Origin of the sequence: Mesorhizobium sp. L-8-3 (assembly GCF_016756615.1) — a bacterium.
Taxonomy (GTDB): Bacteria; Pseudomonadota; Alphaproteobacteria; order Rhizobiales; family Rhizobiaceae.
On the sequence record NZ_AP023262.1, the window covers coordinates 4502185 to 4732111 of the forward strand.

Below are 229927 nucleotides of genomic sequence, written 5' to 3' on the forward strand. Positions count from 1 at the left end.
AGACGCCCTATTCGGGCCTCGCCTGGGGAGCGCTCGCCGAAGAGGCCGGCTTCCCCAAGGGTGTCGTCAATGTCGTGACCGGTTCGGCGGGCGAGATCGGCGACGAACTGTGCACCAATCCGCTGGTCAAGAAGATCACTTTCACCGGCTCGACCGAGGTCGGCAAGCTGTTGATCCAGAAGGCTTCCTCGACGGTCAAGAAGGTGTCGATGGAACTCGGCGGCAATGCGCCGTTCCTGGTCTTCGACGACGCCGACATCAAGCGCGCCGTCGAAGGCGCGATGGTGGCGAAATACCGCAATTCGGGCCAGACCTGCGTCTGCACCAACCGCTTCTTCGTGCAGGCGGGCGTCTATGACGAATTCGTCGAGAAGTTCGCCGAAGCCTCGCAGAAGCTGAAGATCGGCTCCGGTCTCGACGACGGTGTCCAGCAGGGGCCGCTCATCGACGACAAGGCGGTGGAGAAGGTCGAGGAGTTTGTCGCCGACGCCAAGGCCAAGGGCGGCCGCGTGGTCGCCGGAGGCAAGCGCCACGCGCTCGGCGGCTCCTTCTACGAACCGACCGTGATCGCCGACGCCACGCCGAAGATGCGCTTCATGAAGGAAGAGATTTTTGGTCCGGTCGCCCCGGTCTTCAGGTTCGAGACCGAGGAGGAGGCGGTGCGGCTCGCCAACGACACCGAATATGGTCTGGCCTGCTATTTCTATACGGGCGATCTCGGCCGCGCCTTCCGGGTCATGGAAGGCCTCAAATACGGCATGGTCGGCGTCAATGAGGGCCTGATCACTACAGTCGAGGCGCCGTTCGGCGGCGTGAAGGAATCCGGTCTGGGCCGCGAAGGCGGACATCAGGGCATCGAGGACTATCTCGATACCAAATATGTCTGCATCGGCGGGCTCGGCCTCTAGGCGGCCCGACAGAGATGGACGGCGAACGCTTCGGCACGACCGGCGAGGGCGAGGCCGTCCATCGTTTCACGATGTCGGGCGGCGGCCTCACCGCCGCCGTCATGAACTGGGGCGCCGTGCTGCAGGACCTGCGGCTTGCGGGCCATGAGCCGCCGCTGGTCCTTGGCTTCGAGAAGTTCGACGACTATCCCGCCCATTCGCCCTATATGGGGGCGATCGCCGGACGCTACGCCAACCGCATCAAGGACGGCCGTTTCATCATATCAGGCAGGCGCTGCCAGACGGACCGGAACTTCCTCGGCAAGCACACGCTGCATGGCGGGAAGGAAAGCTTCGGGAAGCGTGTCTGGCAGGTCGCGCTGCATGGCCCCGACTTCGTCACCCTGACACTCCATTCGCCCGACGGCGACATGGGCTTCCCCGGTGCGCTCGACGTGAGCTGCACCTATCGGCTGAGGATCCCCGGCACGCTGTCGATCGAGCTCAGCGCGACATGCGAGGAGCCGACGCTGTGCAATCTCGCGCACCATTCCTACTTCAATCTCGATGACGGCGGGGCTTCCGGCATCCTCGACCACAGGCTGATGCTGCCGGCCGGAGCCTATCTGCCGGTCGACGACGAGTTGATCCCGACCGGCGTGGTGCAGCCCGTCGAGGGTACGCCGTTCGATTTCCGCCATGCCCGGCCGATCCGCCTGGAGAGCGGTGGCCAGCAGATGGCATACGACCACAATTTCTGCCTCGCGGCGAGCCGCGGTCCGCTCCACCAGGCGGCCTGGGTGCAGGGCGCGGAATCGGGCCTCGAAATGGAAGTGTGGACGACCGAGCCGGGCGTCCAGTTCTATTCCGGCCACAAGCTGGCGCCCGGGGCGAAGGGGCATGGCGGGCGCAGTTATGGGGCCTATGCGGGCCTCGCGCTCGAACCGCAGATCTGGCCCGATTCGCCCAATCGTTCCTATTTTCCGCAAGCGGTGCTGTGGCCGGGCGAAATTTATAGGCAGACGACGGAATATCGCTTCAGGCTGGGGTGACCCGGCGGTTTTCCCCTGTGTGGGTTACGATTTCAACCGTTCGCTCGAGACTACCCCTCATCCGACCGCGCTTCGCGCGGCCACCTTCTCCCACAAGGGGCCCACAAGGGGAGAAGGGGACACTGCCGTGACACTTCCGCCAATCGTCTGCGTTGGTGATTTGCTGTGCCGGCAAAGCCAGGCTCCGGCCTTCTCCCCTTGTGGGAGAAGGTGGCCTCGCCCGTGAGGGCGAGGTCGGATGAGGGGTGAGACGCCAGCGAGGGCAAAGGTCCGGAACTGGTGATTTCTAAACCTCGAAGGCTTCCTTCAGCACCTCGAAGGGAGCGAGCGCGCCGCGAACCTGGACGACGGCGCAGGCCACCGCATGGCCATGGCGCGCAGATTCGGAGGGCTCGAAGCCGGCCAGTCGTGCGGCGAGATAGCCGCCGTTGAAGCTGTCGCCGGCGCCCGTCGTGTCGATGGCGACGGCGGTAATGGCCGGAACGGATTCCATCATGCGGCCGGACGCGACCAAGGCGGGCTCCTCGCCATTCTTGACGACGACCTCCTTCACGCCCGCGCCCTGCAGCCGCAATGCGGTCGCCTCCGGCGAGGCGTCGCCATAGAGCGCCTGCTCGTCAGGGAAAGTGGGCAGTGCGATATCGGTGACCGCGAGCGCTTCGGCGATCGCCGCGCGCGCGGTGGCCGCGTCCTGCCACAGGCGAGGCCGATAGTTGGGGTCGAAGGCGACGAGGCTGCCGGCCTTGCGTGCTGTGGCGATCGTTTCGACGAGCACCTTGCGCGCCGGCGCTTCGAGAATTGCCAAAGTGATTCCGGAAAAGTAGACAAGTGCCCGGTTTTCCAGGCTTTTTGCCAATGAATCCGGGTCGTCGGCGAGGCGGCGCGCTGCCGAATCGGAGCGCCAGTAGGTGAAGGACCGTTCCGCGCCCTTGAGCTTGATGGCGTAGAGGCCGGGCCGCGCGCCCGGGATGACAGGACTGGCCGCGGTCCCGATGCCGTTTTCGCGGAAGAAGGCGATCTGGTCGCGCGAGAAGGGATCGTCGCCGAAGGCGGTCACATAGTCGGCCGGCATGTCGGATGTGGTCAGCGCGCGCAGGGTCCATAGCGTGTTGAAGGTATCGCCGGCAAAACCCATCCGCCATTCGTCGCCGCGCGTGCCGGAAAGCTCCAGCATGCATTCGCCGATCGACGCCACGCCGCGTCCCGCCATGGATTTTTTCTCCCCGATTGAGCGTTCCGCTCTACACTGCCGCACATCGGCTGGCCATGGCCGAACCGGATTCGCCCTGTTCCGGTACGTCAACTTTTTCCCGATACCGTTCGGGACCGTGAACACGGAGCATTAGCATGAAATTGCGCCGAGCGGTGCTGATCGCGATCGCCCTCGTCGCCGTCGTCCTGGCCGGCTGGGCGGCGATGCATTTCCTGGTCAGGCCGCCGGCCGAACTCGATCTCTCGCGTTCGAAGCCAAGCGCCATGGGCCTCTATTCGGTGGCGATGGCCCCGGAGATCGAACCGGTGCAACGGGGCCCCCTCCAGGCGCTGGTGCTGACGCTGGCCACGCCTGACGGCAAGCCAGTCGAGGGTGCGCATATCACGGTCGGCGGCGGCATGCCGCAGCACGGTCACGGGCTGCCGACGTCTCCCGAGGTCACGGCCTATCTCGGGGATGGACGCTACAGGGTCGAAGGCGTGCGCTTCAACATGAGCGGCTGGTGGGAGCTAAAATTCGCGATCTCGGCGTCACCGGGCGACGACAGCGTGACGTTCAACCTTGTATTGTAGGCAATCTCATATCGTAGGGGCAATGAAGCGGCATTTCACAATAGTCTCACTCGTGCTAGCGACGGCGGTCGCCGGATGCCAGCCCGAAGGACTGACCGAGGCAGAGAAGGCGACGGTCGCGTCGCTGTCGCTTTCCGCCCTGCCGCCGCTGCCCCCTGACCCCAGCAATCGCTATGCCGATCAGCCGCGCGCCGCCGCATTCGGCGCGACGCTGTTCTTCGAGCAGCGGCTCAGCCGCGACGGCAGCGTGGCCTGTGCGACCTGTCATCTGATCGACCGTCAGTTCCAGGACGACAAGCCGCGGTCGGTGGGGCTCGCCATGACCAACCGCCGCTCGATGCCGCTCGCCGGCGTGGCGCGCACGCCCTTCCTGTTCTGGGACGGCCGCCGCGACAGCCTTTGGGCCCAGGCGCTGACGCCGATGGAGGATCCGCGCGAGCATGGCGGCACACGCGCCTTCTACGCGCATGTCGTGAAGGACACGCTCCGCGATCGTTACGAGCATGTCTTCGGGCCGCTGCCCGACCTTTCCGGCGTGCCGGTCAGCGCCGGGCCGCTCGGCTCGGAGGCGGAAAAGGCCGCCTGGGCGGCGATGAGCGACGGGCAGCGCGCGGATGTCGACCAGGTTTTCGTCAATCTCGGCAAGGCGATCGCCGCCTTCGAGCGCAACATCGTCCACGAGCCCACGCGTTTCGACCGCTTCGCCGACGCGAACAGGGCGGGTCGGCAGCCGGAAGGCGATGCGGCGCTCACGGATGAGGAGATCTACGGGCTCAGACTGTTCATCGGCAGGGCGAACTGCGTCACCTGCCACAACGGGCCGCGATTCACGGACGACCATTTCCACAATACCGGCGTGCCGCCGGTGGCGGGCCTGCCGGACGACACCGGGCGGGAGGCCGGTGCGCGGCAGGTTCTCGCCGATCCCTTCAACTGCCTCGGCCGCTATAGCGACGCCAGGCCGGAAGAGTGCCGCGAACTGCGCTTCATGGTGAAGGACAGCCCCGAACAGGTCCGCGCCTTCAAGACCCCGTCGCTACGCGGCGCGTCCGCCCGTCCGCCCTATATGCATTCGGGCCAGTTTGGCTCGCTGAAAGAGGTTGTCGAACATTATGTCCAGGCGCCGAAAAGCGTTTCCGGCCACTCTGAACTTGCGCCGCTGAAGCTTTCCGACCGCGAGGTCTCGGCGCTGATCGGGTTCCTGGGAACGCTGTCGCAATAGACCGCCTACCTGTCCTTGACGGTTTCCATCGCCACGAAGGTCGAGGTCTGAGCCACATGGGGCAGGGCCGATATCCGCTCACCGAGCACTTTGCGATAGGCGGCGATGTCGCGGGTGCGGATCTTCAGGAGATAGTCGAAGCTCGCCGCCATCATGTGGCACTGCTCGATCTCGGTCACGCCCCGGACGGCCCGGTTGAAGGCGTCGAGAGCCGCCGATCGCGTGTCCGAGAGCTTGACCTGCACGAAGGCGACATGACCTTCGCCCATGCGCTCGCGGTCGATGACGGCCGAATATCCGCGGATATAACCCTCCGCCTCCAGCCGCCTGACTCTTGCATGCACCGGGGTCTTGGAAAGGCCGACTTTCGCCGCGAGCTCGGCCATGGAAAGCCGGCCATCGGCTGCCAGAGCCGCCAGTATGTTCCGGTCAATGCGGTCCAATTGATCTAAGTTTGTCAAATCTGCAGTCCTAATCTATCGGCTGATGCCAAAATGATAGACCAAAAGGTCCTTCAGTTCCATTTATTCAGACCATCCGGAAAAAGCGACCATGCTATAGAGGCCGCCAGTCTCCGGCTTGCCACCGGGGACATTCCAGATCACTCTCGCAACCGACGGGGTATGCCATGCCAGCGCTCGACGCCATTCGTGCCGAAATCAGGGGCAACTACCTGCCTGACGAGGCGGAGGCGATTGCGCGGCTGGTGAAGGCGGCGGCGCTGTCGGAAGCCGACCGCGCGGCGATCTCGGCGCGTGCGGCCGATCTCGTACGTGCGGTGCGGGCTTCGTCCGATCCCCGCCTCATGGAGGTCTTCCTCAAGGCCTATGGTCTCTCCACCAAGGAAGGTGTGGCGCTGATGTGCCTGGCAGAGGCGCTGCTCAGGGTGCCCGACACCGAGACTATGGACGACCTGATCCGCGACAAGATCGCCCCGCATGACTGGTCGGCGCATTCGGGTGGGTCGAGCTCGATCTTCGTCAACGCCTCGACCTGGGCTCTGATGCTTACCGGCAAGGTGCTGGACGAAGGCGAGGGCGGCATCGAAGGCACGCTGCGCGCCATGGTGCGGCGGCTCGGCGAGCCCGTCATCCGCACGGCGGTCGCCGCCGCCATGCGCGAGATGGGCGAGCAGTTCGTGCTCGGCCGCACCATCGCCGAGGCGGTCAAGCGCGGCCGTCCCATGACATCCAGGGGTTATCTTTATTCCTACGACATGCTGGGCGAGGCGGCCCGCACCGAGGCCGACGCGCTGCGCTATCTGAAGGCCTATACGGACGCCATCGCCGCGCTCGAGAGCCTCGGCAGCGGCAGCGATATCCGCCGCAACCCCGGCATCTCGGTCAAGCTGTCGGCGATACATCCCCGCTACGAAGTTTCCCAGCGGGAGACCATGCTGCCGGTGATGTCGGAGCGGCTCCTGTCCCTCGCGATCGCTGCCCGCGATGCTCGCATGGGGCTCAATATCGACGCCGAGGAGGCCGACCGGCTCGACCTGTCGCTCGACGTCATCGAGCGGGTGCTGTCGTCGCCGGAACTTGCCGGCTGGGATGGCTTCGGCGTCGTCGTCCAGGCCTACGGGCCACGCGCGGCGTTCGTCATCGACTGGCTCCATGCGCTGGCCGAGCGGCTCGACCGCAGGATCATGGTGCGCCTCGTGAAGGGCGCATACTGGGACACCGAGATCAAGCGCGCTCAGACGATGGGGCTGCCGGGCTATCCGGTCTTCACCCGCAAGTCCAATACCGACGTATCCTACATCGCCAATGCTCGAAAGCTCCTGTCGCTGACCGACCGGATCTATCCGCAGTTCGCGACGCACAACGCGCATACCGTGGCGGCGGTGCTGGCCATGGCGCCCGACCGCGACTGTTTCGAGTTCCAGCGGCTGCACGGCATGGGCGAGGCGCTGCACGAGACCGTGCGCCAGGCGGAAGGTACGCGCTGTCGTATCTATGCCCCGGTCGGCGCGCATTCGGACCTTCTCGCCTACCTTGTGCGCCGGCTGCTGGAGAACGGCGCCAACTCGTCCTTCGTGCACCAGATCGTCGACGAGGAGGTCAACGCCGAGGAGATTGCCCGCGATCCCTTCGAGACGGTCGCCACGCAGGGACCGGCCGCCAATCCGTCGATCCCGGCGCCGCTGGCGATCTTCGGCGCCGGCAGGCGCAATTCCAAGGGCTGGGACATCACCGATCCCCTCACGCTGGAAAAGATCGACGCCGGACGCGCCGCCTTTGCCGGCGGGGACCGCTGGACGGCCAAGCCGATGACGCGCGCGGCCGGCTATGGCCGCAGCCGCAAGATCGTCAATCCCGCAAAGCCGAGCGAAGTGGTGGGCACGGTCCACGAAGCCAGCGCCGAGCAAGTGGCCGTTGCTGTGCGCTTCGCAGCCGAAGCGCAGCCGGCCTGGGCGGCGCGTCCGGTCACCGAGCGTGCCGCGATCCTGCGTCGTGCCGCCGACCTCTACGAGGCCAATGCCGTCGAGTTCTTCGCGCTGGCGACGCGCGAGGCGGGCAAGACGCTCGCCGACGGCGTCGCCGAGGTGCGCGAGGCTGTCGACTTCCTGCGCTACTACGCCGCCGAGGCCGGCAAGGCCGAGGCCGGCACGCAGGCGCGCGGGGTCATCGCCTGCATCTCGCCCTGGAACTTCCCGCTCGCGATCTTCACCGGCCAGATCGCCGCCGCACTCGTGACCGGCAATGCCGTCATCGCCAAGCCGGCGGAGCAGACGCCGCTGATCGCGGCCCGCGCGGTGGCGTTGCTGCGCGAGGCAGGCATCCCGGAAGACGTGCTGCAGTTGCTGCCCGGCGACGGCCCGTCCGTCGGCGCGCCGCTGACGGCCGACCCGCGGATCGCGGGCGTCTGTTTCACGGGTTCCACGGAAGTGGCGAAGCTGATCGAGAGCCAGCTAGCGGCGACGGCCGCCCCAGACGCCATGCTGATCGCCGAGACCGGCGGGCTCAATGCTATGATTGTCGATTCCACCGCGCTGCCCGAGCAGGCGGTGCGCGACATCCTGGCATCGTCCTTCCAGAGCGCGGGCCAGCGCTGCTCGGCGCTGCGCGTGCTGTACGTCCAGAAGGATGTCGAGAAGAAGATGCTGGAAATGCTGCGCGGGGCCATGGAGGCCCTGACGATCGGCGACCCGCGGTCCATTGCCACCGATGTCGGACCCGTCATCGACGACGAGGCCAAGCAGTCGATCGGCGATTACTGCCGGTCGATGGAGGAACAAGGCAAGCTCATCGCCAAGGGCGAGGTTCCAGGCGAGGGGCGTTTCATCGCTCCGCATGTGCTTAAGGTGAAGGGCATCGGCGAGATGGAGCGCGAGATCTTCGGGCCCGTCCTGCATGTCGCGAGTTTCGACGCCGACGAGATCGACCAGGTGGTCGCCGCCGTCAACCGCAAGGGTTACGGCCTGACTTTCGGATTGCACACCCGCATCGAGGGAAGGGTGCAGCACGTGGTGGATCGCATCCATGCGGGCAACATCTATGTGAATCGCAATCAGATCGGCGCGGTGGTCGGGTCCCAGCCATTCGGCGGCGAGGGGCTCTCCGGCACCGGACCGAAGGCGGGCGGGCCGCATTATCTGCGCCGCTTCCGCCAGGCGGGTGGCGTGGCCGGTGAGCCTGCGGCCGGCAAGTCGGTCGCCGCCACGACGCTTGCCGAGCACATGCCCGACGCAGCGCTCGGCGGCTGGGCCACGCGCGCCGACCGCATCGCGATCCTGCGCAAGCATCTGCGCGGGAAGGGGGCCGAGGCGATCGCAGCCGCGGCCGCGGTGGAGTACGGCCAGGCCGATCTTCCCGGGCCGACCGGAGAAGCCAACACGCTGTCGCTGCTGCCGCGCGGCAAGGTGCTGTGCCTGGGGCCCGACGCCGACACGCTGCTCGCGCAGGCGATCCAGGCGCTCGCCGCTGGCAATGCGGTGTTGGGCGTGGCGCCGGGTGCGCCCGCGGCGCTGCAGGCGCTCACCGGAAAAGGCCTGCCTCTCGCCGTGATCGACGGTGTTGTGCCACCCGACAGCCTCGGCGGAGTTGCGATCGACGCCGTGGCCTGTTCCGCCGATGCCGCGACGCTGAAGCCGCTGCGCCAGGCGCTCGCGACACGCAAGGGGCCGATCGTGCCGCTGGTGAGCGAGGTTATCTATCCGGCGGCCTATGCGCATGAGCGCGCCGTCTGCGTCGACACCACCGCTGCGGGCGGCAATGCCAGCCTGCTGGCGGCGGCATGAGCGAACCTGCCATGGTTCATCGCAAACTGCAGTCTGGAGACCAAGGGTTCCGGCTTGCCGCTTACGCCACTCTTTTTCGTTTGATCGTCTGATCTCCTCGTCCGGCGAGGAGACCGGCGATTGATATGTCTTCGTCTAGTGCCTCCCAATGGAGGCCTAGCGGACTGATTTCGACTTCACGCAGCGTTTTGGGGGCGGCGTTAACGAGGCGTGGAAACCACGCGAGTGGTACACCGATGGTACGGCCGTCGCTCAACTCGACCCACATCGTATGCTCATCGAAACGTACGTCAGTTGCCGAAATAGACATTCCATGCATCCACGATCTGCTGCCGGGCAGCGCTAACGATCCCGATAATAGACTTCAGTTCCTTTGCATGAAAGCCGTTGTTATCGGCCAGGGCCACATCGGGCTCGAGCCAAAACTTTGCCTCCTTCGAGCCTGCCCTCACATGGATATGGGCAGGTTCTCGCGGGCTGCCCTCGTTGGAATAGAAGAAAAGCTTGTAGGGACCTTGCCTCAATATGATCGGCAATCCATCAACCTTTCTTCCTCGCGCGGTGCCATCAAATTGCAGTCAGAGGCAAACATCATATCGTGCGGAACGCAAGCCTCTGAAGCGCCGTCGGCCTACCCACGCCTCTGCCCGTGGTTGTCGCTCCGCCTCACGCTCCCTCGACCACCGAAAAGCCCTCGAATTGCGGGTGGCCGAGATAGAGGACCTTGTTCTGGCCGGCATTCTTGTGCGCGGCGCGGAAGTTCTCCGACTTGGTCCAGGTGGTGAAGTCCTCGTAGCTGTCCCAGACGGCATGCGAGGCAAACAGCGTATAGCCTTCCTGCTCGTTGACCGGGCCGCGCAGCAGGTGGAACTCTCGGAATCCCTTCATCTCGGAGAGCGTGGAATCCCGGTTCTTCCAGACATCCTCGAATGCCTGTTCGGAGCCGTTCTGGACCTTGAAGCGGTTCATCGCGATATACATCGGGTTCCTTTCCCTTGATCTAACGTTTCGTTCGAGCCGGAAAGCGCACCACGCCCTTCGGCAGTGGTGCATCGCGCAGGCCACGCGGGTGCGGGCCCGATTGCGTGAATGCATCACCGCGGCGGCTGGCCAGTTCGACGACCACGCCGCCCCCGGAGCGGTCGCCTTGGCGCGCGGCGAGCAGGGCCAGCAGTTCCGGCCGCAGCCCGTCGCCGCGGTCCGCGGCGAGCGCATGGAGCCCGGTGAGGATCATATCTATCTTTCCCTTGGAATCAGAGGCCGAAGCCGACGGACGTCCTGGTCGACGTCTTCAGGTCGCGCATGCAGGCGGCCGGCTCGATGCCCGAACCGGCGCATTCGGTGGCCTCGTTGATGAGCACCCGGCCGACCTTGCCGCAATCGACGCCCGCTATGTCGAACCGGCTGACCTTGGTCTTGCCGGCAGGCATCTCCTTGAAGGCGAGCACGGTGAGGCGGTCGACCGAACCTGCATCGTCAAACAGCGCGAGTTCGTAGGCGACACGCGTGAGATCGACGCCGAGGCCGTTGTTGACGACAAAGGTGAACCGGCAGCCCTTGTCGGAGGGCTGCACGGCATTGAGCTCCAGCTGGAGCGCGGGCTTTGCCGCTTCCTGCGCCTGCGCCGCCGCGGCGAAAGGCGTCGCAAGGATGGCCAGGAAACGAAGCCATGTTGTACCGATCATCGAATCATCCTCCGAAACGCATGGTTGCGCCGAGCTTCAGCGTCAGGCCCTGCTCATAGATGACGGATGTGGTCGTCGCATTGAGCGGGTTGGCGTATTTGACGTCGAGCAGATTGTCGGCGCGGAAGTCGAGGCGAAGATTCTCGGTCGCCTGATAGCTGGCGAAGAGGTTGACCAACGTGTAGTCGTCGGCGAACGTCGCGCCCTTGGGCGGAGCGTTGTACTGGACCTCGCCGCCGAAGCTCAGCGCGTTTTCGAGCACGCGCATGCCGAGCTGGGCGGTCACCTGCGAAGCCGGGATCGTCAGGAGATCCTCGCGCTCGCCCTGCTCGATGGTGTAGCCGTCGATGATCGAGGCCGACAGGCCACCGAAATAGCGCCCGGCGTCGTAGAAGGCCTCGAACTCGAAGCCGTTGATCTTGGCTTCCGCGAAGTTCTGGTACTGGAAGCAGATCGGGATGTAGCCGGGCGTGCCGAGAAGGTCCGGACGCAGCGGGCAGCCGCTGGTCGGATCGAAGGCGGAGAGCGTCGTGCCGCCGATATAGTTGTCGACGTCGTTGTTGTAGTAGGCGGCCTTGAGGCGCAGCGTGTCGTCGCTCCAGATCAACCCGTCCTGGCTGTAGTTGACACCAAACTCCCACGTCTTGCCCGTTTCGGGCTTCAGATTCGGGTTGGGCAGGAAGGGGAATGTGACGCCGCTCGGATGCATGCCGCCGATCAGCGTTTCGCTGATGCTGGGCGAGCGGTAGCCCTCCGCATAGGTGCCGTAGAATTGCAGTCCGCTCAACGCCTCGAACGGCGATACGCCCACGGTCAGGCGCGGCGAAAGCCGGTTGCCCGAGGTCTCCTGGGAGTCGTCGTCGAGGCTGTAGCCGTCGTAGCGCAGGGCGCCGATGATCTGGAGCCAGTCATAGGTGAGCTTTTCCTGGATGTAGGCGCCCCAGACGGTGCGCTTGCCCGACGGGGTGTAGAAGTCGCTGCCGCCGATCGGGCTGGTGGTGACCACGTCGTCGGACACCCAGTCTCCGCCATAGGTCAGTTCATGCGAGACTTCGCCGGTCTCGAAGCGCGATGTGTTCCAGATATCGAGGCCCCAGGTGCCGAGGTCGTAGTTCGTGAGCGAGCCGGCGGGGATGACGATCGGCCGGCCGGTGTCCGGATCGAACTGCGTGATGCTCCTCCGATAGGTCTGGTCGAGATCTGCGCCGTTGTAGGAGACGTTGACGTGCAGGTCGAGCCAGCTCCTGGCGTCGTCGGTGATGTTGTAGCGGGCCGTGAAGGTGTTCTGGTTGAGGTCGAGGTCGGAGGTGCCGATGCCTTCCGACCAGCTCTCGCCGACGCCGACCCAGCCGAGCTTCAACTCGCTGTTCTCCGTCGGGCGGATCGTGCTCTTGATCATGCCGCTGAGCAGGTCGAAGCCGGTGCGCACGACCCTGTCGCCGCCGCCGTCCTCGTAGTCGCCATAGTCGCGCCAGACGATGTTGGCGATGACGTCGGCCGCCTCGTTGAACTTGTAGGCGCCGGTCGCGCTGGTGGTCCAGCCGGAAGCGTTGGTATCATAGAGGCCCGTGACCGACGCCGCGTAGGTCTCGCCGTCGCGGAGGAAGTCTTCCGCGTCCTTTGTCTCGAAGAACACCACACCGCCGATCGCGCCGGAGCCGTAAGTGTTGGCGATGGGGCCTCTGATGACGTCGACCTGTTGGATCAATTCCGGATCGATGAAGACAAGGCTCTGGGTGCCGTGACCCGAGCGCTGGAAATTCTGCCGCGCGCCGTCGACGATGACAGCCACACGCCCGAAATCCTGCAAGCCGCGGATGTTGACGCTGGAGGCCGCGCGCTTGGCATCCGTCTGGACGGAGATACCGGGAACGCCGAAAAACACGTCCTGCGGCGTCGTCGCCATGCGCCGCTCGAGCTGCTCGCCGCTGACCTGGCTGACTGACGCCATGGTTTCGATGGCCGTCTCGCCGGTACGGCTGACGACAGTGATGGTATCGAGCACCGTTGCCCCCGTGTCGTCCGGAAGGGGCTGGGCGGTCTGCTGCGCTTGGTCGGCTTGCGGCTGGCTGGTCTCCTGAGCGTGAGCCTGCGCCGATCCCAGGGCGATCGTCGCCACGCCTGCGAGTAGAAGCGCCGTCCGTGCGCCGGCCCTTCGCTTCATCTCATGCCCCAAAACCACCAGCCCCATGAGTCCAACTCCTTGTCGTTGTTCTCCATGCTGGCTCGCTGACGCTGGCTCGCACGACATTCGTTCTTTCCGACCGCCAATATGTTGACTGAAGCAGTCCGGTATTGCGCTCCGTATTAAACCTGATAATTAGTGTCAAGAATTGAATGCCGGATCAGCCACCGGCGGGGACGTTTGACCGGACTTGGAGAAGGAAGCACGACCGTGAACAGCCACAATCCTGCGAATTTCCGTTTCGGGCAGTATCGTACGCCGCAAGCCGAGCGGCCGGCCCCCATCCGCCCCATGGCCGTCAGGACGGTCACCAGCGAATCGCTGTTCCATGGCGATCATGAGATCAGCATCGATCATCGCGGCGCGATGTACCGGCTGAAGATCACCCGTCAGGGCAAGCTCATCCTCAACAAGTAGGTAGGACCGAATGAATGCCGCAGTGAGACCCGACGCGCCGGAGATCCGCCAGGCGCGCGCCGACAACCCGAAGATGCGCGAGCGCGACCTTGCCAGGCAGCTTGGCATCTCGGAAGCCGAATTCGTTGCGGCATGGTGCGGGGAGGGCGCGCTGCGCGTCTCTCCCGACGCCAACGAACTGCTCATCGGCCTGGAAGCGGTCGGCGAGGTCATGGCTCTGACCCGCAACGAAAGCGCCGTTCACGAGAAGATCGGCATCTACGACAAGGTGGTGACCGGCGCTCACAGCGCCATGGTACTGGGCGAACAGATCGACCTGCGCATCTTCCCCAAGGTGTGGGCGCATGGCTTCGCGGTCGAGAAGCGGGACGGCGACGAGATCCGCCGCAGCCTGCAGTTCTTCGACGCGCAGGGCGAGGCGGTGCACAAGGTGCATCTCAGGCCGGGTTCGAACCTTTATGCCTACCAGAACCTGGTGTCCAGGCTGGCGATCGCGGACCAGTCGCAGAAGGTGGCCGTGAAGGCGATGGAAGTCGCCATCGACGCCGCGCCGGCCGGCGCGGTCGCCAGCATGGAGGAACTGCGCGACCTCTGGAGCCGTCTCACGGACACCCACCAGTTCTTCGGCATGCTGAAGGCACTCAACCTGACGCGCCTCCAGGCGCTCGACATGGTGGGGCAGGACTATGCCTGGCTGCTCGACGCCGACGCGGTTTCGGCCATGTTCAGCCACTCCGTGCAGGAACAGATCCCGATCATGTGCTTCGTCGGCAATCGCGGATGCATCCAGATCCACAAGGGGCCGTTGCAGAACGTGCAGCCGATGGGTCCCTGGCTCAATGTGATGGACAAGACCTTCCACCTGCATCTGCGCATGGATCACATCCGCCAGGCCTGGGTCGTCCGCAAGCCGACCAAGGACGGTCACGTCACCTCGATCGAGGCGTATGACGCAGCCGGCGAGATGGTCATCCAGTTCTTCGGCGCCCGTCACGAGGGCGAGGCGGAGCGCGGTGACTGGCGCTTCATCGCCGAGAACCTGCCGCGCGTGCCGCAGTCCTCGGCAGCGTGAGGAGGGCCGGATGCGTAGCGTGACAAGTTCCGGCGCGTTTCTGGGCGCCGCGTTGGTCGCGGCCATAGGATTCTGCGCCGTTCCGGTTGATGCCAACGAGATCGAGGGTGGGTTCTCCGACCCCTCGCGGGTGGTTGCGATTGGCGGCTCGATCACCGAGATCGTCTATGCGCTGGGCGAGGAGAAACGCCTCGTCGCCCGCGACTCGACGAGTCTCTATCCGGAGGCAGCGCTCGCGCTGCCCGACGTCGGCTACATGCGCCAGCTTTCGCCTGAAGGTGTGCTGTCGGTCAATCCGAGCGCGATCCTGATGCTTGAAGGCAGCGGCCCGCGCGAGGCGGTCGACGTGCTTGGGAAGGCGAGCGCGGAGATGGTGAAGGTGCCCGACCGCTTCGACCATGACGGGATTCTGGAAAAGATACGCATTGTCGGCATGGCGATCGGGGCCGAAGGCAAGGCCAAAGAGCTGGCTTCCTTGGTGGACAAGGACATCAAATCGGCCCAGGAGCTGACGGCCGACGTGGCCGAACGCAAGCGCGTGTTGTTCGTGCTCAGCCTGCAGGGCGGCAAGATCCTCGCGGCCGGCCGCGGCACCGCCGCCGACGGCATCATCAAGATGGCCGGGGCGGTCAACGTGATGGGCGACTTCGAAGGCTACAAGCAGGCTTCGGACGAGGCGGTCGTTACGGCAAAACCCGACGTGATCCTGATGATGACGCGGGGCGGCGAGCACGACAGGGGTGTCGACGAGGTCGTCTCCCATCCCGCGATCGCGCCGACGCCTGCCGGCCAGGCCAAGGCGCTGATCCGCATGGATGCCTCCTATCTGCTGGGATTCGGCCCCCGTACGGCCGGCGCCGTGCGTGATCTCGCCAAGGCATTCTACGGCGACAAGGCGACCGACTAGGGCTTCTTCAGCCTTGTCGATCACGCGGCCGGGCGACTTGTGGCGGGATCAGCCAAGCACGGGATGGCAACGCGATTCGCGCGACCAATGGGCTATGGTCCTTCACGGGATCGCATCGGCCGGGCGGGGCAACCCGATGGGAATGGGTTCAGGTAAGTATGCTCGACATGTCCGCAGCCAGGGCGCTCCGCGCCGAAGCCACCGGCATCATGCAAGGTGACCGCAGTCTTCACGGCAGGATCGCTGTCCTGCTGCTTTCCGTGGCGCTCGTCGTCACCGTCCTCTTCAGCCTCGCGGCAGGCGCTTCGGACGCCTCCGCCTGGGGCGTGATCCGCGGCTGGCTGTCTTCCGCCGATGCCGGCGCGCTCTCGGAGCGCGACCGCATCATCATACAGGATATCCGCATGCCGCGTGTGGCACTTGGCGCGCTGGTGGGCGCGGCACTGGCCGTATCCGGCACGGTGATGCAGGGCCTGTTCCGCAACCCGCTCGCCGATCCTGGGCTGGTCGGCATCTCCACGGGCTCGGCGCTGGCGGCGGTCGCGGTGATCGTCTTCGGTCCCACCCTGCTTGCTCCGGCCACCGCGCTGCTCGGCATCTATGCCCTGCCGCTCGCGGCTTTCCTCGGCGGGCTCGCCGTAACGCTCCTGCTCTACAGGATCTCGACGCGGCGCGGCCAGACTTCGGTCGCGACCATGCTGCTCGCCGGCATCGCGCTCGCCGCTTTCGCCAGCGCCCTGATGGGGCTCTTGATCTTCATCGCCGACGATCGCCAGCTGCGCGACGTGACCTTCTGGCAACTGGGCTCGCTCGCCGGCGCGACCTGGGTGAAGGTGGCCGCAGTCGGACCGGTGATCGTCCTGGCGCTCGCCGCGACGCCCTTCCTGGCGCGCGGCCTCAACGCCCTGGCGCTCGGCGAGGCGACCGCCAACCATCTCGGCATTCCAGTGCAGCGGATGAAATATGTGGCGATCGTCGCCGTCGCCGCAGCGGTCGGCGCTTCGGTCGCCGTCAGCGGCGGCATCAGCTTCGTCGGCATCGTGGTGCCGCATCTGCTGCGCCTCTCCATCGGGCCGGACAACCGCTATCTCCTGCCGGCCTCGGCGCTGCTCGGCGCCTGCCTGCTGCTTATGGCCGATGCCGTGAGCCGCACCGTCGTTGCGCCCGCCGAACTGCCGATCAGCATCGTGACGGCGGCCGTGGGCGCGCCGTTCTTCCTGTGGATCCTGCTGCGCAAGCGCGGTGTCCTCGATTTGTAAGGGGTCTGGCATGATCGAAGCCCGGGATGTCGGGGTCACCATCGGCGGGAAGCGCATCGTTTCCGACGTGGATTTCGAGATGCGGCCGGGCGAAATGGCGGCGATCGTCGGTCCGAACGGTTCGGGCAAGACGACCTTCCTGCGTGCGCTATCAGGCGATCTGCCCTATCGCGGCTCGATCAGCCTCAACAGGCGCGAGCTTTCGACGCTGAAGCCGTGGGAGGCGGCCGCCATGCGCGCCGTGCTTCCGCAGGCCACGGCCCTGTCATTCCCCTTCACCGTGCGCGAGGTGGTGAAGCTCGGTCTTCTCGGCGGGCGCTCCGGCGCGCTGGCGGGCGAGCAGGAGAGGCTGCCCGAGCGCGCTTTGGCGCGCGTCGACCTCGACGGCTTCGGCGGACGTTTCTACCAGGAGCTCTCGGGCGGCGAGCAGCAGCGCGTGCAGCTTGCCCGGGTGCTGTGCCAGGTGTGGGCGCCGGTGCTGGAGGGACGGCCGCGCTATCTGTTCCTCGACGAGCCGGTCTCGAGCCTCGACATCAAGCACCAGCTCATCATCATGAACATCGCACGCGAATTCGCGCGGCGGGGAGGCGGCGTCGTGGCGATCCTTCACGACCTCAATCTCACGGCCATGTATGCCGACCGGGTCTTCGTCATGCATCGGGGCCGCCTCGCAGCGGCCGGCGCGCCGAGCGAGGTGCTCAGCGACGAACTGATCTCGCGCGTCTTCGACTGCCGGCTGAAGGTGGGCGCGCTGCCGCAGGGCAACATGCCCTTCGTCCTGCCGCAATCGGCGGCGCTCTAGGGCAAGTTGAGCCGCAAACGCGTAGCATCTACAGCGTGACGCGTCCGGATTCACGCCTCACGCCGTAGGTTCTTGATTGGCGCATGTCTTTTTTCCCAAACCGCTGCATGCTTTCGGGAGGCATGCTTAGCGTGGGGTCCGCGTTACTGAGAGCGCGATGCCGGTAAAGACATAGTCGACATTGCCGATCGTCCGGGGTACCGGCGGGCCGTTCATCCAGTTCACGAGATTCTGCTCGACCGTGTCGGTGCCGCCGTCGGGATTCATCACCTGGATCGCACCGTTGTAGCGGCGGGCGAGCACCCAATGGGTCAGGCCGTTGGCCAGCGAGACAACCAGCATCACCCTGGCAAAGCTGTCGAAATCGCTGTCCAGGAAAGCATTGGGACCGGGACGCTTGTCCCAGGTGACAACATTCTTCACGTCGGCCTTGAAGGCCTGATAGGCCGGCTCGAAGACGGAACTGAGCTGCCCCTGACGCAGGCTGCTGGTCTTGGACTTGTCCTGAATGATCACGGCCGTCAGGCGCAGCCGGGCGAGCTCGCTGGCGACGCGCGATATCAGCGATTCGTCCTGAGGACCTTTCCAGATGCGCTGCCACATGGCCGCCGCGTCCGGATCCGTGATCGGACCGTTGCGGACGCCCAGTTCATTGGCCGCGCAAAGGATGCAGGACGCGCCGCATGCCTTTTGTCCGACCGGACTCTGATCATGTGTGTAAAGCGGCATCAGGCCCCCCTCCGCTTTTGAAGATCCCGCCCGTCAGGGCAAGGAAGATGCAACCGAAGCGGATGATGCCATCTGTCGGATGACGGTGCTAGGGGGCAGATGCTTCGAAGCGAGGAATAGCGATGGGGCCGCCAATCGTATGAGTTCCGGTCGACGATGTCTGCGCGCGGCCGCTCGGCGTGAGCACGCGTTCCGGTCCGGGTCGGGTAGGAGGGCGCGCCAGGCCCGGTCGGCCAGAAGCGCAGGCCGGTGGAGGCGAAGCCGGCTGCCGCCGCGCGGCGCGCAAAGTCGTCGGGCCGGAGGTCCGCGCGGTGAGATGGGCAACACCGGCGCCGGTCACGTGGGGCTCCAAACGGCGGTCGCAGAAGAACGAGGCGTCCCGGTCCCTCGCGGCATGAGACTTGGAAAGCCGGGGGAAGGCGCGTCACCCCGCCAGGGCGCGGGGTTCCAGGAGGTCGATGCCAAGCAGAGAGCGGACATTCGACTTGGCTTTCACCAGGTCGGCGATGGTGTGGCGTTCCAGCACAGCGAAGAAGGCGCCAAGCGCCTCGCGCAGCGCCGCATTGAGGGCGCAACTGTCGACCAGCGGGCATTCGGCCGCGTCGCTCTCGAAGCATTCCGCCATGGCGAAACTTTCCTCGGTTACGCGCACCACGTCGAACAGGTTGATCTTGTCGGCCGGGCGGCCGAGCCGGACACCGCCGTTGCGACCGCGTACGGTCTCGACGAGGCCGTTCTCGACGAGCGGCTGCAGGATCTTGAACAGGAACAGTTCCGACACCGAATAGGCGCTGGCGATCTCCGGAATGCGGCTCAGCCGCTCGCTGTTGGCCGCGCAATACATCAGGATGCGAATGGCGTAGTTGGTCTGCCGGGTCAGCCGCATGACGGTTCCTTTGCGAGGACTCTCGATCCCCTCGAATATGGCCTACACCTTAGAACAATTCCAGACAACAATGCAATTAACCTGAAGTTTTTTGTCATGTTTAAGGCGAGGTCGGCATGCCTCGCAACGCAGGGATGAGCACGCTTCCATGCGCGGGCCGTGCCGGCCGGGAATCGGCGAGGATAGGTGAGTCGGCGTGCGCGACCGGCAGGGCTCGAGGCGATTCAGGGCAGTCGGGTGGCGATCTGCCTGGCGGTCTTCAATGCCTCGGGCAGGCACAACGACGTCAGCTTGTCGAGCGAGGTGTGCATCGTGTGACCGCAGATGTTCAGTGCCGCGATCGTGGCGCCGCGAAGGTTCTTCACGGGCACCGCGACCGCGACGAGGCCAGGCTCCAGTTCCTGATTGATGACGGCGTAGCCCTGCTCGCGAACCTTGCGGACCTCCGCCATGAGGTCGTCGATCGTGACGAGGGTGTTTCCCGTCTTCTGCTGGATGCTGCTCTTTTCGAGCACGTCGCGCGCGCAGTCCTCCGGCATGCCGGCGAGCAGGACGCGGCCCATGGCGGTGCAATAGGCGGGCTTGCGTCCGCCGATGCGCACGTTGATGGACATCACGGTATCGGCCGCGAAGGAAGCGACATAGACGACATCGGTACGGTCGAGCACCACCGCCGAGACATTTTCCTCGACGCGGTTGCGCAAGATTTCGAGATAGGGCGTGGCGATGGCGATCCAGCCGTCGTTGGAGTTGAGATACCCGGTGGCGAATTCGAGCACCTTCGGCGTGAGCCGGTAGATGCCGTCGGTCGCATCGACATAACCGAGGGAGGCGAGGGTGATCAGGCTGCGCCTTGCCGTGGCGCGTGTCAGCCCGGTCGCCGCGCTCAGTTCGGACTGGGTCAGCCTCGGCTTCTTCTGAAGCGCCTGCAGAACGGCGATGCCATGCACCAGGCCGGCCACGATCTCGCGGTCGTCGGCTTCGTTGCGCTGCGGCGCCTTGGCCTGGGCGTCCATAATGCGGCTCCGTAGACAGTCTGTTCGAAAAGCGAACGGTATCGTCGCGTAGTTCATCCTGTCATCATCGCTCGGGTCAGTCAATCCGAGCCTATCGGCTTGACACAGGAGTTTTCCGGCTCATACTTTTCGAATGATATCGTTCGCTATGCGAACAAGGAGCGACCAGGGATGGAGAATTTCGTCTATACGGGAATGCCCGCCCGCGTCGTGTTCGGCGACGGGGCTCTGGCGCGTGTGGGCGACGAGCTGACCCGGCTCGGAGCGAGGCGCGTGCTCGTCATCACCACCCCGCATCAGGCCGCGGACGGACGGGCATTGGCGGCAAATCTTTCCGCGCACGACCCGTCCCTCTATGCTGGGGCCGTGATGCACACGCCCGTCGACGTCACCGAGCAGGCCCTCGAGGTGGTGCGCGAGCGCGGCGTCGATTGTCTCGTGGCGCTTGGTGGAGGCTCGACCATCGGGCTGGCCAAGGCGATCGCCTTGCGAACCGATCTGCCGCAGGTCGCCGTCCCGACCACCTATGCCGGCTCCGAGATGACGCCGATCCTGGGCGAGACCCGCGATGGCGTGAAGACAACGCAGAAGTCGATGAAGGTCCTGCCGGAGGTGGTGATCTATGACGTCGGGCTGACGATGACGCTGCCGGCGGGACTTTCCGGCACCTCCGGGATCAACGCCATCGCTCACTGTGTCGAGGCACTCTATGCGCAGGAGGCGAATCCGATCATCGCCATGCTGGCCGAGCAGGGCATCGCCGCGCTCGGCCGCGCCTTGCCGGGCATCGCGCTCGATCCGGGAGATCGCGCGGCTCGATCCGACGCGCAATATGGCGCGTTCTTGGCCGGCGCGTGCCTGGGCGCGGTGGGCATGGCACTGCATCACAAGCTCTGCCACACGATCGGCGGCACATTCGACCTGCCGCATGCCGAGACGCATACGATCGTGCTGCCGCACGCGCTCGCCTACAATGCGCCGGCCGTGCCAAAGGCCGCCGCCACGGTCGCTGTCGCGCTCGGCGTGGCCGATGCCCCCGGCGGCCTGTTCGACCTCGCCGGCAAGGTCGGGGCACGGCGGGCGCTCCGCGATATCGGCATGCCGGAAAGCGGCATCGACAGGGCCACCGATCTCGCGCTCGCCAATCCATACTGGAACCCGCGACCGTTGGAGCGCGACGGGATCCGGGCCTTGATCGCGCGGGCGTGGGCCGGGGAGGAGCCGTCGGTGCCGGCCGCGTGAGGAAATGACGGGGGCCGGCCGGTTCCGGCTTTTTCTTGGGAGGAGAACATGTCGCTCAGCAGACCAGGCCGGCTCAGCCGGCGTCAATTCATCAAGACGACGGCCGCGGCCGGCGCAGGCGTGGCGATGGCGCCGCTGTTCGCGCCGCATATCAGGGCGGCCGAGACGATCAAGCTCGGTTATGTCAGCCCGCAGACGGGGCCGCTTGCCGCCTTCGCCGAGGCCGATCAGTTCATCCTCGGCCAGTTCCGCGAGATCGTGAAGAACGGGCTCGACATCAACGGCACCAGCTACGCCGTCGAAGTGATCGTCAAGGATTCGCAATCCAATCCCAACCGCGCGGCCGAAGTGGCCAAGGAACTGATCGTCGATGACGAGATCGACCTGATGCTTGTCGCCTCGACGCCCGAGACCACCAATCCGGTCTCGACCCAGTGCGAGATCGAGGAAGTGCCGTGCATTTCGACCATGGCGCCGTGGCAGCCCTGGTTCATCGGGCGCCAGGGCAATCCGGGCGATCCGGCGAGCTGGCAGCCGTTCAAATATACGTTCCACTATTTCTGGGGCCTGGAGGACGTGATCGCCGTCTTCACCAACATGTGGAACCAGCTCGAGACCAACAAGGTGGTCGGCGGGCTCTTCCCCAATGACGGAGACGGAAACGCCTGGGGCGACCCCAATGTCGGTTTTCCGCCGGTGTTGGCCGAGCAGGGCTTCACGTTGATCGATCCCGGCCGATACCAGAACCTGACCGACGATTTCTCGGCGCAGATCACGGCCTTCCAGGGCGGCAATGTCGAGATCGTGACCGGCGTGGTGCTGCCGCCCGACTTCACCACATTCTGGACCCAGGCCAACCAGAAGGGCTTCAGGCCGAAGGCGGTGAGTGTCGGCAAGTGCATCCTCTTCCCGGTCGCCGTGGAGGCCCTCGGCAAGACCGGCAACAACCTGTCGTCGGAAGTGTGGTGGTCGCCGAGCCACCCGTTCAAGTCCTCGCTGAACGGCCAGTCCGCGGCCGATCTTGCGGCCGGTTTCACCGAGGCCACCGGCCGGCAGTGGACGCAGCCCATCGGCTTCATCCATTCGCTGCTCGAATTCGCCGCGGACGTGCTGAAGCGCTCCGCCGATCCCACGGATACGGATGCATTGGTCGAATCGATCTCCACGGTCGACCTGCAGACCATCACAGGTCCGATCAAGTTCGGTCAGGAGAATGTCCCGCCTTTCGCGCGGTCCAACCTTTCCAAGACCCCGCTGGTCGGCGGCCAGTGGCGTCTCAAGGATGATGGCAAATACGACATCGTCATCGTCGACAACCAGACCGCTCCCGAGATCCCCGTCGCGGGCAAGATGGAGCCCATTGCCTGACCGACCGAACCCGCTGTCCGGCCCTCAGGGCCGGGCGGCCCCCACAACCCCGAGTCGCCGATGCTGCTCACGATCGACAGCCTGCAGAAATCCTACGGTTCGCTTGTCGTGACCGACGGCGTCTCGCTGTCGGTGGCGGAGGGCGAGGCGCTCGGCATCATCGGGCCCAACGGCGCCGGCAAGACGACGCTGTTCGCCCTGATCACCGGCGCGATCGCACCGAACGGCGGAACGATCGCGCTGGACGGCCAGGACATTACCAGGATGCCGCCGCAGAAACGCTGCCTCTCCGGCATCTGCCGCTCGCATCAGGTGCCGCATCCCTTCGAGAAGCTGACGGTGGCGGAGAACCTGCTGGTGGCGGCGTGTTTCGGCCAGGACAAGCGCGAGGCCGAGGTGGTCGACACGATCGGCGAGATTCTCGAACTGACCGGCCTGGCGCCGAAGGCGAACCGCGTGAGCGGCGGGCTGCCGCTGCTCGATCGTAAGCGGCTCGAAATGGCCCGCGCACTCGCCACCAATCCGCGCCTGCTGCTCCTGGACGAGATCGCCGGCGGGCTTACCGAAGGCGAGTGCCAGGAACTGGTCGAGACGATCCGGGCCATCCACAAGGGCGGCCGCACGATCGTGTGGATCGAGCATATCGTGCACGCGCTGGTGGCCGTGGTCGGACGGCTGGTCGTGCTGAATTTCGGCCGGGTCATCGCCGAAGGCGATCCCAAGGCCGTGCTTGCCTCCCCAGAGGTGCGCGAGATCTATCTGGGCTCGCCGGTGTGAGGGTGCGATGACGCTGCTTTCCGTCGGGAAACTCGACGCCTTCTATGGCGATTTCCAGGCTCTGTTCGGCATATCGGCCGCAGCCGGGGCAGGGGAGACGGTTGCCATCATCGGCGCCAACGGTGCGGGCAAGTCGACCTTCCTCAAGGCCGTCACGGGACTGCTTCACGCTCCGCGGGAGGCGATCCGTTTCGACGGAGAGGCGATCGGTGGACTGCCGGCATCGGACATCATGAAGCGAGGCATCGCCATGGTGCCGGAGGGCCGCAAGCTGTTTCCCTCGCTGAGCGTCGAGGAGAATTTGCTGATCGGCGCCTATGGACGTTCCGGCTCGGGCAGGTGGAACCTCAGGACGCTCTACGAACTGTTTCCGATCCTGGGGGAGCGGCGCAACAGCCCCTCGACCGCTCTGTCGGGCGGCCAGCAGCAGATGGTGGCGATCGGCCGGGCGCTGATGTCCAACCCGCGGCTCTTGCTCTGCGACGAGATCTCGCTGGGCCTCGCGCCGGTGGTGATCCGCGACATCTATGCCGCACTTCCCGCCGTCAAGGCGGAAGGCACGGCAATCGTCGTGGTCGAGCAGGACATCGTCCAGGCCATGAAGATGTGCGACCGCGTCTATTGCTTCTCGGAAGGACGCATGACGCTCTCCGGCGCGCCGGACGCGCTGTCGCGGGAGGAGATCCATGCAGCCTATTTCGGGCACTGAGGGAGAGGGCACATGAACAGGGAACTCGTCGCCTCTACCCCCCTCTGGCCTGCCGGCCATCTCCCCCTCAAGGGGGGAGATTGTCTATCGCCTGCGCTTTCGCCAATCGGCGATGCTGCAGGAATGCCACCTGCATCGACGCTGCCAATCTCCCCCCTTGAGGGGGAGATGGCCGGCAGGCCAGAGGGGGGTACCTCCGACGCGCGGTTCGTCCGCATTCCGGCGAGGCGCCCATGACGGCCGCTCTCGACGTCGTGATCCAGGGTATCCTGCTCGGCGGGCTCTATGCGCTGTTCGCGGCCGGCCTGTCGCTGATCTTCGGCGTCATGCGCCTGGTCAACCTGGCCCATGGCGACCTGATCGTGCTCGCTGCCTTCCTGATCATGGCGCTGGTGGCCTTTCTCGGACTCCCCCTGCCGCTCGCCGCTCTCCTGGCGCTGCCGCTGATGTTCGCCCTCGGCTACGTGCTCCAGACCGTCATCCTGAACAAGGCGATCGGCGCCGACATATTGCCGCCGCTGCTCATGACCTTCGGCCTGTCGATCATCATCCAGAACGGCCTGCTCGAAGCGTTCTCCGCCGACTCCCGCCGGCTCTCTGCGGGCGACCTGGAAACCGCGTCGCTGCCGCTTGGCGGCGGCATCGCCATCGGCCTCATGCCGCTTGCCACGCTGGCCGCGGCAGTTCTCGTCATCGTGGCGCTCAACCAGCTCTTCTACCGCACCGCGCTCGGCCGGGCGTTCCGCGCCGTCTCAGACGACCCCACGGTCGCCCAGCTCATGGGCATCGACAACAGGAAGCTCTTTGCCGTTGCCATGGGCATCGCACTCGCGGTGGCGACCCTTGCCGGTCTGTTCCTCGGCATCCGCGCCAATTTCGATCCGACCATCGGGCCGGCGCGGCTGATCTTCGCCTTCGAGGCCGTCATCATCGGCGGGCTCGGCAGCCTGTGGGGAACGCTTGCCGGCGGCATCGTCATCGGCCTCGCGCAGACGGCAGGCGCCGCGATCAACCCCGAATGGCAGATACTGGCCGGGCATCTCGCCTTCCTCTCCGTGCTGATCATCCGGCCGCGCGGCCTGTTTCCGCGCGCCAGCGATTGAGGCGGACCATGGCTGAAACCCTCGCAGGACAGGCTCGACAGGTCACCGCCCCGGCGTCCCGCCGCTATCGCATCGCGACCCAGACCAGGGCCTCGCGCATTGCCGCAATTCTCGGCGCTGCCTTCCTGGCGTTCCTGTTCGCCGTACCCTTCCTGGCCGGGCGCGCGCTCATCCAGGACCTGTTCTTCGTGCTGACCATGCTGTGCCTTGCCCAGTACTGGAACCTGCTCGCCGGTTTCGCCGGTCTCGTTTCGGTCGGCCAGCAGGCATTTGTCGGCCTTGGCGCCTACCTGATGTTTGCCTTCGTCATCCTGCCCGGCCTCGACCCGGTCCTGTCCATCCTGCTCGCGGGCCTCGTTTCGGCTGTTGTCGCCTTGCCGACCGCCTTCGTGGTATTCCGCCTGCGCGGACCCTATTTCGCGATCGGCACCTGGGTCGTGGCGGAAGTTTTCCGGCTGCTCGCCGCCCAGTACAAGGCGCTCGGAGGAGGGACCGGAACCTCGCTGCCGCGCAGCGCCACCAATGATTCCTTCCTGGTGGTGCATGTCGCCGACTGGCTGGACCTGCGCTCTGCCGCCGCGCGCGACGTCGTCACCTATTGGCTGGCCCTGGTGCTGGCGGTCTTCACCGTCCTCCTGATCTACCGCGTGTTGCGGTCGCGCGCGGGACTGGCGCTCGCTGCTATCCGCGACAGCGAGCCGGCCGCTTCCAGCGTCGGCGTCGACGCCATGCGCACCAAGCTCTGGGTCTATATGCTCTGTGCCTTCGGCACCGGCATGACCGGCGCGCTGATCTACCTGCAGACGGCGCGCATCTCGCCCGACGCTGCCTTCTCCGTGCTCGACTGGACCGCGATGGTGATCTTCATCGTCGTCATCGGCGGCATCGGCTCGATCGAGGGACCGATCGTCGGCGTGGTCGTCTTCTTCGTTCTGCAGGATCAGCTTGCCGGCTTCGGGCCCTGGTACCTGATGCTGCTCGGCGCGCTCGCCATCGTCGTCATGATGTTCTTCCCCAAGGGCCTCTGGGGAACGCTGGCCGACAGATACGACCTTCACCTCTTTCCGGTTCGCCGCCGGTTCGAAATGCTCACCCGATCCGAAATCGCAGGAGGAAAATGATGATCGAAACCGATGTCCTCGTGGTCGGCTCCGGCCCGGCCGGCTCGACCATGGCCGCGCTTCTGTCCACCTATGGCGTGTCCAACGTGCTGGTGACGAAATATCGCTGGCTGTCCGACACTCCGCGCGCGCACATAACCAACCAGCGCGCCCTGGAAGTGCTGCGGGACCTCGATCTCGAGCAGGATGCCAAGCTCTATGGCGCGCCGCAGGAACTGATGGGCGACAATGTGTTCTGCACCAGCCTTGCCGGCGAAGAACTCGGCCGCCTGCGCACCTGGGGCACCCATCCGATGAGTGCGGCACGGCACCAGCTGGCGAGCCCGACGCGGATGATGGACCTGCCGCAGAATTTCCTGGAGCCGATCGTGTTCGGCGCCGCCTGCGCGCGCGGGACGCGGGCCAGGCTGTCCACCGAATATCTGTCGCACAGGCAGGACAGGACCGGGGTGACCTCGCTCGTCCGCGACCGCGTGACCGGCGAGGAATATGAGATCCGCTCGAAATATCTGATCGGCGCCGACGGCGGCAATTCGCAGGTGGCCAAGGATGCCGGCCTAAGGATGAACGGCAAGATGGGCGTCGCCGGCTCGATGAACATCATCTTCAAGGGCGACCTGTCCCGTTACGTCGCTCACCGGCCGAGCGTGCTCTACTGGGTGATGCAGCCGGGCTCGAATGTCGGCGGTATCGGCATGGGCCTCGTGCGCATGGTGCGTCCGTGGGACGAATGGCTGATCGTCTGGGGCTACGACATCAACCAGCCCGCGCCAGAGGTCGATGACGCCTTCGCCAAGAGCGTCGCCTATTCGCTGATCGGCGACGACACGATCCCGATCGAGATCAAGTCGGTCTCGACCTGGACGGTCAACCACATGCATGCGCTCGACTACTCCAAGGGCCGGGTGTTCTGCATGGGCGACGCCACCCACCGGCATCCGCCGTCCAACGGCCTTGGCTCCAACACCTCGATCCAGGATGCGTTCAACCTCGCCTGGAAGATGGCGATGGTGGTGAAGGGCGAGGCAGCACCCTCGCTGCTCGACAGCTACCAGCAGGAGCGCGCGCCGATCGGCAAGCAGATCGTCGACCGCGCCAACAAGTCGATCGAGGAATTCGGGCCGATCTTCCAGGCCCTCGGCCTGCTCGACACCAAGGATCCCGAACGGATGAAGGCCAATATGGAGGCGCGCAAGAAAAACAGCGCAGCCGGCGAGGAACAGCGCAGGAAGCTGCGCGAAGCGATCGCCCGCAAGGTCTATGAATTCGACTGTCACGGCGTCGAGATGAACCAGCGCTACGCTTCCGTCGCCGTCGTGCCGGACGGTTCGAAGGATCCCGGCTTCAAGGGCGACGCCGAGCTCTGTTACGAGCCCACGACCTTTCCCGGTGCGCGTCTGCCCCATGTCTGGCTGGAGAAGGGGACGCAGAAACTCTCCTCGCTCGATCTGTGCGGTCATGGCCGGTTCACGCTCATGACCGGAATCGGCGGTGAGGGCTGGGTCGAGGCGGCCAATCAGGTCGGGGCGGAGCTGAAACTCGATATCCGCGTCGTCGTCGTCGGACCGGGTCGGGAGATCGAGGATCCCTATGGAGACTGGGCGCGCGCCCGCGAGGTGAGCGACGCCGGCTGCCTGCTCGTGCGACCCGACCACCACGTCGCCTGGCGTTCGAAGAAACGCGCCGCCGATCCGAAGGGCGAGCTCGCCCGGGTACTCGAAGCGCTGCTCGGAAGGGCGGCGAAAAACACTGGGAAAGCCGTCAAGGAAGCAGCCTGACTATCGGAAAGGAAAATCCATGTCGGAAAAGACCGTCTATTTCTCCGAGGAGAGATCCGAAGAAGCCGTCATCGCCCGGATGGACCCGGACAAGGTCGATCCGCGCCTCTATAGGGTGATGACCTCGCTCATCAAGCATCTGCACGGCTTCATCAAGGAAGTGGAGCCGACCAATGAGGAGTGGATGGCCGGGATCAGGTTCCTGACCGATACCGGCCATATGTGCACGGACTGGCGGCAGGAGTTCATCCTGCTCTCCGACACGCTCGGCGTCTCGATGCTGGTCGAGACGATCAACAACCGCAAGCCTTCCGGCGCCACCGAGACCACGGTCCTGGGGCCGTTCCATGTCGAGGGGGCGCCCTATCTCGAGAACGGCGCGAATATCTGCCTCGACGGCAAGGGCGAGCCGATGGTTGTGACGGGGCGCGTTGCAGATACGGAGGGCAGGCCGATCGCCGGCGCCCTGCTCGACCTCTGGCAGGCCAATGACGAGGGCTTCTACGACGTCCAGCAGAAAGGCATACAGCCGGACATGAACCTGCGGGGGATCTTCACGACGGATGCGGACGGGCGCTACTGGTTCCGTTCGGCGAAGCCGAAGTTCTATCCGATCCCGGACGACGGCCCGGTGGGCAAGATGCTCGCGGCCCTCGGGCGCCACCCCTATCGGCCGGCGCATATCCACTTCATCGTCGGCGCCAAGGGGTTCTCGCCGATCACGACCCACTATTTCGTGCCGGGGGATCCCTATCTGACCAGCGATGCGGTGTTCGGCGTGAAGGAGAGCCTGATCGTGGACTTCGTCCGCAACGACGACAGGGAAGCGATGACGAAGTACGGGTTCTCGCAGCCGTTCTGGCAGGCGCAATGCGACTTCGTTCTGTCGAGGGCCGCATAGGGCGCCATTGGCTTGTCCAGCCTGGCCTGGATAAGCAGGGCGTCGCTCAGGCGTTCGCCGCCCTGGGCTTGTTGGCGTTCGCCGCCCCGCCGCCGGCAAACATGGTGTCGACCGACGCCATGATGACCGCCACCACGTCGCGCAGCGCATTGATGTCCGAATTGGCCTTGGCCAGCGCGGACAAGCCGTGGGTCGAGGCGACGAGGAAGCGGCCGATGGCGCGGACGTCGGCACGGGAATCGATCGCTCCCTCGACCTGCGCCTGGCGCAGCATGCGATAGAACGTGTCCTCGGCGCGTGTGATGGAAGCCGCGATGCGACGGCCCATGCGCGTGGTGCCCCGGTCGCCCTCGACCGCCACATTGGTGACCAGGCAGCCGAGCGGCAAATCGGGGTCGCCGAAGGCGATCATCAGTTCCTCGAAATAGCGTTCGATCGCCTGGCGGACGGGCAGGCCGGCATTCAAGGCGTTGCGCAGCTTGATGGAATAGGTCGCGTCGTAATGGTCGATTGCGGCCATGAACAGGTCTTCCTTTGCGCCGAAGGCGGCATAGATCGACGTGCGGCCGATGCCCATCGCGGCCTCGAGGTCGCTGATCGACGTGCCGCCGAAGCCGCGCTCCCAGAACAGCCGCGTCGCGCGATCGAGCACCTTTTCCCGGTCGAATTCCTTCGGGCGCGCCATTGTGCCGGCTCCAGATCCGTTCGACTGCTGTCATAGCCCCTTGGCGGAGTCCGTTCAAGCAGATGTTTTGTATCGATCGGTGCTTAATTGGAGGCCGCGCCGACGGATATCTGACGGACTTTCCAGACAGGAAGGACGGGCTGGAGGCGGCCAGTTCTGACGCGATGATTCCAAATTCGGTAATAAGCTATTGTTTTGGAGGGAGAATGCAAAGAGCTTCGTTTGCCTCCGGTCGATGCTCTGCCTTTCTTCGGCGCTCGGTATCCGACTTTCGTCCTGCTGCGTTGCACAATCGAATCTCGCCTCGAAGGGCTTGCGGGACGCGGTCATGGTTCGATAATGTACCGATCGTATCAGAATTTTCGGGCGGCGACGGGAGCGCTGATCACTCTGGTCGTCGCGGCCGCGTTTTTCACGGGAGGATTGTCATGGCAGCACGGGTAAACGGTTTGCATCACGTCACCAGCGGCGTCTGGGGCGCGCAGGAGGACATCGACTTCTTCACCCAGGTCGTCGGTCAGCGGATGATCAAGCAGACGATCCTGTTCGACGGCACCGTCTCCTTCTACCATCTCTATTACGCCAATGCCGATGCCGAGATCGGATCGGTCTCGACCACCTTTCCATTCTCGCGCATGGGGATAAGCGGACGCCGGGGCTCGGGCCAGATCAACACGACGGGCTATTCCGTCCCGCACGGCTCGATCCCGTTCTGGAAGGATCATCTCAAGCGCCACAACACCGAGATCGTCGGGGAAGGCGAGCGGTTCGGGCAGAAGACCCTGCATTTCCGGCATCCCGCCGGCCTCGATTTCGAGATGATCGAGGATAAGGACGACAAGACGAAGGGCTGGACGACCAAGGACATCAAGGCCGACGCGGCCGTGCGCGGCTTCCATTCGGTGGCCATGTCGGTGCGCGACATCGAGGAACAGGACCGGTTCCTGACCGAAGGCCTGGGGCTCGAGAAAGTCGGCATCGACGGCAATTATCACCGCTATCGGATCAATGAGGGCGGTGCCCAGAAGACGGTCGATCTGGTCCATGTGCCCGACCAGAAGCAGGGCTCCTGGCAGTTTGCGCCCGGCATCGTCCACCATGTCGCCTTCGCCGTGCCGACGGAAAAGGAGCAGATGGAGGTGAAGCTCCATCTCGAAGGGCTCGGCTACACCGACGTGTCGGAGATCAAGGACCGCAACTACTTCCACTCGATCTACTGCCGCTCGCCGGGCGGCATATTGTGCGAAGTGGCCACCTGCGACATCGGCTTCGCCATCGACGAGCCGAAGGAACATCTCGGCGAGAAGCTGCTGCTGCCGCCCTGGTTCGAGCCGCGGCGCGCCGAGATCGAAGCGCAACTCGAAACGATCAAGGTGCCGCAAGGCGCGATGGCCCAGTAGCCAGGGTGGCCTTCGACGGCCGTGCGTCCGTCCGGACGCGCGGCGCGGGTCGCCGGGAGACCAGCCGATGGTTCCTGTTCTCGAAACGGGCGCGACCGTGTCCGAGGCGCGCCTCGCGGCAGTGATGATCCATGGGCGCGGCCGAACGCCTGAGGAAATGGCCAATCTTGGAGAAGCTCTGGCCATCGATGGTGTTCGCTACTACTGCCCCGAGGCGCCGGCAGGCAGCTGGTATCCCCGCCGTTTCCTGGAGCCGCTGGAGGACAACCAGCCTGACCTCGGCAGGGCGCTCTCTGCAATCGATGCGCTGATCGAGAGGCTGGGCACGACGGGCTTCCCGGTCGAACGCGTCGTGCTGTGCGGTTTCTCGCAAGGCGCCTGCCTTGCCGCCCAGACGCTGATGCTGCGCCCGGCGCCCTATGCGGCCGGGCTGTTCTTCACCGGCGGCCTGATCGGGCCGCCCGGTACGACGTGGCGTTCGCCGGAGCGGATTCCCGGTGTGCCGGTGCTGCTCACCGGAAGCGAGAATGATGACTGGGTGCCCGCCTGGCGCGTGCGGGAGACGGCGGCAGTCCTTTCGGGTTTCGGGGCGACGGTCGACACGGTGATCTATGAGGACCGTGCCCATGTCGTCAGCGACGATGAGATCCGCCGCGCCCGCCATCTGCTTCGTTCCTGCCTCGAGCGGCCGGGACCTATCGACAGATAGCGTGTCGTGGCCGACGCCTTCCGCTTCGATGCCGGACTATCTATTCTCGATGCGCGACGCAGGGGACGGCACGATCGGAAGGACATGGCGAACGGCTTCAGGATGATCCGCAGCGGGATGCGCGGGGTCGAGGCCATCGTCGCGGAGACGCGCCACAGCTTTCCCAGGCATTCGCATCAGCACTATGGCATCGGCGTCATCCATCGCGGCGCCCAGCGATCCTTCAGCGGCAGGGGCATGGTCGAGGCCGGGCCCGGTGACACGATCACGGTCAACCCGGGCGAGGTGCATGACGGCATGCCGATCGGAGACGATGGCCGGGCCTGGAGCATGCTCTATTTCGAGCCGGCCATGATCCAGGGCGCGGCGGACGATATCGCCGACGGCGCTCATGGCACCCGGGAGTTTCATCATCCCGCGATTACGAGCCGGATGACGGCCAACATTTTCCTGCGTCTCTTCGCAGCGGCGACGGGTCCTGACGATGGAGCATCGCAGATCCGCTGCGACGAGTTGCTGCTTTCTTTACTGGCGGGGCTCATCGGGGAGGAAATGAGTGAGCCAGCGCGGGCGGTGCCGATGGCGATCCGCCGGGCGCGTGCGCTCATCGACGATGCACCGACGATGCCGGTCACTCTTGCCGATCTCGCGAGGGAAAGCGGTCTCAGCCGGTTCCAGGTCCTGCGCGGTTTCGCGCGGGCTACGGGCCGCACGCCGCATGCATATATTATGCAGCGGCGCATCGATCTCGCCCGACGCCTGATCGCGGGCGGCATGCCGCTCGCCGAGGCCGCCGCAGCCGGCGGCTTTGCCGACCAGAGCCACATGACACGGCTGTTCGTGCGCAGCTTCGGCATTTCTCCGGGGGTCTACGCCGACGCGGTGACCTGACACGGCTCGCCTGCAATTCCGTTCAAGACGCCGCCCGGTCCGCCGGGCTCTTGTTTCGCCTCCGACAACAGCAGGCGGCGATTCATGCGGAAGCAGGTCGAGGGTTATCTCTATCTTTCGCTGGCGATGGTGCTGGTCGGCAGCACCGTCGTCGCGAGCAAGGTGATCGCGTCAGGTTTGCCGCCTTTCACGGCCACCGCATTGCGTTTCGCCATCGCCCTGCCGTTCTTCCTGGTCCTGATGCGACTCACCGCGTCACGGTGGCCGAAGCTCGCACGGCGCGATTGGGGGCTTCTTTTCCTGCAGGCTGCGGCCGGAAGCGTCGGTTATACCACCTTGCTGATTTCGGGGCTCCGCTGCACCTCCGCGGCGCATGCCGGCGTCATCATCGGCACGCTGCCCATCGTGTCCGCCGCCATCGCCATCCTCGTGCTTGGCGAGCGTCCCCGACGCTCCCTGCTGCTGGGGATCGGACTGGCGGCCGCCGGTGTGCTCGCCATCACGGTCCGAAGCGGAGAGGGCGGCGATTGGTTCGGCAACGTCCTGATCCTGGCGGCGGTAGTATGCGAGGGCCTCTTCATCCTGCTCAACAAGCGGCTGCGCACCGATATCTCGCCGCTTGTCCTGTCATCCATCATGACGATGATTGGACTGGCGACGGCGGCTGTCGCCGCCTGTCTGGAGGTGCCCTGGGCGATCACCATGACCACCGGGGCTGTGTGGGCGGTCATCTATTACGCGCTGGTTCCGACCGTCGGCGGCTTTCTTTTCTGGTATGCCGGAGCTGCTCGGGTGAGCGGCGCCGAGGCCTCGCTGTTCACCGCGCTGGCGCCGGTTTCGGCGCTGTTTCTCGCGGCGCTCCTGTTGAGCGAGCCCGTGGGGCCGGTGGAAATGTTCGGTGTCGGTTGCGTGCTCGCCGCAGTTCTTGCGACCGGACTTTCCGGTTTCTTCCAGGCCCGGCGACGGATGAGGGCTACGCGGCCCGATATGTCGTCACAGACGAGGTAGGATCATGCTTTTCCATCATGCCGACGACATCTGGGAGGATTTTCCCGACTCGTTCCGGGCGCTCTTCGAGCCGAAGGTATTACCAGGGAAGGGGCCGTCGAGGCCGCGATCGAACGGTTCAACGACATCGCGGAGAACCGGATCGCATCCCGTTCCGAGGGTGAGTTCCCCGAGATGCAGGCCTGGCGGCGCGCCTTTTCCCGCACGGGGCTGAAGCCGACCCAATATCGATGCGCGTTTGAGGTGTTGTTGCGGCGCTTCCGCTAGGAGCGATCGCTGCCGCGCATCCATCCGCTGATCGACCTCCGCAACGCTGCTTCGCTTGCTTTCGCTATCCCCATTGCCGTCTTCGATATCGCCCGGGTCGCCGGCAGCCTACAGGTTCGCCGTGCCACGGGCGGCGAAACCTACCGACCTTTTCGGAGGGCATCGCGTTGGTTCCATCCTGAATGGAACTACACAATCAAGCCTCGACGCTCGAAGCAGTCAGTACGCGGACTGTCCTTAGTTCAAGGATGTTCGGGGCGGCGGTCATTGCCAGTCCCCATCAAGATTTGCGCAGCGTCAGCCTTGCCGGGAAATGCAAGGAACTTTACAAATCAAGGCGATGTACGCCTCGGGAAGGATCAGACGGGAGTCGCGATCGCAAGCGCTGGACTGCCCGGGACAACCGCTGCGCCACCCTTTCCACGAAGCGAGCGTAAGCCGCGCCATCCCTGATGGGACCGAGGAACAACCCAGACATGGACCGGCTCGTCGCGACCGCGCACGGTCACCGCACCGCGGCCGACAATGCCGTCAAGCGCACTTTCGTCTCCCTCGTTTCCCATGCTGCGCACCGCATCGATGAGGTCGCTGCCGAAACAGATCTCCGCGTCGAGTTCGCGACAGAGCGCCTGCAGCCTGCTCGCGACGTTGCAGGTGTCGCCGACGACCGCGATCGACAGCTTGCGCTCGCTGCCGACGGCGCCGAGCACGACCGGCCCGTATTGGCAGCCGATCCGCACGTCGACGGAATCGAGACCGACTGCGGCGCGGCGCGCGTTCCATTGCCGCACCGAAGCGCTCATCGCCCGCGCGCAGCGCAGCGCCCTCACGACGTCGTCATCAGCCGGCTGCGGCACGCCGAACGTCGCCATGATGCAGTCGCCGATGTAATTGTCGACCGTGCCGCCGTGATCGAACACTACCTGCTCCATGCGCCGATGGAACTCCCTCAACAATGCAAAGACTTCCTCGGCCGGATGGTCCTCCGAATAGGCAGTGAAGCCGACAATGTCGGCAAACAGGACTGCAACCTCCTGGCGTCGGACCGGCCCGAACGGTTCGTCGGTCGACGCCAGCTCGTCGACGACGTTGGGTGAGAAATGTCGCGCCAGGTTGATCCGCGCCCGCTCGGCCGCGATGTAGTCCTCCGCCAACCGCCGCGAGCGCGACACGACCGCGGCGATGATCAGAATGAGCACGACGGTCGTGCTCTGCTCGATGACGTCGACGAAACTCGGATCGAAATAGAGCTGGAGCCGCTCGGCGACCGGCATGTCTATCATGCGCGCATCGCCGACGAGCGTCTCCGGTTGCGCGACCACCCAAACGACCGCCGCACTCCACGAGGCCGCTGCGGAAACGCCAACCCAGAGCGCGAGGCGCGGCGACAGCGTGAGCGCGGCGAGGCAAACGAAGATCAGGAGATAAGCGAACGAGCCCTCGCGCAGTTGCATCGCCAGCGGCATCTCGGTTTCTTCAAACGGATTTGTGCCGACGATCAGGAAAATGAGCAGCACGATGTCGAGTGTGCCAACCACGAAGCTCAGCCACGGTGGATTGAGCCGCCGCTTCACCAGCCCGTAATGGCAGAAGCCGAGCAGGTAAAAGACAACCAGGCCTGAGAGCGTGAAAGCGAGGGCCGCGTTCCACTCGGCGAAGAGAATGAAGAAGAGACCGACGGCCGCGAGCGCCGCCGAGCGCGCCCAGTATTGCAGCCTGGCGCCCTCGCGTTCGGCACGGGCGAGCATGAGGCCGAGCCGCTGGCGCTGTCGTATCCGTTCGTCCGCCACAGGTCCGGCTGGATTGAAGACAGGAGCGGTCCGAGGCAAGGCATCAGTCACGGGGTTCTCCGGTGCCGGCATCGGCCAGCCCGTCCGTCCAGCATCGGAACAACGCGCTGGCATTGACCCCTCCGAAACCGAAGCCATTGGCGATCGCGTACTCCATCTCCATCGGCCGAGCCTGGTTCGGGACGAAGTCGATCCCGTCGCCTGCCGGATCGGGAGCGCTCAGATTGAGAGTGGGTGGCGCCACCTGATCCCTGAGCGCCAGTATTGCGAAGATGGCTCCAAGCCCGCCGGCGGCTCCGAGCAGGTGTCCGGTCGCCGACTTCGTTGCGCTGACTGCGACTGTGGAATCGATGCCGAAGACCCCTTTGATCGCCGCGATTTCCCCGAGATCGCCCACTGGCGTGGAAGTTGCGTGCGCATTGAGGTGGCGGATCTCACGCGGCGAAATGCCGGCTTGGGCGATCGCGATCTCCATGGCCCGGCGGGCACCGTCGCCGTCCTCGGGACCGGAAGTGACGTGGTGGGCGTCCGCTGTCGTGCCGTAGCCGACGAGTTCAGCGAGTGGTTTTACGCCGCGCGCCAGCGCGTGGCCCAATTCCTCGATGACCAGGATGCCGGCGCCTTCGCCCATGACGAAGCCGTCCCGCGACATGTCGAAGGGTCGCGAGGCCTGATCAGGTGCCTCATTGAACCCCGTGGAAAGAGATCGTGCCGCGGCAAAACCGCCTAGACTGACGATATTCATGCATGCTTCCGTTCCGCCGCACACCGCGATGTCGGCTTCATCGGCGCGGATAAGACGAGCCGCGTCGCCGATCGCCTGGATGCCGGCCGCACATGCTGTCACAGGTGCGCCGAGCGGACCTTTCAACCCGTAGCGGATCGAGACGTGGCCCGCCGCAAGGTTCACCAGGAAGGACGGTATCGTGAACGGCGATAGACGGCGGACGCCGCGCGTGTCCACTGTGCGTACGGCCTCGGTTATGGCGGGAAAGCCGCCGATGCCCGAGGCGATGATCGTGGCTGTGCGCAAGCGATCCGCCTCCGAGACGGGCACCCATTTTGCCTGCGCAAGCGCCTCTTCTGCCGCCGCGAGCCCCAAGAGGATGAAGCGGTCCGCCTTGCGCTGGTCCTTCGGCGCAAAGACGGTATTCGGATCGAAGCCGGCGTCGCGGTCTTCTTCCAAGGAGGGAACCACCCCGCCAACCTTCGCCGGCAGGTCTCCCACCACGTCATCCGAAAGCCTCCGGATGCCCGAGCGGCCAGCCAGGAGACGCGACCAGGACGCTTCGACATTTGCAGCGAGGGGCGTGACTGCGCCCATGCCTGTAACAACAATCCGTCGCATCTATTCTCCAATCAGTTCGGGTGCGCCGCCGGCGTCGCCATCTCCGCCTTAGGCTGGCGCAGCGCGACAGGGAGAAAGACCAGAAGGGCAAGCACCGAGGCCGTGGTCAGGATGACAGCAAGAGAAGCAGACGGCTGAAGAGGCAGGACGCTTGCGAACGACGCGCCGATGGCCGCGCAGCCCATCTGGAGGAAGCCGAGCAGCGCGGATGCCAGCCCGGCCTGCCGTCCAAAGGGGTGAAGCGCGATTGCGGTACCCAGCGGGTTGATCAATCCCATACCGAGAAGATACAGCGCGATGGCCAGGGTGAAGGGCATGAAGGCCGGCGCCGCGGCAAACGCGAACATAATGAGGCCGCCAGCAAGCGCAATGAAGAGGCCGACCGTGCCGGCGGTACGCTGACCCCAGCGATGAGCCAGGCGTGGCGCGAGAAACCCAGCCGCAAAGACGATCAGAACTGTCGTCGCGAAGGATAGTCCGAGTTGGAAGGAGGTAAGGCCCAGTTCGCTCATCAGGACGGCGGGCGCCGCAGCAAAGAAGGTGTAAAGCCCGCCAATGACGAGGCTCACTGAAAGAGCGGGAAGAAGAAAGCGCTGGTCGACGACCAGGCGACCATATGCGGATGCGACGTCCGAAGCCGCGAGGGACGCCCTTCTGTCGACCGGGTGAGTTTCGCCGACGCTCGTCGAATAGTGCAGCGCGAGCGCCACGCCGAACACTGCGACGACGAGGAAGGTGATCCGCCAACCGAACAGGCTGTCGAGCGCGCTTCCGAGTAGAGGCGAAAAGCCCGGCGCGGCGGCCATCGCGATCATGGTCAGCGCAAGAGCCCGCGCGAGCGCTTCGCCATCGAATAGATCGCGAGCGATGGCGCGCGACAGGACCGAGGCGGCACAAGCCCCGAGCGCCTGAATGACCCGGCCAAGGATCAGGAAGGTCAGGTTGTCGGCGGCGGCACAAAGGACGCTTCCGGCGACAAAGATCGCTAGCCCGCCCAGCACCAGCCATTTGCGGCCGAAGCGATCCGAAAGCGGGCCGACCAGAAGCTGCCCGAACGCGAAGGCAACGAAGAAGCTACTCAACGTCAGGCCGAGTCCTTGGGAAGAAACGCCAAGGCTGGTGCCGATCCGTGGAAACGAAGGAAGGATAATGTTGGTGGCAAGTGCGCCGAGCGCAGCCAGCCCGGCGAGCAGGAATAGGATGCCCCCAGTCAGACGGCGCTGGGCAGACGAGGAGTTCGTGATCGAAAGTATGGACATCACGGCTTCCTGACCTGCGCGCGCAACTCAGAGACTTGCGCTTCGAGACTCCTGACCCGCCTTTCAAGGAATTCGAGTTCGGTCATGTCCATGGCCTCCTCAAATTGCCGAAGTTTCTCTAGCCAACGGCGCCAAGTCGTCTGTGAAGACAACCGCTGCAATTTCGAAACAATCATCTGAAAGGGTGTCCTCTGTTGCCGCGCGTGCGCGCTTCGGCCGGCGACATCGTCATTGGCGCGGTCCTCGCTGCGCCTTGTTCGCAGACGACTCCGTCAGCACACTCTCGGCGGCCGCTCGTAGGAACTGCTTCGACAGCCGCTCGTCGTTGACGGCCCGAGAGAGGACGACCGCACCGACCATAGTCGAGAGAATGGCCATGGCTTTGCCGCCGGGCTTCTTGCCGTCGGCCTCGCCGACCCAGCTGTCGAGCATCTCGAGGTATTCCCTGATCCCAGCTTCGAACGACGCCTTCACGTCAACGCTCTGTCTGGCAGCATCCGAGCCGAGCGCCACGACCGGGCAGCCATCCATCCTTTCTGCGCGATGCCCCATGCTGAGGTAGAACGCGATCACCGCACCGAGCGGGTTCTGCGGGTTGGCAGCGGCGGCGACCGACCATCGGTGGGTGGCGCTCTCCATCGCCCGCCTGGACGCTTGTGCCGCCAAGTCCTCCTTTGACGCGAACTGCTTGTAAAAGGCGCCTTGGGTCAGCCCGGCACCCTTCATCAGATCCTTGAGGCCGATGCCGTCAAAGCCGTGCTCCCGAAAAAGGCGGCTTGCCACATTGATTACGGTTTCACGGTTCTCCGCGGCCTGAATGCGACTCACGCGCATCGTCGATCTCCTTTTTTTTAGATTGCGCTCACCTTCTATATCGGGTATAGAGTTCGAGTGCAATCTATTTTTGATGCGAGGCGACGGGCATGAAAAAGAGGAATCTAGTGGTTTTAGCCAGCATCCTGGCCGCGGTGTCCGGGACGGCAGCGTTCGTCACACTTGCCATTCCCACCCAGGGAGCCTCCGCTGCGAGCGACCCGAGGCAGCAGCCGCCGATCGTCAGACTGGTAACGCCAGCGCGGGTGACCAGGGCCGAACGCGGCTTCACGGGCATCATAGGCGCCAGGGTGCAGAGCGATCTCGGTTTTCGCGTCCCCGGCAAGATCGTGGAACGGCTTGTGAATGCCGGTCAGCAGGTCAAAGCCGGTCAGCCGCTGATGCGGATCGACGACGCCGACCTTCGCCTTGCGCTAACAGCGAAGCGCAATGCAGTTGCCGCAGCGCGTGCAATAGTCGCTCAGGCAGAACCGGATGAACGGCGATACGCCAGTTTGCTCAAAGATGGATGGGTCCCCCGACAGCGCTACGAGCAGGCGAAGGCTGCGTTGGATACGGCCAAGGCGCAACTCGCCGCTTTCGACGCCGAGGCACGGGTCGCCGAGAATGAGGCGACCTACGCGGTCCTGGTGGCGGACGCAGACGGAACGGTGATCGAAACGCTTGGCGAGCCGGGGCAGGTCGTCTCTGCCGGCCAGACAGTGGTCCGGCTTGCCCAGACCGGCTCCCGCGAAGCGGTGGTCGCGCTTCCCGAAACGATCCGCCCGGCGATCGGCTCGGTGGCCGAGGCCAGCGTATATGGCGGCGATGGGCGTCGCTATACGGCGCATCTTCGGCAGTTATCGGATTCCGCCGATGCCCAGACCCGTACCTATGAGGCCCGCTATGTGCTCGACGGTGAGGCCGCGGCAGCACCACTCGGCGCAACGGTAACCATTCGGCTTGCAAGCCAGGCTGGTCAGCCGGAAGTCCAGGTGCCGCTGGGAGCCGTGCTCGATGATGGCAAGAAGACTGGCGTCTGGATTTTGGACAGCGCCGCCTCGACCGTACACTTTCGGCCCGTCAAGCTTGTTCGTGTGACCAGCGAAACCGCAGTGATCTCCGGACTAAGCTCTGGTGATCCGATTGTTTCGCTCGGCGCTCATCTCCTGCAGGAGGGCGCTCGCGTCAGGACTGCGTCTGAAAGCGGAGGCAGCTTATGAACCTCAATCTTTCCGCGATCGCCGTTCGCGAACGCGCCGTCACCTTGTTCTTCATCCTCCTGCTGGTGGCCGCCGGCGCCTACGCCTTCGTCATGCTCGGGCGGGCGGAGGATCCCAACTTCACCATCAAGACCCTGACCGTCACGACGGCGTGGCCGGGCGCGACCGCGCGCGAGATGCAGGACCTCGTCGCCGAACCGCTGGAAAAGCGGCTTCAGGAACTGACCTGGTACGACCGGGTGGAGACGACCACACGGCCGGGCTACGCATATATGACGGTTACGCTGAGGGACGACACGCCGCCATCCGCCGTTGAGGAGGAGTTCTACCAGGCGCGCAAGAAGCTCGGAGACGAAGCCCGCAACCTGCCGTCCGGCGTCTACGGCCCCTTCGTCAACGACGAATATTCGGATGTGAGCTTCGCCCTCTACGCCCTCAAGGCCAAGGGCATGCCGATGCGCGAACTGGCCAGGCAGGCCGAGGTGATCCGCCAGGACCTGCTGCACGTGCCCGGCGTCAAGAAGATCAACATCCTCGGCGAGCGTCCCGAGCAGATCTTCGTCGAGTTTTCCTATGCCAGGCTGGCAACGCTGGGCGTGTCGGCACTGGATATCGTTGCCGCCCTGCAGCGGCAGAACACCGTCACGCCGGCGGGCTCCATCGACACGAAGGGACCGCAGGTCTTCATCCGGGTCGACGGCGCTTATGACAGCGTCCAGGCGATCGCCGACACGCCGATTGTCGCTCAGGGGAGGACGCTGAAGCTCTCCGACATCGCCGAGGTCCGTCGCGGCTACGAGGATCCCCCCACCTATCTCATCCGGCGCCAGGGTGAGCCCACCATCATGCTTGCCGCGGTCATGCAGGAGGGCTGGGACGGTCTCGCGCTCGGCAAGGCGCTGGAGGAAAGGACCGCGGCCATCGGTGAGACGCTGCCGCTCGGGATGACGCTCGACAAGGTGACCGATCAGGCCGTCAACATCACGCATGCGGTCGACGAGTTCATGATGAAGTTCGCCATGGCGCTCGGCGTGGTGCTGCTGATCGCCCTGATCAGCATGGGTTGGCGCGTCGGCATCGTCGTCGCGGCCGCCGTTCCCCTGACGCTTGCGTTCGTCTTCCTCATCATGCTGCAAACCGACCGGTTCTTCGACCGCATCACGCTCGGCGCCCTCATCCTGGCGCTCGGCCTTCTCGTGGACGACGCCATCATCGCCATCGAGGTGATGGTGGTGAAGATGGAAGAGGGCATGGACCGCATCAAGGCGGCGGCCTATGCGTGGAGCCACACCGCGGCGCCGATGCTTTCGGGAACGCTGGTGACGATCGCCGGCTTCCTGCCGGTTGGCTTCGCGCGCTCGACGGCCGGTGAGTATGCCGGCAACATCTTCTGGATCGTTGGGTTCGCCCTCATCGTCTCCTGGGTCGTCGCGGTGATCTTCACGCCCTATCTCGGCGTCAAGATGCTGCCCGAGATCAAACCGGTCGAAGGCGGCCACCACGCGATCTACGACACACCGAACTATCGGCGCCTCAGACGGCTCATCGCCTTCGCCGTGCACCACAAGTTCGTAACCAGCGGTATCGTCGGCATCGCTTTCGCGCTTTCCGTCATCGGTATGGGCGCCGTCAAGCAGCAGTTCTTCCCGACATCCGACCGCCCCGAAGTGCTGGTGGAGGTTCGCCTGCCGGAAGGCACCAGCATCGAGACGACGACGGCCACGGTCGAGAAGCTCGAACACTGGCTCGACGAGCAGCCCGAGGCCGAGATCGTCACGAGCTATGTCGGCCAGGGCGCGCCCCGCTTCTTCTTCGCGATGGCGCCGGAACTGCCCGATTCCGCCTTCGCCAAGATCGTCGTGCTGACACCGGACGCGGAGGCGCGCGAGGCGTTGAAGCACCGGCTTCGGGAGGCGGTGTCACGGGGGTTGGCCCCCGAGGCCGATGTGCGCGCCACCCAGCTTGTGTTCGGCCCCTACACGCCGTTCCCGGTCGAGTTTCGGGTCACGGGACCCGATCCCGCGCAATTGTACAGGATTTCCGAGGAGGCCCTCGACATTATGCGCAGCGTCCCGGACGTACGGCAGGCCAACCGCGATTGGGGCAATCGCACGCCCGTGCTCCGCTTCGTCCCGGACCAGGACCGGTTGAACCTCATCGGCCTCTCGCCGGCGGAGGTGGCCCAGCAACTCCAGTTCCTGCTCACCGGCATCCCTGTCACGCAGGTCCGCGAGGACATCCGCAATGTCCCCGTCGTGGCGCGTAGCGCCGGGGCTGAGCGGCTGGATCCGGCGCGTCTGGCGGATTTCTCACTGATGAGTCGGAACGGCCGGCAGGTTCCGCTCGACCAGATCGGCCATGCGGAAATCCGTCTGGAAGAGCCGATCCTGAAGCGCCGCGATCGCACGCCCGTCATCACGATCCGCTCGGATATCAATGAGGCGACTCAGCCTCCGGAGGTCTCCAAGGAGATCATGACGGCCCTTCAGCCGCTGATCGCATCGCTGCCAGCCGGCTATCGCATCGAACTGGGCGGATCGATCGAGGAGGCCGAAAAGGCCAATACTGCTCTGGGCAAGGTCTTCCCGCTCATGATCGCCGCCACGCTGATCGTCATCATGCTGCAGGTGCGATCCTTCTCGACGATGACCATGGTCTTGCTGACGGCGCCGCTTGGCCTCATCGGCGTCGTGCCGACGCTCATCGCCTTCAACCAGCCCTTCGGTTTCAACGCCATTCTGGGGCTGATCGGACTGGCCGGTATCCTGATGCGCAACACGCTGATCCTGACCGAGCAGATCAACGAGAACCGTGCCGCCGGCCTCGACGACTATCACGCCGTCATCGAGGCCACGGTGCAACGCGCACGACCCGTGGTACTCACCGCGCTTGCCGCCGTGCTGGCCTTCATCCCCCTCACACACTCCGTCTTCTGGGGATCGATGGCCTATACGCTGATCGGCGGCACGGCGGTCGGAACCGTGCTGATCCTGCTCTTCCTTCCCGCGCTCTATGCCGCGTGGTTCCGGATCAAGCCGACTGCTGATGAGATCCATGAGGCTTCGACGGAGGAACCGGAACTGCGATTAGCAATGGCTGCTGAATAGGGCTCTGTTGTCGGAGGAGACGGGTCAAGTTCTCGCCCGCTGGCTTTGCGTGAACATACGGGGGGCCAGCCGCACGACCTTACCGTTTGCATGTGATCGCCCGGGGCGAGCCAGGCAGATCCGATTCATCAGATCTGGAGACATTCATGAATCGTCCGGTCCGAACGCGAACTGATCCCGACGAGGTGCGCGCACGTATCCTGGAGGTGGCGGAGGAGCACTTTCGCCGTGTCGGCCACCATAAGACGTCGGTGGCCGACATCGCCTCCGAACTCGGCATGAGCACGGCAAATGTCTACCGTTTCTTTCCCTCCCGGGACACGATCAACGGGGCCATCTGCTGGCGAATCGTTAACGAGGTCGCTGAGATCGCCTTTGCGATCACGCACACGAATGTATCAGCCTCGGAGAAACTCGACCGGCTCCTGACCGCCGTCCACGACCGCAACAAGATGATATTGGTCAAGGAAAAGCGCATGCACGACCTGGTTGTTGCCGCCATGCAGGAGAACTGGGCGATCATCAAGGCGCATATCGAGCGGATGGTAACGATCTTCGAGGCGATCATCCGCGAGGGCATCGAAGCGAGCGAGTTCGAGGTCGAAGATCCCGCGGAAGCGGCGCGTGCGGTCAAGACCGCGTTCGTGCCGTTCCTCCATCCGATTCTGATCGAGCACTGCGTACAACACGGCGAAGACACCGAAGCAGGCCTGCGCGAGCAGATTCGCTTTATCCTGAAAGCTCTCGGCAAGTCGGACTAGCCGGCCTGTCGTACGCAGGCACTGTGGTTCCGGATCAAGCCGACTGCTGATGACATCCACGAGGACTCGACGGAGGAACGGGAAATGCGAACAGCAACGGCTGCCGAACATGGCTTTGTTCGCGGGGGAAACGGTTCAAGTTCTCGCCCGCTGGATTGCCTGACTTACCGCTTGACCCTTGTGCCCCTGACCTCGGTATGACGGCCAATATACTGGGAGTGCGAGAAGGGCGCGCGCGAACTCAAGGTTCGCGTCGAAGGCCAACTCATCTTCAACGCCACCGCGCAAACGTTGTACGCGGCGCTGGCTGAATAGGGATAGCTATATGCCGGAAGAGATGGCAAGCCCTACCTCGTCCGAGACAGAGCTCCAAAGGCTTGCCCACGCCCCATTTCGTGCAATGCCCGCTGACCAGCCGGATGCGGACCTTGCGGCCCTACCTTCCGACAGCCGGCAAGGGTCGAATAACTGGCGTTAAGCGGCTCGGCCGACCCCAGTCGGCAGAAGGCGATATGTTCCCATCCGACCGGCGAGGTATGGGCCAGGAGATTAGCCGGGCGAGGTCATTTTCGCGGATGAAGCCGGAAGGGCGCATGCACGCCGCTGGACCAACCGCCAGAGCGGTCATTCGGCCGTGCGTGACGGCGCGACGTCGGTCCTGATCGTGGCCGAGGCCATGCATGTCGAAGCTCCGGCGGATGTTCCTGCACTCATGACGGCGCTTGCGGCCGAGCTCGACGCCGCTTGGCCGTGCAGTCCGGTCTTCGGCGTGCTCAGCCGTTCCTCGCCCCGCTTCGAGTTCTGACCATACGGCATCTGCCAGCCGTGCGTCGCGTTGCTTGCGTTCCTCTCTCAACCTGCGATTAAATGCGGGAAAACACCCGGCTCGTCCGGCAATAAGGGGAAACAAGAGCTTGGCGCAGGACCTGCTTCATCCGATTCCCAATCCGCCCGGCAGGCCCGTCGTCGGCAACATGCTGACGGTCGACAGCGATACGCCGCTGCAGAGCCTGATGCAGCTCACCCGCGAGCATGGTCCGATCTTCAAGCTGAACATGATGGGCACGCCGCTTGTCGTGGTGTCGGGCGCGTCGCTGGTCGAGGAGATCTGCGACGAGAAGCGGTTCGACAAGGCCGTGCGCGGCTCGCTGCGCCGCATCCGCGCCGCGGCCGGCGACGGGCTGTTCACCAGCGACACGGCCGAGCCGAACTGGAGCAAGGCGCACAACATCCTGTTGCCGACCTTCGCGCAGCGGGCGATGGCCGGATACCTGCCGCTGATGCAGGATATCGCCGGCCAGCTTTGCCTGAAATGGGAGCGGCTCAACGCCGACGACGAGATCGACGTCGTCCACGACATGACGGCGCTGGCGCTGGATACGATCGGGGTTTGCGGCTTCGATTATCGCTTCAACTCCTTCTACCGGCGCGACTACCATCCCTTCATCGACGCGCTCACCCGCACGCTCGAGACCTGCATGGTCCAGCGCGGCCTGCCTTTCGAGAAGGTCGTGCTGAAGCGACGGCTCAGGCAGCTCAGGGAAGACGTCTCCTTCATGAGCAAGCTCGTCGACGACATCATCCGCGAGCGGCGGCGCGGCGGCGGCGACCAGGCGCAGAAAGACCTCCTCAACTTCATGCTGGCAGGCGTCGACAAGCAGACCGGCGAGAGCTTGTCCGACGAGAATATCCGCTACCAGATCATCACCTTCCTGATCGCAGGGCACGAGACGACCTCCGGCCTCCTGTCCTTCACCCTCTATTTCCTGGTCAACAATCCCGACGTGCTGGCCAGGGCCTATGAGGAGGTCGACCGCGTGTTCGGCAGCGATCTGGCGGCGATGCCGACGTTCCATCAGGTCAACCAGCTCACCTATGTGCAGCAGATCCTGAACGAGGCGCTGCGGCTCTGGCCGACCGCGCCGGCCATCGGCCTCTACCCCTACAAGAACGAGGTCATCGGCGACCGCTACAGTCTGAAGAAGGGCACGTTCGTCACGCTGCTCACTCTGATGCTGCACCGCGATCCGTCCGTCTGGGGCCCGGAGCCGGAGAAGTTCAACCCCGACAATTTCTCGCGGGAGGCCGAGGCGGCGCGTCCGGCGCATGCCTTCAAGCCGTGGGGAAACGGCCAGCGCGCCTGCATCGGCCGCCAGTTCGCCATGCAGGAGGCGACGCTGGTGCTCGGCATGATCCTGCAGCGCTTCCAGCTCTTCGACCATCTGAAATACCAGCTCAAGATCAAGGAGTCGCTGTCGATCAAGCCGGACGGCTTCCGCATCAAGGTGAAGCCGAGGCCGGGCCGCACACGCAGTGCCTTCGTGCCGGGGGCAGTACTTGCCGACCAGGGCGACAAGCAGGCTCAGGTCGTGAGCGCAAAGCGGCCGAGCCATGGCACCAGGGCGACGATCCTGTTCGGCTCCAATCTGGGCACCACGGAGGAACTGGCCCGTACGGTCGCGCAATCGGCCGAGCTCAACGGTTTCGAGACCACGTTTGCCGATCTCGATTCCCACGTCGGGGCCTTGCCGAAAGAGGGCGCCGTGATCATCGCCAGCGCCTCCTACAACGGTGCGCCGCCCGACAATGCGACGCGTTTCGTAAAATGGCTCGACGAAGCCGGGCCCGGGGCCGTCGCCGGCGTGAACTACCTGGTTTTCGGCTGCGGCAACCGCGACTGGGCCTCGACCTTCCAGGCCACGCCGCGCTTCATCGACGAAAGGCTGGAGGCGCTCGGCGGCCGCCGGGTGATACCGCGCGGCGAGGCCGACGCCCGCGAGGATCTCGACGGCCATTTCCAATCCTGGTTCAAGGATTTATGGCCACGGCTTGGCAAAGCCCTGGAACTGGACGTCGACTTTTCCGAACAGACCAAGGCCGAACCGCTCTATCAGGTGGAGATCGTGCAAGGCGCTCCCGTCAATCCGGCCGTCGGACAGGCGGGCGCCCGGGAGATGACCGTGCTCGCCAATCGCGAACTGCAGGACAGCGCGGCGTCGGGCCGTTCGACGCGCCACATCGAAGTGGCGCTGCCCGAGGGGATGATCTACCGCCCGGGCGATCATCTCTGCGTGGTTCCCGTCAACGCTCGGGAACTCGTCGAGCGGGTCGAGCGGCGTTTCGGCTTTGGCCCTGATACGCAGATTCGCCTGGCTACCACGGGCGGGCGGCATGCGCCGTTTCCGGCCGACGGGCCGGTGCCGCTGCGCCGCATCCTGTCGGACTATGTCGAGCTGCAGCATGTCGCCACCCGCAAACAGGTCGAGACGATGGCCGAGCACACGCGATGCCCGGTGACCAGACCGAAGCTGCAGGCGCTCGCGGCCGAAGGGGCGGAAGCCTATCGGAGCGAGGTCTTCGTGAAACGCAAATCCGTCCTCGACCTGCTCGAGGAGTTCCCGGCCTGCGAACTGCCCTTCGGGCTCTATCTCGAAATGCTGCCGTTGATGGCGCCGCGCTATTATTCGATCTCGTCGTCGCCGTCTGCGGCTCAAGGACGTTGCGCCATTACCGTCGGCGTGGTCGAGGGGCCGGCGCGGTCCGGAAGCGGCATCTACAAGGGCGTCTGTTCGAACCATCTCGTCGACAAGGGCGAGGGTGCCGTCATCCATGCCACCGTCAAGGAAACCAAGGCCGGCTTCCGCCTCCCGGACGATCCGGCGAGGCCCGTCATCATGATCGGGCCGGGAACGGGGCTCGCGCCGTTCCGCGCTTTCCTTCAGGAGAGGGCTGCGTTGAAGGCCGCCGGCACGACGCTCGGGCCGGCCATGCTGTTCTTCGGCTGCCGCCACCCCGACCAGGATTTCCTCTATCGCGGGGAACTGGAGGCAATGGCCGCGCAGGGCCTCGCCGACCTCCATGTCGCCTTCTCGAGGCTCGCCGGCGAAAAGACCTATGTCCAGGACCTGCTGTGGAAGGAACGGACCACGGTGTGGCGGCTGATCGAGGCCGGCGCCCATATCTATGTCTGCGGCGACGGGAGCCGCATGGAGCCGGATGTGAAGCGCGCACTGGCGCGCATCTATGCCGAGGAGAAGGACGTCGACGTCGAGGCGGCGGACGCCTGGACGGACGAGATGAGCCGGACGAGCCGCTACGTGCTCGATGTCTGGGCGGGCAACTGACGGAGGACCGGCGCGGCGGGCGAAAGCGTCGTGCCGCCCGGCAGGCGTCGTGTCGGGATGTTGCTCATCAGCATCGGTTCGGCGTCTTGACAAGGCTGACGTTACGACACCGTTGCAATCGATGTTGCGGTGCACAATATATGCGGCATCGAGAGTCGTAGACTCGGGGAGGAACCCACGAGGAGTACGACAGATGCAACAGACCGCGCACCATGCCGTTGCCCCCAACGGGATCATCCGGCAACTCAGGCCTTCGGACCTTCAGCGCTTCCAGGATCACTTGCTGCGGCTCGACACCGTCAGCAGGCGCGACCGATTCAACGGCTTCACCGACGACAGTTTCGTTACAGGCTATGCGGCGCGCAGCTTCCACGACGGCACGACGGTGATCGGCTATGTCGAGGACGACAAGGTTCTCGGCGCGGCCGAGTTGCACGAGCGTCCCGGACTGGAGCCGCCGACGGGCGAAATCGCCTTCAGCGTCGAGCGTGAATTGCAGCGCCGCGGCATTGGCGGCCGCCTGTTCGCACGGCTGATCGCCCATGCGCATGCGCTCGGCTACACCAAGCTTTTGGTCACGACCCACCCGCAGAACGAGGCGATGAAGGCACTTGCTCGTCGCTTCGACGCGAAGCTGTCCTTCGACGCCGGCGAGACGGTCGGCGTGATCGAGCTTGCTCCGGCCGAGCAGCATTATCTGCCGCTGTGGACGCAACTTGCGGCGGAGGCCGCGGCTCAGCCGGCGGGCTCATCGTAGGGCCTGTGATCAGTTGAGGAGAATGACGGCCGCGGCGAGGTGTATGGCGCCGAGGAAGTTGGTTGCGCGCTTGTCGTAGCGGGTCGCGATGGCACGGTACTGTTTGAGCTTTGCGAAGAAGTTCTCGATGAGATGCCTGGCCTTGTAGAGCTCTGTGTCGTAGCGGCGTGGTTGTTTTCGGTTTGATCGCGGCGGAATGACGATATCGACACCGGCGCTTTGAAGCAGATCGAGCACACGCTCTTTGGCATCGAATGCCTTGTCGGCGATGAAGGCGGTGATCTTGTCGAACAGGTCAGGCAAAAGCGCATCGGCTCCGCACAGATCATGCTTCTGGCCAGGCGTCAGATGAAAGCCGGTCGGATTGCCCAAGGCGTCACAACGGGCGTGGATTTTGGTGCTCAGCCCACCCTTGCTGCGCCCTATGGCTTCGCGTTCCCGGTCCCCCCTTTTGCGCCGGCGCTGTGTTGATGGGCGCGCACGATGGTCGAATCGATCATGGCGTATTCATTGTCGGCGTCTTCGGCGAGAAGTTCGAAAACCTTCTGCCAGACCCCGCTTTTGCTCCAGCGTGTATGGCGCGTATGAATGACCCGGAAGTGGCCGAACCGCTCCGGCAAGTCACGCCACGGGATTCCGGCCCGATAGCGATACAAGACCGCCTCCACGAACAGCCGGTTATCCTTGGCGGTGCCGCCGACATGACCTTCACGGCCAGGCAAGAAATCTCTGATGCGCTCCCATTGATCATCACGCAAGGCATAACGACGTGCCATCCGGTCGGCGCCCCCTGATTCGCCGACACCTCAAGAATCACATCTCCGGTGATTTGGGAATCTGGAGGCTTCTGTGAGGTCCGCGGGCGCGGCATCGATGCCGCCGATCTGTGTCGGGCGGACCTCATTGATCGCAACTGATCACAGGCCTTAGTGTGTTCGTCGGCCAGATGATCAAGTCATAGACCGATCGCGCCGATTGAATTTTCGACCTGAAGCAAGCTTGGAACCAATCCCCGAGCACCCTCGTTTGGCCGCTGCCGCCGTCCACGTGGGAAGGACGATGTTCGAGGCCTTTCAAGTCCTGACGCTCCTGCTGGTTGCCGTCGCCTTGGCGAGCGTGCTTGCACATGCGATGGAATTGCCGGGCAAGCTGCGCCTGGCGAAAGAGGAATATCTGGCCGTGCAGCCGATCTATTACCCGGGCTTCACTGTCGCCGGCGGGGTGGGCGAAGCGGGTGGATTGGCGGCAACCTTCATACTCACCATCTTGTGGGCAGGATCACCGGGCTTCTGGCTGGTATTCTGCGCGTTCCTCGCCATGCTCGTCATGCATGCGCTGTACTGGATTCTGACGCATCCGGTGAATAATTTCTGGCTGAAGGACAGCGATCTCAGCAGGTTCGGAGTCGGCTTCTTCTCATTCGGCGCGCGCGACGAGGAAAGCGCCCAGGATTGGCGGAAGCTGCGTGATCGTTGGGAATATTCGCATGTGGCCCGGGCCTTTTTCGCCATGCTTGCCTTTTTGTTGCTGGCGATCGCTTACGTTGTGCGGTGAAGCCTTTGGCACCCTTTTTCGACGATGCGGCAAAGTCGGCATGCGGCCGGAAATAGAAAGGCGCCGCTTGCGCGGCGCCATTGAGGTACGCTTGTACTGGAGCCGGTGATGCCGGGCCGGTCAGGCGGCCTTCTTGCCGTAGAACTTCGAGAACTCGGCCTGCACGGCCTGCGCACCTTCGGTCACCGTGGTGCGGGCGGTCTCGGCGGCGCCCCGGATGCGCTCGAAATTGGCGCGGGCGTTCTCGCGGACGAAATCGGCCTGGAGCTGGACGGCCTCGTTGACCGACTTGGCAGCGGCGATCTTCTCGACGGTGGTCAGCGTGTGCTGGACATTGGCGAGCGTCATGTCGAGCAGGCCACGGGTCAGATTGGCATAGCCGCCGACGATCGATGTCGCGAACTTCTCGGCGGTGTCGGTCGCATTGGCCGCACCCGAATGCACGCTTTCCGCGCGCTCCTTGGCGGAAGAGGCGGTGCGCTTCACGAAATCGCGGGCGGCGGCAGGAATTTCGAGCTTCGACTGGACGTTGTCGATCGCGTCCTGGATCGAGGCGACATAGCCGGAAGCGGGGGCGGCAGTGGTCTTGGCAGTGGTCTTGGTCATCGGGGTTTCTCCATCCTCAGTTGGGAGCCATGGTGGACCCCGTCCGACTTCGGCCCGGGGCATGGCGATCATATAGAGGCTGATTTTGTGCATTGCAACATAAATTCTTGTTGCGCCGCAATATGACCCGCAAGCGATTGATAAAAAGCGGCTATTTCAGCATTGAAAGGAGTGGTTGGCCTACTCCGGAGCGGGCAGAGGGCAGGCTTTGTGCGTGGCCGTGGCCGCGATAGACGGTCCGGCACGGGGCGCGCTGAATCAAGTCGGCAACAGCCCGAAAATCGGAACTGGCCTTCACAAAGGCGCTGGATAAGATCCGTGAGCGTCCGCTTCTGGGTAGGTGCCGCCTTAACGGCCACCAATCCCCCGTTGCCAGGCCAGATATGGATCGCCTCGTCCGGCGGCCGCGAGCCTGTCATACGACCCCGCCTGCGCCCCGTCGGCGCGATCGGCCCCGCTTCCGCCAACCGACTGGCATCCGGCGAGAATGACAATCAAGATCAGGACAGGTTTCCACATGCGCATAGCCATAGCACGAATTTCGGCTGAGCCGTGACACGACAGGGAGAGAAGCAATCACGACATTGCGATAAGCAGAGGGCCGTGCCGGAGGCGGTCGGCTTGAAAACAGGGCGGCCGGAGGCGCACATGCGCTATGGGAACGCGGCGGGTGGTCGCCATCTCCCCTCAATGAGGCTTCAGGACTGGACAGCTTATGCCGAAAGCCAATCCATCACCGAAACTCACCGGGGCAATGTTCGTACCGGAGGCCGAGAAGCTGGCGGCGCTGCGCCGTACGAAATTCATAGCCACCGCCGCTTTGGTGCTATGCGTCACGATCTTCCTGATCGCCAAGTCCTTCCAGCATCGTTATCCGCTGCTCGGTTTCGTCGCGGCCTTCGCCGAAGCAGCGTCCATCGGTGGCCTGGCGGACTGGTATGCGGTGGTTGCGCTGTTCAAGCGTCCGCTCGGGCTGCCGATCCCGCACACAGCGATCATTCCGGAAAACCAGAACCGCATTGCCGACAATCTCGGCCATTTCATCGAGACCAACTTCCTGTCGCCCGGCCCCGTGCGCGAAAAACTCAACGAGGTCGACTTCGCCGCCCTGGTGGCGGATTGGTTGTCCGATCGTTCGCGGGCAGCAGGGCTGTCGCGCTTCGTTGCCCGACTGGTGCCGCAGATGCTGGCGTCGATCGAGGAGTCGGGCCTGCGGGGTTTCGTCGGAGAGCGGGTGCTCGAGCAGGTCGAGAAGATCAAGGTCGCGCCGCTGGCGGCCGAGTTGCTCTCGGCCTTCACCGACGAGCGCCGGCACCAGAAGCTGTTCGACGAACTGACCAAGGTCGTCGGCCGCCTCCTTTCGGACGAGCAGGCGCTGGCCGCCATGCGCGACAAGATCCGCGAGGAACTGCCGACCCTGTTCAACCTGTTCCGAGCGGACGCCTATCTCCTGAAGAAGATCGTCGCATCGGCCGGCACGCTGCTGGAGGAGGTGAGGAAGGACAAGAACCATCCGATGCGCGAGGAGTTCGACCGCTTCGTCATGAAGTTCATCGACCGGTTGCGCCATTCGAAGGAGTATGCCAGGCGGGCCGAGCGGCTGAAGCGCGACTTCCTGGCGAGGCCCGAACTCGCCGACCTCGCCCAGGAGATGTGGGGCAGCCTGCGGCAGTTCATCGAGCAGGATGCCTCATCGGAACAGTCGCGCATCCGCGACCATCTCGCCGACATGTTCGTTGAAGTCGGCCGGCATCTGGCGACCGACCCGCAAATCAGGGCCGATATGAACCGCGGTTTCGTCGTGGCGCTTTCCTCCTTCATCGAGACACAGAAGAGCGGCGTCTCGACCTTCATCGCGGATCAGGTGAAGCGATGGGACCTGGCCCAGCTCACCCGGCTGATCGAGATGAATATCGGCAAGGACCTGCAATATATCCGTTTCAACGGCATGATCATCGGCGGGCTGGCCGGGCTTCTGCTCTATGCTGCGGAACTTCTCGTCGTCGCGAATTGACCGGCCCCGCCAATCTTCTATCTTTGAGGAATGACCGGCATGCGGATAGTGCCGGCGCCAAGGAGGAAGGCATGGCGAATAAACCGGAATCGGAGTCCTTCATCGACATGTTCGCGAAGCTCGGCCAGGACCTGAAGCTTCCCAGCATGGACATCGAGCGGGTGCTTGAGCATCACCGCAAGAACCTCGAAGCGCTGCAGAAATCGGCTTCCGCCACGGCATCCGGCGCCAGCTCGCTGATGGCCAAGCAGCGGGAGATGCTGCAAGACACACTGCGCGAGGTCACCGACATGGCGCAGAGCTATCGTATCCCCGGCAATCCGCAGGAGATGATGGCCAAGCAGGCGGATTTCGCCCGGAAATCCTTCGAAGCCGCCGTGAAGAATGCCGGCGAAGTCGCCGAGATCGTCAAGAAATCCGGCACCGAATCCATCGAGATCCTGCGCAAGCGCATCCAGGAGTCCATGGAAGAGATCCGCGACAGCTACGAGAAGCGGAAGTAGCCCCGGCATTGCTTCGAGAGAGGCACGGCATCGTCTGGGGAGGGGCAGACATGACAGCCAATGAGAAGCCGGCGGTCGCGCCCGGCCGCCTGCGGCAAATGGAGATTTATGTCACCGGCGTCGGTGGCGCACGTCCGTCGGTGCCGGTCGCACCGGACGCGCTTGAGGCGAACGCCCGCCAGGCCATGTCCCCGCAGGCCGCCGCCTATATAATCGGCGGCGGCGGCTGCGAAGTCACGATGCGGGCGAACCGCGCAGCCTTCGAGCGCCATGCGCTCGTACCGCGCGTGCTGCGCGACGTGGCAACCCGCGACATCTCCGTCACCCTGTTCGGCCGCCGTCACCGCGCGCCCATCCTGCTCGCGCCGGTCGGCGTGCTGGAGATGGTACATCCCGAGGCTGATCTCGCCGTCGCGCGGGCCGCGGCCGCCGAAGGCATCGGCTATGCCTTCTCCAACCAGGCGTCGGTGCCGCTGGAGAAGACCGCGGCGGCGATGGCCGCTGCGCCGCGCTGGTTCCAGCTCTATTGGTCGAGCGACGACGATTTCGTCCGCTCGATCGTGGCCCGGGCCGAGAAGGCCGGTTGCGAGGCGATCGTGGTGACGCTCGACACGACGCTGCTCGGCTGGCGGCCGCGCGATCTCGACATGGCCTATCTGCCGTTCCTGCGGGGGCTGGGGATCGGCCAGTATCTCAGCGATCCGGTATTCCTTTCGAAAATCCCGGCATCTCCACCCGACACCGGCATCCGGCCGCGCGGCCTGGGTGTCATAGGGGCCGCGCTCAGCCTGCGCCGCAAGGGCAAGGAATTCGGCCTGACGATAAGCCAGATGCGCGCGGCGGTCGCGCATTTCACCGCGACCTATTCGCGACCCGATCTCAACTGGACCGATATCGCCAGGTTGCGCGACATGACCAGCCTGCCGATCCTGCTCAAGGGCCTGCGCCATGCCGACGACGCAAGGCTCGCGCGGGAGCATGGCGTCGACGGTATCGTGGTGTCGAACCATGGCGGGCGTCAGGTCGACGGCGAGATCGCGACACTCGACGCGCTGCCCGATATCGCCGCAGCGGCGGAAGGCCTGCCGGTGCTGCTCGATTCCGGCGTGCGCTCCGGCAGCGACGTCGCCAAGGCGCTGGCGCTGGGAGCGTCGGCGGTGCTGGTCGGTCGGCCTTATGTCTATGGTCTCGCGATCGCGGGCGAGACCGGCGTGCGCGAGGTCATCCGCAACATCATCGGCGAGTTCGACATAACGCTGGCGCTGCTGGGGCTGACCAGGGCGAGCGAGTTGGGCGAGCAGAACCTGTCAGGGCAACGGCTCGCCTGAGGGCGGCGTTACCTCCGTTTCGGGTCCGGGAAGAACAGGCTGCGCCAGCCGCTCCGATCGAAAGGCTTCCATTCACCGTCCTTCTGCGCCAGCCGGTCGCAGATGGCAAAGACTGCCGCCGGGTGATGGCCGAGACCGCAATGGCTCGCCTCCACCTCGATGCTCTCGGTATGCGGCAGCTCGTTCTCCAGGCAACTCTGCCAGGCGCAGATGCCGTCGGTGCGGCTGTAGATCGCGGTGCTCGGTACCGGCGGCGATTCCGAGATGGCGCCGCCCATGTGACGCTCGCGGTCGTCGACCTTGTGGCCGGAGGTGAACTCATAGAGCCGCCACGCATTGGTGGCGCGCGGATCGCCGTTGAACGGGCTGCCCAGCGTGATCACGCCGCGCACCAGTTCCGGCATCATCTTCGCCAGCTGCCGCGCATAGATGCCGCCGAGGCTCCAGCCGACGATGCTCACCTTGCCGCCACTGACGTCGGCGAGTTCCTTCACGCGGTCTACCATCCTGCGTTCGATGCCGGGCAGGGGACCGTAGTTGCGGCCGAGGTTCCAACCATGTGCGGCATAGCCCTTGGACTTGAGGAAACCGCGCAGCGGCACCGTCGAACGGTCGCTCGTGACGAGCCCGGGCAGGACCAGCACGGGGTGACCGTCACCGCCGGGCGTCATGGCCGTGAGCAGCGGCAACGACGCGACAAAGCTGCCGAGTTCGGGCAATGTCCGCAACTCCAGCGCGAACAGCAGCCGCGACGGCGGTTTCAGGGGATGCGCATGCGCTGTCATTCCAGCTCCTGTCGGGTCGTGCGGTCGCCCTGGATGGACGGCCGGCGGGTTCCGTTCACGCGTCACATATGGGGCTTCGTTCGTGGTTCGGGCAGATGTCGCGATGTCATCGTCGGCTCAGTTCTGAACGGGGTCTCGGCATGGTCTCGACGGCCGACTTCAGCTCGGCGAGCGCTGCGACGAGCAGATCCGCGAGCTTCGCGGCGTCGGGAACCGCCCGCTTGTCGGCGGTGATGCCGAAATCGAGCTTGTCGAGGTAGCTCTGCACCGTGATGTTGAGCGCTATCCCGTGCACGGGGATCGAGACGGGATAGAGCGCAAGGATCCTGGCGCCGGCGCAATAAAGGGGAAAGGGTGGCCCGGCCACGTTGGAGATGGTCAGATTGGTGGTCGACGGCATGACGTCGGCAAGGCCGATGCGGCCATAGAGCTGGGCAAGTCCGGGCAACAGGATCGGCGCCCCGAGCAGCGTATAGTCCTTGGGCGAGACGTCCTTGACCGTGCCGGCCAGCGCCTTGGAATCGCCAGCGGTGCGGCGGATCGCCTGCAGTCGTTCCAGCGGATCGGCGATCTCCGTGGCAATCGGGCATAGCATGCCGAAGACCTGGTTGCTGGCTTCGGCATCGCCCGGCTTCCGCAGCGAGATCGGCACGAAGGCGACGAGCGGCCGCTTCGGCAGCGCTTTCCGTTCCGAAAGATAGGGTCGAAGCGCGCCGGCGCAGATCGCCATCACCACGTCGTTGATCTTGGCGCCCGTCGCCTTGGCCACGAATTTGGCGTCGGTCAGCGACATTTCGCGCGCCGCGAAGGAGCGCTGGCTGGTGATCGTCACGTTGAACGGGGTCTTCGGGGCTAGCACGTCGGGAATGCCGGGCAGCCCGCCCCCGCTTTCACTCTTCTTCGGCAGGAGCATGTCTGTGACCGTGCCGAGCATCTGGGGGATCGCCTCCATCGCCTTCAGTTGCTGGCGCATGACGTTCTGCACGGCATCGTTGATGCCGAGGATGGCGCGTTCCTCTATCGTCGGCTTTCTCGTGGGCTTCTTCGGCTCGGGCGGTTTCACCTTGCGCGGCTCGGGCGACATGTCGAACAGGGCGGCCGCGATCGCCATGCCGGCGCCGCCGTCGATCGCCGCATGGTGCATCTTCGAATAGACGGCGACGTTGCCGTCGCCGAGCCCATCGATCACTGTGATCTGCCAGAGAGGACGGCTGCGGTCCAGCGGCACGGCATGCAGTTCGCCGACCATCTGCTCGAGTTGGGCGAAGCTGCCCGGGGCCGGCAGCGTCGCGCGCTTGATGTGATAGTCGAGGTCCATCTCGCCGGCGTCGACCCAGCCGGGATGGTCGAGTTCGAGCACGGTTCGGGCCAGCTTCTTCTCGAAGACCGGCGCCAGATGCATGCGCGACAGGAAGAAATCCCGGAAATGATGGAAGAACGAACCCGGCAGTTCCGCCGGCGGTTCATAGACGTGGAGGCCCGCCACATGCATCGGCATCTCGGGCGTTTCCATATAGAGAAACGAAGCGTCGATGCCCGTCAGCTGTTTCATCGGGTTCCTCCCGCTCCTCGGTTCCCGGTCAGCGCCGTCTTGCGAAATACGCGCCGCAATTGCCGACGATGAAGTCGAACGGCCACGAAGAGCTCCACATGTGATCATTTGCCGGATTCGTTGCAAAGGCAAGCGGAGCGATGACTTGGCATGGCTTTCCGCTGGGTAAGCGTCCGGGGAATACGATCAGGACGTTCAATGGCCGGTTGCTGCTTTTCAACCGCTGTGGTCGCGTCTAGATTGAGCAAAAAACATTCCTCGGGAGGGGAAGCCATGGAGCGCTTGTGGCTCAAGCACTACCCGGCCGGTGTTCCGGCCGAGGTCAATTTCGACTACTATCCGTCCGTCGCTGCACTGTTCGAAGAGAGCTTCGCGCGCTTCAAGGACGACAAGGCCTATATCTGCATGGACAAGTCGGTCACCTATGGTGATATCGACCTGATGTCACGTGATCTTGCGGCCTATCTGCAAGGGCTCGGCCTCAAGAAGGGCGACCGCGTTGCGTTGATGATGCCGAACCTGCTGCAATACCCGGTGGCCATCGCGGCTGTGCTGAGGGCGGGCTTCATCGCCGTCAACGTCAATCCGCTCTACACGCCGCGGGAGCTGGAGCACCAGCTCAGGGATTCCGGCGCGCTGGCGATCATCATCCTGGAGAATTTCGCGGCGACCCTTCAGCAGGTCATCCGCAACACCTCGATCAAGCACGTCGTCGTCTCCAGCGTCGGCGACCTCTTGGGCTTCGCGAAGGGGACCGTCACCAACTTCGTCGTGCGCAGGGTGAAGAAGGCCGTGCCGGCCTGGTCGCTGCCGGGGTCGGTCAGCCTCAAGGCGGCGCTGGCGACGGGCCGTCACAAGCCGCTCGACGCGCCCGATCTCCAGCCGGACGACGTCGCCGTGCTGCAGTATACCGGCGGAACCACCGGTGTCGCCAAGGGCGCCACGCTGCTTCACCGCACCATCATCGCCAACCTGCTCGCTTCCGAGGCGTGGATGCAGCCGGGCATCAAGCGAAAGCCGACCTCCGGCCAGCTCACCTTCATCTGCGCGCTGCCGCTCTATCACGTTTTCGCCTTCATCAGCTGCGGGCTACTGGCCATGCGCGCCGGCGGGGTCAACATTCTGATTCCCAATCCGCGCGATATCCCCGGCATGGTCAAGGAAATGGCCAAGTACCGCTTCCACCTGATCCCCGGCGTCAACACGCTGTTCAATGCGCTGGCCAGCAATCCGGATTTCGCCAGGCTCGATTTCTCGCAATTGCGGATCGCCAATGGCGGGGCCATGGCCGTTCAGGAGGCCGTGGCCAGGAAGTGGCTGGAAGTGACGGGCTGCCCGATCGTCGAAGGTTATGGCCTCTCCGAGACGTCGGCGGGCATCGCCTGCAACCCGACCGATAACGACGCTTTCACCGGCACGATCGGACTGCCGCTGCCCAATGTGGAGATCCGCCTGCTCGACGACGACGGCAACGATGTGCCGCATGGCGCGCCCGGCGAGATTTCGATCAAGGGTCCTCAGGTGATGGCCGGCTACTGGCAACGCCCCGACGAGACGGCCAAGGTGATGACCCCGGACGGTTTCTTCAAATCCGGCGACGTCGGCATCATGGACGACCGTGGTTACGTCAAGATCGTGGACCGCAAGAAGGACATGATCCTGGTGTCGGGCTTCAACGTATACCCGAACGAGATCGAGGACGTGGTTGCCAGCCATCCCGGCGTGCAGGAATGTGCCGTGGTTGGCGTGCCCGACAAGAATTCGGGCGAGGCCGTGATGGTGTTCGTGGTGAAGCGGGACCCGACGCTCACCAAGGAGGTGCTGCAGGAGTATTGCGCCAAGAACCTCACGGGCTACAAGAAGCCGAAGCATATCGAGTTCCGCACCGACCTTCCGCGCACCAATGTCGGCAAGATTCTTCGCCGCGAGTTGCGCGACGAGGTCATGAAGAAGTCCGCCTGACCCGTCACGAGGATCGCATATGACCGACACGCCACTGACTTTCGCGACCATGCCGACGATGATCGGCAAGGAACTTGGCGTCTCCTCCTGGATCACGGTCGACCAGGAGATGATCAACCAGTTCGCCGAGACGACACGCGACAAGCAGTGGATCCACATCGACGTGGAGCGCGCGAAGCGCGAAAGCCCGTTTCGAGCGCCTGTCGCGCATGGCTATCTCACCCTCTCGCTCGTCGCCGCGATGAGTTACGAGATCGGCGCGCTGCCGGAGGGCACGGCGGCCGCCTTCAACTACGGACTCGACAAGGTCCGGTTCCTCACCCCTGTCAAGGCCGGCGCGCGGGTGCGCATGCGTTCGACGCTGGTTTCCTTCGACGAGAAGGGACCCGGGCAGTTCCTGATGAAAGCCAACAACGTCGTCGAGATCGAGGGCGAGGAAAAGCCGGCGCTGATCGCCGAGACGCTGGCCATGCTCGTCGCCGCGCCTCCGCCAAAGTCCTGATCGGGTCTTGGAGCGGACGGCGGCAGGAAAGGGAGGACTGCAATGGCCAAGGCGCCGAAGAGCGATGGACGGACCATCGCCGACGACATAGCGGAGAATTCCGCGGAGAACACGCTGGCGCTCAATCCGCTGATCGGCGTGCGCAGTCAGGATCTGGTGGCGGCGGCGGGAACGGTGATGAAGGCGCTCGCCAGCCATCCGCAACTCGTCGTCCAGCAATGGATGTCCTTCGCAACCGAGTTCGGCAAGATCGTCGGCGGGCAGTCCGACATCGCCGCGGATCCGAAGGACCGCCGCTTCGCCGATCCCGCCTGGAAGACGAGCGGCATCCACAAGGCGCTGATGCAGTCCTATGTCGCCTGGGGCAAGGCCGTCACCGACCTCGTCGAGAAGACGGATCTGCCTGAGAAGGATGCGGCGCGCGCCCGCCTCATGACATCGATCTTCGTCGACACCATGGCGCCGTCCAACAACCCGCTTCTCAATCCGACGGCAGTGAAGGCCTTCGTCGACAGCGGCGGCAAGAGCGCGCTCAACGGCCTCAGGAACTTCCTCGACGACATGACGAAGAACGGCGGCCTGCCCTCGTCCGTGGACGTCTCCAAATTCAAGGTCGGCGAGAACCTCGCCAACACGCCGGGCATGGTGGTGTTCCGCAACGAGGTGCTGGAACTCGTCCACTATACGGCGACGACGGAGAAGGTCTATCAGCGGCCGTTGCTGGTGGTGCCGCCGCAGATCAACAAATACTATTCGGTCGATCTCTCGCCCGACAAGAGCATGATCAAGTTCCTGCTCGCGAATGGCCTGCAGCCCTATTGCGTGTCCTGGCGCAATCCGACGCCGGAGCAACGCGACTGGGGGTTGGACACCTATATTGCGGCACTCGACGAGGCCTGCGACGCGGCGCGCGAGATCACCGGTTCCGACACGGTCAACATCATGGGCTCCTGCTCGGGCGGCATCACGCTGTCGACCTATGTCGCCTGGCTTGCCGCGCAGGATCTCAAGAAGGTCAATGCGGTCATCCTGGCGGTCTGCGTACTCGACACGATGGCCGCCACCGACAACGACTTCGCCGCGCTGGTCACGCCCGAAAGCGTCATGGCGGCCAAGCAGATGTCCAAGGCGCGCGGCATCCTCGACGGGCAGGACATGGCCAAGATGTTCGCCTGGATGCGCCCGAACGACCTGATCTGGAACTACTGGGTGAACAACTATCTGCTCGGCAACCAGCCGCCGGCCTTCGACGTGCTGTTCTGGAACGCCGACACCACGCGCCTGCCGGCGCGGCTGCACGGCGATTTCCTCGACCTGATCTTCACCAACCCGTTCATGAACCCCGGCAAGCTGTCGATCAACGGCGTCTCGATCGACATGCGCAAGGTCAAGCACGAGACCTATGTCATCGGCGGCACGACCGACCACATCACGCCGTGGAAGGCCGTCTACCAGACGGCTCGTATCTATGGCGACAAGACCACTTTCATCCTGTCGAATTCCGGACATCTGCAGAGCCTGCTCAATCCGCCCGGCAATCCGAAGGCCTGGTACGTCAAGGGCGTCACCAAGGAGAAGGATGCGGATGCCTGGGCGGCGGGGGCCACCAAGCATGAGGGGAGCTGGTGGCTGGACTGGGCCGAATTCCTGAAGGCTAGATCGGGCGACGAGATCGGGGCGCCCAAGACTCCAGGCAGCAAGAAGCACAAGCCGCTCGGTGCTGCGCCCGGGACGTATATCTTCGAGGCGTGAGCTGACTCAATCTTTGCGCTGCCCGTCATCCGCCTGCCCGTTCTCCGCAGCAACTGCGCTGCAGCTGCGGAGGACGGGCAGGCGGATGAGGGGCAGCACAATTAGCACAAAAAGGGGCAGGGGACAGATGAGAGCATCCGCAAAGCGAAGGAGGGCCGAGAGCGCTCCGATGGAGATCAAGGTCTTCGACGTCGATGGGCAATTGCTGCGCACCGGCATCCGGCAGGGCACGGCGGATCGCCCGCCGCTTCTGATGTTCAACGGCATCGGCGCCAATCTGGAACTCGCCGAACCGTTCATGAACGCCCTCGACGATACATCGGGCATCATCTTCGACGTGCCCGGGGTCGGCGGCTCGCCCAAGCCGGCCTTGCCGTACCGGCCATCGACACTCGCGCGCATGGCCAAGCGACTGGTGGAGATCCTCGGCTACGAGCAGGTCGACGTGTCGGGTGTCTCCTGGGGTGGCGGGCTCGCCCAGCAATTCGCCTATCAATATCCTGGCGTGTGCCGGAAGCTCATCCTGGCCGCGACCGCGCCCGGCGTCACCATGGTACCCGGCGCGCCGAAGGTGCTGATGAAGATGGCGAGCCCGCGCCGTTACACCGATCCCGGCTATATGCGCTCGATCGCCGCCGAGATCTATGGCGGCGACTTCCGCAAGGACCCGACGCTGATCGCGCGGCACGCCGCCGCCATGAAAGCCGCCACCCAATATGGCTATATGCTGCAGCTCTTTGCCATGAGCGGCTGGACCAGCCTGCCGTTCCTGTGGCTGCTGCGGCAGCCGACGCTCATCCTGGCTGGCACCGACGACCCTCTGGTGCCGGTCATCAATGCCAGGATGCTGCACGGCATGATCCCGAATTCACGCCTCGAACTGCTCGACGACGGGCATCTGTTCGTCGTCACCAAGCCGAAGCAGTCGGCGGAGATGATCGAGGCATTTCTGAGAGAGTAACCCTTCGGGGCTGGCTGTGTGAGCGCCCGGGCCGGGGCCTTGCGATGGGTTTTTTCTCGCTTGCGGCTACGGAATACCCCTCATCCGACCTCGCCCTGCGGGCGAGGCCACCTTCTCCCACAAGGGGAGAAGGCTGGGGCCTTGCTTCGGCGGCTCTGCAAATCACCGACGTTGACGGTTGGCCGAGGCGCCACTGCAGGGCGTTACCATGGCCCGTTTTGCTGAACTTGACGAACACAACTGCGTTCCCTTCTCCCCTTGTGGGCTAGCGTGTGCACACAAGTGGTTCGTTGTGCTGTCAAGAGGGATTTGTGGTGATCGTGGCTTGAAGCCGTTGAATCGTTTGTGATTCTGTATCTGCCGTTGTTGATTCGGGAGACATCGACTGTGGCACTGTTGCGTCTTGGACACTTCAGCGACCTGCGCCTGCAAAAAAGGGGGACATGGTGCTGGAGCGCGTATGCACGCGGATCAGCACGAGCCTGCGTCAGTTGGCCGACACACGCGCCGAAAAGATCGCGTTCACGCGCTTCTTTGGCAATCCGCGCGTGAGCCCGCTGGAGATCCTGCGCACCGCGGCGGCCCGAGCCGGCGAAGCGGCGGCCGGGCGTCACGTGCTGATCATCGAGGATACCAGCGAGATCAACTATCAGGCCAAGGCCTTGCGCAAGCGCGGCCTTGGCCGGGTCGGCAACGGCACCGATGTCGGCCTGTTCGTGCATCCGGCGCTGGCTGTGGATGCCGCCGACGGCAGCGTGCTGGGCCTTGCCGGTGCCACGATCTGGCGGCGCACCAAGCCCAAGCAGGCGAACTATCAGGCGCTGCCGATCGAGGACAAGGAAAGCCACAAATGGCTCGCCACCGCCCAGGCGGCGCGCCGGGCCTTGCCCGAGACGCCGCTTGCCACGGTGATCGCCGACCGCGAGGGCGACATCTACGAAGTGTTCGCCCGGCTGCCCGACGCGCGCACGCATGTGCTGATCCGCGCCACCAAGGATCGGGCGCTTGCCGAGCACGGCCGCCTGTTCGCCGAAATCGCCAAACAGCCCGAAGCCGGCCGTCTCGTCTTCGAACTGGAGGCCCGCCCCGGCCGGCCGGGACGCACCGTCACCCTCGCCGTCCGCTTTGGCCAGGCCAGCATACGCCAGCCCAAGACCGGCGCCGACCGGCGCGATCCGCGCTCGCTCAGCCTCAACATCGTGGAGGTGCGCGAGATCGATCCGCCATCGCCCAAGGAGGCGGTGATCTGGCGGCTGCTGACCACCCACAGCGTCACCACGCTGGCCGATGCCGCCCGCATCGTCGACCTCTACCGCCGGCGCTGGACCATCGAACAGCTGTTTCGAACCCTGAAGTCGCAGGCCATCGATGTTGAGGAAAGCCTGCTTGCCGACGGCGAGGCGCTCGAACGACTGGCTGCAACCACGCTGGTCGCCGCCACAAGGGTCATGCAACTCGTCCATGGCCGCGATGCGGCCGGCGCCGCCTTCGAGGCGGCGCGGCTGTTCGATCCGGCCGAGATCACCGTCCTCGAGGCGCTGATCCGCAGGCTCGAAGGCAGGACCGAAAAGCAGAAGAACCCGCACCCCCGCACACAGCCTCGCCTGGGCCGCCTGGGGCATTGCCCGGCTCGGCGGATGGACCGGCTATGCCAGCGAACGGCCCCCGGGCCCCATTACATTCACCCGTGGCCTCCGACGCTTCCACGCCATCGCCGAGGGTTTTGCCTTGGCCAGCAGCCTTCAACCACAGATAGATGTGTGCGCACGCTAGCCCTTGTGGGAGAAGGTGGCCTCGCGAAGCGAGGTCGGATGAGGGGTACTGCCGTGACGTGGCGTATCCCGAGCCGCGAGAAGAAGGTGCCGGCAGGCGGATTGGAGGACGGGGCGGGCCAACCGCTGCCGGTTCCCGCTTCGCGCACAAGAATGATGGGTCGGAAGGTTGCCATCTCGTAGCTGACTTGGCGGACCACGCTCACGAAGGTGTGCTGCCGACCCGGATGTCTATCCCTTCCAGCCCGTCGATACCGCCGGTCGCGCGCTGGCCGGGCTTGATCGCGCCGACGCCGGCGGGGGTGCCGGTGAAGATCAGGTCGCCTGGCTGAAGCTCCATGCCTTCGCTGCAGATCGCGACGATGTCTTCGACCGGCCAGATAAGCTCGGCGAGGTCGGCATCCTGCCTGGTCTCGCCGTCGACCGCCAGCCAGATCCGTCCCTTGTCCGGCGTGCGCCACTGCGCGGCGCGGGTGAGGGGGCCGCATGGCGCGGAACGATCGAAGCCTTTCGACCAGTCCCATGGACGCCTCAGCGCCTTGGCTTCGTCCTGCAAGTCGCGACGGGTGAGGTCAATGCCGACGGCATAACCCCAGACATGGTCGAAGGCGGACGCGCGGGAGATTCGGAAGCCGCCCCTGCCGATCGCCACGACAAGCTCGATCTCGTGATGCAGATTTTCCGTCAGCGGCGGATATGGAATCTCGACACCGCTGTCGACCACGGCATCGGCAGGCTTGGCGAAGAAGAAAGGCGGCTCGCGATCGGGGTCGTTGCCCATCTCGCGGGCGTGGGCGGCATAGTTCCTGCCGACGCAGAAGATGCGCCGCACGGGAAAGCGTTCCGCCGATCCCGAAACCGCTACGGAAGGAACAGGGGGCGGAGCGACGACAAATTCGGTCATTCGAAGGTCCTGAATTTCGGTTGCCGGTTTGGGGGAGCAGGCGGGCTACGGCGCGATATTGGCCAGTTCGTCCAGCATGTCGAGCAGGCGCTCGATCTGCTTGGCGCCGTAGCGGGCCTCGAGATCGGCATAGATGGCGCGGCTCTCCGGCGTCACTTCGCGCAGCAGGGCCACCCCGGCGGGCGCGATCGCCAGCAAGGCGCGCCGGCCGTCGCTGGCATCGCGCTCCCGGGTGATCAGCGCGCGATCCTCCAGCGCCTTGATGATGCGGGTGAGGCTCGGCGCCAGCACGCAGGCGCGGTCGGCCACCTCGGTCGCGTCGAGCGGACTGGTTTCGCCGAGCACGCGGATCACGCGCCATTGCTGCTCGGTCACGTCATGGGCGGCGAGCATCGGCCGGAAGCGGCCCATCACTGCCTCGCGCGCGCGCAGCAACGCGATCGGCAGCGAGCGGCGCGTGTCGCGCGGCAGCAGCGTGTCCTCAGGAAGCGCTTGGCGGGTCTGCTTCTGTCGAGAATCCATGGCGCGCACCTTTCACCGTATTGCGATGCGCTGCAAGGCGTTCGTGCGGTTCAGGCCTCGGCCGCCACAGTGTTGCGCAGCGTGCCGACGCCTTCGACCTCCACTTCGACGACGTCGCCCTGCCTCAGCCATTTCGGCGGGTCGAAGCGGGCGCCGGCACCCGTCGGCGTGCCGGTGGCGATCAGGTCTCCCGGCATGAGCGTGGTGAAGGTCGAGACATATTCGACGATGCGCGCGAATGAGAAGGCCATGGACGCAGTCGTGTCGCTCTGGCGGAGCTCGCCGTTCACCCGGGTCTCGATCCGCATGTCGCAGACGTCGATGCCGGACAGGTCGGTTTCGATCCAGGGGCCCAGCCCGCCGGACCGGTCGAAATTCTTGCCCTGGGTGACGTTGAACTTGCCGTGCCGGATCCAGTCGCGGACCGATCCTTCGTTCATGATGGTGAGGCCGGCGACATGAGCAATCGCTTCGGCCCGGGCAATGCGACGACCGGGCTTGCCGATGACGAGCACGATCTCGCCCTCATAGTCGAGCTGCTCGGATTCGCGAGGGATGACCATGGCCTCGCCATGCGGCACGAAGGAAAGCGGAGTGCGCATGAAGAGTGATGGGTATTTCGGCGCTTCCGATCCGTCCTTGTATTCCTCGTTGCGGTTCACGTAGTTGACGCCGACGCAGAAGATCTTGCCGGGATCGGCGATCGGCAGGTCGAGGGCCTGCCCTTCAAGCGGCACGTCGGGCGCGGCAGTGGCGACAATGGCGCGGACATCGTCGAGCAGCCCGTCCTCGATGATCTGCCTGACGCTTCGCCCCTCGAAATGCCGGGAAAGGTCGACGATGCCGCCGTCCTTCACCGCACCCGCCTTGGCCATTCCATAAGCAAGAAAGGTCAGCAACCGCATCAGACAAGTCCCGTCCTGGCAAGTACGCCGTCGAGCCGCTTTTCGAGCTCCGGTGTCGCCGGCACCAGCGGCAGCCGGTGCTCGTTCTCAGGCATGATGCCCAGCCGCTTCATCATATATTTCATCGGTATCGGATTGATGTCGTAGAACACCGCCTTGTTGATCTCGAAGAGCTTGCGGTGAAGGTCGCGCGCCTTGAACAGGTCGCCGGCCCAAACCGCCTCGCACATCTCGGCGAGCGGTTTCGGACGCAGATTGCCGACCGCATTCATCAGCCCGCAGGCGCCGACCGCCATCATGGGAAACGACAGCTCCTCCAGCCCGACGAAGACGCGCAGATCCTCGTCGATCTCCTCGAACAGGTCCGACACATAGGCGAGATCGAGCGATGCATGCTTCATGCCGACAAAGGTCGGACAGGTGTTGTCGATCTCCTTCGCCGTCTCCACCTTCACGTCCACCGCCGCGCGCCCCGGAATATGGTAGATCATCCACGGCTTGTCGTGCAGGGCGTTGAGCTGCCGGTAGTATTCGACGAGACCGCGCTGCGGCGGGCGGGAATAATAAGGCGTCACGATCAGCAGCGCATCGACGCCCTTCTTGCCGGCCGCATGCCTAGTTAGAGCCTCGGTCTCCGCGTAGCTCTGAGAACCGGTGGCAACCACGACCGTGGTCTTGCCGGCGGCGGCTTCCACGGCGACGTCGACGATGCGATTGCGCTCCTCGACGGTCAGCGACGACGGCTCCGACGTGGTGCCGTTGACGAGGATGCCGTGCGAGCCCTCGCGGCGCTGGAACTCGACCAGGCCGGCATAGGCGTCGTAGTCGACCGCGCCGTTCCGGAACGGCGTCACCAATGGCGGGATCGAGCCTTTGAGAAAGTCCTTGTCCAGTTTCAGCATGGCTCTCCTCCGCTTCCCTCGATCTCCATGTCATGCACAGCTGCTTGACATCGATCTAGTTAACACGTTAAGAACATGGTTGCAACGTCGAAAACGAGCGATGTCGCGAAGCCGCGGGGAGGAGCCCATGCCGCATTTCATCGTCGAATACTCGGCCAATCTCGACGGCAAGGTCGATATCAAGGGTCTGTGCGATGCGATCCTCGATGCGGCAATCGATGCTGACGTGTTCGAGCTCGGCGCGATCCGTGTTCGCGCACTGCGCTGCGAGGCCTATGCCATCGCCGACAGGCTGCCGGAAAACGGCTTCGTCGACCTGTCGCTCCGGCTCGCCGCAGGCCGGGCGATCGAGGTGAAAAAGAAGCTGGGCGATGCGGTCTTCGCTGCCGTCGAGAGTTTCCTTGCGCCGCTCTTCGAGACGCCGCATTTCGCGCTGTCCTTCGAGATCCGCGAGATCGATCCGGATTTCAGCTGGAAAAAGAACGCCATCCATCCGCGTCTGCGCGGCAAATAGGGGGAAGACCATGTCGACGCTCGACGAAAACCTCGGCAAGGCCAAGGCCTGGCTGGCGCGGTTCCGCGCCGAGGGCGTGCTCAACCGCATCGGCGGCGAAGCCGTGCCCGCGGCGGACGGCACGACCTTCGAGACCATCTCGCCGATCGACCTCCAGCCGCTCGCCAGTGTGGCCCATGGCAAGGCGGCCGATATCGACCGCGCGGCCAAGGCCGCCAAGGCGGCGTTTCCGGCCTGGGCGGCGATGCCGGGCGAGGCTCGCAAGAGACTGCTGCACAGACTCGCCAACGCGATCGAGGCACGGGCAGAGGAGATCGCCTTCGTCGAATGCATGGACACCGGCCAGGCGTTGAAATTCATGGCGAAGGCCGCGCTGCGCGGCGCGGAGAATTTCCGTTTCTTCGCCGATCGCGCGCCGGAAGCCCGCGACGGCAAGGCGCTCAGGGCCCCGAACCAGCTCAACATTACCACGCGCGTGCCGATCGGTCCGGTCGGCATCATCACCCCGTGGAACACGCCCTTCATGCTGTCGACCTGGAAGATCGCGCCGGCGCTGGCCGCCGGATGCACCGTCGTCCACAAGCCGGCGGAATTTTCGCCGCTGACGGCCAGCCTGCTTGCCGAGATCGCGGAAGAGGCCGGTCTGCCGAAGGGTGTGTGGAACCTCGTCAACGGGCTCGGCGAGGACGCGGGCAAGGCGCTGACGGAGCACCCTGACATCAAGGCGATCGGTTTCGTCGGCGAAAGCCGCACCGGCTCGCTGATCATGAAGCAGGGCGCCGACACGCTGAAACGCGTGCATTTCGAGCTCGGCGGCAAGAACCCGGTCATCGTGTTCGCAGATGCCGATCTCGAACGCGCCGCCGACGCCGCCGTCTTCATGATCTATTCGCTGAACGGCGAGCGCTGCACCTCCTCGTCGCGGCTGCTGGTCGAAGCCGACATCTACGAGGCCTTCACCAGGAAAGTCGCGGAGAAGGCGGCGCGCATCAGGATCGGCCATCCGCTCGATCCGGAGACCACGATCGGCCCGCTGATCCATCCCGTGCACGAAAAGAAAGTGCTGTCCTATTTCGACCTCGCCCGGCAGGAAGGCGCCACGATCGCCACCGGCGGCGAGAAGGCGCAAGGCCCGGGCGGCGGCTGTTACGTGAAGCCGACGCTTTTCACCAATGCCACGAATTCGATGCGCATCGCGCAGGAGGAGATCTTCGGACCGGTGCTCACCGCCATTCCGTTCGAGGACGAGGCCGAGGCGCTGGCGCTGGCCAACGACGTCGACTATGGCCTGACCGGCTATCTCTGGACATCCGATGTCACCCGCGCCCTTCGCTTCACCGAACAGCTCGAGGCCGGCATGATCTGGGTGAATTCGGAGAATGTCCGCCACCTTCCGACACCGTTCGGCGGCGTGAAGAACTCCGGTATCGGCCGGGACGGCGGCGACTGGTCCTTCGACTTCTATATGGAAACCAAGAACATCGCCTTCGCCACGGCTCCGCACGCCATCGCCAGGCTGGGCGGATGACGGGGCTGGATCGGCTTGATCCGGATCAAGGGCGAGGAACGCTGAGCCGTTAGTGTCCCCGAGGGACATGGATCGGACTGGGAGGACGTCGATGCCGCTGCCGAAATGCAATCTCTATCCGCCGTTCAACATCGTGCGACTGTCGCATGTGGAATATGCCGTCACCGACCTTGCGGCGAGCAAGGCGTTCTATGCCGATACGCTCGGTCTGCAGGTGACGCATGAGGATGGCGACGTCGTCACCCTGCGGGCGATGGAAGAGCGCAATCACCACTGCATCGTGCTGAAACGCGGCGCCGATCCGGTCGCCAATGTGCTCGGCTTCAAGGTCTTTTCCGAGGATGATCTTGATCGGGCCAAGGCCTTCTTCGAAGGTAAGGGCCTGCCGGGCGAATGGGTCGAACGGCCATGGCAGGGCCGGACGCTTCGGACCCGGGACCCGCAGGGCATTCCGCTGGAATTCTATGCCGCCATGGAAAGGCTGCCGACGATCCACCAGCAATACAGGCTCTATCGCGGCGTCAAGCCGCTCAGGATAGACCATTTCAACTGCTATTCGACCAGCGTCGATGCCTCCGTCGCCTTCTACAACGAGATCGGCTTCCGGGTGACGGAATATACCGAGGACGAGGAAACGAAGAAGCTGTGGGCGGCCTGGATGCACCGCAAGGGCGGCGTGCACGACATGGCCTTCACCAACGGCCGCGGCCCCCGGCTCCACCATGTCGCCTTCTGGGTGCCGACGCCGCTCAACATCATCGACCTGCTCGACCTGATGTCGACGACGGGCTATCTCGCAAATATCGAGCGCGGGCCGGGCCGGCACGGCATCTCGAACGCCTTTTTCCTTTATGTGCGCGATCCCGACGGCCACCGCATCGAGATCTATTGTTCGGACTATCTCACCGTCGATCCCGACCACGAACCGATCAAGTGGGACCTGAAGGACCCGCAGCGCCAGACGCTGTGGGGGGCGCCGGCGCCGCGAAGCTGGTTCGAGGAGGGCAGCCTGTTCGCCGGTGTCGCCGTCGAGGAGCCGCAACTCAAGGCGCAGCCCATCGTGGCGCCGTAGGGCGCCGCCCGTCCATTCGGTGGAAGCCTGCTTCAGCCCGCCGGTGGCACCAGCCGGAAGTCGGGAAGCTCGCGCAGGGCCAGTTCCGGCCCGGCCGGAGAATAGACGACGAATAGCTGCATCGGCCCGTCGCCGGTGTTGAGGGTGGAGTGGTAGCGGCTCTCTGGCACATAGATCGTGCAGCCCGGCCCGACTTTTCTGACCACCGGGTTCCCGGCTTCGTCCTCGACCATCTGCTCGCCGGTCCCCGAGATCACGAAGATGATCTCTTCCGCGCCGGGATGGTTGTGGCGCGAATGGCCCTGGCCTGCGGCGAGATCGACCACGCCGCCGGAAAAGCGTTCGGCCCCGTTGACTTCGGGCGCGACCGTCAGCGCCAGCCGGCCCCAATCGAAGGCGAAGGTGTCCACCTCCTTCGGGTAGCGGAACATCCTGTCTGCGTCGCTCATCGTCTCATCCCTTCTTGCTTTTCGGCTTGGCGTCGGCGCCGCCAAGCGCGATTGCCTTGAAATCCGCAGTCTGTCTGGCGATCGCGGCTTCGGCCGGCAGGCGCTCCATGCTGGAGGCGCCGTAGAAACCGTGCAAGCCTTCCGACCGCTCGAGGATGTAACGCGCGTCGTCGGGCATCGAGATCGGACCGCCGTGGCACAGCATGATCACGTCCTTGCGGATCGAACGCGCGGCCTCGGCGATCGCGTCGATCTCCTTCACGCAATCGTCGAGCGACTTGGCGCTGGTGGCGCCGATCGAGCCGCCGGTCGTGACGCCCATATGCGCCACGACGATGTCCGCGCCGGCCTTGGTCATCGCCCTGGCTTCGTCGGGATTGAAGACATAGGGCGTGGTCAAGAGGTCCAGATCGTGGGCTGCCGCGATCATGTCGACTTCGAGGCCGAAACCCATGCCGGTCTCCTCGAAACTCACCCGCATGTTGCCGTCGAAAAGGCCGATGGTCGGGAAGTTCTGGACCCCGGAGAAGCCCATGTCCTTCAATTCGGCGAGGAAGCGCGGCATCAGCATGAAAGGATCGGTGCCGTTGACGCCTGCCAGGACCGGCGTCTTCTTCACCACCGGTAGCACTTCGACCGCCATCTCCTTCACGATCTCGTTGGCGTTGCCGTAGGCGAGCAGGCCCGCCGCCGAGCCGCGACCCGCCATACGGTAGCGGCCGGAATTGTAGATGATGATAAGGTCGATGCCTCCTGCCTCCTCGGCCTTGGCGGAAAGGCCGGTGCCGGCGCCGCCCCCGACGATCGGCACGCCGTCGGCGATCATCTTGCGAAACTTCTCGAGGATCTTCTTGCGTGGGATTGCCGGCATCGGGGTCTCATTCTCCTGAAATGGCGCGGAAGGCCTCTGCGGCGGCGGCCGCGAAGGCGGGATCGTTGATGTGGAGCGGCAAGCGAAGGACGCGGCGGTCGCCGGTGTGGACGACCGTTTCCTCGATCGCGGCGAAGAGGGCGGCGTCCGCATCGGGATCGAAGAAGGCTCCGCCTTCGATATCGAGGGCCGACACGCCCTTCTCCGGGAGGAGAAAGCGCACCGGTCCGTCGCAGGCGTTCAGCTTCCGTCCGATCCAGGCGCCGATGACACGGCATTCCTCAGCGGTCGTGCGCATGAGGGTCACGTTCGGATTGTGCTGGTAGAAGAGCCTGTCGCGGTAGCGTTCCGGTACGGTCGAGCGCGCCCAGAAATTCACCATGTCGAGGGCGCCGACGGAGCCGACATAAGGAAGCCGACGGCGGGCGACGGCACCGAAGCGGTCCTCGGTCGCCGGCAGCACACCGCCCAGCAAGAGGTCGCAGACTTCGGTGGTCGTGATGTCGATGATCCCCTGAAGCAGACCGCTGTCGGCAAGTTTCTCCATGGCGCGTCCGCCCGTGCCGGTGGCATGGAAGACCAGGCAGTCATAACGTTCGCGCAGCGTCGCGACGATCGCCGTGACGCAGGGCGTCGTCACGCCGAACATGGTGAGGCCCAATGCCGGCTTGCCTTCGGCACGCGGGGCAGGGCGCAGGGCCATGCCCGAAATCATCTGCGCCGCATTGTGGAGGATGACGCGGGAGAGCCGGTTGAGCCCGGCCATGTCGGTCACCGAAGGCACCATGACGATGTCGGAAACGTCGACGAAGGGCGCGACGTTGCCGGAAGCGAGCGTCGAGACCATCACCTTCGGCAGGCCGAGCGGCAGGCCGCGCATGCCGGCGGTGATGATCGACGTGCCGCCGCCGCCGCCGATGCCGATCACGCCTGCGATATCCTCCCGCGCCGAGATGAAGCGTGAGAATGCGATGGTCATCGCCGCGACGGCGTCGCCGCGATCATCCGCACCAAGCGCAGCGTCGGCGCCGTCCGGATGGCAGGCGGCGACTTCCGATGCGGGGATGTCGACATCGGCTGCCGGTGGCCGGGTGCCGACGTCCACGCGCATGACATGGCCGCCCGCCGCGACGATGGCATCCGACAGGAAGGCCAGTTCCTCGCCCTTCGTGTCGGCCGTGCCGACGACATAGATGCGCTTCATGAGGTCCCCGCCCTCCTGCCCGTCCACGTTCGCGTCTCGAATGCCGGTGCGCAGATGTTGCAATCGAAATGAGACGATAGTATCGTATTGACATGGATGTCTCACGTCAAGAACAGGGTCTCGCCGATGCCGTCGAGCGTGGGCCGCGCGCCAGGACGCGGCGGTTGATGCTGGAGACGGCGACGCGGTTGATGCAGGGTGGGGCCATCCCCTCCGTCACCGAGGTGGCGGAGGCCGCGCAAGTGTCGCGCGCAACAGCCTATCGCTATTTTCCCACCCAGGCCGCGCTGGTCCATGCGGTCGTCGATGAGGCCCTCGGCCCCATACTCGAATGGCGCTCGGATTCGTTCGACGCCGAGAAGCGGACACGCGACCTGTTCGGCAGCGCCATGCCGCGCATAGATGCCTTCGAGGCGACCTTCCGGGCCGCGCTGAAGCTCTCGCTCGATCAATGGGCCGCCCGGCAGGCCGGAACGTTCGGACCTGAGCCGCCCTTCACGCGCGGCCACCGTATCGATCTGCTGCGCGACGCCATCGCGCCGCTGCGCGGGCAGGTGCCCGAGGCGGCTTTCGACCGGCTCGCCAAGGCTTTGTCGCTGCTGTTCGGCATCGAGGCATTGGTGGTGCTGAAGGATATCTGGGGCGTCGACGCCGAGGAAACGCGGTCAATAACCGAATGGGCAGCGACGGCGCTCGTCCGCGCCGTCGCTGCGCAGGCGGCCTGGCCCGAAGATCGCTCATAAGGCCAGGCTATGACGTCCGAACTGGTAGGACCAATTCTCTGGACTGAGTGGCGTGACCCCAAAAGCTGTTCTTTGCCTGCAAACGATTACACAATCTCGCAAATGCGAGACTATGCAAATGAACGGCTTGTCCATAGGGCGCGGATCGTGTTGTGACCGGGAGTGGCAAGAAAACAGCTTGACCGATATCAGCAATTGGTAATACCAGATTGAGACGGAAAGAATGCAGTCCAAGCGGGTGCGCTGGCGCCTGTTCAGGGCTGGACCGTTCGGGGAGCGCAGGGGAGGAGACCGGCGTCCGGATGGTTGAAGGTCTGCTCATGCAGGCAATCGCCGCGACCTGCTCGCGGGGCGCGGACGACGAGGAAGGGTAAGCGCAAACGGGAGGAAGTCATCATGCACAGGTCAATAACCGGCATGCTTGCCGGTATCGGGTTCACGCTTGCCTGCGGAACGTCCGCGTTCGCGCAGGAACTCACCATCTTCTGGGCGGAATGGGATCCCGCCAACTACCTGCAGGAACTCGCCAACGAGTATGAGAAGGAGACCGGGGTCAAGGTCACGGTCGAGACCACGCCGTGGTCGGACTTCCAGACGAAGGCCTTCACCGAATTCAACGCCAGGGGCAGTGCCTACGATATGGTCGTCGGCGACTCGCAATGGATCGGCGCCGCCTCGGAGGCCGGCCACTATGTCGACCTCAGCCAGTTCTTCGCCGAGCACAAGCTGACCGAGACGATGGCGCCCGCCACCGTCAAATATTATGCCGAATATCCGGCCGCCTCCGGCAAATACTGGTCCGTGCCTGCCGAGGGCGACGCCGTCGGCTGGTCCTATCGCAAGGACTGGTTCGAAGATCCGAAGGAGATGGAGGCGTTCAAGGCCAAATATGGCTACGACCTCGCTCCGCCGAAGGATTTCAAGCAATTGCGTGACATCGCCGAGTTCTTCCACCGTCCGGACGAAAAACGCTACGGCATCGCCATCTACACCGACAACTCCTATGATGCGCTGGTGATGGGCGTCGAGAACGCCATCTTCTCCTATGGTGGCGAGCTTGGCGATTACGCGACCTACAAGGTCGACGGCATCATCAACTCCGAGCAGAACGTCAAGGCGCTCGAGCTCTACAAGGAACTCTACGGCTTCACGCCTCCGGGCTGGGCCAAGAGCTTCTTCATCGAGGACAACCAGGCGATCACCGAAAACCTGGCCGCGATGAGCATGAACTACTTCGCGTTCTTCCCGGCGCTGGTGAACGAGGCGTCGAACCCGAACGCCAAGAACACCGGCTTCTTCGCCAATCCGGCCGGGCCGAACGGCGACCAGTTTGCCGCGCTTGGCGGACAGGGCATCTCGATCGTGAGCTATTCGGAGAACCAGGAAGAGGCCTTCAAGTTCCTCGAATGGTTCGTCAAGGACGAGACGCAGAAGAAGTGGGCCGAGCTCGGCGGCTACACCTGCAACAAGGCGGTGCTCGAGAGCGCCGAGTTCCAGAACGCGACGCCGTACAACAAGGCCTTCTACGACACCATGTTCAAGGTGAAGGACTTCTGGGCGACGCCGGAATATGCGGAGCTGCTGATCCAGATGAACCAGCGGGTCTATCCATACGTCACCGGCAACCAGGGCACGGCGAAGGAAACGCTCGACGCGCTCGCCGCCGACTGGAACGCCACTTTCAAGAAGTACAACCGCATGCAGTAGGCGCGGTCTGAGATCGGAGGGGGCGCGCCCGTCCCCTCCGATCTTTTTTCAGCGGTCGAGAATCAGAGTACGGGGAAGGAACCGGCCTTGGCCACCGCAGTCATAGCAACGCTGGATCCGAAATCGCGCGCCGCCTCCCGCGGCTTGAGCGACATCACGATCCGCAATCTCTTCATCATCCCGACGATCCTCTTCCTGATCGTCTTCAACATCTTCCCGCTGATGTATTCGCTCGGCTATTCCTTCACCGACTTCCGCGCCTCGTCTCCGGCGGCCGCGAATTTCGTCGGGTTGCAGAACTATCGCGAGCTGCTCAACGACCCCTTCATCTGGTCGAACTTCGCCATCACTGCGAAATACGTCATCGTCTCGGTCGTCGGCCAGGTGATCGTCGGCTTCGGCGTGGCGCTGCTCCTCAACCGCGACATCCCCTTCAAGGGTCTGATCACCACGCTGCTTCTCTTGCCGATGATGCTCTCCATGGCCGTCGTCGGCCTGTTCTGGAAGCTGCTCTACGACCCGTCCTTCGGCATAATCAACCACGTGCTGAGGCTTGGCACGTTCGAGTGGCTGTCCAACCCGGACATGGCGCTCTATGCGGTGGCCATCACCGACATATGGATGTGGTCGCCCTTTGTGATGCTGCTGTCGCTCGCAGGGCTCTCGGCCGTGCCGAAGCACCTCTACGAGGCCGCGGCAATCGACCGCGCCGGCACTTTCTACACCTTCTTCCGCATCACGCTGCCGCTGGTCGCGCCGATCCTGATGATCGCGATCATCTTTCGCACCATGGAGGCGTTCAAGACCTTTGACCTCGCCTACATCCTGACCAGCCAGCCGACCACCGAGGTGATCTCGATCCGGCTCTACAAGATGGCCTTCCAGGAATGGCAGACGGGGCGCTCCTGCGCGCTCGCCTACATCGTGCTGATCATGATCCTGGCGATCACCAATATCTACGTGAAGTACCTCAACAAGGTGAAGGAACGCTGAGATGGCCGCCGTCAAGACATCCGGCGAAAGGGCGCTGAACCGTGTCGCCGTCGTCGCGGTTGTCGTTATCACGCTGATCTTTCTCGCGCCGATCTACTGGATCGTGTCGACGTCGTTCAAACCGCGCAACCTGTCGACAACCATTCCGCCGACGATCGTCTTTACGCCGGAAGTGTCGCCCTTCGTAAAACTCTTCACCAAGCGCTCGCAACTGCGCGCGCCGCCGACGCCCGAGGAATACGCAGCGGCGCCGTGGTGGGAACGCATGGTGTTCGACGGCGGCGAGAAGGTCGTCCGCGACGGCAAAGGCAATGTTCAGTGGTCGGCCTATCCGAGCCGCTTCATGAACTCGCTAATCATCGCCATCACCTCGACCGTTCTCGCCGTGTCCATGGGCACGATCACCGCCTACGGTTTCTCCCGCTTCCGGGTGAAGGGCGAGGCGGATCTGCTCTTCTTCATATTGTCGACGCGCATGCTGCCGCCCGTGGTGGTGGCGATCCCGATGTTCCTGATGTATCGCGCCGTTGGCCTCAACGACACGCATTGGGGCCTGATCATCCTCTATACGGCGTTCAACCTCTCCTTCTCGGTCTGGTTGATGAAGGGCTTCATCGACGAGATCCCGAAGGAGTATGAGGAAGCAGCACTCGTGGACGGCTACACGCGCATGGAGGCATTCTTCAAGATCGTCATTCCCGAAGCCGCAACCGGCATCGCGGCCACCGCCGTCTTCTGCTTCATCACCGCGTGGAACGAATATGCCTTCGCGCTGATCATGACCAACCGCCGCGCCCAGACCGCGCCGCCCTTCATCCCCAGCCAGGTCGGCTCGGGCCTGCCGGACTGGACGGTGATCGCCGCCGGTACGTTCCTCTTCCTGCTACCGGTCGCGATCTTCACCTTCCTGCTTCGCAACCACCTGCTGCGCGGCATGTCCTTCGGAGCGATCCGCAAATGATCGGCAGCGCCAAGCTTCAGCGTATCGCGGAGATCGTGATGGTGCTCGGCATCGTCGCGCTCTGCCAGCCCTGGAACCTCTTCCTCCACCGCTACGGAGTGACCATAATCCTGATCGGACTTCTGACCTTTCTGTTCACCGGCTGGTTCGGCAAACCGCAGAGCGACAAGGAAAGCATCGACGGCGTCTTCGACGTCTCCGACCACCATGAGGGCCGCCGGCATGGGGGCAACTCATGACCCAGATCGAGCTTCGCGGCGTCCAGAAATACTTCGGCGCCGTCCAGGTCATCAAGAACCTCGACCTCAAGATCGAGGACAACGAGTTCATTGTGCTGCTCGGCCAGTCGGGTTGCGGCAAGACGACGACGCTGCGCGCCATCGCGGGGCTTGAGACGATCGATGAGGGCGACATCCTCATCGACGGCCAGGCGGTGCAGCATCTCAAATGCTCGGACCGGGACATCGCAATGGTGTTCCAGTCCTTCTCGCTCTATCCGCACATGACCGTCTACGAGAACATCGCCTTCCCGCTGCGCGCGACGCGCATGAACCGTACGGAGGTCGACAAGGAAGTGCGCGAGATCGCCAAGGTGCTGCGCATCACGAACCTGCTCGACCGGAAGCCGTCGGCGCTGTCGGGCGGCGACATGCAGCGGGTGGCGATCGGTCGCGCGCTGGTCCGCCGGCCCAAGGCGATGCTTATGGACGAGCCGATCGGAGCCCTCGACGCCAAGCTGCGCGAGGAGATGCGCACCGAAATCAAACGCCTGCACCTGAAGCAGGGCTCGACCACGATCTACGTCACCCACGACCAGATCGAGGCCATGGCGCTCGCCGACCGGATCGTCATCATGCATGAAGGCGTGCTGCAGCAGATCGGATCGCCGGAAGAAGTCTATTCGCGCCCGGCCAATCTGTTCGTCGCGGGGTTCGTCGGCAGTCCCGTGATGAATGTTGCCGACGCGACCGTTTCGGAGTCGGGTGGCTCTGCGCGCGTCATCGTCGCCGGCGAGCCCGAAGGGTTTGCGTTTCCGCGCGAGCTCCTGGGCAAGCTCAACGGCAAGGCCGCATCAGGCGGAGTGTCGCTCGGCATCCGGCCGGAAGGCGTGCTGGTCGACCATGAGGCGCGGGAAGGCTTTCTGCCGGTCGAGGCGCACATCATCGAACCGCTCGGGGCCTACGACATCGTAGACCTCAAGGTGGGCGACCAGATGCTGCGGGCGCGCACGCGCAGCGGCTACGTCGCCCGTGCGGGCGACCGCGTCTTCGCCCGCATCGATCCCTCACAGGCGCATTTCTTCGACAAGGAAAGCGGCAATTCACTTGGGGTGAGGTTGTGACGGCTTACCCCTCATCCGACCTCGCTTCGCGAGGCCACCTTCTCCCACAGGGGGAGAAGGGAACGCTTGCAGCCTGCTTCTCGGCCAATAGTCAATGTCGGGTGACTTGCGGAGCCGGCAGGGCCAGGCGCCGGCCTTCTCCCCTTGTGGGAGAAGGTGGCCTCGCGAAGCGAGGTCGGATGGGGGGTCAACTGACGGCAGGAATTATCGCGAAGGCGTTCTGACCATGGCCAATATCGAACTACGAAAGGTCACCAAGAAGTTTGGCTCGCACACGGCACTGGCCAGGCTCGATCTCGACATAGCCGACGGCGAGTTCTTCGTGCTTCTGGGCGAAACCGGCGCCGGCAAGACGACCACGCTCCGTCTGATAGCCGGACTGGAGAAGCCGACCGAAGGCAATATCTTCATCGACGGCATCGATGTCGGCGGCTGGGGTGCGGCCGAACGCGACGTTGCGCTGGTGCTGCAGCAATATTCGCTCTATCCCCGCTACACCGTTCGCCAGAATCTCGAATTCCCCCTCAAGTCGAAGATCCGCCGGGTGCCCGATGCCGAGATCGCCGAACGCGTCGCCCGCGCCGCAAGAACGCTGCGCATCGAGCATCTCCTGGACCGCAAGACCGACAGGCTGTCGGGCGGCGAGATGCAGCGCGTGTCGATCGGCCGGGCGATTGTCAGGAAGCCGCGGGTTTTCCTCATGGACGAGCCGCTGTCGGCGCTCGATGCCAAGCTGCGCGAAGCGTTGCGCACCGAACTGAAGAACCTCCAGATGAACCTCGGAGCGACCTTCCTGTTCGTCACCCATGACCAGATCGAGGCCATGTCGATGGGCGACAAGGTTGGCGTGCTCAACCATGGCCGCCTCGTCCAGACCGGGACGCCGCAGGAAATCTATACCAACCCGCGCGATACCTTCGTGGCGAGCTTCGTCGGCTCGCCGCCGATGAATTTGCTCGACGGCCGGCTCACCGGGGGGCGCGCGGTGGTTGCGCCCGTCGCCTTCGAACTGCCCTATGCCGGCAAGGCCAGCGCAGCGCCTGCCGACGACAGGCCGCTGACCTTCGGCATCCGGCCGGAGGATATCCTTATCGAGGCCGGCGCGCCGGTGGAGGGGTTTGTCCACGACGTCGAGAACCACGGCGTGGAGAAGATCGTGACGCTGCGTGTGGGTGACGCCACGCTGCGGGCTACCGTGCCGGCCAATGTGAAGGTCGCCATAGAGGACGCGGTCCGTTTTGCCTGGAACCAGGACAAGGTGGTTCTGTTCGATCGTGGCACCGGGGTCAGCCTGCGCCACCGCGCCTGAGCCGCGGCTGGCGTTCCCGAAAAAAGATTCTTGTCGAGATGTCGATCCGGTGCTTCGCCGGTCGTCAGAGCCGGTAGCGCCGCCTCGGCTGAGATTCGCCAGAAAGTTGGGCGGCAAATGTCGATTCTTCCCCTACCGGCTCGACGTCCCGGTAGCCCCCCTGTCCGGGGCGGTTCCAAAACGTAAGGGAGATCGGCAATGCGATACATGATCATCGTGAAGGCGAGCAAGGATTCCGAGGCGGGCGTCATGCCGCCGCAGGAGGTGTTCGACGCCATGGCGGAATATCACGAGGAGATGGCGAAGGCCGGCGTGCTCGTCGACGGCAACGGCCTTCATCCGAGCGCCAGGGGCTGGCGCATTCAATGGTCCGGCGGCAAGCGCAAGACGATCGACGGGCCGTTCGCGGAAACCAAGGAACTGATCGCCGGCTATACGATCATCAAGGTGGGCTGCAGGGACGAGGCCGTCGAATGGGCCAGCCGCTTCCCCAATCCGGGCACGGCGGACGGCAGCATCGAGATCCGCCAGATGTTCGAGCTCGAGGATTTCGAGCCGAGCGTCGAGGTCGATCGGTTCCGCAAGATCGGCATGGGCTGAGGTCTTCGTCGACGATGCTTCATGGCGTCCCCGCATTGCCTGTCGATGCGGGGGCGGGGGCTCGCCGCTCACTTGATGTTGCGCCGCATCAAACTTGTTGCATTGCGCGCGCCGGCGTTTGCAGCAAACCTGCCCGCCGCTCCCCGGAGCTCTGCGAAGTACCGGGCCGAAACCGCTCTTCGGCCAATTCCGGTGCATGAACAACAAGTTGGAGCGCCGTTCCAGACTTCTGGTTCAGCGCTTCTGGCCAAAAGCCGGAGCGATGAACATTGAAAGACCTGACTGCCCCGCAATCGTTCCGGCCCGAGATCGAGGGGCTGCGCGCGATCGCAGTCACCGGCGTCGTGGCTTTCCATTTCGGCCTGACCGAGCTCTCCGGCGGCTTCGCAGGCGTCGATATCTTCTTCGTCATCTCAGGTTATCTGATCACCAGCCATCTTCAGCGGGAAATCGCCGAGCGGGGCACGGTCGATCTCTGGCGCTTCTATGCCCGTCGTGCGCGTCGCCTGCTTCCCGCTTCGCTGCTGGTCATCCTGGCAACGCTGCTTGTCGGCTATTTCATCCTCGCGCCGTCCGAGCATCAGCTCTATTCAAAGGGCGCCCTGTTCGCCTCGGCCTATGTGATCAACCTTTGGCTGATCCGATGGTCGTTCGACTATTTCGCGCCCGATGTCGCCGACAATCCCTTCCTGCACTACTGGTCGTTGTCGGTCGAGGAGCAGTTCTATCTGGCATGGCCGGCGCTTCTCCTGCTCCTTGCCTGGCTGCGGCCAGGACCGCGTGGCACGGCGACCCTCATGGCCATTGCGGGTGCAATCTCATTCGGGTTCTGCGCCTGGCTCACCGAGGTAGCCCAGCCCTGGGCCTTCTATTTCTCGCCGTTGCGCGCATGGGAATTCGCCGCGGGCGGTCTCGCTTCACTGGCTGTGACACAACGGTGGGCTGAGGGCTTTCGTTTTTCGCCCGCGCTCGCCTGGACGGGCCTCGCCCTGATAGCTACGGCATATCTGATCCTGACGGAGGACGGGGCCTTTCCAGGATTCGCGGCGCTGCTGCCCGTGGCCGGAACCGTGCTGGTGCTTCTGGGCACGGCGCGCCGCAGCAGGGTAGGGGCAGCGGGCCTCCTGGGCAATGAGCTTTTCCAGTGGGTCGGTCGGCTTTCCTATTCTCTCTACCTCTGGCACTGGCCGGTGATCGTCTATGCGACGATCCTCAAACCGGACCTGACGGCCGTCGACCGTTTCGCCTGTCTGGCGCTGACAGTGGCGCTTTCGGCCCTGAGCTATCGTCTGGTGGAGAATCCGATACGCCACAGCCCGTGGCTGTCCGCCGGGAGCGGCCGGTCGCTCGGCTTTGCCGCCCTGATCACGACCATAGGGGTCACGGTCGCCTATGGAAGCGCGGATCTCTCCGGCCGCAATGTCGACGACCAGCAGCGTTTCGTTCGTGAAAGCGCGGAGCGGAAATCGGTGGCGCGCGAAGCAGATGATTCCTGCGTGGCGAGGCTGGAGACCGACGAACCCTTTCCCTGCGATCTGGGCGCTGCCCGATCCCACAGAACCATGGTGTTGTTCGGCGATTCCCACGCCGACCATTGGTCGACGCCCCTCGCCAGGATCGCGAAGGATAGAGGTTGGCGGCTGGTCGCCTATCTCAAGGGTGCCTGTCCCATGGCCAGGGTTCCGGTTTGGAGTGCAAGCCTGAAGCGGAAATTCGACGAATGCGATCGCTGGCGCGAGCGGGCCATGCGGGAAATCGTCTCGCTCAAGCCGGCGATCGTCGTCGTCTCGCAGTTCTCGCAGCATTATGCGCAGAACGCCGTCGAGACGCAGTTCTATCATCCGGTCGACCAGGAGAGCTGGGCCGAAGGCGTCAAATCCTCGCTCGGTACGCTGCGTCAGGCCGGCACCGATGTGGTGCTGTTGCGCGACGTGCCGCTCCACAAGACGGACCTCGGCAAATGCGTCGCACGCGCCCTGTGGCAGAGAAGGCCGTCCTCGGCCTGCGACACGCCCCGTGCAGAAGCGCTGGACCAGGGGATCCACGAAACCGAGAAAGCCGCGGTCGCCGGCGTGAACGGGGTGCGCTATGTCGATACATCTGAAATGCTTTGTGACGACAGCAACTGTCCGGCTGTGATCGACGGCAAGCTCACATATCGCGACCGCCAGCATCTCGCCGTTTCTTATGCCGATTCACTGGCCGTGCCCCTGGAAAGGGCGATCTTCGGCGAAAGGCGTGCCGGCATCTCCAGCGATGAGGCTGTTCGGTCCCGGTGACGCAGGGCACCCACGGGCAGTCGTCCACAGTTCGCCTCTGGTGGGGCAGGGCCGTTGCCGAGCCCATCAAATGGTCTGGGTCAGGCGGTCGGCGATGTCCAAGCTTCGTATCGTGATCCCGGGCTAACCACCGCTTATCGCCGTGAGGATGAAAACCTCCTGTCCCGGGGGAAGCCTGGTTTCGAGCGTCGCACGCTCTCCGTCGACGAAGACGTTGATATGCTTGCGGATCGCCGGCCGCGAATCGCAGAGCCGGTCGCGCATGCCGGGCCAGCGGGCGTCGAGCGCCTCGATCATTTGCCCGACGGTCTCCGCTGTCACCTCGACCCGGCGCGGAGCGCCCGGAAAGAGATCGACGAGCAGCCCGGGCAGGCGCGCCACCACCGCCGGCGCAGCGTCTGGTATCTGTTCGCTCCTCATCGGCGCGGATCCGGGCGGCAATTCATTGGTCGAGGACAAGAGTTTCCACCGAAAGCACCGTCGGAAGATGCTCGGCCACGGCCGTCCAGCTCTCGCCTTCGTCCGCGCTCACGAACAATGCTCCCGAACTGGTGCCGAAATAGACCCCGGCCGGGTCGAGGCGGTCGGTTGCCATGGCTTGCCGCAACACGCCGAAATAGGCGTTCTTCTGGGGCAGGCCCTTGCGCAGATCCTGCCATGTCTCGCCGCCGTCCCGGCTGCGCCACACCGCGCCTTTTGCGTCGGGCACGTAGCGGCCTGCCGTATCCCCGTTGAGCGGCAGAAGAAAGACCGTGTCGGGATCGCGCGGGTGGGTGGCCGCGGGAAAGCCGAAGGTCGAGGGCAGGCCTTTCTCGATGCTGCGCCATGATGCACCGCCGTCGTCGCTGCGATACATGCCGCAATGGTTCTGCTGATAGAGGCGGCCGGAACCACCCGGGGCCATGACCAGATTGTGCACGCACTGGCCGAATTCGGGATAGTTCTGGCCTTCGGGCAGGAAGTCGGCCCTGGTTCCGCGATTGCGCGGCTCCCAGGTCTTGCCGCCGTCCTGCGTGTGGAACACGCCGGCTGCCGAGATACCGATCCAGATGCGGTCTTCGTCCTCGGGGTCGACCACCAGGGAATGAAGGATCAGGCCGGCGCCGCCCGGGGTCCATTCGGGCCGCGACGGATGCTTCTGCAGGCCTTCGAGATGTCGCCAGTTCTCGCCGCCGTCGTCGCTGCGGAATAGGCCGGCCGGCTGCACGCCGGCCAGGAGGCTGCCATTGTGCCTGTGCAGGCTCCACACCGCCTTCACCGGCTCCACACCGGCTTCGTATGCGAGGCCGGCGCTGGAATGGGTCCAACTCTCCCCGAAATCATCGGATTTCCAGACAGCCGGGCCGAACCATTCGTTGCCGCCGCCGCCATAGATCGTGCCGGTCTCGGGGTCGCCCACCACATGGTTCATCGGCCAATGCTCGCAGAACGGTCCGCGCAGCTTCCATGATCTGCGCTCGGCGTCGCTCTCGGCGATGAAGACGCCTTTCTTCGTTCCGAGCAGGACGAGAATTCTCTCGGCCATGTGTTCCTCCCTTGAGCCACACATTTCCCGCCGCGACATCGCTGCCCATCGCCATTGCGAACGGGTGAAGCTTTCGCGCGCTGCCTGGACGGTTGCAAGAGTCGCTGGATGTAATGGGCGATGTCAACACTATTCCTGGAAGTCCGCTGGAAGTCCCGACCGCATTGCAAGCAGCACAACGGAAAGGCATCGCAGTCGCATGCGCCTGTGACCGGGCAATCCTGCGAGTCGCGCCAACTTGGCAATTGACTCTCCATTCGCGAACGGCCGTGCCCTTTGCCGGAGCCACTTTTGCGGTTTCCACACAGGCATGCCGCTGACCGGTTTCAGCAATGCCGGGACAGTCTCGACCGCAATTGCCTCGGAGCGCGCCTATCCGCAGGCGGCCCCACGCTCCAGGAGCAGCGCGCGCTCGCGCGCGTTGCGGGTCATCGCAGCGGCGCGTTCGAACTCGACCTTGGCCGCGGCCAGCCGCCCCATCTTGAACAGCAGGTCGCCGCGCACGCTGGGCAGGAGATGGTAGGATTTCAGCGAGGGTTCCTCGGCCAGCGTATCGGCGATTTCAAGCCCGGCTGCCGGGCCGAAGGCCATGCCGATGGCGACGGCGCGATTGAGCTCGACCACGGGTGAGGGCACGATCTGCACCAGTGCCGCGTAGAGGGCCGCGATCCTGTGCCAGTCGGTCTCGGCTGCGGTGCGGGCCCGCGCGTGGCACGCGGCGATCTCGGCCTGGAGCAGATAGGGGCCGCGCACGCCGCCGTGCGCCTCGGCGCGGGCGAGGGCTGCGAGACCACGACGGATGAGCAACTGGTCCCAGCGCGCGCGGTTCTGGTCGAGCAGCAGCACCGGCTCGCCCGCCGGGCCGGTGCGCGCGGCAAAACGCGAGGCCTGGATCTCCATGAGCGCGACAAGGCCGTGGACCTCGGCTTCCCCAGGCGCAAGCTCGGCCAAAATGCGGCCCAGCCTAAGCGCCTCTTCACTGAGCTGTGGCCTTATCCAATCGTCACCCGCCGTGGCTGCGTAGCCCTCGTTGAAGATGAGGTAGATCACTTCGAGCACCGATGACAGCCGCCCGGCGAGCTCCGCCCCACGCGGCACCTCGAAGGGCACGCCGGCATCGGCAAGCGTATGCTTGGCGCGCACGATACGCTGGGCGACCGTGGGCTCCGAGATGAGAAACGCCCTAGCGATCTCGTCGGTGGTCAGCCCGCCCATGAGGCGCAAGGTCAGCGCTGCCCGGGCCTCTGGCGAGAGCAGCGGATGGCAGGCGGTGAAGATCAGGCTGAGCAGATTGTCACCGATATGGTCGTCGAGCGCGGCGTCGAAATCCGGTGTCGCTGCCTGTTCGTCCTCGAGTTCCTGCGCGATCTGCTCGTGCTTGCGCGCGAGCATCTTCTTGCGGCGAAGATGGTCGAACGCGCGGTTCCTGGCGGCGGCCATGAGCCATGCGCCTGGGTTGCGGGGAATGCCCTGCCGCGGCCACTGCGCCAGCGCAGAGACCAGCGCATCCTGCGCGAGTTCCTCGGCGAGCCCCACATCGCGCACGATGCGGGCGAGCCCGGCGATCAGCTTCGCCTGCTCGATCCTCCAGACCGCGTCTATGGTGCGATTGATGTCGGCCATCATGAGGCCGATTAGAGCATTCTACGGCGCCGGCGCAACCCGTGCGGCAGGCGGCGGCGGTCGCTCGTCCGGTCCGGGAGTCTATGCAAGGAACAGCAGGGGCAGGACGAGCAGCGGCGAGACCGGCAGGCCCAGAACGTTGAATGTCACCACGAGCTGGGGCAGGAGCCAGGCGGTCACCACAAGGGTGCGGACCAGGAGGGGAGAGGCGGCGGTCACGTCTGCGCGACGCGCCACCAGCAACGTACCGCAGGCCAGAATAGCCAGATCGTAGTTGTGGATATAAGGCGTCATCAACACGGTTGCGATAAGCAAAAGCGAGCTCTGCCTCACGGGATCGTCCGTCTGTCGAAGCCTTAGGACGAGCACCAGGGCAACCGACAGGGCGAAGGCCAGATGCCCGGCGGAAGCGAGGTCGGCATCGTCTGTGACGATGCGCAGCGCCATGAACAGCGAGGGGATCATCGTCGTGAAGGGGCCGCTGCCTTCGCGCTCGAGACGGCTGAGGGCGGGCAGCGTGTCGGCCAGGTAGCCGCGCCAGACGTCGAGACCGAAGAACGCGGTCGCGCTCGCCGCCAGGGCGATGGCGGCGAGCGCGGTGCACATGATGAGGAGCCATCGCCGCTGGAAGGCCCACAGCAGAGGCAGCAGGAAGCCGGCCTGCGGCTTGATCGTAAGGAGCGCCGCGGCGCCGGCCGACAGGGCTCCGCCCCCCTTGCGTGGCGAGAGCGCGACAAGCAGGAGGCCGGTCGCCAGGCTGCCGCTCTGGCCGGAATAGAGATTGAGCACGGTCGCGGGCGACATCAGGATGGCGGCGGTCTCGAGCCTGTCAAATCCGAAGCGGCGGGCGCCGATTTGGAGCACGGCCAGGCCTGCCACCGACCAGAGCGCCAAAGCGGCATAGAAACCGAAAAGGCCGATCGGCCAGGCGAAGAGCAGCGAATGCGGCGGATACGCCCAGAGACGCACGCCGATGGCGGCGCCGGTGAAGCCGCGCTCATAGGCCATGAACCGGTCCACGTCATATATGTCCGAAAAGGCGCCGGACAGGACGAGCCGGCCCGCCGCCCACAGATTGATGAAGTCGCCGCCGACGGGTGTTCCGTTGGGATAGAGCAGGCCGGTGATGCCTGCCGTCTCGGCGTATCTTGAGGCGCAGAAGGCCAGGAAATGGGCGATGCAGAGCCCGATTAGGACAATCTTGAAAGTCCGCTGCCGCTCGTCCATGCGCCCCGCCCGCCTCTTGCGGCCCGCGCGAAGCCTATGGGAGAGAACTTAAGGCCGTCTTGCCGCCCCGATCGCGGGGCGGCACGCCGGCCTCCGGCTTTCGCAAGGTCGGCCGGACGGTAAATCATGAAGCGCATCGGTTCCTCCCTCCCGGCTTCACCGCTGCGAAGGCGCCTGCATCGCCGTCAGCCCGCTCGCGACGGCTTGCACGTCCTCCGGATAGTCGGACAGCTCGTGCACCTGGCGGACCTCGATGACCTCGTTGTCGGCCCCGGGGCAGCGTTTGGCCCATTCGATGGCCTCCTCGCGCGATTTCGCCTGGATGATCCAGTAGCCGCCGACCACTTCCTTGGCCTCGCTGTAGGGACCGTCCGTCACCTTGGGCGTGCCGCCTGCAAACGATACGCGCGCGCCCATGGACGGCGGGTGCAACCCGTCGAGCGCGAGCAGGACGCCGGCCTTATGCAGTTCCTCATTGTATTTCATCATGGCGTCGACGCGTTCGACGTCATCGGGCACAGTGCCCGGAGCCGCGGTCTCATATCCCTTGGGGATCATAAGCATCATGAAGCGCATGTCTCGTCTCCTTGCTTGGTCCGGCGGCGTCAGCCTTTGCGGGCGTTCTGTTCGGCCCCGGCGCGCAGCCTTGCCTCCTGCTCGCGCAATTCGGGCGTGAAAGCTTCGCCGAAATCGTCGTCCTCGCCCACCTGGCGGATCTCGATGGTCGCTTCGGCGCGGCGCGGATTGGGAATACGCTTGGCCCAATCCACGGCTTCTTCCATCGACTTGACCTTCCACAGCCAGAAGCCGGCGATCAGCTCCTTGGTTTCCGCGAACGGGCCGTCGATCACCTTGGGGCTGCTCGCACCGAGGTGGATGCGCTTGCCTCGCACACTCGGATGCAGCCCTTCGGCGGCGAGCATGATGCCGGCCTTGACCAGTTCCTCGTTGAAATTGCCCATGGCCGTCAGGACGTCTTCGCCCGGCATGACGCCGGCCTCGGAATCCTTGTCCGCCTTGATGATGACCATCACACGCATCTCTGTCTCCTCTTCGCTTCTTCATGTCCGGCACGAATTCCGCTGGGCTTCGCCCATCTTTTGCCTCGTGCTGAGAGAACGTCGAGCGGGGAGCGCAGAAATCGACAAGGGCGTTGAAGTTTTTTCGCGCGAGCGACGAGGCGTCGACGCGCGAGCATTCAGGCCGGAGAGGGAAATCGCCTGCGGTAGCGCTCCAAGGCGTCCGGATTGCGCAGATTGACCGGCAACCGGCCGGATAGAACGCGGATCGCCTCGCCGGCCGCGCCCGTTCCCATGCGCATCATGCTTTCCTCGGTGATGCCTGCCATGTGCGGCGTGACGATCACATTCGGGAAAGAGAAATAGGCATGGTCGGCCGGCAAAGGCTGCGTCACGAAAACATCGAGTGCTGCCCCGCCGATGCGGCCTTCGCGCAGGGATGCGATCAGCGCGGCGTCCTCGATGACGGCACCGCGCGCGACATTGACAACGAGAGCATCAGGCTTCATCCGGCCGATCCGGTCACGGTTGAGCAGTCCGGTCGTCTCCGGGGTCAGCGGGCAGCAGATCACGAGGACGTCGCTTTCCGCGACGAGTTCGTCGATACCGAGGATCGTGACGTCGTCGGGCAGATCTCTCGAAGAACTGCGGCTGGCGGCAACGACACGCAGCCCGAAACCGTCGCGGGCGATGCGCATGACGTTGCGGCCGACATTGCCCAGGCCGACGATGCCCATCGTGCGGCCCGCCAGCTCGTTGGTATGGTCGGAATGGGCGCGGCCAGCAAGCCAGCCTCGGCCCCGAAGGTCGGTGTCCATCACGCGGAAGCGCCTGAGCAAAGCGAGCGTCACGAAAAAGACGTGCTCCGCCACGGAGCGGGCGTTCACACCCGGCACATTGGCGACCAGCACGCCCGCCTCCGTCGCTGCCTCGACCGGGATCATGTCGAGCCCCGCGCCGTGCCGGATGGCTGCCCGCAAGCCGGTCGCGGCAGCGAACAGGGCCGCGGGAAGAGGCGCGCGCACGATCACGATGTCGACGTCGGATGCTTCGCGGATCAGGGTCTGCGGGTCGAGTGCGGAAGCAACCACCAGGTCGCCGGCGCCGGTCAGCATTGCCGTCGCCCGCGGATGGAGCGTATGTGTCGAGAGTATTTTCGCCCGTTTACGCATCCTGTAGCCGCGAGGCTTCGGCTTCGTCGGCCTCGCGGCTTTCGATCAGGCCTTTCCAATAGCTTTCCGCACCCTGCAGATGCGCGCTCATCAGCGCCTGGGCCAGGTTGCCGTCGCGGCGCAGCAGCGCATCGAAGATCTGGAGATGGTCGGCATGAGAGCGGCGGCTGCGCTCCGGGTCGCTGAAATAGATCGGAAGGCGACCCTCGCCCATTACATAATAGAGGCTGCAGACCTGGTGGAAGACGCTGTTCTTCGTGGCGCGCACGATCTCCAGGTGGAATTCCTTGTCTTGCTTGTGGATCGATTCGCCGGCGGCGATCTTCTCCTCGGACTCCCGAAGGATCTCGCGCAGCCTTTCATAATTCTCCTCCGTCGCCCGGCTGCAGGCAAGTTCGGCGGCCTTGATCTCATGGATCTTGCGCAGCTCGACGGCCTCGTAGATCTGCACGGGATCGAGCGGCAGACCGGCCCTGGCGAACAGCGCCAGAGCCTCCACGCTCGCCTGGTGCCGGGTCAGGTAGATGCCCGATTTCGCGCGCCGCTCGACGATGCGCATGGCCTCCAATATGGCGAGCGCCTCGCGGATCTGGCCGCGGCTGACCGAAAAATGCTCGGCCAGCTCGCGCTCGGAAGGCGTGCGGCCGGTATGCTCGTCCGAGCAGGAAAACAGGTGGGACGCGAGTTCGGCGAGCAGGTTCTTTTCAGTCATCGTCAGGGCTTTACGATATGGGCCTCCAGGAAGCTCTCGGAGATCGTGAAACCGAGGCCGGGGCGGTCGGGTATTGCGATCATACCCTCCTTCAAGTCAATCGTTTCCTCGATCAGGTCGTGGATCATCGGGTTGGCGCCGAGCGAATATTCGATGACGAAGCTCGACGCCGCCGCCGCGCAGACATGCAGCCCCGCATGGAAGCAGGGCGCGCCCGCCCACAGATGCGGCGCGAAGCGCAGGTTGAACGCGCTGGCCAGGGTTGCGATTCTGACAGCCTCGCTGATGCCGCCGCAAAAGGCGGGGTCCGGCTGGAAGATGTCGGCGGCCTTCAGCACGGCGAGGTCGCGGAAAGCGAAGCGCGTGGCCTCGCTCTCGCCGGTAGCGATGGGGATCGAGGTCGAGGCGCGCAACTCGGCCATGCCGGGCTTGTCGTCGGCGATGACGGGCTCCTCGAACCAGGCCAGATCGCAGTCGGCCACCAGATGCGCGAAGCGCTTGGCCTCGGCGACCGTATAGGTGCCGTGGGCATCGACCATGATTTCTATATCGGGGCCCAGCGCCTCTCGCGCGGCCTGCACGCGCGCGGCGGAGATATTGGGTGCGCCGTCCATGGCGCCGACGCGCATCTTCACCGCCTTGAAGCCGCCCTCGTCGATATAGGATCGCAGCTGCGCACCGATCGTCTCGGCGCTCGCCCAGCCCCCCGAGGCATAGGCCGGCAGGCGATCCCGCTTCCTGCCGCCGAGCAGGCGCCACACAGGCTCGCCCAACAACTTGCCGAAGATGTCCCATAGCGCAATGTCTACCGCGCTGATGGCTGCCGTCGTCAGGCCGCGCCGCGCGAGTTGCGGCATGGAATGGCCCGTCAAGGCCGCGCTTTCGTGGCGCACGCCGTTGTAGAGCATCTCCCAGATGACGGCGATGTCGCGCGGGTCGCGGCCGATGAGCTGCGGCCCGATCTCGTGGTTCAGCATATGGACGAGGGCGCCGTAGCTGCCGGCGCTGCCGGCCGCGTTCTTGCCCTCGCCCCAGCCGACGATGCCGTCCGCCGTCTCGATGCGCAGGATCGCGGCGTCGAAGGTCGCGATCCGACCGAAGTCGCTGCGATGCTGGCGGCTCTTCTCGATGGGTATCCGGACCCACCAGGCTTCAACTCGGCCGATGCGCATGCTCACCCTTGCCCTTCCCCTCCAGAGCTGTTCCGGACGCCAAGCGCTTCACGGTTTTGCCGGGGATTGCCCGGAAGAGAAGGATCCCTGTCCCAACCAATCCGGGCCGTCTCTACTTGCTCATCAGATGCTGCTTGCCGATCAGCGGCAGGATCGTCTCAGCCGTGATGCGCATCTGGTCGGAATAGAACTCCTCGGTGAGCACGCTGGAGCCGTGGTCCTGGATGAACTTCAACTGCTCGGGCGAGATGTCGACCGGGTTGCGCTCCACCATGTTCTTGTATTTGGCGGCCGGCGTGCGGTCGACCGGCGCGACGAACTCGTTGGTGAGGGCGCCGTCATAACCGATCTCCTTGAGCGTGCCGACGATCCTGGCCCAATCGAGTTGGCCGAGTCCGCAGGCGAATCGGTTGTTGTCGGCGACATGGAAGTCGAAGAGGCGTTTCCCGGCGAGCCGGATCGCCTCATACATGTCCTCTTCCTCGATGTTGAGATGGAAGGCGTCGAGGCAGACGCCGCATTCGGGGCTGATAGCATCGGCGAGCGCCAGGGCCTGCGCGGCGCGGTTGAACAGATAGGTCTCAAAACGATTGAGCGGCTCCACCGCGATCCTCACGCCGACCTTCCTGGCGTGGGCGAAGCATTCCCGTGTGGCGTCCACCACCCACTTCCATTCCTCGGCCTCGGTGCCGTCGGGCACGACCTTGCCCACGGTGGCCGGCACCAGCGTGACGATCTCGCCGTCCAGTTCGCTGACCATGGTCAGCACGCTCTTGACGTAGTCGACGGAACGGGCGCGCTGGCCCTCGTCCTTGGCGGCGAGGTTGCGCTCACCGAGCGTCAGCGTGACCGCGCCCCAGCAGCGGATGCCGTGCTCCTTGAGCAGGCGGCGGGTCTCCGTGGTGTCGTATTGCGTCGGTTCGCCCGAGATCTCGATGCTCTCGTAGCCGAACTTCTTGATCCTCCGGAGCGTCGTCTCGAGCGGCTCCGCGCGCATCCAGTTGTGCGTCGAAAGATGCATGGCCTTTCCTCTTCCCAGAATTCACTGCCGCCAACGCGTCCAGTGAGGGCGTGCCGGCTTCCTCCCCAGGTCAGTCCAGCCTTCTCCTCAAACTGGTTAGACCAATTGGGTGCGGATCGTTTTCTAGCCCATTTCCGGGGAAGCCGCAAGAAGTCGCATCAGAGGTCTCCGCGATCAATTTATCGCTTTGAAATCACTTATAAAATTTTTCCTTCCGAGTTGACCCGACCCGAAGGCGCGCAATTCTGCTCCCCTTGACGGTTTTCGCAAATTTGGTATTACCAGAAATGGAGAGGGTTCGTTGCCGCCGACGCTCCGGCAGGCGGACTGCGATGCCGGGGGTGAGGAGGAGCCGGCGGCGGGTGGGCCGCCGGCTCCACCTTCCGAAGCAACCGGTGCCTGGTTGATTTCTGCGACACGCCTGTCGACGAGCGCCCGGGCTCCGGATCGCGAACCTGGTGAAGGGGCCGGCGCGAAACGTCCCGTTGCTTGGGACAGTCGTCGGTGACCGGTTGTCGAATGCTTCGGGAAATGTAATCGATTGCGCAACGCGATTTCCGAGCAAGGAGGGAGGACAGTCATGCCCAGGACAATGAAGGGCCCCGGCATATTTCTCGCGCAGTTCGCTGGCGACGCCGCCCCGTTCAACTCGCTGAAGAGCATCACCAAATGGGCCGGCGACCTCGGCTACAAGGGCGTGCAGATCCCGACCTGGGACGGGCGGCTGTTCGATCTGGCCAAGGCGGCCTCTTCCAAAACCTATTGCGACGAGGTCAAGGGCATCTGCGCCGAAAACGGCGTCGAGGTGACGGAGTTGTCGACCCATCTCCAGGGCCAACTCGTCGCCACCCATCCGGCCTATGACAGCCAGTATGACGGTTTCGCGCCCGCCTCGGTGCACAACAATCCCAAGGCCCGGCAGAAATGGGCGGTCGACCAGATGAAGCTCGGCGCCAAGGCGTCGCGGAATCTCGGGCTGACGGCATCCGTCTCATTCTCCGGCGCGCTGGCTTTCCCCTACCTCTATCCGTGGCCGCAGCGCCCCGCGGGGCTGATCGAGGAGGCGTTCGGCGAGCTCGGCAAGCGGTGGAAACCGATCCTCGACGCTTATGAGGACGCTGGCGTGGACATCGGTTATGAGCTTCACCCGGGCGAGGACGTGTTCGACGGCGCGACATTCGAGATGTTCCTCGACGCGGTCGGCGGCCACGCCAGGGCCAACATCAACTATGACCCCTCGCACTTCCTGCTGCAGCAGCTCGACTATCTCGCCTTCATCGATATCTATCACGAGCGCATCAAGGCCTTCCATGTGAAGGATGCCGAGTTCAACCCCGATGGGCGGCAAGGCGTCTATTCCGGCTATCAGGGCTGGGTGAACCGGGCAGGCCGGTTCCGTTCGCTCGGCGACGGCCAGGTCGATTTCACCGGCATCTTCTCCAAGCTCGCCCAATATGACTACGATTCCTGGGCGGTCCTGGAATGGGAATGCTGCCTGAAGCACCCGGAAGACGGCGCCGCCGAGGGCGCACCCTTCATCCAGAGCCACATCATCAGGGTGACGGAGCGGGCCTTCGACGACTTCGCCGGCGGCAAGACGGACAAGAAGCTGCTGCGGGCGATGATGGGAATCTGACGGAGCGAGCGGAAGCGGCGAGAACAAACGGAGAGGAGGAAACTGGCATGGCGATCGAGGGCAGGGCGGAACGCGCGCAAGGACCGATCCGCTACGGCATGGTGGGCGGAGGTCAAGGCGCCTTCATCGGCGGTGTGCATCGCATCGCCGCGCGCATGGACGGCGAGTTCGAACTGGTCGCCGGCGCGCTGTCGTCTGATCCCGAGCGGGCCAGGGCGTCTGCCGCCGAACTCGGGCTCGACCCGGTCCGCAGCTATGGCTCCTTCCAGGAAATGGCGAAGGCCGAGGCGAAGCGCCCCGACGGCATCGAGGCGGTGGCGATCGTCACGCCGAACCACATGCACTGGCCGGCGGCCAAGGCCTTCCTGGAGGCCGGCATCCATGTCATCTGCGACAAGCCGCTGACCTCGACGCTCGCCGACGCGAAAAAGCTCGCCGCCCTTGTCGAGAAGAGCGGCAAGCTCTTCGTGCTCACCCACAACTACACCGGTTATCCGATGGTGCGGCAGGCGCGCGAGATGGTCCAGAAAGGCCAGCTCGGCGAGATCCGTGTCGTCCAGGCGGAATATCCGCAGGATTGGCTGACGGAGAACCTCGAGGCGACCGGCCAGAAACAGGCAGCCTGGCGAACGGACCCCAAGCGATCGGGCGCGGGCGGCTCGACGGGCGACATCGGCACCCACGCCTACAATCTGCTGCGGTTCGTGACAGGGCTCGAGCTCGACAGCCTTGCGGCCGATCTCGATGCCTTCGTGCCGGGGCGCCAGCTCGACGACAACGCCCATGTGATGCTGCGCTTCAAGCCGGCGGCGAAGGGCAGCGGCAAGGGCGCCAAGGGCATGATCTGGGCGAGCCAGGTGGCTGTCGGTCATGAGAACGGGTTGAAGCTGCGCGTCTATGGCAGCAAGGGCGGCCTCGAATGGGTGCAGGCCGATCCCAATTATCTATGGTTCACGCCGTTCGGCCAGCCGAAGCAGTTGATCACGCGCGCCGGCGCGGGCGCCGGACCGGCCGCCGGTCGCGTGACCCGTGTGCCGTCGGGCCATCCGGAAGGCTATCTCGAAGGTTTCGCCAACATCTATGCGGAGGCTGCCCGCGCCATCCGTGCGGCGCGCAAGAAGGGCGGCAGGGTTCACAAGGAGGTCATCTATCCGACCGTCCAGGACGGCGTCGAAGGCGTGGCCTTCGTCGAGGCTTGCGTGAAATCATCGGCCAGGAACGGCGCCTGGGTGAAGCCCTGACGCATCTGTCACGACCGTCTTGCCGCGTGCCGCCGCGCGCGAGGCCAGGAAGACTGCAGCGGTGCTGCATCGACGTGACCGGTGCAGCCGTGGCGCGGTTGCCCGTTCATCTCGCAAGACCGTGGAAAGATGTGGTCACCCCCAGGCTCGATGCGATATGTTGCGGGGCGGGCGCGACAATCACGGAAACTGTACTATTGGCCAATTAGCGCGCCCAGCCGCGTCGGTTAAGCTCGCCGGACAAGCGGCATGGATGAGGCCCGGAAGCCCGACCCGCATGGGGCCGATAGAGGCGCCGGGGGCCCTTCGGGACGAAGTGCAGAGGTTGCAGCCATGGGCGGCGAAACGGTTCGTTTCCTGATTATCGACGACCACCCGCTGTTCCGGGAGGCGCTGCACAGCGCCGTGCGCATGGCCTACCCCGACGTCGATACGGTCGAGGCGCGCAGCGTCGAGGAGGCGCTCGATCTGCTCGGCAGCCCGATACCCTTCGACCTTGCGCTGCTCGATCTCAGCATGCCCGGCGTGCAGGGCTTCGAAGGCCTGCTGCAGTTGCGCACCCGCCATCCGCGGCTTCCCGTCGTGGTCGTCTCGGGCCATGAGGAACCGCGCATCATATCCGAGGCGCTGTCCTACGGGGCTGCGGGCTTCATCCCGAAATCCGTGCGCAAGGACGAACTCGCCCAGGCGATCCGTGACGTCATGGAAGGCGCCATCTACGTGCCGGAGAACTATGATGGCCAGGCGCCCGACGCCGACAGGTCCGACCGCGCCGAAATGGTGCGGCGGCTGTCCAAACTGACGCCGCAGCAACTGCGTGTGCTGCAGATGCTGAAGCAGGGCATGCTCAACAAGCAGATCGCCTATGAGCTGCAGGTCGGGGAGACGACCGTGAAGGCGCATGTCTCCGAGATCCTGCGCAAGCTCAACGTCTATAGCCGCACCCAGGCCGTGATCGAGGTGTCGAAGCTCGACAATGCGGATCTGTTCCGGGACACGGCCGCGTTCTGAGCGATAGCTGGTTCTTTAGCTCGGTATTTGGAAGGCAGGCATCTACTTGCCGCTGGATTCGCAGGCAAATGGCCCGCCGGTTTCGAGCGTCTTGCACTGGATCGGGAACGTTGGAACGATCAGATCCGCGTGGGCAGATAGGTTCAGCGGCTCTCGCCGTGGACTTGATCAAGTGCGATGCAGAGCTCTGCCAGATTGTCGGATGCTTTGCTGGCGATTACCCGCAACAGCCGTTGATCAGCTGTCACGAACCGCTGTTGCCGCTGATGAGCGAGTGCCAAATAGACGCAATCGTATGCCGGATGGTCAAGTTCGATGGCGAGTGTAGTTGCCTGCTCCAAAATGCCCCGCATTGGAAGCAATTCGACGTCCGAACGTTCGAGGAGGCGGCCAGCCATGACAGCTTCCTCTTTCGTCAGATTGCCGCGCTGGATTTTCTTCCAGAGAATATTTGAACACTCAGCGACAAGCAAATCAGGTGCGGCAAAGCGGAATCTTGATCGCATTGCGATCGCCGCTTCCGTCCCGTCTTCCTCCACAACCCATTTGACCGCAATGCTGGCGTCGATGATGAGTGTTTCCATCACCGCTCATCACGTCCTTCGCGCAGCAGCACCTCCGAAGGGGTCTGTTTGCGGGAGGCTGTGAGCTTGCGCAATTGAGCGGCCAGATCGTCGAATGTAGGGTCGACCTCAGCTGCAAGCGCCTGCCTTAGAATCTCGCGATGTTCGGCTTCTGCAGACCGGCCATGGCGGGCGGCGCGAATCTTGAGTTTCGCGATCAGTTCGTCGTCGAGGTTACGGACATGCAAATTGCCGGCCATTGACATGCCTCCAATGCTCTCAATGAGAGCAAAGATAGCAACCTGAACAGGATTGAACAAGATACCAACGGCCGATGATATCGATCGTTGGAGCGCGACCGAGTGGCCCACGCCCGCCAGAGCGCCGCGCGTCCACTTGGACGCGCAAAGGACGCTCTGCTACTTCAAAGTGGCCGCATCGTGCTTTCCGAAAGTCGATTACGACTTTCGGGCCGATGCGGTAGCGCGAAAGCAAGTGGTCCCGGCGAGGCGCGCCGGCAACTGTCATGAGGTTGCCTGGATGAGCCTGCTCAGGCGAGCAGGTGGGCCAGCAGCGCACGCAGTTGCGCAGGCTTGACGGGCTTGCGCATCAGTTCGATGCTCAGGCCCCTGGTGGCGAGCTGCAGTTCCTCGGACGCGTCCGCCGTTACGACGAGCGCCGGCACGGCTCGCTGCAGATAGGCGCGCGCCTCATTGATGGTCTCCGTGCCGAAATCGCCGTGGTCGAGATGTTGATCGGCGATGATGATATCAGGCACCCATTCCGTGTCGCCCAGCGCATCGAGGGCGCTATCGGTCGAGGTGGCGGTTCGGACCTCGCATTGCCAGCGCTGCAGCAGCGCCTTGGTGGCTTCCAGGACGGCGTCGTCGTCCTCGACGAGCAGAACCTTGGTACCGAACAGACCGTATCCGCGTGGCCTGTCGGGCTCCGCCGTGGCCGGGGTCTCCGCCATCGCCGCTGCTCCGGGCGGGACCTCCAACCGGAACACCGTGCCGCGCCCGACCTGCGACGTGAAGGTAAGCCGGTGGCCCAACGCGCCAACCATGCGCCGCACGATCGACAGGCCGAGCCCGAGGCCGCCGGCCGAGAGGTCGCGATGGCGGGGCATCACGCCGCGATGGAACTCCTCGAACACCGCCTCGCGCTCATGCTCGGCGATGCCGCACCCGGTGTCGGCGATGTCGATCCGTATGGTCGACCCGCGCAGCCGCACGCCGACCAGCACGCCGCCCTGGCGCGTGTAGCGGATTGCGTTGGATATGATGTTCTGGAGGATTCGCCGCAGGAGGGTCCGGTCGGAGCGGACGACGGCGCTGGTCGGGCGGAAGCGCAGCCGCAATCCCTTCTTGTCGGCGAGAGGCTGGAAATCCGACGTCAGCGCGACGAACAGCGGCTCGAGCGCGACGTCGCCTATGTCGGGGCTGACCACCCCGGCATCGAGCCTGGAAATGTCGAGCAGCGTCCGGAGCAGGTCGTCCATCGTGTCGAGCGAGCGCTCGACCTGCCGTACCAGCTTGCGGCCCTCCTCGGTGGTCTGCAGGTCGGCCAGGGCCGAGATCGACAGGTGCGCGGCATTGAGAGGCTGCAGCACGTCGTGGCTCGCCGCCGCCAGGAAGCGGGTCTTGGAGATGTTGGCCTGCTCGGCGCTCTCCTTCGCCGCGACGAGATCGACATTCGACTGCTCCAGCCGGCGCAGGGTCGCGCGCAGTTCCTCGGTCCGCGTCCTGATGCGGTTCTCGAGGTTGATCGCGGTCTGGAACAGCGAGAAGGCGTTGCCCTGCTGGTCCATCGAGCGCTCGACGCGCGACATCAACGCTTCGTTGATGCGTTTCAGCCTTTCGACGTCGTTGATGTCGGAGACGCCCATCGTGCCGCGGGAGGTTCCTACTCTGCCGCCCGGCGATGCCCGAAGGCGATGCCGGTGAAGGTCTGGTTCAGATGCATCGAGCGGTACTGCTCGCCATAGGTGCCGAAGCCGACCACGTTGTTGTTGCGGTAGAGTTCGGAAATATCGCGGAACACCTGGCGGTTCCGGGCGTCGAGCCGCCGCAGCACGCAATCGAAACCCAGGATGACATCGGTCCCCCCGAGATTCTCGCTGACCGACTTCATCGCGGCGCGTGTCGATTCCACCATGCCCTTGGGCTGGGCGATGGTGAGCACGATGCCATCGTCTATTGCGCAGAAGAAGGAGAGCGAGCCGTCGGGATGAACCTTCTGGATCGAGCGGCAATAATATTCGCCGCCGACGCGCACGACCACGGGATGCGAGGCGAAGCTCATGGGCGTCAGCGACTTCGCGTCGAGCCCGATTGCGGCGGCATATTCCTCGGCGGCCGGCCCGGCATTGAACTCGCGGACGGTGCGATGGTCCGGATCGGATGCGGTGACGACCAGTTTGTCGTCAGTGGGAACGAAATTCTCGGTCTTGAAGACCTGGAAGGGGATGTCGGTGGCGACCAGCGTGATGACCGCGCAGTCCGAATCGACCTCCCCATTGGCAATCAGGCTGGTCGTCTCGAATTTGAGGTCGTCGCCCGCCGAGGCACCGAGCAGCGGGATGTCGTCGAGCCCCCAATGGATGGCCGAAGTCACGGCCTCCTCGGCGTAGGACAGGCCGTCGATGAAGCAGAGCGCAAAGACATGCCCGCGGCGGGCGGCATCGCGGCCGCAGAGCTGGCGCTTCAGGCGTTCGACCTCGCCGGCGATCACGTCCATGCTGGACGAGGATACATGCTTCACCATGGTCGCCGCGACCGTGAAGGCAGCTTGCGGGAACAGGATCGCCACGGCCTGGCCTTCCTCGAGGCCCTGCGGCGTGATCTCGCCGGCGGTGGAGCATCCGGCGAAGGCGAGGCCCGGCGCATGCAAGGGTAGGGCCTCGGCGATTTCGGCCGCACCAATCAGCGATTGGGAAAAGAACAGAAGCGCAAACCCGGCATCGATGGTTGCCGACGCCTCGCCGATCGCTTTGGCGAAACCCGCGACGTCAGCCGCGCCTGTGGCGAGCACGGTGAGCCCGCAGCCATAGGTGGTGCGCGAAATGGTCAGCGCTGTCTCCTCCCAACGCATGGCGCGGCGTTCTTTCCCCGTCGCGCGGCGGCCATCTTCATCCGGCGCGCCTGATTTGACAATGGCCTGCCTCGAATTCGCGCAGGCGTCGGGTTTTGCGCTGGTGAAGGAGGCGGGAAGGCGACCCGCGGTTGCGACCGAAAGTATAATATACGCCTATTTTCCCTCCCGGCATTCTTTCATGATCGGACTGATTTCGGCTAGGCTGCCTCAATCCGGACCGCAGCCGTTTTTCAGGGTCCGGGCGGGAGAAATGGTTTCATGCTGCCGGTATCCGGGAGGAGGAGTATTTGATGTCTGAAGTTACGATTTCCGTGAATGGGCGAAACGTCACCAGAACAGTCGAAGACAGGACCCTGCTGGTCCATTTCCTGCGCGAGCATGTCGGGCTGACGGGTACCCATGTCGGCTGCGACACCTCGCAGTGCGGCGCCTGCGTGGTCCATGTCGACGGCAAGGCGGTGAAATCCTGCACCATGCTCGCCGCGCAGGCCTCGGGCTCCACGGTGGTGACAATCGAGGGCCTCGCCAACGGCGCCGAATTGCATCCCGTCCAGGCGGCCTTCAAGGAGCATCACGGCCTGCAGTGCGGTTTCTGTACGCCAGGCATGATCATGGCGGCGACCGACATGATCCGTCGCTACCCCGACGGACTGGACGAGGCGACCGTCAGGGCCGAACTCGAGGGCAATATCTGCCGCTGCACGGGCTACCACAACATCGTCAAGGCCATCCTCGCAGCGTCGAAGGCGATGGCCAAGGGCGGCAAGAAGAGCGCAAAGGCGGCGTGACGCCGCGTGAATGGTGAATGGTGAATAGTGAATGGTAGGGCGGGCGTTCGCGGCTGCGACCATTCACCATTCACCACCTTCACCATTCACCAAACTGTTCTGGAGGAGAACTCTGATGGGAATGGAAGGCATCGGCGCCCGGGTGGCGCGTAAAGAAGACAAGCGCTTCATCACCGGCGCCGGCCGCTATGTCGACGACATGGTCGTGCCGGGCATGAAGCATGCGGCATTCGTGCGCAGCCCCTATGCGCATGCCGACATCAAGAAGATCGATGTCAAGAAGGCGCAGGCCATGCCCGGCGTCATCGGCGTCCTGACCGGCAAGGAACTGAAGACCGACGGCATCGGCAATCTGATCTGCGGCTGGATGATCCATTCCAAGGACGGCTCGCCCATGAAGATGGGCGCATGGTCGCCGCTGGCGGTGGACCGGGCCCGCTATGTCGGCGACGCCGTGGCGATCGTTGTCGCCGAGACCAAGGGCCAGGCTCGCGACGCGGCCGAGGCTGTCGAGGTCACCTATAAGGAAAAGAAGGCCGTCACCGACGCCGTCGCGGCGTTGAAACCAGGCGCGCCTCAGCTTCATCCCGAAGCCGACGGCAACCTGATCTATGATTGGGAGATCGGCGACTCCAAGGCGGTCGACGCGGCCATCGCCAGCGCCGCCCACGTGACGAAGATGCACATCGTCAACAACCGGCTGGTGCCGAATGCGATGGAGCCGCGCGCGGCGCTCGGACACTACGACAAGGCGGAAGACCACTATACGTGCTGGACGACGTCGCAGAACCCGCATGTAGCGCGGCTCGTCATGAGCGCCTTCTACAATGTCGCGCCCGAGAACAAGCTGCGCGTGATCGCGCCCGATGTCGGCGGTGGTTTCGGCTCGAAGATCTACATCTATCCGGAAGAGATCGTCTGCCTGTGGGCTTCGAAGAAGACGGGCGTGCCGGTGAAGTGGGTGGCCGACCGCACCGAGAGCTTCATGACCGATGCACATGGCCGCGACCATGTCACGGAGGTGCAGCTCGCCTTCGACAAGGACAACAAGATGACGGCGCTGAAGGTCGACACGATCGCCAATTTCGGCGCCTATATGTCGCTGTTCTCGTCGGCCGTGCCGACCTATCTCTACGCGACCCTGCTGTCGGGCCAGTATGTGATCCCGGCGATCCATGCCAATGTGCGTGCGGTCTACACCAACACGGCGCCGGTCGACGCCTATCGCGGAGCAGGACGGCCGGAGGCGACCTATGTGCTGGAACGCGTCATCGAGACGGCCGCGCGCGAGCTCGGCATGTCGCCGGCCGAACTCAGGCGGAAGAATTTCATCACGTCGTTCCCCTATCAGACCCCCGTCATCATGGCCTATGACGCCGGCGACTACGGCGCCTCGCTCGACGCGGCGATGAAGGCGGCCGACTATCAGGGCTTCGCGAAGCGCAAGGCCGAGGCGGCCAAGCGCGGCAAGCTGCGTGGCATCGGCATGAGCTGCTATATCGAGGCCTGCGGCATTGCGCCTTCGGCCGCGGTCGGCTCGCTCGGCGCCGGCGTCGGCTTATGGGAATCGGCCGAGGTGCGCGTCAACGCCGTCGGCACCATAGAGGTGCTCACAGGCTCGCACAGCCACGGCCAGGGTCACGAGACGACCTTCGCCCAGCTCGTCGCCGACCGGTTCGGCGTGCCGATCGACAGCGTGTCGATCGTCCATGGCGACACCGACAAGGTGCAGATGGGCATGGGCACCTACGGCTCGCGCTCCGGCGCAGTCGGCATGTCGGCGATCGTCAAGGCGCTGGACAAGGTCGAGGCCAAGGCCAAGAAGATCGCCGCCCATCTGATGGAGGCCGACGAGGGCGACATCGTGATCGAGAACGGAGCGCTCAAGGTCGCCGGCACCGACAAGAACGTGCCGTGGTTCCAGATGGCCCTCGCCGCCTACACCGCGCACAATCTGCCGTCCGGAATGGAGCCCGGCCTGAAGGAGGGGGCGTTCTACGACCCGACCAACTTCACCTTCCCGGCCGGCTGCTACATCTGCGAGGTCGAGATCGACCCCGAGACCGGAACAACCGAAATCGTGCAGTTCGTCGCCTCCGACGATTTCGGCAAGATCATCAATCCGATGATCGTCGAAGGGCAGGTCCATGGCGGCATCGCCCAGGGCGTCGGCCAGGCGCTGCTGGAAGGGTGTCACTACGACCCGTCGACGGGCCAGCTGATCACGGCGAGCTACATGGACTACACCATGCCGCGCGCCTCCGACCTGCCGTCCTTCAAGGTGTCGACGACGGAGACGGCCTGCCCGGGCAATCCGCTCGGTATCAAGGGCTGCGGCGAAGCTGGTGCCATCGGTTCTCCGCCCGCCGTCATGAACGCCATCACCGACGCCATCGGCAACAACGACCTGACCATGCCGGCCTCGCCGCAGAAAGTCTGGGCGGCGCTGAAGGCGACGACGAAGCATTGAAGGCAGTGAATGGTGAATAGTGAATGGTGAATGGCTGTTTCCGCCCGTTCCCATTCACGACGGTTTCCGGTGATCGGAACCATTCACCATTCACTATTCACCATTCACATCGAGGGAGATGTCCCATGTACTCAGTCAACTACCACCGCGCCACCTCGGTCGCGGACGCAGTCAAGAAGGTGAAGGCCGGCGACGGCAAGTTCCTGTCCGGCGGCATGACGCTCATCCCGGCGATGAAGACACGGCTCGCCTCGCCGTCGGACGTCGTCGATCTCAATCACATCAAGGAACTCAAGGGCGTCAAGGTTTCGGGCAAGACCGTGACCATCGGCGCGACGACGACCCATGCCGAGGTCGCCGGCGACCCGAAGCTGCAGAAGGTGTGCCCGGCGCTGACGCATCTCGCCAGCCATATCGGCGACCCGCATGTGCGCCATCGCGGCACGATCGGCGGCTCGATCGCCAACAACGATCCGGCCGCCGACTATCCGGCCGCCTTGCTGGCGCTTGGCGCCACCATCGTCACCAACAAGCGACAATTGCCTGCCGACAAGTTCTTCAAGGGTCTGTTCGAGACGGCTCTCAAGGAGGACGAAGTGGTGACGGCGGTGACCTTCACGGCGCCGGCCAAGGCCGGCTACGCCAAGTTCCCGAACCCGGCGTCACGCTACGCCATGACCGGCGTGTTCGTCGCCAAGAACAAGGAAGGCGTGCGCGCGGCCGTCACCGGCGCCGGTGACGATGGCGTCTTCCGCTCGAAGGAGGTCGAAGCGGCGCTGGCCAGGAAGTTCGATGCAGCCGCCCTCGACGGGATCAAGATCCCCGCGAAGAACCTGATGGGCGATATCCATGCGTCGCCCGAATATCGCGCCAATCTCATCGGCGTGATGGCCAGGCGCGCAGTGGCCGCAGCGAACGGGTGAAATGGTGAATGGTGAATGGTAAAATGGTGAATGGAAGAAGAAGGCGCTGAGGGCCCTTTCTCCCATTCACCATTCACTATTCACCATTTCACCCTTCACCGATCCGATCTCGCGGACAAAATAGCGGACCGTCTTGGCGCCGCCATGGATCGTGGCGTCGCCGACCTCACGGAAACCGAGCGCGGCGTGAAAGGCATCCGATGCCGGATTGGGCGGGTCGGCGTTCACCTCGCAGGTGACGATCGTGTGGCCGTTCGCGGCGGCTCGATCGAAGAGGTCGAGATAGAGCCGTCTGGCATGGCCGCGGCCGCGTGCGGCGTTAGCCACGACGATGCGGTCGACATAGACGAAACGCTCATAGCGTTGCCGGAACCAGAGATAGTTCGGGCTGTCATAGGAAGCGTCCTGGTCGAAGGCCATGAGGAACGCTTCGAGCGCACCGATGCGCCGCGCATGGAAGGCCTGGCCGAGGAGAAAGGACAGCCGCTCCGGCTCGAGCCATGACAGTTCGGCCGCATGCTCGTTGTTCAGCGCCAGGATCGCCGGCTCGTCGGCCGGTACGACGGGAAGGATCGATGTGGTCTGCATTGGTCAAGCTGCCCTGGCTGCCGCGATCGTCGCCGCCACGAGTGCGGAGTCGGTCAGCGTGTTCCTGTATTCCCGGTCGAGATCCGTACCGCCCATGCCGACGTCAGGATTGCGATAGGTCATGGTGCTCGGCACGTCGCGGAGCGCTGCGAAGTGCATCTCGGCCAGCCCGGTCTGTGTGCGCACCGTGGCGATGTTCGACGGGTCGAGGTCTCCGCAGCCGAGGATGATGATGCGGCCGGCCGCCTGAACGACGAGTTCGGCGAGCAGAGCTGCTCCTTCGACGGCCGTGTCGCGCTGGCCGCTCGTGAGCACGCGCCCGATGCCGCACCGGATCAGCGCTTCCAACGCTTCGGCGGGGTCGCGCGTCATGTCGAAGGCGCGATGGCAGGTGACGTTGAGCGGCCCGGCGCGGCGCGCCAGTTCGGCCATGCGCTCCTCGTCGATCGTGCCGTCGGCCCTGAGGCAGCCGACGACGACACCGGCCACGCCGAGGTCGCGCAACGCCTCCACGTCGGCCAGCATCGAGCGGTATTCCGCTTCCGAATAGAGGAAATCCCCGCCGCGCGGCCGCACGATCACATGGAAAGGCACCGAGGCCAGTGCGAGAGCCTCCCTGACGGTGCCGAAGCTCGGCGTGATGCCGCCTTCGAGCAGGCTGGCGCAGAGCTCGACCCGATCCGCCCCGGCCTCCTGCGCTGCGATCAGCCCGTCGATCCCTTCGACGCAGACCTCGATAAGGGGCAGGGGCTGTTTCTGATCCGTCATTCCCGATCCATCCCGTGAATTCAGCCGCCCATGTAGCATCACGGCCCGGCCCGGGACAGGGGGCGAAAGGCTGACGCGGCCTTACCTTCGCCTGCATTAGCGCCTCTACCTCCAGGAAGACCGACGCGCGCGGGCGAACGGCTCTACCCGGAAGTATCGCCGTGCTGGATCGGGCAAATCTTTCCTCCATTGGCCCAGGTGATGCCAGACACAACGATGCAACCGGGCGCGATCATGGTCTAAGATTCGAGAAGGACTCAACCGCCGCAGTCGTCCAAGAGATGATCGAGAACAACAACAACGATCCGGGATCGCCGCTCGCTCCCTTTCAGTACGGGACCTTCCGCGCGATCTGGTTCGCGAGCCTGGCCTCGAATTTCGGCGGTCTGATCCAGGCGGTGGGCGCCGCCTGGCTGATGACCTCGCTGACGGCCGAGGCCGACATGGTGGCCCTGGTCCAGGCGTCGACGGCACTGCCGATCATGATGTTCTCGCTGGCGTCGGGCGCGATCGCCGACAATTTCAACCGGCGCAAGGTGATGATCGTCGCGCAGCTCTTCATGCTGCTCGTGTCTGCCGTACTAACCGTGACCGCCCATCTCGAGCTGCTTTCGCCATGGGCGTTGCTGGCTTTCACCTTCCTGATCGGCTGCGGAACGGCGCTCAACAACCCGTCGTGGCAGGCCTCGGTCGGCGACATCGTCCCGCGTGCCGACCTCCCGGCAGCCGTTGCCCTCAACAGCGTCAACTTCAACCTCACCCGCAGCGTCGGCCCCGCGATCGGCGGCGCGATCGTGGCTGCGGCGGGGGCCGCAGCGGCCTTCGCCGTCAACACGCTCAGCTATTTCGCCCTGATCGGTGTGCTGGCCCGCTGGAAGCCGGCCGTCCCGGCGTCGGCACTGCCGCGCGAATCGCTGGGCGCTGCGATGGGCGCGGGGCTGCGCTACGTCGCCATGTCGCCGAATATCGAGAAGGTCCTGCTGCGCAGCTTCCTGTTCGGCCTGGCGGCAATCTCGATTCTCGCTCTGCTCCCGCTGGTGGCGCGCGACCTGCTTCGCGGCGGACCGCTGGTCTACGGCCTGATGCTCGGCTGCTTCGGCGTCGGCGCCATCGGCGGCGCGCTGCTCAGCGCGCGCCTGCGTCGGCGCTCCCAGGCCGAGGCGATCGTGCGCGGCGCCTTTCTCGGCTTCGCTTCATGCGCGGTGATCGCTGCCCTTAGCCCAAGCCCCTGGCTGACGGGTATTGCCCTGATGATGGGCGGCGCCTGCTGGGTGCTGGCGCTGTCCTTGTTCAACGTCACGGTGCAGCTTTCGACGCCGCGCTGGGTCGTCGGCCGTGCGCTGGCCATCTACCAGACGGCGACCTTCGGCGGCATGGCGTTCGGCAGCTGGATCTGGGGCGTCACGGCAGAGAACCAGGGGGCGCAGGTGGCGCTGCTGGTTTCCGCGGGACTGTTGCTTGCCGGTTCTGCGATCGGCTTCCTGGTCCCGCTGCCGGAGGAGACGACCCTCAATCTCGATCCGCTGAACCGCTGGCAGGAGCCGAGCCTGGCGCTCGACCTCAAGCCGCGCAGCGGTCCGATCCTGATCATGATCGAATACGTCATCCGGACCGAGGACACGAAGGCGTTCCTCGACGCCATGGCCGAACGGAGCCGCGTGCGCCGGCGCAACGGGGCGCGCAACTGGGCGCTGTCGCGCGACCTCGAGAACCCGGAATCCTGGATGGAAAGCTATCACCTGCCGACCTGGGTGGAGTATCGCCGCCACAACCAGCGCACAACCCATGCCGACGACGTGGTGGGAGCGAGGATCCGGAAGCTGCACAGCGGAGCAGAGCCGCCGCGCGTCCACCGCATGATCGAACGGCCGACCAACTGGTCGGCCGCCCTGTTCGCCACCAAGGACGTGTTCGACATGCCGTGACTGGCCGCCGCTGTCAGTTTTCCGGGATGTTCTCCCTGAAGACGATCTGAAGGCGCGGCGCGTGGGAATCGTAGTCGAGGCCGCGCACGCTCTGGGCAAGGATGTTCAGCGCCTCGCGCGCCTCGACGCGCGGGTTCTGGTCGATGACGGCGTCGAGCGTGCCGTCGAGCAGCAGCGCCTTGTTGCCTTCCGTCGCCTCATGCCCGACGAAGACAACGCTCAGGCCGCGCTGCTTCAGTGCGCGTGCGATGCCCTGGTTGCCGGCGCCGATATTGTAGATGCCGGCCAGGTCGCCATGCCGGTCGAGCAGGGCGGAGGCCTCGGCGAAGGCCTTTTCGCGATCGTCGAGCATCTCGCGCAATTCGACGATCTGGAGGTTGGGGAACTCCTCGGCGAGGATGTGACGGAAGCCCATCTCGCGTTCCTCGTGGCCGCGATAGGAGAGGGAACCCGCGAAGAGCGCGACCTTCTTCGGTGCAGACGTGCCGAGGAAGCGGCCGAGGATGTAGCCGGCGAGCCGGCCTGCCTGGCGGTTGTCGATGCCGACATAGGCGATACGCGGCACGTGAAGGATGTCGGACGCCAGCGTCACCACCTTGACGCCGCTCGCCGACAAGGCGCGGATCGCCTCGCGCACTGTCGGGTGGTCGAGTGCGATCACGCCGATACCTCGCGTCTGGCCACGAAGCTCGTGAAGGGTGCGCGCCAGCGTATCGGGGTTGAAGCCCTCGATCGTGACGATGCGGACATCGAGATCGGGACGCGCCGCGCCCTGGATCTCCAATTGCTGGTGCAGCATCTTGATAAAGGTGTTGGTGCCCATCGGCAGCACGAAATCCAGACGCACCGGCGCGCTCGCGGCCGGCTGGACCGGGGTCGATCCGTCCGAAATGTAGCCGAGACGCTGGGCGGTCTCGATCACGATCTCGCGCGTGCGGCTTCGCACGCCCGCGCGGTTGTTGAGCACCCGGTCAACCGTGGCGGCGGAGACGCCTGCCTCACGCGCAATGTCGATCAGAGTGGATCGCACGTTGTGTCACCTTCTCTCCGGCGCCGGCCCGGCGGCGCCTCGCTCAGGCTGCGTGCCGGGCTGAACGAAAGCGGCAGCTTCGATTGGCAGGCTCACCGATTCTGATGTGAAATGATGTATCCGCGTGAGGCGGCGATGCAAGCCAGGCGGCCCCGAATTCGCTCCGTCACCGCCGCCGGTCACCGCAAATTGCCTGAAAATCACATCAAAAACGCGCAGCGAAGGGAGCGTATCGCCCTGAATTCTCACGACTTTTCCTTTACTTTGATGAAGAATGACCTATTCTGATTTGAAATGATGTTGACAGCCATCAGATTGGTCGTCAATATCCATCATGCTGAAGGGCTGCCGGAGGAAAGCGGCCAAGGGAGGATTTCAGATGTCCGATTTGATCCGCATGTCGCGGCGCCGATTGCTGGCGTCGGGAGGAAAAGCTGCCGCCCTGGTTGCGGCAGTCGGCATTGCGCCGAGACTCATTCGTCCTGGCCGCGCCTATGCGGCCGACGCGCTGGCCGAAGGCATGATCGGCGGCCCGACCGGATTCGACGGCGCGGAGCGTTATCAGTATGGCCCGGATACGCCGGAAGGCCGTGCCATCGAAGCAGTGAAGGCGATGAAGGGCGCGGGCAATGCTCCTGCCAGGATCGTGCTCGGCCTGTCCGACGGCTCGATCGGTCAGCTCACCCAGCCTTTCCCGGCCGGCGCCCCTTCCATCAAGGAGCTTTGGGAGAAGGAGACCGGCATCCCGCTCGAGATCGTCGGCGTGCCGAACGGCCAGGAATTCACCAAGACGATGCAGGACATCTCCACCAAGGGTGGGGCCTACGACATCTATGCGGTCGAGTGGAACCGTCTCGGCGACCTCGCCGAAACCGGCGGCATCGTCAATCTCGACGACTTCGTGGCCGAGCACAAACCGGAATGGGACGACCCGGAGCGCGGCTATGTGGGCGGCGCCAAGGGTGTCTCGCTGCTCAACCAGTATCGCGGCTCGACCTATGGCGTGTCGCTCGATGGCGACTTCCAGGTCTGGGTCTACCGCACCGACCTGTTCGGCGATGAGGCGGAGAAGAAGGCTTTCGCCGACAAATACGGCTACGAGTTGGCGCCGCCCAAGACATGGAAGCAGCTCGACGAGGTCGCGGCCTTCTTCCATCGGCCGGACAAGGGCCTCTTCGGCTCGACCGACCTGCGCAACCAGGGTTGGGGCTACACCAACTGGTACCAGCGCTATGTGTCGATGGGCTTGCCCAACCAGTTCCTGTTCGACGATTCCGGCAAGCCGCTGATCAATTCGGAGGCCGGCGTGGCGGCGACATCAGAATATGTCGCCTCGCTCTCGCATCATTCTCCCGATGCCATCTCCTGGGGCTGGCCGGAGCAGTACGGCAACTTCGCCAATGGCGGCGCTGCGATGACCTGCGCCTTCTCAAACCTGCCGAAGTTCCTCGACAATCCCGGCAATGCCGGGTCCAAGGTGACCGGCAAGATCGGCTCCATGCTGCCGCCCGGCCGCGACGTCGACGGAAATCGGATCAGCCGCTCGGTGCTGTGGCTGAATCTGTCGGCATCGGTCTCGTCGCAGAGCAAGCACCCGGAGGCCTGCTATCTGTTCCTGCAATGGCTCGGGTCGAGCCGCATCTATGCCTGGATGACGGCCAATCCCGGCGGCTATTTCGATCCGTTCCGGCTGTCGGACTTCTCCGACCCGCTGGTGCGCCAGACCTATCACGCCTACCACATGGACGTGGTGCGCGAGACGGTGGCCCGCACCGTGCCGACCATCAACTATCCGGGTGCGACCGCTTTCCACAACGCGCTCGACGAGAACCTCGTCGCCGCTCTGACCAAGGCCAAGACGCCGGAGCAGGCGATGGCCGACACGGAGGCCGAATGGCAGAAGATCGCCCGGCGCACCGGCGAGGACAAGCTGCTCGAGGCGATCAAAGCCAACAAGGCCGCGTGGCCGACGGTGGTCGATCCGGTCGGCTGACGGCGATGCGTTCCTGCCCTTCCTCCGTGGGAAGGGCAGGGGTGATCCATGCCGTTCGTCCCATGCCAGCACCATTGCTATGAAACAGCCGAGATGAAGCGTTCAGTCCCCTTCGAGATCTTCCGCTACGCCGCCATCGTTGCGGCGCTGGCGGTTACGCTCGTGCCCATCCTGTGGATGGTCTCGATGGCTTTCAAGCCGATCGCGGAATGGTCGGCCGCGGGTGCCGACCTCACCTGGTGGCCGAAGCAGCCGACACTCGACAATTTCCGCTTCATCTTCGGCGAATCGACGAGCAACCTGATCGTCGCGCTCGACCGCACCGCGATGAAGCCGATCATCTCCTCGCTGCTCTCGGCCGTTTTCGGCACCGCTATCGCCATGTCTGCGGGCACGGCGGCGGCTTACGGCCTGTCGCGTTTCGGCGCCGGCGGGAACCTGCCGCTGGCCCTCATCCAGCTCCGTCTCTTCCCGCCCATGGCGGTGATGATCCCGGTCATGATCATGTGGTCGTTTCTGAACTTCATGGATAGCTGGTGGGGTCTGGCGCTGATTTATGGGATCGTCACGCTGCCCTTCGCCTTCTGGCTGATGAAGACCTTCTTCGACGACATGCCGCGCGAGATCGAGGAGGCGGCTCTCGTGGAGGGGTGCTCGCGGCTGCGCGTCTTCATCCGCATCACGCTGCCGATGATGCGTGCGCCCCTGGCGAGCGCGGCGCTCTTCGTCTTCATTCTCAACTGGTCGGACTATCTGATCGCGCTGCTCCTGACGACACGCGAATGGGTGACGATCCCCGTCTACATGGCTTCGCTGTCATCCTCGATGACCGGGCAGCTCTATGGCGCCAAGGCCGCGCTCGGACTGATCGCCGCAGTGCCGCCGGTGGTCATGGGCATCGCCATCCAGCGTCACCTCGTGCGTGGCCTGACCTTCGGAGCGCTGAAGAAATGAGTGCGGCAAACCTGGTGGAGGAGCGCCGCGTGGATGCCCCCGACAAAGCGATGGAACAGCCTTCCGCAGACGTCGAAGCCGCGCGCCTGGGTTTCCGGCTGATTCTGCCGGCGCAGATCCTGGTGCTGTTCATCTCGGTGTTCCCGCTGCTGATGCAGTTCTACATCAGCATGACCGACTGGTCGCCGCTCTCCGGCACAGGTTGGTGGAATGCCTGGGAGCTGTGGAACGGCTTCGCCAACTATACCGATCTCGCCGGAGATTCTCGTTTCTGGAGCGCGCTGTGGCGCACCGCGATCGTCATGCTCGTCTGCGTGCCTGCGGAGTTCCTGCTCGGCCTGGCGCTGGCGACGCTGTTCATGGACAACTTTCCGGGCAAGCGCCTGTTCTATTCGATCATGCTCATGCCGATGATGGTGGTACCCGCGGTCGCCGGATACATGTTCTTCATGCTGTTCCAGTCGGGCGGCCCGCTGAACGACATCCTGTCCTCGCTGACCGGCATGCCTGTCACGGTGGCGTGGCTCTCGGACCCGACGCTGGCGCTAGTCGCGGTCATGATCGCCGATATCTGGCAGTGGACACCGCTGATGTTCCTTATCCTGCTCGCCGGTCTCGTCGGCGTGCCCGAGGACCAGATCAAGGCCGCGACACTGCTCGGCGCCAATGCCTGGCAACGCTTCACCAGCATCGTGCTGCCGAAGATGAAAACGATCATCGTCATCGCGCTGGCCATCCGGGTCATCGAGAACTTCAAGATCTTCGACACGCTTTACATAATGACAGGGGGCGGCCCCGGCGTCGCCACCGAGACCATCTCGGTCTACATCTACAAGATCACCACGCAGGACCTGATCTGGGGCTACGTCGCGGCCATCGCGCTCGCCATTTTGATCGTGCTGTCCGTCGCCGCGGTTTTCGCGATGAAGCGCATGGCCGCGGCACGGGAGGCCTGACATGAGCGCGATCCACCTGCAGAACCTGGTCAAGAAGTTCGGCGACTTTGCCGCACTGAAGACCATGGACCTCACGATAGCCGATGGCGAGTTCATGGCGCTGCTCGGCCCCTCGGGCTGCGGCAAGTCGACGACCATGAACATGATTGCCGGCATGGAGGATCCCACGGATGGGCGCATCCTTTTCGGCGACCGCGACATGGCCGGCGTGCCGATGGGGCGCCGCGGCGTCGGCTTCGTCTTCCAGAATTACGCGATCTTCACGCATATGAGTGTGCGGCAGAACCTCGCCTATGGCCTCAGGATGCGCGGCACGCCGAAGCCGGAGCTCGAACGACGGGTCGGAGCGATCGCGGAGCTCCTGCAACTGACGCCGCTGCTCGACCGCAAGGCCGATCGGCTGTCGGTCAACATATTGCAGCGTGTGGCGATCGGACGCTCGGCCATCATGGAGCCGTCGATCTTCCTCCTGGACGAGCCGCTGTCCAATGTAGACGCCGCCTTCCGCGCTGTAATGCGCACGGAATTGAAGCATCTGCAGCGGCAGTTCCGGCAGACCATGGTCTATGTCACGCACGACCAGCTCGAAGCCATGACCATGGCCGACCGGATAGCGGTCATGGACCATGGCGTTCTGCAGCAGGTTGGGACGCCGCTTCAGGTCTACAACGATCCTGAGAATGTCTTCGTGGCGCGTTTCATCGGCGCACCCGGGATGAACCTCCTTAAAGGGAGGCCGGCCGAAAGCGATCGCGGCCTGGTCGTCGATCTCGGACAGCTTGGAGCGACGTCGCCCTTGCCCGACGCGCTCGCCGCCGGCCTGCGCCGCAACAGCGGGGAGGTGCTCTACGGTTTCCGTCCCGAGCAGGTGGCGATCTCGGACGGGGGGCCTGGACTCCGCATGCCGGCAACCTTCATCGAGCGCATCGGAGCACGGACCATCGTCCATTTCGGCGAAGGCGAGACGGCGGTGAAGGCGGTCTTCGACAATGACGTCGCGCTGGCCGTCGGCGATGTCGTGACCCTCGCGCCGAACGAGAACTCGGTGCGCATCTTCGACACGGCCAGCGGCGCCGCGATCAGGGCAGGGTGAGACGATGGCCGAGATCGCATTCCGTCACGTGACGAAACGTTATGGCGACACGCTCGCCGTCGACGATGCGTCCTTCACCGTCGAGGACAACGAGTTCTTCTGCTTCTTCGGACCGCCTTTGTCGGGCAAGTCGACCATCCTGCGGCTCATCTTGGGGCTGGAGACACCCGACAGCGGCGAAATCCTCATCGGAGGGCGCCCGGTCAACAAGGTCTCGCCGGCCGGGCGTAACGTCGCCATGGTGTTCCAGAACCTGGCGCTGTTTCCGCATATGACCGCACGTGAGAATGTCTGTTTCCCGTTGGTCGAGCGCAAGGTGCCGCAGGTCGACATCGACAGGCGTCTCGCCGACGTTTCGGCGAAGCTCCATATCGGCCACATACTCCACAAGCCGCCGGCACAGCTCTCTGGCGGCGAACGGCAGCGCGTCGCGATCGCTCGCGCCCTGGTGCGCGATCCCGCCGCCTATCTCATGGACGATCCGATCTCGGCGCTCGACGCCCGGCTGCGCGAGGAGACGCGCGTCGAGCTGAAGCGCATCCAGCGCGACCTCGGCAAGACGCTGATCTATGTGACGCATGACCAGGAGGAGGCGATGTCGGTCGCAGATCGCATGGCGATCCTCGATAACGGCGCGATCAGGCAGGTCGGCGCTCCGTCTGAAATCTATGACAGCCCGGCCAGCGTCTACGTCGCCAAGCTACTGGGCTCGCCCGTGATGAACATCCTGGCCGGCAGGCACACCGAGGCGGGGCTGGAGGCGGCCGACGGCGCCATCCGCCTGCCGGCCGGCAGCGTTCCGGCCGGCACTGCCGAGATCGGCATCAGGCCGGAGAACCTGAAGGTCGAGCCCTGGGGCGAGGGCAAGGCCGGCCGGCCGGCGAAGGTGTTCGAGGTCGAGCCGCTGGGCGGCTACACGGTGGTCACGCTGGATGCCGGGCAGTCGCGGCTGCGCGCACTGATGCGCGGCCAGCCGGACATCAGGCCGGAAGCCGAAGTCGCGCTCTTCTGCGACCCCGGACGGATTCACTGTTTCGCACAGGGCGGAGGAGCCCTCGCAAGATGAATGACGCAATGACAAGGGAGGACGCGATGGCGGGTGCTTTCGAGCCGGATGTGGCGGTTCGTGCCAGGGAATTCAGGATCGGCTGCATCGGCGCCGGCATGATCATGGCCGAGTGTCATCTCGCGGCCTACAAGGAGGCCGGCTTCCCCGTCGTCGCAATCGCCTCGCGCACCCGGGCGAACGCCGAAAAGGTCGCGCAGCGCTGGGACATCCCGACGGTTCACGAAACCCCTGAACAACTGATCGAAGACAAGAATATCGAGATCGTCGACCTCGCCTTTCCGCCGGACCAGCAGCCGGCGCTCATCCGCCATGCGCTCAAGCAGAGCCACATCAAGGCGATCCTCGCCCAGAAGCCGCTGGCGCTGTCGCTGAAGGATGCGATCGAGCTGCGCGACGAGGCTGCGCGAGCCGGCAAGATCCTCTCGGTCAACCAGAACATGCGCTACGACCAGTCGATGCGTGTCTTGAAGCAGGTGATCGACAGCGGCGCGCTCGGGGACATCGTCTTTGCCCAGATCGACATGCATGCCATTCCGCATTGGCAGTCGTTCCTGGCGGGCTACGACCGGCTGACATTGTCGAACATGAGCGTGCACCATCTCGACGCGCTGCGCTTCCTGTTCGGCGACCCCGATGAAATCACGACGCTGGCGCGCAAGGATCCGCGCACGGCCTTCGACCATCACGACGGCATCACCGTGTCGACCTTGAGGTTTCCATCCGGCGTGATGGCGGTTTCGCTGGAGGATGTGTGGTCGGGGCCGCGCCGGGAAGGTTATCGCGACGACCAGCATATCGACTGGCGGGTCGAGGGAACCGCAGGCGTGGCCAAGGGCACCATCGGCTGGCCGACGGGTGCGGCCTCGACGCTGAGCTACGCCTCCGCCAGGACCACCGGCGGCGAATGGGTCTCGCCGAAATGGGAGACCATGTGGTTCCCGCACGCCTTCATCGGCGTGATGGAGCAGCTTCAATATGCCCTGAAATCGGGCACGTCGCCGGCGCTCTCCGTCGCCGACAACGTCAAGACCATGGCGCTTATCGAAGCGGGCTACCGCTCGATCGACCAGCGCCGCGCCGTCAAGCTTTCCGAAATCTCTATCGACTGAACCCGCAGGGAGGACATTCCATCATGATGCAAGCCGGAATTTTCACGGGATATTTCCCGTATGGGCTGGAGGAGACCGCGAGCAAGATCCGCGGGCTCGGCTTCAACACCGTGCAACTCGACCTGCACTTCAAGGACCTCGACCTGTCCGCGGGCCAGATCACCAAGGACAAGGCCAGGAAGGTACGCGACACTTTCCGCGACCACAACCTGCCGATCTGCTGCATCTCGGGCTATACGAACATCATCCACCCCGACAAGGCCGAACGTGAGAAGCGGGTGGGCTATCTCAAGGAGATCATCCGCAACGCCCGCGAATTCGGCTCGCCCTATGTGATCTCGGAGACGGGCACCTTCAACACCGAGTCAGACTGGGTTCATCATCCGAAGAACAAGACGGAGGAGGGCTTCGAGGAGTGCCGGAAGGTCATCGCGGACCTTGCGCAGACGGCCTACGACCACGGGGCCGTGTTCCTGCTCGAAACCTATGTGAACAATGTCGTCGGCTCCGTCGAGGAAACGGTGCGGATGTTCGCGCAGGTCGACCATCCCGGCCTCGGCCTGCTGATGGATCCGACCAACTATTTCGAGACCCACAACATCGACAGGATGGACCAGATCCTGAACCAGGTCTTCGACACGCTGACCGACAAGATAAGGATAGCGCATGCCAAGGACGTGAAGCGCTCGGGCGACGACAAGAGCGAGAAGCATGCCGATATCGGCGACGCCGAGGCGCTCGAGAGCCACACCTTCCGCGGTGTCGGCGAGATCGAACTGCCGGCGCCGGGGCTCGGTTCCCTGAACTACGACCTCTATCTGAAGCGGCTCGCCGAGAAGCATCCGAACATCCCTGTCATCATCGAGCATCTGGCGGAAGACGACGTGCCGAGGGCGAAGAAGTTCCTGGACGGAAAGTTCAGGGCGAACGGGCTCTGATCGTCCAGATGTAGCTTACCGGCGATCTTCACCGGGCAATCAGGCAGATCTCCCGCCGGGGTCGGCGGGGGCGCGGGAGAGGCTTGCCGCCTCTCTGCTCAAAGGCATGAGGAGGAAGAGGGATGTACAGACTGGCATTATCCGCCGCCGCTGCCCTGGTCTTCGGCGCGGCGCTCGCCGTGCCGGCTGAAGCGCAGGACAAGAAGGTATTCTATCTGCTCTCGCATGGCGGCGCGTCCGACCGGTCTTCGTCACCCACAATCTGCACCACGTCTTCCAGGTGGCCGACCGCATCATCGTCATGCGGCGTGGCGAGGTGACCGCCGAGCTGGTGGTGGCCGAGACCGACCTGCTGACCGTGGAAAGCATCATCACCGGCGCCGATGTCTCCGCATTGAGAGCCAGCGCCAAGGCAAACTGAGGGAAGTCGCAGGAAGTCTGATATGGTTGAACTCTATGGAACGCGGCGCTCGCGCCGCGACCTTGCCGCCAGCGCCGGATCGCTGTCGCAATTCGCCGGCGTGCGGCTGATGACGCTGGGAGACGGCGTCGAGCGCGGCATCCGCATGCTGGAATTCCGCACCGGAACGGGCCTGCGCTTCACGGTGCTCGTCGACCGTGCCCTCGATATCGCCGACTGCGAATATCGCGGCCTGGCCGTGGGCTGGAATTCGCCTGCGGGTTTCAAGCATCCGGGCCTTGCCGAATATGAAGGCGAGGGCGGGCTCGCCTGGCTTCGGTCCTTCTCCGGGCTGATGGTGACCTGCGGCCTCGACCACATATTGTTCATGTATGACGAGCCGGCCGATCACTACGTTTATGGGCCACGCAAATCCGTCAGCCATTCCATCCACGGCCGCATCGGCACCTTGCCGGCACGCCTGACCGGTTACGGCGAGACATGGGACGGTGACGACTGCACGCTCTGGTGCGAGGGCGTGGTGAGCCAGGGCACGGTGTTCGGCGAGGATTTGCAACTGATCCGCCGCATCGAGGCCAAGGTCGGCTCCAACGAGATCAAGCTGTCCGACCGGGTGATCAATCGCGGCTTCTATCGCACGCCGCATATGTACTGCTATCACATCAATGTCGGCCATCCGGTGGTTGCCGAGGGCTCCCGTTACCTGGCACCGATCAGGGACGTGGTCTGGGCGGCCCATGCCGGCGCCGACTACCGAAAGCAGGAAGTCGGCTACCGCACGCTTCCGGCCCCGAAGATGAACTTCCACGAACAGGTCTGGCAGCATGAGCTCGCCGCGGATGCAGCCGGCGAGGTTCCGGTCGCGGTCGTCAACGACGCGCTCGGCATCGGCTTCGAAGTCGTCACCCGCAAGGACCAGTTCCCCTGCATGTTCGAGTGGCAGAACCTGCAGGCCGGCCAGTACGCTCTCGGCATCGAGCCATCGACCCACCACGTGCTCGGCCACAAGGCGGCGCGCGACCGCGGCGAACTGATCTGGCTCGAGCATGGTGAGGAACGCGCCTACGACACGACCTTCCGGGTCCTTGCCGATGCGGACGAGATCGCCGCGAGGGGCAAGCGCATAGCGGCTCTGGCCGAGCAGCCGGCCGAGGATTTTCCGGAACCCTCGGGCAAGCACCTGCCGATCGGAGGTCGTTCGTGAGCATGCCGGAACGCAAGGATAGATCTGCCATGTCCGTCGCCGGCCGGACGATCCTCTATACGGGCGCGGCCGGCGGCCTCGGCACCGAAACGACGCTGCAGTTCCTGCGGGCGGGCGCGAGGGTAGTGGCGATCGACAACGATCATCGCAAGATCGAGAACCTGCTGGAGCAGGCCGGCCGCGAGAAGCTCTCGGGTCTTTCGATGTGCGAGGCCGATCTTTCCGATCTCACCGATCTGCGCAGCCGGCTCGACACGAAGTCTGGCGAGGTCGGCGGCTTTGACATCGTCATCAACAACGCCGCGATCTATCCGTCGCGACCTTTCGAGGACTACACGATCGAGGATTTCCAGGCCGTCCAGCGTGTCAATGTCGACGCAGCCATCGTTTGCGTGCAGGCGGCACTGCCCCATATGCGCGCACAGGGCTGGGGCCGCATCGTCAACGTCTCGTCGGTGACTGCCTATGGCGGCTGGGCGCTGCTGGCGCCTTATGTCCAGTCCAAGGGAGCGCTGATCGGGCTGACGCGTGCCTGGGCGAGGGAATTCGGCCAATACGGCGTGACGGTCAACGCAATCGCGCCCGGCGCCTTCCCGACCGACGCGGAAAAGATCCACCCGGACCCAGAGGGCTATACGCGCTTCGTGCTCGAGCACCAGGCGCTGAAGCGACGCGGCAATCCGCGCGACATCGCCAATGCGCTGATGTTCTTCGCTTCGGAGGAATCCGGATTCATCACGGGCCAGACGCTGAATGTCGACGGCGGCTGGGTCATGCACTGACAGGAAAGACAGGGAAAACTGACATGGGAATCCTGAGCGGCATCCGCGTGCTCGATTGCTCGATCGCGATGGCGGGGCCTTTCGCGGCGCAGCGCTTGGGCGATCTCGGCGCCGACGTGGTGAAAGTCGAGCCGGTGACGGGCGAATGGCAGCGCCATGTGTCGGCCGGCGGCGCCCGCGGCAACAAGGTCAACGTCTCCTTCCTCTCGCTCAACCGCAACAAGCGCTCGCTGGCGGTCGATCTCAAGGCGGAGCAAGGCAAAAAGGTCCTGCTCGACCTGGTGAAGACGGCAGATGTGTTCCTGCAGAACTATCGGCCGGGCGTCGCCAAGCGTCTGGGCGTGGATTACGAGACGCTCTCGAAAATCAATCCGCGCCTGGTCTATGTCTCGATGTCCGGCTACGGCGAGACCGGGCCTTATGTGAACAGGCCCGGCCAGGACCTCCTTCTGCAGGCCATGTCGGGCGCGATGCTCTCGGCGGGACGTGCGGGCGAGGCACCGAATGCGGCCGGCCAATATCTCGTCGACGCGATCACCGCTTATACGGCCTTCGAGGGCGCGCTGGCAGCACTCTTCCATCGGGAACGGACGGGCGAAGGCCAGTTGGTCGAAGTCAACATGCTCGACGCCATCGCCACGATCCAGATGCAGGAACTCTCCGTCTTCACCGTCGGCGGCAAGGAGCAGAAGCGCTCGGACGAGCCGCATGCGCATGTCTTCATCCGCGCACCCTACGGCGCCTTCGCCACGAGCGACGGCTATATCGTCGTTGCCTTTCCGCCGTTGAAGAAGCTCGGCGAAGTGATCGGCGAGCCGAGTTTCGCCGCGATGGACGACGAGGTCGATAGCTGGGCGCGCCGCGACGAGATTTTCGCCAAGACGCGCGACAGGCTGAAGGGCAAGACCAGCGCGGAATGGCTGACGCTCTTCGCCGAAGCCGATCTCTGGGCTGGGCCGGTCTACGGTTACAAGGAACTCGTCGACGACCTGCAAGTGAAGCACAACGGCACCTTCGTCGAATACGACCATCCGACCGAGGGACGCGTGAAGACGCCCGGCTTCCCGATCCGCTTTTCGAAGACCCCGTCCAAGGTCGCGCGCGGCGCCCCGCTCGCCGGCGAGCACACGCGCGAGGTTCTGGCCGAGGCAGGATATGACGACGCCGCGATCGACCGGTTGGAGCAGGTCGGCGCGATCAGTACCGGAAGGCACTGACCATGCAATCCTACAGGGCGCTCACCTGGGATCATCCCCGGGGATACAATGCCTTGGCCGCGGCTGCGGCCAGGCTCGATCCGGTGCGCGACGGTCTGTCGATCGTCTGGGACAGGCAGCCGCTGGAGGGCTTCGAATCCCATCCGATCGCCGATCTCTGCGCGCGCTACGATCTCGTCGTGCTCGATCACCCGCATGTCGGCGAAGCCGTGGAGGCGGATTGCCTTCAGCCGCTGGAGACCGTGTTCGGGGTGGACAGGATCGCGGAGCTGGACGCGGCGACGATCGGCCCCTGCCTGTCCAGCTATCGTTATGGCGGCCGGCACTGGGCCCTGCCGCTCGACGCAGCGACCCAGGTGATGGCGGCCCGGGGCGACCTGCTGGAAGGGCCGTCCCCCCAAGGCTGGGCCGAGGTCGTCGCGCGGTCGCAGCAGACGGGAAAGGTCGCGCTGTCGATGGCGGGGCCGCACGCAATCCTGAGCTATCTGTCGCTCGCGGCTGCCCTCGGCGAGCCGCCGGCGGTGGACGATCCCGATCTGCTCGTCTCGCCGGGTACGGGCCGAGAGGCTTTCGAGCTTCTGGCGGAACTGGCCGCGCGCAGCCCGACATCGGTGAAGGACAAGAACCCGATCGGCATTCTCGGCCATATGGCGACGCATGACGACGTCGAGCTCTGCCCGCTGATCTACGGCTATGTGAACTATGCGGCGCCGGTGGAGGGCAAGGCGATCCGCTTCACGAATGCGCCGCGGATGACGACGGGCGGGCAGCCTGGATCGACGCTCGGCGGCACCGGGATCAGCATTTCCAGGCGCTGCCCGGTGACGCCGGAACTGATCGATCACCTTCTGTGGCTAATGGGAGACGAGGCTCAGAGCGGTTTCATCCCGTCGCATGACGGTCAGCCGAGCCGCCGTTCGGCCTGGGCCGACGAAGCCGTCAACCGGCGCTGGGGCGATTTCTATCGCAACACGGCCGATACGCTGGAGGCCGCTTATGTGAGGCCCCGTCACTCGGGCTACATCGCCTTCCAGACCAAGGCGTCAGCTCTGTTGCGGGATGCTTTCGACATCAGGCGGCCGGCCGGCGCGGTCGTGGCGGAATTGCAGACACTTTATCGCGCCAGCCGGCCGAACGGCGGCGAGAGGTAGGAGTTTCATCATGACCCAGGATGTGCTGTTCGAAGTCGACGGTGCGATCGCCGTCATCACCCTCAACCGACCGCAGAAGCTTAATGCGGTCACGCCTGAGATGGCCGACGCGATCGTGGCCGCGGTGAATCAATGCAACGACAGCGAGACGATCCGCTGCGTGATCCTGACCGGCGCGGGCGAGAAGGCGTTCTGCGCCGGCTCCGACATAGGCGAACTCGACACCTACGAGACGCCATGGCAGTTCCGCAACAGGCCGGACTATTGCGATGCCATCCGCGCTCTGCTGAAGCCGTCGATCGCTGCGGTGAACGGCTACTGCTTCGGCGGGGGGCTGGAGACGGCCATGTCCTGCGACATCCGCATCGCCTCCGAGAACGCGCAGTTCGCCGCGCCCGAGATCAAGCTCGGCTGGATCGGCGGCGGCGGCATGGCCATGCATCTGGCGCATTCGGCCGGCATGTCCAATGCGGCGCTGATGATCATGACGGGCGATCCCGTTCCGGCCGACAAGGCGCTGGCCTGGGGGCTCGTCAGCGATGTGGTTCCACGCGATCAACTGCTTGCGCGGGCGCGCGAAATCGCTCAAACAATTGCGAGCCGCGCGCCGATCGCCGCCGAGACCGCGAAGCTCAATCTGAAGGCCGCCCATACGATGCCGCCGGAAAAGGCGATCGAATATGAGCGTGACCTGCAGACGATCTGCTTTGCGACTGAGGACGCCCGGGAGGGAAGGGCGGCGTTCAAGGAAAAACGCGCCGCGGTGTTCAGGCGGCGCTGAGGGATGGAAAGAACGTGACTGATACAGCAGGCCTGCCCGGCGAGGGCGTCTTCCTTGGTCGGGTCAAATCGCCCGGCGCGCCCCATCCGCTCGTGGTGACCGTTCGGAATGGGATGGTCATGGACATCACGTCCAGGCAGGCGCCGACCGTGCGCGACGTCTGCGAGATGGATGATCCAGCCGGCTTCGTGCGGGATGCCGCGGGCAAGACCATCGGCAGCCTGGAAGATGTCTGCGCCAACAGTTTCGAGACCGGCCGGGACGTGGCCAAGCCCTGGCTGCTTTCGCCTGTCGATCTTCAGGCTGTGAAGGCCTCCGGCGTCACCTTCGTCGTCAGCCTGCTGGAGCGCGTGATCGAGGAGCAGGCGCGCGGCTCGGCCGAAAAGGCGGACGCCATTCGCGCCGATATCGCCAGCCTGATCGGCGACGATCTTTCCAAGCTGAAGCCCGGCTCGGCCGAGGCGATGGCCTGCAAGGAGAAGCTCATCGCGCGTGGGGTCTGGTCGCAATATCTCGAAGTCGGCATCGGCCCCGACGCCGAGATCTTCACCAAATGTCAGCCCATGGCCTCGGTCGGCTTCGGCGCGGATGTCGGGCTGCATCCGATCTCGACCTGGAACAATCCGGAGCCCGAGATCGCCGTGATCGCGTCGAGCAAGGGGCGCATCGTGGGCGCCGCCCTCGGCAACGACGTCAATCTGCGCGATGTCGAGGGACGCTCGGCCCTGCTGCTCGGCAAGGCGAAGGACAACAACGCCTCGGCCGCTCTAGGGCCGTTCGTCCGCCTTTTCGACGCCGGTTTCACCATAGACGACGTGAAGCGGGCCAAGGTCCACCTGAAGGTCGAAGGCGAGGACGGGTTCTCGCTCGAGGGAGCGAGCTCGATGGCCGAGATCAGCCGCTCGCCGGAGGAGCTGGTCGCAGCGGCGATGGGACCTCACCATCAATACCCCGACGGCATCGCGCTCTATCTCGGCACGATGTTCGTTCCTTCCAAGGATCGCGGAGAGGCGGGCAAGGGTTTCACGCACAAGGTCGGCGATATCGTCACGATCTCGACGGAAAAGCTTGGCAGCCTCGTCAACCGCGTAAGGCTTTCGCCCGACTGCCCGCATTGGACCTATGGCGCGAGCCATCTCATGAGAGACCTCGCCAAGGCTCAACTCATCTGACGCGAAGTGGATAGACCGATGACCGAACTGCACCGCAACCTGATTGCCGGCGAATGGGTGGGCGGCGACGCCGTTCCCAACATCAATCCGTCCGATACGAACGACGTGGTCGGCAATTATGCGCGCGCGACCAAAGCCGATGCCGAAGCGGCGATCGCAGCCGCCAAGGCGGCGTTTCCAGCGTGGTCGCGGTCGGGTCTGATCGAACGCCATGCGGTGCTTCGCAAGGCGGCCGACGAGATCACAGCACGCAAGGAGGAGATCGGACGGCTGCTCTCGCGCGAGGAAGGCAAGACGCTGGCCGAGGGCATCGGCGAGACGGTCAGGGCAGCCCAGATATTCGACTTCTTCGCCGGCGAGGCGCTGAGGCTTTCCGGCGAGGCGATCCCGAGCGTCCGGCCCGGTATCGGCGTCGAGGTAACGCGCGAGGCGGTCGGCGTCGTCGGCATCATCACGCCGTGGAATTTCCCGATCGCGATCCCCGCCTGGAAGATCGCGCCGGCACTCTGCTACGGCAACACCGTCGTCTTCAAGCCGGCCGACCTCGTGCCGGGCTGTTCCTGGGCGATCGTCGATATCCTCCACCGCGCCGGTTTGCCCAAGGGCGTGCTGAACCTCGTCATGGGCAGAGGCTCGGTCGTCGGCCAGGCCATCCTGGACAGCCCTGACGTCGATGCCATCACCTTCACCGGCTCGGTCGGCACGGGAAAACGCGTGGCGGCGGCTTCTCTGGAGCACATGCGCAAGGTCCAGCTTGAAATGGGCGGCAAGAACCCGCTCGTCGTGCTCGACGACGCCGACCTCGGCATCGCGGTCGACTGCGCGGTGAATGGGGCTTTCTTCTCGACCGGCCAGCGCTGCACGGCGTCGTCCCGACTGGTCGTGACCGAAGGCATCCACGACCGTTTCGTCTCGGCCGTCACCGAGAAGCTGAGGAGCCTTGTCATCGACAATGCCCTGAAACAGGGCACGCATATCGGGCCCGTCGTCGACCAGTCCCAGCTCGAACAGGACGAAAAATACGTCGCGATCGGCCGCGACGAGGGAGCCAATCTGGTCTTCGGCGGCGAGCGCCTCAACCGCGAGACGCCCGGCTTCTATCTGCAGCCGGCCCTGTTCACCGAGGCGAGCAACCAGATGCGCATTTCGCGCGAGGAGATCTTCGGCCCGGTGGCGAGCGTCATCAGGGTGAAGGACTATGAGGAAGCCCTTGATATCGCCAACGATACGCCATTCGGCCTGTCGTCAGGCATATGCACGACCAGCCTGAAGTTTGCCACGCACTACAAGCGCAATGCTCAGGCCGGCATGGTGATGGTCAACCTGCCGACGGCGGGCGTCGATTTCCACGTGCCGTTCGGCGGCCGAAAGGGCTCCAGCTACGGGCCCCGGGAGCAGGGCCGCTACGCCGCCGAATTCTACACGACCGTGAAGACCGCCTACACGCTGGCGTAATATCAACGACACTGGATGTTGGTACATCCGGGCGGCGTGGATGCTCGCGCATCCACGCGACCTCAATCCCCGGCGCAGCCCGTCCGGGCCGCATGGTTTTCGCTCCAACGGTCGATATCGTCGATTGTTGGCATGATGCCATCAGGCGCGGCGCCCGAGAAGCCCGATCATCCGGCGAGATGCTTCGCGACATCCGCGCTTTGGTAGCGGATGTCGGGGACGGCGAGCCACGCCTGCAAGGAGTGGAGGCTCAGCTCTGGTACGTCAACGCCATAGCGACGTCGTCGTTGGCGCTGTCGCGCATCGTCGCGAGGCTGCGATTGTCGAGCACCTCGGCGATGGCCTGGCGCACTTCCAACATCATGTGTCGGACCTGGCATGTCGCCTCGTCGCAGTCTTCACATTGCTGGTATCGGGTGCGGCTGGCGCATGGCAGCGGCGCCAGCGGTCCGTCGAGGACACGCACCACATGGCCGATCTTGATCTCCGTCGCAGGCCGCGCCAGGCGGTAGCCGCCGTCCTTGCCCTTGCGGCTATGGACGAAGCCGGCGTTGCGCAATTCGCCCAGAATGGCGTCGAGGAACTTCTTCGGTATGTTATTGGCGACAGCGATATCGTTGACGAAGGCGAGCTGTCCTGCAGGAAGATGCGAAAGGTGGACGAGGGCCTTGAGACCGTATTTGCCTTTTTTTGTGAGCATCGTTCAGAACTGTCGTCGAAACGCGGCCGCGCACCCGCGGCGCACTCTGGTTTGCCGATGATGGCAGATCGTCCCCGCTGCAATCCGGCCTCGTCCGTAGATAAATTCCAGAGAGGAGATATACAAGCCGAAACTCTTGATTTTTCGTAACTTTTTGCTGAAAATGCGCTCCTGTTCGTCATCATTTCGCCGATTTTCTTGTCTTGCCATGGAAAAACTTGCCTTGGACGTGACTCGCCCTCGCATGACGGCGTGTTCGTGTCCGAGGGAACTCCCGGCGTGGGGCTGGATACAGGCATTGCCGAGGCTCCGGCCACGAGGCTGACAAAGCCGGCTTTGGCGAGATCGGAACGAGTTTGCACAAAGGATATTGGTCGCGACATGCTTTTCGCGTTCCGCGACAAACTTCGGTCGCCATCGCAAATAATCTTTCGGCCCGCCTCCGACCGGTTGCGGTGCAATGTCGACCTGTCTGCCCTGGGTCTGTTTTTCGGCTGAACCTGGAATGAACAAATCCACCAAGAGGCGAGCGCTGCTGCTCGTCAATCCCAAGGCCCGACGCGGCCGGGAAGCGATCGATCCCGTCATCGAACGGCTTGGCGGCGGCGGGCTGGCGGTGACGGTCGAGCCGTTCGAGGCGCTTCCGGAGATCGCCCGCGATATCGTGCGTCTGCGCCACATGGCCGATCTGGTGATCGTGTGCGGCGGCGACGGCTCGGTGTCCTCAGCGGCGTTGGCGGCGATCGAGAGCGGACTGCCCATGGGGATCATACCGATGGGCACCGCCAACGACCTTGCCCGTACGCTCGAGATACCGCTGGGCCTGGTGGATGCGGCCGATGTCATTGTCGGGGGCAGGACCCGGCGGATCGACGTCGGCACGGTCAACGGCCATGCCTTCTTCAACGTTGCGAGCATCGGGCTCTCCTCGAAGCTCGCTCAAGGCCTCGATCCGTTGCTCAAGAAGCGTTTCGGCAGGCTGGGCTATGCGCTGGCGGCGATGAAAGTGCTGGCCAGAGCGAGGCCGTTCCCGGCCCGCATCGTCGAGAAGGGCATGGTCATCGACGTCAGGACCTTCCAGGTCGCGGTGGGCAACGGCCGCCACTATGGGGGCGGCAACGTCGTCGAAGAGACCGCCGAGATCGACGACGGTCACCTCGATCTCTACAGCCTCGAAATGACGAATCTGTGGAAGCTGGCACTGATGCTGCGATCCTTCCGGTCCGGCAGGCATGGCGCCTGGAGCGAGGTGCGGACCGCGCGCTGCGTGGAGTTCGACGTCAAGACAAGGAAGCCGATGCCGGTGAACGCCGACGGCGAGATCGTGACGTCGACCCCCGCGCATTTCAAGGTACATCCCAGGGCGATCTCGATCTTTGTTCCGAGGACGACCGCCAGCCGCTGACAGCCAGCCAGTTCCGACGTCGGTCGTTCGGACGATTGCGAAGGCGTTCCTTCTTTGTCAGACTTTGCCGGCTCCGCCATTGGCATAGGCTGATCCAGCCGGGAACACTTGAAGACGTGACGACCAGCATCCCGAACCCGGGGGACCGTCTCGTCCCTCGCCAAGCGTTGTGGAAACGCTTCGACGAGGCCGCTGCCGGCCGCGCCGTCTTCGTCCATGCGCCTGCAGGCTATGGGAAGACGAGCCTGTGCGCACAGTGGGCGCTGCAGCGGTCGGATAGCGGGGGCCTCGTGCGCTGGATACAGCTCGAGGAGGATGACCGCGACCTCGGCGCCTTCATCGGGAAGCTTGCGGCCGCCGCCTGTGAGGACGCCGGAGACGGGGCGGTTTCGCCGCTTGACGCCTCCTCGATCGGTGATCTCACGCGGCTCTTCGCCGAACGCGTGCGCCTGTTGCCGAGACGCACGGTTTTCTTGCTCGACGACTATCACCTCGCCGAATCGAAGGACGCCAACGACTTGCTTGGCGAATTGCTGCGTGTCGGCCCGCTGACCGGACATTGCCTGGTGGTGTCGTCGCGCATGCGACCATCGATACCGGTGGGCGACCTCTGGCTCGACGGCCAGTTGCGAAGCTTCAATGCGCGCGACCTCCTGATGTCGGAAGAAGAAATCGCCGAGCTCTTCTCCATGATCCCCCATGGCCCTCGGCCCATCGACATCGCGCAGATCTTCCGCAAGACCGAGGGCTGGGCCGTGGCCGTGAGGATGGCCGGCCGCATAGCCGAGCAGAATGCCGACGGAGCCGACCCGCTCGCCGATTTCGGCGGCAAGCAGGAAGACGTGGCGCACTATCTGGCCGAGCGGCTGACAGCGAAGCTGTCGCCGGGCGATCTCGATTTTCTCATGCGGCTCGCCCCGCTCAACCGGTTCGATGCCGAACTCGCCGATCACCTCACCGGGACCGACGGCTTCACGACGCGTGTGACGCGCCTCGAATGCGCGGGCGTGCCATTCGTCGCCCTCGACCATGAGCGCCGCTGGTTGCGCTTCCATCCGGTATTCCAGGATTTCCTGCTGTCGCAGCCCTGCGCCGAAGGCGCGGAGCCCGGCGCGATTCTGCTCACCGCCGCGCGCTGGTTCGAGCGCAAGGGCAATATCGAAGCGGCGGTCTCCCACGCGCTCGCGGCGGAGGCCCCGACCGTCGCGGTCGAGATGCTGGAGCGGGCAGGGGGCTGGCGGCTCGTCTATTCCGGCGCGGGCGGTATCCGTCGCGTGCTTCCCGCCGCCCTCGCGAGCCTGCCTGAGGAGGAGCATGGGGCATTCCCGCGGACGCTGCTCGGCAATGCGGTTCTGCTCGCCAAGAATGGCGACCTTGCTGCCTGCCGTCGCGCCTTCGAGAATGCCGGCAGGACGATCCCCGAAAAGGATGCCGCCCTTCAGCGCGAGTTCCGGCTGATCGGGCAACTCCTGGCGCTCTATGCCGACATCGAGGCGAGCCGGGCCGAGTTTGACCAACTCGCGGCTGACCTCGACTTGTTGGCGCGAGACAACACGCAAAGTGCACTGACGCTGAATCTCTTGTGCTTCCTCTGTCTTCAGTTCGGCGAGTTCGGACGGGCGCTGGAGCACGGCGCCTCTGCGGTCGCCGAGTTCCGCCGGGCCGGTGCCTTCTTCGGTGCGGCACATCTCCATACCCATATGGGGCAGGCGCATCTTTTCCGGATCGAGATCGATGCGGCGCGAGCCGCCTATGCGCAAATGGCCGAGTCGGCCCGGCAACTGCTCGGGGACGGATCCGACCTCGAGGCCATGGCGCGGGTGCTCGATGCCGAGGCGCTTGTCGAGGAGGGAACGTTCGCGGAAGCGGCCGGTTCGCTGTCGGAGTTCTTGCCGCAGTTGGAGGAGGGCGACTGCTGGTTCGATATCCTTGCCGCCGGTTACCTTGCCCAGCTTCGCATCCATCTGCTCGGGAACCGCCTGTCCGACGCGCACCGGGCACTCGACCATGCTGCGATGGTCGCGCAGCAGCGGAATTATGGACGCCTGGCGCGGCTCGTCGAGCGCGAACGTGTCTTCCTGCTCGCCCACTCGGGCATGCCGCGCGAGGCGCGGGCTTTTGCGCGGGCACATGGGCTGGACGAAGTCTCGGCTGCCGACCGGACACGCAACGATCTCACGCGGCGGCTGCGCGGCAATGTACCGGCCATGCTCTGGGCGCGCATCCATCACGCCGAAGGCGACTACCGTGCTGCGCTTCATTATCTCGATCGACTCGCCGCAAACCAGACGGGTGCCATGCCGCCGTTGCGTCATGTCAGGCTGTCGATGCTGAGGATTCGGTTCTTGCTCGCGGTGGGCCGGGAGGGCGAAGCCGGTGCGCTGCTCGATGAGGTCTTGCTGACGCCGTTCGTGGAAAGGACGCACACCTCCTTCGTCGAGGAGGGGGACGGCGTCGCAGCCTTCCTGGAACTACGCCGCGCAAGCCCGGCCCTGCCGCCGATCCAGCGCGAGAAGCTGGCCGCCCTGCTGGGGCCGGCTCAACGGCAAGCTGCGGCGGGGGCGCCGAGCCAGGATTTCACCGAACGCGAAGTCTCCGTGCTGAAGCTCGTCGCCACCGGCCTTTCCAACAAGGAAATCGCACGCGCACTCGCCATTTCGGACAACACGATCAAGTTCCACCTCAAGAATGTCTTCCGCAAGCTCGACCGCTCCAACCGCATCGGTGCATTGGCCGCAGCGCGGGAACTCGGCCTCATCGACGGCTGAGCATCGGTCCCGTCCAGGCGTCTGCTGCCCATGGGCCTACCCGTCGGGGTAGGGAGCTGCCGAGCCTGTAGCTACCCTTCTGATCGGCTATCGCCTGGGCACCTGCCGTGTAGGCTGGGCGTGTGAAGGATTGAAGGGAAGGCCGCTCCATGGACGCGACACGGACATCGAAACCCGCGATCGATCCGGTGACGGCGGAGATCGTGGTGGGCAAGTTGCTCGCCACCGTCGACGAGATGGGCGTGGTGATGACACGCAGCAGTATGAGCCCGATCGTCTACGAGGTTCTCGATTTTGCCTGCGGCATCTGCGCTCCGAACGGCGATCTGGTCGCCCAGTCGAACGGCATCACGCTCTTCACCGGAACCTTTGCACGGCAGGTCCGTGCCATCGCCGATCGCTTCCGGGACGACATGGAGCCGGGCGACGTCTTCGTGATCAACGATCCGTTCAGCGGCGGAACCCACCCCAACGACTTCGCCATCATCAAGCCTGTCTATTCGGGCGGCCGCATGATCGCCTGGGCGATAAACGTGGCGCATTGGCTCGACGTCGGAGGAGCCGTGCCGGGCAGCATTCCGATCAACGCCACATCGGTTTTCGAGGAGGGAATGCGCATTCCCGGCGTGCGGCTTGCCCGTCGGGATCGGCTGAACGACGACATCGTCCGCATCATCCTGGAAAATTTACGGCTGCCCGATCTCGCGATGGGCGACCTGCGCGCCCAGGTGGCGACGGTGCGCATCGCCGAGCGCAGCCTTCAGGCAATGGCGGGCAAATATGGCGAGGACACGCTCGCCGACATCTTCGAGGAGATCATCGCTTCCAGCGAGCGCAAGAGCCGCAAGGTCATCGAGGCCCTGCCGGACGGCGAGTACGAAGCCGAGGATGTGATCGATGGCGACGGCATTTCCGACAAGCCGGTACCGATTCGGATCAAGGTGACCATCCGCGGTTCATCGGTCATCGCTGATTTCACGGGTAGCTCGCCCTCCGTAGCCGGTCCGTTCAATTGCTCGCGCGGGGCGCTGGAATCTGCGGTCAAGACCGTCTTCAAGGCACTCGTCTCGCCGCATTCGCCCTCAAACGAAGGATGGTTCCGGCCACTTGAGGTCGTCGTGCCCGATGGCACGGTGTTCAGCGCCGGCAAACCGTCGCCGACGGGGTGGTACTACGAGGGGTCGGTTCATGCTTCGGAACTCATCTGGAGGGCGCTTGCCCCGCTGAAGCCCGAGGTCTTCTCCGCCGGATCCTATACCAGCCTGGCCGTGCTCTATCTCTCGGGCCGCACCGCGAACAACGAACTCTTTGTCCACATCGAGCCGCAGCATGGCGGCTGGGGTGCGACGCCGTCCCGCGACGGCGCGAGCGGTCTCATCTCGTTGACCGACGGTGACACATACAACCACTCGGTCGAGCTGCTCGAGGCCAGGCTGCCGCTTCTGATCACCCGCTACGGCTTCAATACCGAGGGCGGCACCGGCGCGGGAAGGTTCCGCGGAGGCTACGGGCTTGTCAGGGAGTATCAGGTCCTGTGCGAAGAGGCGTCGATCTACTGTGGCATCAGCCGCAATGTCACGCCGCCATGGGGGGCAGACGGCGGCAGTCCGGGAAGCTGCAATGGGGTTGAGGTCGTGTCGGCCGAGAACGGCGGCGTGCTCAGGATCCATCACCACCCCGGGCTCGACATCAAGCGCGGCGACACTGTTCGGGTGATCAGCGGCGGCGGCGGAGGATGGGGCAATCCCGACGACCGCAAGACGGAATGCGTACTGGCCGACATCGCCGACGGGCTGATCAGCCAGGAGGCGGCGCGCGCCGTCTACGGCATCGAAACGGAGGCAGTTGTGTGATGGAGACCGCCACGAAGACCCGGCTCGCCACCGATGTCGGCGGGACGTTCACCGACCTTGTGGCTTATGACGAGGCCAAGGGGCGGGTGATCATAGGCAAGTCGCTGACAACGCCCGACGACCAGTCGCGCGGCGTCATCGACTGCATCCGGCAGGCAGCGAGCCGAGAAGCCCTGGAGCCTGCAGCGACAAGCTTCTTTGTCCATGGCGGGACAACCGTCATCAACGCAATCACCGAACGCAAGGGCGTCAAGACGGCACTGCTGACGACGCGCGGCTTCCGCGATGTTCTGGAGATCGGTCGCGGCAACCGGCCGGATCTCTACAACCTCCAGGCGCGATCTCCCGAACCCTATGTGCCTCGGCGCTTCCGCTTCGAGGTGACCGAGCGGATGAACGCGGCCGGCGAGATCCTGACCGAACTGGACGAAGCGGATGTGCGCGAGGCGGCGCGGCACTGCAAGGAGGCAGGCATCAAGGCAGTCGCGGTGATGTTCCTGCACAGCTACGTCAACCCGACGCATGAGGAGCGTTGCGCCGAAATCCTCGCAGCGATGCTGCCCGAGGTGGCGATCACGCCGAGCTACAGGGTATCGCGGCAGTGGCGGGAATATGAGCGCAGCAACACGGCGGTGCTCAACGCCTATGTCGAGCCGATCATCCGGCGCTACTTCAGCGGTCTCGAACGCTCGCTGGCTGAGGAGGGTATCGTCTGCGATTATTTCGCCATGCAGTCGAACGGCGGAGTGGCGACTTTCGGCCAGGCCGCCGCGAGCCCCCTGACGCTGGTGGAGTCGGGTCCCTCCGGAGGCGTGGCCGGCGCGGTCCGCGTCGGCAGGGAACTCGGTGAGGGCGATGTGCTCTATCTCGACGTCGGCGGCACCACGGCCAAATGCTCGCTGATCCGTGACGGCCGCCCCCAGCTCGCGCCGCAATACAATCTCGACAAGACCCGGATATGGCCCGGCTATCCGGTTCAGGTGCCCGTCGTCGACATCGTCGAGATCGGCGCCGGCGGCGGTTCGATCGCCTGGCTGGACGAAGGCGGCCGCCTCCATGTCGGCCCCCGGAGTGCAGGCTCGGAGCCCGGACCGGCCTGCTACGGCCGAGGTGGCAGCCAGCCGACCGTGACCGACGCCAAGCTGGTGATCGGCATTCTCGATCCCGTCAATTTCGCCAACGGCCAGATGCAGCTCGACCTCGATGCCGCGCGGGTCGCATTCGAACCGATCGCGAGCGCGCTTGGAACGAGCATCGAAGGCGCTGCCCTTGCGGTCGTACGCATCGCCGAGGCAGGCATGATCGATGCGCTGAAGCTCGTCACCGTGCAGCGTGGCCATGATCCGCGCGAGTTGTCCTTCGTGGTGAGCGGCGGGGCCGGGCCGATGTTTGCCTCAAAGCTCGGCCGAGAGCTGCACGTCCGGTCGACCGTGATCCCGGTCTTTCCCGGTATCTTCTCGGCCTGGGGCATGCTGGCCGCCTATCCGAGCGTCGACATAAGGCGCACGCATTTCGGCGAGGCGAACGACGCCGTCATGGAGACGGTGTCAGGCATATTCGATGAGCTCATCGACGAGGCGCTGCGCCATTTCGGTGTGACCGGTCGCGGGCGCCTGTCGCTGACCTGCCGGCTGGAAGCTCGTTACAAGGGGCAGGAGCATTCGGTTGCCGCCGACTTCGAGCCGGGTTGGGCGACCGGTCGTTTCCTGGAGGCTTTTCATGCCGCGCATGAGACTGCCTTTACCTTCTCGCTGCCCGGCACGCCGGTCGAGCTCACCAATGTGCATCTCCATGCCGAACTGGTCGCCAATGTCGTCGGCCTGGCGCGGCTCCCCGGAGAGGGCCGCAGCCTCGAAGGTGCCACCACGGGTGCACGCAAAGTGTTCTTCGACGAAGCCGAGGGTTGGGTCGAATGTCGGCTTGTCGATCGGGAACGGCTCCCGATCGACGTCGAAATGGCGGGCCCGCTTGTGGTCGAGGAGGCGACGACCACCACGCTCATCCTGCCCGGCCAGGTGCTGCGGATGCAGCCCGCCGGCCTGCTCGTCATCAGGGAAGCGGAATAGGCCTGTGGCGATCGCGATCTCAATCAGGAATCTGACGCGGCGTTTCGGGGATATTGCGGCGCTGGACGATGTGTCTCTCGATATCAAGGCCGGCGAGTTCTTCACCCTGCTCGGGCCTTCCGGTTCGGGGAAGAGCACGCTGCTGCGCATGATCTCCGGCTTCGACATGCCCGATGGCGGCAAGGTGTTGTTCGACGGCGCCGACATGACCGCGATGCCGGCGAACCGCCGCCCCTCGAAGACTGTGTTCCAGGACCTCGCACTGTTCCCGCACATGAATGTCGGACAGAATGTGGCCTACGGGTTGAAGGTCATCAAGCGCCCGCGCGATGAGATTGCCAGGCGTGTCGCCGCGGTGCTTTCGCTGGTTGGTCTCGCAGGCTTCGAGGATCGGGATGTCAACAAGCTCTCCGGTGGCCAGCGTCAGCGCGTCGCTCTCGCCCGTTCGCTGGTGATGGAGCCCGGCGTGCTGCTGCTCGATGAGCCGCTGACCGGCCTCGACGAGAATCTGCGCCGCCAGATGCGCGACGAGTTCGGCCGGCTGCACGAACGCACGGGCGCGACCTTCATCCTGGTCACTCACAATCAGGACGAGGCGCTATCGCTGTCCGACCGCATGGCGGTCATGCGCGCCGGAAAGGTCGTGCAGGTCGGGACACCCACGCAGTTCTTCGATCGCCCGGCAAACAGCTTCGTCGCGCGTTTCATGGGCATGGAATGCATGCTGCGCCCGCAGGCCGTCGAGCGGCGAGGCCCCGTGCTGAGCGCGGTGGTTGGCGGTGTGCCGGTGCCGGTCGTGGCGCAGGAGTCACCGCCGGCTGCTTCGGACGCCGTGATCGTCTTCCGCCCGGATCAGCTTACCCTCGTTCCCAAGGGCTCGGAGGCCGCTGAAACGATGCGCCTCACGGTCTCGGCGGTCCGCTATCGCGGCCTTCATCACGACGTGCATGCCGCCTTCCCGGACGGTCAGGAGGTTACGATCGCCCATATGTCGGCGGAACTCCCGCTACCGGGCGAAGAGGTCGGGGTTCGCTTCCTGCCCGGCGCGCCGCTGCTTCTGACCGGCTGATCGCGCAGGACAAAAAGATAACGAGGTGGAACAGAAAGGAGAAAGACAATGCATATCAGGCAGAACAGGTCATTCCTTCAATCCAATATGGAACGGCGCAGCCTGCTGAAACTGATGGGGGCCGGAGCCGCGCTTGGACTCGCCGGCACTACCGGTTTCCCGCGTCTCGCCGCAGCGGCCGATGAGGAACTTGCCTTCTGGGCGAGCGGCACGCTCGACATCGGTGAAAACTGGTCGAGGCTGGCCAGCGACACGGGGCTGAGCACCGTGTTCACGGACAATGGCAACGATCCCGGTCCGGTGGTGGCCAAGCTCGTCGCGGGCAACGGCAACGATCTCTACGACATCGGAGGCCTGCAGGGCGGAGCGGAGAAGGAACTGGCCAAGCAGGGCGCCATTGCCCCCTGGGATGTCTCCAGGATACCGAACTACGCCAAGGTATGGGACTTCGCCAAGCAGATCCCATACCTTTATCACGAGGGTAAACAGTATGGCCTGCCGTCCGTGCTGAACGCCGATTCCATGATCTATCTGCCGGACAGGGTGGGCGAGATCGACAGCTACGGCGTGATCTTCGACCCGAAGCTGAAGGGCAAGGTCGGCATGGAGGATGCCTGGATCAACTCGGCCGTCTTCACGGCGATGTATCTCAAGGAATCGGAGAATGCGCCGATCGTGGAACCGGGCAACCTGACCGAGAGCGAGCTCGGCTTGGTCATGGAGTTCCTGATCAAGCACAAGCGCGACGGCCAGTTCCGGACCTTCTGGAGCGGGTGGGAACAGGGCGTCCAGCTTGTCGCCGACGAGGAGGTCTGGGCGATGACCGGCTGGGAGCCGATCGTGAAGGCGGCGCAGGAGCGCGGCATCAACGCCAAATATGCTGCACCCAAGGAAGGCTATGAAGGCTGGGGCAACAACACGATCCTGATGAAGGGCGCCGTGGAACGCGGGCTGGGCGACGCCGCCCATCGTTTCGCCGACTGGCTGCTCGCCGGCTATTATGGCTGCGTGCTCGGCAATATGCGCGGCTATGTCGTGCCCACCGACAACAACGTTGCCTATGCCGAAGCCCATCCGGACGAGTTCAAGGCAGAGGAGGTGAAGGGCGTTGCCGATCACGTGAAGGCCAAGTTCTCGGGCAAGGTCTATTGGCAGAACACCCGGCCCGACAACTTCCAGCTTTACGAGGAGTGGTGGCAGAAGCTGAGAAACGCCTGAGCGGGGAGGCGGTCGTGACGACGAGCCCGAAGCTGATCTCGCGGGCGACGCTGCTGGCGCTGCCGGCGGTCGTGGCGATCGCCGGCCTTTGCCTGGTCCCGCTGGGCCTGGTCATCCTGTGGAGCTTCTGGAGTTGGGATCCCCAGACCTACTGGATGACACCAGACTTCTCGCTCGCCGCCTACGGGCAGATCCTCGACGCCGGCCGCTGGACAGTGCTTGTCGGCAGCACGATCAAGGCGGCGCTCGCCGCCTTGATCTGTTTGCTGATCGGCTATCCGGCCGCCTACTACATCCATTTCTGTGCGCGCCCGCGCGCGGCAATGGTGCTGATGGCGCTGTTCACCATCCCCTTCTTCACCTCCTATCTGATCCGCTCTCGTGGCGCCTGGTGCTCGGACGTCGCGGCCCCATCAACGAGTTTCTGATGGCGAGCGGTTTGATCGGCCAGCCGCTGGATTGGCTGCTGTTCTCGAATTTCGCCGTGATGGTTGGGCTCGTCGCTTCCTATCTGCCCTTCGTGATCTTCCCGCTGCTCCTGTCGATGCGCAAGGTGGAGCCGTCGCTGCTGCAGGCCAGCATGGATCTCGGTGCGGGCTTCGGTCACACGCTGCGGCACGTTCTGCTGCCGCTGACCAAGGCAGGCTCCTTCGCCGGTTTCCTGTTCGTCTTCGTGATGGCGCTGGGTTCCTCGACCGAGGTCCAGATGCTCGGCGGGGCCGCCGCCTCGATGATATCGATCATGATCAACGATGTGATGCGCGTGGTGAATTTCCCGCTGGCCTTCGCCATATCGAGCGTCGTTCTCGTCTTCCTGGGGGCGGTGCTCTATCTCGGCAACCGCTTTCTGGGCTTTTCCCGGCTGTTCGAGGACTTCTCATGGTGACGAGGTTTGAAAGCAGGGGGCCACGCTCGATCGCGCTCGGCGCCATGCTGGCGGCGCTGGCGATCATCTACCTGCCGCCGTTCTACATGCTGGCGATTTCCTTCAACCAGAACCTCCAGCCGGCGTTCCCGGGACCGGCGGATCTCAGCGTCAAATGGTATGTGGCCTTGGCCAAGGACGGCCGCCTGCTCGGAGCCTTGAGGGAGTCTCTCGTCGTCGCGACGCTGACGGCTGCCATCTCGGTGGTGGTGGCGCTGCTCGCGGCGCTCGCCTATCTCGAGATGCGCCGGCTGCGGTCGCAATGGTTCCTGTTCGTCATCTTCTCGATGTTCGTACCGGGCGTGGTTCAGGGTCTTGCCCTGTCGGCGGTGTTCGGGCGGATCGGCGTGAAGCCGTTCTGGGGCACGGTAGCCGCTGCGCATCTTCTGTGGGCTCTGCCCTTCGCCTTCACCGTTGTGCTGACGTCGCTCGGCGTGGTTCGCAAGTCCTATCTCATGGCCGCCGCGGACCTCGGAGCGTCCTGGTTCCGTCGCCTCTGGGACATCATCCTGCCGCTCATCCGGCCCGGACTCGCCGGCGCCTTCATCTTCAGTTTTCTGCTGTCGCTCAACGAATACAGTCGCGCCTACTATCTGGTCGGGCGGCAGAACACGCTTCCGCTCGACATGTTCGGCAAGATGAACTCCGGCGCATCGCCGACGATCTATGCGCTCTCCGGCGCGATCCTGATGGCCTCCTTCGTGGCCGTCGCGGCGGTGGTGCTGATCACGGCTGGCCGCAACGCCCGACGGGCGTGATCAACCGGCTGTCGGAGCCGCCAGGATCGACCTATAGTGGTTCCCGAGGAAGCCAATCTCGCCAGAGCGCCGCGCGTCCTTTCGGACGCGCGCAAAGGGTGCTCTGCCACTATTGAGTTGCGCATCGAAAATCGATTCCGATTTTCGGGCCGATGCGGAAGATCGACTGGGGAGCCATGCCGACGGACCGTAACCTTCGCGACTGTTTGATAGGCCGGTTGCGCCGGCTTACGGGCGTCCGCCGGTCATGATCACCACCAAGCTGCAGCCGCCGCATCTGCGCGATGTCCTGGTCAACCGCCCCCGGCTGCTGCGCATGCTCGACGCGGCGACGGCAGGTAAGCTGGCGATCGTCTCTTCCCCGGCGGGTTTCGGCAAGTCGACGCTGCTGGCTCAATGGGCAGCGGGCCACAACGCTTCGCGCGTTGCATGGCTCTCGATCGACCCCCCTGACAACGATCTTGCCCGCTTCCTCAAATACCTCGCCGCCGCCTTGCAGCGCGTCGACCCGACGCTCATCGAGAATGCGGAGGCGCTGATCGATTCCAGCCCGGTCACGCCGGTCGATTCCATACTCACCGGCATCATCAATCACCTGTCGCGCGCATCGACGCCGATCTTCCTCGTGCTCGACGACGCCCATCTGATTGTCTCGACTGAAATCGCCTCCTTCCTCAACGCGCTCGTCGCCTGTGCGCCGCCCGCATTGCGTATCGTGCTCGCGACGCGCGGCGACCTGCCTCTCGAACTCTCCAATATGAAGATGAAGGGGCATGTGCTCAGTCTCGGAGACGCCGACCTGCGGTTCTCGCTCGAAGAGACGGAAGACTATCTGACCGGCGTCTGCGGCCTCGATCTGAACATCTCGGCTGTCGTCGCGCTGCATCACAAGACCGAGGGCTGGCCGGCCGGCTTGCAACTCGCATCCCTCGCGCTCGCTCATGAGGGCTCGAAGGAAGCCTTCATCGCCGACTTCTCCGGCAGCCAGCGCGACGTCGCGACCTTCCTGGCGCATGACGTGCTGGCGCGGCAATCGACCGAGATCCAGGAGTTCCTGCTGAGGACCTCGATCCTCGATCGCTTTTGCCTCGGTCTCGCCGAGGCCGTCTGCCCGGAGATCGATGGCAGGGCGGCCCTTGCCGGGGTCGAGCGCTCGAACCTGTTTCTCATCGCGCTGGACTCCTTCGGCCACTGGTTCCGCTACCATCATCTTTTCGGCGAGTTCCTCCGCGACAAGCTGGCGGTCTGGCCGCCGGAGCGGCGCGCGGCCCTGCACCGGTGTGCCGCCGACTGGCTCGCCGAGAACGGACATGTCTCGGACGCCGTCGGCCATGCGCTCGCCAGCGGCGACAACGATCTCGCTGCCGGCCTCGTGGAAAAATGCGCCATGCCGCTGATCATGCAGGGCCATATCCCGCGGGTCACGGAGTGGCTCAACCAGCTGCCGGGCAGTCTTGTGGAAACGCGGCCGAGATTGCTGCTCGCCCGCGTCTGGGCGCAGTTCCATATGAGCCGTCCGCGCCAGGCCGCGCGCATGCTCAAGCAGGCCAAGGATCTGATCCGTCGCCTCGCCGACGAAGGCGCGCTCGACCGCTCGACCATCCGTTCACTGAAGGCGGAGTTGCGCACGCTCACCGCAGGTGTGATCAGCGCTTCGGACCGGTCGCGGGCGGCGAGCCGGCTCGCGGCGGGCTGGCTCCAGGACTATCCCGAGGAGGAGGCTTTCTCGCGCGGCACGCTCGCCAATATCGGGGCGTTCTGCCACTATTCGCTCGGCGAGCTTGATGCGGCGCGGCTTTTCAGCCTGAAGGCCCGTGACTATCACGGTGCGAGCAATTCGGTTTTCGGGATCGTCTATTCCGACCTGCTGCTCGGACTGGTGGAGATAGCCGCCGGCAATCTCGCGGCAGCGGACGAGTTCCTGGACCGGGCCTGCCGGCTCGCGCGCGAGCGTCTCGGCTCCGGCTCCTACGCGGAAGCGATGACGGCGATCTTCCAGGTCGAGCTCGCTTATGAGTGGAACGATCTGCTGCGCGCTGAAAGACTTCTGTGCCAGCATCGCCAGATCATCGAGGAATGCGGTCTCGTCGTTCACGAGATGGCCTGCAAGCTGCACCTCGCGCGACTGGCCGCCGCGCATGGTCGCCAGGATGAGGCGATCGTCTTCCTGGAACGAGCCGAAAGGCTCGGCATCGAGAAGCGGTACCGGCGGCTGACGGCAAGCGCGCTCAACGAGCGGGTGCGGCTGTTGCTTCTGCGCGGCGACGTGCGCGCGGCAAGGCTCGCCTTGCGCTCGCGCGGCATAGAACCCTCCGGCGAACGCAGCAGCCTTCCGATCCATCCGCTTGAGGAGTATGCCCATATCGGCGCCGCTCGTGTACTGATCGCGGAGGGAAAACCCGTGAACGCCATCGCCATATTGGACCGCGTCGCCGAGCGCATGCGTCAGGATGGGCGCCTCCGCGGTCTGATGCAGGTGAGGGCGCTCGTCGCCATTGCCGCCCATTCAGCCGGGGAGACGCTGCTTGCGCTGGCAGCAACGGTCGACACGGTCACCCTGGCGTTGCCGCAGAACGCGATGCGGTCGCTGATCGACGAAGGCTATCCGATGCGCCAAGTGCTCGAATTCGCCCGTGGGCGCATTCCGGCATGGAGGCGCAGTTCGGAGACGGCGAACTTCGTCGACAGGTTGCTGCGCGAACTCTCCCGCGCCTCGGGCGACCGCATCCGCCCGGCAGCCGTTGGGCAGGCGCCTGCGAAGCGGGCCTTGAGCAGCAAGGAGACGGAGGTCGCCGCCCTGCTGATGCGCGCCTACAGCAATCGTCAACTGGCGCAGTCGCTCTCTATGGCGCCCGACACCGTGAAGTGGCACCTGAAGAACATCTTCGGCAAGCTCGGCGTGTCGAACCGCACCGAGGCGGCCCTCAAGCTGAGGGAAATCGGCCTCGACGGTTCCGTCGAGCGGCCCTTCGCAGGCTGAGTGCTCATGCCAATGGCACTGTACGGCGTCGATCAATCCTTGCTGACCACCCTTGACACCGGCGCCACTACCGTGAATTTTTGACGCCTGCTTTCAACGTGATGAACTGCGTCCACCGACTCCGGCCGTGCCGAGGGATACCTCCGGCAGAACGAGGCCAGCCGTCTCGGCGGGCGGTTTTCTCCGATCCTTCGCGAGGTGTCGGCAGCCAGGCGAGGGCGGCGCAACTGCCGCAAGCATTGCCCCGTCACCCTACTTTCGACGGCATGCCGGAATAACAGGCCCGTCCTGTAAATTTCCAGTTTTTTACAGGACCGCCGGCTGCCCGGGCTCGTACCAACGGTCGATGACGTTGGCACCAATTACCCGGGCGGGTGGGGCAAAAAAAGCCACCCGTTACCCGAAGGTGGCGGGACAAGGGCCGCTATCAGCGCAATCCTCCCCTCCATTGGCATTGTTGCGTGAAGGGACGCGATGGCGACCGGTTTCGTCTTCCACGAACTCTATCTGTGGCACAACACATGGAACTGGGCACAGGTCTTCCCGCCGAGCCTGACGGTGCAGCCCGGCACCCATGCCGAGAACCCCGAAACCAAGCGGCGGCTGCGTAATCTGCTCGAAGTCAGCGGCATCCTCGACCATCTGGTTCCGATCAAGCCACGCCCGGCAACCGTCGAGGAACTGGCCCGGGTCCATACGGCAGCGCATATCGAAAAGATCAGGGAGATCAGCGAACGCGGCTATGGGGACGCGAGTTCGCTCACGCCGCTCGGCGCAGGCAGTTACGAGATCGCGCTGCTCGCGGCCGGCGGCGCCATCGTGGCGATGGATGCCGTCATCGAGGGCAAAGTCGACAACGCCTATGCGCTCATCCGCCCGCCGGGCCACCACGCGACATCAGATGTCGGAATGGGCTTCTGCCTTTTCTCCAATGCCGCGATCGCCATTCGGCATGCGCAGAAGATGCACGGCATCAAACGGATCGCGACGGTCGACTGGGACGTCCATCACGGCAACGGCACGCAGGCGGTGTTTTATGACGACCCAGGCGTGCTCACCATCTCGATCCATCAGAACAATCTCTTCCCGGCGAATTCGGGAGCGGTGAGCGAGAACGGGGAAGGCGAAGGCAAGGGTTACAACATCAATGTGCCCTTGCCGTCGGGCTCCGGCCCCGGCGCTTATCAGGTTGCGTTCGAGAGGGTCGTGCTGCCGGCGCTCGAACGCTTCCAACCGGAGTTGATCGTCGTTCCCTCGGGCTTCGATGCTTCGGGTGTCGATCCGATGGGGCGCATGCAGATGAACTCCAGCGGATACCGTGTGCTGGCCCGGATGCTGCTCGATGCGGCGCGTGAACTGTGCGGCGGTCGGCTCGTGATGACCCATGAGGGCGGCTACTCCGAAATGTATGTACCCTATTGCGGCCTGGCTGTGATCGAGGAGCTGTCCGGGCACCGGACGGGGGTCGAGGACCCTTGGGACAAGCTCATGGCAGCCTGGGGCGGAATGGCGGCGGAACCGCATCAGATCGCGGTCATCGACGAGGCCGCGAAACTCGTTGCAAACATAAACAAAGCAAGGGGAACAAAGAGATGAAGCGCGATTCGAAACTGCAGAAGCCCAATGTCATCGCGGGCTCCCGCCGCAATTTCCTGATCAAGGGCAGCCTCGCCACCGCGGCCACGCTCACCGGTATGCCCGCCATGCTGTTCGCCATGAACGACGAGGCGCGCGCCGAGGGCGATCCGATCCCGGTAGGCCAGTGCGGACCGACCACGGATTTCGCCGCGCCCGACGGCATCGAGTTCAAGAACGGCCTCACGCTTGCCTGCGAGGAGATCAATGCCCTTGGCGGCATATTGGGGCGGCCGCTCGAACCTTCCTTCGAGGACACGGCGCAGATGGGCGACGCGACCAATGTGCAGGCGGCCCAACGCCTGGTCGATCGCTACGGCGTCCACGCGATCCTCAACGGCTACAATATCGGCTCGGGCGCGGCCATCCAGGAAGTGGCCGCCGACAACGGCATCATCTACGTCCACTACGACACCACGATCGGCCACAACGACCTGGTAAAGTCCAACCCCGACCGCTACTGGGGCTCCTTTCAGGGCGACCCGGCCGAATACTGGTATGGGCCCGGCTTTCTGAAGTTCCTCCAGGGTCTCGAAGACTCGGGCGACTGGAAGCGCCACAACAACAAGATGGCGGTCATCCTGTCCGCCGGCGTCTACGCCTCCAACATCGCCAACGCCGTCAAGGAGCAGGCCGGCAGCTACGGCTGGGAGATCAGCCTGTTCGAGACCGTCAGCGTGCCCGCCTCGGAATGGGGGCCGACACTCGCCAAGATCCGGCAGGACCCGCCGGCCGTCATCTGTATCACCCACTTCCTGCCGGCCGACCTCGGCCAGTTCTGTGTGCAGTTCGCGCCCAATCCGACGCCGAGCCTCATCTACATGCAGTACGGCCCGTCGATCCCCGCTTTCCGCGACATCGCAAAGGAAGCCGCCAACGGCATCATCTACGCGACGCTGGTCGGCGCCCTCCAGGACGAGATCGGCACCGCATTCGAGAAGCGTTACAAGGAGAAGTTCGGAGCCAATGCCGGGCACAATTCCGGTGCGCAGCCCTATGACGGCGCCTATGTCTGGGCGACGGCTGCTGCCCTCGCCGGCGGAAGCGGCGAGCCCGGCAATGCCGAGCAGAACCGCAAGGTGGCGGCGCGCATGAGTTCCATGATCTTCCGCGGCGTGACGGGCACGACGCGCTTCATGCCGCTGGAAAATGCCGCCTTCACCTATCCGACCCAGGTGAACGATTCTTCGCTCGGCATGCCGCACCAGTTCCTGCAGATCCATGACTACACCAAGGGACCCGGGCTGATCGCTCCGGCGCCTTACGGCACGACCAAATTCATGCTGCCGCCGTGGATCAAGGCGTGACGCCGGCATGACGTCTGCTGCAGCGGCGATGCCGCTCCTGTCATGCAAGGGCGTCGGCAAGTCGTTCGGCGCGCTGGCGGCTGTGCGCGACCTCAGCTTCGATGTCGGGGAGGGCGAGATCCTCGGCATCGGCGGGCCGAACGGCGCCGGAAAGACGACGCTGTTCGAGGTCATCTCCGGGCTGAACCCGGCGACGGCAGGCACCATCCTGCTCGACGGGCAGGACATCACCCGCCTGGCGCCGGAACGGATCTGCCATGCCGGGGTCGCCAGGACCTTTCAGCTCAATGCCGGCTTCGACAGCATGACGGTGCGCGAGAACGTGCTGGTCGGCGCCTATTTCGGGCGCGATAGTCGTGCGGTGCCGAGCTTGAGGGTCGGGCGCGAGACGCGCGACGCCGCCGAGGGCGCGCTCGGCATGCTCGGCATCGCCGACAAGGCCGACGTCGTCACCTCGAGGCTGCCGGTGCTCGATCGCAAGCTCCTGATGATGGCGACGGCGATCGCCACCAGGCCGCGGCTGCTTCTGATGGACGAACCGGTGGGCGGCCTCACCGCCAAGGAGGTGGACCAGGTGATGGCGGCCGTCCGCGCCATCAAGGCGTCCGGCGTGACCATCATCCTGATCGAGCACGTCATGCGTTTCCTCGTGCAACTCTCCGATCGGGTGATGATCATGCACCACGGCGAGAAGATCTTCGAAGGACTGCCGGCCCAGTTGGTGAACGACCGCACCGTGGTCGATGTCTATCTCGGCGAGGGCGCATCGGAGCGGTTGAAGGCATTCATGGAAAGAGCCGATCATGTCTGAACCGGCGCTCCGGATCGAAAAGGCGAGTTCCGGCTATCAAGGCCGCTCGGTGCTTCAGGCGATCGATCTCGTGGTCGCGGATGGCGAGTTGACCGCCATCATCGGCCCGAACGGCCACGGCAAGAGCACCCTGCTCAAGACGATATCGGGTCTGGTGCCGCCGTCTTCCGGCACCATCCTCCATCGCGGCGCGAGGATCGATGGCCACCGGCCCGATGAGATCGTCGAGCGCGGCTTGATCCATGTTCCGCAAGGAGACCTGCTCTTCCCGGCGATGACCGTGAACGAGAACCTGCTGATGGGCGCCTATCGCAAGGCGGCATCGGGCGGGATCGACGAGCGGCTCGATTTCGTCTTTTCGCTCCTGCCCAGGCTGAAGGACCGTCGCAACCAGATCGCGGGAACCCTGTCCGGCGGCGAGCGGCGCATGTGCGGCATCGGACGCGGCCTTATGGCCGGCGGCGACATACTGATGCTCGACGAGCCGTCGCTCGGCCTTGCGCCGATCGTGATCGACCAGATCTACGAGGTGATCTTCGATCTCAGGCAGCAAGGCCGCACGATCCTCCTGGTCGAGGAGAACGCCCAGCGCATCGCCGACCAGGCCGACAGCATCCACCTGCTCGACAATGGCCGTTTCGCCTGGTCGGGCGTCGGCGCGGAGTTGATGGCCCGTCCCGAAATCATCGAAACCTATCTGGGGGCTTAGTCTGATCGATGGATGTCCTGATCCAGATCGTCGCTTCCGGACTGACGCTCGGCGCCATGTATGCGGTCGCGACCGTCGGCCTCTCATTGGTCTACGGCTCGCTCAACATGCTCAACATGGCGCATGGCGCGCTGCTGACGCTCGGCGGCTATATCTGCTACGCGGCGATCACCCATGCCGGCTTCCATCCGGCGTTCGCCCTGATCGCAGCCGCGCTCGTCTGCGCGCTCGCCGGCCTGCTCATCTATCTCGGCGCGGCCTTGCCGCTGCTCAGGGCCGAGAATTTCGAGACCAATATCTTCATCGCCACGATCGGCATCGGGTCCGTGATCGAGAGCCTGATGCTGAAAACGTTCGGGCCCTATCCGATCCCGCAGCCTTTGGCGGTCGCCGGCCATGTGGTCGTCGGCAACGTGCACGTCCCCCTGCAGAACCTCTTCATCCTGGGCGTGGCGCTGGCTTTGATGGCGGCGGTCGCGTTCATGCTGCAGCGGACCCGCATGGGCCGTGCCATCCGTGCGACCTCCATGAACCGCGACGCGGCCCAACTCATGGGCGTGCGCGTCGGCCGTGTCTATGCGCAGGTGCTGGCGCTCTCAGGCGCGCTCGCCGCCGTCTCGGGCGTCATGATCAGCTCGATCGCCACGCTTACGCCCGTCATGGGCGGCGACCCGATGCTGAAGGCCTTCATCATCTGCATCGTTGCCGGGCTCGGCAATGTCTATGGCGCGGTCGTCGCAGCGGTTGCGCTCGGGCTGCTCGAAGCCGCCACGCAATATCTGCTCGGCGTGCGCTGGAGCTTCGCCACGCTTCTCCTCCTCGTGATCCTGGTCCTGATCTGGCGGCCCTACGGGCTGTTCGGACGCCAGCAGGTGGTGCGCCTATGATGCCGCTGCGTCGTGACCTGCTGATCGGCTTCGTCGCCCTGGCCGTGGCGATCACGGTGCCATTCCTCGTTCCGGGCCGCTACATCGTTACCCAGTCGACGCTGTTCTTCGTATGGGCGATCGTCGTCGTCCAGTGGAACCTGGTGCTCGGCGTCGGCGGCATCTTCTCGCTGGCGCAGATGGCGCTCTTCGCCGTCGGCGCCTATGCGACCGCGATGCTCGGTTTCTACTGGAAGGTGCCGATGCTGGCGGCGATCCCGATCGGCGGGCTGGCCGCCGTCGCGGCCAGCATGCTGATCGGCCTTGCCTGCCTGCGCCTGCGCGGGCCCTATGTCGCGCTGCTGACCCTGGCCATCGCGCAGGTGCTTTACGTCCTCATCGTCAACGACACCGAGTGCTTCACCTCGACGGGCGGCTGCATGCCGCTGTTCGGCGGGGTGAGGGGCATCGGCCAGTTCGGCGACATCGGCCTGCGGGCCTTGTTCCCGTCCAAGTGGTATATGGCGCACTATTTCGTGGCGCTGGCGCTGCTCACGATTGCAGTGGCGTTCTCGATCACCGTCATCCGCGGCCCGCTCGGGCTGGCCTTCCGCGCGCTGCGCGACAATCCCGGCTATGCCGTGTCGCGCGGCATCAGCCGGTTCAAATACCAGCTCTGGATTTTCGGCGTCTCGGCCTTCTTCACCGGCATCGCGGGCGGCTTCTATGCCGTGCATTTCCGCGTGGTCGGGCCGACCGTCTTTTCCTTCTCGCTGCTTCTCTTCCTGATCGCCATGATCGTGATCGGCGGGCTGGGATCGATATGGGGTCCGCTGCTCGGCGCGGCTCTGCTGATGGTCGCCGATGAGGGCATGAAGGAGTTCTCCGACTATCGCAATATCGGGCTCGGCCTGCTGCTGGCGCTGTTCGTGATCGCCTGGCCGACCGGCCTGACGGGATGGCTGGAAAAGCTGCGGCCTGGGCGGAAGTAGCGCTTCGACCTCGGCCCTGCGTCGGCAGGCCGTTCAATGCGATGCCGTACTCGCTTTTATTTGATATTGCCAATGGAACCCGTGAACTCTCTCCGTGTTTTGGTTTGAGGCGGGCTTCCCTACTGCCTAGACCCCCAAGGAGCCCGTTGCTTGCCATCTTGCCGGCTCGTGGCAGCGAGCCGGACCTTTTTGCGGGCATTCTTGGTTGCTGCAATGCGGCCAGCTTCCACATGGCATGGCGCAGTGACAAGAGGACTATGGTCCAAGCCTTCCCCTCGAAAGGCCACCATCCGATCTGGTTGCAGGTGCGGCGCAACCAATAGTGACCACCCCGCCATGAGGATTGGCGTCGCAGTTCGACCCAGTCGGCCCCGCATCACGAAATAGGCATGGGGTGCGGGCCGTTCAGAGGTGCTGATCTCCTGTTGCGAGCGTATCCGACGGTAGTTCGCAGAAGAGACTTTGGTAGTAGGCAGAGAATCTCCCTGGGTGGTTGAAGCCGAATTTTCGGGCTGTTTCGGCGACGGTGGTCATATCCCGGGATGATACCTGCAGCGCGCGCCTGACCGCGCAGAGGCGATAGGCCAGCATGTAGCGATAGAGGCTCACGCCCAATGCGTATTGGAAGGCGTAGTTCAGTGCCCGCCTGCTCACTCCCAGGGACTTCGCCACGTCACACACTCCGAGCCGGTACCCACGATCTTGCCCTACCAATTCCATTGCGCGGGTCGCAAGCCGATCACCTTTGCGCCGCGAGTGAACCGTCTCGAAGCTTGCGTGTTTGATGTGCTCGGCCGTCAGCGTCAGGAGATCGAGCACGGCCGCCCTCATTGCCGATCGCTGGATACGTGTCGCCTTAGACGGAAGAACCACGCCGGCGAGTTTGCGATATCGGCTAAGCAAATCGCCCTCCAACAGGATATCGCTGCGTTCGCGGTCTCGTTTCAAGAATATCTCCACGGGGAGACCGTCTCTCGCGATCCGGTCGGTTGACGCGCAAATCTCGAGCGACGTCCAGCCGGGCTCCAGCACCCTTCGATGGCTGCTGCCCGGACAGAAGATCCCAAGGCGACCCCGGTCCGCACCGTTGCCGCACTCGGGGTCGACGACGAGGCGCACGACGAAGACAAGTGTGCCTCCCTCTATTGTCGCGAGGTCAACTGCCTTGCAAGTCACCGAGAGCCGGCTCACGATCATCTCTTCAAGATCAATGCCGCTCCAGTCGACGCGCAACCGACCGGGGCTCAGCTGGACCGCTCGGATATCCGATGTCTTGAGACGCTCGAGGAGTTGGTTGGCGTCCGAATAGGCCAACCTCAGCGACGCCCCCGGCTCGCTTTGCCGGCCGGCTGGCCGGCCTGATGTGTCGCGACGAATGTCCGAGCTAACCAAGAGTTCGCATCCAGGCTGCAGAACCGTGGAGTCGCGACGCAGACTATTGAGACGGGCTGGTTCGCGCTATCCGGATTCAGAAGCCTTCTGATCGCCCGGCAACAGCCCAGCCACAGGGCTAGCGTATCGGACCGAAAACGAGTCCGGGCTTCGGATAGATTCCATACGCATAAGAGAGAACAGAGTGCGGTCCTGATTACATTGGAAGGCCCGGCGCTCTGTTGGCGAGCGTTTGCGAGGGCAACTCTCCAAACATGTTGCGATAGTGAAGGGCGAAACGGCCCAGATGATAGAAATCGCTGTTCATAGCGGCTTCCGTCACCGTGATGTGGCGCCCCGACGATGCCTTCAGCTCGCGATTGGCGGCATTGAGGCGACAAGCCAGCATGTACCGGTAGGTGCTCAGCCCAAGAGCCTGCCGGAAGGCGTAGTTCAAGGCGCGCTCGCTTACCCGAAGCGAGCTCGCGAGATCGCCGACCCCGAACAGGTGGTCTGCGTTGCGCTCGATCAAGTCCATCGCAGCGGCTGCGAGTCGATAGCCGTTGCGTCGCCGCAGTCGCGGTGGCTCAAATCCGGGCGCTTCAATGTGCGCGCCCGTGCGGAGGATGAGTTCGAGCACGGTCGCCCTGATAGCCAGCAGCTCGATCGGGGTCGGTCGCGAGAGGCGGGCGTCGGCGCGGAAGACAAAATCGACGAGTTGGCGATACTGCAGAAGCAAATCGCTCGGCAACGGATAGACACGGAGGCTACGCTCACCAGTGAGGAGTGTGTCCGCTGCCAGTCCTTCGCCGACCATTTCTTCGATGGATACGCAAATCTCTATCGACATCCATCGGGGCTCCAGAACATTCCGATGGTCGCGACCCGGACCCAGAATGACAAGCGAGCCCGGCTCGACCTCATTGCCGCACCAGGTCTTGGCTCCGAGACATACGACAAAAACCAGGGTGCCTTCGTTTATGGCCGAGACATCGGTCAACTTGCGGTCAAGAGCGAGCCGGCTGAGGATCAGCTGCCCCCCGAGATCGATACTGTCCCAGTCTATATGGAGGCACCCTGCACCCAACTGAACAGGTAGCGTGTCCCAGCCCGTGAGTTGTTGGCGGAACTGCTCGATGTCCGTAAGCCGTAGCCTGAGTGCTTCGCCCTCCATGACATTGCCTCGCTTTTCCGCGGGTCGGATCGTTTCCGAAATCGGATAGCCGAACGGTCGGTCCCTTTCTAACATGAAGACGTCAATGTGATGCAATGTTTTCCATCGGCCACTGCTTCGGCAGTATTGGCGAACACCATCGGGATTGCATGTAATGGCCTGGGCCTACCTGTTAATTGCCTCCTTTGTGGAGATAGGCTGGGCAATCGGCCTGAAATTCACCGCGGGCTTCACCCAACTTGTCCCATCGGTGGCCGTCGGCGTCGGCATCATCCTCAGCTTCTATCTGGTGGCCCGCGCGGCCAAGGAAATCCCGATCGGTACTGCCTACGGGATATTCGTGGGGATCGGTGCGGGCGGGACGGGCGCTGTCGCCGTACTGGCCTTCGGCGAGCCGGCCAATCTGGCTCGGATGCTCAGCCTCGCCGCGATCGTCGTTGGCGTCGTCGGCCTCAAGCTGTTCGGGGCGGCCGCTGAAAAGCTAGCCCTCGAAGCGGCGGATCATTCCGGTAGGGCACTGCGTTGATCTGGGCTCAACTGATCCTCGCCGGGCTGCTTGAAGTGGTCGGCGCTGTAGGGCTCAAATACACCGAAGGATTCACGCGGCCCGGCTTCACGGCGATCGTCGTCGTCTCCTTGGCCACCAGCTTCTATCTCTTGTCGGGCGCGGCAGAGATCATACCGATCGGGACCGCCTATTCGGTCTGGACCGGAATCGGGGCGGCCGGAACGGTCGTCTACGGAATCTTCTTTCTTGGCGAATCTGCGGGGATCGGTCGACTCGCCAGCCTGCTTTTGGTGATCGGCGGGGCGGTGGGCATGAAGCTTTTTTCCTGAAGACGCGATAGTATATCAAGTAGTGCGGGAGCGAACAGGAGGAGTAGATGTTTCTCAGAGGTCGGCGGAGATTCTCATTTCTGCGGCCGCTGCTCATCATGTTCATGATCGCGTTTCTTGTTCAGATCGGACTGTTCATCTTTTCGTTCATTACGTTCGAGACCTGGCAAGAGCGTGCCCATTTCGGTGACAGCTTCGGCTTCATCAGCGCGGCTTTTTCTGGTTTCGCGCTTTGCGGGATCATCTATTCGCTCGCTTTCCAACTGAGCGAGCAGGTTCGGCAACGACGCAATGCACGTGCCTTGATCGATTCCGACCTCAGACTCAGGGAGGCTCTCATTAACGCGCTTGAGGCGCAAACCGGTGAACTCAAGGCCATGCGGGAAACGCTGGGCAAGCTCTTGCTACGGCAACATCCATGACAGGCGCCATCGTCGGCCATATCCTGAGGTCGGTCGCCGCCGGCATGCTCGTCGTGCTGCCGATCGTGCTCACCGTCCTGATCATCACCTGGTCGGCCAATCTGATCCTCGAACTGACAGGTCCCGGCAGCGTGATCGGGGGCATCCTGTCCGCCGTCGGGCTCGTGCTCGTCTCCGGTCAACTTTCCGCCTATCTGGTCGGCACGCTCGTCGTGCTGCTCGCCCTCTATCTCCTCGGACAGTTCGTCACGTTACGGCTCTACCGGCATGTCGGAATCGTGCTCGATCGAACGATCGTCCGGGTGCCGCTCGTCGGCAGTATCTACCGCCTGACGAACCGGTTCGTAGGACTGCTGGACCGCAGCGACGACGCCAACTTGAAGTCGATGAGCCCGGTATGGTGCTTTCTCGGCGGCGAGACAGGTCCGGTGGTGCTCGCCCTGATGCCGACCGCGGAGCCCTTGGAGATTGAGGGGAGGACCTATCGGGTCATTCTGATACCCAGCGCGCCGGTTCCTGTTGGCGGCGGGTTGGTCTTCGTGCCCGCCGAATGGATCCGGCCGGCCGCGTTCGGAATCGAGGGCCTGGCCAACATATACATTTCAATGGGAGCCACCGCTTCCCAATTCGTCAAATCACCGACGGCAGGCGCATCGACCGAACAGTCGGCACGGTAGCGCGGCAATCACGGATGGTTGATGTCGACCGGAAAGAATGCGCCCCTTCCGATTTCGGACAGCGCAGCTGCGTCGGCTGTGTAGAATTATCGCCAGAGAAAACAGGTGCGGCGAAGTCCTCGTCCCATCGTCGAGCGCACGCAAGAAGGAGATCGAACGTGAAATTCGCGGATTTCTGGAAACGAACCGTTCTGCTCGTCGCATTGGGCAGCTCGATCATCAGCGTGGAGAGCGTTGGTTTTGCCCCCAATGCCCATGCGGGCTTCGGTTCTTTTCTCGCCGGCGGGATCGTGGGTGGTGTGATCGGGGCGGCCGCGGCATCGAGGCCGAGGGTCTACTACACTCCCTCGCGAAACTATTCTCGGTGCCGATGAGTCGAGTAGCGAAGCACTAACTGGCTAGTCACGATAGCAACGCAAAGATGTTGAGCAGTGGAGGTGCCGCCATGAAGCGCCGAACCCGGGTTAATCTTCTCGCCGCATGTTTTGTTCCTGTAGTCGGTGCATCGCACTCCGATGCGCTGGCTCAGGCCGATCCGCCGGATGTGAACGATTTGCCGGTGCTCCTGTGCGACCTCGAAACGTCGGTCGCCTGCAAACCGGGGGGCTCGGAATGCGAGAGCCTCAAGGATCTCGACGGGGAGCCATTGCCGATCAAGATCACCGTCGACGCCCCGAGCAGCGTCGCCACCTACCCCGGGAAAGACGGGTTTCCCTCGACGAGCACGATCGGCACGGCAGCCCGTTTGGGCAACCAACTCATCCTCCAGGGCATGGATGGTATCGCCAGCTGGCAGATGCTGGTGCACGAGCCCCCGGAGGCGAAGGCGGACCTAGTCATGTCTCTCTCGGTCGCCGTGGCAGAGGCCGTGACCGTCGGCTTCGGCCGCTGCCGGATACGCGAGTAGTACCTGACTCTAGCGAGAGGCTCCGATGAAATCGAAGACTTCTTTTGCGACCCGGGCCGTACTGATCTCGGCGGTTGTCTTGAATTTCGCGCTCACCGGGGCCGTGGCGGGATCACCAGCCGAATGCGATCATTACGCGCGGCTATACACCTCACACTGTGCACCGAGGGGCGGCGTCCTGGGCGGAGCCCTCTCTGGCGCATTCGGCGGTGGGATTTTCGGCGGCAGGTGGGGCTGGGGTCGTGATCCCGCCGTTGGGGCAATCTTCGACGGCATCGCCGGCGGTGCGCGCCACGCGAACTCCTACGACGCGGCATACAGCGATGCCTATCACGCCTGCCTGGCAGGTCGAAGGGGCTAAATATCGGAGGACAGTCTCAATGACGAGGCCAGCCCCGCCTACATTGATCGCACTGGAGGTCGCGCTCTTCGCGAACGGTGGTTCATTCGCTCAGGAATCCGAAAGCACCGATCTCATTGCGATCAGTTGCAACGACGTGATGCGGCAGACCGATCGAGATCGTAAGCGACCATCGCCCTACTGCACGGCGTCATGCTCGGAAAGAACCAGACGACGGTCATCGATGTCACTGCGCTTGCCGTGATCACGGACAAGATCGTCGTGCCTCGACAAGCCGCGCGGCAAGGCAATGGACGTGCTCATAAGAAACGACTGACGGGTCGTCCTATCCCGAGCGAAGGCAACGACTACCCCAAAGCTCAAGACAGAGGAGGAACGCCATGACCAGCAAGCTGCAACGAGAGTCGGCGATCGGCGAAGTTCGTCCGGAAATGAACCTGAGACGCCGCGACCTGCTGCTCAGCGGCGCGTCGCTGCTTGGGCGTCAGCGCTTTCCGCCGGCGTGTCGACCACTTCGGTACAGCCGGCGAGAGCGCAAGCGGGCGCTGGCAGTCCGAACATCCGGGTCATCTGGGGCGACGATATCGGCATCACGAATATCAGCCACAACAACCGCGGCCTTATGGGCTACATGACGCCGAACATCGATCGCATCGCGCAAGAGGGCCTTGCCTTCACCGACTACTACGGCCAGCAATCCTGCACCGCCGGTCGCGCCGCCTTCATCGGCGGAAATGTTCCCATCCGCACGGGCATGACCAAGGTCGGGCTGCCTGGCGCAGAACAGGGCTGGCAGAAATCGGACGTTACCATTGCGACCGTGATGAAGGGCCAGGGCTACGCCACAGGGCAGTTCGGCAAGAACCATGTCGGCGACCGCGACGAGCACCTGCCGACGATGCACGGATTCGACGAGTTCTTCGGCAATCTCTATCATCTCAACGCCGAGGAGGAACCCGAGAATCGGGACTACCCCAAGGATGCGGAGTTTCGCAAGAAATTCGGTCCGCGCGGCGTCATCCGCGCGAAAGCGAACCCTGACGGGACCCAGACGGTCGAGGACACTGGGCCGCTCACCAAGAAGCGCATGGAGACCGTGGACGAGGAGACGCTCGCCGCGGCCGTCGACTTCATCAAGCGCCAGCATGCCGCCGGCACACCGTTCTTCTGCTGGTGGAACGGCACGCGCATGCACTTCCGCACCCATGTCAAGAATGAACATGAGGGCATCTCCGGCCCGAGCGGCAATGAATATCATGACGGCATGGTCGAACATGACATGCATGTGGGGGAGTTGCTCAAGCTGCTGGACGATCTCGGCATCGCCAACAACACGATCGTCTTCTACTCGACCGACAACGGGCCCCACTACAACACGTGGCCGGACGCCGCAAACACACCGTTCCGTAGCGAGAAGAACTCGAACTGGGAAGGCGCCTATCGCGTGCCCGCCTTTGTGCGCTGGCCTGGACAGTTCCCGGCCGGCGTGACGCTCACTGGCATCGTCGCGCATGAGGACTGGCTGCCAACTTTCGCCGCGGCGGCTGGCGCGCAGGACATCAAGGAAAAGCTGCGCGAAGGCGTGGAACTGAACGGTCGCGCATACCGCAACTATATCGACGGCTACAACATGCTCGACTACTTCGGCGGCAAGGTGCAAGTGTCGCCACGCAGTGAGTTTGTCTACGTCAACGACACCGGCCAGATCGTGGCGATGCGCTACGACGACTGGAAGGCGGTGTTCCTGGAGAACCGGGGCCAGGCGTTCGAGGTCTGGCGCGAACCGTTCCAGGTCCTTCGTATACCACTGCTCTTCAATCTGCGGCGCGACCCCTATGAGCGCGCCCAGCACAACTCGAACACCTACAATGACTGGTTCCTGGACCGGGCCTTTGTTCTCGTCCCGATGCAGCAATTCGCTGGCCAGTTCCTTATGACGATGGCGGAGTATCCACCCAGCCAGGTACCTGGTTCGTTCAACCTGGAGAATGTGCAGAAGCAGATTGAAGCTGCCGTAGCGGGCGGCGGCTAACGCTGTGCCGCTGTCGGGTCGCCCCGTCTTTATGGCGGCGACCCGGCACTCCGTGCAAGGCGACCAAGGCAGCTCCCATCTGCGCTCCGAATTGTTGGCGGCGCTACCGCCCGCCATCGCGTATGGCGCAACCCATTGATACCGCGATTCCGCACTTGAGTTGAGATGTGTAGTTCGCCTGAATACGTCCGGACCGGATCAGTAGCGGCAAAAACGTACCAAATGCGAAACCACACAGGGAAAACGACGATGAGATATGCTCTCAGGGTTGCCTGCGGCTTTTGCCTTTCGGTCGCTGCGATCGCATCCCTCGTGGGTGCGGCTTGCGCGGATGCGCTGCCATCGTGGAACGACGGCAGATCGAAGGCGGCGATCATTAATTTCGTCACCGCGGTGACGAGCGAGGGCGACGCCCGATTCGTGCCCGTGGGCGAACGGATGGCGGTATTCGACAATGACGGCACGCTTTGGTCCGAGCAGCCAGCCTATTTCCAGCTGACATTCGCGCTCGATCGCATAAACGCGCTCGCGCCGCAGCATCCCGAATGGAAAGGCCAGGAACCGTTCAAGTCGATCCTGGCCGGGGACTTCGAGGGGATGGCCGCGACAGGCGAGAAGGGCGCAGTCGAACTCATCATGGCGAGCCATGCCGGAACGACGACGGACGAATTCACAGCCGTCGTCAAGGACTGGTTCGCCACGGCCCGGCATCCGCGCTTCGATCGGCCTTACAACGAGATCATCTTCCAGCCGATGGTGGAATTGCTGGAATACCTGCGCGCCAACGGCTTCCGGACCTACATCGTCTCGGGCGGCGGTATCGAATTCATGCGGCCCATGACGGAATCGATGTACGGCATTCCGCCGGCGCAGGTTGTTGGCAGCAGCATCGTCACCAGATACGAACTGGACGGCGACACGCCCGTGCTGAGGCGGGAAGCCGAGTTCGACTTCATCGACGACGGCCCCGGCAAACCCGTCGGGATCAACACGTTCATCGGCGCCAGGCCGATCTTCGTGGCGGGAAATTCCGACGGCGACTACGAAATGATGCGCTGGGTGACCGCCGGGGAGGGACCCCGTTTCGGCTTGATCGTGCATCATACCGACGCTGAACGCGAATGGGCCTATGACCGCAAATCGTCGTTCGGAAAGCTCGACAAGGCCCTCACCGAGGCCGCGCAGCGCGGCTGGCTGGTGGTCGACATGAAGGCGGACTGGCGCAAGGTCTTCCCGTTCGACAAATAGCAAAAGCCGAAGCTCGGGCGGCGCGAGCGAGGCCTGTGATCGAGGATTCCCGAGAGGCCTTCGTGGAATTGACGAGATCTTCGAGGAAGTCGGTGTAACGCATGCTGATCGCTATTGGCTTCTGCCTACTCGTCGTATGGCTTGTCTTCTTCAAATTCAAGCTGTTGCCGTGGAATTGGCCATGGCGGGTCATCACTGCCCTGACGATGGTCGTGATCGTCGGCGTCATTATCGCGCTGCTCAACCGCTATGCCCCTACGGGCCGTGTCACAGTTCTCGGGCGCGTTATCGAGATCACGCCCAACGTGACCGGAACAATCACGGATGTGCCGGTCAGCACGAAAGTGATCGTCCCCAAGGGAACGGTCCTTTTCCGGATCGATCCGGCTCCATACGAAGCCAAGGTCAAGAAGCTCACTGCCGAGCTTGCTGCGGCGCGCCAGGCGGTCAAGCAGTTCGATGCGAATGCCGACGTCGCGCAAGCCGAGGTGGACGCGCTTCAAACTCGGCTTGCCCATGCCGAGACGCGGCGTGCGGACATGGAACGATTGGCGAAAGCCGACGCGGCGAGCGCGTTCCGACTGCAGGACGTCACAGCCGAGGCAAACCTCCTGACCGCCCAACTGATCGCCGCCCGCGCCAGGCTGACCAGCGCCGAACTTGCGCGCGACTCCACGATCGGCAGCAAGCACACGACGGTGTTGCAGATCGAGGCGCAGCTAGAGGACGCAGCATGGCAGCTCGGGCAGACCACAGTGCGCGCGCCTGCCGATGGTTACGCCACCCTGCTGCCGCTCGGCGTCGGCCACATGGCGACGCCGAACCGTGCGGCAATGTCTTTTATCGTCGCGGACGAGATCGCTCTGGTTGGCGTGTTTCCGCAGAACGGCTTTAGTGCGATCCGGCCCGGTGCGGCGGTCATGATCGTCTTTGCGGATCAACCTGGCTCGGTTCACAAGAGCACGGTCGAAACGGTCATCCGCGGCGTCGGAGAAGGCCAGCTGCTGGCCTCGGGCAACCTTGAGCGGGTCAGCGGTGCGGAAGCGACCAAGGAGTTTCCGGTACTCATCAATGTGCCGGAGGGGATCGATCCCGACCTGCTTCGCCCCGGCGTTTCCGGCAAGGCCACGGTCTTCGACACCAATGCGGGGGTCATCGGCAAGCTTGGCGAGGTCCTGATCCGCGTCGCGGCCGTGGGTGCCTACCTCTGACGCGTGCAAACTTCGGTCTAGCTAACTCTGCCGACCTCGCCCTGAAGGCGAGCCTTGCTACCAGCATCGAGCTTGCGCCAGTCACAGTCTTGCAGCGCAGCCTCCATGGCGTAGAGCGCAATGATCGTCACGTGGCTGCCGAAGCGAAACTTGAGCCGATGCCAGGCTTCGACGGCACCGACGACACGCAACGAGTCCTCGTCGGCTATGTCCACCTCCATCAGCATGCGCGCCGTGGTGGAGCCGAGGTTCCTCATATCTGCAAGGGAGCGGCTCATTCTGTTATCTGCCTGTCGAGATCGTGATCATCACCCGGGGAAGAGCAGCTTTTGCTGGGCACGAGCGAGTCGAGATAAGACACCAGGATTGCGACGATGAACAGGTCAGGGATCATTGAAAAAGCGGGCAACCTGTTCAGTGCATTTGGTCATCGTGGATATGTTGATTGCATCAGGCGGTGGAGCAAACAGGTTCATCGGGCGTTGTCATCGAAGGCATCGGGTTCCGACGGAAAATGACGGTGCGTCGGCGCGGCCATGGCAGGCTGTTCCAGCATGGCGTAGTTGCGCACCTCGGCTTCCGCGGGGCATAGGCGACGAAGGCGACATGGAAGAAGCCAGCCCGGTTGACGACATAGGGCGACTGACTTTGGCCAGCGGCGAGGCGCGGCCCTTGTCGCTCCTCGCGGTCTTGATCGGCATACGGCGGATCGCTCCGGCGCAGCTATCGACGTACGACGCCCAGGCGCGCCGCACGGGGCAAGGCAGCCCGCCAAGAGGTGCACGCAATGAAGCTCTTCCTGAGCGGGGACGTGATGACCGGCCGCGGTATCGATCAGATCATGCCGCGACCATCCGATCCAGCGCTGTACGAACCGCATATTCGTTCGGCTCGTGGCTATGTCGATCTCGCGGAACGCTTGTCCGGCGAGATTCCGAGGGCGGTGCCGTTCGACTACATCTGGGGCGATGCGCTCACCGAGATCGAGCGGCGCGAGCCGGACTTCAGGATCATCAATCTCGAAACCAGCATCACGGCCGATGGAATCCCGGAAGCGAAGGGGATCAACTACCGAATGCATCCCGACAATGTCGGCTGCATCGCCGCCGCCGACATCGACTGCTGCGTCCTTGCCAACAACCACATCCGGGACTGGGGACCGGGCAGCCTCGACGACACCTTGCTCGCGCTGCAGCGGGCCGGGATCGCGGTGGCCGGCGCCGGCAGGGATGCGCACGCCGCCGCACGGCCTGCGGTCCTCGAACGAGCCTCGGGAAGGCGGCTGCTCGTCTTTGCCTTCGGCTGCCCGTCGAGCGGTATTCCCACCGGCTGGGCGGCCGGAGAGGACCGGGCGGGCGTGAACTTCCTTGCGAACTTCAGCGAAGACGCGGTCGCAAGCGTGATCAGAAACATCGACGAATACAGACGGCCGGGAGATCTGGTCCTTGCCTCCATCCATTGGGGACCGAACTGGGGCTTCGACGTGTCGATGCGACACCGGCGTTTCGCCCGCGATCTGATCGATAGCGCCAGGGTCGACGTCATTCATGGGCACTCGTCGCATCATCCACTGGCGATCGAGATCTACGCCCAGAGGCCGATCCTTTACGGATGCGGGGACTTCATAAACGACTATGAGGGCATCGGCGGGCACGAAGAGTTTCGCCCGGATTTGACGGTCGCGTATTTCCTTGATGTCGACGATCGCGATCACCGGTTGCTCGGCATGGAGTTGGTCCCCCTCCGGCTGCACAAGTTCCGACTCGTCCGTGCATCACATGACGATGCTGCCTGGCTCGGCAGGACTCTGGACCGGGAGTGCCAACGCTTCGGCCAGCGTATGCGCTTGAGAAAGGACGGCACGCTGGCTCTGTCGTGGTGAAAGCGAAACCAGAGATTCGTGTCTCGCCGGGCCGATGACAATCTGGCTTCTGCTATTCCGGTCGCAAGTGCCAGGTCCGGGGAGCGTAGGCATCGAGAGCACGCTTGTGACAGTTCCGGCACGAACTTTCTCGATAACACGCAAGTTCGCGGCCCTGGATGCACAAGTTCCCGTTCATCGAGCGACCGCGGCATCCGTGATCGCACTGAGGGCAGCCGCAATCTTGTCCATCACCTCGTCCGCATTTTCGATCTCGTGGGCATCGGTGATCCGCGATGGCAGTCAGTAGCCGACCTGCACCTTGCCGCCTGCATCCGCCCACACCAGGACACGCAAGGGCAGGTCGACCCCCGCCGTCTGCCGCTCTTGCATCAGCGGCGTGCCCAGCGCCGGATTACCGAATATGATCACTGTCGTCGGAGGCAACTCGAGACCACTCTTTCTGGCCGCCGCCGCGTGATCGACCGTCGCGACGACGGTCGCACCGCGCTTTTCGATCTCGGCCTGCAGGACCTGTACGGTGGCAGCAAAGTCGGCCGCACTCTCCTTCACGATCCAGTCGGCGTCCTGGGCGCGGGTCACGGAGCCACCCGACAAGACGATGACCATGGTCGCTATCGGGATTGCGAGCATCTGGAACATCGTTTCCTCCTTGAGACGTTACGCCGTCCATTGCGCAACGAAACCTGCGCATAGAGTGCCCCTCGCATCCGAACAGGAGAGTACCCGTTCCGGACAGGCAAGTCTGTCGCATCCACCTGACGAAATCGTGAACTGCGTAGCGTCTGGTCCTACGACAGCTTGCGACACCAAGCGCTGGCCGTTGTTCATGCTTGCTCCGCGAGCCCCGCGGTCGCGCGATCAAGCCCAAGGCGCGGCTGCGTAACCGTTTCGGCATCTCGGCCGACCGCCGGTGTCGGAGGCGAAGTCGCGCAGCAATGGAAACGGGAATGACCGCGAACCGACTTCTTCCGGGCCACGGTCGATCTCGCGGAGATCGTCTCCCCCTCCATGTATGATGCGAGCAACTTCCTTTACACGGGACGCCACCTGCGGCGCCGGACTGCTTTGTGCTCTATTTCGCTTCGGCGGGCTCAAAGGTTGCTTCGACCTCGCCGCGCGCCGGATAGTCGGTCTTCAAGACATAGTCGATCGCTCCGAGAATGTCGGAGAAATGGGGACGCGCAAACGGCATGGTCTGGACGCTGCCGAAGTAGAGCGTGCCATCCGGCCGCACCAGATAGAGCGCCGGCTCCGAGAACAAATCCGGCTCTTCTATTCCCAGCGACGTCTTGCCGCGACTGCGGGAAATGTAGAGGCCCCATTCGCGCGCCGTCGCCAGGGACAGGCCGTAGCCGATGCGAAGGTGAGGCAATTGCCAGTCGAGACTCGTCATGACGGCGCGCTCCTCGACGTCCGTCGAGATTGCAACGACAGACACGCCTCGGCTCTCGAACTCGCCGATCTTGGCGTCCAGATCCTTGAGCTGGGTCCTGCAGACCGGACAATGGAATCCACGGTAGAACAAGACCAGCGAGAACGCCGCCGGCGTCTCTTTGCGAATGTCGTAGGTGCGTCCTCCGACAATCGGCACCTGAAGCTCCGGTACGGACTGGCGGGGAAGAAGGTGAGGAAATGGGGCGGTCATTGCATGCGTCCTTTCGAACCCGCGCGGGACGGCACAGGTTGTGATTTTAGAGCGATAGATATAAAACATGCATAGCTCGACCGCGTTGGCAAGAGGCGCCGCGGCCCCGCGCGGCTCAGGAGGGAATAAAATGGGGCGACCACGGGAGTTTGATCAGCCGGCGGCGCTGGCAGCGGCGATGGACCAGTTCTGGCGCCGGGGATACGAGGCGACATCCGTGCGGGATCTTGCCGGTGCAATGTCGATCACCGGTGCCAGCCTCTACAATGCCTTCGGGGACAAGCGGTCCTTGTTCCGGGATTGTCTGGAGGCCTACATAGACGCCTACGCGCGGCGTCGGATCGCGGAGCTCGACGCGTGCGAGGATCCGATCAGGGGAATCCGGGCCTTCTTCGACGATCTGGTGGAAGCCTCGCTCAATGACCGTCGGGGCTGTCTCCTCATCAACTCGGCGATGGAGGTCGCACCTTGGGATACCGAGCTTGCCGCCTTGATCGAGGACTGCCTGCGGGAAATCGAAGATGGTTTCTGTCGCGCTCTGAACCGGCTTTCCGCCGCCGGACCGCGTCGAGCCTCGGGCAGTGAACGGTCGACGGCAAGACTGATGCTGTCCGCTGTCATGGCTCTGCGTGTGCTGGCCCGCGCGGGCGGTCACGAGGAGCGTCTGCGCAGCATCGCCAGATCCGCCGTCGCCCTGGCCGAAGGGCACCGGTCGCTGTGATCGAACGGGTCGTGCTTGCCCGGGTCAGCTCATGCCCACCCTCACGCCGCGGAGAACGCCGCGCCCGCTGCGCGGGGACCGACCCTGGAATCGCGGCACCGGATCGTCCCCGGTGTCTGCATATGGCGACGGCGACCCTTACAGGCAGCGGTATCCGCTGCAACCGCGACCGAAGCCAACTCGACACCTATTTGGATTCCATTACGGTAATCGGCTGCCAGTCGTCATCCGGATCTTGCCGCTGAAGCAAACGGCAGCGCGCGATCATCCAGCGGGACGGAGGATCGTCGCCGCGCGCCGCCACCGTGTCCTCGAACTTGCTCTCTGCGTCGCGCCACCTTCTCGTCCTGTAGAAATGCAGGCCGCTTTCGTACGATCCGATCCATGACGGCCGCTCCTCCCCGGCCATGGCGATGAGCTCGAAGATCGCGATTCCGCCTTCGCGGCCGTAAACGGCGATACGATCGAGTTCGCGCACGATGATGTCGGCACCAGCGGCCTTGCGGGCCTCCTCTCCCATTATGATGCTTGTCCCGTAGAGCTTGTTTGCGATTTCGAGCCGACTTGCGACGTTTACCGCGTCACCGACGGCGGTATAGTTCAGATGCGTGGCGGAGCCGATATTGCCGACGAGCGCGACCCCGCTGTTGAGCCCGATGCGCACGGTGAGCGCGTTGCCGGCGTCGTCTCTCGGGCCGGTGTCTCTCAAAGCCCGCGAGATCCTCAACGCCGCCCTGCAGGCGGCCGTGGCGTGGTCGTTCCTTCTCCGTGGTGCGCCCCAGAAGGCCATGACGGCATCGCCGATGAACTTGTCTATGGTGCCGGCCTCGGCTTCAATCGCCTGCGAGGCGAGATCCAGGTAGCCGCTGATCACCGGTACGATGTCCTTGCCGAGCCGCTCGGACATCCCGGTGAATCCTGCGACGTCGGCGAAGAGAATGGTGAGAGGCCTCATTTCTCCGCCGGGTCTTGCTTCCATTCCCTCCGTCACAAGCGTGCGCACAAGGTCGGTGGGGATGTATTTCGCGAATGCGCTCAGTCCCGTCGCCATGTGAACCAATGCCGTGGAAAGCTTGTCGAACTCGACCAGCCACGATCGGCGTCTTGAAATCTGGTCGAGTTGGAAGTTCTCGACGGCGCGCAGATCCTCCGCGACCGCGCGAAGCGGCTCGGCCAGAAGACGTTGCGCAATCAACACCGACACGCCGCCGGCCGCCAGAACCAGCGCGAGCAGGGTAAAGGCCAGTCGGGCGGTGGTCCGGTCGATCTCGGCGAGAAACTCGGCTTCCGGAATGATGACCGCAACGTGCCAATCGAGGAAGTCGAGCGGGGTTGCGGTAACGTTGTAGGATACACCCTGATCGACAATGCGCACCCTGATGGCCTCGCTGGCCGCCGCGCCGCTCGCGAGGCGCTGCCCCAGTTCGCGCGCGATCCCGAAGAGCGGATGACCGCCAAGATCGGCGCCGTGCACCTCGTCCGCCGCCCCGTCGGGGCCGGCTACGATATCGCCCCCGGAAGACAGGATGAAGGCGGCTCCGGTGCGGGCGACCGAAAGGGAGCCGAGGAAGCGTGAGAGGCGATCGATTTCGACTATCGTGGCGAGCACGCCCTGACGCTTGTAGTAGACGTCGATGGGGCCGGCGAAGGCGGCCGCTGCACGTGTTGCCACTGGGTGCTCGGTGATGATGAACCATGCAGGTGCATCAGCCTTGATCGCCTGTTGATACCAGGCATGGTCGGTGACGAAGTAATCGGTCGGCTCGAAATTCCTCTGGTAGAACTCGATGTCGCCAGGCACGACCTTGTAGCGGTCGACGCGCCGGGTCCACGCGCCGTCCTTGAGGTAGATCTCCATCATCTCCAGTTCGCCGTCGCCAAGCTTGTGGGACGCGAAGAAGGTCGAATCGGGCCATCCGAAGGCGACCCACGACAGCGAGGGCTGCGCCTGCAGTTGGGAAAGGAACACGAATTCGCGCTTGTCGGCCTCTCTCGTCTTGATGACGTTCTGCAGGAAGATCGTGCGAACCGCGCCGAACGCCGCTTCCGCGCTGGCGATGCGTCCCGCCACTTCGTTGCGCACTGTTTCGGTGATCTGGTGGTCGAGGGTCGCAACGAGAAGGCGACTGTTGCTGTCGGCTGTTCGCCGCCACAGGGCATCCACCGCAATCGCGCTGACGGCAATGCAGCACAGCAGGAAAACCGAAATGGCAACGCTGACTCTTACCCGCATCCGCTGCTCCGTCGGAGAGCCGTTCGTCTCGCTCCGTCAGACCGCTCTGCCGCCCGGCCAAATGGCGGAAGACGCTCATCATTCCGGACTGAACCAGATGTCTCCATAGAACGTCCGCGTGTGCCCCTTGTGATCATCAGCATCCGTCATGATCGCAACAGCATCGATCTCGCGGATCTCCGCGCCGAAGAATCTCCTGAGGTCGTCTCGAACGTCCCGCTTGTATCCGACCCACGAGCCGAGTCCTTTTTGTCCGCTGTCGACCGCAATCAGGCGAACCTGTGCCGAGTAAGGGCTTGGCCACGCACTTCCTGTACCGTGTTGGCTCGCCCAGACATAGTTGAGGGCGAGAGACCGGGCTCCGAGCAGACCGCGTTCAACGACGACGAAGATACGCGCGGGGAAGTCGTCGCCCGACTTCTGCCTTTCATCGATACCTGAGAAAATGCCGGTCACTTTCCACGACCAGTTGAGGAATGGCGTCTTTGTCAGATCGATGCGGATCTTGCGGTAGCGACCCGAAGCCGCCGCATTCGCTTCCGCCGCGAGGACGACGCTTCGCAGGTCGGCATCCTCGACCAGCTCGTACTTCGTCTCGCCCTTGAAGGAGCGGCTGCTCCACTCCGCGAGCGAACCTCGCGAAAAGGAACCGACTGGGATGTCCTGGCCGGCCGCTCGCCCGATCGGGAAGGCCACGACGAGGAGAAAAAGGAGAATGCAGATCAGCCTCAAGGTCGCGTCTCCTCGTTTCGCCGCTCTGTCCGCGCATGATCGCGGAGCTCTCGACTAGTTCGCTTTCCACGGATGGAATGTTACGCCGCCGCGCAGCCACCGTGCAGCGATCCGGATTGGGAAAAACGCACCCCCAACTCCCGGATGAGCCGTTGCCGGCGACGACAGCGCGCGCTGTGGGCGCGGGCTCACGCGAAGCCCAGGTGCCGCCAGGCGAGGATCCGGCGGCCATTCCAACCTGCGAGCATGGACAGGAGCACCACGCTTCCGAACTGCCAGACAAGCACCATGAGACTGGCATCCTGGGGATGGAACAGGCGCAGCCCGAAGTTTCCCAGAGCGGCGGCTGCCAGCGCGCCCAGCAGGACGGTCACTCGCGGGGCGAGCGGCGCGCCTTTGTGAAGCATCGTGACCATTGCCAGTGCGGGCACTGCGCCGACCCCTGCGATCATGGGAAAACAGACGGGGCGGCCTCGCCGACGGCTTGTCTTCCGCTTCGACGGGATTGGGCCACGCGGTCATGCGCCCCGTTGCGAGGCGCCCGACATCCGGACCAGCGCCCGAACCACGCCCGTCTCCGACGCAAGGCCCGCTTTTCATTAGTTCGACGGCCGATGGTCGAAGGTTACAGTCGAGGCGTTCGGCGGAACCTGACCGAGATCACGAAACCGTGCGCCGCGACGACGTAACAGGCGGGTCGCCTCGACCGAATTATTCGTCGCGTGCGCCACGATCAGCGTGCGAAACCCCAATCGGAGGATGAAGTCATGTCCATGAGATCGAACGTAAGCGCATCGGTTCTGGCCGGCGCCGTCGCAACCGCGCTCGCGTCACTGGCGAGTGCCGGACCATTGACCGAGGACGAAGGAAAGGCGGCGATGGCAGCGGGCAAGGAGAAGTGCTACGGCATTTCCCTTGCCGGCGCGAACGACTGTGCGGCAGGACCCGGCACGACCTGCCAGGGTACGTCGACCGTCGATTTCCAGGGTAACGCCTGGGCATTCGTCCAAGGCGGAACCTGCGCCAACATCAAGGTGCCGGGAGACCGCAGTGGCTCGACAGAACCGCTGACACGCGACCTTCCGTCGTAAGCCGCACCAGCAGGTTTCGGAAAAGTGTCCCACGGTTTTCCGACAAGAACCTGCGGCAAGAGAAGAGCCTGGGCAGGTGAAGCGTGGGCGAGGCTATGCAAACCTGCTTGGCGTGCCGGAAAGCGGAGGAGGCAAAGATGAACGAACCGGTCAACGACCGCGCGCCAGGAGCTGCGCCAACCTTGCGCTTTCCGGCCCATCCGCTTGCCGGCCTGGCCGGTACCAGCTTCAAGCACGAACATCTTCCGGCGATCGTCGCCGCGGGGAAACAGGAAGGCTTCTTCGAGGTTCACGCCGAGAACTACATGGGGGCCGGCGGGCCGCCGCACGATGCCCTGACGCAGATACGTCGCGACCATCCCGTCTCGCTCCACGGCGTCTGCATGTCGATCGGAGGACCGCAGCCGATAGACCAGGCCCACCTCGCACGGTTCAAGGCGCTCGTCGACCGCTACGAGCCGGCGCTTGTTTCGGAGCACCTTGCATGGTCGACTCACGGCACGACATTCTTCAACGATCTGCTGCCGCTGCCCTACACGGAGGCCACACTCGCCCGCGTCGCCAATCACATCGACGAAGTGCAGGAGGCGATCGGTCGCCCGATCCTGCTGGAGAATCCGTCGACCTATGTCGTCTTCCCCGAGTCGACGATGACCGAGACAGGCTTTATCCGTGAGGTGGTGCGCAGAACGGGCTGCGGCCTTCTCCTCGACGTCAACAATGTCTTCGTTTCGGCGACCAATCATGGCTACTCGGCGCTGGCTTATCTCGCCGGTTTCCCGCTCGGCCACGTCGGCGAGATACACCTGGCAGGACATGCCCGGCAGGCAGACGACGAGGGCGACCTTCTGCTGATAGACAGCCATGACGCTCCGGTCGCCGATGCGGTCTGGAAGCTCTATGAAATTGTGGTTGATCGATGCGGGCCCAGGCCGACGCTCATCGAATGGGACAGCAAAATCCCGGAATGGCCGGTACTGAGGGCCGAAGCGGCGGCCGCGCAGACAATCCTCGACCGCCACGCGCATGGTTTTGCGCAGGAGAAGATCCGTGCTTCCCGCTGAGCGCCGCAACCAGGATCCCGCGCACTGGCCTTCATATGCGGATACCTTTGCCCCGGCACTGCTCGACCCCGGCCGCGCGACACCGGCAGCGGTCGCCGGGCCGAACGGCAAGGCAGCGATCAAGCGTTACAACGTCTATCGCAACAATGTTACCGTCAGCCTCATCGACGCGCTGGCGGCTACGTTCCCGGCGACGCAGCGCATTACCGGGGAAGATTTCTTTCGTGCCATGGCGCGGTTCCACGTTCGCGCCACTCCGCCGGTCTCGCCGCTCCTGTTCGAATACGGCCATGATTTTCCCGATTTCATAGAACGTTACGAACACGCGCAATCGCTGCCGTGGTTGGCCGATGTCGCTCGTATCGAACGGGCATGGCTCGATGCCTATCATGCCGCCGATGCCGAGCCACTGGCGCCCCAGGCGCTCGCTTCCGTTCCTTCGGAGCGGTTGGCCGATGCTGTTCTAACGCCGCATCCCGCGGCGCGGGTCACGCGTTCGCGCTTTCCGGCGGTTACGATTTTCGTGGCAAACCGGAGCAGCGATCCCGTCGGCCGCATAGAAGCCTCCGAACCGGAGGATGCGCTCGTGACCAGACCACGCCTTGAGGTCGCCGTCAGGCGACTGCCGCCGGGCGGCGCAGTCTTTCTCACGCACCTTATTGCGGGCGAGCGGCTCGGCGCGGCCGCTGCCGCAGCCCTTGGCGACAGCCCGGACTTCGACCTTTCCGCCAATATCGCCGGAATGCTGAAGGCGGGCGCGTTCAGCGCAGTCGGGCAGGGAGGCTGACATCGATGGCACCTCGGCCGCAATTCGCCGTCGGCACGTGGAGACGACGGATCATCAATCTCGTCGAGAGGGCAAACGCCATCATTCGCGCTGTTGCCCAGCCTTCGGTCACGCAGATTTTCCTGCGTGTCGGTCTCGCGATCCCGTTCTGGCGGTCAGGCGTCAACAAGTGGGACGGGTTCCTGCAATTGAACGACACCGCAGTGTTCCTGTTCAGCTCCGAGTTCAAGCTGCACCTGCCGGGCGGTCCCTATGCCTTTCCCGCACCTGCGGCCATGGCATTCGCTTCCGGTTCGGCCGAGATTTTGTTGCCAATTCTCCTGGTCCTTGGCCTTGCGACGCGCCTTGCCGCGTTCGGGCTTCTGATCATGACCATAGTCATACAGTTCACGGTGCCGGACGGCTGGCCAATCCATGTCACGTGGGCGGCAATGGCACTTGGATTAATGGCGTGGGGACCGGGTCGGGTTTCGCTCGACCATTGGCTGGTTCCGAGGTGATGACGGCGTCCTTGGTGCGATCTCGCCTCGCAGGTTGGATCAAGCCGAAGCAGCATGTTGCTTCCCCATCGGGTGCGGATATTCGCCCGTCGCTGGCCTTCGGACACATGTCATACCATACAGGTCGTACCTGCTGTTGCGGAGAGCCGATTACCCGGCGAGCGCAGAGCTTCGATGACCGCCTCCGGCCGATCGCAAGCCGTCTCTACGGCTATGCGCGTGCGCTTGCGGCCGATGCCGAGGCGGCCGCCGATCTCTACCAGGACACCCTCCTGCGGGCCATCGCGAGTCCCGCCATTCCGGACGGCGAGCGTCCCTTCCGTGCCTGGCTCTTCACCATCATGCGCAACCGCTGGATCGACCGCCTGCGCATGCAGAGCCGCCAGCCGGAAGTTGACCCGCTCGAAGATCATTGTGCCGTCGAAACCTTCATGCCGGCATCGCTCGAGACCGTCATCGTGAACCAGCTTGCCGTGCGGCAGGCTTTCGCCATGCTCGGTCCGCACCACCGCGACGTCCTGACCCTCGTCGACGTCGGCGGCTTCAGCTATGACGAGGCCGCCGAGATGCTGGGCGTGCCGCGCGGCACGATCATGAGCCGGGTGAGCCGGGCGCGCCAGGTCTTGTGCCGGATCCTGTCGGAAGAGAACGTGACCATGCACCCGTCGGCCGGGAGAAGTGCTGAACGATGAGCGAGAGCGTTACCTTCGACAAGCTGAGCGCTTATGTCGACGGCGAACTCGACGCAGCCGAGGCGGCACGCCTCGCTATGCTGGCGGCGCGCGATCCGTCGGTCGCGCAGGCAATCGCTCGGCTGCAGTCGCTGCGGGCGGCCATTGCCGACAGCGTGCCGCCCCCCGTTCAGTTGCTCGTGCCCGACATGCCGTCGCCGTTTCCGCCTCGGAGGCTACCCGACCTCAAGCGTGTTGCGGCCGCCGCCGGCCTTGCGCTCGCCTTGCTCGCGGGCGGCTACTGGTTCATCGATCGGACGAGGACTCCCCGAACGATGACCGACCTTGCTGCGGCGGTCGCCCTGCACGACCGGTGGCTGGAAACGGCGCTGCCGCCCCTGCGGCCGAAGCCGACCTCCGCGGCGCCGGCCGACCGGCTGCTCTCGGCTACCGGCCTTCGGCTGGTGCTGAAGGAGCGGGTGGAGCTCGAAGAAGGAATGCTCGCCCTGCATAGCCGTTTCGTGGGCGAGCGCGGCTGCCGGATGAGCTTGTTCGAGTTCGGCGCCGGGTTGCGAGACGACGCTACCAATGCGCTCGACATCCATCAGAAAGGCGCCCTCCATGTCGCGCGCTGGCAGTCGGGCCGAACGATGTTCATCGTGGTCGCGCGCGACATGGATCCCGTGCGTTTTGCCACGATCGCGGGTAGTCTGCGCACCTTGGGTCCGGCGCTGTCCGAGCCCGCGATGGACGACCTCATCGCATCACTGAGCACGGCCCGGCAGCCCTGCCGCGCCTGACATTTTTCGCCAGGGCACGGAATATCGCCGCCGTCGTCGCCGTCTCCTCTGTCATCCGGCACTTGCCGGACGACGCCGTCAGCACATGCAGCGGCGGCCAATGGGAGGAATGCATGACCGAGAAAATCGATCTCAGGCGCCGCTATCTGCTTGCGGGTACGGCTGCTGCAACCGGCCTTGCCGTGTCCGGAGTGACTGTTTCGGCGCAGGACAAGCCCTTGCCGGACTATGTCAGCTTCAAGAAGCCAGACGCGCTCATCGTGCACAGCAACAACACGATCGAGACGCGCCGCGATGCCTTCGGTACCAGCCTGATCACGCCGGAGGACAAGCTCTACATCCGCAACAATGTCAGCCCGCCCGATGCTTCGATCGTCGCGGACCGCGATGCCTGGGAAGTATCCATCGAAGGGGTGGCGGAACCGCGCGCGCTCACCGTCGGCCAGCTCAAGTCGATGGGCCTCGACACCGTGGCCATGGTCCTGCAGTGCTCGGGCAACGGCCGAGCCTTCTTCGACCATAACCCGAGCGGCACGCAATGGAAGGTCGGCGCGGCCGGCAACGTGATCTGGACAGGCGTGCCCCTGCGCAAGGTCGTCGATGCGCTTGGCGGGCCGGCCGAAGGCATGAAGTTCATCACCGGCACAGGCGGTGAGACCATACCGGCGGACCTCAAGGAGCGCGACGTGGTCGTCGAGCGTTCGGTGCCGATCGACGTGCTCGACACGGTCCTTCTGGCCTGGGACCTGAACGGCGAGCCCGTCTCGCTTGCCCATGGCGGGCCGCTGCGCATGATCGTGCCGGGCTATACCGGCGTGAACAATGTCAAATACCTCAAGCGCCTGGCCCTGACCGCGCAGGAGAGCGACGCACGCATCCAGCAAAGCCGCTACCGGCTCCTCCCGGTAGGCGAGAAGGCAGGTCCTCAGCATCCCTCGGTCTGGGCGATGCCGGTCAAATCCTTCGTCACCGCCCCGCTCGACGTTGCGCGCGCCGGCGCGGTCCAGGTCACGGGCTTCGCGTTCGGCGGCATCAATCCCGTCCAGTCCGTCGAGGTTTCCACCGACGGCGGCAAGAACTGGCAGAAGGCCGAGTTCATAGGTCCCGATCTCGGCCGCTATGCCTGGCGCAGCTTTGCTCTCTCCACCGACCTCCAGCCTGGCACGCATCTCATCGTCAGCCGCGCGACCGACAGCGAAGGCAATGTCCAGCCCAAGGAGCCCGAGCCCAACAATTCCGGCTACAACCACAATGGCTGGCGCGACCACGGCGTGGAAGTCGCCGTCAGCTGACCATCCTGCCCGTCGGCGGCCCGCGGACGGGCCTCTTCCTCACCGGAGATCCCTTTATGCGCCTTGCCGCCGCTGTCCTGCTTGCCGCCAGTCCCATGCTCCTGGTTTCCGCCGGGGCGGCGGCCGCCGACGAGACGCGCCTCGCGCTCGGGCGCCAGGTATTTCTGGAGACCGCCCAACCTGCCTGCGCGCTCTGCCACGAGCTTGCCGACGCCGGCTCGGACAGGCAGATCGGGCCACCTCTCGACCAGCTTCGCCCGGACCAGGAGCGCGTGCGCAAAGCCGTCGTCGAGGGTGTCGGCGCGATGCCGGCTTATGAGGATCTCTCGAAGGAAGAGATCGATGCGGTCGCACACTACGTCTCGACCGTGGCCGGCAGTCCGCGCTGAGATGGAACGCTGCGGACCCACCCACGATTCCTCGGATCACGCCGGGGGGCTCGCCTTGGCGGAGATCGGCCGTCGGCGGAGCTTGCGCGCCTGTTGCCGCCATGCTCTGTAAAGAAAGCCTGCGGTTGCGTCCGCAAGAAGAGTGCTTTGATTGACGTCAAGCCGCAGGCACGGTGCGGCCGATATCGTTGTACCTCGCGCCACGTGCACTGGCTGCAGCTCGAGCCCGTTGGTGGAGGGCGCTGTTTGAAGATTGGCAATCTCAAGGCTGACCTGGTGGCCCTCTACGAGGGCAGCACGCACGGTGCCCATATTTTCCGCTACGCGCTCCTGGCTTTCGATCTGCTGACGGTGACATTCGTGATCCACCTCGTTCCTGCCGAATGCGCTCGTCATAGAGGTACTGGGTCCGGTTTTCGGGACAGTCATCCTGGCGGACTTCCTGGCGAGGCTGTTCATAAGCCGCAACCGTTTTCGCGATCTCTTCAATCCGGTTTCAATCGCCGACCTTGCGGCGATCTTCTCGTTCCTCGCGCCAGTCGCTGGCGAGGGCCTTGGTTTCCTGCGCATCCTGCGTACGGTCCGCCTGCTCCACACCTACCAGATTTTGGCCAGGCTGCGGCACGACTTCGTCTATTTCCGTCGCAACGAGGATGCCTTGGTCGCTCTGGCCAATCTGTGCGTCTTCTTGTTCGTCATGACCGGGGTGGTGTTCGAGACCCAGCATCGGCAAAACGCCCAAATCGGCAACTATGCCGACGCGCTGTACTTCACCGTTACCGCCCTCACCACGACCGGCTTTGGCGACATCACGCTGGAGGGAACGACGGGTCGCATGATCTCCGTGGCGATCATGATCGTAGGCGTGACGTTGTTCCTTCGTCTGGCCCAGGTACTGTTCCGCCCTGCCAAGGTGCGGCATAGGTGCCCCGCATGCGGGCTCATTCGACATGACCCCGATGCGGTGCATTGCAAGCATTGCGGGACCGTCCTTCACATCGAAACCGAAGGTGCGAACTGAACCGGATGACCGGCGCCGTCGGAGCCAATAGCCAAGATTTCAGGTGGAGGGCCCAGCCGGCATCAGTGCGGGCCATCTTGATCATGCACAATGTCGAAGACGGCGAAAGAGACGACTGTTCTTAACCCGGCACCACAGTATTCGTCTGCAACTGGCTGCTGCTCACGTGATATCGGAGAACCTTATCGTCATCGGCACTGTTGCCAGCCTGCTGGCCGGACTCATGACATCGGTCGGAGCGCTTCCCGCACTTTTCGGCCGTCCGGTCGACACACGCTGGAACGACACGCTGCTGGGTTTCGCGGCCGGCGTGATGCTGGCTGCCTCGTTCTTCTCCCTCATCATTCCAGGGATAGAGCAGGCCAGCGGAGTTTTCGGCGGCAATATGCTGCCGGCCGCGGTGGCGGTCGCCGGTGTCCTGGTCGGTGCCGGTACGATGGCCGCGCTCAACGAATGGATACCGCACGAGCACTTCTTCCAAGGACGACAAGGTCCCGTTGCCACCGAACTCGCGCGTATCTGGCTGTTCGTGCTGGCGATTGCCATCCACAATGCGCCGGAAGGGCTCGCCGTGGGCGTCGGTTTCGGCGGCGGCGACATGGCGGCCGGTACGACTCTCGCGATCGGCATAGGGCTCCAGAACGCGCCCGAGGGGTTGGCCGTGGCCATGGCGCTGTTGTCGGTCGGCAACTCGCGAATTCGCGCGTTCGGCGTTGCGAGCCTCACCGGCCTGATAGAGCCGATGGCTGGACTGCTGGGCGCCTGGGGCGTCAGCCTTTCCCATCTGGCGTTGCCCTGGGCGCTAACCTTCGCGGCTGGCGCGATGATCTACGTCATCAGCCACGAAATCATTCCCGAGACGCACCGGCACGGCTACGAGAAGCAGGCGACGCTCGGCCTGACCATAGGACTGGCGGCCATGATGTTTCTGGATGTGGCCTTCGGATGACTCCACCAAAGCGTCCTGGGTGCCGGTCCTCCCAAACCTGATTCGAGCTGCCCTGCTGAGCAAGATATCCGCCGTCGATGGGGAAGTTGGCGCCGGTCGGACGTTCGGTTCGACCACCTTCTCCGGCGTGCCGATGAAGCCTTTTTCGGTCGATGGCTTTCGGGTTTCGCAAGCTCAGTCTCGCGCTTTCTGGAGTTGTGGCCGACACGCCGTCGACCATCTCTATGCTTCCATGGCATGACCGTCCCCCATGCCGATTTGGGCTCCTAGCGGTACTGCACGAGTGACGTCGGTGCCGCATTGCAGTACCTTGGCGCCAAAGATAGGCCCAAATCCGGAAAGAATGGGCCGAAAACGATACTGCATCGATCCGACGCAAGTTCCTATGTTTGAAGGAAAAATGAGCAGCTATAGCGATCTCCGCCTGGCCGTCGCCCCCATGATGGATTGGACGGACCGTCATTGCCGGTTCTTCCATCGCCAACTGACCCGGCGCGCGCTGCTCTATACCGAGATGGTGGTCGCCGACGCCGTCATCCATGGCGATCGCGAGCGCCTGCTGGGCTTCGACGCCGTGGAGCATCCCGTGGCGCTGCAGCTCGGCGGGTCGGATCCGAAGAAGCTGGCCGAGGCGGCGCGGATCGGCAAGGACCTCGGCTATGACGAGATCAACCTGAATGTCGGATGCCCCTCGGACCGTGTCCAATCCGGTACCTTCGGTGCCTGCCTGATGCGCACGCCGGACCTGGTCGGCGCCTGCGTGGCCGCCATGAAAGGGGTGGCGGCCATTCCCGTCACGGTGAAATGCCGGCTGGGCGTCGATGAGCAGGACACGGAGACAGCACTGGGCGAGATGGCCCGGACGGTCTTCGCGGCCGGCGCCGACGCCTTGTGGGTGCATGCGCGCAAGGCCTGGCTGGAAGGGCTGAGCCCCAAGGAGAACCGCGACATCCCGCCGCTCGACTATCCCCGCGTCTATCGGCTGAAGCAGGAATATCCGAATCGTCTCATTGGTATAAACGGCGGTATTCAGTCATTGGATGAGACCGTACGCCATCTGGAACATGTCGACGGCGTGATGCTCGGGCGCGCCGCCTACCATACGCCCGGTGTGCTGGCGAATGCCGATGCCCTGCTTTGGGGGGACGACGGCCGGGCGGATTTGGCCGGCGTCATCGATGCCATGGCCGACTACGCCGCGCGCCACATCGCGCATGGCGGACGCCTGGCGCATGTGACGCGCCATATGACCGGCCTGTTCCACGGCTTTCCCGGCGCCCGTCGGTTCCGTCAGATCCTTTCCACGGATGCAACGCGGCCAGGGGCGGGGCCGGATGTCCTGTTCCGCGCTTTCGAGGCCGTGTCGCTGGAGACCGCCGAAGCCGCCGCCTGACGATCGGCGTGGGGCTTTCGAAAGTCCGTTAACAAGCTACCAACCCTGGGGTCGTTCGGGTCGCAGCCCAGCGCGGCTTGGGCATGCGGCCGCGTGGGCAACGCGCGCTTCGGCCTGTCCCTTGCGCAGGTTCGAGCCGGCTTCGGCCCTTGGCTTTCGGTGGTGGAGGGGGCAGCGACCGGCAGGGTTATCCTATCGACAGGGGTTGCCAACTGATAAGCGTTCGCTTATAGGTTGGCCATGCTGGAAACGGAAATCTTCAAGGCTCTGGCCGATCCCACCCGCCGCGCCGTCTTCGAGCGACTGACTGGCGCTGAGATGAGCGTGGGTGAACTGAAGGCGGGTTTCGCGATATCGCAACCGGCGGTCTCGCAGCATCTGGCATCCTTGAAGCGGGCCGGGCTGGTGGTCGAGCGGCGGGACGGCCGCAACACCTACTACCGGCTGGAGCCGGACGGAATGAGGCCCCTGCTGGCCTGGATGGAGCGTTACCGCCTGTTCTGGCCCGAACGTGTCGAGAAACTGAGGGACGTGCTGAAGGATATGGATCAATGACCGAAGAACGTAACGAGGTTGCAGGTGACGAGGTGTCCTTGGTGACGGAATGCGACCTGCCTCATCCGCCGGAGAAAGTGTGGCGCGCTCTAACGGTGCCCGAGCTTCTCGCGGCGTGGCTGATGCCGAACGACATCGAGGCTCGTCCCGGCACCCGTTTTGCGTTCCGGCAGGATGACGAAGGCGGGGCCCCGATCGAATGCGAGGTGCTCGAGGCCGAGCCCTTCCGGCGGCTGAGCTACAGTTGGCGGGACGAGGAGGCGCGTGAAAAGTCCCTGACGTCGACGGTCACCTTCGAGCTTTGCCGCGCGGTTGGGGGGACGCGTCTTCGCATCACCCATTCGGGCATGGAAATGCCGGCAGTCCGGAGGCCTGTCCTGACGCTGTCGGCCGCGAACACGAACCTGCGGCCGCGTTTGCCGCGCGCCGCCTGACAGGAAGGTCCTCCATGAACGCAATCTCCAATCTCGTGCCCATGGTGGTCGAGCAGTCGAGCAGAGGCGAGCGCGCCTTCGACATCTTTTCCAGGCTGTTGCGCGAGCGCATCGTGTTCCTGAACGGGCCGATCGACGATAATGTCTCTGCGTTGGTCTGCGCCCAGCTTCTTTCGCTGGAATCGGACAATCCGACGAAGGAGATTGCGCTCTACATCAACTCGCCTGGCGGGGTGGTGACCAGCGGCTTCGCGATCTACGACACGATGCAGTACATCACTTGTCCGGTTTCGACGGTCTGCATGGGAACGGCACGATCGATGGGGTCGTTCCTCCTGATGGCGGGAACGCCCGGCCGGCGGATCGCTCTGCCGAACTCCAGCATCATGCTGCATCAGCCGTCAGGCGGTTTCCAGGGCCAGGCGTCCGACATCGAACGGCACGCCGAGGACGTCATCAAGACCAAGCGGCGCCTGAACGAGATCTATGCCAGGCATTGCGGGCGCAGCATCGAGGAAGTCGAGCGCACGCTCGACCGCGACCACTTCATGACGGCCGAGGAAGCAAAGGCCTGGGGCGTCGTCGACCACATCTACGACAGGCGCGTCGCCGCGTAGATCAATTCCGCCCTTTTCCCAGTCCTGGAAATGCTCGCGCCCTTTGCTTGTACGCAGGACCGCTGCGCACTTGCTGAAATCGATCTGGACGGTCAGTCCCGCAGGATCATGCGGTCGCCGCGTACGTCGAAGCCCGACAGAGTGCCGATGAAGTTCATGCCGAGCAGGCTCTGGTCGAGCATGCCGCCATCGGCCACCAGCACAGGCACGTTCCTGCGGCTGATCGTTCCGAGCGTGATCTCGTCGGCAGTGACGCGCGCCGCGCGGGCCGTGCCATTGGCGGTCGAGACGCGGATCGTATAGCTCAGCGCTTCCGGATCATAGCCGGCAGCGCGGGCATCGGCGGCAGTGAGCACCGTGGCGGTGGCGCCGGTATCGACGATCGTCCGCACGGGCACGCCGTTCACCTCGATGCGGGCCTGGAAATGCCCGTTGGGGGCTTTCTCCAGCATGACGGTGCTGCCGTCGTCGCCGATGGAGAGCGGGCTGCCCGGCACGAGGCCGGCGGTCACGCGGTTTGCAATATCCTGCAATTCGTAACGATACTGGTAGCCGGCGACCAGAATCAGCGCGACCAGCATCCACAAGGCCAGGCTACGCGCGACATAGCCGAGCCGCATGCCGGAGCCGAGGATGGCCGCGGCGATCACCGTGCCCCATATGCCCAGATAGAGAACGCGGGCGAGATCGTCGCCACTGCCAAAGGAATCGCCCGTGTCGCTGCTGAGGAGCAACAGGATCAGCGCGCCGCCAATCGCCGCCATTCCGATCCAGAAAAGCCGTCCGGTCATTCGGCAGCCCCGCGTTCACGCGCCATCCGCGCTCGCCGCGTCTCGCGCCGCGGCCGCCTTTCGACCATGTCGAGCCGGGCCGGCAGCGTCGCCATGATCTCGCGCCGCGCTTCCGGCGTCATGCCGATCCAGCCCGATATCTCGTCGCGGGTGCGGCCGCAGCCGAAACAATAGCCGGTCTTCATGTCGATCGAGCAGACGAGGATGCAGGGCGATTCGATAGACAAGGAGGAGGTTCCGTTTCGTCTATCCCACATGGTGCGCCGAAAAAGGCAATGCAAGCCCATGCGTTTGCGTCCGACAGCGGCGTTTTTGCACCACTCATTCGCGAGGGCAAAAGGACGATTGTGCGGCGCGGCAAACGCCGCTATGCCCGTCGCGACGATCAGGCATGGACGAGATGACGACCGGACTTCCCTTCGACGATTTTCGCAACCTCATGCGAGAGCTTCCCGCCCGCGATGAGGCAGCCGCCGCCAAGGTGCGAACGCAGTTCCAGCAGATGCGCAAGCCCGCCGGCTCGCTCGGCCGGATTGAGGAGATCGCGGAGTGGCTCGCCGCCTGGACCGGCCGCCCGCCCGCAGTGACGCGTCCGCTGGTCGCGATCTTCGCCGGCAACCACGGCGTCGCGCGGCACAACATCTCGCCTCGGCAACAGGACGCCACGGCCGAAATGGTGGAGTCGTGCGCGGCCGGCGGCGCCGCGATCAACCAGATCTGCGTGGCCTACGACCTCGGGCTGAAGGTCTTCGACCTCGCTTTGCACCTGCCCACGGCCGATATCACGCAGGAGGCGGCCCTCGACGAGCGCGGCTGCGCGGCGACCATGGCCTTCGGCATGGAGGCGATCGCCGGCGGCGCCGACTTGATCGCCATCGGCGACCTCGGCGTCGGCAACTCGACCGTGGCGGCGGCGATCCTGGCCGCGCTCTATGGCGGGTCCGGCAAGGATTGGGTCGGGCCTGGCTCCGGTGCCGGTCCCGACATGATTGCCCGCAAGGCCGCGGCGGTGGATGCCGCATTGGCACTGCACGGCCGGAACCTGAAGGACCCGTTCGAGGTGCTGCGCCGCGTCGGCGGGCGCGAATTCGCCGCCATTGCCGGCGCCATCCTGGCTGCGCGCATGCAGAAGGTGGCGATCGTGCTCGACGGCTTCGCCGCGCTCGCCGCGGCTGCCGTGCTCCACGCAGTCAACCCCGCCGCGCTCGACCATTGCCTCGTCGCTCATGTCTCGACCGAACCGGGCCATGCCAAGGTGATCGAGCGGCTCGGACTCGATCCGGTGCTGGACTTGAAGCTGGCGCATGGGGAAGCGACGGGGGCAGGCCTCGCGGTCGGTATCGTCAAGGCCGCGGCGCTTGTGCATTCCGGCATGGCGGCGACGCTCTGATTTTCGCAGATAGTTGGCGGATCGGCAGGCGGTCAGCGCCGCCGTCCGCCTGAGGCCACTGCCCGAAGCGGCAATGTCGGCAAGGCGGGCATATCTTCCATCACCCGGCCCCTCGGGAAGATCGCGATCGCCTCAGTGCCCTCGCGAAGCTTGGAGTTCAGCTGGAATTCGCCGCCATGCATGGCGAGCAGTCCCTGGACAATCGGCAGGCCCAGGCCGGTTCCCTGTTCGGCGCTCTTGATGGCGATGGAGCCCTGGCCGAAAGCGGAAAGCACAACGGGGATCTCGTCGGGGGGGATGCCGGGCCCGTCGTCCGCTACCGATACATACTGGCCGCCGCCGGCCGTCCAGCCGACCTTCACCACGATCTCGCCGCCGGCCGGCGTGAACTTCACGGCGTTCGAGATGAGGTTCAGCGCGATCTGGCGGATGGCGCGCTCGTCGGCGAAGAGCCTCGGCAGGGAGGCCTCGAACTGCTGCACGATCCGCAGATCCTTGTTCCTGGCCCTGAGTTCCATCAGGTGGCAGCATTCCTCCACGACGTCGAGCAGGCTGACCGGCTCCTCGTTGAGCTGGTAGCGGCCGGCCTCGATGCGCGACAGGTCGAGAATCTCATTGATCAGATCGAGCAGATGCCGGCCGGAATCGTGGATGTCGCGCGCATATTCCTTGTATGTGGTGTTCTGGATCTGCCCCAAGACCTCGTTCGACATGACCTCGGAGAAGCCGAGGATGGCGTTGAGCGGCGTGCGCAACTCATGGCTCATCGAGGCGAGGAAACGCGATTTGGCCAGATTGGCCTCCTCGGCGCGCCGCCGTGCCTCGTCCGACATCGACTTGGCCGTTTCGAGTTCGGCGATCAGCCCGTCCTTCTCCCGCCGGAATGACAGGAGCATCAGGGCCGAACGGTTGAGGTGACCCGCGACATAGGCGAAGAAGGGCAGCGATATGGCAAGCAGGCCGATCATCGTCGCCTCGACGGGCATCCAGTAGCGCGCGCCGACGACCCCGTAGACGATGACCGGCGCTGCGAAAGTGGCGACGAGGGCGCCGCGCAGCGACGAGGCGATGATCGCGGTCGCCGCCATGGCCAGCAGAAGCACGACCGCCTTGATGACCGGGAATTGCTCGACCTGGCATTCACCGCAGCCGAGCGAGGCGAGATAGGCCCAGCACAGGCCCGACAAAGAATGCAGGATGAGGAAGTTGCGCTTCGTGGCCGCAAGCTCGATCCGTGCGGTATCGGCCTTGTCGATGTTGCGGGCAAAGAGGGCTATGCCGGTGTAGCAGGCGACGGTGATCAGAGCCCAGCTCAGGATCGTGCCGCCCATGCCGCCGAGCAGCCCGGCCGCGGCGATGACCAGCACCAGCAACGGAATCGCCGAGGCGCCGGTGACGATCGCCCTGGCGTGCAGCTTCAACAGCTCGCGATCGAAGGCCGGGCTGCCGGAACGTTGGGAAAGACGGTCACGAGTGTGCTTCACCGCGCGCGACACATCGCTGTTGCGATGGGTTTTCCTGCGGTCCACAATGAATTTGTCAGCCGTGTTCGTTCGCAGCAACGGCATCGGGGTTTCTATTTGCGTACAATTCCGGTTACTCCGGCAGGCTAGTCCGCAATGATTAAGGTTCCCTTTGCCATATGAGCCGATACCGATACGGCCGCAGGCGCGTCCCCTATGCACGCGCGCGCCGCCGTCGCCTGCGCAAGCTGCTCGACTATGCGCTGACCTTCGCCATCCTGGGCATGCTCGCGGTCGTCGCGTCCCGCCTCGATCGCGTGGAGACCAGGCAGGCCGCCGGTGCCGCGGTGGTGAATGATGGCGACACGCTGACCTTGGGCACTGAGCGGGTGCGATTGCGTGGGATCGATGCGCCCGAATACAATCAGACCTGCATGCGTGACGGCACCGGATATCCCTGCGGTCGGCGTTCCCGCGAGGCGCTGTCCAGGCTGATATCAGGCAGGGCCGTCACCTGTGAGGGCTGGGAGCGCGACCGCTATGGCCGCCTGCTCGGCCAATGCAGCGCCGGCGCGGTGGACCTGAACAAGGAACAGGTCGCTGCCGGATGGGCGATAGCGTATGGCGGCTATCTTGACGAGGAGGACGCCGCGCGTGCCGGCAGGCTCGGACTTTGGGCCGGCGAGTTCGACCGCCCGCGCGATTGGCGCGAGACCCATGGCGGCATGATCGAGGGTGAGCACGACAGGCTGGGCGCGGCGTTCAACTGGCTGCGGGCCTTGCTCGGCCTGTTGTGAGGCGGACGCACTTTATCCGGTTCGGTCGTCCTCGTGCTGCTCGTCCAGCCATCCGCCGCGAAAGCCGGCGCGCCGCAATCCGGCTGTCAGATAGGGGCAGCTCCGCATCCACTCCCACAGCAGGCCGGTGCGATAGTTCTCGATCATCAGCACGATCGGGCCCTGGTTCAGCCCGTAGTGCCATGGCGATATCCAGCCATAGGGGCTGCCCGACTTGTCGGGGAAGGTGGGATTGAAAGACGCCTTGAAGCCATAAGGGTTCTGGCTCTTCAATTTCACCTCGTGGATGAAGTGGTCGACCGTAGGCAGCACGATTTCAGGAGCGAAGGGCACGGAGGCGACGACCACCCAGGGCGCGATCGTGCCGTCGTCCGGGCCGTAGGGCACTCCGCGTCCGACATAGTCCTGGAACTCACGCGTGATGCCGTCGATCTTCAGTGTCACGGGGCCCGGCCCATCGCTTGCCGTGATGCCCCAGCAGCAGGACCCGTAGTGCGCAAAGCCGAGCGGGTTGTCGATTGCATATCGCTGCTGGACGAAGGTCGCGCGCCGGCTGTTTTCGAAATAGTCGATGTCCTTCTCGCGCATATAGTCGTCCTGGATGCCGCGGAAATCGATCCAGATATGCGAGAGCTGATGCGTGAAGAGCGGACCGGCATAGAGGAACTCGATGCCCTGGCACTCCTTCCACTCATAGGTCGAGCACCAGGCGGCGTAACTGCTTTGCGGCAAGGGGAAGGTCGGTGAACCCAGTCCCATAACGTAGAGCAGCAGTGCCTCGTCATAGCCCTCCCAGCGGTAGGGGATGAAACCGGTTTCCGGCCGCCAGCCATGTGATACCGTCTCGCCGCCGTTCTGTGCCCACTGCCAGTCGGCGCGTTTGTAGAGCGCCTCGGCGAGCGCCCGGATCTCCTGTTCCTCGTCGGTATCCCGGTCGAAGAAGATCCTGGCTGTGAGGGCGCCGGCCAGCAGGAAGGTCGTGTCGATGGTCGACACCTCGCAATCCCACGCCCGCCGGCCGGTCTGCATGTCGAGGAAATGATAAAAGAAGCCGCGATAGCCGGTCGCGTCCGGCTCCGTTCCCTGCGGGCTCGTCCAGAAGAAGCGGAGCACCTTGAGCGTCCGCTCGATGGCGTCGTCCCGCGACATGAAGCTGCGATCGACGCCGATTGGATAAGCGGCGAGCGCCAAGCCGGTTGCGGCTATGCTCGCCGGCCAGCCGGGTTCCGTCTTGTCGGCGATCAGCCCGTTCACCGGGCTGGCTTCGTGCAGGAAGTAGCGGAAAGTCTCGTGCTGGAGCACGCGGAGTTCGACATCGTCCGGCAGCTTCATGTTGTTTGACCGTGTTCCCTGTGCGACGATCCTGCGGCCGGGGTGCCCAGTGACAGGGTCGCGCCCTGGCCTACATCGATTGCGGGCAGGGTGCCGCCAAGGAGCGATGTCGGCAAGAGCCCGCCCATTTTTCCATCGCCGCGGCGCCGAATGGTTCAGGTTCCGCCGCGGCAGTGACCATGGGAGCCGGCCGAAGGAACGCATGCGACGTGGCCGGCGTATCGTCTGACAGGGATAGAAGCGAATGCAGATCGGAGTTGTCGGATTGGGCCGCATGGGCGGCAATATCAGCCGTCGCCTGATGCGGGCCGGACATCGTTGCGTGGTGTTCGACACCAATGCAGGGCCGCGCGAGGCGCTGGCCAAGGAGGGCGCTCAGGCCGTGGGCTCCCTCGACGAGCTGGTGAAGGCGCTGGACGAACGGCCGCGCGCCGTATGGGTGATGTTGCCGGCGGGGCGCATCACCGAAGAGACGATCGCCCGGTTGGGCGACCTCCTGGGTGCGGACGACATCGTCATCGATGGCGGCAACACCTTCTACAAGGACGACATCCGGCGGGCCAAGGCTTTGGCCGGCAACGGCGTCCGCTACGTGGATTGCGGCACTTCGGGCGGAATCTGGGGCGCTGAGCGCGGCTATTGCATGATGATCGGCGGAGAGACGCAAACGGTCGATCACCTCGATCCGATCTTCGCGGCGCTGGCGCCGGGACTGGGCGAGATACCTCGGACGCCGGGCCGCGAGATGCGCGATCCGCGCGCCGAGCGCGGCTACATCCATGCCGGACCCTGCGGGGCCGGCCACTTCGTCAAGATGGTGCATAACGGCCTCGAATACGGGCTGATGCAGGCCTATGCCGAGGGCTTCGACATATTGCGCAACAAGGACTCCGCCGACCTGCCGGCCGATGAACGCTTTTCCCTGGACCTGGCCGATATCGCCGAGGTCTGGCGGCGCGGCAGCGTGGTCTCGTCCTGGCTGCTCGACCTCGGCGCAGCGGCGCTGGCCAGGGATCCGCAACTCGACGGTTTCTCCGGCTTCGTCCAGGATTCCGGGGAGGGGCGGTGGACGATCGAGGCTGCGCTGGAGGAGGCGGTTCCGGCCGACGCGCTCGCAACCGCTCTCTTCGCCCGTTTCCGGTCGCGGCGGCAACACACGTTCGGGGAGAAACTGCTTTCGGCGATGCGCCTCGGCTTCGGCGGCCATGTCGAGGGCAAGGAGCCGTCCGGCCCGAAAACAGCGGAGTGATGGGATGGACAACCACGCGCCATTGCCTCCGCCGGCACCGCCCTGCGCCATGGTCATCTTCGGCGCCGGCGGAGACCTGACCAAGCGCCTGATGGTGCCGGCCCTCTACAATCTGTCGCGGACCAATCTGCTGCCGCAGAACTTCGCCCTGATCGGCGTGGACCGGGCCGAAGCCTCGGCGCAAAGCTGGCGCGACAGCCTGCTCGACATGCTGAAGAGCATCATCGGCGACCCCGGGACCGGGTTTGATGGCGAGCAGATCGACCCGGCCGCCTGGGACCGGCTGGCGCGAACCATGTCCTATGTCCGTGGCGACATCACGGGACCCGACGTTTTCGGCAGGATCCGGGACGCGCTCGCCGAGGCGGATGCGGCGCGCGGTACCGAAGGCAATGCGGTCTTCTATCTCGCCGTAGCCAGCCAGCTTTTCGACCCGGTCGTGGAAGGCCTCGGCAAGGCGAAACTCACCGACGAGAATTCAACCGTCGACGGCAAGCGGCAGGGCTGGCGGCGCGTGGTGATCGAGAAGCCCTTCGGCCATTCCCTGGACTCGGCGCGCGACCTCAACAAGCGCATCCTGCGCACGCTGCGCGAGGAGCAGATCTTCCGGATCGACCACTTCCTGGGCAAGGACACAGTCCAGAGCATCATGGCCTTCCGCTTTGCCAACGGGCTGTTCGAGCCGATCTGGAACCGTGACCGGATCGATCACGTCCAGATCACCGCAGCGGAGACCGTCGGCGTCGAGCGGCGCGGCAGCTTCTACGAAGCCACCGGCGCCCTGCGGGACATGGTGCCGAACCATGTCTTCACGCTGTTGTCGATGGTTGCGATGGAGCCGCCGGGAGGCTTCGACGCGGGCTCGATCCGCAACAAGAAGGCGGAGCTGTTCGCGGGGATGCCGCCGGCCCGGGCAGATATGGCAGTTCGTGGCCAGTACCGGGCGGGGACCGTCCTTGATAAGCCGGCAAACAACTACCGCAACGAGCCCAATGTCGCCGCGGATTCGAATGTCGAAACCTTTGTTGCCATGCGTCTCGATATCGACAACTGGCGATGGGCAGGCGTGCCTTTTTACCTGCGCACAGGCAAGCACATGTCGCGGCGCCTCACCGAGATCGCCATCCGCTTCAAGCAGGCTCCCTACGCGGCTTTCCAGAATACCCCCGTCGAGGCACTGCAGCCCAACTGGCTGGTTCTGAACATCGCCCCGGAGGAGGGGATCTCGTTACAGTTCGAGGTCAAGCGCCCCGGTCAGACGGTCGATCTCGCTGCCGTGAGGATGGACTTCCGCTATGAAGACTGGTTCCCGAAGGAGGCCAATGTCGGATACGAGACGCTCATCTACGACGTGATGATCGGTGACGCAACGCTGTTCATGCGCGCCGACATGGTCGAGCAGGCCTGGCGGGTCGTGCAGCCAGTGCTCGACGACTGGACGGAAAAGGGAACGCCGGTCGAAGGTTATGCCTCGGGCAGCGACGGTCCGGCATCGGCCGACGAGCTTCTTGCCCGCGACGGCAACCGGGCCTGGAGGCCCCTGACCGCAGCGCGGCCGAAACGCTGACGAGCTGTCTCACGACGCTGCGAGGGCGCGGTTCACGATGCCCTCGGCCTCATCCAGGATCGACTTCAGATGCGCCTTGCCGCGGAAACTCTCGGCGTAGATCTTGTAGATATCCTCGGTGCCCGAGGGACGCGCAGCAAACCAGCCGTTGGGGGCGGTGACCTTGATGCCGCCGATCGGCGCGCCATTGCCAGGCGCGTGGTCGAGCACGGCCTCGATCTTCTCGCCGGCGAGCTCAGTGCCGGGCACCTGCTTCGGTGAAAGCCTCGCCAGCCTCGCCTTCTCGGAGGCGCTCGCCGGCGCCTCGACCCTATCGGCGGTCGGCTCGCCGAGCTCGGCCGTGATGTCCCTGTAGAGCGCACCGGGGTCGCGGCCGGTGCGTGCGGTGATTTCCGCCGACAGCAGGGCCGGCGCGATGCCGTCCTTGTCGGTGGTCCAGACCGTGCCGTCCCGGCGCAGGAATGACGCCCCGGCGCTTTCCTCGCCGCCGAAACCCAGCGTGCCGTCGAACAGGCCGTCGACGAACCACTTGAAGCCCACCGGGACTTCATGGAGCCGGCGGCCCAGCCGGGTCGCGACGCGGTCGATGAGCGCCGTGCTGACCAGGGTCTTGCCGACGGCAGCGGCGGCGCTCCAACCCGGACGCTGCCGGAACAGATAGTCGACGAGGACGGACAGATAGTGGTTCGGCGGCAGCAGGCCGGCCGACCGCGCGACGATCCCGTGTCGGTCATGATCAGTGTCGCAGGCAAAGGCGACGTCATAGCGGTCTTTCAGGCCGATCAGCCTCTGCATGGCATAGGACGACGACGGGTCCATGCGGATCTTGCCATCCCAATCGACGGTCATGAAGCCGAAGGTCGGATCGACTTCCTCGCTCACGATGTCGAGCGGCAGGCGATAACGTTCCGCGATCGGCGCCCAGTAATGGACGCCGGCGCCGCCGAGAGGGTCGACCGCCATGCGGATGCCGGACGACCGGATCGCATCGAAGTCGACCACGGCTCCGAGGTCGGCGACATAGGCGTCGAGATAGTCGTGCTCTTGGGTGGTGGCGGCGTGGCGCGCCCGGTCGAAGGGGATGCGTCGGACATCCTTGAGGCCGCCCTCGATCAACGCATTGGCGCGGTCCTGGATCCAGCTCGTGATGTCGACATCGGCCGGACCGCCATTGGACGGATTGTATTTGAAGCCGCCATTGTCGGGCGGATTGTGCGACGGCGTAACCACGATGCCGTCGGCAAGGCCCGAGGCGCGGCCGCGATTATAGGTCAGGATCGCATGCGACACGGCCGGCGTCGGCGTGAATTCGCCGCCCCTGGCGATCATCGTCTCCACGCCGTTGGCCGCCAGCACCTCCAGAGCGCTCTCGAATGCGGGCGACGACAGCGCGTGGGTGTCTATGCCGATGAACAGGGGACCTGTTATGCCTTTTCCCGCGCGGTAGTCGCAGATCGCCTGGGTGATCGCCAGCACATGCCATTCGTTGAAGCTGCGTTCGAAGGAACTGCCGCGATGGCCCGACGTGCCAAAGGCGACGCGCTGACCTGCTATCCCGGGGTCGGGACGGAGTGCGGCATAGGCGGCGACGAGGGCGGGGACATCGACGAGCAGCGATTTCGGTGCCGGCTTGCCGGCGAGGGGACTGACAGCCATGCTCATACGCCTGCCTTGGAGAGATTGAGGTCCTGAACCGAGAAGCCGAGCAGCTCGCCGATATGCCGGACGGCAACATCAGGAGCGGGAGCAACATCGGCCACTACGGAATCGAGGGCGTAGTGACCCTGGCGCGGGAAGATCGTGGTGAGCCTGTCGCCGAGTTGAAGCTTCATGGCGGCCAGAAGCCGTGCCTTGTCGTCCACCATGACATAACGGGTGGCTGGAAAACGACGTTCGATATCGTCGAGCATGCGCTCTTTGTGGACATAGACAAGCACGCGCCCGCCGAAGGCGTCCCACAGGCCGGACCGCCTGATCTTGCGCGGCTGGAACACGATGTCGCCGTCGGACAGGACGATGGTGGTGCCCATCCGGCCGAGATGATCGACCACGGCGAGCGCGTCGGGATAGAGCAGATCGGCGAAGGGATAGTCGAGCATGAATTCGGATGCCTGCAGGAGAGCGGCCTCGTCGTTGTTCTCAAGGCGGAGATCCTGCAGTGCGCCGAGATAGTCCGCATAGCCAAGCGTCTCGCGCCTGTTCTCGTAGAGGCGCCAGTAGCGCTGGCACTCGGCCTCCCCGAAGAGCCGGTCGAGCCGCGCCGTCAGTTCGGCAAAGAAGCGGTCGTTGTCGAGCAAGGTATTGTCGACATCGATCATGAACACCAGTTTGGCTGGGTCTGCCACGGGACGCCCCCCTCGGTTTTGTCGGTTGTGGCGGCAGCGCAGAAACGCGCGACGCGGCCGAACGTTCCCGGCGGCTGCAAAAACCAGCGCTCCGGTCTCGGCAGTCTTCAAATAGCTTGCCGGGGTCTATAGGGTCCGATGACGTGGAACAGAGCGGAGGACCGAGATGAAGCTCTTCGACGGCGGCAAGGCGCCCAATCCGCGCCGCGTGCGCATCTTCCTGGCGGAAAAGGGCATCGAAGTGCCGCTTGTGCCGATCGACATGAATGCCATGGAGCATCGGGAAGAGGCGGTTGCCTCGCGCAACCCGTTGCGCCGCCTTCCCGTATTGGAGCTTGACGACGGCACGATCATCACCGAATCCATCGCAATCTGCCGCTATTTCGAGGAACTTCATCCAGAGCCGGCACTGTTCGGACGCGGTGCGCTTGGCAAGGCGAAAGTCGAGATGTGGCAGCGCCGAATGGAGCTCAATTTGATGATGGCCGTGGCCCAGGCCTTCCGACACATCCATCCCGCCATGAAGGAATGGGAGAAACCGCAGATTCCCGAATGGGGCGAGGCCAACAAGCCGAAGGCACTGGAGTTCCTTCGCCTGCTCGATGACGAACTGGCGAGCCGCGAATTCGTCGCCGGCGACGACTATTCGGTCGCCGACATCACAGGAATGATCGCCGTCGACTTCATGAAACCGGCCCGCATCCAGGTGCCGGACGAACTCGCCAATGTCGTTCGCTGGTATCGCGCGGTCGGCGCGCGGCCGAGCGCGACCGCCTGAGGAAGCAGGCTTGCAGGACACCCTTGCCAGTCTGGCGAAGGCAGTACGGGCGTGCCGTATATGTCGCGACCAGCCACGGGGCAAGCCGCTGCCGCACGAGCCGCGGCCGGTGCTGGTTGCCTCCGACGCGGCGCGCATCCTGATCGCGGGGCAGGCGCCGGGGACCAAGGTTCACGCGACCGGCATCCCGTTCAACGATGCCTCGGGCGACCGGTTGCGGGACTGGCTGGACGTCTCGCGCGAGGAATTCTACGACCCCTCGAACTTCGCCATCCTGCCGATGGGGTTCTGCTTTCCCGGCCAGGATACGCGCGGCGCGGACCTGCCGCCGCGAAAGGAATGCGCTCCCGCCTGGCGCGCGCCATTATTGGCCGCGATGCCCCGGATCGATCTGGTCGTCGCGATCGGCCTTTATGCCCATGGCTGGCATATAGGCGCATCCCGCGCCCGATCGCTCACCGAAACGGTCATGAACTGGCGGGTGCTCTTCGACACCCCGTCGGCACCGCGCGTTCTGGCGCTGCCCCACCCTTCATGGCGCAATACGGGCTGGCTGAAGCGCAATCCCTGGTTCGAAATGGATCTGCTGCCTTTTCTGCGGGCAGAAATTCGCCGTCGCCTCGATGGCTGCTAGCAGAACGCTCTCCCTTCAAATCCGCCATTCCGGAGAATTCCTTTCTTGCGATGCGCCGCCTGCGCGATCATTATGCAAACCCATTCCAACGGGAGCCCGAAATGGACCGCCTCGACCGCAAGATCCTCCGCCTGCTTCAGGAGGACGCGACACTCGCCGTCGCAGACATCGCCAAGAAGGTCGGGCTGTCGACGACGCCCTGCTGGCGCCGGATCCAGAAGCTGGAGGAAGAGGGCGTCATCAAGCGGCGTGTGGCCGTTCTCGATCCCGAGAGGATCAATGTCCGCGTCACCGTCTTCGTCGCAATCCGCACGAATTCGCATAGCCATGAGTGGTTGCGCCGTTTCTCCGAAGTCATCCAGGACTTCCCCGAAGTCGTCGAATTCTACCGTATGAGCGGCGACGTCGACTATCTGCTGCGCGTGGTGGTGCCCGACATCGCCGCCTATGACGCGTTCTACAAGCGTCTCATCGCCAAGATCGAAATCCGGGACGTGTCTTCTTCCTTCGCGATGGAGCAGATCAAATACACGACCGAGATGCCGCTGGACTATATCATTCTCGACAAGGAGAGCGGCGCAAGCGCGGCTTGAGCCCGACTACGTGCCGTGGCCAAAGCATTTCTCCCGAAAGCGGGAACCGCCTTCGGGACAAAAATGCGCCAAATCAACGACCGCCCGGTCACCGGCCTTTCTTCGCAAGGCGGTCCAGCGTCTTCGGATCGGTCAGTTCCCTGACGGCGTCCTTGCCGATCCAGCGCGCCGTTTTGTCGTCGGATTCCGCGAGCTTTTCCGACAAGGCGAGCGCAGGGCGGTAGAGGGTCATCGAGCGCTTGCCGATCTGCCGGAGCGCCCAGTTCACGGCTTTCTTCACGAAGTTCCTGGCATCGCCCGAATGTCGTTCGACCAGCGGCAGAAGGGCGACGAACGTTGTGTCGGGCTCCTTCTTCAGGTGAACCGCGCTCCACGCCAGCATGGCGAAGGCGGCGCGCCGCACGAACTCCCGATCGTCCTCGGCGAACTCATCGATCAACTCTCGCCAGAACGGTGTCTCAACGAACAGAGCCGACACACCGTCGACGACGTCCCAGGAATCGAAATCGGCCGCCCAGCGCCGGCACTCGTCGATCGTCATCTTCTTGGGGTCGCCGGTCAGGCCGGCGAGGATGCGCGCCTCGCGATAGCCGGTTGCCCAGAGTGACTGCGCGCGGAGGTGGTCCGTCTTCACCTTCCTGGCCAGCGGATTGAGAACCGTATGCCCGACGCCGAACGCCTTATCCGTGGTGATGCCGAACCGTGCCATGCCGGCGCGGTTCTCATCCGAGCCGAGCGCCTTCAGATGCGCGACGATGTCGTCGGCCGTCCAGTCGGGCGAGGGGATGGACAACTCTATTTCTCCAGGCGGGCGAGCAGTGCGGACGTATCCCAGCGCTTGCCGCCCATTTCCTGGATGTCCTTGTAGAACTGATCGACCAGCGCCGTCACTGGCAGTTTCGCGCCGTTGCGGTCGGCCTCGTCAAGACAGATGCCTAGATCCTTGCGCATCCAGTCGACCGCGAATCCGAAATCATACTTGCCTGCGTTCATGGTCTTGTGGCGGTTCTCCATCTGCCAGGAGCCGGCGGCGCCTTTGGAGATCACCTCGATCACCTTCTCGATGTCGAGACCGGCCTTCTTGCCGAAATGGATGCCTTCCGCCAGGCCCTGGACCAGCCCGGCAATGCAGATCTGGTTGATCATCTTGGTAAGCTGCCCGGCGCCGGCCGGCCCCATAAGTCCCACCATGCGTGCGTAAGCCTCGATAACGGGCCTGGCCTTGTCGAAATCCCGCCCCGCGCCGCCGACCATCACGGTGAGCGCGCCATTTTCCGCTCCTGCCTGGCCGCCGGAAACCGGGGCGTCGAGGAAGCCGAAGCCGCCAGCCGCGGCTTTCTCCGCGAGTTCGCGGGCGACTTCCGCCGAAGCGGTCGTGTTGTCGATGAAGACCGAGCCTTCCCTCATGCCGTGGAAGGCCCCGTCGGGACCGACCGTCACTTCGCGCAGGTCGTCGTCATTGCCGACGCAGGCGAAGACGAAATCCTTGCCCACTGCCGCCTCGCGCGGCGTTGCCGCAGAGTCGCCGCCGAATTCGTCGGCCCATTTGCGGGCGCGCGCGGTCGTGCGGTTGTAGACCGTCACGTCGTGGCTGCCCTTGTTCTTCAGGTGGCCCGCCATCGGATAACCCATGACGCCGAGACCGATGAATGCAACCGAAGCCATAGCATCTCCCTGCCGCATCGCTCCGAAAACCCTGCTTCGATTTCGGAAGGACGATGCGTCGATTGAAAGTGAAAGCGACGTTGCGCATCCGATGGACGCGCGACGCTCGCAACGACACCGCGACAGGTCTATGCGATAGGCGGAATTCGTCAAGCCGCGAAAAGTAGCCCGACGGAGCCTGGATCAGGCCGCCTTGGCCGGGGCGCCCACCCTGTTGCGGCCGGCAGCCTTGGCGCGATAGAGCGCATCGTCTGCTTGAGCGATCAGCCTTTCCAGATCGTATTCGCCGGGTTCGGCGGAAGAGAGCCCGGCGCTCGCGGTCGGCCGGACCGTACCCTTGTCGGTGACCAGGGCGGCTTCGGCGAAACGTGTCCGGATGGTCTCGGCGACGACGCGGGCCTGCCGCGCCGTCTGTCCGGGGAGGAGGATGACGAACTCCTCGCCGCCGTAGCGGCAGAGAAGGTCCTTGGGTCCCAGCGCCGCCCTGGCCGTCTCGGCAAAATGCACCAGCACGCGATCGCCCGCGGGATGTCCATGCGTGTCGTTGATCTTCTTGAAGACATCGAGGTCGACAAGCAGCAGGCTCGCCGGGGTGCCCGTGCCTTCCAGTCGACGAAGCTCCAGTTCGGCCTTACGCATGAATTCGTGCCGGTTGAGCGTATCGGTGAGGGCGTCGCGCGTAGCCGCCCGCTGCAGGGCGATCTCGAACTGCTCCTTGCCGATGGCGATCAGGCTGAAGCTGGAGATCAGGATCATGAACATCACGACCAGGGTCGCGATCTCCGGACCGAAAAAGCTGCGGAAGAAGGGATCCTCGGGTCCGCAGATCCAGAGCGCGATCGCGCGGCCCGCATAGAAGAAGCCGAGAAAGGTGCTGGCGCCGGAAAGCACGGCGGCGTTGCGATAACGGAAACCCGTCTGGTTCCAGAATTCGACGCCGGTCGCAAAGCAATAGGCGGCGAACATGACAAGGAATACGATGCCGCCGCGCCAGGCCTCTGGCTCGCTCCTGTCGAAAAGGGCGGCCGCCGTCACCAGCAAGGGGCCGAGCAGGGCCAGCCCCACGGTCGGCCTGCGGCCGTTGAAGGCCTGGGCGCCCACCCAGATCATGGAAATGCCCGTTATGACGATGCCGTTGCCGACAGCCACCACCAGCCACAGGAGTTCCGGCACTCCGGACGAGGCGATGTAGAAGACCGGCGCGGCGGTGGTGCACAGGAAACCCACGCCCCACCAGCGGGACGGGATCGCATCGCGGCGATGAAAGGCCTCGAACAGGAACAGCATTCCGCATGCCGTGGTAACGAGCATCGAGCTGACCAGCAGCGTGTCGAGATCGAGAGCGACGGGCATACGGGCTTTCCGGGCGAGCAGGCGATGCCGCAGCGTTAGGGGAGAAAGCCTGAAGCCCGTGTAAACGCGCGGATCTCAGGCGACGGAATGGTTAAGCAAGCCTTCCGGGGCCGCGACCGCATCAACTGGAAGGTCGGACATTGCGCTTGGAAGGCAGACAACAGGTTGGCTCGAGCGATGGAGCGCTCTTTGTACGTTCAAATGATGCGCGGCGCTCCAAAGCGGGTGACATGAGAGGCTTGAACAGAGCGCTGAATCGGACCGCTGGATCGGGAAGCCGAAGCGTAGCCGGCGAATCGGCCTCGTATCGTACTCAGTCTTCTATTGATCCCTGCTTATTCACAATGTACGAACATTTAGATTTCAATAGGGATTCTCGTAATGAACATAGCGAACTGGCTGTTTTCAAGCGCCAAGCGTCATCCCATAAAGGCGGCGCTGATGCGTGGCGCAGAGGTCGTCGCGACCTACGATCAATTTGCCCGGCGTGCAGCGCACATTGCTCGGACATTGTCGCAGCAGCATGGGCTTGGTGCGGGTGACCGGGTCGCCTTGTTCATGACGAACCGCACGGAATATCTGGAATGCCTCTATGCTGCGTGGTGGATCGGCGGCATTGTCGTTCCGATCAACGCGAAGCTTCATGCCCGGGAAGCGGCCTGGATCGTTGCCGATTCCGGTGCAAGAATCGTTTTTGTCGACGAAGATCATGCCGAGGTCCTGCGGGCCGAAATCCGGGCGGGTGCACAGATTTTGTCGATCGAAGACCAAGAATTCTCATCGCCCTTGGCATCGGGCGATTTGAGCTGCCCTCAAGAACGGCGATCGTCGGATCTGGCCTGGCTGTTCTACACCTCCGGCACGACAGGGCGCCCTAAGGGGGCGATGCTGACCCATGAAAACCTGGTCGCGATGTCGCTTGCCTATTGCGCCGACGTCGATGCCGTCGATGAAGGTGACACTGCGCTCTATGCCGCGCCGCTCTCGCACGGTGCCGGGCTCTATAATTTCATCCATGTCCGCAAGGCGGCCAGACACTGCGTGCCCTTGAGCGGCGGGTTCGATGCAGACGAGATCCTGTCGATTGCGAAGCATGTTGGAACCGCCTCGATGTTCGCGGCGCCGACAATGGTTCGCCGCCTGGTCGATGCGGCCGAAGCAAGCAAGAGCCAGGGCGAAGGCTTGAAGACCGTCGTCTATGGCGGCGGCCCCATGTATCAGGCGGACATCGAGCGCGCGATCGCGGTCTTCGGCGACAAGTTCGTGCAGATCTATGGCCAGGGCGAATCGCCGATGACGATCACGGCGTTGCCCCGGGCCGATCACAAACTGTCCGAGGATCCGCGGGAACGAGCGCGTCTGGCCTCTGTCGGGCGCGCCCACAGTCCGGTCGACGTCCGTGTGGTTGACAGCACGGGACGCACCCTCGCGCCCGGCCAAGACGGAGAGATTGTCGTCAGTGGGCCAACGGTCATGGCCGGCTATTGGAACAACCCGGAAGCATCGGCTTCGACTGTCCGTAACGGATGGCTGCACACCGGCGATATCGGCCGATTGGATGCGGAGGGCTATCTGACCCTTACCGACCGATCAAAGGACGTGATTATTTCGGGCGGCTCCAACGTCTATCCAAGAGAGGTCGAGGAAATCCTGCTGACGCATCCGTCGGTATCGGAAGTCGCGGTCGTCGGGCAGGAGGATGCCGAGTGGGGCGAGTTAGTCGTGGCCTTCGTTGTGGCCAAGCCAGATTGCGAGCCAAACGATGAAGCGCTGGATGAGCATTGCCTGTCCGGGCTCGCGCGGTTCAAGAGACCAAAACGCTACGTCTGGCTTGGAAGCCTGCCCAAGAACAATTACGGCAAGGTGCTTAAGACGGAACTGCGGAAGCTTCTGTAAGCCCGTTGCACCTAGCTCGTCTGCGGAGCACGCCCAACAACGATGCTGGCAAGTCCTAAAGTTCGCGCTTGAAGATCAAGCTCGCCGTGCGCTGGCGGATACGCCACTCGCCGTCACGCTTTTCGACCAAGTCGTCGTAGCGGGTTGCGAGCAGTGCGCTCGTGCGGGCTTCGCTCGGACCCGACACGACGGTAATGTGGCCGAAGCCGTGGGCTTCTGCTTCGGTCGAAGAAACGAAGTCGATGGTGCGATAGGCCAGGCAGGCCACGGTGCTGATGCGCTGCCGCAAGATGGGCGCCAACTGCTCGACGAAACCTTCGGCGGTGCCCCTGTAGTCGCCATGCTCCTCGTGCGCGCCCGGCCAGTAGAGCGCATGCAGCAGCCTGGCATCGGCCGCGAACAGGGCGAGGCAATAACGGTCCATCAGGCCGCGAATGGCGTCCCGATCAAGGAGAGACGTGACGGACACGTCTGTCATGGCAACCTCCGGTGCAGCGCTCGCGGGTAGCAAACAAGGAACCCGCCGCGCCTGGATTGGCGCGACGGTGCAGGTCTCGTCAGCTCTTCGGCGACCAACCGAGTTTCTGAAGCCCCTCGTCGACGAGGCTCATGTCGATGATTTCGTCATAAGGGAATGTGTTGGGGTCCGGATTGCCACCGATCGTCCCGGTCTCAAGCCATGCTTGGATAGAGTCCCTGGCCACGTAAGGGGAGGCGAATATGGGCAGAGCGCTGGCCCAGACGTCCGGCCAGATGGCATCGGCGATCTTGGGGAACCGGGTCTGGCGCAGCTTGGCCCTTGCCCCGTCCGGATCTTCCTGGAGAAATTTTAGGGCACGCAGGTCTGCGCGTATGAAGGCGGCGAACAAGTCACGCTTGGCTTCCAGATCCTCCGGCCGCGCCTCAAGCACCTGGCCCTGCAGGCGCCCGGCCTGCGGGATCTCGCCCGCTGCGATTGCCAGAAGCGGGACAGCTTCGAATTCGACGCCGGCCTGCTCCGTAAAAGGCGCCAGCAACGCGCCGCCATCCAGCCCACCCTGGGACAAAGCCGACATGATATTCACGATCGAACCGGCAGGAACGATCGTCAGATCACTCGTGGGATCGAGCCCTACCTGCTGAAGCGCCATGCGAACGACCAGATCGGTGTTGCTTCCCGGCGCGGTGATGCCGATGCGCTTGCCTTTCATAGCGGTCAGCGCCTTCTCGCGCTGCTCGCGCGGGCTTGCCGCCGTGACACCATTGGCGTCCGCAAAGGCCTTGGTCACCGAAATCGTATAGGGATCGCTGCGGGTGTAAGCCTGGATGATCTTGATCCGTTGGCCGCGCGCATTTGCCGCGAGGCACTCGCCCGGCGCCGATACATTCATCGTGCCTTCGCCGGCGAGCAGCGCCGTCATCGCGGCGGGGCCGCCGCCCAGGCCGAGGCGTTCAACTGCGAGGCCTTCCTCCTTGTAGTAGCCCAGGTCCTCCGCGAGATAAGAGATGGACCAGACGAGCAGCGTGGCAGGCGAAGCGTGAATGATCTTCACCTTCTCCGATCCGGCTGCGAGCAGCCGGGTCACGCCGAGCGTCGATGAACCGGCCATCACGCCAGCGGCGGCGCCAAGCTGCAACATGTGTCGGCGCGAAAGTTGAAACGTCTCAGTCATGCTGTTCCTCCCTTGGAAGCTTGTTCTATTCGCAGTCATAAATGTACGAACATTTATGACTTTGTCAACCATGCTCCACCCGAGAATACTCTCGTTCTTGACGTTTCGCTGGTTCTCTGTCGCATATAATGTTCGAACATTTTAATGACGTTTGTGCTGCCAGCGCAGAACACGCCGTTCAACCAGCGCCACCAGCCAGTCGAGGGCCAAGCCGAGCAGGGTCGTGACCGCCAGCGCAGCGAAAAGGCCTGCCGTGTCGAACTGATTGGCCGTGTTCGAAATCAGATAGCCGAGACCTTGGCTGGACGAGAACATTTCGGCCACCACCGCTCCGATCAGCGCGAAAGGGACCGATATGCGCAGGCCGGCGAAGACCCAGGCCAGGGCCGACGGCACCAGCACCTTGAGGATCGTGTCCCGGCGCGAGGCGCCCATGACCCGGATAACGTCGATCAGATCGTCGTCCACGTCTCGGATACCGGCAAGTGTGTTCATGAAGATCGGGAAGAACACAAGCAGCGCCGTGAAGATCACTTTCATTTCGAAGCCGAGGCCGAACCAGAGGATGAAGAGAGGGACCAGCGCGACTCGCGGCAGGGAATAGAGCCCTGTCAGATACGGATCGAGCACGCGGGCAACGACACGGTTGATGCCGAACAGAACGCCCAGCCCGATGCCAATGAGGATACCGAGCGCGAAGCCGGCCGCAGCCACGAGGGTGGTAGCGAAAACCGCGCGGAGCAGGGCACCGCTTTTCATCATCTCGATGAAAGCGAGAAAGATCTGGGTCGGACTGCTCACCCAGAACGAGTTGATGATCGTCCCGCTGGCAAACTCCCAGGCACCCAGGACAACCACGAACAAGCCGGCCCGCAGCGCCGTCACGAGCATGTTCTCGCGCCTGCGCGCCTTGATGCTGGGGTCGACCGCGAACACGTCGTCTGAGGCTTTTTCCACGATTGGTCGGGTCATGGCACTTTCCATGGTGCTGGACATCAGTGCAACTCCGTTCCGTTCTTCATGTCTTCCTTGAGGGCCGCCCACAGCGTCTCGAAGTACTCCCCGAATTCCGGTGAGAAGCGCACGTGGAACACGTCGCGGGGACGCGGGAGCTTGATATCCGCGATGCTGCGGATCGTTCCCGGCCGCGAGGACATGACGATGACCCTGTCAGCAAGCGAGATCGCTTCGGTGATGTCGTGCGTCACGAAAATCAGTGTCTTGCCGGAGCCTTCCCAAGTCTTGAGCAACTCGGCCTGCAGCGTCAGCTTGAGTTGCGCGTCGAGCGCGCCGAAAGGTTCGTCCATCAGCAGCGTGTCCGGCTCGTAAACCAGCGAGCGGGCAAGCTGCGCGCGCTTGCGCATGCCACCGGAAAGTTCGGCCGGGAAATGGTTCTCGAAGCCTGACAGCCCGACCATCGTGATGTAGCGCGTGATCCGCTCGCGCTTCTGCGCGGCTGACATATCGCGGTATCGCCCAACCTCCAGCGGCAGGCCGACATTGGATTCGACTGTGCGCCACGGCAGCAGATTATCCTTCTGCGTGACGTATGCGACCTGGGTGTTGACCGTGTTAACGGCGTTGCCATCGTAACGCACTTCGCCCGTGCCCGGCTGCATTAGCCCAGCCGTCAAGTTCAGTAGCGTTGACTTGCCGCATCCGCTTGGGCCCACGACGGCCAGCAATTCACCCGGCCGGACCTGAAGCGAAACGTTCTGAAGGGCGTGTATCTGGGCGTTGCCCTTGAAAAAGATCTTTGAAACCCTGTCGAATTCGACGATCGGCACCATGCCGGCAGTCCTCCCATTCCTGACGTGAAAGCCGCATTCTCCACCCGGTGGCGTTCCGGTCGTTGACCCTATCCTGGCGTGCTCCTACGCGCAGAGCTTGATTTGCACGGTCTTCAGCTGCTGGAATTCTCGCAGCCCTTCGCGGCCGAATTCACGGCCAACCCCGCTGTCCTTATAGCCGCCATGTGGCATGTCATCGATGCCGGCCGAGTTGTAGCTGTTGACGAACATCTTGCCGGTGCGCACCGCCTTCACTACCCGGATGGCGGTATCGATCGACTTGCTCCACACTCCACCGGCAAGACCATAGCGGCTCTCATTGGCGAGGCGGATGGCGTCCTGTTCCGTGTCGAACGGGATCACGGAAAGAACCGGTCCGAAAATCTCTTCCTGGGCGATTCGGGCGTCGTTCGAGACGTCGTCGAAAATGGTCGGCTCGACATAGAAGCCGCCCGCGGTGGCGACGTCGCTCGGCTTCCCACCGGCGACGAGGCGGCCATGTTGGGAGCCGATGTCGATATAGGACAGAACGCGGCGGTATTGCTCGTTGTTGACCAGCGGGCCCATGGTGGTTGCCATGTCGCTCGGATTGCCGACGACCTGCTTGCCCGCCTCGGCTACGATCGCCTCGACAAACTTTTCGTGAATGGCGCGTTGGACAAGCAGACGCGTGCCGGCGGAGCACTGCTGTCCACTATTGTAGCAGAAAGCGCTGATGGCGGTCTGCGCAGCCAGGTCGAACGGCGCGTCGTCGAATACGATGTTGGCCGACTTGCCGCCAAGCTCGAGCGCAACCTTCTTGTTGGTATCGGATGCGGTGCGCATCACGGCGCGGCCGGTGGTGGTAGAGCCGGTGAAGGCGATCTTGTCCACCAACGGCGAGGCGGCCAACGCTTGCCCGACCACGCCGCCACGCTCGATGTCTGATGTCACGATGTTGCAGGCGCCGTCGGGCAGGCCGGCCTCGTGCAGGTAGCGGACCAGGAGCACGGCAGGGCCGGGGCACAGATGCGAGGGTTTGATGACCACGGTGCAGCCGGCAGCGAGCGCCGGAGCGATCTTGCAGGCGGGGTTGAGAAGGGGGAAATTCCAGGGGGTGATAAAGCCGGCGACGCCGACCGGTTCGTGCAAGATCAGGCCGAACGCATCTGGCACCCGGTCGCTGATTGCCGATCCTTCGAGCGCCAGCACCTGGCCGGCATAATACTGGAAGGTCTTGATTGCGCCCTGGACCTCGCCGAGGGCGGTGCGTAGCGGCTTGCCCGACTCCAGCACCATGCGCATGGCCAAGGCATTGGCATTCTTCTCGATGAGTGTGGCCGTCCGGCTCAGGACCTCGTAACGCGCGCGTGCCGGCGCCTGTGGCCAGCCGCCCGCGTCGAAGGCTTTGCGGGCCGCAGCAATAGCGGTCTGGGCGTCCTCGGCCGTGGCATTGGAAAAGATGCCGGCCACCGAGCCATCGGCGGGGTTCACGCGCTCGAACACCTGCCCGCCAGCCGCGCCGCGTGACTTGCCGGCCACGATCAACTCAAAGCTTTCGATCTCCTGCTGCTGGGCGCCGCGCCTGTCGATTGTGTCCACGATCTTTCCTCCGTTTGCTGGCTTGCCGGGCCGGCCGCGCGTGGCCACGCTTGCCGTCCTTGGCGAACGTCGTCCTCACGCCGCACATGGCCGGCGGTTCCCGCAGGGGCGTCCTGGACGAAATGACCGCCATCTTCGCCAACATCGGCGACGCCCTCGCCGGGCATGCCCCACGCCATGCGAGGGTCGCGTGATGGGTGGATTGGCAGGTCTTCTCGATGCTCGTTGCGAAATCGACGTCGCCGATATCGATTTCACCCAGCTCGTGCGACCGGGCGACACCGTCATGTGGTCGCAAGGAATTGCCGAACCGACGTCGTTGATACGCAGGCTCATGGCGCAGCGCCACGAGATCGGGCCCTTCAACGTCTTCCTGGGCGGGAGTTATTCGGCCACCGTCCTTCCAGTGCATACCGATTTCGTGACCGTCTATGGCATGGGCGCCGTCGGCTCGAATCGTGCGCTTTGCCGGGCAGAAAAGTTGCACGTCATTCCCTGCCATCTGTCGCAGTTGCCGGCGCTGCTGGATTCCGGCGCGATCCGCGTCGATGTGGTGTTGATGCAGGTCAGCCGGCCTGACCATGACGGTTTGCACAGCTACGGCGCGGCGAACAGCTACGCCCAGCACGCGCTTGCGCGGGCGCGTATGCGTATCGCAGCGATCAACGACTGGGCACCCAGAACCGCCTCGACGCGCCGTCCGGATCTTTCCGACTACGACATTGTCGTTCGAGATCAAGAGCCTCTGGTCGAACTGCCCTCTTCAACGCCCGACGAAACTGACAGCGCGGTCGCTGCGAACATTGCCCGTTTCATCGCCGATGGGGCAATCCTACAGGTCGGCATCGGCACGGTCCCCAACGCCTTGCTTGCCGCTCTCGGCGACCGCCGCAGGCTGGGTCTGCACAGTGGTGTGGTGGGCGATGCGATCGTTCCGCTGATCGAAAGCGGCGTGCTCGACAACTCGACCAAGATCCTTGATCGCGGCCGCACCGTCACAAATGCGCTGGCAGGGACACGAAGGCTTAGTGACTTTGCCGACGGCAACCCCGATCTGCTGGTCGAGCCCGTAGACCGGACACACGATCATTCGGTGCTGGCGGGTCTGAAGGGCTTCGTTTCGGTCAATTCCGCTGTTGAAGTCGATCTTACCGGTCAGGTCGGATCGGAGGTGGCCGGGCGTCACTATCTCGGCACCATTGGCGGCCAGCTCGACTTTGTTCGGGGGGCGCTGGCCGCCGAAGGCGGACGTTCCATCATGGGTTTGCCGGCCCGCACGGCCAAGGGCACAAGCCGCATCGTTGCCCGCATCGAGTCGGCGGTGGTGACGGTGCCGCGGTCGGATGCGGATATCATTGCCACCGAATTCGGCATCGCCGAACTGCGGGGCAAGTCGATCGAACAACGCGTCAAGGCGATGATCTCGATCGCTCACCCCGATGATCGTGACGCCCTGATGGAAGCTGCGCGCAAGCAGGTCGCCGGTATCGCAAGGTGACGGTCAGGCCGGTTTGCCCGGAGTTTCGTGCACAAAATCCATCACATGCTGATAGCGATCGGGCCGGCAAAGAAGGTCGACATGCAGAAACGGCCGGCCGTCGCTGTCAAAGTAGGTGCGCTGGAGATGGAGCACCGCCGAACCGGCCTTGACGCCGAGTTGCCGCGCTGCCTGGTCGTCTGCCGAACTGGCGGAGGCGATCTGGCGCACGCGCGCCGGCCGCACCTTCGCGTACTGTTCGATCAGGTTGACCAATGGTTTGACACCGAGTTCTGATTCAGGGACTCGCCTGGCGGCCTCGTTCAGCGCGAAAATATTCACGAATGCGTAAGGTAGGTCGTTGAGCATCAGGATGCGCAGCACATGAAAGATGCGGGAGCCCGGCTCAAGCCCGAAGAGCGCAGCTGCCTGCGGAAAATTCTCAATCGCCTCCTCGCGGATACTCAGCGTCAGATATTGGTCGGGCGTGAACTCGCCGATCAGGTTGCTCAGGCTGCCTGCTGCCCAGATGCCGCCCTTGGCGCGTTCCGTGACTTTGGTGCCGGAGCCGGCGCGGCGCTCGATGATGCCGTCGTTGACGAGATGCTGCAGAGCCGTACGGATCGTGTGGCGGCTGACGCCGAACTCTTCCATAAGCGACAGTTCGCGCGGCAGCTCAGCGCCATGGTAGACGTCGGCGGCGATCCGCTGCCGAAGCTCGTCTGCGATCTCGCGATGAATCGGCCTGCGTTTGGCCGTGGTGGTTGCCGCCATGCCTTTCCCCCTTTTGACCAAATGTACATACAAAGGTTCGGTGAAGAGAACAAGCGCCCGAGGCAGGGAGATGACGGCACCACCGGCGGTGGTATGCAGCGGGTCAGACGGTGTCGAGGCTGGCGGGAATGTAGATGTAGCTGCTGCCAGCCCTGGCAAGGTGGCCGATGCCCGGGAAAGGAAAGTGATAGCTGAGAAAGCCGAGCCGGTCGGTGGCGATGATGTCGTACAGGCGTTTGCGTGTCGCGACCATCATCGCCGGATCCGCGTCCGCCACGAAGTTGACTTCGGGGTGACGTGTGAAAACCGCCTGGTGATGGCCAAGGTCGGCCGTGTTCAGCAATGTCCTGCCGGCAGATTCGATAGCAAAGATCATGTGTCCCAGGGTGTGCCCGGGGGCAGCGATCGCGCGAATGCCGGGTATGACTTCTTCGCCATTGCCGATCATGACGATGCGGTCGGCGACGGCCGTTATCTGGCGCTTCAACTCCGGTGCAAATGGGTCATTTGGGTTTGGCTCGCCGACGATTATCTCATGGTCGATTTCGGAAATGTAGACCTGCGCCTTCTCGAAAACCGGTTTGCCGGCGGCATTCACCAATCCCAGAAGGTGATCCGGATGGCCGTGGGTCAAGATGATGTCGGTGACGCTCGCCGGGTCGATCGCGGCGCTGTCCAAATTGGCGCGCAGATGGCCGGCGGTCGGGCCGATCAGGGGCGATCCGCCGGTGCCGGTGTCGAACATCACCCGTCGCCCGCCGATGTCGACGATCATGATGTTTTGCGCCAGCGACGTATCTGTCTCCGACAGGAAGTTGTCACGAAGCGATTTTTCCAGGTCGCCGTCCTTCAGTCCGAGGAACCACTTTTTCGGATCGCCAATGGCGATGCGCCCGTCGCTGACGACGGTGACGGACGCATCGCCGAGCCTGAAACGTGTCCAGGGTTGGAGATCGGAATGCGACGTGATCTGCAACGTGACCTCGCTGGCTTCTGACATTTTTTCTCCGTTCGTTCCTGCTGTTGCTTGGTCGCCGGCCAGCGCCACCCCAGCGCGGTTCATGGTCGCCGTCAAACCGGCGGCGTATATCGCACCGGCCCCGAGAAAATCCCGTCGCGTACCAGTCCTGCCCTTCCACACCATCGTTTCCTCCGAGATGATGCTGTATCAAAATATTCGGACATTTAGTCTCGTTTTTTTTGGCCTGCCATGGAGCAGTCGCCCGGTCAGATGCGCCCGGTCAAATGCGAATGACGATCTTGCCGAAATGACCACGCTTGCCGAAGGTGGCGAACGCGTCGGGTGCCTGACCGAAGTCAAAGACGCGGTCGATCACCGGGCTAAGGCCATGCACTTCGATTGCTCGGTTCATCGCCTCGAATTCTGTGCGGCTGCCGACGCTGATCCTGCGGTAGGTAGCGATGGCACGCATCAAGGTTGCAGGGTCGATGGGCGGCGCGCCAACCGGCCTGCCGACGAGATTGATCTGGGCATTGACCGCTGCTGCGGTGATCGACTGTTCCAGGGTGTCCGCCTCGCCGATCTCGACAATGTGGTCGGCTCCGATCCCGCCGGTTTCCACCCGGACAGCCTGTCCCCATGTCGGCATATCGCGGTAGTTGATGACGATGTCGGCGCCGAGCGCCTTCAATCGGGCGGCCTTATCGGCGCTCGAGGTTGTGGCCACCACCCGCGCCCCGGCGAGCTTGGCGAACTGTAGGGCGAATAACGATACGCCGCCGCTGCCTTGGACCAGGACCGTCTCTCCCGGAAGGAGAGGGCGCGCGCCGGTGAAGAGCTGCCAGGCGGTCAGAGCAGCGCAAGGCAAGGTGGATACTTCTTCATAGGTGAGCCCTGCCGGAGCCTTGACCAAGGCTTCCTCCGGGAAGACGACGTATTCGGAAAGCATCCCGTCGATGGTAGCTCCAGGCTGGACCTTTCGAGCGTCCGCCGGCAGCGGACCCGCGATCCAGTGGGGCAGGAATGTGCTGGCGACGCGATCGCCCACTGCAAGGCGGGTGACGTCTTCTCCGAGTTCCACCACTTCGCCGGCACCATCGGAGAGCGGCACCAGCCCGGCGGTCTTCGCCGGGAAGTGTCCGTGCAGGATCTTGAGATCGAGATAGTTGAGCGATGCCGCCCGCATCCTGACCAATACATCATGCCGGCCGGGGCAAGGGCGTTCCGCCTCTTCCAACGTTAGTCCCTCGATGCTGCCCGAACCGTCCAGCCTATAGCGCTTCATCTGTTCCTCCGCTGATCGACGATATGTACGAACATTGTGGTTGGCGGGCAAGCATCAATTCTTCCACCCATTCCGAAAAAGCCGCTTGCGTCTGAAGGACTCATGCTATATGTCCGGACATTATGGATCAAGCAAAGGCGCTCAGGCTGGGAGGGACGCATGGACTGCGGTGAATATTCGGACATCCTGTACGACGTGAAGAACCGGACCGCGACCATCACTTTCAACCGGCCGCATCGATTGAACGCCTTCACGCGCAACACCTACTACGAGGTAACCGACGCGATCCGCCGCGCCGGATGGGACCGCGACATCAACGCCATCGTGCTGACAGGTGCAGGCGATCGTGCTTTCGCCATCGGCGGCGACAAGCAGGAAAAGAAGGCCGACCGCGTCGACAGCGGCATCGGCATTCTCGGTAATGGGGTCGAGGAGTTGCAGACGATAATCCGCGATGTGCCGAAGCCGGTTATCGCGAAGGTGCGCGGCTATGCCGTTGGCTCCGGCAACGTTCTCGTCACGCTGTGCGATCTCGCAATCGCCAGCGAGAGCGCCAGTTTCGGGCAGGTCGGTCCCAAGGTGGGGTCGGTGGACGCTGGATTTGGCACCGCCTATCTCGCCCGCACCATCGGTGAGAAGCGCGCCCGAGAGTTTTGGTACCTGTGCAGGCGCTATTCGGCCCGCGAAGCCTTCGAGATGGGGCTGATCAACGCCGTGGTGCCGGATGCCGACCTCGACGCCGAGGTGGAGCGTTGGTGCGACGAAATCAACGAGAAGAGCCCAACGGCCATTGCCATCGCCAAGCGCTCATTCAACGCCGACAGCGAGAACATTCGCGGCATCGGTCACTTGGCCTTCTCGGCTCTGGCCCTCTACTTCGGCACGGAGGAGGCCAAGGAAGGCGGCGCGGCGCTACGCGAAAAGCGCCAGCCCGACTTCCACAGCAAGAAGTACCGCGGCCACTAGCCGCCCGTTCCCAGACGCTTTGGAGAATGAGGATGTCCAGTCGAACCGCAGGCTCGCGCTTGCTCGAAGGCCTTGTCGTTGTCGAGATCGGAACGCGTCTTGCCGCGACCGCATGCGGCTCCCTGATGGCCGATCTTGGCGCCGAGGTGGTGCTGGTCGAAGATAAGGCGGGGCCGCGGCCGGAGCGGGCACTGGCGGCGGCCGGCAAGCGCAGTCTGTTCGTGGACAGCCGGGACGCGGGAGACCGCGTGGTTTTGTTTAGGCTGGTCGATGCGGCGGATGTGGTTCTGCTCTCGTCCGACGCGAACGCGCTTGATTCTGAAATCTGGAGCCGAGCACGTCCGGAGCGCCAGATTCTCTGCGACCTGACGGCCTATGGCCACAGCGGGCCGCTCGCTGGCACCGCGCATTCGGAGGCGCTGGTGCAGGCCATGGCGGCCATTGCGGACACCACCGGCCGTCCCGACGGGCTGCCGACCTTCACCGGAGCGCCGTTCATCGACATGGAGACGGCCGTCTACGGACTTGCCGCGATTATGGCTGCAACGCTGGTGCGACTGCGGACCGGGATCGGCCAGCGGATCGACATGGCGCTCTACGACGTTGGCGTGAACGCACTGCTGACCTTCATTCCCCTCGTGCTTGTCGACCGCCACGCGACACGCGCCGGGAACCGCCACCCCGCTCTCGCAACCTGGAACGCGTTCAGGGCACTGGACGGTTGGGTTCTCATCTGCGGACCCACGAATGTGCAGTGGCGCAAGCTTTGCACGGTGATGGACCGGCCCGCGCTCGTCGATGCGCCTGCGTTCCGAACCCCGTCGGCGCGGGTTGATAATGTGGATCTGCTTGACGCGCATGTCGGTGCCTGGGTCGCAGGACTGACGGCCGCACGCTGCATCGAGCTTGTCTCGGAACAAGGCATCCCCTGCGGCCCGATCCTGCCGCTGGAAGCCATCGCTAAGGAGCCCAATCTCGTTCATCGCGGGATGGTGCTCGAAGCGTCGGACCCCCTGACGGGGCTCAAGCTGCGGATCCCCGGCAATCCGATCCGCGCGACTGGAGCGGACGTGCCGGTCGCCAAGCCGGTTCCGATGCCCGATGCCGACCGTTCGTGGTGCCTTGAGCGCGCCGGCACGGATACCGGAGCTGTCAAGCGCGTCACGGGGGACGTTCGCCTTTCCGGCCGCCCGCTCGAAGGAGTGCGCATCATCGAAATCGGCATGAATACGGTGGCACCCCTGGCCTGCCGTCAGCTTGGGGCGCTGGGAGCCGACGTCATCAAGGTCGAGCCGCCAACGGGCGACACCAACCGTATCAACGCGCCGCTGCGCGCCGATGGCGAGGCCTATGTCTACGCCTTGAGCAACAGCGACAAGCGCGGCATCGTGCTGGACCTGAAGCAGCCCAGCGATCGCGAAACACTCTGGACCTTGCTCGGAACCGCCGATGTGGTGATGGAGAACCTCAAGCCTGGTTCGCTTCACAAGCTGGGCTTCGGCGCGCAAGAGGTGCAGCAGCGATACCCCTCCATCGTTTATTGTTCCGTCAATGGCTTCGGCTATGACAGCGTCTACCCTGGCAGGCCTGCGTTGGATACGGTTATTCAGGGCATGTCGGGCGCCATGGCGGCGACACAAGTCGACGGCGTGCCAATGAAGGCTGGCATCTCTATCTCGGATCAGCTCGGCGGCCAGTTCGGCCTGGCTGGTACGCTGGCCGCGCTCTTCGCCCGAGAAACGGGCGGCAAGGCTGTCCACCTCGACATCGCCATGCAGGACTGTTCAGCCTGGGCGACGCAGGCGTGCTGGAATGGGCAAGCCGGCGCGCCGCCGGTGATAGTGGCAGCATCCGACCGGCTTGTCGCGATCGAAGGCGACGTGTCGCTTGTGCCGTCCGCCTCGACGCTGTCGGCCGCCGAACTCGTCGAGAAGGCCCGCGGCCTGGGGCGCGCAGCCGCGCCCATCCTTTCCGTAAAGGATGTGATGGAAAATCCGCAGACGGCCGCACGCGGCCTGCTCAAGACCGTGCCGACGGCGGACAACGACGAATGGCTGGTGCTCGGATCGCCGCTCAAGCTGTTGTCGACGCCCGCGGAAGTGCGCTCAGCCATGCCTCGGCTTGGTTTTGTCCACGTCGAACTGGCGCACGAACTCGGTCTGCCTGCGTCAAAGACACCCTTGACGCTGAGGGCCTGACCGCCATGCCCGATTACACACGCCTCGATCGTTTGTCGGGAGAAGCCTGTCTCGTCGGTATAGGCGAAACGGATTATCGCGCAGATTATCACTTCAAGCCGGCTTCGGACTCGCCCGATTCCTATGCGCTGGCCGCACGCGCCTTTGCGCGGGCGCTGGTCGACAGCGGTCTAAGCAAGGATGACATCGACGGCTTGGTGGTCGGGCCAACGCTTGCCATGGAGCGTACGGGTGAAGTCCTGGGGCTGGACACCCGCTTCACGGCGCAGGCCGATGCGGTGAACGCCATCATCCAGGCGACACTCGCCATCAACGTCGGCCTCGCCGAATGTGTTGCCCTCGTCTACGGCAACAATCAGCGCTCGGCGTCGACACAATATGGCGGACCCAACGCCATGGGAGGCGAGCGTTTCCAGGCCTATGTCTATTATGCCCCGTGGGGGTTGACCTCGCAGGGCGCGCTCTACGCCATGATGGCGAACCGCTACATGGCCGAGACCGGGTTTCGTCCGGCCGATCTCGGCACCATAGCAATAGCAGAGCGCGATTTTGCTCGGCTCAACGACAACGCCATCCTGACCGAACCTCTCGGCATCGGCGACTATCTTTCCGGCAAGATCATCTGCGAGCCGCTGCGGCGCCCGGACTATTGCCTCGTCAACGACGGTGGAGTGGCGCTGATTGTCACCAGCAGGGAACGGGCGAAACGACTGGCCGTGCCGCTCGTTTCCGTTGTTGGCATCGGCGCCAGCGACCTTCACCGCGACGCCGCCAGCCTGCGCCCCCGCTTGCTTGACTTCTATCACAGCGGCCATGCGCAGACCGCTGCGCAGGTCTATCGCATGGCTGGCATCGGTCCTCGCGACATCGACGTGCTGCAGGTCTACGACAGCTTCAGTATCCATGTCCCGGTCGCACTGGAAGGTTTCGGTTTTTGTCCAATCGGGGAAGCGGCCCGCTTCATCGCTGAAACCGGCATCGGACCGGGCGGCGGCCTGCCCACCAATACTTCGGGCGGCATGCTTTGTGAAAGCTACATGCAGGGCTGGAACCATCAGGCGGAGGCCGTGCGCCAGTTGCGAGGCGCGGCAGGTCGACGTCAAGTCGAAGGTGCCAGGCACGCGCAGTACGTCTCCGACGTGGCCGGCAAGACCGCGTCCATCATCTATCGCGCGGAGGCATCGCGATGAGCGTGAAACGGCCGCAGCCTCGGATCGGGCAGTATGACCGGCCATATTGGCAGTTTGCAGCGAATGATGAACTGCGCGTGCAGGCCTGCAGCCGCTGCGGTTGTCTGCGCTATCCTCCGGGGCCAGCTTGCCCGCAATGTCTTGCGGAGGAGACCGAGTGGCGGCTGCTCTCGGGCCGCGGACGGGTGGTGACGTGGACGACGTTCCACCGGGCTTACTTCCCCGACATCCCCGTCCCGTACACCGTCGTCAGCGTCGAGACCGTGGAAGGACCGCTGCTGATCGGCAACCTGGTTGACGGCGAGGGCGTGGAACCCGCTGTCGGCCTACCGGTGAGGGCCGTTTTCGAGGACGTTCTTCTTGGTTCGGAACAGGGGCGCTTGTGCCAATGGACTCCGATCCAGAAATCTACACCTGACACGTAATGGAGGATCATGTGAACCAGCATGCAATCTCGACCGGTCTGCAGGCGATCGCACGCGGCCGCAACTTCGACGTGACCGGACGCGTGGTCATCATAACCGGTGCCGGCCAGGGTATCGGACGCGAATATGCGCTCCAATTCGCCGCAGCGGGCGCCGTTCCTATCATAGCGGAACTCAACGAGACGAAGGCGAAGGCCGTGCAAGCGGAAATCGAGGGGCAGGGCGGCAAGGCGCTCGCCATCGCTACGGATATCTCCGACGTAAAGTCGGTCGAGATCATGGTCGAGGCCGTTCTCAGGGCGTTTGGTCGCATAGACGTCCTCGTCAACAATGCTGGCATCTTTTCCGGGCTGAAGATGCGGCCTTTCGACCAGATTCCACTGGAGGAGTGGGATACGGTGCTGAAGGTCAACATCACCGGTTGCTTCCTTGCTTCCCGCGCGGTGCTGCCGGCAATGCGCACCGCGAAATGGGGGCGCATCATCAACATCACGTCGGGCTCGGTGCCCCTTGGCATCAAGAACTACCTGCACTACGTGACCTCCAAGTCGGCGCTGATCGGCATGACGAATGCGATGGCCCGGGAACTTGGGGCTGACGGCATTACGGTCAATGCGGTGCAACCGGGCGGCACCTTCACGGAGATCCCACGCGAGACTGTCACCGAAGAAGGCAAAGCGCGGCTGATTGCCAGCCAGTGCATTCCGCGTGAAGAAGTGCCGATGGATCTCGTCGGTCTCGTCATGTTCCTGTCGACACAGGCGGCGGAGTTCATCACCGGACAGACCGTCGCCGTCGATGGCGGTCTGACCCATTGGTGAGCACGAGGCCTTGGACCTTTTGCACCTTCCCCGGTTCAAGGTCGCGGTACCCGAATCCGTTCTCGGCGACCTGAGGCGGCGGCTCGAGGCAACACGCTGGCCCAATCAGGCCAATGCTCGGCCATGGGCCTATGGCGCGGATCTGGGCTATATGCAGGCCGTCCAGCGCCATTGGCTCGAGCGCCACGATTGGCGCACATGGGAGCGGCGCATCAACGCCTATGCCGGCTACCAGGTGTCGGTCGAATGCAAACTGATTCATTTTATCGTCGAACCGGGTTCCGGAGAAAACCCGCTGCCGCTGCTCCTGCTCCATGGGTGGCCAGGGTCGATGCTGGAATTCCTCGGTGTGATCGACCAGTTGGCGCATCCGGAGCGCTTTGGCGGCAGGGAGGAAGATGCCTTCACCGTAATCGTGCCGAGCTTGCCAGGCTTCGGCTTTTCGGAAGGGTTCGACATCCCCGTTCCGCCACGCGAGATCGCGCGGCGCATTGCATTGCTGATGACCGAAGTGCTGTGCATGGACCGCTATGTGCTTCAGGGCGGCGACTGGGGCGCGATAATCGGCTCCTGGATTGCGCTCGACTTCCCAGAGCGATTGGTTGCACTCCACCACAACAGCCAAGGTCTCGGCGGCGGCCATTCCACGCCGCCCGACCATGGTTTGGACACGTTGACGAGCGAGGAACTCGACTGGTTGGCGCGCAATGACGCCTACAAGCGCGGCAACTTCGGCTATTGGGACGTTCAAGGGAACGAGCCGCAAACACTCGCCTACGGCCTTACCGACTCCCCAATCGGACTCGCGGCCTGGATCCTTCAGCGTTTCCAAGCCTGGACGCAGTGTGGATCGGACAAGCCTCCGCCCTTCGATCTGGATCACCTGATCGCCAACGTGATGATGTATTGGCTCGCTGGCATCAATGTGCCGAACTGGCTCTACGTCAGCCTGGTGGACGGCACCGCCAGACGCGTTGAAGCCGGCCGATGGATCGAGGTGCCGTCAGGCTTCCTGTTCGGGCCATCGGACAATGTAATCGCGCCGCCCCGGCGCTGGCTTGAGCGCGTCTTCAGAGACATTCGAAGGTATGGAGTAGCTCCCCGCGGCGGCCACTTTCTCGCATTCGAGCAGCCCGATATTTTTGTGACGGAGATGCGGCGCTTTTTCGCCATTCATCAGGGTGACCTCGATCCTTCCGGATTGTCTTGAGCCAACCCTCCGAGCCGGGGCTCTCCACCTAAGATTACCGTTCGTCCCTGTTCGTCGAGCGAGACGATAACGACATTATGGCTGTGGAACCCATCCGGGCGCCAACGGTCAGACCGACATTCACGAAAAAGTTGACCACCTCCGCAGAATCTCCACGGGCGGCGCGACCTTCATCGCACCGGGAGGATTCAGCCAGATCGCTCTCCTTTGCGTGTTGCCGCGCACGTATCTGCTGGGGGAACCTCGCTTCCCCGAGCCTCACGCCGTCAAAGAACCGTCTGGCGTATACGATGCGGTTCGGCGCCAGCGGCAGGTCGCCTGGCCGGATGGAGCCTGCGCAGAATCGCCTGCGCGAGACACGTGCGCTGGTTGCGGATAGTAATTGCAATCGCGGCAACAAACGATTCGAGGATATGTTTTGGCGAGCGAGACCATGTCCCCAAAACCGCGTGCACCGCGCGGTGTACAGTCCATCGAGACGGGCGGCGCGATCCTGATGGCACTGGCGCGAGCCGGTGGACCTCTGAAGCTGCGCGACCTCGCCGAAACACTCGGCATGGCGGCCGCACAGCTCCATCCCTATCTGGTCAGCTTCCGCAACATCAACATGGTGGAGCAAACGGAGACCGGGCAATATCAGCTTGGCCCGTTTGCGCTGCATCTTGGCCTCACGCGCCTGCGCAATCAGAACGCCTATCGCGAAACCATCCGCCGCCTGCCCGAACTCGTCGAAGAACTCAGACTGATGGTGACGATCAGCGTCTGGGGTCTGCACGGGCCGACTATCGTCTACTTGCAGGAATCGGAGGCCCGCATCCACTCCAACGTGGCCGTAGGCGGAACCTTCATGGTGACAATGACGGCGACGGGCAAGGCCTTCGCCGCCTTCCTGCCGGGAAAGATAACGGATCCTCTCGTGCGCGCAGAACTGGAAGGAGGGGAGCCTTCTCTCTACGCCATCCCCAATGTGAGCGAGGAGACCTTTCGAAGCGAAGTGGCAACGGTCGCCAGGCAGGGCTATTCGATCACCAGGGATGCTCCGATCCCCGGCGTCAGCGCGGTGGCCGCGCCCGTCTTCGACCACACTGGAACGGTCCAGCTCGTGGTAACGGTGATTGGACCCACCAATTTCATAGACTTGTCGGAGGAAGGCCCCTGCGTGACACGGCTGATGGAATTCACCGCGGGCCTGTCACGCGATCTCGGCCATCTCGAAGACGCCTGAGATAGCGCGACAGTATGTCAAGCGACACGACCAGCCCAGCCGTGGCGACGGCAACCCCGAGAAGCTGAGCACCGTTCGGCCATTGGCCGGTGATGGGAATGGCAAGCAGCACGGCAAGCGGCGGCACCAGCGCCGGAAAAAGAGCGGCCAATCCCGACCCTATCAGCGAAATGGTGGCCGCAAAGGCAACGATTGCCAGACAGCCGCCCAGGACGCCCTGATAGAACGCTTGCTCGACCCACAGTGGCAAGGGCAGATCGGCCGGCTCGAACAGCAGGAGATAGAAGGGCAGGAAGGAGATCGCTGTCACCAGCGAGACGGCTCCCGTGGTTTCCACGGCCGGCAGGCGCCAACGGCCGAGCAAATAGGTAAACGCTCCCCACAATGTGCCCGATCCGACGAAGCAAAGATCGCCGAGAATCACATTTGCGCCTGCCGCTGGGGATGCCGGCCGGTCGGCGGCGATCGCAATGAGACCGAGGATCAGGACGGCGATGCCCGCCTTGCGATGCGGCGGCAGCCGCGTCCCGTCGAGCAGAACCGGCAGGAAATTTGCCACGAGCATAGTCACTCCCGGCGAGATAACCACCGCATGCGCCAGAGGCGCCAGACCATAGCCAGTGTTGAAGATGAAGGCAAAGGGAGGGCCGATCGCAATGCTGAGCAGGATCACGCGCCTGAGCGTCAGTCCGGTCGGGGCTCTGCCCTTGCGGAGCATGAGAAGCGGCGTCAGCATCGCCGCAGCCACCGCATAGCGCAGCATGGCCAGATCGGCGCTGGTGAAACCTTCGGCCCGGCCGATATCCACGCCAATGTTGTAGATCGCCCACATCAGTGCCGCCGACAGCCCGATGAGAACGCCCCTGACGAGGCGCCCCCTCGGGAGCGCCGTGTCGGCGACTATGGTCGACTCGCTCACGAGTTGGCGCCGGACATGTGGCGCGCGGCGATGTAGCCGAATGTGATCGCCGGTCCGAGCGTGATGCCGCCACCGGGATAATTGCCGCCCATGATGGATGCCGCGTCGTTGCCGGCCGCATAGAGCCCCCGAATTGGCTTGCCGGCTTCATCCAGCACGCGGGCATATTCATCGCATTTGAGGCCGGCAAAGGTACCGAGGTCGCCAACCACGAGCCTGACGGCATAGAACGGCCCGTCCTCCACCGGCGCAACACAAGGGTTCGGCTTATGTTCCGGATCTCCGAGCGACCGGTTATACGCCGTCGACCCCTTGTGGAATTCGGGATCCTCCCCATTTCGCGCATGCGCGTTGAAGCGCGCCACCGTTTGCTCGAGCTCGGCTGCATCAGCGCCGATCTTGCCGGCAAGCTCAACCAGTGTCGTGCCCTCCATCAGATAGCCGGAGCGGATATGCTGGCGGAAAGGGACAGGGGCCGGCTTGACGTAGCCGAGCCCGTATTTGCGCATTGTCTTGTGGTCGGCGACGAAGAAGGCGCAGATCTCCTGGCCTTCTTCGCGGCAGGTCCTGACCATGGCCTGACAGAAATCATGGTAGGAATTCGCCTCGTTGACGAAGCGCTTGCCCGAGCGGGTCACGGCTATGACGCCGGGCTTGGAGCGGTCGACGAAATGCGGGAAGACACCGAGCGTGCCGTCGCTGCGCGGAGGACGTGACACGGGAACCCACGCCGCGGAGTTCGGCAGCGTTTCATCGACATGCGCGCCGGCCGCTTCGCCCAGTCGCAGTCCGTCGCCGGTGTTTCCGGGCGGGGCCGGCGACACATGCTCATAGCCGGCGGGCGCATGCGGAAAGAGTGCCTTGCGGCGGACGGGGTCCTGTGGAAAGCCGCCTGCGGCCAGCACCACGCCCTTCCTGGCTGAGACTTCGACGACGCCTTCCTTCGTATCGACGATAGCGCCCGTGACCTGCCCGCTCTTGTCGCGCAGGAGCTCACGCACCGCCGCGCTGGTCCAGATCGGCACATTCTTGTCGAAGCAGGACTTGGCGAGGCGGGCCACCAGCGCATTGCCGTTCATCAGTCGCATCGGCCGACCATGAAGGGCCATGTCGCGCAGAAACTTCAGGAAAAGCTTGCCGACATAGAAGGCGGAGACGGGCGATCGGGTGACGTTGAAGAAATGCAAGAGCTCCTTGCCGGAACCGATCATCATCCCAAGGAAAGTGATTTCGGAAAGCGGCGGACGCAGACGACGAATCTCATCTCTCAATTCGCGCCCGTCGAAGGGGCGGGCAACGATGGAGCGGCCGCCCGGCATGCCGCCCGGCGCGTCGGGATGGTAATCGGCAAAGGTCGGGCCGAGATCGAATTTCAGCGCTGTGCTTTCCTCGAAGAACTCGACCGCCTTCGGGCCGGCTTCGAGGAATGCGTCGACGCGCGCGGCATCGAATTGGTCGCCGGTCTCGTGTTGCAGGTAGACACGGGCCTTCTCCGGGCTGTCCTCGACGCCGGCGCGTTTTGCCGGGCCATTGCAGGGGATCCACATCCAGCCGCCGGAACGCGCCGTGGTGCCGCCGAATACGGGTTCCTTCTCGACGACCAGAACGTCGAGGTTGCGGTGGGCGGCCGACACTGCGCTCGAGAGTCCGCCGGCACCGGAGCCAACCACCAAAACGTCGCAAACGTGCTTTTTCATCGCGGATGATCCCAAGGTCTCGAGAAGAAATCAGGCGGCGAGATAGCCGCCATCGACCGGCAGGATGGCGCCGGTCACATAGCTCGACATGTTCGAGGCGAGGAAGAGGACTGGGCCGACCAGCTCTTCCGGCCGGCCGGTCCGGCCGAGCGGCGTGTGGGCCATGAAGCGGCCGATAGCCGCCTCGTTCCCGCGCGTCGCCTCTGTCATCGGCGTGTCGATGACGCCGGGCGCGATCGCGTTGACGCGGATACCCCGCGGCGCGAGATCATGCGCCAGCGCCTTGGTGAATTGCGCCACCGCACCCTTGCTCGCCACATAGGCCGGAATGCCCGGCCCGGCGACCTGCGACATGATGGAAGCCAGATTAATAATGCGTCCCCGCGTCTTTTCGAGTTGCGGAACGAAGGCCTGCACCATGTTCTTCGTGCCATCGACATTGACCCGGAAGGTCGCTTCCCAGTGATCGTCGAAATCCGGATCGTCGAGCCCGTGGCGACGGATGATGCCCGCATTGTTGACGAGGATGGCAGTCTCGCCCAAGTCCTGACGGACCCTGGTCGCGAAATTGCGGCAGGCGGTCCGATCGGACACGTCGACCTTCAGGGCAAGCGCCTCGCCGCCCTCTCTGTGAATAATCGCCGCCGATTCTTCGACCGTCTCGCCATTCGCGTCGCACAGCGCCAGGCGAACGCCCGCCTGTGCCAGGCCGAGTGCGATGGCGCGGCCATTGCCTTGCCCCGCGCCGGTCACGACGGCGACGGATCCTGCGATCCCGAACATCCTCCACCTCCAGAATTAGGCTATTGCTAATCTGTTTGATTATAATTAATGTTCGAGATGAGCAAGCCGGGCGGGAGCGATTTCTGTCCCGTTTGCAGGAGCTGGCACTACCACGGTGCCGGGAGGATGACTTGCGCCCGCTACGGGTGCCATCAGGGGAGGACCTCATGAAGAATCGGCTTGTCGCCGCGGCCCTTGCGGCGACCATGCTTTCCACAAGCGCTCCGGCCATTGCCGAGAGCTTCGATCTGCAAAGCGTCTTCGGCCTGCAGGTGCCGTCCATCGGGCCGAGCCCCGTCAAATGGGCCGAGCGCGTTAAACTGATGGCCGGCGGCAAGGTGGAGATCAAAGTTCACGGCGCCGGCGATTTCGTGCCGCCCTTCGAAGTGTTTGGCGCAGTATCTTCAGGCGCCATCCCGATGGGTTTCGACTGGATCGGCTACTGGGCCGAGACCATCCCGGTCGCCAACCTGATCGGGTCCATGCCCTTCGGTCCGAGCCCCGACGTGGCTCTTGCCTGGATGTTCGAAGGCGGCGGCCTGGAGATCATCCAAAAGGCCTATGACCCGCACGGGGTGAAGGTCATTCCTTGCCATCTGGTGGTGCCCGAGGCGGGCGGCTGGTTCAGCAAGGAGATAAATTCCGTCGAGGATTTCAAGGGTCTCAACATGCGAATTGCCGGTCTCGGAGGCAAGACGCTGGCCGGGCTCGGCGCCAACACACAGCTCGTGCCGGCCGGCGAGATCTTCGTGTCTCTCGAAACCGGCCGCATCGACGCCACCGAATTCTCCGCCCCGCAGCTCGATCTCGGCTTCGGTTTCCAGAAGGTGGTGAAAAACTACTACTTCCCGGGCTGGCACCAGCCCTCGAGCTGGGACTCCATCATCATCAACATGGATGTGTGGAACAGCTTCGACGAGGGCACTCAGCAGATCATGGTCGAGGCGTGCAAGGCCAACATAGCCTACAATCTGGGCGACCAGCTCAATGCCCAGGCTGAGGCGATCGCCACCATCCGCGAAGCAGGCGTCAACGTCCGCCGTTTTCCCGACGAGGTCCTGATGGCGATCCGCGACGAGGCCCAACGCGTTTTGCAGGAAGAGGGCGAGAAGGACCCGATCTTCAAGGAAGCGCATGAATCGCTGACTGCCTATATGGACCGCGTCGGCGAGTGGGAGCGCCTGCAGGCCATCCCTCACAACTAGCCCCTTACCCCAGGAAGCGAGGGGTTTACGTCGCGCGTCCCGGCCGATAAGGCGCCGGACGCGCTCCGGCCTACCGGCGCCAGCGCGAAAGATCGTTCCCTGAAAGTGCGCTCATGACCCGTATCCTTCATCGGCTGCAAACCCTTTGCACCTTGCCAGGACAAGTCGTCGGCTGGCTGATCCTGCCGCTGATCTTGAGCGTCTGCCTGACGGTCCTGGCCGCACAGCTCGGTATCAATGTCCTTGCCGATTGGGGCGAGGCCGTACCGCTGTTTGGAAAGGCACTGACCGTCAACTCGCTTCTGGATCTGCAATGGCACATCTTCGCGCTGATCGTGCTCTTCGGTGGCGTCTACGCCCTGCGTGACAACAGCCATGTCTCGGTTGACGTATTCTCCTCCGCTCTATCCGAGCGGGCGCGGCTCGCGATCCGACTGTTCGGCGATCTCTTCTTCCTCCTGCCCTTCTGCGCGATCATCGCCTGGTACGGTTATGGTTTCGCTGAGAAGGCTTTGATATCCGGAGAAGCCTCGACCTATGGCGGCTTGATCGATCGGTGGGCGATCAAGGCCGCAATCCCGGCGGCATTCGCCTTGCTCGGACTTTATGCCCTCCTGCGCGTGATCGCGACGGCACTCGAACTCGCCGGTTTCTCCACGACAAGCGATGGCGCCACCCGATGACCGACGCCTATTTCTGGCCCATCGTGATGCTGGTCGGTCTGATGGCCGGCATCTTCACCGGCTACCCTGTCGCCTTCGTCCTGGCCGGCATCGGCCTGATCTTCGCCCTGCTGGCCGAAGTGCCGATGCTGTTCCTGTCCCTCGGCGTTTCGCGCATCTACTCGGGCATCCTGACCAACTGGCTGCTGATCGCCATACCGCTCTTCGTCTTCATGGGGCTGATGCTGGAACGGTCCGGTGTCGCGCAGCGGCTCCTGCGTTCGCTTGCCTCGGTATTTCGCGGATTGCCGGGCGGCTATGCCTTCGCCGTGGCCATCATCGGCGTCGTGATGGCCGCATCCACCGGCATCATCGGAGCCTCAGTGGTGCTGATGGGCATGATGGCGCTGCCCACCATGCTGAAGAACGGCTACGACGCCCGGATATCGACGGGGCTTATCGCTTCGAGCGGCACGCTCGGCATTCTCATTCCCCCGAGCGTGATGCTTATCGTGCTCGGCGATCAGATGCGGGTCTCGGTGGGCGACCTGTTCATGGGAGCTGTCGGTCCGGGATTGCTGCTGGGCGGGCTCTATCTCACATATCTGATCGTCATCGCGGTCTTCCAGCCGCATCGCATGCCGGTGGCGAAAGCGGAGAATGTTGGCGAGCCCTTGCTGCGCGTCGCGCTGGCGCTGACGCGTGATCTTCTGGCGCCCGTGGCATTGATCGCGGCCGTGCTCGGAACGATCGTCACGGGCATCGCAACGCCGACGGAATCGGCGGCGATCGGCGCGGCCGGAGCGACGCTCCTGGCGCTGATCTCGGGCAATCTCAGCTTGTCCTTCCTCGCCGAAGCCCTGCGCGACACCACCAAGACGACGGCTATGATCATCTTCGTGATGATCGGCGCCACCATCTTCAGCGTCATCTTCCGCAAGCTCGGCGGCGATCAGATGATTGTCGATGCCCTTGCCCTGCACGGCGACAATCCCCATGCGGTCCTGCTCACCATCATGCTTGTCGTGTTCGTTCTGGGCTTTTTCCTCGAATGGGTGGAAATCACCCTGGTCGTCGTGCCCATCGTCGCGCCAATTGTTGCCAAGCTCAATTTCGGCCTGACACCGGAGCACACGATGATCTGGTTCGCCATCGCACTGTCCGTCAACCTGCAGACGTCGTTCCTGACACCGCCCTTCGGTTACGCGCTCTTTTACCTGCGCGGCATTGCGCCGGACGGAGTATCGATCTCGACCATCTATCGCGGCATCATCCCCTTCGTGCTGCTGCAGCTTGCCGCTCTGGCAATGGTCGTTCTGTGGCCCGAGATCACGCTATGGCTGCCGAACTGGTTGGCGAAATGACCTGGACAGTCCCGATCGTCTGAGGCCGATCGGGAAAGGGTGGCCGCTTCTGACCCGACTGCTTCCTCAGGAATTGATCACTCAATTGCCGGAGAGAGTCAGGCGGTGGGAGTTTCCATCTTTTCGGGCTTCGATCTGACCCGTGCATATTGCAGGCCGGCAATCGCCGCCGTGGCCAAGAGCGCCAATCCGATCGGAATGAGTGTCGAAGGCTGTTCTGCTCTCCTCAGGACGGCCGTGACATTGTAGCCGACGTCGAGGCCAATGCGCTTGGCATATGAGCCGAAGGCGACATTTGTGATTGTGAGCGTCTCACCGGACGGGAGGATCGTCAGGCCTATCGAGCGAAGCCGCTCGAGCGGCTCGCCGGGCGTGCGAAGCGGAATATTCACCGTCTTGCGCACGTCCTCTCCCATCAAGTCGATACCTTCGACGACAAAGTTCAGCCGCGATCCTTCGGGTGCCTCGCCAACCATTGTCAGAAACTCGCTTGCAGGTCTTTCCTCATAAGGTGGCGCGAACTGATTGACCCACCAGTCGGGCCGGAACAGCGTGAAGGTGATGAGAAGCAGCACCGCGCTTTCCCACAGGCGGCTCCTGGTCACGAACCAGTTCATCGTCGCGGCGGAGAAAAGCAGGATTGCTGCAAGCGAGATCGTCGACGCCCATATGAGATGCCACCAGCCTTCGACGCCGATCAGAAGCATGGTCGGATTGAAGATGAAGACGAACGGCAGGATTGCGGTTCTGAGCGAGTAGAACGCGCCCTGGAAAGCCGTGGCAATCGGGTCTTCCTTGGAGATTGCTGCCGCCGCGAAGGCGGCGAGCCCGACCGGCGGCGTGATGTCGGCCATGATGCCGAAATAGAAGACGAAGAGGTGGACCGCGATCAAAGGGATGGCGAGACCGGACTGGGCGCCGAGATCGACCACCACCGGTGCCATCAATGTGGCAACGAGGATGTAGTTGGCAGTGGTCGGAATACCCATGCCGAGGATGAGACTGATCGCAGCTACCAGGACCAGCATCAGGATGACGTTGCCGCCCGAGATGAACTCGACCAGTTCGGTCATCATCAGGCCAAGTCCAGTGAGCGTAATGGTTCCAACCACGATGCCCGCGGTGGCTGTTGCGACACCAATGCCGATCATGTTGCGTGCGCCAAGCGACAGACCGTCGATGAGATCGGCAGCAGCAGCGCGGGACGCCGTGCCGAGATTCTCGTTGCGGAATATCGCCATCAGCGGTCGGCGAGTGGCGACGATGCCGAGGATCGATACCGTCGCCCAGAAGGCGGACAGACCGGGTGACAACTGCTCGACCATCAGGCACCACAGCAGCACGACGATGGGAATGAGGAAATCCAACCCGGTTCGCGTAACCTCCCAGGCGCGCGGAAGATGCAGGATCGGCGTGTCGGGATCATCGATCGCGAGGTCCGGATAGCGCGACGAGAACCAGATCGACGCGGCATAGAGCACAGCGCCCGCAATCGCCAGCAAAGCTGGTGCCGCGGAACCGAATGCCGCCTGGACGGCGAGGATGCCGTAATAGAGGATGCACAACGTGAGTATGGTGCCTGAGAGTCCAAGGCCCCAGCGCAGCATCCTCTCGCGGGCCGGGAACGGCTGCGAGGCGATCGGCTTCGAGTCGATTTTGATCGCTTCCAGATGCACGATGTAGAGCAGCGCGATATAGGAGAGTACCGCCGGCAGCAGCGCGTGCATCACGATTGCGGAATACGGTATGCCGACATACTCGACCATCAGGAAGGCCGCTGCACCCATGACCGGTGGCATGATCTGGCCGTTGATCGAGGCAGACGCCTCTATCGCGCCCGCTTTGACACCTGTCAGGCCGGTGCGCTTCATCAGCGGGATGGTGAAGATGCCGCCCGAGACTACATTGGAAACCGAGGAGCCGGAGACCACGCCGTTGAGTGCGGAGGATACGACGGCAACCTTTGCCGGGCCGCCTCGCATATGACCGAGCAGGGCAATGGAGATCTGCATCATCCAGTTGCCGGCTCCTGCCTTTTCCAGAAGCGTGCCAAACAGCACGAACAGGAAAACGAAGCTGGTCGAAACGCCAAGCGCGATACCAAACACACCCTCGGTGGTCAGCCATTGATGATTGAGGAACTTCACCAGCGATGCGCCGCGATGCTGGATGACTTCCGGCATATAGCGGCCGGCGAAGGTGTAGAAGATGAACACGCAGGCGACGACGACCATCGGCAGGCCAAGCGAGCGGCGCGTCGCCTCCAGCAGCAGCAGAATGCCAACTGTGCCGGTGACGAGATCAAGCATCGTCGGCTGGCCGGGCCGGTTCGCCAGTTGATCGTAGAAGAGGAACAGGTAAGCGCCGGCAAAAGCGCCGGCGAGCGCGAGGATCCAGTCCAGGACCGGCACCTTGTCGCGGGAGGACGACTTCAGTGCCGGATAAGCAACAAAAGTGAGGAATAGCGCGAAGCCGAGGTGGATCGCACGAGCCTCGGTGTCGTTCAGGACGCCAAAGCCGAAAACGAAGGGGAGCGGCGAGGCATACCAGAGTTGGAACAGCGACCAGGCGACCGCGACCCACAGCAGGATCTGCCCGGTCACACCGGCGGCGTGCCGCCCTCCGGTATCCGCCTCGGCGACGAACTGTTCGACATCGATATCGGACGGTGCTTCCTTGACTTTGCTCACGACACCCTCCCGTTGCTCTTGCGATTTTCGCCGGCGGCTTCCTTTCGAACCCGCCGGCGGGTAGTGGCGCCGGCTTACTGAAGCCAGCCTTTCTCCTTGTAGTAGCGTTCGGCGCCCGGATGCAGCGGCGCCGACAGGCCGTCCTTGACCATCTTTGCCGGGTCGAGATTGGCGAACGCCGGGTGTAGCGACTTGAACTCGTCGAAGTTGTCGAAGACCGCCTTGACGAGTTGGTAAACGCTCTCCTCGGGGACATTGGCCGACGTGACCAGGGTGGCGAGCACGCCGAAAGTCTGGGTATCGTCCGGATTGGCGTTATAGAGGCCGCCCGGAATGGTCGCCCGCGCATAGTAGGGATTGTCGGCCACGAGCTTGTCGACGGCCTCGCCGGTTAGCGGGATGAGTTTCGCGCCGCAGGTTGTGGTCGGATCCTGTATGTTCGCCGACGGGTGGCCGACACCATAGAAGAAACCGTCGATCTTGCCGTCGCAAAGTGCCGGGCCGTGCTCGTCGGCTTTCAGCTCCGAGGCCAGAGAGAAATCCGCCAGCGTCCAGTTCATGGCGCCGAGCAGACGCTCCATCGAGGCGCGTGTGCCGGAACCGGGATTGCCGACGTTGAAACGCTTGCCCTTGAAGTCCTCGAACTTGGTTACGCCGGCATTGGGGTGGGCGAGCACCGTGAACGGCTCGGGGTGAACCGAGAAGACGGCACGCAAATCGGCATGGGCGCCGCCCTCCTTGAAGGATTCCTCGCCCTTGAAGGCGTTGTACTGCACATCCGACTGGGCCATGCCGAAGTCGAGTTCGCCTTCTTTGATCGTGTTGACATTGAATGCCGAACCGCCGGTCGATTCGACTGAGCAGCGGAGGCCATGGGTCTTGCGGTCCTTGTTCAGCAGCCGGCAGATCGCGCCGCCAGCAGCATAATAAACGCCGGTGACGCCGCCCGTGCCGATCGTGACGAATTGCTGCTGCGCCGACGCGGTGCTGACGGAAAACATTCCAAACAGCGCTGCCGCGACACCGAGTCCGATTGTTCTTTTCATGTGCTTGCTCCTGCTTGCTCCCAATTCGCACGGTTCATGCTGATTGCTCGACCGGCAGTCCGGGTCTTCCGTGCCAAACCCGTCATGCTAGAACTACTCCCTCAACGTGATGCCGCGAGCGTGGCATCGTTTGCCTCACCAGGCGCGGGACGATCTCATCGATGTCACGCGCTCCGACGATGAAGGTGGCGCGATCGGCACGTGATTGTCGAGCATACCATCGATCGTACCGGACCGCGCCTGGAATGCCGAACGCTGTTTCGTTTGAGCCGTGCGGCCATCGCTCGTTCTGCCTGCATGGGATACGGATTGCCTCGCCTCCTGCCGGTGGAGTGTTGCCGCCAGGCTGCGGCGGCCGGCGATCGTCGAACCGGTCGACCCATTCCAGGATACCCCGCGCCCGCCTCGGGGATATTCCGGCGCCGCTCGCACGAAAGGGATGGCGCATGTGCTTCCTCGACAAGCCATGGTTGCAACATTGAAGCAAGCAAATTGCGGGCACCAGACAACGCATTGCCCAATCAGCCGTGAAGATAGTGCAGGTGGCGCGTCAGCCTTTGTTCGGCCCATTCGATCGCATTGCGCAGGGCCTCGACGATGACGAGATACAGTACTGCTGCCCACAGATAGGTCTGGAAGTCGAAGCTGCGGGCATAGGCGCGCCGTGTCTCCCCCATCAGATCGTAGACGGTAATGATCGCCACGATCGCCGAGCCCTTGATCATCAGGATGATCTCGTTGCCATAGGGCCGCAACGCCACGATCAGCGCCTGCGGCAGGATGATCTTGCGCAGGATCTGGAACCGGTGCAGGCCGAGAGCGGCCGCCCCTTCCCACTGCCCTCTCGGGACGCTTTGGACAGCGCCGCGCAGGATCTCGGCCTGATAGGCGGCGGTGTTGAGCGTGAAAGCGAAGATCGCGCAATACCAGGCCTCGCGGAAGAAGGCCCACAATCCCACCGCTTCGAGTTGCGGCCGGAACGAGCCGAGCCCGTAATAGACCAGAAAGGTCTGGGCGAGCAGCGGTGTACCGCGGAAGAAATAGACATAGGCGTAGGCGAGCGCGGAGAGCAGACGGTTCTTCGACATGCGGGCATAGGCGATCGGCACCGAAAGCGCGGCGCCCAGCACGACCGAGATCGACACCAGCGACAGGGTCACGCCGAGACCCGACATGTAGTTGCCGGCATAACGATGGAACAGGTCGGGGTTCCAGGCCATGAACAGATAGAAGGCCAAGCCGAGCCCGAAGGCGATCCAAAGCCCCATCAGCACATGGCCGATGACACGCTCGCGCGGCCAGCCGCGCGCGGGAGGCGGTGGGCGGTCGACGGTGGTGGTTTCGTCCATCGTCGCGCTGCTCATCGGCGGACCTCGCTTCCGACCTTCATTTCGATGCGCCGGAGCGCGATGGAGGAGAGAATGGCGAGGACGAGGTAGAGAAGCGTCGCGACGCCGAAGAAGAGGAAAGCCTCCTTGGTGACGCGGGCCGCTATGCCTGTCTGACGCAGGATGTCGGAAAGACCGATGACGGAGACGAGCGCCGTGTCCTTCAGCAATATCATCCAGAGATTGCCGAGGCCCGGCAGCGCGATGCGGATCAATTGCGGAAGGATGACCAGCCGCATGGTCTGGGTATTGGTGAGGCCGATCGCGTAGCCGCCTTCATACTGGCCGCGCGGAATGGCGCGGAAGGCCGAGAGGAAGGTCTCGCTGGCGTAGGAGGAGAACACCACGCCGAGAGCGATCATGCCGGCGACGAAGCTGTTGATCTCGATGACGGCGGCCGGATTGAACAGACGCATCACGGTCTGGATGCCGATCTGCGCGCCGTAAAACACCAGGAACAGGGTCAGCAGGTCGGGCAGGCCGCGGAAAATCGTCGTGTAGATGTTGCCCGCCAGCCGGAGCGAAGGCTCACGCGACTGCTTGGCGAGCGCCGCGAGGAAACCGACAAGCAGGCCGGGCGGCAAGGTGGCCAGCGCGAGCGAGACCGTCACCAGAACGCCCCAGGCGATATCGTCGCCCCAGCCTTCCGGCCCAAAGCTGAGCAGTGTCAGCGCGCCGTCCATATGGCCCTGTTCTCCGCGCTTCGGTCGCGGGCGTCAGTTGCGGAAACGGCGGGATATCCCGCCGCCCCGCTCACGATATCAACCGGACAGAGCGTACCGGTTAGCTGCCATAAGCGTCGTAGACGAAGTACTTGTCGTTGATCGCCTTGTACTTGCCATTGGCGCGAATGGCATCGATCGCTGCGTTGAACTGCTTGACGAGATCGGTTTCGCCCTTGCGCACGGCGATCCCGGCGCCTTCGCCGTGGATTTCATCCACCGGGGTGACCGTGCCGACCAGCCTGCAGCACTCGCCTTCGGGCGAACTCAGCCACTGCTCTATGACGGTTACGTCGTCGTTGACTGCGTCGATACGGCCGTTGGCGAGGTCGAGCTGGTATTCCTGGGCGGTCGGATAGGGCTTGATGGTGCTGTCGGTGTAAGTCTTTTCCGAGTAGTTGAAATGGGTGGTGCCGCCTTGCACGCCGATCGTTTTCCCCGCGAGGTCCTCCTTGGTCACGCCCTTGATGGTGGTGTCCTTCGGCGCCGCGATCGCCGGCGGCGTATTGTAGTATTTGTTGGTGAAGTCGACCTTCTCCTTGCGTTCGTCGGTGATCGACATCGAGGCGATAATGGCATCGAACTTGCCCGCCTGAAGCGCCGGAATGATGCCGTCCCAATCCTGCGTTACGAACTCGCACTTGACCTTCATCTCCTCGCAAAGCGCGTTGGCGATGTCGATGTCGAAGCCTTCCAGCTTGCCGTCCGCGGTCAGGTTGTTGAAGGGCGGGTAGGCGCCTTCCGTGCCGATCTTGAGCACCTTTTCCTGAGCGCCCGCGGCACCGACCGACAGCGCGAACGCGGCAGCCGAGACTGCAAGAGCGAAACGCTTGGAGATACGCATGTTGTTCCTCTCTGTTCTTGATAGCCGGGAAATCCCACAGTTTCCCGGCTGGGCCCCGGCATTCCGGCCGCCCATCGCGGCGATATTCCCATTGTTCTTCAAGAAAAAGCAACCGCAAAAACCGTCGTGCCTGGACGCGATTTGCGTCACCGGCGCCGGCCCCGTGCGCTCACCAGAGCGAGCGGATCAGGTCAGGCCGGTCTGCAACTCGATGAAATCGGCGATTGCGACAATGTCGTCGATGTGGAAAACCGGCACCGCAGCGCCCTCGACAGCATGGTCGGTTGCGACCGCCAATATGCTGCGATCGTCCGGTGCCAGCGGCCTTGTGTCTTTTGCCTGCAGGCGCCGTGTCTCGATCTTGGGGTGAGCCTCGTGCTTGTAACCCTCGACCAGCACGATATCGCAGGGTGCAAGCCTGGCGAGGATGGCGTCGAGCGTCGGCTCCGTTTCGTCGCGAAGCTCGTGCATCAGGGCCCAGCGGTTGCCGGACACGATGGCGACTTCCGCGGCGCCGGCCTGGCGGTGGCGGTAGCTGTCGGTGCCTTCCTTGTCGATGTCGAAGGCGTGGTGGGCGTGCTTGACCGTCGACACCTTGCGGCCGCGCCGCGTGAGTTCGCCCACAAGTCTCTCTGTCAGCGTGGTCTTGCCGGAATTTTTCCAGCCGGCGATGCCGAAGATGCGCAGCGTCATATCGGAAGCCCCGCGCCGATGCGTTCGGCTATCATCAGGTCGCTCTCGGTGTTCACGTTGAAGAACGGGTCGACCATTCCCTGCACGAGCGTCAGCATCGGGAAGTCGGCGAGCGCGAAATCCTGCCGCTCGACGAAGTCCGAAACCCTGTAGGTCGCGCCTTCCTCCATGAAATAGCGAAGGGCAGGGCGCAGCGCCAGCGGCCATAGACCGAAGACCGGATGGCGCCGGCCGCCCGATGCCGCGACCGCAATACGTTCGGGCCTGCCGTCCGCGGCTTCGACGAGCCGGCTAACGAGGTCGGCGGGGAAGAAGGGCGTGTCGCAGGCGACACTGACCAGATGGGTGCGGTTCGGCGTGGCCGCGGCCCATTCCATTCCGGCGAGGATTCCGGCCAGCGGACCGGGATGCCCGGGCAGCGTGTCGGCGATGACGGGCAGGTCAAAGCCGGCGAAACGGGCCGGGTCGCCATTCGCGTTGAGCGCCAGTGCCGCGACCTGCGGCGCGAGGCGGGAGGCAGCGCGGGCGAGCATCGACCGGCGGCCGAGCAGCCGCAGGCTCTTGTCGCCGCCGCCCATGCGGGAAGACTTCCCGCCGGCCAGGAGTATGCCCGCGATCCTTTCGGTGCTCATGTGTCGCCAACTCCGACACGCATGACATAGAGCGTCGCGAACGCGGCGGCAAAGGCGGAAACAAGCATGATCGCGAGCAACGGGTAGGGACCGCTGCTCGGCGACAGCAGCATGCCGGCCAGCACCGACAAAAGGGCGCCGCCGCCGATCTGGATCGCGCCGCCGAGGCCCGAGGCGGAGCCGGCCAGGTCCGGACGCGCGCTGACGATGCCGGCATTTGCGTTCGGCAAGGTGAGACCGTTGCCGAGCCCCAGGAAAATTGCGGGCCCGAACAGAGAGAGAGCATGCTCGAGCCCAGCCGCGAAGAGGACGAGCGCCAGCGCGGCGCCCGCGGTGGCCACGACATTTCCGATAAGCATCATGCGATTGATGCCGAGCCGGCGCGACAGGCGGCCGGACAGGAAATTGCCGACGATGTATCCGCACGAGATGATGCCGAAATAGATGCCGTAGCCGGACGGCGACAGGCCGAGGATTTCGGTTGCGACATAGGGGCCTCCGCCGACGAAGGCGAAAAAGGCGCCGGACGCCAGCGTTGCCGTCGCCGTGTAACCCCAGAACAGGCGCGAGCGCAGGAGCATGGGGAAGGCGCGGAACTGTGCGGTAATGCTTGCCGTGCGGCTGGCCACGGTCTCGCCGAGGTCGAAATAGATGATGGTCATGGCCGCGATGCCGAAGGCGAGCGTCAGAACGAAGCTCGCCTTCCAGCCATAGATCTCGTCCAGGAACCCACCCAGCATCGGCGCCACCATCGGAACCAGCGCCATGCCCATTGTGACGTAGCCGATCATGCTCGCCGCATCGCCCGCGCCGACCGTGTCACGCACGACGGCGCGCGAGAGCACCATGCCGGCGGCCGAGAACGCCTGGGCAAGGCGGCAGGCCAGGAAGAGCTCGATCGTCGGTGCGAACAGCGCCGCGACGGTGCCCGTGATGAAGACGGCGAAGCAGGCGAGCATCACCGGGCGGCGGCCGAAGCGGTCGGAAGCGGGCCCGATGAAGAGCTGCAGAAAGGCGGTGGCCGCGAGGTAGAGCGAGATTGCGAGCTGCACCACCTTGTAGTCGGCCTGGAAATACTCCGCCATGCCGGGCAGGGAGGGCAGGAAGACGTTCATGGTCAACGCGCCCGTGGCTGTTGCCACGATCAGCGTCGTCATATGTGGCGGGGAAAAGCGATCGAAATAGAGACGCGCCATCAGAGCCCACCCGCGCCACTGCGTATGGTCTGCTTCCTGGATCGCGACTGGTCTGTCGCCACGGGGTCCCCGCCTACATTCCGTCCGGCGCCATGGCCGGGCCGGTGCTTTCGGCGGCCGGGCGCTGCTTGCCCACGAAGCGTTCGCGATAGAGTGCATAGAGGCCGGAGCCGATGACGATGGAGGCGCCCGTGATCATCGCGGCATCCGGCACGTCGCCGAATACGACAAAGCCAAGTCCGATCGACCACAGCAGCGCCGTGTAGCGGAACGGCGCGATGAAGGAGATGTCGCCCGTCCGCATCGCCTTGATGATGAACTGGTAGCCGATGACGAGCAGCACCGCCGCCCCCGCCAACAGCCCGACGCTCCATGCATCCGGCGGCGTCCATCCGCCCATCGGCTGCACGATCACCACGCCCGTGATCGCAACCGAAGCGGCAGTCGCTGTCGAGACGAGAAAGGTCGGGATCTCGTTGGGGATCCGCCTTGTCGCGAGGTCGCGGACGGTGCAGAAGAAGACGCTGGCGAGCGCCATCAGGGCGTAGACGTTGAAGCCGTCGACGCCGGGCCGAACGACAATCATGACGCCGAGGAAACCGGCCGAAATCGCCAGCCAGCGACGCCAGCCCACGGGCTCGTCGAAGACGAGGGCGGCTCCCATGGTGACCGCCAGCGGCAGGGCCTGCAGGATGGCGGAGACGTTGGCGATCGGCAGATGCGCGAGCGCGATCAGAAAGCACACGGTCGCGCCCACCTCGCTGGCCACCCGCAGCAGGATCATGGGATGCAACACCGCGCCGGGCGCACGCAACGCGCCCTGGTGCCAGGCGATCAGCCCGACCAGCAACGTCGCGAAGATGCCGCGCAGCAACATCACCTGGCCCATGTTCATCGAATGCGACACCGCCTTGGTGATGGCATCGTTCATTGTGAAACCGGCCATCGAGATCGACATGAAGACGGCGGCGCTGAGATTGGGGGAAAGAGGCAAGGGCGTTTCCGGAAGATCGTTTTTACAACTGCGTGTAGCAGCCGAGGCGGAAACCGCAATGTCTATCGCATGGGCCAGTGGTCGCGATGGAAGGCCGCAGCAGGCTGGCCGAAACTCAGGGTCCGGACAGCGTCGCGGCGATCGACGCAGCGAGCTTGTCGCAAATGGCGCGTCCGGCCTTCGGATAGACGCTACGCAGACCGTCTATGACATCCAGGTCGCCGTCCTTCCGTATCTTATCGCGCTCGTAAAAGATCATGTCGCCTTCGTAGCCGGAAACAGGACCCGGTTGTCATTCACCGGGCGATAGGTGAGTTCGAAGCGCGCCACGTCGCGCCTGAGCCTCGATGCAGCGAGGTCCTCCGGTGAACAGTCCATCACGTTGGAGCTGCCGTAGATGGCCAGCATGGCGCCGTCAGCGGCGCGCCGGCTTTGCCCGTCGCCGTTGGCCGGCGGCTCCAGTGCGCAAGAAAACACCTCATCGGGAAAAGTCGCCGTGGTGCCGAACCTTGGATTCCAATAGGTGAAGGGGTCGGCGGTTGCTGAGATCCGCCGCGAGGAACGCGGCCGTCAGCCATAGGGGCCTTCTCGCCGGCTAGCCGCCGGTCACGCTCATATGACGGGAAACCGCCGGCCGGCGCGTGCGCCTGTCTATGACGAAATCATGGCCCTTCGGCTTGCGCCCGATCGCCTCGTCGATGGCCGCCGAGACGAGCTCGTTGCCTTCGGACGACCGTAACGGGCCCCTCAGGTCCGCGGCGTCCTCCTGGCCGAGGCACATATAGAGCGTGCCTGTGCAAGTCAGCCGCACGCGGTTGCAGCTCTCGCAGAAATTGTGGGTCATCGGCGTGATGAAGCCGAGCCTGCCGCCGGTTTCCACGACCTCGACATAGCGGGCGGGACCCCCGGTCTTGTAGGGGATGTCGGTCAGCGTGAACTGCCGCTCGAGGTCGGCCCGCAGCAGCGACAGCGGCAGGTACTGGTCGGTGCGGTCGACGTCGATCTCGCCCATCGGCATGGTCTCGATCACCGTCAGGTCCATGCCGCGGCCATGCGCCCAGCGCATGAGGTCGGGAAGCTCGGCATCGTTGAAGCTCTTCAGTGCGACGGCGTTGAGCTTGACCTTCAGCCCGGCCGCAAGGGCCGCGTCGATACCTTCGAGCACCTTGGCGAGGTTGCCCCAACGCGTCACCGCGTGGAATTTGTCCGCGTCGAGCGTGTCGAGCGACACATTGATGCGCCTCACGCCGCAATCGGCGAGCTCGGCGGCGAATCGCGAAAGCTGCGAGCCGTTGGTGGTAAGCGTCAACTCGTCGAGCGCGCCGCTGGCCAGATGCCGCGAGAGCTGGCGGACCAGGTGCATGATGTTCTTGCGCACGAGCGGCTCGCCGCCGGTCAGGCGCAGCTTCCTGACGCC

Annotated in this window: 214 protein-coding genes and 3 pseudogenes (2 of these 217 running past the window's edge); 132 read left to right on the plus strand and 85 right to left on the minus strand. The window is 64.1% G+C overall.

All coding sequences use genetic code 11. From position 1 onward, the window contains the following. Together JN302_RS20825 and JN302_RS20830 are read left to right on the plus strand one after the other, a co-directional pair. On the plus strand, positions 1–908 hold the 3' portion of the coding sequence (locus tag JN302_RS20825) for an NAD-dependent succinate-semialdehyde dehydrogenase (RefSeq protein ID WP_202328855.1). 550 nt of this gene lie to the left of the window's left edge; the window shows 908 of its 1458 coding nt (coding positions 551–1458); the start codon falls outside the window, past its left edge; its stop codon occupies positions 906–908. A 14-nt stretch (positions 909–922) separates the two neighbouring features. After that, the gene (locus tag JN302_RS20830; RefSeq protein WP_202328857.1) at positions 923–1939 is read left to right on the plus strand and encodes an aldose epimerase family protein; all 1017 of its coding nucleotides are present in this window, start codon (positions 923–925) and stop codon (positions 1937–1939) included. 286 nt (positions 1940–2225) lie between these two features. Here the strand turns inward: JN302_RS20830 and JN302_RS20835 are convergent, their stop codons facing one another. Beyond that, positions 2226–3149, minus strand: coding sequence for a sugar kinase (locus tag JN302_RS20835; RefSeq protein WP_202328859.1), 924 nt, complete (start codon positions 3147–3149; stop codon positions 2226–2228). 137 nt (positions 3150–3286) lie between these two features. Here JN302_RS20835 and JN302_RS20840 point away from each other — a divergent pair, with 137 nt between their 5' ends. Together JN302_RS20840 and JN302_RS20845 are read left to right on the plus strand one after the other, a co-directional pair. Then, positions 3287–3724: a FixH family protein gene (locus tag JN302_RS20840; protein WP_202328861.1), complete on the plus strand. Its 438-nt coding sequence runs from the start codon at positions 3287–3289 to the stop codon at positions 3722–3724. Positions 3725–3746: 22 nt separating this feature from the next. Next, a complete protein-coding gene (locus tag JN302_RS20845) occupies positions 3747–4946 on the plus strand; it encodes a cytochrome-c peroxidase (RefSeq protein ID WP_202328862.1) in 1200 nt (399 codons plus the stop codon). 5 nt (positions 4947–4951) lie between these two features. On the opposite strand, the gene JN302_RS20850 is transcribed toward JN302_RS20845, so the two are convergent. After that, positions 4952–5407, minus strand: a complete 456-nt coding sequence (locus JN302_RS20850; RefSeq protein ID WP_274609228.1) for an Lrp/AsnC family transcriptional regulator — start codon at positions 5405–5407, stop codon at positions 4952–4954. Positions 5408–5574: 167 nt separating this feature from the next. Here JN302_RS20850 and putA point away from each other — a divergent pair, with 167 nt between their 5' ends. Beyond that, positions 5575–9186, plus strand: coding sequence for a bifunctional proline dehydrogenase/L-glutamate gamma-semialdehyde dehydrogenase PutA (gene putA / locus JN302_RS20855; protein ID WP_202328864.1), 3612 nt, complete (start codon positions 5575–5577; stop codon positions 9184–9186). 61 nt (positions 9187–9247) lie between these two features. On the opposite strand, the gene JN302_RS20860 is transcribed toward putA, so the two are convergent. From JN302_RS20860 to JN302_RS20885, 6 genes are all read right to left on the minus strand, one after another. Continuing rightward, positions 9248–9496 (minus strand): DUF2442 domain-containing protein, encoded by a 249-nt coding sequence (locus JN302_RS20860; RefSeq protein WP_202304639.1) that lies wholly within the window; start codon positions 9494–9496, stop codon positions 9248–9250. Beyond that, entirely contained in the window at positions 9477–9722 is a 246-nt protein-coding gene (locus tag JN302_RS20865) for a DUF4160 domain-containing protein (RefSeq protein ID WP_202328866.1), read from the minus strand. The genes JN302_RS20860 and JN302_RS20865 overlap by 20 nt, the downstream gene beginning before the upstream one ends. A 130-nt stretch (positions 9723–9852) precedes the next feature. After that, positions 9853–10167, minus strand: coding sequence for an antibiotic biosynthesis monooxygenase family protein (locus JN302_RS20870; protein ID WP_202328867.1), 315 nt, complete (start codon positions 10165–10167; stop codon positions 9853–9855). 19 nt (positions 10168–10186) lie between these two features. Beyond that, positions 10187–10420 (minus strand): hypothetical protein, encoded by a 234-nt coding sequence (locus JN302_RS20875; protein ID WP_202328868.1) that lies wholly within the window; start codon positions 10418–10420, stop codon positions 10187–10189. Positions 10421–10439: 19 nt separating this feature from the next. After that, complete coding sequence (locus JN302_RS20880) at positions 10440–10871, minus strand: hypothetical protein (protein WP_202304644.1); 432 nt, start codon at positions 10869–10871, stop codon at positions 10440–10442. A gap of 4 nt (positions 10872–10875) precedes the next feature. Beyond that, positions 10876–13062, minus strand: a complete 2187-nt coding sequence (locus JN302_RS20885) for a TonB-dependent hemoglobin/transferrin/lactoferrin family receptor (protein WP_202328869.1) — start codon at positions 13060–13062, stop codon at positions 10876–10878. A gap of 204 nt (positions 13063–13266) precedes the next feature. On the opposite strand from JN302_RS20885, the gene hemP reads away from it, so the two are divergent. The 5 genes from hemP (at position 13267) to JN302_RS20910 (ending at position 17513) form a co-directional block, all read left to right on the plus strand. Further along, entirely contained in the window at positions 13267–13473 is a 207-nt protein-coding gene (hemP, locus tag JN302_RS20890; RefSeq protein WP_202328870.1) for a hemin uptake protein HemP, read from the plus strand. Positions 13474–13483: 10 nt separating this feature from the next. Further along, positions 13484–14545, plus strand: a complete 1062-nt coding sequence (locus JN302_RS20895; RefSeq protein WP_202328871.1) for a hemin-degrading factor — start codon at positions 13484–13486, stop codon at positions 14543–14545. A gap of 10 nt (positions 14546–14555) precedes the next feature. Beyond that, the gene (locus JN302_RS20900) at positions 14556–15452 is read left to right on the plus strand and encodes a heme/hemin ABC transporter substrate-binding protein (protein WP_202328872.1); all 897 of its coding nucleotides are present in this window, start codon (positions 14556–14558) and stop codon (positions 15450–15452) included. 158 nt (positions 15453–15610) lie between these two features. Next, positions 15611–16711: a FecCD family ABC transporter permease gene (locus JN302_RS20905; protein ID WP_202304649.1), complete on the plus strand. Its 1101-nt coding sequence runs from the start codon at positions 15611–15613 to the stop codon at positions 16709–16711. 10 nt (positions 16712–16721) lie between these two features. Next, on the plus strand, positions 16722–17513 hold the full coding sequence (locus JN302_RS20910; RefSeq protein WP_202304651.1) for a heme ABC transporter ATP-binding protein: 792 nt from the start codon (positions 16722–16724) through the stop codon (positions 17511–17513). A 126-nt stretch (positions 17514–17639) separates the two neighbouring features. On the opposite strand, the gene JN302_RS20915 is transcribed toward JN302_RS20910, so the two are convergent. The 3 genes from JN302_RS20915 to JN302_RS20925 all read right to left on the minus strand — a co-directional run bounded on the left by JN302_RS20915 (position 17640) and on the right by JN302_RS20925 (position 20144). Continuing rightward, positions 17640–18242: a hypothetical protein gene (locus tag JN302_RS20915; RefSeq protein ID WP_202304653.1), complete on the minus strand. Its 603-nt coding sequence runs from the start codon at positions 18240–18242 to the stop codon at positions 17640–17642. Positions 18243–18666: 424 nt separating this feature from the next. Then, positions 18667–19128, minus strand: a complete 462-nt coding sequence (gene rirA / locus JN302_RS20920) for an iron-responsive transcriptional regulator RirA (protein WP_202328879.1) — start codon at positions 19126–19128, stop codon at positions 18667–18669. Positions 19129–19352: 224 nt separating this feature from the next. After that, positions 19353–20144 (minus strand): IclR family transcriptional regulator domain-containing protein, encoded by a 792-nt coding sequence (locus tag JN302_RS20925; protein WP_202328881.1) that lies wholly within the window; start codon positions 20142–20144, stop codon positions 19353–19355. Between the two features lie 171 nt (positions 20145–20315). On the opposite strand from JN302_RS20925, the gene JN302_RS20930 reads away from it, so the two are divergent. The 8 genes from JN302_RS20930 (at position 20316) to JN302_RS20965 (ending at position 29143) form a co-directional block, all read left to right on the plus strand. Beyond that, positions 20316–21386, plus strand: a complete 1071-nt coding sequence (locus JN302_RS20930; RefSeq protein WP_202328883.1) for a maleylacetate reductase — start codon at positions 20316–20318, stop codon at positions 21384–21386. Between the two features lie 48 nt (positions 21387–21434). Beyond that, positions 21435–22754, plus strand: coding sequence for an ABC transporter substrate-binding protein (locus JN302_RS20935; RefSeq protein WP_202328885.1), 1320 nt, complete (start codon positions 21435–21437; stop codon positions 22752–22754). A 60-nt stretch (positions 22755–22814) separates the two neighbouring features. Continuing rightward, positions 22815–23531, plus strand: a complete 717-nt coding sequence (locus JN302_RS20940; protein WP_202304670.1) for an ABC transporter ATP-binding protein — start codon at positions 22815–22817, stop codon at positions 23529–23531. Positions 23532–23538: 7 nt separating this feature from the next. After that, complete coding sequence (locus tag JN302_RS20945) at positions 23539–24240, plus strand: ABC transporter ATP-binding protein (RefSeq protein ID WP_202328886.1); 702 nt, start codon at positions 23539–23541, stop codon at positions 24238–24240. Between the two features lie 233 nt (positions 24241–24473). Next, positions 24474–25343: a branched-chain amino acid ABC transporter permease gene (locus JN302_RS20950; RefSeq protein ID WP_202328888.1), complete on the plus strand. Its 870-nt coding sequence runs from the start codon at positions 24474–24476 to the stop codon at positions 25341–25343. An 8-nt stretch (positions 25344–25351) separates the two neighbouring features. Beyond that, positions 25352–26464 (plus strand): branched-chain amino acid ABC transporter permease, encoded by a 1113-nt coding sequence (locus tag JN302_RS20955; protein ID WP_202328890.1) that lies wholly within the window; start codon positions 25352–25354, stop codon positions 26462–26464. Further along, on the plus strand, positions 26464–28242 hold the full coding sequence (locus JN302_RS20960) for an FAD-dependent oxidoreductase (protein WP_202334388.1): 1779 nt from the start codon (positions 26464–26466) through the stop codon (positions 28240–28242). Before JN302_RS20955 ends, JN302_RS20960 begins: the two co-directional genes overlap by 1 nt. Before the next feature lie 19 nt (positions 28243–28261). Continuing rightward, positions 28262–29143 carry an intradiol ring-cleavage dioxygenase gene (locus JN302_RS20965; protein ID WP_202328891.1) on the plus strand — a complete coding sequence of 294 codons (882 nt, stop codon included), beginning with the start codon at positions 28262–28264 and terminating at the stop codon, positions 29141–29143. Between the two features lie 46 nt (positions 29144–29189). On the opposite strand, the gene JN302_RS20970 is transcribed toward JN302_RS20965, so the two are convergent. After that, positions 29190–29828: a TetR/AcrR family transcriptional regulator gene (locus tag JN302_RS20970; RefSeq protein ID WP_202328893.1), complete on the minus strand. Its 639-nt coding sequence runs from the start codon at positions 29826–29828 to the stop codon at positions 29190–29192. Between the two features lie 428 nt (positions 29829–30256). Between JN302_RS20970 and JN302_RS20975 the strand changes: the two genes are divergently transcribed. From JN302_RS20975 to JN302_RS20995, 5 genes and pseudogenes are all read left to right on the plus strand, one after another. Next, entirely contained in the window at positions 30257–31228 is a 972-nt protein-coding gene (locus tag JN302_RS20975; RefSeq protein WP_202304692.1) for a ring-cleaving dioxygenase, read from the plus strand. A 67-nt stretch (positions 31229–31295) separates the two neighbouring features. Further along, on the plus strand, positions 31296–31937 hold the full coding sequence (locus JN302_RS20980; RefSeq protein ID WP_202328895.1) for an alpha/beta hydrolase: 642 nt from the start codon (positions 31296–31298) through the stop codon (positions 31935–31937). Between the two features lie 84 nt (positions 31938–32021). Beyond that, the gene (locus tag JN302_RS20985; RefSeq protein WP_202334389.1) at positions 32022–32828 is read left to right on the plus strand and encodes an AraC family transcriptional regulator; all 807 of its coding nucleotides are present in this window, start codon (positions 32022–32024) and stop codon (positions 32826–32828) included. A gap of 84 nt (positions 32829–32912) precedes the next feature. Then, the gene (locus tag JN302_RS20990) at positions 32913–33836 is read left to right on the plus strand and encodes a DMT family transporter (RefSeq protein WP_202328897.1); all 924 of its coding nucleotides are present in this window, start codon (positions 32913–32915) and stop codon (positions 33834–33836) included. Between the two features lie 4 nt (positions 33837–33840). Continuing rightward, a pseudogene (locus JN302_RS20995) lies at positions 33841–34556 on the plus strand (B3/B4 domain-containing protein). On the opposite strand, the gene JN302_RS21000 reads toward JN302_RS20995, so the two are convergent. The 4 genes from JN302_RS21000 to JN302_RS21015 all read right to left on the minus strand — a co-directional run bounded on the left by JN302_RS21000 (position 34463) and on the right by JN302_RS21015 (position 39334). After that, on the minus strand, positions 34463–35944 hold the full coding sequence (locus JN302_RS21000; protein WP_244845798.1) for an adenylate/guanylate cyclase domain-containing protein: 1482 nt from the start codon (positions 35942–35944) through the stop codon (positions 34463–34465). The pseudogene JN302_RS20995 and the gene JN302_RS21000 overlap by 94 nt on opposite strands. After that, positions 35937–37241 (minus strand): beta-ketoacyl-ACP synthase II, encoded by a 1305-nt coding sequence (gene fabF / locus JN302_RS21005; protein ID WP_202328901.1) that lies wholly within the window; start codon positions 37239–37241, stop codon positions 35937–35939. The genes JN302_RS21000 and fabF overlap by 8 nt, the downstream gene beginning before the upstream one ends. Positions 37242–37252: 11 nt before the next feature. Further along, entirely contained in the window at positions 37253–38500 is a 1248-nt protein-coding gene (locus JN302_RS21010) for a multidrug effflux MFS transporter (RefSeq protein WP_202304704.1), read from the minus strand. Positions 38501–38728: 228 nt separating this feature from the next. Then, positions 38729–39334: a TetR/AcrR family transcriptional regulator gene (locus JN302_RS21015; RefSeq protein WP_202304706.1), complete on the minus strand. Its 606-nt coding sequence runs from the start codon at positions 39332–39334 to the stop codon at positions 38729–38731. Positions 39335–39423: 89 nt separating this feature from the next. Between JN302_RS21015 and JN302_RS21020 the strand changes: the two genes are divergently transcribed. From JN302_RS21020 to JN302_RS21045, 6 genes and pseudogenes are all read left to right on the plus strand, one after another. Continuing rightward, positions 39424–40536 (plus strand): efflux RND transporter periplasmic adaptor subunit, encoded by a 1113-nt coding sequence (locus JN302_RS21020; RefSeq protein WP_202328903.1) that lies wholly within the window; start codon positions 39424–39426, stop codon positions 40534–40536. Then, the gene (locus tag JN302_RS21025) at positions 40533–43643 is read left to right on the plus strand and encodes an efflux RND transporter permease subunit (protein WP_202304709.1); all 3111 of its coding nucleotides are present in this window, start codon (positions 40533–40535) and stop codon (positions 43641–43643) included. The genes JN302_RS21020 and JN302_RS21025 overlap by 4 nt, the downstream gene beginning before the upstream one ends. Before the next feature lie 146 nt (positions 43644–43789). Further along, positions 43790–44404 carry a TetR family transcriptional regulator gene (locus tag JN302_RS21030; protein WP_202334390.1) on the plus strand — a complete coding sequence of 205 codons (615 nt, stop codon included), beginning with the start codon at positions 43790–43792 and terminating at the stop codon, positions 44402–44404. A 553-nt stretch (positions 44405–44957) separates the two neighbouring features. Then, positions 44958–45209: pseudogene (locus JN302_RS21035) on the plus strand (hypothetical protein); the annotation flags it as partial. Positions 45210–45318: 109 nt separating this feature from the next. Beyond that, positions 45319–48528, plus strand: a complete 3210-nt coding sequence (locus tag JN302_RS21040; protein ID WP_274609229.1) for a bifunctional cytochrome P450/NADPH--P450 reductase — start codon at positions 45319–45321, stop codon at positions 48526–48528. 193 nt (positions 48529–48721) lie between these two features. Next, positions 48722–49285 carry a GNAT family N-acetyltransferase gene (locus JN302_RS21045; RefSeq protein ID WP_202328905.1) on the plus strand — a complete coding sequence of 188 codons (564 nt, stop codon included), beginning with the start codon at positions 48722–48724 and terminating at the stop codon, positions 49283–49285. 9 nt (positions 49286–49294) lie between these two features. Here the strand turns inward: JN302_RS21045 and JN302_RS21050 are convergent. Beyond that, positions 49295–50061, minus strand: a protein-coding gene (locus JN302_RS21050; RefSeq protein WP_446720670.1) for an IS5 family transposase whose coding sequence is annotated in 2 segments (ribosomal slippage) — positions 49295–49719 and positions 49719–50061 — 768 coding nt in all. Because the reading frame shifts where the segments join, the coding sequence is not laid out codon by codon here. Between the two features lie 283 nt (positions 50062–50344). Between JN302_RS21050 and JN302_RS21055 the strand changes: the two genes are divergently transcribed. Beyond that, positions 50345–50839 carry an anthrone oxygenase family protein gene (locus JN302_RS21055; RefSeq protein ID WP_202304712.1) on the plus strand — a complete coding sequence of 165 codons (495 nt, stop codon included), beginning with the start codon at positions 50345–50347 and terminating at the stop codon, positions 50837–50839. Positions 50840–50959: 120 nt separating this feature from the next. Here JN302_RS21055 and JN302_RS21060 read toward each other — a convergent pair whose 3' ends face one another. Then, positions 50960–51445, minus strand: coding sequence for a phasin family protein (locus tag JN302_RS21060; RefSeq protein WP_202304713.1), 486 nt, complete (start codon positions 51443–51445; stop codon positions 50960–50962). Positions 51446–52160: 715 nt separating this feature from the next. Between JN302_RS21060 and JN302_RS21065 the strand changes: the two genes are divergently transcribed. The 3 genes from JN302_RS21065 to JN302_RS21075 all read left to right on the plus strand — a co-directional run bounded on the left by JN302_RS21065 (position 52161) and on the right by JN302_RS21075 (position 55290). Next, positions 52161–53459 (plus strand): DUF445 domain-containing protein, encoded by a 1299-nt coding sequence (locus tag JN302_RS21065; protein ID WP_202304714.1) that lies wholly within the window; start codon positions 52161–52163, stop codon positions 53457–53459. A 71-nt stretch (positions 53460–53530) separates the two neighbouring features. After that, positions 53531–53962, plus strand: coding sequence for a phasin family protein (locus tag JN302_RS21070; RefSeq protein ID WP_202304716.1), 432 nt, complete (start codon positions 53531–53533; stop codon positions 53960–53962). Between the two features lie 50 nt (positions 53963–54012). Beyond that, entirely contained in the window at positions 54013–55290 is a 1278-nt protein-coding gene (locus JN302_RS21075; RefSeq protein WP_202328909.1) for an alpha-hydroxy-acid oxidizing protein, read from the plus strand. Between the two features lie 8 nt (positions 55291–55298). On the opposite strand, the gene JN302_RS21080 is transcribed toward JN302_RS21075, so the two are convergent. Both JN302_RS21080 and JN302_RS21085 read right to left on the minus strand, forming a co-directional pair. Further along, positions 55299–56075, minus strand: a complete 777-nt coding sequence (locus tag JN302_RS21080) for an esterase/lipase family protein (protein WP_202328910.1) — start codon at positions 56073–56075, stop codon at positions 55299–55301. Between the two features lie 106 nt (positions 56076–56181). Then, positions 56182–57627 (minus strand): WS/DGAT/MGAT family O-acyltransferase, encoded by a 1446-nt coding sequence (locus JN302_RS21085; protein ID WP_202328912.1) that lies wholly within the window; start codon positions 57625–57627, stop codon positions 56182–56184. Positions 57628–57900: 273 nt separating this feature from the next. On the opposite strand from JN302_RS21085, the gene JN302_RS21090 reads away from it, so the two are divergent. The 5 genes from JN302_RS21090 to JN302_RS21110 all read left to right on the plus strand — a co-directional run bounded on the left by JN302_RS21090 (position 57901) and on the right by JN302_RS21110 (position 64759). Then, positions 57901–59589 carry a long-chain-fatty-acid--CoA ligase gene (locus JN302_RS21090; RefSeq protein ID WP_202304731.1) on the plus strand — a complete coding sequence of 563 codons (1689 nt, stop codon included), beginning with the start codon at positions 57901–57903 and terminating at the stop codon, positions 59587–59589. Between the two features lie 19 nt (positions 59590–59608). Beyond that, a complete protein-coding gene (locus tag JN302_RS21095) occupies positions 59609–60091 on the plus strand; it encodes a MaoC family dehydratase (protein WP_202304734.1) in 483 nt (160 codons plus the stop codon). Between the two features lie 42 nt (positions 60092–60133). Next, entirely contained in the window at positions 60134–61843 is a 1710-nt protein-coding gene (locus JN302_RS21100) for an alpha/beta fold hydrolase (protein WP_202328914.1), read from the plus strand. Positions 61844–62012: 169 nt separating this feature from the next. Beyond that, on the plus strand, positions 62013–62804 hold the full coding sequence (gene phaZ / locus JN302_RS21105) for a poly(3-hydroxyalkanoate) depolymerase (RefSeq protein WP_202328916.1): 792 nt from the start codon (positions 62013–62015) through the stop codon (positions 62802–62804). 443 nt (positions 62805–63247) lie between these two features. Further along, positions 63248–64759 (plus strand): IS4 family transposase, encoded by a 1512-nt coding sequence (locus tag JN302_RS21110; RefSeq protein ID WP_202328917.1) that lies wholly within the window; start codon positions 63248–63250, stop codon positions 64757–64759. Positions 64760–64778: 19 nt separating this feature from the next. Here JN302_RS21110 and JN302_RS21115 read toward each other — a convergent pair whose 3' ends face one another. Genes JN302_RS21115 through dapA form a run of 4 tightly spaced genes read right to left on the minus strand, consistent with a single transcriptional unit; the run spans position 64779 to position 67809 of the window. Next, positions 64779–65480: a fumarylacetoacetate hydrolase family protein gene (locus JN302_RS21115; RefSeq protein ID WP_202304744.1), complete on the minus strand. Its 702-nt coding sequence runs from the start codon at positions 65478–65480 to the stop codon at positions 64779–64781. A gap of 45 nt (positions 65481–65525) precedes the next feature. Then, a complete protein-coding gene (gene hpaR / locus JN302_RS21120; RefSeq protein ID WP_202304746.1) occupies positions 65526–66002 on the minus strand; it encodes a homoprotocatechuate degradation operon regulator HpaR in 477 nt (158 codons plus the stop codon). A gap of 50 nt (positions 66003–66052) precedes the next feature. Beyond that, positions 66053–66910, minus strand: a complete 858-nt coding sequence (locus tag JN302_RS21125) for a fumarylacetoacetate hydrolase family protein (RefSeq protein WP_446720764.1) — start codon at positions 66908–66910, stop codon at positions 66053–66055. Further along, on the minus strand, positions 66907–67809 hold the full coding sequence (gene dapA / locus JN302_RS21130; RefSeq protein ID WP_202328918.1) for a 4-hydroxy-tetrahydrodipicolinate synthase: 903 nt from the start codon (positions 67807–67809) through the stop codon (positions 66907–66909). The genes JN302_RS21125 and dapA overlap by 4 nt, the downstream gene beginning before the upstream one ends. Positions 67810–67936: 127 nt before the next feature. On the opposite strand from dapA, the gene JN302_RS21135 reads away from it, so the two are divergent. The 3 genes from JN302_RS21135 (at position 67937) to hpaD (ending at position 70923) form a co-directional block, all read left to right on the plus strand. Further along, positions 67937–68323 carry a 5-carboxymethyl-2-hydroxymuconate Delta-isomerase gene (locus JN302_RS21135; protein ID WP_202304751.1) on the plus strand — a complete coding sequence of 129 codons (387 nt, stop codon included), beginning with the start codon at positions 67937–67939 and terminating at the stop codon, positions 68321–68323. Positions 68324–68333: 10 nt separating this feature from the next. Continuing rightward, the gene (gene hpaE, locus JN302_RS21140) at positions 68334–69851 is read left to right on the plus strand and encodes a 5-carboxymethyl-2-hydroxymuconate semialdehyde dehydrogenase (protein ID WP_202328920.1); all 1518 of its coding nucleotides are present in this window, start codon (positions 68334–68336) and stop codon (positions 69849–69851) included. Positions 69852–69942: 91 nt separating this feature from the next. Beyond that, positions 69943–70923: a 3,4-dihydroxyphenylacetate 2,3-dioxygenase gene (gene hpaD, locus JN302_RS21145; RefSeq protein ID WP_202328921.1), complete on the plus strand. Its 981-nt coding sequence runs from the start codon at positions 69943–69945 to the stop codon at positions 70921–70923. Positions 70924–70955: 32 nt separating this feature from the next. On the opposite strand, the gene JN302_RS21150 is transcribed toward hpaD, so the two are convergent. The 3 genes from JN302_RS21150 to JN302_RS21160 are packed head-to-tail and all read right to left on the minus strand — an operon-like array spanning position 70956 to position 73447. Continuing rightward, positions 70956–71372, minus strand: coding sequence for a cupin domain-containing protein (locus JN302_RS21150; RefSeq protein ID WP_202328923.1), 417 nt, complete (start codon positions 71370–71372; stop codon positions 70956–70958). 4 nt (positions 71373–71376) lie between these two features. After that, positions 71377–72243: a phosphoenolpyruvate hydrolase family protein gene (locus JN302_RS21155; RefSeq protein WP_202328924.1), complete on the minus strand. Its 867-nt coding sequence runs from the start codon at positions 72241–72243 to the stop codon at positions 71377–71379. Positions 72244–72250: 7 nt separating this feature from the next. Further along, entirely contained in the window at positions 72251–73447 is a 1197-nt protein-coding gene (locus tag JN302_RS21160) for a Tm-1-like ATP-binding domain-containing protein (protein ID WP_202328925.1), read from the minus strand. A gap of 92 nt (positions 73448–73539) precedes the next feature. On the opposite strand from JN302_RS21160, the gene JN302_RS21165 reads away from it, so the two are divergent. The 9 genes from JN302_RS21165 to JN302_RS21205 all read left to right on the plus strand — a co-directional run bounded on the left by JN302_RS21165 (position 73540) and on the right by JN302_RS21205 (position 83381). Beyond that, a complete protein-coding gene (locus tag JN302_RS21165; protein WP_202328926.1) occupies positions 73540–74190 on the plus strand; it encodes a TetR/AcrR family transcriptional regulator in 651 nt (216 codons plus the stop codon). A gap of 396 nt (positions 74191–74586) precedes the next feature. Beyond that, positions 74587–75897, plus strand: coding sequence for an ABC transporter substrate-binding protein (locus tag JN302_RS21170; RefSeq protein ID WP_202304778.1), 1311 nt, complete (start codon positions 74587–74589; stop codon positions 75895–75897). A gap of 87 nt (positions 75898–75984) precedes the next feature. Then, positions 75985–76890: a carbohydrate ABC transporter permease gene (locus JN302_RS21175; protein WP_202328927.1), complete on the plus strand. Its 906-nt coding sequence runs from the start codon at positions 75985–75987 to the stop codon at positions 76888–76890. A gap of 1 nt (position 76891) precedes the next feature. After that, positions 76892–77851, plus strand: coding sequence for a carbohydrate ABC transporter permease (locus JN302_RS21180; RefSeq protein ID WP_202304782.1), 960 nt, complete (start codon positions 76892–76894; stop codon positions 77849–77851). Beyond that, on the plus strand, positions 77848–78090 hold the full coding sequence (locus JN302_RS21185) for a hypothetical protein (protein ID WP_202334595.1): 243 nt from the start codon (positions 77848–77850) through the stop codon (positions 78088–78090). Before JN302_RS21180 ends, JN302_RS21185 begins: the two co-directional genes overlap by 4 nt. Next, positions 78087–79193: an ABC transporter ATP-binding protein gene (locus JN302_RS21190; protein WP_202328928.1), complete on the plus strand. Its 1107-nt coding sequence runs from the start codon at positions 78087–78089 to the stop codon at positions 79191–79193. Before JN302_RS21185 ends, JN302_RS21190 begins: the two co-directional genes overlap by 4 nt. A gap of 226 nt (positions 79194–79419) precedes the next feature. Continuing rightward, entirely contained in the window at positions 79420–80502 is a 1083-nt protein-coding gene (locus JN302_RS21195) for an ABC transporter ATP-binding protein (RefSeq protein ID WP_202328929.1), read from the plus strand. 198 nt (positions 80503–80700) lie between these two features. Beyond that, on the plus strand, positions 80701–81102 hold the full coding sequence (locus tag JN302_RS21200; protein ID WP_202328930.1) for a YciI family protein: 402 nt from the start codon (positions 80701–80703) through the stop codon (positions 81100–81102). 269 nt (positions 81103–81371) lie between these two features. Further along, positions 81372–83381 (plus strand): acyltransferase family protein, encoded by a 2010-nt coding sequence (locus tag JN302_RS21205; protein WP_244845801.1) that lies wholly within the window; start codon positions 81372–81374, stop codon positions 83379–83381. Positions 83382–83504: 123 nt separating this feature from the next. Here JN302_RS21205 and JN302_RS21210 read toward each other — a convergent pair whose 3' ends face one another. The 10 genes from JN302_RS21210 to JN302_RS21255 form a co-directional block, all read right to left on the minus strand. Continuing rightward, positions 83505–83801, minus strand: coding sequence for a MoaD/ThiS family protein (locus JN302_RS21210; protein WP_202304788.1), 297 nt, complete (start codon positions 83799–83801; stop codon positions 83505–83507). A gap of 22 nt (positions 83802–83823) precedes the next feature. Next, positions 83824–84906: a WD40/YVTN/BNR-like repeat-containing protein gene (locus tag JN302_RS21215; protein WP_202328932.1), complete on the minus strand. Its 1083-nt coding sequence runs from the start codon at positions 84904–84906 to the stop codon at positions 83824–83826. A 372-nt stretch (positions 84907–85278) separates the two neighbouring features. Next, positions 85279–86532: an RNA polymerase sigma factor gene (locus JN302_RS21220; protein ID WP_202328934.1), complete on the minus strand. Its 1254-nt coding sequence runs from the start codon at positions 86530–86532 to the stop codon at positions 85279–85281. A 78-nt stretch (positions 86533–86610) separates the two neighbouring features. Continuing rightward, entirely contained in the window at positions 86611–87756 is a 1146-nt protein-coding gene (locus JN302_RS21225) for a glycosyltransferase family 87 protein (RefSeq protein WP_202328936.1), read from the minus strand. A gap of 156 nt (positions 87757–87912) precedes the next feature. Beyond that, a complete protein-coding gene (locus tag JN302_RS21230) occupies positions 87913–88332 on the minus strand; it encodes a YciI family protein (protein WP_202304796.1) in 420 nt (139 codons plus the stop codon). Between the two features lie 29 nt (positions 88333–88361). Beyond that, complete coding sequence (locus tag JN302_RS21235) at positions 88362–88796, minus strand: YciI family protein (protein ID WP_202328937.1); 435 nt, start codon at positions 88794–88796, stop codon at positions 88362–88364. Between the two features lie 158 nt (positions 88797–88954). Beyond that, on the minus strand, positions 88955–89947 hold the full coding sequence (locus JN302_RS21240; RefSeq protein ID WP_202328938.1) for an NAD(P)-dependent oxidoreductase: 993 nt from the start codon (positions 89945–89947) through the stop codon (positions 88955–88957). Beyond that, complete coding sequence (locus tag JN302_RS21245; RefSeq protein WP_202304800.1) at positions 89940–90659, minus strand: FadR/GntR family transcriptional regulator; 720 nt, start codon at positions 90657–90659, stop codon at positions 89940–89942. Before JN302_RS21245 ends, JN302_RS21240 begins: the two co-directional genes overlap by 8 nt. A gap of 2 nt (positions 90660–90661) precedes the next feature. Further along, positions 90662–91831, minus strand: coding sequence for a mandelate racemase/muconate lactonizing enzyme family protein (locus JN302_RS21250; protein ID WP_202314939.1), 1170 nt, complete (start codon positions 91829–91831; stop codon positions 90662–90664). Positions 91832–91943: 112 nt separating this feature from the next. Further along, a complete protein-coding gene (locus JN302_RS21255) occupies positions 91944–92852 on the minus strand; it encodes a sugar phosphate isomerase/epimerase family protein (RefSeq protein ID WP_202304801.1) in 909 nt (302 codons plus the stop codon). Positions 92853–93432: 580 nt separating this feature from the next. On the opposite strand from JN302_RS21255, the gene JN302_RS21260 reads away from it, so the two are divergent. The 3 genes from JN302_RS21260 (at position 93433) to JN302_RS21270 (ending at position 96740) form a co-directional block, all read left to right on the plus strand. After that, complete coding sequence (locus tag JN302_RS21260; protein WP_202304802.1) at positions 93433–94488, plus strand: sugar phosphate isomerase/epimerase family protein; 1056 nt, start codon at positions 93433–93435, stop codon at positions 94486–94488. A 47-nt stretch (positions 94489–94535) separates the two neighbouring features. Continuing rightward, positions 94536–95729 carry a Gfo/Idh/MocA family protein gene (locus tag JN302_RS21265; RefSeq protein ID WP_202328939.1) on the plus strand — a complete coding sequence of 398 codons (1194 nt, stop codon included), beginning with the start codon at positions 94536–94538 and terminating at the stop codon, positions 95727–95729. A 333-nt stretch (positions 95730–96062) separates the two neighbouring features. Further along, entirely contained in the window at positions 96063–96740 is a 678-nt protein-coding gene (locus JN302_RS21270) for a response regulator (protein ID WP_202328940.1), read from the plus strand. Between the two features lie 143 nt (positions 96741–96883). Here the strand turns inward: JN302_RS21270 and JN302_RS21275 are convergent, their stop codons facing one another. The 4 genes from JN302_RS21275 to JN302_RS21290 form a co-directional block, all read right to left on the minus strand. Beyond that, a complete protein-coding gene (locus JN302_RS21275) occupies positions 96884–97324 on the minus strand; it encodes a type II toxin-antitoxin system VapC family toxin (protein ID WP_202328941.1) in 441 nt (146 codons plus the stop codon). Then, a complete protein-coding gene (locus JN302_RS21280) occupies positions 97324–97563 on the minus strand; it encodes a FitA-like ribbon-helix-helix domain-containing protein (RefSeq protein ID WP_202304810.1) in 240 nt (79 codons plus the stop codon). The genes JN302_RS21275 and JN302_RS21280 overlap by 1 nt, the downstream gene beginning before the upstream one ends. Before the next feature lie 290 nt (positions 97564–97853). Then, positions 97854–99191: an ATP-binding response regulator gene (locus JN302_RS21285; RefSeq protein ID WP_202304811.1), complete on the minus strand. Its 1338-nt coding sequence runs from the start codon at positions 99189–99191 to the stop codon at positions 97854–97856. A 17-nt stretch (positions 99192–99208) separates the two neighbouring features. Next, entirely contained in the window at positions 99209–100396 is a 1188-nt protein-coding gene (locus JN302_RS21290; protein WP_202304819.1) for an FIST N-terminal domain-containing protein, read from the minus strand. A gap of 293 nt (positions 100397–100689) precedes the next feature. Here JN302_RS21290 and JN302_RS21295 point away from each other — a divergent pair, with 293 nt between their 5' ends. From JN302_RS21295 to JN302_RS21305, 3 genes are all read left to right on the plus strand, one after another. Next, positions 100690–101187 (plus strand): (2Fe-2S)-binding protein, encoded by a 498-nt coding sequence (locus JN302_RS21295; RefSeq protein WP_202304821.1) that lies wholly within the window; start codon positions 100690–100692, stop codon positions 101185–101187. Between the two features lie 115 nt (positions 101188–101302). After that, entirely contained in the window at positions 101303–103657 is a 2355-nt protein-coding gene (locus tag JN302_RS21300) for a xanthine dehydrogenase family protein molybdopterin-binding subunit (protein ID WP_202328942.1), read from the plus strand. Positions 103658–103782: 125 nt separating this feature from the next. Next, positions 103783–104580: an FAD binding domain-containing protein gene (locus JN302_RS21305; RefSeq protein ID WP_202328944.1), complete on the plus strand. Its 798-nt coding sequence runs from the start codon at positions 103783–103785 to the stop codon at positions 104578–104580. Positions 104581–104646: 66 nt separating this feature from the next. Here JN302_RS21305 and JN302_RS21310 read toward each other — a convergent pair whose 3' ends face one another. Both JN302_RS21310 and JN302_RS21315 read right to left on the minus strand, forming a co-directional pair. Beyond that, the gene (locus JN302_RS21310; protein ID WP_202304826.1) at positions 104647–105168 is read right to left on the minus strand and encodes a GNAT family N-acetyltransferase; all 522 of its coding nucleotides are present in this window, start codon (positions 105166–105168) and stop codon (positions 104647–104649) included. Between the two features lie 3 nt (positions 105169–105171). Beyond that, a complete protein-coding gene (locus JN302_RS21315) occupies positions 105172–105936 on the minus strand; it encodes a copper homeostasis protein CutC (RefSeq protein ID WP_202328946.1) in 765 nt (254 codons plus the stop codon). A gap of 281 nt (positions 105937–106217) precedes the next feature. Here JN302_RS21315 and JN302_RS21320 point away from each other — a divergent pair, with 281 nt between their 5' ends. Beyond that, entirely contained in the window at positions 106218–107861 is a 1644-nt protein-coding gene (locus JN302_RS21320; protein WP_202328948.1) for an MFS transporter, read from the plus strand. 13 nt (positions 107862–107874) lie between these two features. Here JN302_RS21320 and JN302_RS21325 read toward each other — a convergent pair whose 3' ends face one another. After that, the gene (locus tag JN302_RS21325) at positions 107875–108891 is read right to left on the minus strand and encodes a LacI family DNA-binding transcriptional regulator (RefSeq protein ID WP_202304831.1); all 1017 of its coding nucleotides are present in this window, start codon (positions 108889–108891) and stop codon (positions 107875–107877) included. Between the two features lie 379 nt (positions 108892–109270). Here JN302_RS21325 and JN302_RS21330 point away from each other — a divergent pair, with 379 nt between their 5' ends. The 15 genes from JN302_RS21330 (at position 109271) to JN302_RS21400 (ending at position 125186) form a co-directional block, all read left to right on the plus strand. Next, positions 109271–110884, plus strand: a complete 1614-nt coding sequence (locus JN302_RS21330; protein ID WP_202328951.1) for an extracellular solute-binding protein — start codon at positions 109271–109273, stop codon at positions 110882–110884. A 93-nt stretch (positions 110885–110977) separates the two neighbouring features. Next, positions 110978–111838: a carbohydrate ABC transporter permease gene (locus tag JN302_RS21335; RefSeq protein WP_202328953.1), complete on the plus strand. Its 861-nt coding sequence runs from the start codon at positions 110978–110980 to the stop codon at positions 111836–111838. A 50-nt stretch (positions 111839–111888) separates the two neighbouring features. Then, positions 111889–112794 (plus strand): carbohydrate ABC transporter permease, encoded by a 906-nt coding sequence (locus JN302_RS21340; RefSeq protein ID WP_202334394.1) that lies wholly within the window; start codon positions 111889–111891, stop codon positions 112792–112794. Position 112795: 1 nt separating this feature from the next. Beyond that, entirely contained in the window at positions 112796–113887 is a 1092-nt protein-coding gene (locus JN302_RS21345) for an ABC transporter ATP-binding protein (protein ID WP_202328955.1), read from the plus strand. Between the two features lie 4 nt (positions 113888–113891). Then, entirely contained in the window at positions 113892–114953 is a 1062-nt protein-coding gene (locus JN302_RS21350; RefSeq protein ID WP_202328956.1) for an ABC transporter ATP-binding protein, read from the plus strand. After that, positions 114950–116065, plus strand: a complete 1116-nt coding sequence (locus JN302_RS21355) for a Gfo/Idh/MocA family protein (RefSeq protein ID WP_446720671.1) — start codon at positions 114950–114952, stop codon at positions 116063–116065. The genes JN302_RS21350 and JN302_RS21355 overlap by 4 nt, the downstream gene beginning before the upstream one ends. Before the next feature lie 23 nt (positions 116066–116088). Then, entirely contained in the window at positions 116089–117003 is a 915-nt protein-coding gene (locus tag JN302_RS21360; RefSeq protein ID WP_202304848.1) for a sugar phosphate isomerase/epimerase family protein, read from the plus strand. Positions 117004–117283: 280 nt separating this feature from the next. After that, the gene (locus JN302_RS21365) at positions 117284–117424 is read left to right on the plus strand and encodes a hypothetical protein (protein WP_244741833.1); all 141 of its coding nucleotides are present in this window, start codon (positions 117284–117286) and stop codon (positions 117422–117424) included. Between the two features lie 22 nt (positions 117425–117446). Beyond that, positions 117447–118628, plus strand: a complete 1182-nt coding sequence (locus tag JN302_RS21370; RefSeq protein ID WP_202328957.1) for an aldose 1-epimerase family protein — start codon at positions 117447–117449, stop codon at positions 118626–118628. A gap of 29 nt (positions 118629–118657) precedes the next feature. Continuing rightward, positions 118658–119410 (plus strand): SDR family NAD(P)-dependent oxidoreductase, encoded by a 753-nt coding sequence (locus JN302_RS21375; RefSeq protein WP_202314941.1) that lies wholly within the window; start codon positions 118658–118660, stop codon positions 119408–119410. 23 nt (positions 119411–119433) lie between these two features. After that, on the plus strand, positions 119434–120627 hold the full coding sequence (locus JN302_RS21380; RefSeq protein ID WP_202328958.1) for a CaiB/BaiF CoA transferase family protein: 1194 nt from the start codon (positions 119434–119436) through the stop codon (positions 120625–120627). A gap of 2 nt (positions 120628–120629) precedes the next feature. Then, entirely contained in the window at positions 120630–121778 is a 1149-nt protein-coding gene (locus tag JN302_RS21385; protein WP_202328959.1) for an extracellular solute-binding protein, read from the plus strand. 10 nt (positions 121779–121788) lie between these two features. Next, positions 121789–122559 carry an enoyl-CoA hydratase/isomerase family protein gene (locus JN302_RS21390; RefSeq protein ID WP_202328960.1) on the plus strand — a complete coding sequence of 257 codons (771 nt, stop codon included), beginning with the start codon at positions 121789–121791 and terminating at the stop codon, positions 122557–122559. A gap of 14 nt (positions 122560–122573) precedes the next feature. Beyond that, positions 122574–123731 (plus strand): fumarylacetoacetate hydrolase family protein, encoded by a 1158-nt coding sequence (locus JN302_RS21395; RefSeq protein ID WP_202328961.1) that lies wholly within the window; start codon positions 122574–122576, stop codon positions 123729–123731. 18 nt (positions 123732–123749) lie between these two features. Beyond that, positions 123750–125186, plus strand: a complete 1437-nt coding sequence (locus JN302_RS21400; protein WP_202328963.1) for an aldehyde dehydrogenase family protein — start codon at positions 123750–123752, stop codon at positions 125184–125186. Between the two features lie 250 nt (positions 125187–125436). On the opposite strand, the gene JN302_RS21405 is transcribed toward JN302_RS21400, so the two are convergent. Beyond that, positions 125437–125886, minus strand: a complete 450-nt coding sequence (locus JN302_RS21405; RefSeq protein ID WP_202304863.1) for an RrF2 family transcriptional regulator — start codon at positions 125884–125886, stop codon at positions 125437–125439. A gap of 505 nt (positions 125887–126391) precedes the next feature. Here JN302_RS21405 and JN302_RS21410 point away from each other — a divergent pair. The 16 genes from JN302_RS21410 to JN302_RS21480 all read left to right on the plus strand — a co-directional run bounded on the left by JN302_RS21410 (position 126392) and on the right by JN302_RS21480 (position 147248). Continuing rightward, complete coding sequence (locus tag JN302_RS21410) at positions 126392–127291, plus strand: lipid kinase (protein ID WP_202328964.1); 900 nt, start codon at positions 126392–126394, stop codon at positions 127289–127291. Between the two features lie 116 nt (positions 127292–127407). Beyond that, positions 127408–130059, plus strand: a complete 2652-nt coding sequence (locus tag JN302_RS21415; RefSeq protein ID WP_202304867.1) for a LuxR C-terminal-related transcriptional regulator — start codon at positions 127408–127410, stop codon at positions 130057–130059. Between the two features lie 149 nt (positions 130060–130208). Beyond that, positions 130209–131912 carry a hydantoinase B/oxoprolinase family protein gene (locus JN302_RS21420; RefSeq protein ID WP_202304869.1) on the plus strand — a complete coding sequence of 568 codons (1704 nt, stop codon included), beginning with the start codon at positions 130209–130211 and terminating at the stop codon, positions 131910–131912. Next, a complete protein-coding gene (locus JN302_RS21425) occupies positions 131912–133978 on the plus strand; it encodes a hydantoinase/oxoprolinase family protein (protein ID WP_202328965.1) in 2067 nt (688 codons plus the stop codon). Before JN302_RS21420 ends, JN302_RS21425 begins: the two co-directional genes overlap by 1 nt. A gap of 4 nt (positions 133979–133982) precedes the next feature. After that, positions 133983–135047 (plus strand): ABC transporter ATP-binding protein, encoded by a 1065-nt coding sequence (locus JN302_RS21430; RefSeq protein ID WP_202304873.1) that lies wholly within the window; start codon positions 133983–133985, stop codon positions 135045–135047. A gap of 48 nt (positions 135048–135095) precedes the next feature. Beyond that, positions 135096–136265: an ABC transporter substrate-binding protein gene (locus JN302_RS21435; RefSeq protein ID WP_202328966.1), complete on the plus strand. Its 1170-nt coding sequence runs from the start codon at positions 135096–135098 to the stop codon at positions 136263–136265. Positions 136266–136279: 14 nt separating this feature from the next. Then, the gene (locus JN302_RS39230; protein WP_244845803.1) at positions 136280–136693 is read left to right on the plus strand and encodes a hypothetical protein; all 414 of its coding nucleotides are present in this window, start codon (positions 136280–136282) and stop codon (positions 136691–136693) included. After that, positions 136693–137151, plus strand: a complete 459-nt coding sequence (locus JN302_RS39235) for an ABC transporter permease (protein WP_244845805.1) — start codon at positions 136693–136695, stop codon at positions 137149–137151. The genes JN302_RS39230 and JN302_RS39235 overlap by 1 nt, the downstream gene beginning before the upstream one ends. After that, positions 137145–137948, plus strand: coding sequence for an ABC transporter permease (locus tag JN302_RS21445; protein ID WP_202304877.1), 804 nt, complete (start codon positions 137145–137147; stop codon positions 137946–137948). Before JN302_RS39235 ends, JN302_RS21445 begins: the two co-directional genes overlap by 7 nt. 247 nt (positions 137949–138195) lie before the next feature. Further along, positions 138196–140928, plus strand: a complete 2733-nt coding sequence (locus JN302_RS21450; protein WP_202328967.1) for a LuxR C-terminal-related transcriptional regulator — start codon at positions 138196–138198, stop codon at positions 140926–140928. 474 nt (positions 140929–141402) lie between these two features. Then, the gene (locus JN302_RS21455) at positions 141403–142524 is read left to right on the plus strand and encodes a class II histone deacetylase (RefSeq protein WP_202328968.1); all 1122 of its coding nucleotides are present in this window, start codon (positions 141403–141405) and stop codon (positions 142522–142524) included. Further along, complete coding sequence (locus JN302_RS21460) at positions 142521–143870, plus strand: ABC transporter substrate-binding protein (RefSeq protein WP_244845807.1); 1350 nt, start codon at positions 142521–142523, stop codon at positions 143868–143870. Before JN302_RS21455 ends, JN302_RS21460 begins: the two co-directional genes overlap by 4 nt. A 7-nt stretch (positions 143871–143877) precedes the next feature. After that, positions 143878–144681 (plus strand): ABC transporter ATP-binding protein, encoded by an 804-nt coding sequence (locus tag JN302_RS21465; RefSeq protein ID WP_202328970.1) that lies wholly within the window; start codon positions 143878–143880, stop codon positions 144679–144681. Further along, positions 144674–145390 (plus strand): ABC transporter ATP-binding protein, encoded by a 717-nt coding sequence (locus JN302_RS21470; RefSeq protein ID WP_202304885.1) that lies wholly within the window; start codon positions 144674–144676, stop codon positions 145388–145390. Before JN302_RS21465 ends, JN302_RS21470 begins: the two co-directional genes overlap by 8 nt. A gap of 8 nt (positions 145391–145398) precedes the next feature. Beyond that, the gene (locus JN302_RS21475; RefSeq protein WP_202328971.1) at positions 145399–146277 is read left to right on the plus strand and encodes a branched-chain amino acid ABC transporter permease; all 879 of its coding nucleotides are present in this window, start codon (positions 145399–145401) and stop codon (positions 146275–146277) included. Further along, positions 146274–147248 (plus strand): branched-chain amino acid ABC transporter permease, encoded by a 975-nt coding sequence (locus tag JN302_RS21480; RefSeq protein WP_202304889.1) that lies wholly within the window; start codon positions 146274–146276, stop codon positions 147246–147248. The genes JN302_RS21475 and JN302_RS21480 overlap by 4 nt, the downstream gene beginning before the upstream one ends. A 405-nt stretch (positions 147249–147653) precedes the next feature. Here the strand turns inward: JN302_RS21480 and JN302_RS21485 are convergent, their stop codons facing one another. Further along, positions 147654–148562, minus strand: a complete 909-nt coding sequence (locus JN302_RS21485; RefSeq protein ID WP_202328972.1) for a helix-turn-helix domain-containing protein — start codon at positions 148560–148562, stop codon at positions 147654–147656. Between the two features lie 274 nt (positions 148563–148836). Beyond that, entirely contained in the window at positions 148837–149889 is a 1053-nt protein-coding gene (locus JN302_RS39645; RefSeq protein ID WP_210382563.1) for a helix-turn-helix domain-containing protein, read from the minus strand. 58 nt (positions 149890–149947) lie between these two features. Here JN302_RS39645 and JN302_RS21495 point away from each other — a divergent pair, with 58 nt between their 5' ends. From JN302_RS21495 to JN302_RS21540, 9 genes are all read left to right on the plus strand, one after another. Next, a complete protein-coding gene (locus tag JN302_RS21495) occupies positions 149948–150319 on the plus strand; it encodes a DMT family transporter (protein ID WP_202328975.1) in 372 nt (123 codons plus the stop codon). Further along, entirely contained in the window at positions 150316–150630 is a 315-nt protein-coding gene (locus tag JN302_RS21500; protein ID WP_202328976.1) for a DMT family transporter, read from the plus strand. The genes JN302_RS21495 and JN302_RS21500 overlap by 4 nt, the downstream gene beginning before the upstream one ends. A gap of 47 nt (positions 150631–150677) precedes the next feature. Continuing rightward, positions 150678–151052 (plus strand): hypothetical protein, encoded by a 375-nt coding sequence (locus tag JN302_RS21505; RefSeq protein ID WP_202328977.1) that lies wholly within the window; start codon positions 150678–150680, stop codon positions 151050–151052. Beyond that, positions 151049–151729 (plus strand): DUF502 domain-containing protein, encoded by a 681-nt coding sequence (locus JN302_RS21510; protein WP_202328978.1) that lies wholly within the window; start codon positions 151049–151051, stop codon positions 151727–151729. The genes JN302_RS21505 and JN302_RS21510 overlap by 4 nt, the downstream gene beginning before the upstream one ends. Before the next feature lie 158 nt (positions 151730–151887). Next, on the plus strand, positions 151888–152103 hold the full coding sequence (locus JN302_RS21515; protein ID WP_202328979.1) for a hypothetical protein: 216 nt from the start codon (positions 151888–151890) through the stop codon (positions 152101–152103). Between the two features lie 71 nt (positions 152104–152174). Then, positions 152175–152636 (plus strand): hypothetical protein, encoded by a 462-nt coding sequence (locus JN302_RS21520; protein ID WP_202328980.1) that lies wholly within the window; start codon positions 152175–152177, stop codon positions 152634–152636. Positions 152637–153499: 863 nt separating this feature from the next. After that, complete coding sequence (locus JN302_RS21530) at positions 153500–155029, plus strand: arylsulfatase (protein ID WP_202328983.1); 1530 nt, start codon at positions 153500–153502, stop codon at positions 155027–155029. Positions 155030–155278: 249 nt separating this feature from the next. After that, positions 155279–156277, plus strand: coding sequence for an HAD family hydrolase (locus JN302_RS21535; protein WP_202328985.1), 999 nt, complete (start codon positions 155279–155281; stop codon positions 156275–156277). 101 nt (positions 156278–156378) lie between these two features. Then, a complete protein-coding gene (locus tag JN302_RS21540) occupies positions 156379–157488 on the plus strand; it encodes an HlyD family secretion protein (RefSeq protein WP_202328987.1) in 1110 nt (369 codons plus the stop codon). 17 nt (positions 157489–157505) lie between these two features. On the opposite strand, the gene JN302_RS21545 is transcribed toward JN302_RS21540, so the two are convergent. Beyond that, positions 157506–157766 (minus strand): TfoX/Sxy family DNA transformation protein, encoded by a 261-nt coding sequence (locus tag JN302_RS21545; protein WP_202328989.1) that lies wholly within the window; start codon positions 157764–157766, stop codon positions 157506–157508. Positions 157767–158275: 509 nt separating this feature from the next. Between JN302_RS21545 and JN302_RS21550 the strand changes: the two genes are divergently transcribed. Next, the gene (locus JN302_RS21550; RefSeq protein WP_202328991.1) at positions 158276–159370 is read left to right on the plus strand and encodes a CapA family protein; all 1095 of its coding nucleotides are present in this window, start codon (positions 158276–158278) and stop codon (positions 159368–159370) included. A 282-nt stretch (positions 159371–159652) separates the two neighbouring features. Here JN302_RS21550 and JN302_RS39995 read toward each other — a convergent pair whose 3' ends face one another. After that, positions 159653–160012 (minus strand): DUF302 domain-containing protein, encoded by a 360-nt coding sequence (locus tag JN302_RS39995; protein WP_202328994.1) that lies wholly within the window; start codon positions 160010–160012, stop codon positions 159653–159655. 433 nt (positions 160013–160445) lie between these two features. Beyond that, a complete protein-coding gene (locus JN302_RS21560) occupies positions 160446–161018 on the minus strand; it encodes a peroxiredoxin-like family protein (protein WP_202328996.1) in 573 nt (190 codons plus the stop codon). A 130-nt stretch (positions 161019–161148) separates the two neighbouring features. On the opposite strand from JN302_RS21560, the gene JN302_RS21565 reads away from it, so the two are divergent. After that, a complete protein-coding gene (locus tag JN302_RS21565; protein WP_202328998.1) occupies positions 161149–161739 on the plus strand; it encodes a TetR/AcrR family transcriptional regulator in 591 nt (196 codons plus the stop codon). A gap of 187 nt (positions 161740–161926) precedes the next feature. On the opposite strand, the gene JN302_RS21570 is transcribed toward JN302_RS21565, so the two are convergent. From JN302_RS21570 to JN302_RS21580, 3 genes are all read right to left on the minus strand, one after another. Further along, on the minus strand, positions 161927–163972 hold the full coding sequence (locus JN302_RS21570) for an adenylate/guanylate cyclase domain-containing protein (protein WP_202329000.1): 2046 nt from the start codon (positions 163970–163972) through the stop codon (positions 161927–161929). A gap of 78 nt (positions 163973–164050) precedes the next feature. After that, the gene (locus JN302_RS21575) at positions 164051–164704 is read right to left on the minus strand and encodes a DUF3047 domain-containing protein (RefSeq protein WP_202304905.1); all 654 of its coding nucleotides are present in this window, start codon (positions 164702–164704) and stop codon (positions 164051–164053) included. A 188-nt stretch (positions 164705–164892) separates the two neighbouring features. Next, a complete protein-coding gene (locus JN302_RS21580; RefSeq protein ID WP_274609284.1) occupies positions 164893–165210 on the minus strand; it encodes an NrsF family protein in 318 nt (105 codons plus the stop codon). Between the two features lie 261 nt (positions 165211–165471). Here JN302_RS21580 and JN302_RS21585 point away from each other — a divergent pair, with 261 nt between their 5' ends. The 14 genes and pseudogenes from JN302_RS21585 to JN302_RS21650 all read left to right on the plus strand — a co-directional run bounded on the left by JN302_RS21585 (position 165472) and on the right by JN302_RS21650 (position 176267). Continuing rightward, positions 165472–165795 (plus strand): BufA1 family periplasmic bufferin-type metallophore, encoded by a 324-nt coding sequence (locus JN302_RS21585; RefSeq protein WP_202304909.1) that lies wholly within the window; start codon positions 165472–165474, stop codon positions 165793–165795. A gap of 137 nt (positions 165796–165932) precedes the next feature. Next, positions 165933–166859, plus strand: coding sequence for an MNIO family bufferin maturase (bufB, locus tag JN302_RS21590; RefSeq protein ID WP_202304911.1), 927 nt, complete (start codon positions 165933–165935; stop codon positions 166857–166859). Then, entirely contained in the window at positions 166846–167646 is an 801-nt protein-coding gene (locus tag JN302_RS21595) for an HvfC/BufC N-terminal domain-containing protein (RefSeq protein ID WP_244845811.1), read from the plus strand. The genes bufB and JN302_RS21595 overlap by 14 nt, the downstream gene beginning before the upstream one ends. Before the next feature lie 5 nt (positions 167647–167651). After that, positions 167652–168146 carry a DoxX family protein gene (locus JN302_RS21600; RefSeq protein ID WP_202329011.1) on the plus strand — a complete coding sequence of 165 codons (495 nt, stop codon included), beginning with the start codon at positions 167652–167654 and terminating at the stop codon, positions 168144–168146. Between the two features lie 107 nt (positions 168147–168253). Beyond that, positions 168254–168838, plus strand: a complete 585-nt coding sequence (locus JN302_RS21605) for an RNA polymerase sigma factor (RefSeq protein ID WP_202329014.1) — start codon at positions 168254–168256, stop codon at positions 168836–168838. Beyond that, entirely contained in the window at positions 168835–169617 is a 783-nt protein-coding gene (locus tag JN302_RS21610) for a hypothetical protein (RefSeq protein ID WP_202304919.1), read from the plus strand. The genes JN302_RS21605 and JN302_RS21610 overlap by 4 nt, the downstream gene beginning before the upstream one ends. A 113-nt stretch (positions 169618–169730) precedes the next feature. Next, complete coding sequence (gene sorT, locus JN302_RS21615; RefSeq protein WP_202329016.1) at positions 169731–170909, plus strand: SorT family sulfite dehydrogenase catalytic subunit; 1179 nt, start codon at positions 169731–169733, stop codon at positions 170907–170909. A 56-nt stretch (positions 170910–170965) separates the two neighbouring features. Further along, positions 170966–171298 carry a SorU family sulfite dehydrogenase c-type cytochrome subunit gene (gene sorU, locus JN302_RS21620; protein WP_202304923.1) on the plus strand — a complete coding sequence of 111 codons (333 nt, stop codon included), beginning with the start codon at positions 170966–170968 and terminating at the stop codon, positions 171296–171298. A 252-nt stretch (positions 171299–171550) separates the two neighbouring features. Beyond that, a pseudogene (locus tag JN302_RS21625) lies at positions 171551–172319 on the plus strand (ion channel). Positions 172320–172485: 166 nt separating this feature from the next. Continuing rightward, a complete protein-coding gene (locus tag JN302_RS21630; protein WP_202329018.1) occupies positions 172486–173268 on the plus strand; it encodes a ZIP family metal transporter in 783 nt (260 codons plus the stop codon). Between the two features lie 400 nt (positions 173269–173668). After that, positions 173669–174661, plus strand: coding sequence for a tRNA dihydrouridine(20/20a) synthase DusA (gene dusA, locus JN302_RS21635; RefSeq protein WP_202329020.1), 993 nt, complete (start codon positions 173669–173671; stop codon positions 174659–174661). 240 nt (positions 174662–174901) lie between these two features. Beyond that, positions 174902–175216: an ArsR/SmtB family transcription factor gene (locus JN302_RS21640; RefSeq protein ID WP_202304941.1), complete on the plus strand. Its 315-nt coding sequence runs from the start codon at positions 174902–174904 to the stop codon at positions 175214–175216. Then, entirely contained in the window at positions 175213–175650 is a 438-nt protein-coding gene (locus tag JN302_RS21645) for an SRPBCC family protein (RefSeq protein WP_202304943.1), read from the plus strand. The genes JN302_RS21640 and JN302_RS21645 overlap by 4 nt, the downstream gene beginning before the upstream one ends. 14 nt (positions 175651–175664) lie before the next feature. Then, positions 175665–176267, plus strand: coding sequence for an ATP-dependent Clp protease proteolytic subunit (locus tag JN302_RS21650; RefSeq protein ID WP_202304945.1), 603 nt, complete (start codon positions 175665–175667; stop codon positions 176265–176267). 92 nt (positions 176268–176359) lie between these two features. Here JN302_RS21650 and JN302_RS21655 read toward each other — a convergent pair whose 3' ends face one another. Together JN302_RS21655 and JN302_RS21660 are read right to left on the minus strand one after the other, a co-directional pair. After that, positions 176360–177058, minus strand: a complete 699-nt coding sequence (locus tag JN302_RS21655; protein WP_202329022.1) for a retropepsin-like aspartic protease family protein — start codon at positions 177056–177058, stop codon at positions 176360–176362. Next, complete coding sequence (locus tag JN302_RS21660; RefSeq protein ID WP_274609021.1) at positions 177055–177285, minus strand: DUF1289 domain-containing protein; 231 nt, start codon at positions 177283–177285, stop codon at positions 177055–177057. The genes JN302_RS21655 and JN302_RS21660 overlap by 4 nt, the downstream gene beginning before the upstream one ends. A gap of 173 nt (positions 177286–177458) precedes the next feature. Between JN302_RS21660 and JN302_RS21665 the strand changes: the two genes are divergently transcribed. Further along, on the plus strand, positions 177459–178448 hold the full coding sequence (locus JN302_RS21665) for a nicotinate-nucleotide--dimethylbenzimidazole phosphoribosyltransferase (RefSeq protein WP_202334399.1): 990 nt from the start codon (positions 177459–177461) through the stop codon (positions 178446–178448). Between the two features lie 32 nt (positions 178449–178480). On the opposite strand, the gene JN302_RS21670 is transcribed toward JN302_RS21665, so the two are convergent. Further along, entirely contained in the window at positions 178481–180016 is a 1536-nt protein-coding gene (locus JN302_RS21670; protein ID WP_202329024.1) for a sensor histidine kinase, read from the minus strand. Between the two features lie 74 nt (positions 180017–180090). Here JN302_RS21670 and JN302_RS21675 point away from each other — a divergent pair, with 74 nt between their 5' ends. Continuing rightward, on the plus strand, positions 180091–180708 hold the full coding sequence (locus JN302_RS21675) for a thermonuclease family protein (RefSeq protein WP_202329026.1): 618 nt from the start codon (positions 180091–180093) through the stop codon (positions 180706–180708). Between the two features lie 12 nt (positions 180709–180720). Here JN302_RS21675 and JN302_RS21680 read toward each other — a convergent pair whose 3' ends face one another. Then, the gene (locus JN302_RS21680) at positions 180721–182040 is read right to left on the minus strand and encodes a glucoamylase family protein (protein ID WP_202329027.1); all 1320 of its coding nucleotides are present in this window, start codon (positions 182038–182040) and stop codon (positions 180721–180723) included. A 244-nt stretch (positions 182041–182284) separates the two neighbouring features. On the opposite strand from JN302_RS21680, the gene gnd reads away from it, so the two are divergent. Then, the gene (gene gnd / locus JN302_RS21685) at positions 182285–183289 is read left to right on the plus strand and encodes a phosphogluconate dehydrogenase (NAD(+)-dependent, decarboxylating) (protein WP_202329029.1); all 1005 of its coding nucleotides are present in this window, start codon (positions 182285–182287) and stop codon (positions 183287–183289) included. Between the two features lie 4 nt (positions 183290–183293). Next, positions 183294–184856 carry a glucose-6-phosphate dehydrogenase gene (gene zwf, locus JN302_RS21690; RefSeq protein ID WP_202329031.1) on the plus strand — a complete coding sequence of 521 codons (1563 nt, stop codon included), beginning with the start codon at positions 183294–183296 and terminating at the stop codon, positions 184854–184856. Between the two features lie 9 nt (positions 184857–184865). Here zwf and pgm read toward each other — a convergent pair whose 3' ends face one another. Both pgm and JN302_RS21700 read right to left on the minus strand, forming a co-directional pair. Then, positions 184866–186518, minus strand: coding sequence for a phosphoglucomutase (alpha-D-glucose-1,6-bisphosphate-dependent) (gene pgm / locus JN302_RS21695; protein WP_202304964.1), 1653 nt, complete (start codon positions 186516–186518; stop codon positions 184866–184868). Then, positions 186515–187201: an HAD family hydrolase gene (locus JN302_RS21700; protein ID WP_202329033.1), complete on the minus strand. Its 687-nt coding sequence runs from the start codon at positions 187199–187201 to the stop codon at positions 186515–186517. Before JN302_RS21700 ends, pgm begins: the two co-directional genes overlap by 4 nt. Before the next feature lie 166 nt (positions 187202–187367). Here JN302_RS21700 and JN302_RS21705 point away from each other — a divergent pair, with 166 nt between their 5' ends. The 3 genes from JN302_RS21705 to JN302_RS21715 all read left to right on the plus strand — a co-directional run bounded on the left by JN302_RS21705 (position 187368) and on the right by JN302_RS21715 (position 189206). Next, positions 187368–187979 (plus strand): glutathione S-transferase, encoded by a 612-nt coding sequence (locus tag JN302_RS21705; RefSeq protein ID WP_202329035.1) that lies wholly within the window; start codon positions 187368–187370, stop codon positions 187977–187979. Between the two features lie 10 nt (positions 187980–187989). Further along, entirely contained in the window at positions 187990–188613 is a 624-nt protein-coding gene (locus JN302_RS21710; RefSeq protein WP_244845813.1) for a uracil-DNA glycosylase family protein, read from the plus strand. Between the two features lie 101 nt (positions 188614–188714). Beyond that, positions 188715–189206 carry an Lrp/AsnC family transcriptional regulator gene (locus JN302_RS21715; protein ID WP_202304969.1) on the plus strand — a complete coding sequence of 164 codons (492 nt, stop codon included), beginning with the start codon at positions 188715–188717 and terminating at the stop codon, positions 189204–189206. An 88-nt stretch (positions 189207–189294) separates the two neighbouring features. Here JN302_RS21715 and JN302_RS21720 read toward each other — a convergent pair whose 3' ends face one another. The 3 genes from JN302_RS21720 to JN302_RS21730 form a co-directional block, all read right to left on the minus strand. Continuing rightward, positions 189295–189999, minus strand: coding sequence for a DNA alkylation repair protein (locus JN302_RS21720; protein WP_202329037.1), 705 nt, complete (start codon positions 189997–189999; stop codon positions 189295–189297). A 2-nt stretch (positions 190000–190001) separates the two neighbouring features. Continuing rightward, entirely contained in the window at positions 190002–190871 is an 870-nt protein-coding gene (locus JN302_RS21725; protein ID WP_202329038.1) for an NAD(P)-dependent oxidoreductase, read from the minus strand. Positions 190872–191054: 183 nt separating this feature from the next. Next, a complete protein-coding gene (locus JN302_RS21730) occupies positions 191055–192224 on the minus strand; it encodes a GGDEF domain-containing protein (RefSeq protein WP_202329039.1) in 1170 nt (389 codons plus the stop codon). A gap of 381 nt (positions 192225–192605) precedes the next feature. Here JN302_RS21730 and JN302_RS21735 point away from each other — a divergent pair, with 381 nt between their 5' ends. Continuing rightward, positions 192606–194120: an AMP-binding protein gene (locus JN302_RS21735; RefSeq protein WP_202329040.1), complete on the plus strand. Its 1515-nt coding sequence runs from the start codon at positions 192606–192608 to the stop codon at positions 194118–194120. 55 nt (positions 194121–194175) lie between these two features. Here JN302_RS21735 and JN302_RS21740 read toward each other — a convergent pair whose 3' ends face one another. From JN302_RS21740 to JN302_RS21760, 5 genes are all read right to left on the minus strand, one after another. After that, positions 194176–194598: a nuclear transport factor 2 family protein gene (locus tag JN302_RS21740; protein WP_202329041.1), complete on the minus strand. Its 423-nt coding sequence runs from the start codon at positions 194596–194598 to the stop codon at positions 194176–194178. Positions 194599–194677: 79 nt separating this feature from the next. Continuing rightward, positions 194678–195772: an ABC transporter substrate-binding protein gene (locus tag JN302_RS21745; protein WP_202329042.1), complete on the minus strand. Its 1095-nt coding sequence runs from the start codon at positions 195770–195772 to the stop codon at positions 194678–194680. 141 nt (positions 195773–195913) lie between these two features. After that, positions 195914–196744 (minus strand): ABC transporter permease, encoded by an 831-nt coding sequence (locus JN302_RS21750; RefSeq protein ID WP_202329043.1) that lies wholly within the window; start codon positions 196742–196744, stop codon positions 195914–195916. A 23-nt stretch (positions 196745–196767) separates the two neighbouring features. Continuing rightward, positions 196768–197562 carry an ABC transporter ATP-binding protein gene (locus JN302_RS21755; RefSeq protein WP_202329044.1) on the minus strand — a complete coding sequence of 265 codons (795 nt, stop codon included), beginning with the start codon at positions 197560–197562 and terminating at the stop codon, positions 196768–196770. A gap of 84 nt (positions 197563–197646) precedes the next feature. Continuing rightward, positions 197647–199143, minus strand: coding sequence for an aldehyde dehydrogenase family protein (locus tag JN302_RS21760; protein WP_202329047.1), 1497 nt, complete (start codon positions 199141–199143; stop codon positions 197647–197649). Between the two features lie 202 nt (positions 199144–199345). On the opposite strand from JN302_RS21760, the gene JN302_RS21765 reads away from it, so the two are divergent. Then, positions 199346–200641 carry an acetyl-CoA hydrolase/transferase family protein gene (locus tag JN302_RS21765; RefSeq protein WP_202329049.1) on the plus strand — a complete coding sequence of 432 codons (1296 nt, stop codon included), beginning with the start codon at positions 199346–199348 and terminating at the stop codon, positions 200639–200641. 3 nt (positions 200642–200644) lie between these two features. Here the strand turns inward: JN302_RS21765 and JN302_RS21770 are convergent, their stop codons facing one another. The 3 genes from JN302_RS21770 to JN302_RS21780 form a co-directional block, all read right to left on the minus strand. Next, entirely contained in the window at positions 200645–201394 is a 750-nt protein-coding gene (locus JN302_RS21770) for a GntR family transcriptional regulator (RefSeq protein ID WP_202329051.1), read from the minus strand. A 103-nt stretch (positions 201395–201497) separates the two neighbouring features. Next, positions 201498–202538, minus strand: a complete 1041-nt coding sequence (locus JN302_RS21775; RefSeq protein ID WP_202329053.1) for an MBL fold metallo-hydrolase — start codon at positions 202536–202538, stop codon at positions 201498–201500. Between the two features lie 97 nt (positions 202539–202635). Further along, complete coding sequence (locus tag JN302_RS21780) at positions 202636–203691, minus strand: zinc-dependent alcohol dehydrogenase family protein (protein ID WP_244741858.1); 1056 nt, start codon at positions 203689–203691, stop codon at positions 202636–202638. Between the two features lie 108 nt (positions 203692–203799). On the opposite strand from JN302_RS21780, the gene JN302_RS21785 reads away from it, so the two are divergent. From JN302_RS21785 to JN302_RS21815, 7 genes are all read left to right on the plus strand, one after another. After that, positions 203800–204606, plus strand: a complete 807-nt coding sequence (locus tag JN302_RS21785; RefSeq protein ID WP_202304996.1) for an enoyl-CoA hydratase-related protein — start codon at positions 203800–203802, stop codon at positions 204604–204606. 32 nt (positions 204607–204638) lie between these two features. Next, positions 204639–206804: a CaiB/BaiF CoA transferase family protein gene (locus JN302_RS21790; RefSeq protein WP_202329055.1), complete on the plus strand. Its 2166-nt coding sequence runs from the start codon at positions 204639–204641 to the stop codon at positions 206802–206804. A 5-nt stretch (positions 206805–206809) separates the two neighbouring features. Continuing rightward, positions 206810–207994 (plus strand): thiolase family protein, encoded by a 1185-nt coding sequence (locus tag JN302_RS21795; protein WP_202329057.1) that lies wholly within the window; start codon positions 206810–206812, stop codon positions 207992–207994. After that, positions 207991–208419 carry a Zn-ribbon domain-containing OB-fold protein gene (locus JN302_RS21800; RefSeq protein WP_202305005.1) on the plus strand — a complete coding sequence of 143 codons (429 nt, stop codon included), beginning with the start codon at positions 207991–207993 and terminating at the stop codon, positions 208417–208419. Before JN302_RS21795 ends, JN302_RS21800 begins: the two co-directional genes overlap by 4 nt. Before the next feature lie 11 nt (positions 208420–208430). After that, positions 208431–209240 (plus strand): SDR family NAD(P)-dependent oxidoreductase, encoded by an 810-nt coding sequence (locus JN302_RS21805; RefSeq protein ID WP_244741862.1) that lies wholly within the window; start codon positions 208431–208433, stop codon positions 209238–209240. A gap of 19 nt (positions 209241–209259) precedes the next feature. Continuing rightward, a complete protein-coding gene (locus tag JN302_RS21810) occupies positions 209260–210450 on the plus strand; it encodes an epoxide hydrolase family protein (protein WP_244846689.1) in 1191 nt (396 codons plus the stop codon). Positions 210451–210883: 433 nt separating this feature from the next. After that, on the plus strand, positions 210884–211675 hold the full coding sequence (locus tag JN302_RS21815; RefSeq protein WP_202305009.1) for an IclR family transcriptional regulator: 792 nt from the start codon (positions 210884–210886) through the stop codon (positions 211673–211675). Here JN302_RS21815 and JN302_RS21820 read toward each other — a convergent pair. From JN302_RS21820 to JN302_RS21830, 3 genes are read right to left on the minus strand one after another with little or no spacing between them, the layout of a single operon-like run. Then, a complete protein-coding gene (locus JN302_RS21820) occupies positions 211629–212594 on the minus strand; it encodes a DMT family transporter (protein ID WP_202305011.1) in 966 nt (321 codons plus the stop codon). The two genes, JN302_RS21815 and JN302_RS21820, sit on opposite strands and share 47 nt — an antisense overlap. Then, the gene (locus JN302_RS21825) at positions 212591–214291 is read right to left on the minus strand and encodes an FAD-dependent oxidoreductase (protein ID WP_202329061.1); all 1701 of its coding nucleotides are present in this window, start codon (positions 214289–214291) and stop codon (positions 212591–212593) included. Before JN302_RS21825 ends, JN302_RS21820 begins: the two co-directional genes overlap by 4 nt. A 30-nt stretch (positions 214292–214321) precedes the next feature. Continuing rightward, entirely contained in the window at positions 214322–215074 is a 753-nt protein-coding gene (locus JN302_RS21830) for an SDR family NAD(P)-dependent oxidoreductase (protein WP_202329063.1), read from the minus strand. A gap of 167 nt (positions 215075–215241) precedes the next feature. Here JN302_RS21830 and JN302_RS21835 point away from each other — a divergent pair, with 167 nt between their 5' ends. From JN302_RS21835 to JN302_RS21845, 3 genes are all read left to right on the plus strand, one after another. Further along, the gene (locus JN302_RS21835; RefSeq protein WP_202329065.1) at positions 215242–216279 is read left to right on the plus strand and encodes a TRAP transporter substrate-binding protein; all 1038 of its coding nucleotides are present in this window, start codon (positions 215242–215244) and stop codon (positions 216277–216279) included. A gap of 113 nt (positions 216280–216392) precedes the next feature. Further along, positions 216393–216962 (plus strand): TRAP transporter small permease subunit, encoded by a 570-nt coding sequence (locus JN302_RS21840; RefSeq protein WP_202305027.1) that lies wholly within the window; start codon positions 216393–216395, stop codon positions 216960–216962. After that, positions 216959–218305, plus strand: a complete 1347-nt coding sequence (locus JN302_RS21845; protein ID WP_202329066.1) for a TRAP transporter large permease — start codon at positions 216959–216961, stop codon at positions 218303–218305. The genes JN302_RS21840 and JN302_RS21845 overlap by 4 nt, the downstream gene beginning before the upstream one ends. A gap of 98 nt (positions 218306–218403) precedes the next feature. On the opposite strand, the gene JN302_RS21850 is transcribed toward JN302_RS21845, so the two are convergent. The 12 genes from JN302_RS21850 to moaA form a co-directional block, all read right to left on the minus strand. Then, positions 218404–220908, minus strand: a complete 2505-nt coding sequence (locus JN302_RS21850; protein WP_202334400.1) for a TRAP transporter permease — start codon at positions 220906–220908, stop codon at positions 218404–218406. A 161-nt stretch (positions 220909–221069) separates the two neighbouring features. Continuing rightward, entirely contained in the window at positions 221070–222041 is a 972-nt protein-coding gene (locus JN302_RS21855) for a TAXI family TRAP transporter solute-binding subunit (protein ID WP_202329067.1), read from the minus strand. Positions 222042–222562: 521 nt separating this feature from the next. Further along, positions 222563–223405, minus strand: a complete 843-nt coding sequence (locus JN302_RS21860; protein ID WP_446720672.1) for an ABC transporter permease — start codon at positions 223403–223405, stop codon at positions 222563–222565. Then, positions 223402–224112, minus strand: coding sequence for an ABC transporter permease (locus JN302_RS21865; protein ID WP_202305034.1), 711 nt, complete (start codon positions 224110–224112; stop codon positions 223402–223404). The genes JN302_RS21860 and JN302_RS21865 overlap by 4 nt, the downstream gene beginning before the upstream one ends. Before the next feature lie 100 nt (positions 224113–224212). Continuing rightward, positions 224213–224995, minus strand: a complete 783-nt coding sequence (locus tag JN302_RS21870) for an ABC transporter substrate-binding protein (RefSeq protein WP_202305035.1) — start codon at positions 224993–224995, stop codon at positions 224213–224215. 186 nt (positions 224996–225181) lie between these two features. Further along, on the minus strand, positions 225182–225688 hold the full coding sequence (mobB, locus tag JN302_RS21875) for a molybdopterin-guanine dinucleotide biosynthesis protein B (RefSeq protein WP_202329068.1): 507 nt from the start codon (positions 225686–225688) through the stop codon (positions 225182–225184). Continuing rightward, complete coding sequence (mobA, locus tag JN302_RS21880) at positions 225685–226320, minus strand: molybdenum cofactor guanylyltransferase MobA (protein ID WP_202329069.1); 636 nt, start codon at positions 226318–226320, stop codon at positions 225685–225687. The genes mobB and mobA overlap by 4 nt, the downstream gene beginning before the upstream one ends. After that, positions 226317–227516 carry a multidrug effflux MFS transporter gene (locus tag JN302_RS21885; RefSeq protein WP_202305038.1) on the minus strand — a complete coding sequence of 400 codons (1200 nt, stop codon included), beginning with the start codon at positions 227514–227516 and terminating at the stop codon, positions 226317–226319. Before JN302_RS21885 ends, mobA begins: the two co-directional genes overlap by 4 nt. 73 nt (positions 227517–227589) lie before the next feature. Next, positions 227590–228510 carry a DMT family transporter gene (locus JN302_RS21890; protein ID WP_202305039.1) on the minus strand — a complete coding sequence of 307 codons (921 nt, stop codon included), beginning with the start codon at positions 228508–228510 and terminating at the stop codon, positions 227590–227592. Between the two features lie 115 nt (positions 228511–228625). Then, a complete protein-coding gene (locus JN302_RS21895) occupies positions 228626–228769 on the minus strand; it encodes a hypothetical protein (RefSeq protein ID WP_202329070.1) in 144 nt (47 codons plus the stop codon). Further along, positions 228766–228918, minus strand: coding sequence for a hypothetical protein (locus tag JN302_RS21900; RefSeq protein WP_202305042.1), 153 nt, complete (start codon positions 228916–228918; stop codon positions 228766–228768). Before JN302_RS21900 ends, JN302_RS21895 begins: the two co-directional genes overlap by 4 nt. Before the next feature lie 187 nt (positions 228919–229105). Then, a protein-coding gene (gene moaA, locus JN302_RS21905; protein ID WP_244741867.1) for a GTP 3',8-cyclase MoaA crosses the window boundary here: on the minus strand, positions 229106–229927 show its 3' portion. The gene runs 186 nt beyond the window's last position; only the last 822 of its 1008 coding nucleotides appear in the window; its start codon lies off the right edge, out of view; the stop codon is at positions 229106–229108.

Coding starts and splice junctions, on each gene's coding strand:
- JN302_RS21470 (WP_202304885.1), top strand. CDS start 144,674: ATGTCTGAACCGGCGCTCCGGATCGAAAAGGCGAGTTCCGGCTATCAA.
- mobB (WP_202329068.1), bottom strand. CDS start 225,688: ATGACGCTGCGCATCTTCGGCATCGCCGGCTGGAAAAATTCCGGCAAG.
- JN302_RS21330 (WP_202328951.1), top strand. CDS start 109,271: ATGTCCGATTTGATCCGCATGTCGCGGCGCCGATTGCTGGCGTCGGGA.
- JN302_RS21060 (WP_202304713.1), bottom strand. CDS start 51,445: ATGACCAAGACCACTGCCAAGACCACTGCCGCCCCCGCTTCCGGCTAT.
- JN302_RS21370 (WP_202328957.1), top strand. CDS start 117,447: ATGGTTGAACTCTATGGAACGCGGCGCTCGCGCCGCGACCTTGCCGCC.
- JN302_RS21755 (WP_202329044.1), bottom strand. CDS start 197,562: ATGGTGCCGATCGTCGAATTCGACAGGGTTTCAAAGATCTTTTTCAAG.
- JN302_RS21230 (WP_202304796.1), bottom strand. CDS start 88,332: ATGCGCTTCATGATGCTTATGATCCCCAAGGGATATGAGACCGCGGCT.
- sorT (WP_202329016.1), top strand. CDS start 169,731: ATGACCGAGAAAATCGATCTCAGGCGCCGCTATCTGCTTGCGGGTACG.
- JN302_RS21870 (WP_202305035.1), bottom strand. CDS start 224,995: ATGCGTATCTCCAAGCGTTTCGCTCTTGCAGTCTCGGCTGCCGCGTTC.
- JN302_RS21605 (WP_202329014.1), top strand. CDS start 168,254: ATGTCATACCATACAGGTCGTACCTGCTGTTGCGGAGAGCCGATTACC.
- JN302_RS20985 (WP_202334389.1), top strand. CDS start 32,022: ATGGCGAACGGCTTCAGGATGATCCGCAGCGGGATGCGCGGGGTCGAG.
- JN302_RS20875 (WP_202328868.1), bottom strand. CDS start 10,420: ATGATCCTCACCGGGCTCCATGCGCTCGCCGCGGACCGCGGCGACGGG.
- JN302_RS21435 (WP_202328966.1), top strand. CDS start 135,096: ATGCATATCAGGCAGAACAGGTCATTCCTTCAATCCAATATGGAACGG.
- JN302_RS21420 (WP_202304869.1), top strand. CDS start 130,209: ATGGACGCGACACGGACATCGAAACCCGCGATCGATCCGGTGACGGCG.
- JN302_RS20900 (WP_202328872.1), top strand. CDS start 14,556: ATGCGTAGCGTGACAAGTTCCGGCGCGTTTCTGGGCGCCGCGTTGGTC.
- zwf (WP_202329031.1), top strand. CDS start 183,294: ATGGACAACCACGCGCCATTGCCTCCGCCGGCACCGCCCTGCGCCATG.
- JN302_RS21795 (WP_202329057.1), top strand. CDS start 206,810: ATGCCCGATTACACACGCCTCGATCGTTTGTCGGGAGAAGCCTGTCTC.
- JN302_RS20905 (WP_202304649.1), top strand. CDS start 15,611: ATGCTCGACATGTCCGCAGCCAGGGCGCTCCGCGCCGAAGCCACCGGC.
- JN302_RS21865 (WP_202305034.1), bottom strand. CDS start 224,112: ATGGACGGCGCGCTGACACTGCTCAGCTTTGGGCCGGAAGGCTGGGGC.
- JN302_RS21785 (WP_202304996.1), top strand. CDS start 203,800: ATGGACTGCGGTGAATATTCGGACATCCTGTACGACGTGAAGAACCGG.
- JN302_RS21800 (WP_202305005.1), top strand. CDS start 207,991: ATGAGCGTGAAACGGCCGCAGCCTCGGATCGGGCAGTATGACCGGCCA.
- JN302_RS20975 (WP_202304692.1), top strand. CDS start 30,257: ATGGCAGCACGGGTAAACGGTTTGCATCACGTCACCAGCGGCGTCTGG.
- JN302_RS21185 (WP_202334595.1), top strand. CDS start 77,848: ATGATCGGCAGCGCCAAGCTTCAGCGTATCGCGGAGATCGTGATGGTG.
- JN302_RS21295 (WP_202304821.1), top strand. CDS start 100,690: ATGTCTGAAGTTACGATTTCCGTGAATGGGCGAAACGTCACCAGAACA.
- dusA (WP_202329020.1), top strand. CDS start 173,669: ATGAGCAGCTATAGCGATCTCCGCCTGGCCGTCGCCCCCATGATGGAT.
- JN302_RS21775 (WP_202329053.1), bottom strand. CDS start 202,538: ATGGTGTGGAAGGGCAGGACTGGTACGCGACGGGATTTTCTCGGGGCC.
- JN302_RS21085 (WP_202328912.1), bottom strand. CDS start 57,627: ATGAAACAGCTGACGGGCATCGACGCTTCGTTTCTCTATATGGAAACG.
- JN302_RS21010 (WP_202304704.1), bottom strand. CDS start 38,500: ATGTCCATACTTTCGATCACGAACTCCTCGTCTGCCCAGCGCCGTCTG.
- JN302_RS21055 (WP_202304712.1), top strand. CDS start 50,345: ATGTTCGAGGCCTTTCAAGTCCTGACGCTCCTGCTGGTTGCCGTCGCC.
- JN302_RS21155 (WP_202328924.1), bottom strand. CDS start 72,243: ATGCCGGCAATCCCACGCAAGAAGATCCTCGAGAAGTTTCGCAAGATG.
- JN302_RS20955 (WP_202328890.1), top strand. CDS start 25,352: ATGGCTGAAACCCTCGCAGGACAGGCTCGACAGGTCACCGCCCCGGCG.
- JN302_RS21110 (WP_202328917.1), top strand. CDS start 63,248: ATGGTGCTGGAGCGCGTATGCACGCGGATCAGCACGAGCCTGCGTCAG.
- JN302_RS21750 (WP_202329043.1), bottom strand. CDS start 196,744: ATGACCCGACCAATCGTGGAAAAAGCCTCAGACGACGTGTTCGCGGTC.
- JN302_RS21610 (WP_202304919.1), top strand. CDS start 168,835: ATGAGCGAGAGCGTTACCTTCGACAAGCTGAGCGCTTATGTCGACGGC.
- JN302_RS21220 (WP_202328934.1), bottom strand. CDS start 86,532: ATGATGGCCGACATCAATCGCACCATAGACGCGGTCTGGAGGATCGAG.
- JN302_RS21410 (WP_202328964.1), top strand. CDS start 126,392: ATGAACAAATCCACCAAGAGGCGAGCGCTGCTGCTCGTCAATCCCAAG.
- JN302_RS21080 (WP_202328910.1), bottom strand. CDS start 56,075: ATGACAGCGCATGCGCATCCCCTGAAACCGCCGTCGCGGCTGCTGTTC.
- JN302_RS21545 (WP_202328989.1), bottom strand. CDS start 157,766: ATGAGCCGCTCCCTTGCAGATATGAGGAACCTCGGCTCCACCACGGCG.
- JN302_RS21090 (WP_202304731.1), top strand. CDS start 57,901: ATGGAGCGCTTGTGGCTCAAGCACTACCCGGCCGGTGTTCCGGCCGAG.
- JN302_RS21665 (WP_202334399.1), top strand. CDS start 177,459: ATGACGACCGGACTTCCCTTCGACGATTTTCGCAACCTCATGCGAGAG.
- JN302_RS21860 (WP_446720672.1), bottom strand. CDS start 223,405: ATGAGCAGCGCGACGATGGACGAAACCACCACCGTCGACCGCCCACCG.
- gnd (WP_202329029.1), top strand. CDS start 182,285: ATGCAGATCGGAGTTGTCGGATTGGGCCGCATGGGCGGCAATATCAGC.
- JN302_RS21115 (WP_202304744.1), bottom strand. CDS start 65,480: ATGACCGAATTTGTCGTCGCTCCGCCCCCTGTTCCTTCCGTAGCGGTT.
- JN302_RS20960 (WP_202334388.1), top strand. CDS start 26,464: ATGATCGAAACCGATGTCCTCGTGGTCGGCTCCGGCCCGGCCGGCTCG.
- JN302_RS21825 (WP_202329061.1), bottom strand. CDS start 214,291: ATGAAAAAGCACGTTTGCGACGTTTTGGTGGTTGGCTCCGGTGCCGGC.
- JN302_RS21680 (WP_202329027.1), bottom strand. CDS start 182,040: ATGAAGCTGCCGGACGATGTCGAACTCCGCGTGCTCCAGCACGAGACT.
- JN302_RS20835 (WP_202328859.1), bottom strand. CDS start 3,149: ATGGCGGGACGCGGCGTGGCGTCGATCGGCGAATGCATGCTGGAGCTT.
- JN302_RS21315 (WP_202328946.1), bottom strand. CDS start 105,936: ATGACGGATCAGAAACAGCCCCTGCCCCTTATCGAGGTCTGCGTCGAA.
- JN302_RS21275 (WP_202328941.1), bottom strand. CDS start 97,324: ATGGAAACACTCATCATCGACGCCAGCATTGCGGTCAAATGGGTTGTG.
- JN302_RS21215 (WP_202328932.1), bottom strand. CDS start 84,906: ATGGCCGAGAGAATTCTCGTCCTGCTCGGAACGAAGAAAGGCGTCTTC.
- JN302_RS21290 (WP_202304819.1), bottom strand. CDS start 100,396: ATGCGTTGGGAGGAGACAGCGCTGACCATTTCGCGCACCACCTATGGC.
- JN302_RS21305 (WP_202328944.1), top strand. CDS start 103,783: ATGTACTCAGTCAACTACCACCGCGCCACCTCGGTCGCGGACGCAGTC.
- JN302_RS21015 (WP_202304706.1), bottom strand. CDS start 39,334: ATGCGCGTGAGTCGCATTCAGGCCGCGGAGAACCGTGAAACCGTAATC.
- JN302_RS21020 (WP_202328903.1), top strand. CDS start 39,424: ATGAAAAAGAGGAATCTAGTGGTTTTAGCCAGCATCCTGGCCGCGGTG.
- JN302_RS20990 (WP_202328897.1), top strand. CDS start 32,913: ATGCGGAAGCAGGTCGAGGGTTATCTCTATCTTTCGCTGGCGATGGTG.
- hpaR (WP_202304746.1), bottom strand. CDS start 66,002: ATGGATTCTCGACAGAAGCAGACCCGCCAAGCGCTTCCTGAGGACACG.
- JN302_RS21250 (WP_202314939.1), bottom strand. CDS start 91,831: ATGCGCATCGGCCGAGTTGAAGCCTGGTGGGTCCGGATACCCATCGAG.
- JN302_RS20915 (WP_202304653.1), bottom strand. CDS start 18,242: ATGCCGCTTTACACACATGATCAGAGTCCGGTCGGACAAAAGGCATGC.
- JN302_RS21505 (WP_202328977.1), top strand. CDS start 150,678: ATGTTTCTCAGAGGTCGGCGGAGATTCTCATTTCTGCGGCCGCTGCTC.
- JN302_RS21510 (WP_202328978.1), top strand. CDS start 151,049: ATGACAGGCGCCATCGTCGGCCATATCCTGAGGTCGGTCGCCGCCGGC.
- JN302_RS21320 (WP_202328948.1), top strand. CDS start 106,218: ATGATCGAGAACAACAACAACGATCCGGGATCGCCGCTCGCTCCCTTT.
- dapA (WP_202328918.1), bottom strand. CDS start 67,809: ATGCTGAAACTGGACAAGGACTTTCTCAAAGGCTCGATCCCGCCATTG.
- JN302_RS20935 (WP_202328885.1), top strand. CDS start 21,435: ATGTCGCTCAGCAGACCAGGCCGGCTCAGCCGGCGTCAATTCATCAAG.
- JN302_RS21815 (WP_202305009.1), top strand. CDS start 210,884: ATGTCCCCAAAACCGCGTGCACCGCGCGGTGTACAGTCCATCGAGACG.
- JN302_RS21095 (WP_202304734.1), top strand. CDS start 59,609: ATGACCGACACGCCACTGACTTTCGCGACCATGCCGACGATGATCGGC.
- JN302_RS21200 (WP_202328930.1), top strand. CDS start 80,701: ATGCGATACATGATCATCGTGAAGGCGAGCAAGGATTCCGAGGCGGGC.
- JN302_RS21240 (WP_202328938.1), bottom strand. CDS start 89,947: ATGCGTAAACGGGCGAAAATACTCTCGACACATACGCTCCATCCGCGG.
- JN302_RS20840 (WP_202328861.1), top strand. CDS start 3,287: ATGAAATTGCGCCGAGCGGTGCTGATCGCGATCGCCCTCGTCGCCGTC.
- JN302_RS21400 (WP_202328963.1), top strand. CDS start 123,750: ATGACCGAACTGCACCGCAACCTGATTGCCGGCGAATGGGTGGGCGGC.
- JN302_RS21385 (WP_202328959.1), top strand. CDS start 120,630: ATGCAATCCTACAGGGCGCTCACCTGGGATCATCCCCGGGGATACAAT.
- sorU (WP_202304923.1), top strand. CDS start 170,966: ATGCGCCTTGCCGCCGCTGTCCTGCTTGCCGCCAGTCCCATGCTCCTG.
- JN302_RS21070 (WP_202304716.1), top strand. CDS start 53,531: ATGGCGAATAAACCGGAATCGGAGTCCTTCATCGACATGTTCGCGAAG.
- JN302_RS21025 (WP_202304709.1), top strand. CDS start 40,533: ATGAACCTCAATCTTTCCGCGATCGCCGTTCGCGAACGCGCCGTCACC.
- JN302_RS20845 (WP_202328862.1), top strand. CDS start 3,747: ATGAAGCGGCATTTCACAATAGTCTCACTCGTGCTAGCGACGGCGGTC.
- JN302_RS39235 (WP_244845805.1), top strand. CDS start 136,693: ATGGCGAGCGGTTTGATCGGCCAGCCGCTGGATTGGCTGCTGTTCTCG.
- JN302_RS21350 (WP_202328956.1), top strand. CDS start 113,892: ATGGCCGAGATCGCATTCCGTCACGTGACGAAACGTTATGGCGACACG.
- JN302_RS21455 (WP_202328968.1), top strand. CDS start 141,403: ATGGCGACCGGTTTCGTCTTCCACGAACTCTATCTGTGGCACAACACA.
- JN302_RS21705 (WP_202329035.1), top strand. CDS start 187,368: ATGAAGCTCTTCGACGGCGGCAAGGCGCCCAATCCGCGCCGCGTGCGC.
- JN302_RS21340 (WP_202334394.1), top strand. CDS start 111,889: ATGGAACAGCCTTCCGCAGACGTCGAAGCCGCGCGCCTGGGTTTCCGG.
- JN302_RS20830 (WP_202328857.1), top strand. CDS start 923: ATGGACGGCGAACGCTTCGGCACGACCGGCGAGGGCGAGGCCGTCCAT.
- JN302_RS20940 (WP_202304670.1), top strand. CDS start 22,815: ATGCTGCTCACGATCGACAGCCTGCAGAAATCCTACGGTTCGCTTGTC.
- JN302_RS20860 (WP_202304639.1), bottom strand. CDS start 9,496: ATGTCTATTTCGGCAACTGACGTACGTTTCGATGAGCATACGATGTGG.
- JN302_RS21165 (WP_202328926.1), top strand. CDS start 73,540: ATGGATGTCTCACGTCAAGAACAGGGTCTCGCCGATGCCGTCGAGCGT.
- JN302_RS21735 (WP_202329040.1), top strand. CDS start 192,606: ATGAACATAGCGAACTGGCTGTTTTCAAGCGCCAAGCGTCATCCCATA.
- JN302_RS21830 (WP_202329063.1), bottom strand. CDS start 215,074: ATGTTCGGGATCGCAGGATCCGTCGCCGTCGTGACCGGCGCGGGGCAA.
- JN302_RS21565 (WP_202328998.1), top strand. CDS start 161,149: ATGGGGCGACCACGGGAGTTTGATCAGCCGGCGGCGCTGGCAGCGGCG.
- JN302_RS21425 (WP_202328965.1), top strand. CDS start 131,912: ATGGAGACCGCCACGAAGACCCGGCTCGCCACCGATGTCGGCGGGACG.
- JN302_RS21280 (WP_202304810.1), bottom strand. CDS start 97,563: ATGGCCGGCAATTTGCATGTCCGTAACCTCGACGACGAACTGATCGCG.
- JN302_RS21520 (WP_202328980.1), top strand. CDS start 152,175: ATGAAGCGCCGAACCCGGGTTAATCTTCTCGCCGCATGTTTTGTTCCT.
- JN302_RS21855 (WP_202329067.1), bottom strand. CDS start 222,041: ATGAAAAGAACAATCGGACTCGGTGTCGCGGCAGCGCTGTTTGGAATG.
- JN302_RS20930 (WP_202328883.1), top strand. CDS start 20,316: ATGGAGAATTTCGTCTATACGGGAATGCCCGCCCGCGTCGTGTTCGGC.
- JN302_RS21345 (WP_202328955.1), top strand. CDS start 112,796: ATGAGCGCGATCCACCTGCAGAACCTGGTCAAGAAGTTCGGCGACTTT.
- JN302_RS21465 (WP_202328970.1), top strand. CDS start 143,878: ATGACGTCTGCTGCAGCGGCGATGCCGCTCCTGTCATGCAAGGGCGTC.
- JN302_RS21845 (WP_202329066.1), top strand. CDS start 216,959: ATGACCGACGCCTATTTCTGGCCCATCGTGATGCTGGTCGGTCTGATG.
- pgm (WP_202304964.1), bottom strand. CDS start 186,518: ATGAGCATGGCTGTCAGTCCCCTCGCCGGCAAGCCGGCACCGAAATCG.
- JN302_RS21375 (WP_202314941.1), top strand. CDS start 118,658: ATGTCCGTCGCCGGCCGGACGATCCTCTATACGGGCGCGGCCGGCGGC.
- JN302_RS21030 (WP_202334390.1), top strand. CDS start 43,790: ATGAATCGTCCGGTCCGAACGCGAACTGATCCCGACGAGGTGCGCGCA.
- JN302_RS21535 (WP_202328985.1), top strand. CDS start 155,279: ATGAGATATGCTCTCAGGGTTGCCTGCGGCTTTTGCCTTTCGGTCGCT.
- JN302_RS21835 (WP_202329065.1), top strand. CDS start 215,242: ATGAAGAATCGGCTTGTCGCCGCGGCCCTTGCGGCGACCATGCTTTCC.
- JN302_RS21640 (WP_202304941.1), top strand. CDS start 174,902: ATGCTGGAAACGGAAATCTTCAAGGCTCTGGCCGATCCCACCCGCCGC.
- JN302_RS21355 (WP_446720671.1), top strand. CDS start 114,950: ATGAATGACGCAATGACAAGGGAGGACGCGATGGCGGGTGCTTTCGAG.
- JN302_RS21730 (WP_202329039.1), bottom strand. CDS start 192,224: ATGCCCGTCGCTCTCGATCTCGACACGCTGCTGGTCAGCTCGATGCTC.
- JN302_RS21740 (WP_202329041.1), bottom strand. CDS start 194,598: ATGACAGACGTGTCCGTCACGTCTCTCCTTGATCGGGACGCCATTCGC.
- JN302_RS21895 (WP_202329070.1), bottom strand. CDS start 228,769: ATGATCTTTTACGAGCGCGATAAGATACGGAAGGACGGCGACCTGGAT.
- JN302_RS21475 (WP_202328971.1), top strand. CDS start 145,399: ATGGATGTCCTGATCCAGATCGTCGCTTCCGGACTGACGCTCGGCGCC.
- JN302_RS21210 (WP_202304788.1), bottom strand. CDS start 83,801: ATGAGGAGCGAACAGATACCAGACGCTGCGCCGGCGGTGGTGGCGCGC.
- mobA (WP_202329069.1), bottom strand. CDS start 226,320: ATGAGCACCGAAAGGATCGCGGGCATACTCCTGGCCGGCGGGAAGTCT.
- JN302_RS21270 (WP_202328940.1), top strand. CDS start 96,063: ATGGGCGGCGAAACGGTTCGTTTCCTGATTATCGACGACCACCCGCTG.
- JN302_RS21075 (WP_202328909.1), top strand. CDS start 54,013: ATGACAGCCAATGAGAAGCCGGCGGTCGCGCCCGGCCGCCTGCGGCAA.
- bufB (WP_202304911.1), top strand. CDS start 165,933: ATGAACGAACCGGTCAACGACCGCGCGCCAGGAGCTGCGCCAACCTTG.
- JN302_RS21900 (WP_202305042.1), bottom strand. CDS start 228,918: ATGCTGGCCATCTACGGCAGCTCCAACGTGATGGACTGTTCACCGGAG.
- JN302_RS21655 (WP_202329022.1), bottom strand. CDS start 177,058: ATGACCGGACGGCTTTTCTGGATCGGAATGGCGGCGATTGGCGGCGCG.
- JN302_RS21495 (WP_202328975.1), top strand. CDS start 149,948: ATGGCCTGGGCCTACCTGTTAATTGCCTCCTTTGTGGAGATAGGCTGG.
- JN302_RS21360 (WP_202304848.1), top strand. CDS start 116,089: ATGATGCAAGCCGGAATTTTCACGGGATATTTCCCGTATGGGCTGGAG.
- JN302_RS21245 (WP_202304800.1), bottom strand. CDS start 90,659: ATGACTGAAAAGAACCTGCTCGCCGAACTCGCGTCCCACCTGTTTTCC.
- JN302_RS21600 (WP_202329011.1), top strand. CDS start 167,652: ATGGCACCTCGGCCGCAATTCGCCGTCGGCACGTGGAGACGACGGATC.
- JN302_RS21150 (WP_202328923.1), bottom strand. CDS start 71,372: ATGAGCGACGCAGACAGGATGTTCCGCTACCCGAAGGAGGTGGACACC.
- JN302_RS20980 (WP_202328895.1), top strand. CDS start 31,296: ATGGTTCCTGTTCTCGAAACGGGCGCGACCGTGTCCGAGGCGCGCCTC.
- fabF (WP_202328901.1), bottom strand. CDS start 37,241: ATGCGACGGATTGTTGTTACAGGCATGGGCGCAGTCACGCCCCTCGCT.
- putA (WP_202328864.1), top strand. CDS start 5,575: ATGCCAGCGCTCGACGCCATTCGTGCCGAAATCAGGGGCAACTACCTG.
- JN302_RS21065 (WP_202304714.1), top strand. CDS start 52,161: ATGCCGAAAGCCAATCCATCACCGAAACTCACCGGGGCAATGTTCGTA.
- JN302_RS21585 (WP_202304909.1), top strand. CDS start 165,472: ATGTCCATGAGATCGAACGTAAGCGCATCGGTTCTGGCCGGCGCCGTC.
- JN302_RS21235 (WP_202328937.1), bottom strand. CDS start 88,796: ATGCGTGTGATGGTCATCATCAAGGCGGACAAGGATTCCGAGGCCGGC.
- JN302_RS21160 (WP_202328925.1), bottom strand. CDS start 73,447: ATGAAGCGCATCTATGTCGTCGGCACGGCCGACACGAAGGGCGAGGAA.
- JN302_RS21390 (WP_202328960.1), top strand. CDS start 121,789: ATGACCCAGGATGTGCTGTTCGAAGTCGACGGTGCGATCGCCGTCATC.
- JN302_RS21645 (WP_202304943.1), top strand. CDS start 175,213: ATGACCGAAGAACGTAACGAGGTTGCAGGTGACGAGGTGTCCTTGGTG.
- JN302_RS21885 (WP_202305038.1), bottom strand. CDS start 227,516: ATGGCGCGTCTCTATTTCGATCGCTTTTCCCCGCCACATATGACGACG.
- JN302_RS20870 (WP_202328867.1), bottom strand. CDS start 10,167: ATGTATATCGCGATGAACCGCTTCAAGGTCCAGAACGGCTCCGAACAG.
- JN302_RS21715 (WP_202304969.1), top strand. CDS start 188,715: ATGGACCGCCTCGACCGCAAGATCCTCCGCCTGCTTCAGGAGGACGCG.
- JN302_RS21790 (WP_202329055.1), top strand. CDS start 204,639: ATGTCCAGTCGAACCGCAGGCTCGCGCTTGCTCGAAGGCCTTGTCGTT.
- JN302_RS21300 (WP_202328942.1), top strand. CDS start 101,303: ATGGGAATGGAAGGCATCGGCGCCCGGGTGGCGCGTAAAGAAGACAAG.
- JN302_RS21190 (WP_202328928.1), top strand. CDS start 78,087: ATGACCCAGATCGAGCTTCGCGGCGTCCAGAAATACTTCGGCGCCGTC.
- JN302_RS20895 (WP_202328871.1), top strand. CDS start 13,484: ATGAATGCCGCAGTGAGACCCGACGCGCCGGAGATCCGCCAGGCGCGC.
- JN302_RS21100 (WP_202328914.1), top strand. CDS start 60,134: ATGGCCAAGGCGCCGAAGAGCGATGGACGGACCATCGCCGACGACATA.
- JN302_RS20950 (WP_202328888.1), top strand. CDS start 24,474: ATGACGGCCGCTCTCGACGTCGTGATCCAGGGTATCCTGCTCGGCGGG.
- JN302_RS21570 (WP_202329000.1), bottom strand. CDS start 163,972: ATGCGGGTAAGAGTCAGCGTTGCCATTTCGGTTTTCCTGCTGTGCTGC.
- JN302_RS21450 (WP_202328967.1), top strand. CDS start 138,196: ATGATCACCACCAAGCTGCAGCCGCCGCATCTGCGCGATGTCCTGGTC.
- JN302_RS21480 (WP_202304889.1), top strand. CDS start 146,274: ATGATGCCGCTGCGTCGTGACCTGCTGATCGGCTTCGTCGCCCTGGCC.
- JN302_RS20970 (WP_202328893.1), bottom strand. CDS start 29,828: ATGGCGCGCCCGAAGGAATTCGACCGGGAAAAGGTGCTCGATCGCGCG.
- JN302_RS20910 (WP_202304651.1), top strand. CDS start 16,722: ATGATCGAAGCCCGGGATGTCGGGGTCACCATCGGCGGGAAGCGCATC.
- JN302_RS21725 (WP_202329038.1), bottom strand. CDS start 190,871: ATGGCTTCGGTTGCATTCATCGGTCTCGGCGTCATGGGTTATCCGATG.
- phaZ (WP_202328916.1), top strand. CDS start 62,013: ATGGAGATCAAGGTCTTCGACGTCGATGGGCAATTGCTGCGCACCGGC.
- JN302_RS21135 (WP_202304751.1), top strand. CDS start 67,937: ATGCCGCATTTCATCGTCGAATACTCGGCCAATCTCGACGGCAAGGTC.
- JN302_RS21170 (WP_202304778.1), top strand. CDS start 74,587: ATGCACAGGTCAATAACCGGCATGCTTGCCGGTATCGGGTTCACGCTT.
- JN302_RS21840 (WP_202305027.1), top strand. CDS start 216,393: ATGACCCGTATCCTTCATCGGCTGCAAACCCTTTGCACCTTGCCAGGA.
- JN302_RS21445 (WP_202304877.1), top strand. CDS start 137,145: ATGGTGACGAGGTTTGAAAGCAGGGGGCCACGCTCGATCGCGCTCGGC.
- JN302_RS21540 (WP_202328987.1), top strand. CDS start 156,379: ATGCTGATCGCTATTGGCTTCTGCCTACTCGTCGTATGGCTTGTCTTC.
- JN302_RS21745 (WP_202329042.1), bottom strand. CDS start 195,772: ATGACTGAGACGTTTCAACTTTCGCGCCGACACATGTTGCAGCTTGGC.
- JN302_RS21675 (WP_202329026.1), top strand. CDS start 180,091: ATGAGCCGATACCGATACGGCCGCAGGCGCGTCCCCTATGCACGCGCG.
- JN302_RS21335 (WP_202328953.1), top strand. CDS start 110,978: ATGAAGCGTTCAGTCCCCTTCGAGATCTTCCGCTACGCCGCCATCGTT.
- JN302_RS21045 (WP_202328905.1), top strand. CDS start 48,722: ATGCAACAGACCGCGCACCATGCCGTTGCCCCCAACGGGATCATCCGG.
- JN302_RS21285 (WP_202304811.1), bottom strand. CDS start 99,191: ATGGGCGTCTCCGACATCAACGACGTCGAAAGGCTGAAACGCATCAAC.
- JN302_RS21670 (WP_202329024.1), bottom strand. CDS start 180,016: ATGCCGTTGCTGCGAACGAACACGGCTGACAAATTCATTGTGGACCGC.
- JN302_RS20965 (WP_202328891.1), top strand. CDS start 28,262: ATGTCGGAAAAGACCGTCTATTTCTCCGAGGAGAGATCCGAAGAAGCC.
- rirA (WP_202328879.1), bottom strand. CDS start 19,128: ATGCGGCTGACCCGGCAGACCAACTACGCCATTCGCATCCTGATGTAT.
- JN302_RS20925 (WP_202328881.1), bottom strand. CDS start 20,144: ATGGACGCCCAGGCCAAGGCGCCGCAGCGCAACGAAGCCGACGACCGC.
- JN302_RS21650 (WP_202304945.1), top strand. CDS start 175,665: ATGAACGCAATCTCCAATCTCGTGCCCATGGTGGTCGAGCAGTCGAGC.
- JN302_RS20945 (WP_202328886.1), top strand. CDS start 23,539: ATGACGCTGCTTTCCGTCGGGAAACTCGACGCCTTCTATGGCGATTTC.
- JN302_RS20885 (WP_202328869.1), bottom strand. CDS start 13,062: ATGGGGCTGGTGGTTTTGGGGCATGAGATGAAGCGAAGGGCCGGCGCA.
- JN302_RS21225 (WP_202328936.1), bottom strand. CDS start 87,756: ATGGACGAGCGGCAGCGGACTTTCAAGATTGTCCTAATCGGGCTCTGC.
- hpaE (WP_202328920.1), top strand. CDS start 68,334: ATGTCGACGCTCGACGAAAACCTCGGCAAGGCCAAGGCCTGGCTGGCG.
- JN302_RS21550 (WP_202328991.1), top strand. CDS start 158,276: ATGAAGCTCTTCCTGAGCGGGGACGTGATGACCGGCCGCGGTATCGAT.
- JN302_RS21560 (WP_202328996.1), bottom strand. CDS start 161,018: ATGACCGCCCCATTTCCTCACCTTCTTCCCCGCCAGTCCGTACCGGAG.
- JN302_RS21265 (WP_202328939.1), top strand. CDS start 94,536: ATGGCGATCGAGGGCAGGGCGGAACGCGCGCAAGGACCGATCCGCTAC.
- hpaD (WP_202328921.1), top strand. CDS start 69,943: ATGCCGCTGCCGAAATGCAATCTCTATCCGCCGTTCAACATCGTGCGA.
- JN302_RS21195 (WP_202328929.1), top strand. CDS start 79,420: ATGGCCAATATCGAACTACGAAAGGTCACCAAGAAGTTTGGCTCGCAC.
- JN302_RS21405 (WP_202304863.1), bottom strand. CDS start 125,886: ATGCTCACAAAAAAAGGCAAATACGGTCTCAAGGCCCTCGTCCACCTT.
- JN302_RS39995 (WP_202328994.1), bottom strand. CDS start 160,012: ATGTTCCAGATGCTCGCAATCCCGATAGCGACCATGGTCATCGTCTTG.
- JN302_RS21260 (WP_202304802.1), top strand. CDS start 93,433: ATGCCCAGGACAATGAAGGGCCCCGGCATATTTCTCGCGCAGTTCGCT.
- JN302_RS21180 (WP_202304782.1), top strand. CDS start 76,892: ATGGCCGCCGTCAAGACATCCGGCGAAAGGGCGCTGAACCGTGTCGCC.
- JN302_RS20880 (WP_202304644.1), bottom strand. CDS start 10,871: ATGATCGGTACAACATGGCTTCGTTTCCTGGCCATCCTTGCGACGCCT.
- JN302_RS21770 (WP_202329051.1), bottom strand. CDS start 201,394: ATGGCGGCAACCACCACGGCCAAACGCAGGCCGATTCATCGCGAGATC.
- JN302_RS21460 (WP_244845807.1), top strand. CDS start 142,521: ATGAAGCGCGATTCGAAACTGCAGAAGCCCAATGTCATCGCGGGCTCC.
- JN302_RS21380 (WP_202328958.1), top strand. CDS start 119,434: ATGGGAATCCTGAGCGGCATCCGCGTGCTCGATTGCTCGATCGCGATG.
- JN302_RS21310 (WP_202304826.1), bottom strand. CDS start 105,168: ATGCAGACCACATCGATCCTTCCCGTCGTACCGGCCGACGAGCCGGCG.
- JN302_RS21255 (WP_202304801.1), bottom strand. CDS start 92,852: ATGCATCTTTCGACGCACAACTGGATGCGCGCGGAGCCGCTCGAGACG.